Consider the following 206,776-nt stretch of genomic DNA (forward strand, 5'->3'; position numbering starts at 1 on the left):
GAGACCTTCGAGTAACGGTCGCCGAGAAACCCGCCGCCGATGCCGCCAATCGGCCGCATCCAGAGCTTGAGTGTCGTGATCGTGCCGGCCATCACCACGGTCAAACCGATCTCGCCTTCATGCAGATACGCGGAGAAGCTGTAGGTGGCCCAGAACACCTGATAGCCGCAGAACACAATGGCCGCGACCAGCCACAACTCGGGGATCGATGCGAGCGTTTTCAGATCGATCAGCACGTTGCTGCGTTTCTTCGTGGCGCGGTTGGCGGCGGCGTCCTTTGTGCCTTGCGGGTCTTTGACGAGCGCGAGCACCACACCGAGCGCGATGCACAAAAAGGCGTACATGTAGACGACCAGCCTGAAGCCCGCCGTCACCGGCTCGCCCCTGCCCTGCGTGAGCCAGGCGAACAGCGTGATCGCAATGGTCGCCAGCATGGCTTCGATCAGGCCGCGTCCGCCATCGAGCAAACCGAAAAAGCGGCCCTGCTCGTGCGAGCCGGCGATCATCGTCACACGCTTGATGACGGCGGCCCAGAAGGTCAAGCCGGTCGACAGCCCCCAGCCGCCGAAGATCAGCATCAGCACATGGAACGACGGCGCGCTCGAGTACCACAGGCCGAGCAATCCGGTTGCGATCAGCGAAAAACAGATCAGCAGGCGTGGGGCGATGCGGTCGGCGAGCCAGCCGCTCGGCAGATAGCTCAGCAGAAAGATCGTGCCGAGCGACGAATACAGATAGCCAAGCTGACTATCGGTAATGTGAAACACTTCGAGCATGGTCGGCTGATAGACCTGCCGAAGATACAGAATCGGGTAGATCGCGCCGGCGGCCACCACCAGCAACATAAGCTGGATATAGCGTTGAGCCTTATTGCTTTTCAGTGCGGCTTCTTCGCTCGATGCGAGCGAGGCAGCAGTTTGAACGGGTTGAGATGACACGTTAGCGCTCCTGAGAGACACAGCGCCGGGCCGGGTCTCCAAATATTTTTTATGGGTGCAGCGGTTCGCTGCGTTTCTGTGGGTTTCAAGGCAACGCGTGCCACCGGCTTTGAATCGCGCGGCACGCGCCGTTGTTGCGTCAATAGCTGCGTCAATACATGCTTCAGTACTTCATGACCACGAGACGGGTTTGCGTGAATTCCAGCATGCCGTGCTTGCCGTCGTCGCCGCCGAGACCCGAACGTTTCCAGCCGGCGTGGAAACCTTGATACGGATCGGCCGGTGTGCGGTTCACGTACAACTCGCCTGCCTCGATGCCGTTGGCGATCTTCATTGCACTGCGGTAGTTCTCGGTATAAAGCACCGATGACAAACCAAACTGATGGTCGTTGGCCATCTCCAGTGCTTCGTCGAGCGTGCGGTATTTGACGACCGGCATGATCGGACCGAAGGTTTCTTCCTGGATGATTTCCATGTCCTGCCGGCAGTTCGACAGCAACGTGGCCGGATAGAAGAAGCCCGTGCCTTGCGGCAGGCGGCCGCCGGTTTCCAGCGTGGCGCCTGCCGCAACCGCGCGCTCGACCATGCCGTGAATCGACTGACGCGACGCGTCGTTGACGAGCGGCCCCATCAGCGAAGCCTGTTCGCTGCGATCGCCGCATTCCACCGCACTCATGTGCTTCTTCAGCAGCGCGACGAAACGGTCATGCACGCTTTCCTGCACGTAGACGCGCTCGATCGCCGTGCAAAGCTGCCCGCAATGCGTGGTTTTGGACGCGACCAGATCGCGCGCGGCCTTCTCGAGATCGGCATCCGCCTCGATGATCGCGGGCGTCTTGCCGCCCAGTTCGAGCGACGGCTTGGCGATGTTCGCCTTGCAGTATTCAAGCACCTTGCGACCGGCGCCGACGCTGCCGGTGAGCGTGATCATGCCGACCTTGGGATGGGTGCAGAGCGCCTCGGCCGTTGCGTGATTCATTGCGAGAATGTTCACGACGCCGGCCGGCAATCCGGCCTTCTCAACTGCCTTCGCAATCTCGAAGGCGGAACTCGGCGTGTTGTTGCTCGGGCGCACCACCACGGTGTTGCCGGCGATCAGCGCGGGCGCCACCTTGCGCATGAACGTATAGACCGGGTAGTTGAACGGGATCAGGCAGGCCACCACGCCGATCGGTTCGCGATGCAGCACGAGGTTTTCGTCGGGCGTGTCGCTCGGAATCACCTCGCCTTCGATGCGGCGCGCCCACTCGGCGTGGTAGCGGGTGATCTGACCGGCGTAAATCGCCTCATTGGTGGCGTCCGCGACGCTCTTGCCCGATTCCAGCGCGAGCGCCGCGCCGATGGCCGGCGCGCATTCGGTAAGCGCGTCGGCGAGCTTGTGCAGATAGACCGCGCGCCCGGCCGAAGGCAGCTTGCGCCAGCCCTTTTGCGCGGCGGCTGCCGCGTCGACCGCGGCAATGGTCTCGGCCCGCGTGGCGCCCGTGACGTGGGCAATCACGGCGCCGGTGGCCGGGTTGGTGACGGCGATGAGCTCGTCGCTTGCCGCGTCGATAAAGCGGCCGTTAGCAAAATTCCGATCGAGTCGCATGTCGTCTCCTGAAAAAACTGGTGCGTTGCCGCATTGCCTTCGGCTATCGCCTTCATGCCAAAGGTGCATGGACGGAATTTTTGTCCGCTGTCTGACGCACCACAAGCGAATAATTTGCGGGACAAACATTCGAAAAAATCACGTTTATCCAGGGATGTGCCTCATACGCGATTCGCGTCTCGAATAGCAGAATCCGGGCTTTGCCAAAAAGCAGCGGCCTTTGAAGCCGGGCGAATCGCGGTTTGAACCGCCTTTTGAACTCCTTCGAACTCCGGTTTGAACCACCGTGGCCGCTCATTACCAACGTCTGGAGCTCACAATGAAAAAGAATGTCATCGCCACCACCGCTTTCACCGCGCTCGCCTCACTGGCGGCCCCAGCGGCCTTCGCACAGAGCAGCGTGACCCTGTACGGCGTGCTCGACGAAGGCATCGACTACACCAACAACGCCGGGCGCGGCGCGGTCTGGGAAATGGCGAGCGGCTACGCGCAGGGCAGCCGCTGGGGGCTGAAGGGTTCAGAAGATCTGGGCGGCGGCATGAAGGCGGTGTTCCAGCTGGAAAACGGCTTCGACGTGAGCTCGGGACGGCTCGGCCAGGGCGGCCGCATGTTCGGCCGCCAGGCTTATGTGGGCTTGAGCGATAACCCGTTCGGGACGGTCACGCTGGGACGCCAGTACGACTCGGTGGTTGACTACCTCGCGCAGACCACGGCCAACGGCAACTGGGCCGGCTACCTGTTTGCTCATCCGTACGACAACGACAATACGGACAACTCGTTCCGTCTCGGCAACAGCGTGAAGTACGCGAGCCCGGAGATCGGGGGTTTCCAGTTCGGCGGCGTGTACAGCTTCAGCAACGACACGAACTTCGCGAACAACCGCGCCTACAGCTTTGGCGGCCAGTATGCGAACGGCGGGCTGCTGATTGCCGCTGCGTACCTGCAGGCAAACAACCCGGGCGCGGGCTCCACCGGCGCGATCACGGCGAACGACGCGAGCTTCATCGCCGGGCGCATGCGGGTGTTCGGCGCCGGCATCAACTACACGTTCGGCGCGGCGACCGCGGGTTTTGCCTACACCAACGCAAACTACAAGGATCCGACCGGCAACGGCTATATCGGCATTCCGCTGGCGGCATCCGGCGTCCAGTTGAATACGCTGAAGTACCAGAATTTCGAAGTGAACGGCAAATACCAGTTCACGCCGGCCTTCTTTGTCGGCGCGCAATACGTGTACACGATGGAGAACTACGATGCGTCGAGCGGCAGCGTGAAGCCGAAAATTCACTCGGTTGGTTTGATGGCGGATTACAACCTGACGAAGCGCACCGACGTTTACGTGCAGGGCGAATACCAGAAGGTCGCGGGTAGCTCGACGAACTCGATTCTCGACAACGCGTTCATTCCGGGCGTGCAGGCACCCTCGTCGACGGGCAATCAGCTCGCCGTGCGGGTCGCGTTGCGCCACAAGTTCTAAGGCTCCTCCACCGCCGCCTTCAATCTCAGCAAGGCCTGATCCCACTGCTGCGAAATCGCTTCGAGTGCGCGCCGCGCTTCGTCCAGGTGTGCCGGCTCGAACGCCCATAAGCGTTCACGGCCCGCCTTGACGTCGCGCACCAGACCCGCGTTGGCCAGTACCTGCAAATGCTGCGTGACCGACTGCCGCGTCATTTCCGTTCCGGCGGTCAGCTGTGCGATCGACATCGCACTGCCCGCGCACAACACGGCAATCAGACGCAAGCGCGTTTCGTCGCCGAGCGCCGCAAAAATCTGCGCGGGGCTTCGCAGCATGGCGGTTTTCACACGAGCATGACCGGCTCCCGGTCCGGCGCTGGGCAGCTTGCTGGGAAACTTGTTGGACAACTTAGGCCTTGGCGACATACTTTTCGATGTTGACCATCTGCTCTTCCCAGCCGCCGCTATTCATACGGAACGCTTCCGCGCGGCGTGCGGCGGGAATCCGGTCAAAACCCGATTCGATCACACGCAACAACGTGCCTGAATCGAGCTCGCTCAGCTCGAATGCGACCAGCGTGGTGGGCTCCGGCGAGTAATCGACCGACGCGTCCACTGCGGCCGGATGCCAGCGAAACGACAGATGATGTTCCGGTTCGATCCGCTCCATCAACACGTCCATCACGAGATGCTCATAACCCGGATAGGTGATGTTGCCCTGAATGGACTGACCGGCCACAAAACGCTTGCCGCCGAAATCCACGCAAAACCATTTGCCGAACTCCTCGGCGTTGGACACCGCGCGCCACACGCGCGAGCGCGGCGCCTTAAGCAGAATCTGTTTTTCGATGCGATCAGTGGATACGGTTTTCGATGCGTCAGATGGAATGTTCATATGCAGCCTCCTGACTGCATATTAGATTCGCCATTCACAACATGCAAGTATTTGCCTGCATATTTTTACGCCTGCGGCAAACACCCCCGCCTCAGGCACCGACTCCGACCACCACCTTACCGAACGCACCCTGTTCGAGATGCGCCAGCGCCGCCGGCAATTCGTCGAATGCGTAGACCGTGTCGACAACCGGCTTGAGACCGAGCGTATCGACCGCGTGCACCAGATCGTCGAACGCGCGCCGATGTCCAACGCCGATGCCCTGGATCGTCGGCCGGCCGATGAACGACGGAATACTCGGCAGCGACATGTTGTAGCCGTCGAGCGTACCGATCAGCGAAATGCGGCCGCCCTGACGCAGTGCACGCAACGAGGCGCCAAGGTTATCGCCGCCCGCCAGTTCGAACACGTGATCGACGCCACGCTCGCCGGTCAGCTCGCGCGCGACACGATCCCAATCGGGCGTCACGGTGCGGTCGATACCATGGGTCGCACCGAGTTCGCGCACGCGGCGCAGCTTGGCGGCGCTGCTCGAGGTCACGATAACCTGCGCGCCGTGGGCGCGGGCGAGTTGCACACCGAACAGCGCGACGCCGCCGGTGCCTTGCATCAGCACCGTTTGCCCGGCGTGCACAGCGCCCTTCTCGACCAGCGCGAACCACGCGGTCAGCCCCGCGCATGGCAGCGTGCTGGCTTCGATCGCATTCAGCGTGCGCGGCGCGCGTACGGCCCAGGCTTCATTCAGGATGACGTACTGCGCGAGCACACCCGGCAAAGAGCCGCCGAGCACACGTGCCTCAGGCGGACATTCGCCATCGATCCACCCCGCCCAGAACGTGCCGAGCACGTCATCGCCTTCGCTGAACCGCGTCACACCCGCGCCCGTCGCCACCACGACGCCGGATAGATCAGAACCCGGTGTAGCCGGCAGCGTCAACGCCGTGCCCGATTGACCGCCGTTAATGAAGCCCAGATCGCGGTAGTTCAACGCAACCGCCGCCACACGCACGACGATTTCCCCCGCGCCGGGCGTTGGCACCGCCGTTTCTTCCAGTTTCAGATGTTGCACGCCCGCTTCCCGAAAAACCCATTTGCCCATCGTCTGCATGTCGGCTTCCATTTGCTCGTTGCTGATGGCAAAAAGTCTACGGTTTCGAAACGCGCTACAGTGGCGGAGAATTTTCGCTATTCTGTAGCGTTTTATTCGCCAATCGCCATGGCGCGTCAGCAGGAGGAACCTTCAATGAGAGACCGTCTGAGCGGCATCGCCGCCTTCGTGAACGCGGCGGAAGCCGGCAGCTTTGCGCTCGCCGCCGAGCGCATGCACCTGTCACGCTCGGCGGTCGGCAAAACCATCGCGCGTCTGGAGGATCAGCTCGGCACACGGCTCTTTCATCGCACCACGCGCAGCCAGAGCCTGACCGAGGACGGCCATGCGTTCTACGAGCGCTGCGTACGCGCGCTGGCCGAACTCGAGGCCGGTGAAGCCACGCTGCACGCAGGCCGCCACGATCCACAGGGGCGCTTGCACGTGAGCGTGCCCGTGTTGTTCGGGCGGCGCTGTGTTGCACCGATTCTGCTGGAGTTGGCACAGCGCTATCCGCAACTGGAGTTGCAGGTCAGTTTCACCGACCGGGTTACCGATCTGGTCGAAGAAGGGATCGATCTGGTCGTGCGAAGCGGACACCTACGCGGCGCGCCGGCGGGATTGGTGGCACGCAGGCTTGGCGAACAGGTCATGGCGCTATGCGCGGCGCCCGCATACCTCGCCAGGCACGGCACGCCTCGCACGGTGGCCGACCTCGCCACCCATCAAGGCATCTTCTATGTAACCGGTCGGCAAGAAGCGGCGTGGCCGCTGCCGGATGAAAACGGCGCATGGCAGAGCGTGGTGGCCCGGCATCGGCTGCGTCTGGACGACCTCGAGACCATTCTCGCGGCCACTATCGCCGGTGCGGGTATCGCACGTGTGCCGTGCTGGCTGATCGCCGACGCGCTCGATAGCGGCGCGCTGGTCAAGGTGCTGCCCGAGTTGCCTGGACCGCGCATCGAGCTTCATCTGGCCTGGCAGCAGACACGCCATCTGCCGTCGAGGATGCGGGTCGCGATCGATGAACTCGCGGCACGGCTGCCCGGCATTCTCGCCGCGGGCGCAACGGAAGTAGCCGCGGCCTAGCCTCAGACCGAATGCATCGCCACGCCACCCTGCGTGGCGATGCGGGCGCCCTGTCGCATTACTCCGTTGCGTGCGCGTGAATCACGCTGGTGTGCATGGACCAGGCCATCCACGGACGGCGCAGTGCGACGATCGCGAGAAACGCGCAAGCCGCCAGCGCGCCGAAGGTCGCGAAGCCCATCTGATAGCTGCCCGTGCTTTCCTTGGCGATGCCCATTACCACCGGCAGATAGAAGCCACCAATGCCGCCCGCGGCGCCGACGATACCCGACATCAGCCCGGTGCGGCCCGCCCAACGATGCGGCACCAACTGGAAGGTCGCGCCGTTACCCAGACCGAAGGCCACATACAGGCACAGCAGCAGCGCAATGCCGCCCACCATGGTCGGCATCGCCGCAGCGAAGACAAAATCGCACAGCGAAATGATCGCGAGCAGGATGGTCAAGGCGCGCACGCCGGACACCTTATCGGCAATCAGACCGCCCAACGGCCGCACGATCGCGCCGGTTGCAGCCAGCAGCGCCATGAACAGACCCGCGTCGATCTTCGACAACTGATACAGGTTGGTGAGCAGCAGCGAAACATACGACGACATGCCGACAAACCCGCCGAACGTGATGCTGTACACCAGCATGATCACCCACGTATCGCGCTCGGCCAGCACCGCGCGATATTTTTTGGGCAGCACGGCAATCGCCAGCAGCGCACCGACTACCGGCAACAGCAGCACACCGGTCTTGCCCGACCCGAACATCCCCGCTTCGACCAGCAGCACAAGCACGATCAAACCGACGAGCGTGACCGAGAAGCTGCCGAATGCGCGCAACACGCTACCCGATTTGATGCCGGCATCGTTGGCCCAGAAGTACAGCGTGATCGCAGCGATGGCGAGCAAAGGCAGCGCACCGGCAGTCGCCATTTGCCACCCGTAGTGGGCCGCCAGTTGCGGAAACAGGAAGCCGTCGAGCACTGCGCCGATGTTGCCGGCGGCGGCAAGGCCCAACACCAGACCCTGCACCTTCGGCGGATAGTTGCTGCCGGCCATCGGCAACGCTACCGCGAAACTCGCGCCCCCCACGCCGAGGAACACGCCGAGCACCAGCAGCAAGGTGTACGACGGCACGAAAGGCAACAACGGCAGCACGATGGTCGGCACCGCCGACAGCAGCACCCCCATCAGCGCGATGCGTTTTCCATGTGCCGATTGATAGAGGTTGCCGAGCGTCACACGCAGGATTGCCGCCGACAGTACCGGCACGGCGACCAGCAGACCCTGTTGCGCAGGCGTCATTGCGACGCTCTTGCTGATGAACGGCGCGAGCGGCCCGTATAGCACCCAGACAGTGAAGCCGGTGTCGAAGTAGAGAAAACAGGCCACCAGCGCGCGCCAATCTCCACTCTTTAATGAGCTCATCACGTTTTTCATTAGGCATCCTCAAATAGACTGATTGTTTTCTAACCTGGTTCAGCGCGCTGGATCATTGCGCTCGTGCACTACGCACCGGCGTGGTCATGACGTTGAATTCCGGTTTAAACATGCAACCTTCATGCCATCCGGATTGTTTTTATGAAGCTGTACTACGAATCTCTTCAATGACGACACCGAGACTTCGCCTGTCACGTTGAAAATCAGTAAACATCACGTACGTAGCGCTTTTCCTGCGCTAAATGGCTCACATATTCGCTGGCTTTTTCTTCGCTCATGCCGCCGTGCTGAGCGACCACATGCTTGAGCGTCGCGTCGACGTCTTTTGCCATCCGGTTCGCGTCGCCGCAAACGTAGAAATGTGCACCTTCTTCGAGCCATGCCCACAGTTGCGCACCCTGCTCGCGCATGCGGTCCTGCACATAGATTTTCTCGGTCTGATCGCGCGAGAAAGCAACATCGAGCCGGGTCAGAAAACCACTGTCCCGCATTGCTTCAAGTTCGTCGCGATAGTAGAAATCGGTGGCCGCGTGTTGCTCGCCGAAGAACAGCCAGTTGCGCCCTTTGTCACCGCGTGCACGGCGTTCGTGCAAGAAACCGCGAAACGGTGCAACGCCGGTGCCTGGACCGACCATGATGATCGACGTGCCGGAAACATGAGGAGGCCGAAAGTGTGCGGATTTCTGCACGAATACCGGCACATTGACGTCGCCCGCACGGTCGGCAAGGAAGGTCGACGAGACGCCCTTGCGGTGGCGGCGGCCATTGTTGTATCGAATCGCCGCAACCGTCAGATGCACTTCGCCGGGATGCGCCTTCGGGCTCGATGCAATCGAATACAGACGCGGTTGCAGGCGCTTGAGCATGCCGGTCAATTCGACGGCCGTCAGCTTGACGGGAAATTCGTGGAGTACGTCGGCGAGCTGTTGGCCCCACAGCCATTGCTTGAGGTCGGCTTTGCGCTCAGCGCAAAGCAGATCGCGCAGTGCGCCGTTGCTGCTGCGCGCGGCGATGAACGCAAGCGCTTCGGGGCTGGGGCGCGCGATTTCGTAGTGCCTGGCAAGCGCGTCGGCGAGGTGCATTTCACCCGCGCCGGACACGTTGACGTTGACCCTCGCCTCGGCGCTCAAACCGCTCAGGTTGATCAGCTCGTCGACCAGTTCAGGGCAATTGCTCGGCCATACGCCCAGCGCATCGCCGGCTTCGTATTCGAGACCCGAGTCGCCCGTGCTCAACGAGAAGTAACGCGTGTCCTTCGCGGCGCCCTGCTTGTTCAATTGCAGATTCCTGACGAGCCGCGATGCAGCCGGCCGGGTCTTGGTCGGCACGGCACCAGGCACCACGGCGTTGATCATGCCGCCCGGCGGCACCGCATGCAACGCCGCATCTTCTTCCTTGATGCGCACGATGATGCTTTCGAGCCATGCGTCGGCCTGTTCCTGATACTCGCTGTCGCAGTCAACGCGATCCATCAGACGCAGCGCGCCTTGCGCGGAGAAACGTTCATCCAGACGGCGGCCGTGGCCACAAAACTGATCGTAGTTGCGGTCTCCCAGCGCGAGCACCGCGTAGCGCAGGCCTTCGAGACGGGGTGCTGCGTCGCTGGCCAGATGTGACCAGAAACTTTGCGCGTTATCGGGCGGATCGCCGTCGCCGAAGGTGCTCGACATCAGCAGCACGTATTGCGCTTTCGCAAGCGCCGAAACCTGATAATCCGCCATGCACGATGTGCGGATTTCGAAGCCGGACTCCATCAGACGCGTGGCATAACGTTCGGTCAGCGATTCCGTGTTGCCGGTTTGCGAGGCCCACAGCAAGGTCACTTTGGGGCGCACACGCAAGATACGCACGCCGGATGTATGCGCCGCGTCGGCATGCGGAGCGGCAAGCGCGCCTGCCGGCACGGCCGCATGGGTGCCGCCGCGGCTATAAAGTCCGGCCAGCAAACCGTCCACATACAAGCGGTTCGCTGCATCAACCGGTGCGCCAGGCGGGAGAACCGGCACGCTGTCGAAACCCTGTGCCTCAACCGAACGCAGGCCATTGACGAAACCAGCCAGATAGGTCCGCTCGGCTTCCGTGAGCGAGGGCGCGGGTGTGGGTGGAAGCTGCAACAGGCTAGTCAGTGCATTGATGCGGGGCATGTCCAGTTCCTCGGTGTCCGCCTGTATAGCGCTTGCTGTCGCTGCGTCGACTCCGGCGGCAAGCACGTCGGTGAGCGTCTCGTCATCCTCGTTCGAAACCGGCTCGATGGCATTAGCGGCAACGGGGCTCAACGCGACCGCGCAGAACTTGAGTTCGGGTTGCTGCGAGATCGCATCGATTGCATCGCTGGTGACGGCGTTGATACACAGGTCGTCGCCAAAGACGTCGTTCCAGTGCATTGGCGCAAAGCAGTTCCCTGCCTGCACGCGTTCGGTGACGACGGCGGGCAGCACGGCCCGCCCACGCCGTGACCGGATCTCGACCGGATCTCTGGCCTTGATACCGAGCGTGGCCGCGTCTTCCGGATGAATCTCGACGAACGGGCCCGGATTGAGCTTGTTGAGCATCGCGACCTTGCCGGTCTTGGTCATGGTGTGCCATTGATGCTGCAGGCGGCCCGTATTCAGCACGATCGGAAATTCCCGATCCGGCAGCTCGGCCGGGGCGGCGAAGGCACGGGCGAAGAACACGGCCTTGCCGTTCGCGGTTGGGAACACGAGCCGCGGGCGGCTGCCGTCGGGCCTTTCCTTCAGTGCCTGGCTAACGCCGTCGTTCAGATAGCGAATGGGGTTGCGCTCGGCGCCATCGCCGGAAGCAAGCGGCCATTGCAGCGGTGTGTCCTTCAGCCGGCCATGGCTTGCGCCGCGCAGGTCGTAGCCGGTTTTCGGATTCGACATGCGCGTGATTTCCGCGAAAACTTCTTCGGCGCTGCCGTAGGTAAACGCATCGGCAAACCCCATTTCACACGCAACGCGCGCAATGATCTGCCAGTCCGGCAACGCGGCGCCAGGCGGCTCGATACCCTTTTGCATCAGCGTCAGATTGCGCTCGGAGTTGATCATCACGCCTTCGGCCTCGGCCCATAGCGCACCGGGCAAGAGCACATCGGCGTAACGGTTGGTCTCGGTATCGAGGAACGCGTCCTGCGAAATCACGAGCTCGGCGGCGCGCAATCCGGCGATAACGTTCTGACGGTTCGCGACGCTCGCCACCGGGTTCGTGCAGATGATCCAGCACGCCTTGATCCCGCCCGCGGCCATGCGGCTGAACATATCGATCGTGCCGTTGCCGAGCGCCGTTTTCAACGTGCCCTTTGGAATGCCCCACAGGTCTTCGATAAAAACGCGGTCTTCTTCGACCAGCACCGAACGCTGGCCCGGCAAACCGGGCCCCATGTAGCCCATTTCACGGCCGCCCATTGCATTGGGCTGACCGGTCAGCGAGAACGGCCCGCTGCCACGGCGGCAAATCTTGCCTGTCGCCAGATGCAGATTGCAAATCGCGTTGGTGTGCCATGTGCCGTGCGTGCTCTGATTGAGGCCCATGGTCCAGCAGCTCATCCACTCGGGCGCGGCGCCAATCATGCTCGCGGCCTGACGGATGTCCTCGACGGCGAGCCCCGTGATCTCCGCGACTTTTTCGGGCGTGTAGTCCGCGAGGAAAGCGGGCATCGTGTCCCAGCCCTGGGTGGTCTCAGCGATGAAAACCGCGTCCGTATGGCCGTTTTCATGCAGCAGATGCAGCAGGCCGTTGAGCAAGGCCAGATCGGTGCCCGGTTTGATCGGCAGAAACAGATCGGCCTTTTCCGCGGTCGTATTGCGGCGCGGATCGACCACGATCAGTTTCGCGCCGGCCTTCACGCGATCCATCATCCGCAGGAACAGAATCGGATGACAGTCGGCCATATTCGCGCCGATCACGAAGAACAGGTCGGCGTGATCGATGTCTTCGTAGGATCCCGGCGGCCCGTCCGCACCCAGCGAGAGCTTATAACCACTGCCCGCGCTCGCCATGCACAGACGCGAATTCGATTCGATGTTGTTGGTCCCGACAAAACCCTTGGCGAGCTTGTTGACGAGATACTGCGCCTCGATCGACATCTGCCCGGACACATAGAACGACAGCGCGTCCGGTCCGTGGGCGTCGAGCAGGCCGCGCAGACGCGCAGCCGTGTCGCTGATCGCCTGCGCCATCGGCAGCGGCGTCGGATCCTGGCCGCGGGCATGCCGCACGAATGCGCCTTCCAGGCGCCCGGACTTGCGCAACGCGACGTGCGCCGACTGGCCTTTCGTGCAGAGCCGTCCGAAGTTAGCCGGATGCTCCTTGTCGCCGGCGATTTTCACCACCTGCCCGTCCTCGACGTGCAGCACCATTCCGCAGCCGACACCGCAGTAGGGGCACACCGTTTTTACGTTACGGGAAGACATGGCAGGAGGCATCGTCGAGAGGGTTGGCGAGGAAATCAGCAGCTCACATCGCGACCCACACCTGCCCGCTTTCCACCCGCGCCGCGAACGCGCTGACGGAATAGGCCGGTGTTTCGAGGCACTCGCCGGTGCGCAGATCGAAGTGATGCTTGTAGATCGGCGAGGCGACCACGAGGCGCTCGCCGAGGTTGCCGATCAGCCCGCGCGAGAGCACGGCCGCTTGCGAGCCCGGATCGTAGTTTTCGATCGCGTACACGACGGTGTCTTCGTCGCCGTTGTCAACATGGAATACCGCCACCTGTTCGCCATTGACGAGCGCGCACACGCCCGTGTTGGGAACAATGTCGTCAATCGGGCAAATCGGTGTCCAGGCAAGCGGAAGACGGTCAAGGTTCATGGCGCAGGTCCTCAGTGAGTGACGCAAAAAAGAATCAAACGGTTTCGACAACCACAGGAATCGAAGCGAGTTTCGAGCGCCGCTCTTCGAGCGTCGCGGGCCGGATCTGGCCGCGTTCTTCGACAAAGGCGACGTTGCTGTCCGGCTCGCCACTGTTCACGAAGTGGCGGAAGCGCTTGCGCGTTTCAGGATCGGTAACGGCTTTCTTCCATTCGCACTCGTAGGTGTCGACCACCTGCTGCATGTCCGCCTCGAGTTCCGCGGCCACGCCCAGGTGATCGTTGACGACGACGTCCTTCAGATAATCGAGTCCGCCTTCCAGGTTGTCGCGCCATACGCTGGTGCGTTGCAGACGATCGGCCGTGCGCACGTAGAACATCAGGAAGCGGTCGATGTAGCGCACCAGCGTGTCCTTATCGAGGTCCGAGGCGAGCAGTTCGGCATGGCGTGGTTTCATGCCGCCGTTGCCGCAGACGTAGAGATTCCAGCCCTTCTCCGTGGCGATGATGCCGACGTCCTTGCCCTGCGCCTCCGCGCATTCGCGCGTGCAGCCCGACACGCCGAATTTGATCTTGTGCGGGGTACGCAGGCCCTTGTAGCGATTCTCGAGCTCGACCGCGAGGCCCACCGAATCGCCGACGCCGTAGCGGCACCACGTCGAACCCACACACGACTTCACCGTGCGCAGCGATTTGCCGTACGCATGGCCCGATTCGAAACCGGCCGCGATCAGTTCTTCCCAGATGAAGGGCAACTGTTCGACCCGCGCTCCAAACAGATCGACCCGCTGACCACCGGTGATCTTCGTGTACAGGCCGTATTTCTTCGCGACCTGGCCGACTGTGATCAAACCGTCAGGCGTTACTTCGCCGCCTGCCATGCGCGGCACGACTGAATAGGTGCCGTCGCGCTGGATGTTGGCGAGGTAGTAATCGTTGGTGTCCTGCAGCGAGGCGTGTTCTTTCTTCAGCACGAATTCGTTCCAGCACGAGGCGAGGATGCTCGCCACGGCCGGTTTGCAGATATCGCAGCCGAAGCCGTGTCCGTGCTTCGCCAGCAGCGCGCCGAAACTGCGCACGCCTTCCACACGCACGATGTGAAACAACTCCTGGCGCGAATAGGAAAAGTGCTCGCACAGATGGTTGTTGACCGCGAGGCCCTGCTTTTTCATCTCGGCCTTCATCACCTGCGTAACGAGTGGTACGCAACCGCCGCACGAGGTGCCGGCCTGGGTTGCGCACTTCAACGCGCCGATGTCGGTCGCGCCCGCACAAACGGCCGCGCACAGGTCGCCTTTCGAGACGTTGTTGCACGAGCAGATCTGCGCGGCGGCCGGCAATGCCTCGACGCCGAGCGCCGGTTTTGCCTGACCGTCTGACGACGGCAGAATCAGGAATTCAGGCGACGCCGGCAACTCGATCCGGTTCAGCATCATCTGCAGCAGCGTGCCGTACTCACTCGCCTCGCCCACCATCACGCCGCCGAGCAGATACTTGCCGCACCCGGACACCACCAGCTTCTTGTAGACCTGCTTGCGTTCGTCGCTGAACTGATAGGCGCGGCTGCCCGGTGTGTTGCCGTGCGCGTCGCCGATGCTGGCAACGTCCACGCCCATCAGCTTCAGCTTGGTGCTCATGTCGGCGCCCGCGAACTCCGCCGGGTCGCCGAGCAGTTGCTTCGCCACCGTGCGCGCCATGTCGTAACCGGGCGCCACGAGGCCGAACAGTTGACCGTTCCATAGCGCACACTCGCCGATCGCGTAGATGTGCGGGTCGCTCGTTCGGCACGCGTTGTCGATCACGATGCCGCCGCGCTCACCGAGTGCGAGGCCGCTCGCACGGGCCAGATCGTCGCGCGGACGAATGCCCGCGGAGAACACGATCATGTCCGTGTCGAGGAAGCTGCCGTCGGCGAACTGCATGCGATGCGTGCCGTTCTCGCCGTCGACAATCGCGGTGGTGTTCTTCTGCGTGTGTACCGTCAGGCCGAGCTCTTCGATCTTGCTGCGCAGCACGCGTCCGCCCCCTTCGTCGACCTGTACCGCCATCAGGCGCGGCGCGAATTCGACCACGTGCGTTTGCAAGCCCATGTCGCGCAAGGCCTTCGCGCATTCGAGACCGAGCAGGCCGCCGCCGACCACCGTGCCGGTCTTCGAGCGCGCGCCGCATTCCTGCATGGCTTCCAGGTCGTCGATGGTGCGATAGACGAAGCAGTCGGCCCGCTCGCGGCCTTGCACGGGGGGCACGAACGGATAGGAACCCGTGGCGAACACCAGCTTGTCGTACGGCAAGGTCTCGCCGGTCGATACCGTCACGGTGCGCGCATCGCGATCGATCGCCACTGCTTTCGCATTCAGCTTCAGCAAGACGTTCTGGCGTTCGAAGAAACCCGGTTCGACGAGCGAGAGATCGTCCGCCGTCTTGCCCGAAAAGAATTCGGACAGGTGCACGCGGTCGTAAGCGGGCCGGGATTCTTCGCACAGCACAGTAATGTCGAGGCCATGCGCCGCGTCTTGCGCCAGGCATTCGACCAGTTTGTGGCCGACCATCCCGTGACCGATAACGATGATTTTCATGACCGCGGTTCCTCAGTGTGCTGTGCTTGCTGTACTTCGGTCGCTCACGCGTGACATCGGGCGAAAGCGATTCCGGAAATAAAAACGGCGTCCCGCGAACCCAGTCGATGACTGAATTCGGGGGACGCCGTTGTCCTGACCTGTATTGCAGCGAGTGCCCTGTTGTTGCACTCGCGCCGGATCCACGTTGATCCGATGGCAAGGCTTAACGCAAAGCCCGTGCCAGGCATCCGAAATGCGGTCGGCAGCCCCGTGGCGCGGGCCTGCGCAGCGAATAAGACGAGTGTGCGGCGAACCGCGCGCGCGTCACGATTTGATGCAGTGAAGCACAGGGATGGTGCGACGCAGCACTGTGCACGTGCGAGCGGCAAGCATGCGGGCGGTGCACTGCGGGTGCCCCGCCTGTGCATTTGCAGGCCTCCCGGCACAGCATGGCAAGGCTCGAACAGGCATTGCCGGCTGATGGCGCGGGTCTTGCATGACAGACGGACAGAACCTTTCGGCAACGCAGCCGGAGTGGCCTGAAAATCGTTGAAGATAGTCAGCAACAAACGGACAACGGCGTCCCCTCGCGACCATCGCGAGTGGACGCCGTTTTGTTTTTATCCGGCGCGAGCGGTATGACGACCGTGAGCCATCACAGACGCTAAGGACACCAGGATGAACACCGTCACAGGCAAAGTCACGTTATTGAGCGCCGGCCCGGGCGAGCTCGACCTGCTCACGCTCAAAGCCGCGAAAGCACTGGCGGCCGCCGATGTCGTGCTGCTCGACGACCTCGCCAACCCGGAGATCGTCACCCTGGCGCCGCGGGCGCGCGTGATTCGCGTCGGCAAACGCGGCGGTTGCCGCTCCACGCCGCAAGTGTTCATCGAGCGGCTGATGCAGCGCTACGCACGCAAGGGGTTGCATGTGGTGCGAGTCAAGGGCGGCGAGGCACTGCTGTTCGGGCGAGCCGGTGAAGAACTCGCTGCCTTGCGTGCCGCGGGCATTCCTGTTGCGATCGTCAACGGCATCTCGTCAGGCTTCGCGGCCGCTGCGGGTCTCGGCGTCTCGCTCACGCATCGCCGTCATTGCAATGGTGTGAGCTTCATAACCGCGCATACGGAGGATCACGGCGAGCCGGATTGGGCCGCGCTGGCCGCGACCCGCACCACGCTGGCGATCTATATGGGCATGCGGCGCGTCGAGAGCCTCGCCACGGCGTTGCTCGCCAGCTTGCCCGCCGACACACCCGCTGCTGTCGTGCAGTGGGCAGGCAGCGCCAACGAGCGGCGTCTGCTGACACGCCTCGACCGGCTGGCCGCCGACGCGGCGAGCGCTGGCTTCGGCAGTCCGGCGGTGATTCTGGTGGGAAGCGCGATCGGCGAAAGCGTCGAGCGCGGGATTTCAGGTCGCGAGGCGCACGCCGATCAACCCGCCGGGATGCAAGCTGATCGGCGGACGCCGGCCGAAGCCATCGCCCAGGCCGCGTGACATCATGCAGCGATCGGCATTCTCGCGATGAACATCGTGCCTGCCTCGGCGGACGATTCGACTTCGAGCGTACCGCCGTGGGCAAGCACAATCTGCTTGCAGATGTACAGACCAAGCCCCAGACCACCGCCCGGCTTGCTGGTGGCCGGTCGCCAGTAAGGCTGGAAGACCTTGTGCAGGACATCCGGTGCAATTGCGTCGCCGCCGTTGCGCACGCTCAGCACGAACGCGCCGTTCTCCACCCGGGCCGTCACGGCGACCGGAAACTGGGCCGAGCCATGCGTCAACGCGTTGCCGAGCAGGTTCGAAAGCAACTGTTGCACGCGCGCGCGGTCACACCGGACCCGCGTGGAGATCGCGATATCGTCCTCCAGCACCCGTTCCGGATTGGCCTCGCGCGATTCGGCGAGCACCGCGCGCAGCGCACTGGCCAGATCGTCGACGTCCTCGATCGACACGTCGACACCGGAACCGAGGCGCCCGCGCGCGAAGTCCATCACGTCGTCGATCAGGCGCGCCATACGCAAGGTCGTGGTCTTCAGACGCTGGCCGATTTTTACGAGGTCTGGCTCGTTCTTGCGCAGCGTCAGCAGCTCGGCGGTCGCGCTGATTGCGGAGAGCGGGTTGCGCAAGTCGTGGCCGAGCACCGCGATGAACTGTTCGCGCAAGCTGGAATTTTCCCGCTCGTCGAGCAAGGCCTCCTCGGCCGCCTGCTGGCGGTCTTCCGTGACCAGCTGGGCCGCGATCAGATCGGCGAATACCTCGAACATGCTTAGCGTGCGCGCATTCGAGAGGTCGTTCGGATTCGGATCGATCGCGCAGAGATTACCGAAGTAGCGGCCATCGGGCAAAACGATCGGCACGGAAATATAACTGCCCAGCTTGTAGATCTGCGCTGTGTGATGGCCTTTGTAGACCGGGTCTTCGGCGAAATTGTCGATCACGATCGAGGCGCGCGCGGCGCGCGACTCGAAACACAGCGTGGTATGCAGATCGAGCCGGCCGCCGGCGACCAGACCGAAGTTCACTTCGTCCTGCACCGCGCAGGCGGTCCAGCTGTGTTCCGAGACCCGGGCCACGGCTGCAAAGCCCATTCCGGTGTTCTTGCAGATCAGGCGCAGGATCGACGGCACCGCTTCGATGCGGCTGACCGCCTCGATGTCCCGTGCGATTCGCGCTTCCTCATTGGCCTCAAGCGGTAATTTATTCATAAGAAGCAGTGTCAGATAGCGTGCGGGAATGACCGAAGAAAGCGGATTCTTTGAGCCCCGATTCTAGCGGGACTTCAAATTGCTCAATACCAGGTACGTAACCTGGGAGAAACCGGATGCTCACTGACGATGCCGTACGCCTGCTGATCGCGGACGACGACCCGAATCTTCTGGCCGCCTACGTGCTGTTTTTCAGCGAACATGGTTTCGACATCCGGACCGCGCGCAACGGAATCGAAGCGCTTGCGCAGTATTGCAGATGGCGCCCGGGAGCCGCCCTGCTCGACGTCGAAATGCCGTGTCTGGATGGGCGTGCGGTCGCCCGGCGCATCCGCCGCGCGGCCTTCACCCCGCCGCCCATGCTGGTCGCCGTGACGGGGCTCGCGCGCAGCGAGGACCGGACCGAGTCGTTGCGCTCAGGATTCAACCATCATTTCGTCAAGCCGGTGCCGATGCCCGTGATCCTCGCCGCGCTGACCGGGCGCAGCCGGCATTAGCGGGGCCAGCGCGCCTCGTCCGGCCCCGGTTCAGTCACCAAAACCCAATTCCGCTTCGACTTCTTGCCCGACACGCAGCCACGTCCCGGCCCCACGCGCGACCACCGCATTGTTGCCGAACGTCAGCGCGCCGTTGCGCTGCGGATTGGCCCGGTAGGCGCTCATGGTGTCGGTCGGCTCGTTTGGCCAGTCGGGATCGGGCGCGCCCTTCGCCTGATCGATGGTCGGCATCGGACAGCGCGCGCACAGCTTGACCAGTTGCAACTGCACGGCCTCACCCTCCACGCCCTCGACGCTCAAACTCTCCACATAGTCTTCTTCGTAGGCATCGAGCCCTGTCAGGACGACGTTGGGGCGAAAACGGTCGATCGGAATCGACGGTGCGCCCTTGTTGTTCAGGCGCACATTCAGGTCGTCGAGCGAGGCCTGGCCGATCACCAGCAGCGGAAAACCGTCTGCGAAGTAGGTGGTGGCGCCGCCGACGCTGCCGGTGTATTCCGGGTCCACAATCCGCTCGTGCTCGGGATTGAAGCGCAGCAGCCGCGCCGGCACGCCGAGAAACGCCGAAAACCACGCGGCGCTTGCTTCGCCGGTGTCGAGCCCGTAGGCCGCGTCGCGCCAGACCACGGTTTGCACCTTTGGCGCTGCACCGAGTGCGGCGGCGTCGAGCGGCGTGCGCAACACGCTCATGCCCGGCGCGTGGATCACGAGTTCGTGTTCGCCGATCTCGGCCTTGATCAGCGCGAGGCGCGGATAGGCGCGCTGGGTGAGCATCGCGCCGCTCGGGTCAGTGACCATCCAGCATCGATCGTATTCGAAGCCGGTGGCGAGCAGGCGCGCTTCATTGAGCGCAATGCCAGCACAGGATTTGATTGGGTAGACGAAAAGCTCGCTGATGGTAGGCATGGTGTGCATGCGTGGGGCGACACGCGATTTTTTGTGTGAATGGGCAATTGTAGAGCCTGTAAGGCACCGGCATGCATGCGCGCTGCCGCGAAAGCCGTCTCGCAGCGCGCCGCTCGCGCCGCTTATTCCCAGCCCTCCAGCCGCAGCGTAGCGCGCACGAGCCGCTGCTCCTCCTGTTCGATTTCCCGTAGGTTCGCGCAAACGCTGGCGATATGATCGGCCGCCGCCTTCTTCGCCTGTTCGGGCAGCTTGCCGGTGACGGCGTTGTAAAGCCGCGCATGCTGACGATCGATGACCCGTTTTTGCGGCTCGCGGTGATAGAGATTGTTCACCGACGCAAACACCGAACTCAATAGCAGATCGGTCAGCGTACTCAAGGTATGCACCAGCACCGGGTTATGCGAAGCCTCGCAGATCGCGAGGTGAAACGCATGATCGAGCCGCGCGTGGGTGGACGCACTGGTTTCCTTGCCATGCGCGGCGAGCATGTCCTCGTAGCGGCGGGTAATCAGCACGAAGTCCGCGGGTGTGCCGCGCAGCGCCGCGAGGCGCGCGGATTCCGCCTCGAGCAAGGCGCGCACCTCGAACAGATCGTAGAGCGTGCGGGGCTGCGAGCCGAGCAGATGCATCATCGGCGTGAGCGTGGGTTGCGCGGTGAGGCTCGCGACAAACGAGCCTTTGCCGTGCGAGGTCTCGATGATGCCGCGCGCCCGCAGGAGCTTGAGCCCTTCGCGCAGCGCCGTGCGCGACACCCCTAGCTTGTCGGTCAGGCGCCGCTCGGAGGGCAGCGCCTGCCCTGTTTTCAGCACGCCGTCGACGATCAACCGTTCGATACGCTCGGCGACAACGTCCGCCACTTGCCGCGAGCTATCCTGATCCGCTGTCTGCATTGCAATTCCAACTGGTATGACCACCTTCAGATGCTAACACGAGGAGGTGTTGCTCATTCTCTCTATCCCATGTCGAGCAATGTATCTGCGATATTCACCCTGAAACCATCCATCAAGAAACTGGTACGACCACTTGATTCGCCCGTCGACAGCGAGCCCAGTAGCCATAACAATTCCGCCTGAGACACGTTCGCGCACCCGTGCCCACGGGTATGACCGCCAGGTTGGCGCGGCCCCAGGAGACTTCCCCATGAGCTACCACTACGACGAGCGCATCGACGGCGCGCTCGCGACGCACGACAAATCCGCCGTTGTCGCGCAGTTGCAGGCGCTGATCCCCGATCTCCAGCTTCTCCACGAACAGGAGGATTTGCGGCCGTTCGAATGCGACGGCCTCGCCGCCTATCGCGCAACGCCGATGCTGGTCGCGCTGCCCGACAAGGTCGAACAGGTCGAGACGCTGCTGAAATTCGCCAACGCCCAGAAGATTCCGGTGGTCGCGCGCGGCGCCGGGACGGGTTTGTCGGGCGGCGCGCTGCCGTTGGACAAAGGCATTTTGCTGGTGATGGCGCGCTTTAACCGGATCCTCGAAGTCGACCCCGAGGCCGGGATCGCCCGCGTGCAACCGGGCGTGCGCAACCTCGCGATCTCGCAGGCCGCGGCGCCCCATGGCCTGTATTACGCGCCGGACCCCTCGTCGCAGATCGCCTGCTCGATCGGCGGCAACGTCGCGGAGAATGCGGGCGGCGTGCATTGCCTGAAATACGGACTGACCGTCAATAACATCCTGAAGCTCGAGATTCTCACCATCGACGGCGAGCGCCTCACGCTCGGCTCAGCGGCGCTGGACGCCCCCGGTTTTGATTTTCTCGCGCTCTTCACCGGCTCGGAAGGCATGCTCGGCATCGTCACCGAAGTCACCGTGAAGCTGCTCAACAAACCGCCAGGCGCGAAGGTCCTGCTCGCCAGTTTCGACGACGTCGAGAAAGCGGGCGCGGCGGTCGCGCGGATTATCGGCGCGGGCGTGATCCCTGGCGGCCTCGAAATGATGGACAACCTCGCGATCCGCGCCGCGGAAGACTTCATCCACGCCGGCTATCCGGTCGATGCCGAGGCGATCCTGCTATGCGAAGTCGACGGCGTGGAAAGCGATGTGCAGGAGGACGTGGAGCGGGTCGAAGCGCTGCTGCGCGCGGCCGGCGCCACCGATATCCGGCTCGCGAAAGACGAAGCCGAACGCCAGCGGTTCTGGGCCGGCCGCAAGAATGCCTTCCCGGCGGTGGGCCGCATCTCGCCGGATTACTACTGCATGGACGGCACGATCCCGCGCCGCGAGTTGCCGCGCGTGCTCAAAGGCATCGAGGACCTGTCGAACGAATATGGCTTGCGCGTGGCTAATGTCTTCCATGCCGGCGACGGCAACATGCATCCGCTGATCCTGTTCGATGCGAACGCGCCCGGCGAGACCGAGCGCGCCGAAGCCCTCGGCGCGAAGATCCTCGAACTGTGCGTGGCGGTGGGCGGCAGCATCACCGGCGAACACGGCGTAGGACGCGAAAAAATCAACCAGATGTGCGCGCAGTTCAACAGCGACGAACTGAGCTTTTTCCACGCGCTGAAAGCCGCTTTCGATCCGGCCGGTCTCCTGAACCCCGGCAAGAACATCCCGACCCTGCACCGCTGCGCCGAGTTCGGCTCGATGCATGTTCACCACGGCGCACTGCCCTTTCCTGAACTGGAGCGTTTCTGATGCTGATCGAACCGGTATCGATGGACGATAGCGAACGGCTCCTCGCCGAAGTCTCGCAGGCACAGGCAGCCGGCACGCCGCTGAAAATACGCGGCGGCAACAGCAAGGCTTTTCTCGGCCGTGCCGTGTCAGGCACGCAGATCGACACCCGCTCGCATCGCGGCGTGCTCAGCTACGACCCGACCGAGCTTGTCATCACCGCGCGCGCGGGCACGCCGGTCGCCGAACTGAACGCCGTGCTCGACGCAGCGGGCCAGATGCTGCCCTGTGAGCCGCCGACCTTCGACGGCGCGGCCACCGTCGGCGGAATGGTCGCCGCCGGCCTCGCCGGGCCGCGCCGGCCGTGGTCCGGTGCGGTGCGCGACTTCGTGCTGGGTTGCCGCGTCATTACCGGCGAGGCGAAGCAGCTGCGCTTCGGCGGCGAAGTCATGAAGAACGTCGCGGGCTACGACGTGTCGCGTCTGCTCGCCGGCAGCTTCGGCTGTCTTGGCCTGATCACGGAGGTGTCGCTCAAGGTGCTGCCGAAGCCGCGCGCGCTCGGCAGCATCACGCTCGATCTCGATGCGGGCGAAGCGCTGCGTGAACTGTCGGCGTGGCGCCGCGCCGGCTTGCCGATCAGCGGCGCCGCTCACGTCGACGCACGCCTCCATGTGCGGCTCGAAGGCGGCACGGGCTCGGTGGCGGCGGCCGTCGACCGCATTGGCGGCACCGCACTCGATCCGCGCTTCTGGGACGCCTTGCGTGAGCATCGGCTGGCGTTTTTCGACGACCCGCGGCCGTTGTGGCGCCTTTCGCTGCCGAATGCTTCGCCGCTGACCCGCCTGCCCGGCGACACGCTGCTCGACTGGGCCGGCGCGCAGCGCTGGCTGAAGAGCGACGCGCCGGCAGCCACGATTCGCCAGATCGCGCACGCGGCGGGCGGCCACGCGACCTGCTTCACGCCCAGCGCGGATGCCGAGCCGTTCACTCCGTTGCCACCGGCGCTGCTGCGCTTTCATCAGCAGCTGAAACTGCAACTGGACCCGCGCGGCCTCTTCAACCCCGGCCGCCTTTATGCGTGCCTGTGAATCCTGGCCGCTGAACCCTGCCCGATGAACTCTGACCTATGAGCCCCGGCCTCTGAAGCCCTGAACACGAACGACACCATGCAAACCAATCTCAGCGACGCCGCCAAAACCCTGTCCCGCGCCGACGAAGCCGAGCAGATCCTGCGCTCGTGCGTGCATTGCGGCTTCTGCAACGCGACCTGCCCGACCTATCAGTTGCTCGGCAACGAACTCGACGGCCCGCGCGGCCGTATCTATCTGATCAAACAGATGCTGGAAGGCGAGCCGGTCACGCAGAAAACCCAGTTGCACCTCGACCGCTGCCTGAGTTGCCGCAACTGTGAAACCACCTGCCCGTCGGGTGTCACCTACCATGCGCTGCTGGATATCGGCCGCGCCGAACTCGCGCAGCGGATTGTTCGGCCCGCCCCGGAACGCTTGCTGCGCGAGGGTTTGCGCCGGGTGATCCCGAATCCCGCGGTATTCCGCGCGCTGCTTAAAACCGGTCAGGCCATGCGGCCGTTTCTTCCGGCCGCGCTTGGACGTAAAATCCCCAAGCGAAGCGCTCGGCCAAATGCTGGGACAGAGTCGAGGCCGGCGTCGCGGCATCCGCGCAAAATGCTGATGCTGGAAGGCTGCGTGCAACCCGCGCTGTCACCTGACACCAACGCGGCCGCCGCGCGCGTGCTGGACCGGTTGGGCATCAGCATCGTGAATGCCCGCCAGGCCGGCTGCTGCGGGGCGACCGATTATCATCTGGACGCGCAGGAGACTGGCCTCGCGCGGGCACGGCGCAATATCGACGCGTGGTGGCCCGCCATCGAGGCCGGTGCTGAGGCGATCGTGCAAACCGCAAGCGGCTGCGGCGCGTTCGTCAAGGAATATGGGCATCTGCTGCGCCACGACCCTCGCTATGCGTCAAAAGCGCAGCGGGTCAGCGAGCTGACGCGAGACCTCGTGGAGGTATTGGCTAACGAGCCACTCGATCGGCTACAGGCGGATCAATTGCAGGCAGGGGCGTTACCGAAGTTGCCAGCGACGTTGCCAGCGAAGTTGCCAGCGAAGTTGCCAGGTACGTTGCCAGGTACGTTGCCAGCGACATCGCCAGATCAGGCACGGCGGAAAATCGCGTTTCATTGCCCCTGCACCTTGCAGCATGCGCAGAAGCTGGGCGGCGCGGTCGAGTCGGTCCTGCAACGGCTCGGTTTCGATCTCGCCGCGGTGCCCGACGCCCATCTGTGCTGCGGATCGGCGGGCACGTATTCCATCACCCAGCCGGCGCTTGCGGAACGATTGCGTAACAACCGGCTCGATGCGCTGGAAAGCGGCAAGCCGGAGATGATCGTCACGGCCAACATCGGTTGCCAGACCCATCTGAACGGCGCCGGCCGCACTCCGGTGCGCCACTGGATAGAACTTGTAGAAGCATCCCTACCATAAACGAAACAGGAAATTCATTATGCTGAGCAAACCCGTGTTGACTGTTGCCGAAACGACCCGAATCCTCGAAGCCGCCCGCGCGGAAGCCGAGAAGAACCAGTGGGCCGTCGCTATCGTGGTGGTCGACGATGGCGGTCACCCACTCGGCATGCTGCGCCTCGACGGCAGCGCGCCGGCCAGTTCGTACATCGCCACGGAAAAGGCCCGCACTTCGGCGATCGGCCGCCGTGAAACCAAGGTGTATGAGGACATGATCAACAACGGCCGCACGGCATTCCTGAGCGCACCGTTGCAAGGCACGCTGGAAGGCGGCGTGCCGGTGATCGTCGACGGCCAGGTGGTCGGCGCGGTCGGTGTGTCGGGCGTCAAGTCGGATCAGGACGCGCAAATCGCCAAGGCGGGTATTCAAGCGATCGCCGCTTAAGTTCGAGATCCGTCCGGATTCGTTCAAAGCGGCATCAATAAAAGCAAGAAGCACAACACGGACCGGTGCCCCCACACCGGTCCCATTCAAGGATGGAGCAGTCGATGACTCAGATGAACACGCGCGGTGGACTGCAAGTCGCCGCCAACCTCGACCAGTTCGTCGAAACCGAAGCCCTGCCCGGCACCGGACTCGACAGCGCAGCATTCTGGTCAGGTTTCGACGCCCTCGTGCACGAGCTGGCGCCCAAGAACCGTGCGCTGCTGGCCGAGCGCGACCGCCTGCAAACCGAACTCGACACCTGGCATCGCGCCAATCCGGGCCCGGTACGCGATCTGCGCGCCTACCGCGCCTTCCTCGAAGGCATCGGCTATATCGTGCCGTCGCCGGCGAGCGTCAAAGCCACGACCGACCACGTGGACACCGAAATCGCCGAACAGGCCGGCCCGCAACTCGTGGTGCCGCTGTCGAATCAACGCTATGCGCTCAACGCTGCCAACGCACGCTGGGGCAGCCTGTACGACGCGCTGTACGGCACCGATGCGATCCCCGAAACCAACGGCGCCGAAAAGCAGAAGGCCTTCAATCCGGTGCGCGGCGCCGCGGTGATCGCCTATGCCCGCAAATTTCTCGATCAGGCCGCCCCGCTCGCGAACGGCTCGCACGCCGACGCCACGCTGTATAGCGTCGAAGGCGGCAAGCTCGTCGTCACGCTCAAGAGCGGCAAGACCGAACTGAAGACGCCGGCGCAATTCATCGGCTATCAGGGCGACGCGAACGCACCGGCCGCCGTGCTGCTCAAGCACAACGGCCTGCACTTCGAAATCCAGATCGACGCGAACGATTCGATCGGCAAGACCGATTCGGCGCACGTGAAGGACGTGCTGGTCGAAGCCGCGGTGAGCACGATCATCGACTGCGAAGACTCGGTTGCGGCCGTGGACGCCGACGACAAGGTCCAGCTCTATCGCAACTGGCTCGGCCTGATGAACGGCACGTTGACGGAAGAAGTCACGAAGGGCGGCAAGACCTTCACGCGCCGTCTGAATGCCGATCGCGTGTACACCGCCGCGAACGGCACAGCGCCGGTCGTGCTGCATGGCCGCTCGCTGCTGTTTATTCGCAACGTCGGTCATTTGATGACCAATCCGGCCGTGCTGACCCAAGACGGCAAGGAGATTCCGGAAGGTATTCTCGACGCCGTCGTCACCACGCTGTGCGCGCTGCACGACCGCCAGCACAAGCTGAATTCGCGCACCGGTTCGATCTATATCGTGAAGCCGAAAATGCACGGTCCGGCCGAAGTCGCGTTCGCAAGCGAATTGTTCGCGCGCGTCGAAGATCTGCTGAAGCTGCCGCGCAACACGATCAAGATGGGCATCATGGACGAGGAGCGCCGCACCAGCGTCAACCTGCTCGCCTGTATCGGCGAAGCGTCAGAGCGTGTCGCGTTCATCAACACCGGTTTCCTCGACCGCACCGGCGATGAAATGCACTCGGCCATGGAAGCCGGCCCGATGATGCGCAAGGGCGACATGAAGTCGAGCGCATGGATTACCGCGTACGAACGCAGCAACGTGCTGGTCGGTTTGAACGCGGGTCTGCGTGGCCGCTCGCAGATCGGCAAGGGCATGTGGGCAATGCCCGACCTGATGCACGCCATGCTCGAACAGAAGATCGCCCATCCCAAGGCCGGCGCGAACACCGCATGGGTGCCCTCGCCGACCGCCGCGACACTGCACGCGCTGCACTATCACCAGGTCGACGTGCAGGCGGTTCAGCAGGAACTCGAACGCACGGACTACGCGAAAGTGCGCGACGAACTGCTCGACGGCCTGCTGACGATTCCGGTTGTCGCCGAGGCGAAGTGGAACGCGGACGAGATCCGCAGCGAAGTCGAGAACAACGCGCAAGGTATTCTTGGTTACGTGGTGCGCTGGGTCGATCAGGGCGTGGGTTGTTCGAAGGTGCCGGACATTCACAACGTCGGGCTGATGGAAGACCGTGCAACGCTGCGTATTTCCAGCCAGCACATCGCCAACTGGCTGTATCACGGCGTGGTGACGCGCGAGCTGGTCGAAGAGACCTTCAAGCGCATGGCCAAGGTGGTCGACGAGCAGAACGCAGGCGATCCGCAGTACAAACCGATGGCGCCGGGCTTCGACACGCTGGCGTTCAAGGCCGCGCAGGCGCTGGTGTTCGAAGGACGTCAGCAGCCGAGCGGCTATACGGAACCGTTGCTGCATAAGTTCCGGCTGGAAGTGAAGAAGGAACAGTAAAGGCTTGTTGGGCGTGGCCTGGGTATAGGGCTCGATTTCGGGCTCGATCCCGGGCCCGATCTGTCGGGCTCAACTGGGTCATTACCAGGAAACTGGCCGGATAGAAAGACGGGCGCCGCATGATGCGGCGCCCGTTTTAATTTGCGCGGTAGTGCTGCGCGTTGCTTCTGCGTGAAGCTGGTGCGGTGCTCAGGCCAACGCGTTCGCGCCGTCGATTCGAGCCGTACGTCCGTACCCGGCGTCCGAACCGCCTGAAATCTTCAGGTTTCCGAAGAAACCTGTGTCTCCTCGGTCTCTTACACCTTAGGCCGCTTCTGCCGTGTACTGCGCGGGAACGCTCGCCTGCATATTCGCTTGCAGATAGGTTTGCAGATACGCTTCGAAATCCGCCTTCACTTCCGGATGACGCAGCGCGAATTCCACCGTCGCCTTCAGATAGCCGAGCTTGCTGCCGCAATCGAAGCGCGTGCCGAAGTAGCGATACGCAAGCACCTGCTCTTCGGTCAGCAGCGATTGCACCGCGTCGGTCAATTGCAACTCGCCGCCCGCACCTGGTTTGAGCGCACGGATATGCTTGAAGATAGTCGGCATCAAGACGTAGCGGCCCACCACGCCGAGGTTCGACGGCGCCTTGTCCGGCGCCGGTTTTTCGACAATGCCCGACAGCTTGATCACATTGTCTTCCCACTCGCGGCCGTCCACGACACCGTACGAGCGGCTATCTTCGCGCGCGATGGTTTCGACACCGATCACCGAGCTGTGATAGTGGTTGAACGTATCGACGAGTTGGCTCATCACCGGCTTCGTGCTGTGCAGCAAGTCGTCCGCCAGAATCACGGCGAACGGGCTCTCGCCCACCAGTTTCTCGGCGCACAGCACCGCGTGGCCTAAGCCGAGCGCTTCCGCCTGACGCACATAGAAACAGTCGACGTTGGCCGGCTTGATGCTGCGCACGAGGTCGAGCAGCTTCTGCTTGTTGCGCGCTTCGAGTTCCGCTTCGATCTCGTAGGACTTATCGAAATGATCTTCGATAGCGCGTTTGCTGCGGCCCGTCACGAAGATCATTTCGGTGATGCCGGCGGCAATCGCTTCTTCAACCGCGTACTGGATCAGCGGCTTGTCGACGACCGGCAGCATTTCCTTCGGGCTTGCTTTGGTAGCCGGCAGGAATCGTGTCCCGAGGCCCGCTACGGGAAACACGGCTTTGGTGACTTTCAGCATGGTAGGTATTCCCACATCGGTTAGAAATTAGTGTGCTCGCGGGCCTGGCGGCCACTCGATGTCGCCGGAACGGCTAACAAAAAAATTCAATTCATTTCATGCGTCATTTTTTTGAATTCGAATAAATAAATCGATTATTTTTCGAAACTCCGGATCGCCATTGAATCAGGAAACATTTACATATTCAAATTGAATTGTTTTCGTCGATTCAGAAAATCTTACAGAGACGGGGTCCAGCGCTCCGGTGACCCGACCGCGAAGCCGGGTGGCCAGGGCAAACGGCGGCGAACGTTCCCGCGCCGCTCACTCGTTCTCGTCGAGTTGCGGCAGCTTGCCCGGATTGATGCGAAAGCGGCGAATCGGTTCGTTGCGCAGCGCCTCCCGGTACGCGGAGGCGGCGACGAGGATCAGCAGCACGGCGATGCCGGCGAGTAAATGCAGGTTCATGACTTCACCCCAGGTCAGAGAATCCGTGACTTAAATTAGCACGAAAAAAACTTCAAATAATTCATCCTGAAGAATGCTCACGCGCAATTACAATTCGTCACAAAATCGCCGTTTAATTCAATTCGGCATGCAATTTTTTATCGATTTTTTGCCCACGCGGTGCACTAGCATGTGATGCATCGCGGACGCGTAGAGCGCGCCCGGGAATAAGCTTTTTCCTCCTTCCGAATAAAGGACCGCGCATGAGCGACTCAGCACTGGATGCCGCCGGCTCATCCCTGCCCCTCCCTCCATCACGATCGGCCACGACGCCACGCGCCCAGAGCGAAGCCCGCGCCGACAGCGCCGGCAAGGAACACGTGATCGACGCAATGCGGGGTTTCGCGGCGCTTCTGGTCGCGTATTTCCATTGCCGCCAGGTCGAATGGGTCGGCATGCAGGCGTTTCATCAGAGCGCCGGCCATTCATTCAGTCTGAGTACGATTGCCGCCTATCTGACCTTTCCGATTGCCTGGGGCTCGGCCGGCGTGCCGATTTTCTTTGTGATCAGCGGTTACTGCATTCATCGTGGCGGCGCGCTGCGTCTCGCGAAAAATCCCGGCTACCGGCTCGACGCCGGTAATTTCTGGGTGCGCCGTTTCGCGCGTATCTACCCGGTGCTGCTTGCGGCGCTGGTGCTGACTTTCGCACTCGACTGGGTCAGCCTGCAGTTTCCGCCGGTCAATCACAAGATCCGCGAGATTGGCCTGCAGGCGTTTCTGGTCAATCTGTTTTCGCTGCAAGGTGTGGCCGGCAAGACTTACGGATCGAACGGCGCGCTCTGGACGTTGTCGCTTGAGGTGCAGTTCTACGCGATCTATCCGCTGCTGTTCGCGCTACGCCGCCGTCTGGGCATGACATCCGTTCTGGGGATCGTCGCGCTCATCAATGTAGTGTCCGCCTATATGCTCGAACGCCACGACATTCAGTTCTTCACGTCGTACTGGTTCTCGTGGATGCTCGGCGCGTGGATCGCCGATGCCAGGGCCCACTCGGCGCCGGATGTACGCTCGTCTGTCTGGCTTTACGTCCTCGCCGCGGTATTCATTGCGCTCGGCTGCGTGGCGTTCCGGTACGGTCAATACGGTGCGTTCCAGTTCTGGGCACTCGGTTTCGCGTTCTATCTGTATAAGGCGCTGGAACGTCCTCGGGCCGGCACGAACAATTCGGCCGACGTGCGGCTTTTGTCGCGCTTCGGCGACTTCAGCTTCTCGCTGTATCTGATCCATCTGCCGATCTTCGTGCTGCTGTCGTCGATCCTGTTCCGCTCTTCGTTGCAGATGTCGATCTGGCCGTCGTTTGGCTACATGCTGGTGGCCGTGCCGGTCGCTTACGTGTTTTACCGGCTGGTCGAGTTGCCGGCGATGAAGTGGTCGGCGAGCTTCAAGTCGCGCGCCGCACCATAGAAAAACGGAGCGAAAGTCCTCAAGACTTTCGCTCCGCTGCGCCAACGACAGAAACCGGCCGAGTCCCTGCCTACCCCGCGTTAAATACCATCTCACTCAACCATCCGCTGAGAGGCCCACAGCAGCCCCTCACCGCCCCGCCACCCGCTTCAGAATCCGCGCGACACCGTCCACATAGGTTGCGGTTCCAAACCGGCTCAGCGCCGTCTGATACCCGTTACTGACCAGCTTCTCGCGCAGCTCGTCGTTGGAACGCAATTCAGCCAGCGTATCGGCGAGACCATGGGCGTCGCCGGGCGTGCACAGCACGCCGTTCTCGTAGTCGTCGATGATCTCCAGCACGCCGCCCGCGCGCGCGGCCACCACGGGCCGTTGCGCCAGCATGCCCTCGACGATCACGCGGCCGAACGGCTCCGGCGTGATCGAGGTATGGACCACCGCGTCGACCGCGCACATGCAAGCCGGAATATCGTGCTGGAAGCCGAGGAAATGCACCCGCTCGCCCAGGTTGTGGGTGGCGACGAACGCGTGCAGTTCGATCTCGTACGCGTCCTCGCCGAATAGCGGCGCCCCCACCAGCACCGCATGCATCTGCGGATTGAGGACCATTGCTTCGAGCAGCACATGCTGCCCCTTCCAGCGCGCGAGGCGGCTGAACGAGCCGACCAGGAACGCGTCCTGCGGCAAGCCCAGGCGTCTGCGCAGCGCCGCTTGCGGCACCGTGCTCAAGGCGTCGAACGGCGCCGCGGAAATGCCGTTGAACACCACGTCGATACGCTTTTTGTCGAAACGCGTGAGCTCCGCGAAGGCGCGGGCGGAAGCCGCCGAATTGGCGATCACGTGCGTGAGACCGAGGCGCGCGCACCATTTGATGATCGCCAGTTGCTTGCTGCCGAAATGCTCGGGACTCACGATATCGCGCAGATGCCACACCACCGGCCGCCTCGCGAGCTTGCCGGCAATCGCGCCGATCACCATCGCGCGCTGCGTGTTGGCGTAGATCACCTCGGCGTCGCGAGCGTGCTTCGCGGTGGCGCGCACGAGCGACATCAGCCCCTTGAGCGCCTGCCCCTTCGGCAACGAGCCACCCTGCTTGCGAACGTTGCGCAACGCGCCCGCATCCAGCACGTTGACGGTGACACCGGTTTTGGCCAGCGCCGTGCGAAACGGGCCGTCGTCGAACAGCACGACTTCGATACGCGAGCGCAAGGCGTTGACGATCTCGAGCAGCGACAGTTCGGCACCGCCGAGCACGCCGCTCTGATCGACGGCGAGAATGCGAGGCGCGCTGGCCGCCGCGTCTGCCTTATAGGGGACGTACGGCGGCAGCGTCGCCGAGCGCAAGGCCGGCACCGAAGCCCGCACGTGTGCGAAGAAACGTTCGCGGAAATTGGCGGCGGAGAACTGCTCGGCGTTCGCGCGGCAATCTACCGGCGAAAAACGCTTCACGTGGTCGTCGAACCGCGCGAGCGCCGCAATGATCGACTCGACGCTCTGTTCGTCGAAGAACATGCCCGTGGGCCGAGCCTCGGACAGATCGCGCACGGTTTCGAGCGCACCGCCCTTGCCGTACGCAATCACCGGCGTGCCGCAAGCCTGGGCCTCGACCACCGAGATGCCGAAGTCCTCTTCGGCGGCAAACACGAAGGCCCTGGCGCGGCTCATGTGGTCTTTCAGCACCTTGAACGGCTGATAACCCATGATCTCGACATTGGGCCCCGCCTTCGCGCGGATCTTCTGCATGTCGGGGCCGTCGCCGATCACCACCAGTTTGCGCTCCGGCATCTGTGCGAAGGCTTCGACGATCAGATCGATCTTCTTGTACGGCACCATGCGCGAGGCGGTCAGATAGAAGTCGTCTTTCTCCGTGCACAGCGAAAAAGCCTCGACGTCGACAGGCGGAAAGATCACCTTCGAATCGCGCTGATAGACCTTCCTGATGCGCCGCGCGATGAACGCCGAATTCGCCACGAATCCATCCACCGAATTCGATGTGCGGATGTCCCAGTTGCGGATGTAGTGAAGAATCAAGCGCGCCAGCGCCGACTTCGGGCCGCCAGTCAGCTTCGACTGCTGCAGGTACTGGTGCTGCAAATCCCACGCATAGCGGATCGGCGAATGCACGTAGCTGATATGCACCTGATCGGGGCCGGTGAGAATGCCTTTGGCCACCGCGTGGCTGCTCGAGATCACCACGTCGTAGGCCGACACGTCGAGCTGCTCGATCGCGAGCGGCATCAGCGGCAGATAGGCGCGGTACTTGGTGCGCGCGCGCGGCAGCTTCTGGATGAACGAGGTCGTGACCGATTTGCCGCGCAGGAAACTGCGATCGTCGAGAAAATCGACAAGGCTGAACAGGTCCGCATCCGGAAAGCACGCGACGATCTGCTCGAGCACCTTCTCGGCGCCAGCATAGGTCACGAGCCAGTCGTGCACGATCGCGACGCGCACCGTCTTGTCGCCGCGCCATGCCGTGCGGCGCGGCGGCGTCTGAACGCCGGGAACGGTGGTGAGCTCAGCGAGCGCGCTGCGTGTCGTGGGTTGCAGCACGGCTTCTTCAAGGACTTCGTGGTTCATGCGCTTTTCCTCGGATTCAGTCGCAACAGCAGTGAACGCGCAAGATCGCGCAAAGCGGGAGTCATCGTGATGGACCAGGCGACGTTGGCCACGACCATCACGACGCCGGCGACGATCGCCAGAGCGAGACCCGGCAGGAAGCTGGCGAGCCACAGGCTGGCCAGCAGAAAAGCGAGGTGGGCAAGCATGTCGAGCGCGATCTGGCGTGCCCGGATCGCCGACAGACGCAGCAGCACGGCGTAGTCGAACAGCGCCCGGCCGGCCACGGCCAGCGCCGCGCCGGTCAAACCGAAGTGGGTAATCCCGAACCACAACGCCCCTGCAAACAAGGGCAATTCGAACAGGCCGACCCGCGCGGCAGTGGCCGGATTGACCTGCGACTGGATCAGAATCCGCGTGACGTTCGCCTGGCCGACGAGCCACACGGCGACGATCATGATGCGGCCCACTGGCGCCGCCACCGTGGCGATTTCATTGCCGACCCACAAATGCAGAAACGGCTCGAGCACCAGCATCGCGACCAGCGCGACCGGGGTGAACACGCCGTTGAGGAATTCGAGCGACTGCTGCGTGATGGTGTCCGCGTCCGCGCGCGCCACGGCGGACAGGCGCGGAAACAAGGTCCGCACCAATGCGGTCGGCACGATATTCAAGCGGGTCACGAGATTTTGCGGCACCGTGTAATACGTGACGAAACGCGCGCCGAGACTGGTGCCGAGCATCACGCGGTCGAGCGATTCCGCGATCATGTTGGTGACGCTCGCAATCAGCATCCAGCCGCCAAAGTTGAAGAGACCTTTGGCCACGCCGAGTTGCGGCGCGAGAATGCTGCGAATCTCCAGCACCTTCAGGGCGGAACGGCCCAGCAGAAGCGCCGCGAGAATCCGCGCCAATACGGCTGCGGCAAGCACGTTCTGCAATGTCGCGCCCAGCCACAGCGCGGCGCCGAGCGGCAGCAACTGGAACAGGAAGGTGCCGATGGTCTGATTGGTGTTGTAGACGCCGAAGCGTTCCGCGCCGTTGATCGCACCGGCAAACACCCACGACACATTGGCGATCGGAATCGCCACCGCGAGCCACGGCAGCGCCATATAGACTTCGTGCTGCAACTCCGGCGACACCTTGGTGAAGTAGGCGGTGTACAGAAAGGCGCCGAAGTAGATGATGAGGCCGCCCACCACGCCGGTCGCGAGATTGAGCCACGTCGCACTCCAGAACACCCGCGCGCTCTCGCTCCTGTCACCGGAGGCGCGCGCCTTCGAGATGTGATTCTGCGCGGCCATGCTCATGCCGAGATCGAGAATCCCGAAGTAGCCGATCAGCGTCCACACGAGACTGATCACGCCGTAGCGCTCGACGCCGAGCAGCTTGATATACGACGGCACGGTCACGAGCGAGACGAAAGTCGGCAGCACCAGGCCGAAAAAGTTGATCGCTACGTTCTTGAGAATGCCTTTGTCCATCGGATGCCTTGGGTTAAATCAGTTGCCTGATGATTCATTCGGAAGCCGTCACGTCACGAACGCCACGAACGGCGCGTCGCGTCACGTCACGTCACGTCACGTCAGATTGCTTCAGGGCTTCCAGCGATACATCATCACTTTCCCGCGCGCGTCTTCCTCGACGAACACGAGATACTCGCCATTGCTGCGCTTCGCGGCGCTGATGCCGTTGGGCACGTCGACCCAGCCTGATGCGCTGCCCACTTCCTGGCCCGGGCGGATTACACCGATCTCCTTGCCGCTGTCCTTGTCCCACACGTGCACCGCGCCGACCGGCTCGACACCGAAGATGTATTGCCCCTCGACCGTGAGGCCGATGATCGTGGCGATGGGTTTGGTCTGCGTGGTCCACGGCAGCGTGATCGCATAACGCTGCACCGGATTGCCGCTCGACCATTTGTCGTAGCGCACCAGCACGCGGCCCACTTCTTTCCAGAAACCGCGATCGGCTGGCGTATCGGGCGTATAGCCGGTCAGGAACATCGTGTCGGTGTCGGGGTCGTAGATCGCGCGATGCAGTTCGGTGAACGGCTGCGGCACCGGGTAATGCGTGAGATTCGAATACGAATAGATGGGATTGCCCTTCGCGTCGAGGCCGCCGAAACGGAAGCGATAGATGCCCCGGTTATCGCGGGCGCGCCAGATATCCCCTGCGCTATCGACCCACCAGCCCCAGCCGCCCGCGAGCTTCGTGCCGCTCGTGTTGGGCGTGAATTCGTCCGCGTTGAACCTGCCGTCGCCATTCACGTCGCGCCAGATCCAGTCGCCGCCCGGCGGTGCATTCGGCACTCTGGCAACCGCTCGGTCACGTCCGGCAATGAAGCCCGAAGGAATCGCCACTTCGCCGTCGCGCTGCGGATCGAAGCGATAGATCTTCAGGTGATCCGCGTACATGTCGGTCAGGTACAGGAACGTGTGCCCTTTGAGCTTGCGGGCAATCGGCAAGCCGGGATATTGGTCGACGTGAAAGACCGGGTCGTCGGGATACTTGAAGCGATTCGACAGGAAGCCCACGTATTTCCAGTCCTGGCCCGCGGGCTTCGAGAAATCGAGTTCGAAGCGCTTGTTGCCTGTGTAGACGCTATCCGGACGTGACGGATCGATCCATGCGCCGTCCACGAACAACAGGCCCTGCACCTGCCAGTTCTGTTTGCCGTCCGGTGCGTAGCTTTCGAGCGTGGCGCCGAGCCCCGCGCCGATCGGCTCATAACGCGGACCGATGCCGTTGGTCGACACGTAGACGTTGTCGCGCGCGTCTACGCCCACACCGGTCAAACCGTTGAAACGCTGCGGTCCCGGCTTGCCGGGGACACCGCTGAAAATGCCGCCGCGCTCGCCGAGCGAACCGGACTCCGCGTAACGGCCATTGTTTTTGCTGAAAAACAGCACCTGCTGACGCGGACCGTTGTCTGCGATCAGCACGCGGCCTCGTGCATCGACGGCGATATCGACCGCGACCGTATCGGCGGGCAACGCGACGGCTTCATCGATAAGCTTGCCCGCGCCGGTGTAATGCTCCACATGCGGTTTAGAGTCGGTGCGCGTGCCGCTCAACACCCAGAGCGTGCCGTCGGGGGCAAGCGCCATGCGGCCCGGTTCATGCACGCTCCAATTCGCCTTCTGTTGCATCGATTCCGCGTCGTACACCTCGATGCGATCGCGCGCGGTGTTCGCCGCGTACAGCGTGGTGTCGTTCGCAGCCAAACCGCCAATTTCGGCACTGGTGCCCGTGGGCACCTCGTTCATCATCAAAAATCCGGCGGCCAGTTGCGCATGCGGGTCCGCGTTGTTCGCGGCCGGCTGGAACGGTGCCGCGCGCTTCGGATCGGCAATCTGCCGGCGTGAAATGCCGAACCATTGCTTGCCCTTCTCCGGCCACACGCCTGGCTCGACCAGGCGTCCCTTTTCGTTGCCGACCGCGATCGCCACGAAGGCGTACTTACGATTGACCGCAACCGCGTTGCCGCCGCCGTTGCCCCAACCGTGCGTGCCGCCCGCAAAACCGAGCATCTTGCCGTTCTGGTAGACGCTCGCTTCGGCGCCGCTTTCGTCCCACGGCGCGTTCGTATAGACCTTGCCGTCGGGCGCGACTGCGATCGCGGTGATGTTGATCTGCGCCCACGTGCCGTCGCCAAAACCGAAGGTATTGCCGATCCAGGAATTTTTCGCGTTCAACACGGTTTCAGCGGATGCCGTGAAGCTAACCGATGCGGCCGCCATGCCGGCCGCATAGGCAAATAGGGCAATCCAGGTTTTGAACGTGAAACGGGCCAAAAGTAATTCCTCCAATCCGGGCCGTGCCGCGATCGGGCACCGGGCCCGCGCAGATGCGAAATGCAAAGAAGTGACAGCAGAGACCGCCAGAAGCGACGCAAGAACGTGACATGGATCACACGGCTCACATTACGCGGAAAAAACACCGCGACGAAAATCGAAAATAATTCAAAATTATTCGCCGCTTTAAGCATCGCGAAAGAAAATTATTTAAAAATCGATTAAACGAAAATACCCGAGGGCACCTGCGCCCAGCCGCGCCTTCGCCCCACCCTTACCGACTTGGCAGTATCCCCCAAGCACTTCTTACGCTTTACGACAACCATAAGACACAAGCATAGAAATCAATTTCGAATGGGTAACGAAACACCCTGTTTCAATCTGATTCATTTATCCATTTCATTCCCGTTTTTTCATCAATTTCTTTTGCCTAGAATCGATTGCACTGCCGAAGCGGCGCGCAGCGAGCGCGCTCCTTCGCCCCGGCTCATCCGCTTCACTCCATGGACGGTTCATGACTGCTAGCGCACTGCCCTTAGCGCCTTCTCACTCACGCCGCATCGTGCAGCTCGACGGTTTGCGCGCGATTGCCGTGCTCGCCGTGTTCGCCCAGCACGCGCTGAAAGCGCCGCTGTGGATGGGCGTCGATCTGTTTTTCGTGTTGAGCGGTTTTCTGATCACCGGCATCCTGCTCGAGCGCAAGGCGCGTCAGCAGTCCTATTTCGGTTACTTCTACGCGCGCCGGGCACGGCGCATCCTGCCGCCTTATCTGCTGCTCATGGTGGTGTCGTCGATTCTGTTCGGCTTCGGCTGGGCGCAGCACTGGCAGTGGTACGCGTTCTTTGCGACCAATATTGGCGACGCGCTGAATCAGAGCGGCCACGACAGCCTGAATGTGCTGTGGTCTCTGGCGGTCGAAGAGCAGTTCTATATTTTCTGGCCGTTTGTGATTCTGCTGCTGCCCGAGCGTGTGCTCGGCTACGTGGCGGCCGCGCTGATCGTTCTGGTGCCCGTGCTGCGCGCGCTTGCCACGCCCTGGTTCGATTCGTTCTGGCCGATCTATTACCTGACGCCGTTCCGCATGGACCTGCTGGCGGCCGGCGCGCTGCTCGCGGTCGCCGTACGGCGCGATCGCAACGCCCTTGAACCGTTCAAGGGTCTCGCCGTGCTCGGCTTCTTCGCCGCACTGGCCGTGCTGGCCTGGCTGCATCTGCATTACCCACGCTTTCGCGCGGCGAATACGCCGCTCTCGAATGCCGGGCTCTACAGCGTTTCGCTGGTGCTGTGCACGTCCGTCGTGGTCATCGCCCTGCAAAGCAAGGGCATCGTCAAGCGCTTGCTGTGCAACCCAGTGCTCGTCTATATCGGCACCATCAGCTACACGATCTATCTGATTCACCTGAGCGTGCTGTACACGCTGTGGCCACTGCATCTGAACCGCTATCTGTGTGCGGCGCTCGCACTTGCGATCACCCTCGCCTACGCCAGCATCACGTGGTTCGCGTTCGAGAAGCGGTTGATCTTCGGTTCGGCCGGTAAAGACCATGCGGTCAGCGGCAGCGTGACGGGAGGCGCGTCGCAAGCGCCGCAAAGCCGCGCATGAGGCGCCGTGCGTGGCTTGCCGCGAGCGTATCGGCCGTTGCGTCGGCACTGCTTTCCCTCGCGCCGGATGTGCATGCCGGCGGTTCTGCAACGCAGGTGCTGGTGGAGGCCTACGGCGATTCGACCACGCTCGGCATTACATGCAGCGACGGCCGCTGCGGACCGCAAGCGCTAAACGCTGTGTCGTATCTGCAGGACGACTTACAGGCGAAGCACGGCGACCGGGTACGCGTCACGAACTACGGCGTGGGCGGCACGACGGCCACCCAGTTGCGCGACGGCACCGGCAACCGCCGCGCCGGGCCGAGCGCCGGCCTGCCATGGCAGGAACGGCTGGCTGCTTCGCCCGCGCAGATCGTGCTGATCAACTACGGCATCAACGAAGTGATGCAGAACCAGACGCCCGAGCAGTTTTACGCGGCTGAAACGACGCTCGTGAAGACGGCCCGCGCGCTTGGCAAAGAACCGGTTCTGCAGACCTCGAACCCGATGCCCGACAACCACCTCAACGCACGGCTCGCCGCGATGGTCGCGATGACGCGCCAGGTGGCCACCGAACAGCAGGTGCCTCTCGTCGATCAGTTCGCCTACATCAGCACGCTGCCGGACTGGAAGACGCTGATGTCCGACGGCGCGCATCCGAAACCGGGTTTGTACCGGCTCAAGGCTGAACAGGATTTTCAGGTCGTCGATCCGCTGGTGCGGCGACTGCTGGGCGGCACGCGCTGACGCTCTTTTTTAAGTGCGCTTCTTTTTTCTTTTACCTATATCGAAGGCAAGCTATGAGCCAACCACGCAAAGCGATCATCACCGGCGTATCCGGACAGGACGGGGCCTACCTGACCAAACTGCTGCTCGACAAGGGCTACCACGTGACCGGCACCTACCGGCGCACGAGTTCGGTCAACTTCTGGCGCATTCGTGAGCTCGGCGTGCTCGATCATCCGAATCTGCGTCTGGTCGAACACGACCTGACCGATCTCGGCTCCACGCTGCGCCTGCTCGAAGGCGCGCAGGCCGACGAACTGTACAACCTCGCCGCGCAGAGCTTCGTGGGTGTCTCGTTCGACCAGCCGGTGACGACCGCCGAAGTAACCGGCATCGGCGCACTGAATCTGCTCGAAGGTATCCGCATCCTGAATCCGAAGACCCGCTTTTACCAGGCGTCGACCTCAGAAATGTTCGGTCTCGTGCAGGCGGTGCCGCAACGCGAGGACACGCCCTTCTACCCGCGCAGCCCGTATGGTGTGGCCAAGCTGTTCGCGCACTGGTCGACCATCAACTATCGCGAGTCGTACAACCTGTTCGCCAGCAGCGGGATTCTGTTCAATCACGAATCGCCGCTGCGTGGCCGTGAATTCGTGACCCGCAAGATCACCGACACGGTCGCGAAGATCAAGCTCGGCAAACAGGAGGTGCTGGAACTCGGCAACCTGAGCGCCAAGCGCGACTGGGGCTTCGCCCTCGAATACGTGGAAGGCATGTGGCGCATGCTGCAAGCGGACGAACCCGACACCTTCGTGCTCGCCACCGGCCGCACCGAGACGGTACGCGACTTCGTGCGTATGGCGTTCGCCGCCGCGGGCTATCAGCTCGAATGGTCCGGCAAGGAAGAACGCGAAACCGGCATCGACGTCGCCACCGGCAAGACGCTGGTGCGCGTGAACCCGAAGTTCTACCGCCCGGCGGAAGTGGATCTGCTGATCGGTTGCGCTGACAAGGCGCGCGAGAAGCTCGGCTGGAAACCGGAAACCACACTCGAACAGTTGTGCCACATGATGGTTCATGCGGATCTTGGCCGCAACGAGCATCACGAGACGTTCTGATGCAGGGTGACGGCGGCTCGTAAAGCCGTCACGCTGAAAAAAAGGCCTGATCGCAATGATTCAGGCCTTTTTCCATTACGTCATGAAGCCTTCAATCAATGCGGCCCGCCCGTCGCAATCGCCTCGCTATACACCGAGGCCACACGCTTCGCGATGACCGCGTTGTCGAAGTTCTCGCGTGCATAGCGGCGGCAAGCCTCGGCGTCCGGCAACTTCAGTGAACCGTTCAACGCGCCGGCCAGACCTGCCGCAATCGCCTTTGCACCCGTCTCCGGCAACACCAGATCCGGCGACAAACCCGCCACCGCTTCCGGCAAACCGCCCACCGGCGTGACCAGCACCGGCGTGCCGGAAGCCAGCGACTCAACCGTGATCAGCCCGAAGCCTTCCAACGCCACCGTCGGCACCACGCTGATATTCGCCGCACGGTACAACGCCGCCAGATGCTGATCGGGCACGAAGCCCAGCAGCTTCACATTGTTCTCAAGGCCCGCCTCGGTGATACGCGCCTGCAACTCGCCTTCGAGCCGTCCTTTACCCGCGATCAGCAGCAACACATCGGGTTGCGTGGGCTTGAGCAGCTTCACCGCGTCGATCAGATCTTCGAGGCCCATGCGGCGCACCAGACGCCGCACGGCCAGCACGATCGGCCGGTCTTGCGGCAATTGCAGCTTCAGGCGCGCCTCGGCCGGTGTGATCGGCAGATTGAACTGCTCGACATCCACGCAGCCTGGCACGACACGCACGCGCTCCGGTGAGATGCGATAGCGCGAGGTCAGAATCTTGCCGAATGCCTCCGACAATACAATCAGGCGCGACGAACGCACATACACCGATTGCTCCAGATAGCGCTTGGCGCGCTGGCCGAGCGAGTCGGCGCCTTCCACATGGCTCTCGTCGGCCCACGGTCCCTGGAAATGCGAGACCTGCGGAATGCCGCGCGTCACGTCGAGACCCGGAAATGTGTACAACGCGAAGTGCGACGAAATCACGTCGGGACGTGAGGCGCTGATTTCCTGGCGCAGCGCGCGGCGTGCCGCCATCAGCCGCAGCGGCAGCGATTGCGCGGCGGAGCCGAAGCCGTTGATGGCGCCGCCGGTGTCCGCCGCGACCCTGGGCGAACCCGCCACCACGCCGCGTACGGCGACGCCCGCACCCGGCAGCGCGCCGACCAGCGAGTAGTACATGCGGTCCAGACCGCCCGCGCGCTCGGGAAACCAGTGCATCCCGATCTGCAGCGATTTGATCGAACTCGTCGTCATGATTGTTGCCCCTGTGCGTTCTGAGAATGGTGATGAATCGTCTGCCCGGCGAGCGTGTTCAGCGTCAGCGCGTCGTTCCTCGCCACCGCCGCGGTGTCCGTTTCGCGGCTCCTGCGATCCTTCTGCTGTCCTGCCAATTGCCGGTATAGCGCGATGTATTGCGCGGCCATCCGTGCCCAGCCAAAGCCGGTCGCGAGTTCGCTGGCGGCGGCCCCCATCGCGCGGCGTGCCTCGTCGTTATCGGCGAGACGCGCGACGGCGCCCGCCAGGGCTTTGGAATCGTCCGGATCGTCGAGCACGATGCCGCATTCCGGCGTGATGATCTCGGCGCCGCCTGCCGTGCGTGCCGTGACCACCGGCAGGCCTGCGGCCATTGCTTCGAGCAGCGACAGGCTCATGGCTTCATAGCGCGACGGAAACACGAAGGCGTCGACCGAATGCATCAGCACCGGCATCTCCTTGACGAGACCGAGAAAATGCACGCGATGCGCAATCCCCAGTGCCTTCGCTTCTTCCGGATACGGACTGCCGGGCAGAAAACCGGCCACCGCGATCTGCACGTGGTCAGGCAGATGCTTGAGCGCCTGCAATACCGTGCCGAGGTTTTTGCGCGGCGTGCGCAGGTCGCCGACAAACAACAGCAGGAAGGCGTCCGCAGGCAAACCGAAATTCGCGCGCTCACCCGTTGCCGCCGCGAAGCCTCGCGTATCGACGCCGTTGTAGATCACATCGACCCGGTTATCAGGCGTCAGGCCGATCGCGCGAATCTCGTCGGCAACCTTTTGCGACACCGCCGTGATCACCTTCGAGCGCCGGTAAGCCCAGCGTTCGAGCCACGCATTGCAGCGCGTATAGACCGACTGATACGCTGACCACACGCCTTTCGTGAGTCCGAACGGGTAATACTTGCTGCCGAACCAGCCGCTATGCACGAAGTGCGAGGTGTTGACGTCGGCGGGCATCCACGTGATGAAGCCGTTCACGTGCAGCACGTCGTATTCGTGGCGATGCGCGCGCAGCCACATCGCACTCCTGAGCGCGAACACCTGCTGGCGCAGCAGATTGGTGGGCCACCAGCGGCCGATTCTGATCGGCGCCCAGCGCACGTTCGGATGCGCGAGCAGATCCGGCGCGACGTGCGAGGCAACCAGGGTGACCGCGATATTCTCATCGAGCGCGGCGCGCGCAATCTCGTGGTTGACGCGGCCCTGGCCGTCGTTATGGCGCACGACGTGCGTGACAATGGCGACTCTCAATCAGTGCCTCCGTGGAGAAATAGCGTGCGTCTGCGGTTCATTTTTTCGTAATGCACCGCGGAAAGAATCGAAAAAACACTCATGAAAAGCAGCAGGCCACCGGTGCCGACCAGCGAATTGGTGAACACCAGCATCGCGAACGTGGCGAGACTGAGGCTCAGGCAGGCGGAAACAAATTTGTCGTTGCGCAGCTTGAACGACGCGAGCACCGCGCGCACCACCAGCCAGACAATGCCGGACATGTAGAGCAAGGTGCCGGGCCAGCCGAGCACGAACGGAATGTTCATCACGCCGCTGTCGAAGTTGCCGTACTGGCCGAGCTGGCCGCCGTCGTTCGAGAGCTTGGTCGAGGTGCCGGTCGCGCCCATGCCCTCGCCCGACACGTCGGTGAAGGCGGTCTTCGCGAAGGTCGCGTAGAACTCGTTGCGGGCGGCGTAGCTCTGGTCGTCGCTCAGATTGACGATGGTGGTCAGACGCGCCTGCATGCGCTCCGCAACCGGGCCGACCGCGAGCAGCGGCACGCACAGCCCGGCGAGCAGCACCGCACTCGCGACGATCCGCACGCGCACCTTGTTGTTCGACTTGACCAGCTGGATCAGAAGCGCGATCACCCAGCCGCCCCAGGTCGAACGCACGAGGCTCAGCGCGAACGAAAAGAAACCGAGCGCCGCCGCGATCCAGCGCACGCGGTGTGTGGCCGCCATCACGTAGACCATCGCCCCCATCATCGCGAATGCGAACGGTCCCGACGAGTTCATCGTGCTGAATACGCGCACGCCCATCGGCACGGCGTCGCCTTGCGAATTCATCTGTGAGCCGAGCATCCACAGCGCGTCCCACGGCGGCATGATGAAAAACTGGATCAGGCCATAACCGCCCATGACCAGCATGCCCCAGATAAAGGTATTGACGATGGTGTCGCGATACTTCGGATACTGACGCGTGTGCGCCATGATGTGAAAGCCGATCAGGATCGGATAGAGCCAGTTCGCAAGGTCATAGGTTGCGGCGAGCGGTCCGCTCGACATCACGCCGATCATGAATGCGTACGCAAGCCCCATCAGAATCAGCAGCACCGGCAGGCCGCGCCGCTGCGAGAGCAGCTTGTAGTACCGGAGCAAGGAAAACGCACTGATCATCGTCACCGCCAGCGGCGCGATCTGGATCAGGCTGGTCGGCGTGAATGAGCCTTTGGACCAGTCGGCGAGACGCCGCACTTCCGGGCTCAGGAACCACAGCCACCACATGAAGCCGATGTAGCGCGCCGGGCTCTTGAAGTAAAGCCACAGGCCCGTCAGGATCGCGAGCACCGGGAAGCCGAGCGTGAGCACCGTACCCTGATGCGCGCCGATCAACATCGCCGTGATCAGCCACAGCAAGGCCTCGGGCAGCCACTCCTTGCGAGCGCCGGAGAGCACTCGTGCGGCGTTGTCGTCACCGGCTCGCGTGATTGTCGACATCGTTTAGAAGCCTCCGCGTGATTCGCGCGAAGGACCTTGAGCCGGTCCCCGGCTGCCCGCACGGACGCGCACCGGCTGCTTTACCGTAACCGTGGCCGGCGCGGCGCGCGGCGCTGCTGTTTCGGTCTCGGCCACGGTGTTGGCCGCGCCTGGCGCCACGCGTCCACGTGCCGTTGCGCGCACTCGCAGCATCGCCTGGGTCAGCCTCACGTGCTGCATCGCATAGTTCTGCGTGGTCAGATCGCGCGACAACAAACCGGCCGCCGCCGCCCGCGCCTGGTGCAGTGCATCCGCGGGAGAAGCCGCGAGCTGGTCGACCGCCTCGCGCAACGCCTGCGGGTTGAACGGCGGGACATAAGCCGCCTCGCCCGCTGGAAAATAATCTTGCAACGCGCCGACGTTGGTGGCCACCATCGGTTTGCCGACCGCCGCCGCTTCCAGCATCACGGTGATCCCCGAGGCGTGTGAATTCGGCCGCAGCGGCACCACGATGACGTCGGCCCAGTCGTAGAGTTCGTGCTGCTTCCTGATGCCTGAGAACAATGCGATCTCGACATTCGGCGCGCGCAGCGAAGCGGGAATACGCCGGCGTGTCGCGAGCTTGACCGTGTAGCGCGCGTCGTTACCGAAGGCCTTGATGAGCGTGTCCCAGTCGCGGTCACGATCGTTGCCGATCGCGGCGATACGGATCGGCGTATGCGGTTTCCATTCGGTGGGCGTCTTCACGGGAAAGTCCTGCGTGTTCAACCCGTAAAAAAGCGCGGTCGCGTCGCGCTGGAAATAGCGCTGGCACAATTCGGCGTTTTCGCTGGCGAGCGTGGTCAACTGATCGGCGCGGGTCATCAGCTTGCGATACAGCCAGCTACGCAAAATTCCATAGGAAGGCCATTTATCGAGTAGCCACACGCTTTGCGCGAGCAGTAAGGGGCCATCGTCGGCACCCGCCTTGCGGCCGCTCAGCAGCAGCATCAGCGCGGCGGACAGCCATTCCTGCTCGGTATGCGTCCATATCACGTCCGAGCGCAGCATCTCGGCGCGGTTGCGCCACGTGTGGATGAAGTCGAACCCGAGCGCAGCCTTCAGCGCGCGGCGCAGCAAACGCACCGGCTTGCTTTCGCGCGCGTCCTGCGAATAGGTCAGCGCGAAGGCGTCGGATTGCGCATGGTGATAGCCGTAAAGGCAGCCGATGTTGTCGCCCGGCCGGTAGAAGCGCGGGTCGGCGCCGTAAAACAGATGAACGTGAACTTTCGTACTCATGCAGACACTCCGCTCTGCCGGTGGAAAGGGGCATCGGCAGGCGCGGACAGGCGGCGCCGGCACCGATGCACGAACGTGCAGGCCGATTGGGGCATGTGGGGCATGCTGGTTATGCGGCTCATGCGGTCCGCGACAGCGCGCGGCGCGCCTCATGCGCGCCGGTACGCACCGCGCGCCAGCGCGACAGCCTCAGGCTCGCCTGGTTCGAAACCAGCGCGAGCGCGGCGTGCGTGAGGCCCGGATAGACCCGCGTGCCAACCAGCGTCCACCACCACCACGCGGTTTCGCGCCGCAACGGCGGCAACTGATCGCGCAGAATCAGGTGGAAATTGAAGGCGGCATTGCGTAATGCCGCCATGGTTTGCGCATCGCGCCGGTCGTCGTCGAAACGTTCGGCAGGAAAATGGTCGACGGCTACGCGCGGGTCGTACATCAACTTCCAGCCGGCGTTTTTTACGGCGAGGCTAAAGGCCATGTCGTTGTGAACCTGGGCGCCCGCGCCGCGCAGGCGCTGATCGAAACGGATCGTGCGCACCGCTTCGCGCCGATAACTCATATTGGCGCCCTTCAGAATGTCGACTTCGCGCGCACCGCCCACTCCCAGGTGATGATTGCCGATGATCTTGCCGTGGGCCGTCACCTTGCCGACCAGCGGCCGTTCGCCATCCAGCACACGGCCTTTTTCATGTACCCAGTCGCGGCCGCCTAGTGCACCCAGACGCGCGTCGCTTTGAAACGCGGCAGCGATGCGTTCCACCCAGTCGACGTGCGGCGCGGCGTCGTCGTCGGTGATCGCGATGACATCGCCCGTGGCCGCATCCAGTCCGCGGTTCAGGGCCGCCACCTGGCCCGGCACGTCCACCAACGCGACGGACAATGGCAACTTGCCCGATACGGCAGGGTCGCGCAGGCAGGTGTGGCTCGCTTCGTCGTCGGCGCGCGCGACCACCACCACTTCGTCCGGCGCGCGCGACTGCCGTTGCAGCGCCGCAAGGCAGCGCGCCAGGTCGGCCGGGCGGCGGTAAGTCGGAACCAGTACCGTCACTTTCATCGTGATGTCCTTTTATCTCGTGCCTGTATCTCTTGTTTGCATCTCTTGCTTGCGCCGGGATCGGAACAATGGGCGCGTGCCCCTGAGCGTCAAGCGCTCAAATATTCCTGAACCGCCGCATAGCCATGCGCATAGCCGCCGCGCGAACGCGCCGGCATGCCGTTGAAGATGCCACCCTGCACATGCACGCCAGCCGCGCGCAGACGCTTCAATGCCTCCGAGATCTCACCTTCGTTGTGCACGCCCGAGCGCATCACGAAGAAGGTCGAACCGGCATAGGCGCCGATAATCGACGCATCGGTCACGGCCAGCACCGGTGGCGTGTCGATCAGGATCACGTCGTAGCGCTTGGCGAGGCCGTCCAGATATTGCGGAAGACGCGGCGACATCAGCAGTTCCGACGGATTCGGCGGACGGCGGCCGCACGAGATGAAGCTCAAGCCTTCAACGTTGGAACCGCGGATCGCTTCCTCGAGCGAGATCTGCCCGCTCAGCAGTTCCGACAGACCGTTGTCCTGCGCACCGCCCACATACCGTTCGAGCACGCCGCGCCGCATATCGCCGTCGATCATCAGCACGCGTTTGCCCGAGTTCGCCAGCAGCACCGCCAGATTGACCGTCAGGAAGCTCTTGCCGACACCCGCCATCGGGCCGGTCAGCATGACGATGCGGTTCTTCGCGTCCATCACCGTGAACTGCATGGATGTGCGCAGGCTGCGCAGACTTTCGATCGTGACGTCCTTTGGCCGCGCATTCGCGAGCACCTGGCGCAGGCGTTCGCCGCCGCGCTGGAAGGCGCCTTCGAGCAAAGCCTGTTCGGCGCTCAAGGGCACGAGGCCGTACACCGGCAGGTGGAAAGCACGCTCGATATGGTCGGGGTCGTCGATCCCCTTGAACATATTGCGGCGCAGGAACACGAAACCGGTGCCGCAGATCAGCCCGAGAATCACCGCCGCCGAGAGGATCAGCACCTTCTTCGGCTTGACCGGCGCACCCGGGCGCATCGCTTCGTCGACGATATGCACGTTGCCGCCGGTACCGGCCTTCTGCACCGACAACTCCTGCACGCGGTTAAGCAGCAGTACGTAGATGTCTTCCGCCACCTTCGCGTCGCGTTGCAGTTGCACCGCCTTCACTTCGGTGGCCGGCAGATCGCGGAAGCGGTCCGCGTATTTGGCGCGTTGCGCCTCCAGTTCGGCCATCTGCGTTCGCGCCGCGACGAGCAACGGATGGTCGTCGCCATAACGCTCGTTCAACTGCGCCATCTGCAGACGCAAACCGGCGATCTGCTGCTCGTACTGCACGCTGCCTTCGAGGTAGACCTTGGCTTCATCGCTCGCATTGATCGAGCCGGACTGGCGCTGGTAGGCGGTCAAGGCCGCTTCGGCGCGTTCGAGGTCAGCCTTCAGGCGCGGCTCTTCGCTCTTCAGGAAGTCGAGCATCTTGCTGGCGTCGACCTGTTTGTTCGATACGTGCTGACGCACGTAGGAATGCGCGAGCGCGTTCGCCACCAGCGCCGCGTGTTCGGGACTCTTGTCTTCCAGCGAGATCTGGATCACGCCGGTTTGCTTGCCCTGCTCCTGCACGGTGATCGCCGACTGGAACGCGGTGATCGCGTCGAGGTCGTTAAAGCGCGTCACGATGAACGCTTCGCCTGGACGCGCCACCAGCTTGCTGACGAGGATCGTCACGCCGCCGCCCTGTTCCTGCCGGCCGACCTGGCCGCGCAGCAGCAGCGAACCGTTCTCCGCGTACAGTTCGTAGTGCTGGTCATCCTGCACTTTCATCGTCAGCTTCGTGCCTTCCAGTGCGGGCACCACGTCGATCGAATCGACCTCGGCGTCTTCACCGCCCCATGCATAGGACGACAGACCCAGCCACGGCCGTGCCGGCTGGCCTGGTGTTGCGAGGCGCGCGGCGATGCTGCCGAGCAGCGGAATCGTCTTCGGCGCGACGCTGAAGTTCAGCTTCAATTGCTGGACCACCGGGCCGACTACGCCGCGGCTCTTGATGATCTCGATCTCGGCGTCGGTTGGCAGCGAGGTCGAACCGGTGGTGATCGCCGCCCCTGTCTGGGTCTGCGTGAGCGCCTGCGAGGTGTTGTCGGACTGCTCGACCCGCACGTGCGCGTCGGCCGAATAAATCGGCTTGGCCAGGAAACAGTACGCGGCAGCCAGTGCGACGATCGCCGCGGCGATCGCGATCAGCCACCAGATGTCGTCGAGGATCACCTGCACCAGTTGCCCGAGGACGACGTCCTCTTCTTCGGTCCTGATCGGACCGGCCATGTGTGGAGAGATTTGATTGCTCACAATTCGATCCCGTTTCGGTTGCTTCGGCGTGGACTTCAGCGGGTGCTTCTGGCATGTGCTTTAGCGCGTGCCTCGGCGTTTGCTTTTGCGTTTGTTCGGGTCCCGCGCCCTATGAGAGCGGCGCGGACCTGTCGACGATTCGGATGCTTACTTCGTCAACTGCTTCAGGTAGAACAGCGTCTGGATGGTCGGCAGAACCTGCTGCAACACACGGTTGAAGGTGGTCGAAGCGGCGGTGCCCACATACACGACGTCCATCGGCTGCAACTGGAACTGGGCCGACAGCATGATCGCGTCGGGCTGCGTCATGTCGAGGCGGTACACGTCCGGCGTGGTCGGATGTTCACGCATGCCGCGCATCACGAAGATCTGGCGCGGATTGGCGTCCGTATCGAGAATGCCGCCCGCCTGGGTCAGCGCGTCGGCGATCGTCAGGCGGCCCTTGAGCATCGGCACCTGGATCGGCGTCTTCACCTCGCCCATCACGAAGATGCGGCTATCGCTGCGATCCGGCACATTGATCACGTCGCCGTCCTGCAACATCACGTTCTGCGTGGTGTCGCCCTGGTCGAGCATGCGGTTCGCGTCGAGCACGTACAGCTTGTTGTTACGCGTGAGGCGCACGCGCTGGATGTCGGCGTCGCTGTTCGCACCGCCCGAGCGCGTGAGTGCATCGACCAGCGTGATCGGCACGTCGCTGATGGCGAGCGGCCCCGGCGACTTCACGTCGCCGGTGATCTGCACTTTCTGGCCGCGATACGAAAGCACGCGCACGTCGACCTGAGGATTGCGGATGTAGCGCACGAGCCCCGCGCTCAACTGATCGCGCAACTCGCCGACGGTCTTGCCCGCGGCCTTGATGCGGCCGACGAACGGGAAAAAGATCGTGCCGTCGGCGGCAACGGTCTGGCCGTAAGGGTCGGCCTGACCCGGCAGCGCGGCCGTGTACGGCTGCTGCAACGCGCCGGCGACGCTCTGCGTGGTGTTGCCGCCCGCGGACAGCGTGCTGCCCTGCGGGGTGGTCAATTCAGGGTGATCCCATACGGTGATGCCGAGAATGTCCTGCGGCGCGAGCCGGTACACATACTGCGACGGGTCGGCAAAGCGCGAGACCGGCAGCGCCTGTTGCGCGGCGGCGGCTTGCGCCTGCGCGAGCTGCGCGACCAGCGGGCCGTCGATCAGGTGGACCGGATAGGTCTCCGAAGCTTGACTCTGGTGGCGGCCGTCGTCTTTCAGGCTGGACGTATCGAGGTAATTGCCCGGTGCGGTAGCGCAGGCCGACAGAAAGGACGTCAGCAAAAGCGTGGCGGCGAACTTCGATGTAAAGCCGGCCGGCTTGAAGTTCGCGAACGTGTGTGCAGTGGTTTTTTTCATCAGCATATTTTTTTCAGCCATCCCATGACCAGATGTTCGATGAGCACGAGACTCTCCCTATAGTCGGCTTCCACGTGGCCGTGCGGATCGGCGACGTCGGAGCCGTTTTCCCATTTGCCGAGCGGATAAACCTTGCCGCGCGAGGCCGGATCGAGTGCTTCGACCGCGCTCACCTGCGCGCGCTCGGTGACGAGCACGAGGTCGGCGGCGCGCACGAGCTTGCGCTCGAGGCGCCGCGAGTAGTGGGTATCGGAGGCGACGCCGCGCTCGGCGAGCAGGCGCCGCATCACCGGGTCCATGCCGTGGCCGTTCACGGCACGCAAGCCTGCCGAATGAAACGCGATCGGCGCTGAGGACGAGCGCGACGCCGCGCGTTGCCGCGACTTGAACAGCATTTCGGCCGTGGGCGAACGGCACACGTTGGCGTGGCAGACGATCAGAACGTTGGCGAACATAGCGGGCTCCTTGACGAGGCGCAGCGGCGTGGTGGTCAGCTTGCGGGTCAGCTTATTGACCGGCTTCGACGGGGTCGGCCGGGTGGGCCGCCCTGGCCGTTACCGGCGAACCGTTCGCGCCGACCCGCGCCGGCGCATTGCGCAACGCGTGCTGACGGCCGATCGCGTGGTACTCGATACCGAGTTCGAGCAGCGCGTCCGGTTCGTACAGATTGCGGCCATCGAAAATCAGCGGCGTGTTGAGGCTTTCCTTGAGCAAGCTGAAATCCGGACTCTTGAAGACTTTCCATTCGGTGAGGATCACGAGCGCGTCGGCGCCTTCGGCTGCTTCCATTTCCTCGTTCACGAACGACAGACGCGCGTGCTGTTGCGGCACGTCTTTCAGGTCGAGTGCGAACACGCGCTTCGATTCGTCGATCGCCACCGGGTCGTAGGCCTTCACACGTGCGCCGCGGCGCAGCAGTTCGGCGATCAGCGGACGGCTCGGTGCTTCGCGCATGTCGTCCGTGTTCGGCTTGAACGCGAGGCCCCACACGCCAAACGTGCGATCCGACAGGTCTTCGCCGAGGCGGGCGACGATCTTGTGCGCGAGAATCTTTTTCTGCGTGTCGTTGACGGCTTCCACCGCCTCGAGAATGCGCAGGTTGGCCTTGTGGTCGGCTGCCGTGCGAATCAGCGCCTGCACGTCTTTCGGGAAGCACGAGCCACCGTAGCCGCAGCCGGCATACAGAAAGTCATAGCCGATGCGCGGATCGGAGCCGATGCCGCGGCGCACCGCTTCGATATCCGCGCCGACGCGGTCGGCCAGATTCGCGAGCTCGTTCATGTACGAGATGCGCGTGGCGAGCATCGCGTTGGCCGCGTATTTGGTGAATTCGGCCGACCGCACGTCCATGTAGAGCGTGCGTTCACGATTGCGGTTGAACGGCGCGTAGAGGCGCTTCATCAGTTCGCGCGCTTTTTCGCCCGGTACGTCTTCATCGCAACCGAGCACGATGCGATCGGGCCGCGTGAAATCCTCCACCGCCGCCCCTTCTTTCAGGAACTCCGGATTCGACACCACGGAGAACATGTGGCCGGCATTGCGCGCGGCCAATTCCTCGGCGATCACGTCACGCACGCGCGACGCCGTGCCGACCGGCACCGTCGATTTGTCGACGATCACCTTGAAGCCCGTCATATGGCGGCCGATATTGCGCGCGGCGGCCAGCACGTATTGCAGATCGGCGGACCCGTCTTCGTCGGAGGGCGTGCCCACGGCGACGAACTGAATATCGCCGTGCGCGACCGCGGCTTCGATGTCGGTCGAAAACCGCAGCCGGCCTGCCTTGCGATTGCGCGCGATGATCTCCTGCAGACCGGGTTCATGGATCGGCACGCCGCCGTTGTTGAGCACGTCGATCTTGCGCTGATCGACGTCGAGACAGAACACGTCATGGCCGATGTCCGCCAGACAGGCGCCCGTCACGAGGCCTACGTAGCCACTACCGATGATCGTCAGGTTCATGCGTTACACCTCGGAAAATGGAGTTGATTCAGGGGAGCCGTCGCGTGATGCATGACGCGGGTTGCCACGGCTGCCGGATAAAGGATCAATGAGCGGATCAATAAGCATTGCTGCCGGCAAAGCCCTTCCACAGCGTCAGCACGACGATCTTGATGTCGAGCCAGAAGGTCCAGTGCTGCATGTAGTACAGATCGAGCTTGACGCGTCCCATCATCTTTTCGATGCGATCGGTTTCGCCGCGATAGCCGTTGATCTGAGCCCATCCGGTGATGCCTGGCTTGATCCGGTAACGGTGCATGTAGCCCTTCACCAGATCCTTGTAGATGTCGTCGTGTTCGAGTGCGTGAGGGCGCGGACCGACCACCGACATCTCGCCGCGCAGCACATTGATGAATTGCGGCAATTCGTCGAGGCTGGTGCGCCGCAGGAATGCGCCGACCGCGGTGATGCGCGGATCGCGCCGCGTGGCCTGGGTGATCTTGCCGGCCTCTTCCTTGTGCATCTTCATCGAGCGAAACTTGTAGATCTCAAACTGGTTGCCATCGATGCCCTTGCGCTTCTGGCGGAAGAACACCGGGCCCGGCGAACTCAGCTTCACCATCGCCGCGATCACCAGCATCACCGGCGCCAGCGCGGTCAATGCCGCCAGCGCGAACAAACGGTCGAAAATGCGTTTGGGCAGTACCCGCAGATCGGTGATGGGCGAAGCGGCCAGATTGATCGCCGGCACGCCGAGCAGATCGACCATCGGCTGATTGAAGAGCGTGAGGCTGCGCACGTCCGGAATGAAGCGGATGTTCACGAAGTCGTTTTTCAGATCCATCACGAAGCGGTGGATCGCCTTCTCCTTCGAGATCGGCAAGGCGAGCCACAGTTCGCGAATCGCGCGCTGACGCACCAGCTGGAGCATCCGTGCGTAGTCGCGTTCGACCGGCACGCCTTCGATCGCGTCGCTCGTATCCGGGTCCTCATAAGGATTGATCGTGCCGTCTTCGTCGAACACCACGACGGGGCTGAAGCCCGCTTCCGGGCGGCTGCGCATCTGCTCGATCAGGAAGCGCCCGTACGGCGCACCGCCGACGATCGCCACCGCGCGCTGATTGAAGCCTTCGCGGCGCAGTCCGCGCAGAATCGAGTAGACGATCACCTTGGTGACGATCAGCAGCACAATCGTCGCGACCGCCCAGTAGACGAGCCACAGACGCGACAGGCTGTCCGAGCGGTGCAGACTGAAACTGATCAGCACGCCGGTCACTTCCACGATCAGCCAGCCGCCCGCGACGCGGCACAGCAGGTCGTAGAGCGGCTTGCCGCGCCACGACTGATAGATTCCCAGCGCCGGAAAGAACACCACCACCAGCAGGCAGTCGAACGCGAGCGAAACGCTTTGGACGTCGTCCAGCCACACCAATTTCCCGCTGTGCACGGCCGTCGCAATGGCGGCGCCGAACGCGACCATGGCGATGTCGATGATTCTCGATAGAACGCTCAGCATGCGCTGCCCCTCAGTTCGTCAGTCAAGTGCCGTCCGTTGGTAGGTTGATTTCCCGTCACACTCATCAAGTCGCGAACGAAGCAACGAAGCAACGCAACGCCGGTATCGCGCCGTCCAGATAAATGCGCGACGCGAAACTGATTTAACCGGTGCTAATTGCCATGCTGATCTCCCGGCAAAAAAATCCTGAATGGCCGACCCGGGAGGCAGAGTCTGAATGAGTGAATACCCTTGTACAGGTATAGATAAAGCGATATTAAAATTCGGACTGCAAGACAGCAAAATATCTCAAAATGTATCGGTCAAATTTCCGGCATTTTTTTTGACATTTGTACGGCAATTGTTACCGAATTTGCGTTTCACAGTGGCGTTTTTCGCCTTTTCAGCGCTGGAAATGAGCCAACCTGTCTGTTTTCTTACGAAGCTTGTGCTGCGTGTTTCGTCTTTAATTTTCGCTATTGCAGCGGACGAAAAAATTCGCCATCATTTTTTCGATTAATTTTTCTTTTTAAAAAATTATCCAGACATTTTTCCTTCATGAAATGGATAATTTTATTAGACGATTTATATAGTTTCCATTTAACGCGCTTTTATTGATTCTTTACTTCGTGATAAAACTCGACGCACTCACCCAGCCTCGAGGAGTCCATCATGACAGCTCCGGTTACGGCCACGCCCGCCGACACCCGGTCTACGCAAGCTATGCCCCTTAACGTCAAGCTCAAAGTACATCCCGTGATTCTGGCGGGCGGCTCCGGCACACGGTTGTGGCCCATGTCGCGCGAGCAATACCCGAAACAACTGATTGGTTTGCTAGGCGAAGACTCGCTGCTGCAATCCACTACGCGCCGCCTCGATGGACTCGAAGCCGGCCATCTCCTCTCCGAGCAACTCGTCGTGGTGGCCAACGAAGAGCATCGCTTCACCACCGCCGAGCAATTGCGCACGAGCGGCAAGCCGGGCCGGCTGATTCTTGAGCCTGTCGGGCGCGATACAGCTCCGGCGCTGACGGTGGCCGCGCTTTCGATCGCCGCGCAGGACGGCGACGGCATCATGGTTGTGATGCCCGCCGATCATGCGGTGACCGACATCGACGGTTTTCATGCCGCGGTAGCCGCCGGCGTCCAGCATGCGGCAGCTGGCCATATCGTGACGATGGGCATCGTGCCGACGCGCGCGGAAACCGGCTATGGCTACATCCGCATTGGCGCGGCGCTTGGCATGCCTAACGACATGCACGAAACGGACGCCGACGCCTCTCGCGGGATCGGTGCGCACAAGCTCGATCGTTTCGTGGAAAAGCCGCACCTGGAGTTGGCGCAGCGTTACGTCGAATCGCAGGAGTACTGGTGGAACAGCGGCATTTTTATCATGCGCGCCTCGATCTGGTTGAAGTCGATTCGCCACTTCCAGCCGGCGATTTACGAAGCCTGCGCCGCGGCGTTCGCGGGCGGCAAGGCAGATGGCGATTTCTTCCGTCTCCAACGCGACGCGTTCAGCGCCTCGCCGTCGAACTCGATCGACTACGCGGTGATGGAGCAACTGGGTAACGATCAAACCGCCGCGTCCGGTGTAGTTGTGCCGCTGCAGGCGGGCTGGTCTGATGTCGGCTCGTGGGACGCGATCTGGGACATCTCCGAGAAAGACGCCGATCAGAACGTGGGCCGCGGCCGCGTGATGTTCGAAGGGGCGGCCTCGACCTTCGCGCATTCGGAAGGACGCCTGATTGCCTGCGTCGGCACGCACGATCTTGTGGTGGTCGAAACGGCCGACGCAATTCTGATCGCGGACAAATCGCGGGTGCAGGACGTCAAGAAGATTGTCGGACGGATCCGCAACGACGGCGGCCTGGAAGCGGCCAACCATCGCAAGGTACATCGCCCGTGGGGCAATTACGATTCCGTCGATACCGGCGAGCGCTTCCAGGTGAAACGCATTGTCGTGAAGCCGGGCGCGCGGCTCTCGCTGCAAATGCATCATCATCGCGCGGAACACTGGATCGTCGTGCGCGGCACCGCGCTCGTCACGCGAGGTGAAGAGCGCTTCATCGTCTCCGAAAACGAATCGGCCTATATTCCGCTGGGCGTCACCCACCGTCTCGAGAACCCGGGCAAGATGCCGCTCGAAATGATCGAGGTGCAATCGGGTTCGTATCTCGGCGAAGACGATATCGTGCGCTTCGACGACACGTACGGACGTCAATGATTCACAACGGATGAAGCGGGAACCTGCGGCGGTTGCTCCTGACTGCCGCGGGGTACTGCTGCACTACCTGCAGTGCCGGCAATCACATAGCCGCCGTACTTACTGCCGTAGTAGCCACCACACTTGCAGACGCCCTTGCAGACGCCCTCATCCCGCGTGGGAGATGAGTTCCGGAAATGACGGAAAACGATCTGATGCACTGCCGCTTTCGGTTGCAGGTGCGGCCGGCTCGCCAGGATAACGGCGCAGCGGTCCTCGGAACGCATTGAGCGGGCCGTGCAAAGGGCCGCCGTGATTCACCGTGACGGGTTCCGGCACATGACGCATGGCCGGCAGCGGGCGCGCGGCCACGGCCGCCGCGTTGGCTGCCGGTGTAGCGCCTGCTGCCGCCTGCGTGCGGCATTCACGGTCGATCCACTGCCTTGCCCATTCGAGCGCGTATTGCTCCGCCGCCTCGGCCTGGGCGAAGCGCGGTCCGACGAGGCCGGAACGCTCGGCGCGTTTGCCGTCCTTCATGATCTCCGCCCACGCGCGATACATGGCATTGGGCACCTGCTCCGCCGCCACGTAGATCACATAGCCATGCTGATCGGCGACTTGCGTGCCACGCGGCGCGAGACTCATCGACAACGGGCTGCGCTGATCTTCAAGCTGTTGCGCGCGACGTGCCGACGTAATGGCCGAATCCAGGCTATGCATGGCAGCGTCCACCGCCCGCGCCTCGTTCATGCCTTGCGGATCGGCAAGCATGGCTGAGCGCGCCGCAGGCGAGGAAAATGCCGACGTTGGCGAAGCTGCACGGGACACCGGCGGTACATTCGTCAGCCCGGATAACTGGCGCGTGATATCGGCGATCGGATCGGCCGAGCGCCACTGGCTCAGGCTGCTCGATACGCCGGGCGCCTGCCATGACTCGGGGCTCTTCCACGACACACCCCGCAGACCTTCGTCACGCACGCTCGGCGTTTCTGCTGCGGGTGCTGCCGGCTTGGCCGCGACGGGCGGCGCCGGCTGCGGGATATAGGCGAAGCTACGCCCGGTTTGCGACAACAGCCGCACCATCTCGAGCAGGGTGCCGTTCAACTGCCACTCTTCGAAACGGCGCCTGCATGTTGGCCCCGAGGGATAGCGCCCAGGCAGCTTCGACCAGGGCTCGCCCGTTGTCAGAATCCACAGGACGGCATTCGCCACGATGCGCGGTTCGGCGCGGGGTCGGCCGCGCCGGTTAAGACGGACGGCCGGCTCATCAGAGACAAGCGCTGCCAGCAGCGCCCATTCGTCATTGCTTAGCTCATCGAAAAACATTGGGTTTTCTCCACGCAGCCTGGCCGGGCCGCGGCTTTGGGCAACCACGGATTCAACTTTCACGATCCGTGTGCCGCCCTCGGTTGCACAAATATGTCTTGTACGTTCTGTTTGCTGGTCAATATCGCACTGGCTTAGTGCGGTTTGTCCCTATTGCGAAGCACAAAACGTGGTCTCACTCGTGCATGGGAGAATTTGTGCACGAAGCATACCATCCCCAGGGTTTGCGTGAATATCGTTGAGACAAGTGTTACGGATGGAAACAATCTTGTTTTTTTGCTGCGTCGGTTTACGCATTGCTGTAACAGAGCAGCCATCGGCCAAGGCTTCGAAATCCACTATTGCATGGCACAACGGCATGAAAAAATGAGCGAATTGTCTTCACGAAATTCCCGCTCGATCCATCGTGCATTTCAATGCGATTCGAATGTACTTGTGCCCTGCCTGGGTGCTGCGTGAGTGGACCAGACCGATACTACCTGACTGACATCGCGGCGCCATTGCCGAGGAAGCGAACGCAGCGTTTGCACATGCAGTTCGCATTCCTCTGGACACCGTACGAGTGTGGCCGGTAGGCGTTCCGCTAGCGCACCGGATTCGCCGCACCCTCACCCGCCACGGTCATCCAGTGGCGCACTCGCCAGCGCGTCACAAGGCCGGCAAGCACATACGGATCGGCTCTGGCAAAGGCTTCGGCGGCAGCCGGAGAGTCTCCGTTGAAGAGCAGCACCGCGGTATCCACGGGGTCCGTCAACGCGCCGGCCAGTTGCAATTCACCGCGCTCCGCCGCCGCCCACGCGAGTTTCAGATGGGCGTCGCGATATGCGCCACGCCGCTCGAGATAGTCCGCAACAAGATCATAAGTCAACAGATAGTGCATGGCACACCTCCTTTGACCTGCGCGACGCGGACGCCGGGCGGCGCCTTGGCGCAGGCATTCAAGTCAAGATTACCCCGTTGATCGCAAGCGGGATTTTCTGCCGATTTTTTATTCATTTGCATCTGCAGCAATACAGCTCAAATACATAAGATTTGATCAATCATTATCGAATGACGGCGAATTAATTCATTTGCATACGCTTCGAAAATTAATCTGGATTGCATATCATATTTGCGGCGGCAATTCGATCCTGCCGCTTCAGCCCCGGCAGCCCCGCCATCCCTGCCGCGTAGGGGAAAACCTGCGTGAGCGCCTGTCAACCGGAATGCGCTTTTATCCGTTCTGGCAGACAGCATTTGCCATAATGGATGTGCCGAGGGGTCCTGGACGCCGTTGACGCCCGCGCGCATGAACGACCAAAAACGTTTTCACCACCGATGGAGTGTCACATGAAAGTCCAATCCGCTATCGCTACGCTGGTGCTGGGTGCTGTCCTCGTTTCGCCGGTGTTCGCACAGAACAGCCAGCAAACGAAAATGGCCGACTGTAACAAGCAGGCCGGCGACAAGAAGGGCGACGACCGCAAAGCCTTCATGAAGACCTGCCTGTCCGCCAAGCCGGCCGCCGCAGCGCCGATGAGCCAGCAAGACAAGATGAAGGCATGCAATGCGCAAGCCACCGGCAAGAAGGGTGATGACCGCAAGGCTTTCATGAAGACCTGCCTGTCGTCCGCACCGGCTAATTAAACGCAACGCAAGCGGCGCGGCCCACACGCCGCGCGCTTGCCCGCGTGTAGCCCGAACAGGGCCGCGCCAATTTCCGGCGCGGTTGCTGCTTCTCTGCTGTCCCGCTTCTGTGCTGCTTCTGCCCTAGGTTCCGTCCGGGCTACCCCATCCGTCCTGCATCCCTTCGCAAGTCATTGCCCCAACGGCAGCCCTCGCGCCATCGATTCCTTCGCTGTCCATCCGCGCGAACGCGTCGTTTTTCTTCTATGATGGCTGCGGAGACGGCCCACCCCCTTACACAACATTAGACGGGCCGCCATCTTGTCGTTGATGCTGCAGAGCATCGATCGGAGGCAAGGATGGTAACGAAGCATAAAAACCGCTGGTTGAGGCGGTGGCTGGTCGTCATCATATTCTGGGCCGTGCCCGTGGCGATCGTTGCGGTCAGCGAGATCCGGGAGGAAATGGCGTACAACGCCGTCGACCTCGAGCGCGCGCTGACCACCTGGAATTTCACCGACGCACAACGCGCCGCCGGCGCGCCCGCGCGCTGCCATGGCAAGCCCGACGAAGCGCAAGCCGCCGGCTGTCCGGCCGACGTGCTGGCCGCCAATGCGCCGCGCCAGCAAGACGCCCGCAATGAATACAGCGTGCGCCGCTCCACGCTCATGGCTTACCTCTGGCACGCATTCGTCGGCTACTGGATCGTGCCGGCTGTCACCTTGTTCCTGATCGGCGTATTGATCGGCATGATTCGGCGCGCGCTGCGGCGCCCACCTGTCAAAAGCCCGGCGAACCATGGATGAGGACGCCGGTGCGGCGTCACGGCAACACTTTCAGTTAGATTTCAATGCGAATCGTGAAGACGATAAATCGGTAAAAACAGGGACCCGATACGACCTCGGTCCAGCCGCCAACGAGCCGCGCGCGGTTCGCCACGATTCGCCGGGAGCCTTTTCGGACGCCCTGCCCAAGCACCTTCCAACGATCTTCCGAGCCCGGTCAAAATTACATCGACACGCCCTGCGGCAAGTCGCAAACCCCCGCCACACAAGGCTTTTCGCCAGGCGACGAAGTACGCCTTCCGCGCTGGCGTGTGATATAACTCAAAGGCAACCCGGCAACACCATATGAGGTTGTGCCCAGGAACCATGATGGAGAAAAACGATGCAAAGACGAAACTTCATGCTGAAGACTACCGCTGCGCTCGCTTTCGGAGGCCTTGCACTCGCTGGTTGTACAACCAACGGCAGCAGCCCCAACACTCCCTCCACTGATGCATCCAAACGCCAGTCGATCGACGCCAGCGTCGACGGCACCATGTCGCGCCTGTTCACGACCGTGAAGGGTTCGCGCGAACTCGTCTCCAAGGCGCGCGGCGTGCTGGTGTTCCCGTCCGTGCTGCAAGTGGGCTTCATCGTCGGCGGCCAGTACGGCGAAGGCGCACTGCGCGTGGGTGGCAGCTCGGTGGGTTACTACAGCACGGTTTCGGGTTCGTTCGGTCTGCAGGCAGGCGCGCAGTCGAAGGCCATTGTCTTCCTGTTCATGACGCAGGACTCGCTCGATTCATTCCGCAATGCCGACGGCTGGTCGGCGGGCGGCGACGCTTCCGTCGCGCTGGTGAAGATGGGCGCCAACGGCGCGATCGATACCACTACGGCCACCGCCCCGGTCGAAGTCATCATCCTGACCAACACCGGCCTGATGGCCGATATCTCGCTGCAGGGCACCAAGGTATCGCGCCTGAAGATCTAGGCGGCTATCCGCACCGAGGTCTTAGGTCTCAGGCCGCGTCTTGCAGCAATAAAAAAACGGCGATGCGCATTGCACGTCGCCGTTCTTTTTCATGGTGCCGCGTGAGGCCGCGCCAGCTTACTCAGCTTCCCGACGTATCGATCACCTTGAAGCGCGAGCGCTTCTGCGCGCGAATCACCGACTGATACGCATCCACGTACTGCTGCGCCATGCGGTGCGATGTGAAGCGCTCTTCAAAGCGTTGCCGCACACCCGCCCGCGGCACCTTATGCAGGCGATTCACCGCCGCCACCGCGCCGATCTCGTCTTCGACGATAAAGCCTGTCACGCCGTCGTCCAGCACTTCAGGCACCGAACCGCGGTTGAACGCGATCACCGGCGTACCACACGCCATGGCTTCGATCATCACGAGACCGAACGGCTCCGGCCAGTCGATCGGGAAAAGCAACGCGTGTGCGCCCGACAGAAACTCGGCCTTCTGGGAATCCGCAATCTCGCCGATGAACTCGACATGCGGCAAATCCAGCAACGGCCTGATCTCGCGCTCGAAATATTCACGGTCGGCGGAATCGACTTTCGCGGCGATGCGAATCGGCATGCCACAGCGCCCGGCAATCCGGATCGCGGTGTCGACCCGTTTTTCCGGCGAGATACGGCCGAGAAACGCAAGGTACTTCTGCTCGACCGGCTGCGGCGTGTAGAGCTGCTCCGGCAGGCCGTGATAGACAGTGGTCAGCCACTTGGCCTGCGGCAACGGGTGGCGCTGCGCGTTTGAAATGGAGATCACCGGCGCGGTATTGAAGGTGTCGAATACCGGTTGTTGCTCAGGCAAGTCGAGACGACCATGCATGGTTGTGACGAACGGCGTGTCCTGACGCTTGAAGACCGAAAACGAGTAGTAGTCGAGGTGAAAATGCAGCACGTCGAAGTTTTCGGCCTGGCGGCGCACCAGTTCCATCAACAGCATATGGGGTGCGATACGATCCCGGATCCCCGGGTCCAGACGCAGTGCGCTCGGCCATACCGCTTCGAGCTTGGCGCTCGTGACGGAATCGCCGCTCGCGAATAGCGTCACGTCGTGACCGAGTTCGACGAGCGCTTCGGTGATATAGGACACGACGCGCTCCGTGCCGCCGTACAGCTTCGGCGGCACCGATTCGGTCAAGGGGGCGATCTGGGCAATCTTCATATTTGTCTCCGTGAACTGACGGCTCGCGCCGAGGGCGGTGCACGCCAGCGGCGCTGAGTCCCTCAGCGCCGTCCTTCTCCATCAATGCGCGAACCTCAGGTGATCATCAGGTGTTCGCCTGCACCATCCGCATCAGAGCATTATTCATCAAGGCGTAACAAAAAGCCCCTGGCTTTGCAATTCCTGCACGCTGTTACATTCAGCTTACATGGTGCGGCGCGCCTATTATCCACTGCGCCGCAGTCATCGCGCCGGCCATTTCCAGGCGGGCAAGTCGCGATCGTCCGCATCGGCGATACGCGTTGCGCCGAAGTGCTTCTCGAGCACGATCGACTGGCTGCCGTCCTCCCGCTCGAGCGCCGCGATCAGCCGCGCCGCGTGCGACACGACCAGCACCTGGGAATGCGCGGCAGCTCGCGCGATCAGGCGCGCGAGCGCCGGCAGCAGGTCCGGGTGCAAGCTCGTCTCCGGCTCGTTCAGCACCAGCAGCGCGGGCGGACGCGGCGTCAGCAGCGCGGCGACCAGCAGCAGGTAACGCAAGGTGCCGTCCGACAGCTCCGCGCCCTTCAACGGGCGCAGCAGACCATGCTGCTGCATCGACACCTCGAAGCGGCCGTCCTGCGTGGCGATGTCGAGACTCGAGCCGGGAAAGGCGTCGTCGATTGCGGCATCGAGTGCCGTGGGGTCGCCGATCTCGCGGATGGTTTGCAAGGCCGCGGCGAGGTCCGCACCGTCATTCGAGAGCACCGGCGTGTGCGTGCCGATCTGCGGCAGACGCGCGGCCGCTTCGGCGTCGGTACGGAAGTGGTCGTAGAAGCGCCACGAGCGAATCTGCTCGCGCACCGTGATCATCTCGGGCGCGGTCCGCGGGTCGGAGAACTCCGTCATCATGCTGTCGAAGCTGGCGACCGGTTGAGGAATGGTTTGCCAGTCGCCCTGTTCGTCACGCGTGCGCAGTGCCGCGCCATGCCGGTCGACCAGCAATGCGGACGGTCGCAGCACGGGGCCGCTCCAGATGCACTCGCGTTTGATCGTGGGATCGAGGGGAAACCGGGTAGCCCTGTCGAGCGGCGGCAGACCGAGGTCGATCGAATAGCCGAATTCGTCGCCCGAAAAGCCGAGCCGCAGACTCACCGGCTCCTTGCGGCGCGTGCCCTCGACTGGCAACTCGCCCGCCAGCACCGCGCGCGAAAACCGTTCAGGCCCGGCCCACAACGTAGATTGCAACCCACCTTCACGCGCAAGCGACGTAATCACGCCGCCGCGCGCAGTCTCGGCCAGCAGACGCAGCGAGCGATACACACTCGATTTGCCGCTACCATTGGCCCCCGTGATCACATTCAACTGTCCGAGCGGCACGATCAACTCGCGCAGCGACCGATACCCGGCGATGGCCAAAGTCCTCAGCATGCGGCCACCCTTCGAATCGATATGCGCCCTGGGACGCCCAGCAAAACAACCCCGTTCAAACACATCATCACTTATGCCCGCCGCCCTTGCCCGGCTTCTGCACGGGCACATTGCGCAAATCGTTGAGGAAAGTATCGCGCCACACGCCCAGATCGTTCTTGCGCAGCGCCGCCATATTGATCTCGTGACGCCGCTTGCGCGCGTCGAGCGGCATTTGCAAGGCACGCTGCAACGCTTCGCACATGCCGATCGCATCATGTGGATTGACCAGCAGCGCGCCGGTCAACTCGGCCGCCGCGCCGGCGAAAATCGACAACACTAGCACGCCGGGATCGTCGGGATTTTGCGCGGCGACATATTCCTTCGCGACCAGGTTCATACCGTCGTGCAAGGGGGTGACAAAGCCGATCTGCGACTCGCGAAACAGCGACATCAGCTTCCAGCGGTCGTACTGCTGATTCAGATAACGGATCGGCGTGTAGTCGAGGCCCGAATAGCGCCCGTTGATGCGCCCTGCTTCGTATTCGAGATCCTGACGGATCTTCTGATAGGTGGCGACGTCCGAACGGGTCGGCGGCGCGATCTGCACCAGCGTGACGTTGCCGCGCCACTCGGGTGAGCGCTCCAGCAACTGTTCGAAGGCGCGAAACCGTTCCACGAGCCCCTTCGAATAATCGAGCCGGTCGACGCTCATGATCAGCTTGCGGCCCTCCAGACTCTGCTTCAGCTCGAGTACATGCTGGCGGCTTTCGTAGCGCTTGGCCTGTTCGGCGATTTCGTCGGGGAACACGCCGATCCGGTAGACGCCCGTACGCAGCTTGCGCCCGAAAGCCTCGACGTGATTACCCTCGCTCACAGCGCCGCGCGCGTGGCGCGTCACGTAGTCGTGGAAAGCGAGTTCGTCGGTCGCGGTCTGAAAGCCCAGCAGGTCGTAGCAGGACAGCGATTTGACCAGCTCTTCGTGCGGTGGAATGTTGAGCAGGATCTGCGGCGCGGGAAACGGAATGTGCAGGAAAAAACCGATGCGGTTCGTGATGCCCTCGGCGCGCAGCGCTTCGGCGAACGGGATCAGGTGGTAGTCGTGAATCCAGATCACGTCGCCGGGTTCGAGCAGCTTGATCAGCTTGTGCGCGAGCCATGCGTTGACACGCCGGTAGCCCGCATACTCCTCGCGCTCGTAGCGCGCGAGGTCGTTGCGGTAGTGGAACACCGGCCACAACGTGGCGTTCGAAAAACCGCGGTAATACTGGTCGTAATCCTTACGCGTGAGGCCGACGGTCGCAAAGGTCACCGCGCCGTCCTGCTCCAGCGTCGGCCCGGCATTGGCGACGGTCTCGCTCACCACGTCGCCGCTCCAGCCGAACCACACGCCGCCCGCATCCTTCAGTGCGCCGAACACGCCGACCGCGAGGCCGCCCGCCGATCCTTTGGTTTCCGTCGGCGTTGCGACACGATTCGACACGACGATCAGTCGGCCCATGTTGGTAGTCCTCCCTGGTTCGTATGGCGCTGGCTTCGCGTTTCACGCGCTGGTTGCGTCTGCTTATGACGTCCGCTAGCAGCGTCTTGAACGCTGTAGCATTTTGAAGACCCGAAGCGGGTAACTCACGCGATGCCGCGCCAGGTTCGTGAGTCCGATGGACGGTTGGACTCATTCGACGCCCGGTCGGTTGCACGCATCTTTGCGTGCGGCGGGCGCGATACGGACTGGGGAAAGGTGCCCGGGGCGGCAGCTTACGGAAACAGATGGCCGGCTTTAAACCGCCTTTGTGCCGGTTTTGTGCCGCCTTTGCGCCGGCACTGCAGCGGACTTCGATGCGGCCTGGCCACACGCCCGCCGCACCCCATTGGGGCCTGCGGCGCTGGCGTCAGCCGGCCATTCACGTCAGGTTCACGGCAACGACGCGATCAGTTGCCGCTTCTGCAAGGAAACGCCTTGCCGAGCCCAAGCGAAATCGCCGTGCTGGCGTTATAGCCCGCGACGATCGGGTTATCGGCGATGTACTTGCGCACCGCGTCGGTGAGTTGCGCCGAGCGCGCGTCTGGCGGCAGGCAGAAGTACTGGCCGACGCGCGGCCCGGTGGTGCCGCCGATTGCGTCGATCGTGTTGAAGATGCCGTCGGCGGCGCCTTCGATATAGGCGGCACACGCACTACGCGAAGCCACATCGGTCTTCGTGCATAGCTTGTTGAGGTCGCCCCCCGTAAACGCGGCTGCCGACAGGGGGACGGCAAGCGCGCTGGCGAAAATCAAGGCCCGCAGCATGGTGTTCCTTTCCAGGGTCGTTTATCAGGCGGTCTTGCGCCGCATCGAACCGGCGCGCCTCGTAGCGCGCCAAGTCGTCATTCTGCACTGTTTTATGAAGCGGCAGGCGTGCCAACCGCCGCTATCTTCAGTCAAATTTTCGGCCGGCACTCCGGTGGCCGGCACTCCGGTGGCCGGCGCTCCGGTGCCAGTCGCTCATGTGCCAGTCGCTCCGGCGACCGATGCCTCGGCGGCCGATACGCCAGCGGTCCAGCAAGCCCGATCTCCCGGCAACCGGCGTACCGAACGCAGGCACGCCGGTTTTCAGCTCAATTTACTTCTGCTGCATCTGCTGCAGGCGCGCGGTGAGTCCTTCGACCACGTCCGGCTCCTTGTAGGTCTTCGCGAAATCGAGCGCGGTGAGGCCGATCTGGTTCTTCACCGTGAGGTCCGCGCCGTTGTCGAGCAGGAGTTTCACCGTCGACACATGACCGCCGCGCGCGGCCATCATCAGCGGCGTGGTGCCGTTCGGCGAGCCGGCGTCGACGTAGGCCGAATGGTCGAGCAGGACCTTGACGATGTCGTCGTGGCCGTTCGCCGCTGCGTAGTGCAGCGGCGCCCAGCCCTTCTTGTTGACTTCGGCGTCCTTCGCGATCAGCTGGTTGACGAAGTCGAGGTCGCCGTTCAGCGCCGCCATCATCATCGCGTTTTCACCGGCCTTGTCCTGAATCTCGATGTTGGTCTTCGGGTTGGCAAGCAGCGCGGCGCCCACCTTGTCCGACTTCTCGCGTGCGGCGATCACCAGCAGCGGGAAGCCCTGGTTGTCGACGCTGTTCGGGTCCATGCCTTTGGCGAGCAGTTTGTTGACCCCGTCGACGTCGTCGAATTTAACCGACTTGATGAGCGAGTCGATCGGCGCAGCCTGAACCGGCGCCGCCACCAGCGAAGTCAGCGCGGCGCAGGCGAGCGAGGCGGCCAGCGCGAGGCGCGAGGCGCTTCGGCGTGCGGAACCGAGGGCGGTTTGCACCGCTGATGTTTCTTGAAACGTCACGCTCGAAGTCGAATAGTTTTTCATGTTTAACTTTAGGAAACGTCCCTATCCTATTGATATATATTAATTTTACAAATCAGGCGCCAGCCGGCACGGGAATCTTGAACAGCCGGAAGAAGTTTTGGGTCGTCGCGGCGGCCAACGCCGTGTCCGGCATGTCGCGCTGTTGCGCGATGAAGCGTCCGACATAACTTACGTACGCAGGTTCATTAGGCTTGCCGCGATACGGCACCGGCGCGAGGTACGGCGAGTCGGTTTCGATCAGCAAACGATCGAGCGGCACGCGGCGTGCGACATCCTGCACATCGGTTGCGCTCTTGAACGTGACGATGCCCGATAGCGAAATGTAAAAATTCTGCGCCAGCGCCTGCTCCGCAACCGCCCACGGTTCGGTGAAGCAATGCATCACACCACCCGGCTCGCTCGCGCGCTCCTCGGCCATGATGCGCAAGGTGTCTTCCGAAGACGAACGCGTGTGGATGATCAGCGGCTTCTTCGTGGCGTGTGCCGCGCGGATATGGGTGCGGAAACGCTCGCGCTGCCATTCCATATCGGCGATGGTGCGGCCTTCGAGGCGGTAGTAGTCGAGGCCGGTCTCGCCGATCGCGACCACCTTCGGATGCCCGGCCAGCTCGACGAGCTCGGCGAGACTCGGCTCGCGCATGTCCTCGTGATCCGGATGCACCCCAACCGATGCAAACACGTTCTCGTACTCACTGGCGATCGCCAGCACGGACGGCAGCGTCTCCAGGTCGACCGATACGCATAGCGCATGCGTAACCGAGTGACTGCGCATGTTCTCGAGCACCTGCGGCAGGCGGTCAGCGAGTCCTTCGAAATTGATATGGCAATGCGAATCGACAAACATGATGATGTCCTGCTGATAAATAGCGTGGGGTGAATCCGGCCAACCAGGCTGCAAATCGGCCTGCAAATCAGGCCGCTGCCGCCGTGCCGAGCCGCTTGCCGAGAATCACCAGATCGCGCTCCACGCCGTCCAGCACCGCGACGCGCGGCAGCGATCCCCACGTGTCGAAGCCGAAGCTGCGGAACAGGCGCAGGCTCGCGTCATTGTGGCCGAAGATAAAACCCAGCACGGTATCGATGCCGAGCGCCGGCGCCGCCGCAAGCGAAGCCGCCAGCAGTTGCTTGCCGAGCCCCTTGCCGCGTGCGCTTTCGTCCAGATAGATGCTGACTTCGGCGGTGCGCAGATAGGCCGGGCGGCCATAGAAGTCAGAGAAGCTCAGCCAGGCAATCACCCGGCCGGACTGCTGCGGATCCTCCACCACCCACAGCGGGCGCTTTTGCGGGCCGTGCGCATGAAACCATGCCAAACGGCTTTCGACGCTCACCGGCTCGAGATCGGCTGTGACTTGCCGCGACGGCACGGTCGAGTTGTAGATGGCGACGATCGCAGGCAGATCGTCGAGCGTGGCATCGCGGTAAGAAAGGCTCATGGTACTTTGAACGTGAGATGGAAGACGAATCGGCGGACGGGCACACGGGCAAGCGCGGCGCGGTAAGGCGCGCTTGCCTTGGAGCTAACCGTCCGGCATCAGAAGATTTACGCGAACAGGTCGCGATAGCCAATAAACAGTTCTTCAAACACGAGGCGCGCGTTCAGCGGGTGATTCTCGACGGCGCGTTGGCGCGTCACGGTGCGCATGAAGCGCGCAAACGCGCTGGCGTCGGCCTGGGCCGAACAGCGCGACAATGCCGCCGAGGCCTGCGGAAAGTACCGCGGCGCGCCGGCTGTGCGTTGCGCCAGCAAATCGTACATCCAGCGTTGCAGCCAGCCGAGCACGAGCGGCACCGGCAGTTTTTGCAGCGCTTCGCCGCAAGCAAAGGCGTCGCAATCGGCACCGGCAGCAAGTTGCTTCAGGGTCCAGTCGCGCAGCGTGCGGTTCTCGTCGCTTGCCAGTGCAAGGGCCGTGAGCGGCGCACCGCCGGCCTCGGCGAGCAGCGCGGGCGCTTCGGCGACGCCTTGCGCGGCGAGCCACCTGGTGGCGACCTCCGGCGCGGGCATCGTCATGGGCCATTGGCGGCAGCGGCTGATAATGGTGGGCAGCAGGCGATCGATGCGCGCCGACACCATCAGGAACACCACGCCCGCCGGCGGTTCTTCGAGCGTTTTCAGGAGCGCGTTGGCCGCCGCGATGTTCAACCCCTCTGCCGGATACAGCACGACCACGCGCGCACCGCCACGGTGCGAACCGACGCCGACGAAATCGAGCAAGCCGCGGATCTGCTCGATCTTGATTTCCTTGCTGGGCGCGCGGGTTTTCTTGCCTTCGTCGCCTTCGGCCTTCTCGGGTTTTTCGTCCGCGGCGCTGGCGAGACCGGCTTCGGCGGCCAACGCTTCAGGCACGACGATCCGGTAGTCCGGATGATTACCCTGCGTGAACCAGTTGCATGCCACACACGCGCCGCATGGCTCACCGTTGGCCTGCTGAGCCTCGCAGAGGAGCCCCTGCGCGAGGTGCTGCGCGAAGCGCAGCTTGCCGATCCCTGCCTGCCCATGCAGCAGCAAAGCGTGCGGCCAGTGCCCACGCAACTGCTGCAGGCGATTCCAGTCATCGGCTTGCCACGGATAAATCATCGTTTCTCTTTTAAATCAATCGGTTGACAATGCACTTCGAGACTTCAGGTGAGCTCTGCCAACGTTATAAGATGAAATTATATTCTTTTAAAATCAAAGAACTGTGATCAATTCTTCGAGTTGCTTCTGAATTCGCGTGATGCTCTGTGAAGAGTCAATGATAGCGAACCGATACGGCGCTTCTTCCGCGCGACGCAGATATTCGGTACGGGTGCGGTTGAAAAATGCCTCCGACTCGCTTTCGAACCGATCCGGATCGCGGGCGGCGCTGCGCCGTTCGTTGGCGATTTCCGGCGCGAGGTCGAACAGCACCGTCAGGTCCGGCTGAAAACCGCCCTGCACCCAGCGCTCGAGCGTTTCCAGCTTGTCGCGCGGCAGGCCGCGGCCGCCGCCCTGGTAGGCGAAGGTCGCGTCGGTGAAGCGGTCGGACAGCACCCAGTCGCCGCGCGCCAGCGCCGGCTCGATCACCTCGGCCAGATGCTGGCGGCGCAGCGCGAACATCAGCAGCGCTTCGGTTTCGAGGTCCATCTTCTGATGCAGCACGATCTCGCGAATCTGTTCGCCGAGCGCCGTGCCGCCCGGCTCGCGCGTCATCACGACCGAGCGGCCGGTGCTCGCGACCTTCTCTTCGAGGCGTTCGCGAAACCAGCTCAGATGCGTGGTCTTGCCGGCACCGTCGATGCCTTCAAACGTTATGAATTTGCCCCTCGCCATCATTGCCCTCGAATGTATTTGTCCACGGCCTTGTTGTGATCGCCGAGGGTGTCAGAAAAGATACTGCTGCCGTCGCCGCGCGATACGAAGTACAGCGCGGTGGATTGCGCCGGGTTCATCGCCGCCTGCAGCGATGCGACACCGGGCAGCGAGATGGGCGTTGGCGGGAGCCCCATCCGGGTGTAGGTATTGTAGGGAGTGTCGGTCTGCAGGTCCTTCTTGCGGATGCGGCCGGTGTAGCTCTCGCCCATGCCGTAAATCACGGTCGGGTCGGTCTGCAGCGGCATGCCCACGCGCAGACGGTTCGCGAACACGGCCGCCACCATCGGCCGGTCCGACGGCTTGCCGGTTTCCTTTTCGATGATCGACGCCATCGTCAACGCATCATACGGGGTCTTGTACGGCAGGTTCGGCGCCCGCGCGGCCCAGGCTTCGTCCAGCCGCAGCCGCATCAGACGGTACGCGCGGCGATAAACGTCGAGATCGCTGGTGTTCTTGTCGAACAGATAGGTGTCCGGGAAAAACAGCCCCTCGCCATTGCCGATCGATGCTTCCGGCGCGTTGATCGCGTTCATCAGATCCGTGTCGCTCATGCCGGCCGTGTCGTGCTTGAGCGCCGGATTGGCGTCCAGCTCGGCACGCATGCGCTTGAAAGTCCACCCTTCGATGATGGTCGCCACGTATTCGTTGACGTCGCCGCGGGCGATTTTTTGCAGCACTTCGTACGGCGTGATGCCCGTCTTGAACTCGTAGTTGCCGGATTTCAGGTCGCTTTGCAGCCCGAGCAGCCGCGTCATGATGACGAACAGTTCCGGCTCGACCGGCACGCCGCCGCGCACGAGCTGCAGCGTGACGCTGCGCAAGCTGCTGTGCGGTTTGACGGTGACGTCGAGTTGCGCGGGGGTCAAATCGAGTGGACTGGTGGCCCAGTGATATCCGCCTGCGATTGCGGCTGCGGCCAGCACAATGACAATTGAGCCGGCGACGAAACATTTCTTCAGAAGGGTCATGCGAAACGGGGCTGGGTTGGACCTCATATAATACTTGTTTGCCTTAGCTAAAGTCAGAATTGACTGTTCTCGGAATCCATGAACACACCGCTCGCTACCGCTTCAGGCACGCCTTCAGTGACAACTTCAGCGCCCCCCACCGGCGCCGCGGCCACAGCGCAGGTCTCTACACCGGTCGGACTGCCTGTGCTGCCGCGCCCTGCCGCCGCTGAATTCGACGCCGTTATCGGGCAAGGCGCCTATATGCCGCTCACGCAGTTCGGCGTGATCGACGCGACCGGCGACGACGCGGCGAGCTTCCTGCATGGCCAGCTGACCAACGACACCCAGCATCTCGACGCCGCCAACGCGCGCCTCGCGGGCTATTGCTCGGCCAAGGGCCGGCTGCTGGCGTCGTTGCTGACGTGGCGCACGGGCGAGACGATCCGTCTGCTGGTGTCGAAGGACCTGCAGGCCGCCGTGCAGAAGCGGTTGTCCATGTTTGTCCTGCGCGCCAAGGCAAAGCTCACGGACGCGAGTGGCGAACTGGCGGTGGTGGGCCTCGCGGGCGACGTGCGCAAAGCCCTTTCGGGCGTGTTCGACGCGCTGCCCGACGGCGTGCATGTGCAGGTGGACGGCACGGCGGGCTCGCTGATTCGCGTTCCGGACGCGCTTCACCGGCTGCGCTATCTGTGGGTCGGTCCGAAGGCCGCGATCGAAGCGCACCTGCCCTTGCTCGACGAAAAGCTCACGCGCGTGTCGCCGGCGGTATGGGACTGGCTCGACATTCGGGCGGGCGAACCGCGCATCACGCAACCGGTGGTCGAGCAGTTTGTACCGCAGATGGTCAATTTCGACGTGCTAGGCGCGGTCAATTTCCGCAAAGGTTGCTATCCGGGTCAGGAAGTCGTGGCGCGCAGCCAGTATCGCGGCACGATCAAGCGGCGCACCTCGCTCGCCAACGTGACGGGCGAACTGGAGGCCGTCAAAGCCGGCGCCGAACTGTTCCACTCGGACGATCCGGGCCAGCCGTGCGGCATGGTGGTGAATGCGGCATCGGCGCCCGAGGGCGGCGTCGATATGCTGGTCGAGATGAAACTGGCGGCGCTGGAAGGCGGCACCGTGCACCTGGGCGCGGCGGACGGTCCGGCGCTGACGTTCCTCGCGTTGCCCTATGGGTTGCCGACCGAGGTTTAAGCGCCCGGACCCAGGCGGCGCAATCCCGCGCCGCTTTTTCATCGCATCTGTTCCTCCACCGCCCTCACCGGGAGACGCCCCCCGATGTGCCTGATCGTTTTCGACTGGCGACCCGATGCGCTCGACGGGCCGCTCTTCACGCTCGCCGCGAATCGCGACGAATTCTTCCGCCGCACCGCCGAGCCGATCAGCTGGTGGCATGACGCGCCGACCGTGCTGGCCGGCCGTGATCTGGTGGGCGGCGGCACGTGGCTCGGCATGTCGCGCGATGGCCGCTTTGCCGCGCTGACCAATTACCGCGCGCCGCATGAAATGCGCGCCGATGCGCCGACCCGCGGCACGCTTGTCAGCGACTGGCTCACCGGCGCCGCGCAAGGCGCGGACAACGGTAAGGGCCCGCACGAAACACCGCTCGACTATCTGCAACACGTCGCGCGCACCGGCGAAATCTACAACGGCTTCAATCTGCTCGTCGGCGACTGGACGAGACGCGAGCTCGGCTGGTACTGCAACCGTTCGAATACCGCGCCCGCGCTGCTTGCCGCCGGCACGCACGGCATCTCGAACGCGGTGCTCGATACCGCGTGGCCGAAGCTGGTGAAAAAGCGCGCGGAACTGGGCGCCATGCTCACGCGCGATGCAATGCCGCCGCTCGAACGCATGATCGATCTGATGCGCGATCCACGCCTCGCGCGCGACGACGAATTGCCGTCCACCGGCATTCCGCTCGAACGGGAGCGGGCGTTGTCGGCAGCGTTTATCGAAACGCCGGAGTACGGCACGCGCGGCACGACTGCGGTGCGTGTGACCGTGCATGGCGAGATCATCAGCGTAGCGGCCGCCGAGCGCAGTGACGACAACGGCTCGCACCGGATCGCGCGCCCCGGCAGCTTCGAGCGCAGCTTTGCGTTCAACGTTGAACGCGAAACGGACTAAAGCGCTCCTGACATGAAAGCGGCGGCTACTCGACGCTAAACGCCGCCCGCAATGCCGCGGCGGCATCCGCATGCGCGTGCGCCACGTCGGGCACGTAGCCGCCCATCTTGAAGAACTCGTGAATCATGCCCTGATAGCGTTTCAGGGTGACCTGATTGCCCGCTGCGCGCAGTTTTTCCGCATACGCATCGCCCTCGTCGCTTAGCGGATCGTATTCGGCGGTCGCGATCCATGCCGGCGCGAGGCCGCCGAAATCGGGTGCGCCGCGCGTGCCGTCGAGCGGCGCGAAACGCCAGTCGTCGCGGTCGCTCTTGTCGCGCACATATTGATCGAAGAACCACTGAATCGTGGCGCCCGACAGCAGGAAGCCGTCGGCAAGGCGCACGTGCGAATCGGTTTGCTGATACCCGGTGGTGCCCGGATAGATCAACAGTTGCAGCACGAGTTTGATACCCGCGTCGCGTGCCAGCACGGCGCACACCGTGGCCAGCGTGCCGCCCGCGCTATCGCCGCCCACGGCCAGGCGCTCTGCGTCGATGCCGTATTCCGCGGCATGCGCGTGCAGCCAGCTCAACGCATCGAACGCGTCTTCAACGGCGGTGGGGAATCTAGACTCGGGCGCAAGCCGGTAATCGACCGACAGAACCGCACAGCGGCCGTCGCGCGCGAACATCCGGCACAACGCATCGTGCGTGTCGACACTGCCAACCGTGAAGCCGCCGCCGTGGAAATACACCAGCGCCGGCGCAGGCTCGGCCCAGCTCGGCTCGACAGGCTGATAAAGACGCGCGCGAAGCGTCGCACCGTCGCGCGCCGGCACGCGCAAGTCTTCGACCGCGAACATCGGCGCACTTGCGATCTCCAGAATCGGCGCGCTTTTCTCGTAGGACGCACGCGCCTGTTGCGGACTCAACTCGTGAAGCTGCGGGCGTTTCGCGCGCGCGATCATGTCGAGCACCTGCTCGATCTTCGGATTCAGCGGCATCGGGCTTCGGTGTGGCGCGTGGGCGCCGAAAGTTAGCGGTTAAAAACGGGGCAAAACCGGGAAAACCGCGCCTAGCTCGCGTTCTTCACTTCGGGCTTCAGCGACATCGGATCAGTCGGGTTGCGTAACTGCTCGATATCCTCGTGACGCAGTTTCACCGTCGCCATGATGCCCGGATGCGTGATGATGTAAAACCGCCGCGCGGCGATCGCTTCGAACGTAATCTCGGCGACGTCGGCCGCGTTCAGCTTGCCTGATTGCACCGCACGTTGCAGTTGCTTGCCGGCCGCAATCTGCGAGCGCGTCGGGCCACTCGCGTTGCGCAGTTCAGCGGGCCGCGCGCGCTCGGCGTCGGCGATGCCCGTCGGCACGAAGGCGGGACACAACAACGAACAGCCGACCTCGCCGCCTGCTGTTTGTGCCGGCTTGCCCGCCTGCGCGAGTTGCAGGTCGTGATAGAGCGTCTCGGTAAGCGACACGACAGCGTGCTTCGAGGCGTTGTACACACCCATCGCGGGCGGCGACAGCAAACCCGCCACCGACGCCGTGTTGACGATATGCGCAGGTTCGTTCTGCCGCAGCATGATCGGCGTGAAGGCGCGCACGCCGTGCGCGACACCCATCACGTTGACGTTGAACACCCATGCCCAGTCGTTCGCCGAGCTTTCCCAGAGGAAGCCGCCCGAACCCACGCCCGCGTTGTTGAACAGAAGATGCACCTTGCCGAAAGCGTCGAGCGCCGCTTGCGCGAGTGCGTCGACCTGGGCCGCGTCGGACACGTCCGTCGGCACGCCAATGACTTCGGCGCCGCCGGCACGCAACGCGTCGACAGTTTGAAGAAGCGCTTGGGGATTCAGGTCGGCGAGCACGAGCTTCATGCCAAGCGACGCGCCCTTCTCCGCGAACGCCCGGCCGAAGCCGCTTGCTGCACCAGTGATCACCGCCACCTTGCCGGCGAATTCGAACATCGTTTTACTCCTGCGTTTATCGGCCCGCGATTATCCACGCTGGAAGCGCCAGCCGATACATTGATCGGCTGGGCCTCATCGACATTTACCGCACGCGCGGCTCGGCAGCCGCCGTGCTCAGATCAGTTTGACGAGCTGCTTGCCGAAGTTCTTGCCCTTCAGGAGACCAATGAACGCCTCGGGCGCCGCATCGAGCCCTTGCGCAATGGTCTCCCGATACTGCAGTTTTTTCTGCGCGACCAGCGTGCCGAGTTGCTTGAGCGCTTCAGGCCACACTTCCATGTGTTCGCTGACAATGAAGCCTTGCACCATCAGCCGCTGCGTGAGCATCAGTGAGGGGTGCTTGAGCGGCAGCGGCTGGCCATCGTAACCCGCGATAAAACCGCACAACGCGATGCGGCCAAACGCGTTCATGCGCGCCAGCGTCACGTCGAGCACTTCGCCGCCGACGTTCTCAAAGTAGCCATCCACGCCGTCCGGCGTCACGGCCTTGAGTTCCTGATACAGGTTGCCGGCCTTGTAGTCGACGCAGGCGTCGAAGCCGAGCGTCTCGACAACATAGCGGCATTTGTCCGCACCGCCTGCGATGCCGACCGCACGCGCGCCGGCCAGCTTCGCCAGTTGCCCGACCACGCTGCCCACCGCGCCGCTTGCCGCGCTGACTACCACGGTGTCGCCCGCTTTCGGCGCGATGATCCTGTTCAGGCCGTACCAGGCCGTGACACCCGGCATGCCGACCGGGCCGAGATAAGCCGACAGCGGCACGTGCGTATCGTCGACTTTCTGCACGCCCGCGCCGTTCGAAGTGCCGTACTCCTGCCAGCCGAACATCGCGACGACCTTATCGCCAATTGCGAATTTCGGATTCTTCGACTCCACCACTTCACCCACCGTGCCGCCGATCATCACTTCGTCCAGCGGCTGGGGCGCTGCATACGACTTGCTGTCGTTCATGCGGCCGCGCATGTACGGATCGAGCGACAAAAAATGATTGCGCACACGGAATTCGCCGTCGGCAAGCGGCGCAAGCGGGGTTTCGACGAGCCTGAAATTGTCGGGCGTAACAGCGCCTTGTGGACGCGAAGCCAGCACGAGTTGACGGTTGATCTGGGGCATGACGATCGTCTCCATGGGTTACCGATGTGATCGGCGAGTGATTCGAACCAACGGCGTCCGTAACAACGGAAAACAGCAGGAAACAGCGGAAAACAGCGAGATCCAGGGCGCGGAGCGCTCAGCGCGCGCGAGGCCCATCCGGCAATTAGCCGTCGCTTGGACCGGGTTTCGCCGAGGGATCGCTGCGCAGACGCTGTTGCGTCACATCGCGTCCCACGGCGAGACGCCGCATGTATTTGAAGGTGCCGAGTGCTTTGGCGACGAAGTGGCCTTCGCTGTCGCGGATCTCGCCTTCGCAATAGGCCATGGTGGTCGAGCGGTGCAGCACACGGCCCGTGGCGCGCAATTCGCCGCGGCCTGGCTGCATGAAGTTGACCTTCATCTCGACGGTGACCACGCCGATGCCGTCGCCGGCCAGACTGCGCGCGGCCATCGCGAGCGCGACGTCGGCGAGCGTCATGGTCACGCCGCCATGCGCGACATCCCACGTGTTCATGTGGTCGGGCTGCAGCGGCAGCACGATTTCGCTGACGCCGTCGCCCACCGATACGAGTTGCGCGCCAAGCCGGTCGACAAACGGGCTTTCGGGTAGCGATGCGCTGCCCGATTTAGAAGAGGGTGATTCGGTCATTGCTGATTTCAGATTCCGTAGTCGGCATTTTCACGCGATGCGCGCTGCGCACCTCGCGTGCAAGTCCGCAGGTTTCGGGCTGCCCGGACGTGCGCTCAGCGGCGCACGCGCGCAGCAGGAAATGATACCCGCTATGGCGTTCACGCATGCGCCGCCATCCGTGCCGCGAGACGCCCCAAGCTGCGCACCGCCTCGTCGGCCCGATCGAGATCCGTACTCGGACAACTGAGGCGTATGAAATGATCGAAGCGCCCCGAGTTCGAAAACACCGTGCCCGGCATGACGCGTATGCCCTCATCCAAAGCAGCATCGAAAAAAGCGGAGGACGACACGGCGCGCGGCAACTCGATCCAGAAAAACATGCCGCCGCCCGGTGGCGTGAAACGCGTTCCGTCGGGAAACGATGCGGCGATCGCCGCGGCCATTCGCTCACGCTGAATCCGCAGACGGTCGCGCAAACGCCGCAGGTGCCGCTCATACGCGCTCGTTTCCAGAAATTCGGCCAGCACGACTTGCGACAACTGCTCGTTGTGGCGCGACTGCGCGAACTTGAGCATGCCGACGCGCCGATGCCAGCGCCCGCCGTTGATCCAGCCGACCCGCATACCGGGCGCGAGCGTCTTGTTGAACGACGTGCAATGAATCACGGTACCGTCAGTGTCCCAGGTCTTCAGCGATCTGGGCGGCTGGGCGGCGTCGACCAGCTCGCGGTAAGGATCGTCCTCGATCAACGGAATGCCGGCTCGCGCGCACAGTTCGACCAGCCGCGCCTTGTGCGTATCGGGCATGACGCTGCCGAGCGGGTTCTGCAGATGCGGCACGACGACCATCGCCTTGATGTCGGGATGCGTTTGCAGCGCGAACGCCAGCGCTTCGATGGCAAGGCCGGTGGTTGGGCTGGCCGGAATTTCGAGCGCCCGCAGGCCGAGACTTTCGAGCACCTGCAGCAAGCCGAAGAAACACGGCGACTCCACCGCGACCGTGTCGCCCGGCTGGGTGACCGCGCGCAACGCCAGGTTCACAGACTCGATGCCGCCGTGAGTCATGATCACGTCGTCTGCGCCGATCTGGATACCGACGTCGAGCGCACGGCGCGCAATGATCGCGCGCAGCTCGGGATCGCCCTGATCGTGACCGGACGTGGTCAGCAAAGTCGGCCGGCGGCGCAAGGCGCGCAGCGCGGCTTTTTGCAAGGCGTCAGTGGGGTAAAGATCGGACGAGGCGGTCGAGCCGCCGAGATTCAACGCGTCCGGATAGCGCTGGAATTTCGATACGATCGCCGAAATCGTCGTATGGATGCCGACGAACTGCGCAGCCCCTGGGGCAGCCGCGAGATCGGGTTCGGTCGCGCCTGGCAACATCGCCGTTTGCCGCGCGCGCACGAAGTAACCGGCGCGTGGCCGGGCGTCGATCAGTGCGTCGCGTTCGAGCGTCCGATAACTCTCGGTGGCCGTCGCGAGGCTCACGCCGTGCCGCTGCATGAACGCGCGCATCGACGGCATGCGGTCGCCGGGACGCAGCACGCCGCTATCGATTGCGCGACGGTATTGGTCGGCCAACTGGCGGTACAGGGGCCGGCCATCGGCGGGTTGTTCCTCCGGCAGCGAAACCGCCGCAGGGGCATCGGGCATGGAGATGGCAGAGTTCATGAGCCGATGGTGCGGGCAGTTCGCGTGTGGCGACAGATACACATCGGCCTGATTCCAACCGATACAGCGTGCTGAAACCCTGTCTTGTACCGGTTCACATAGTCCATTGTTGCGCCTGTTTTCACGTGGACGAACTCAATAAGCTGTGTGGCATGGAAACGGTTTAAAGGAATCGGTCATGCCCATCGCACCCACTCGCACCGGTTTGCCCCGCAACGCCGCCAGGGCCTCGCGCGTTGCGGCCGGTCAAATGGCGGTGCACGATCTGCGTGCACGCACCTCGATCGTGGCCGTTGAAGGCGATCTTCAACTCGACTACCGCGATCACTCTCTGGCGTGGCTCGGCGACACCGTGCCGGTCACGTCGCTCACGCTGCGTGAAGGCGAGCGCTACGTCACGCCACAGCGCGGCGTCGTATCGATCAGCGCCACGCATGCGCGAGCTGCCGTCTTCGTCGTACAGCCGTGCCAGGCCGAAAACGCGTGGCTCAGCCGCATCATTCGAGCCGTGCACACGCTGAGACAGCTCGTCAAAACGCGGCTGCGGCGAGCGATCTGACCCGCCTCTGCCGGCACGGACCGGCAGTCGGGGCAGATTCCGCTACCCAGCGCGGCAAGCTCTTGCCGGGACCACACGCTTCGTCGATCAGCGCACGTTAAACCTGCCGGCACCCGGCATGGTTTTGCCCTGATGCCGCTCGCCCTGCCGACTTTCGCGCGTGGTCAAACCACTTCGAACAAGCCCGCCGCACCCTGCCCGCCGCCGATACACATCGTCACGACGACCAGCTTCGCGCCGCGCCGCTTGCCTTCGATCAGCGCATGGCCGGTCAAACGCGCACCCGAGACGCCATACGGATGGCCCACCGCGATCGCGCCGCCGTTCACGTTCAGGCGGTCGTGCGGAATGCCGAGCTTGTCGGCGCAATACAGCACCTGCACCGCGAACGCTTCGTTCAGCTCCCACAGGTCGATATCTTCGACCTTCAGGCCTGCCTGTTTGAGCAGCTTCGGCACGGCGAACACCGGACCGATACCCATCTCGTCCGGCTCGCAACCGGCCACCGCAAAGCCGCGGAAAATGCCGAGCGGTTGCAGGCCTTCACGCTCCGCGACTTTCGCGTTCATCACGACACACGCCGATGCGCCATCCGAGAACTGGCTCGCATTGCCTGCAGTGATCACGCCGCCGGGCATCGCGGTACGAATCTTCGACACGCCTTCGAGCGTCGTGTCGGCACGGATGCCTTCGTCGGCGCTGACCGTCACTTCCTTCGTGAAAAGACGCCCGCTCGCTTTGTCGGCGACACCGGCGAGCACCGTCATCGGCACGATCTCGTCCTTGAACTTGCCGGCTTCGAGCGCGGCCGCGGCCCGCTGTTGCGAGCGCACGCCGTATTCGTCCTGGCGTTCCTTCGAGATCGAGTAGCGCTTCGCGACGTTCTCGGCGGTCTGCAGCATCGACCAGTAGATTTCCGGCTTGTTCTTGCTGAGCCAACCTTCGGCCATCATGTGGCGGTTCATCTCGTTCTGAACGCACGAGATCGACTCCACGCCACCCGCGACGAACACGTCGCCTTCACCGGCGATCACGCGTTGCGCGGCCAGTGCGATTGTCTGCAAACCGGACGAGCAGAACCGGTTCACCGTCATGCCCGGCACGCTGACCGGCAAACCGGCGCGCAATGCGATCTGGCGCGCGATGTTGGCGCCCGTCGCGCCTTCCGGATTCGCGCAGCCCATGATCACGTCTTCGATACGTGCCGGGTCGAGCTTCGCGCGCTCGACGGCGGCCTGCGTCACATGCCCGCCGAGCGTCGCGCCGTGGGTCATGTTGAAACCGCCGCGCCATGATTTGGCGAGGCCCGTGCGGGCGGTCGATACGATTACGGCGTCAGTCATGCATTTCTCCTGTGTCGACCAGAGTTAGCGCTTTGGCTCCCACTCTGGTCCCATACAACGTTGTCGACCAGAGTTAGCGCTTTGGTTGTCGATCGGGGTTCACGCGTTAGCAAGCCACTCCGATCCGATGCAAAGCTCTTACTCCGGTCCCATGCGATTTATCGCCTTCCAGATGTTGATGGTGGGCGCGCCGGCGGATCGCTCAGCCGCCCCACTTCACTCATTTCACTCATCGCGCCCGTTTCACCCGAGGCGCGGCGGCGCTTCAGCCGTTGAACCCACGGCCCTGTGCCGCAAGCTGCGCGATGCTCGGCGCCAATTGCCAGGCGTCGCCATTCGGGCGCGACGCATAGCGGCGAATCGCGCGCTCGACGTTGTAGAGGCCAACCGTATCCGCATACAGCATCGGGCCGCCGCGATAGAGCGGGAAGCCGTAGCCGGTCAGATAGACCATATCGATATCCGACGCCTTCGACGCAATCCCTTCCTCGAGAATCTTCGCGCCTTCGTTGACGAGCGCGAACACGAGGCGCTCGACGATTTCCTCGTCGCTGATCTTGCGGCGCTCGGCGCTGCTTTCCTTCGAGAACGTCGTGATCATCTCGTCGACCACTTTCGACGGATACGCGGTGCGGTCCCCCGCCTTGTAGTCGTACCAGCCGCCGCCGGTCTTCTGGCCGAAACGGCCGGTCTCGCAGAGGCGGTCGGCGATCTTCGAGTAGTGCATGTCAGGATGTTCCTGATAGCGGCGCTTGCGGATCGCCCAGCCGATGTCGTTACCGGCCAGATCGCTCATGCGGAACGGGCCCATCGCGAAGCCGAACTTCTCGATGGCCTTGTCCACTTGCGCGGGCAACGCACCTTCTTCGAGCATGAAGAGCGCCTGGCGGATGTACTGCTCGATCATCCGGTTGCCGATGAACCCGTCGCACACGCCCGAGACCACGGCGGTCTTCCTGATCTTCTTCGCGAGCTTCATGACGGTGGCGAGCACGTCTTTCGCCGTGGCCTTGCCGCGCACCACTTCGAGCAGCTTCATCACGTTGGCCGGGCTGAAGAAGTGCATGCCGACCACGTCCTGCGGACGCAACGTGTACGCTGCGATCTTGTCGACATCCAGCGTCGACGTGTTCGACGCGAGGATCGCGCCGGGTTTCGCCACTTCGTCGAGACGCTTGAACACCTGCTCCTTGACGCCGAGTTCCTCGAACACCGCTTCGACGATCAGGTCGGCGTTTTTCAGGTCGTCGTAGGAAAGGGTCGGCGTGATCAAGGCCATGCGCTGTTCCAGCGCCTCGGGCTTGAGCTTGCCTTTCTTGACGGTGGCTTCGTAATTTTTGCGGATCGTGGCGAGGCCGCGGTCGAGCGCTTCCTGCTTCGTTTCCAGCAGCGTGACCGGAATGCCCGCGTTGATGAAGTTCATCGCGATGCCGCCGCCCATCGTGCCGGCGCCGATCACGGCCACCTGCTTGATGTCACGAAGGGGGGTATCGGAAGGCACATCCGGGATCTTGCTCGCCGCGCGTTCGCCGAAGAACGCGTGACGCAGTGCATGGCTTTCCGGCGTCTGCACGAGCGCGACGAAACACTCGCGTTCGAATGCAAGCCCCTTGTCGAAGCCGTTCTGCACGCCCGCTTCCACGGCGTCGATACATTTCAGCGGCGCCGGAAAATTCTTCGCCATGGCGGCAACCGTATTGCGCGCGAACTGGATGAAACCAGCAGCGTTCGGATGCTCGATCTTGCGGTCGCGCACCTTCGGATGCGGGCCCGCCTGAGCGCCGACCTTGCGGGCAAACGCGAGCGCAGCTTCGGCCAGATCGCCTTCCACGACCTGGTCGAACAGCCCCGAGTCGGCCAGCTTCTCCGACATCACCGGCGCGCCGGAGACGATCATGTTGAGCGCGGCTTCGAGACCAATTGCGCGAGGCAAACGCTGCGTGCCGCCTGCGCCCGGCAGGATGCCGAGCTTCACTTCCGGCAGCGCGATCTGCGCGCCAGGTGCCGCGATGCGGTAATGCGCGCCGAGCGCCAACTCAAGCCCGCCGCCCATGGCGACGCTATGAATCGCGGCGATCACCGGCTTGGCGCTGCCCTCGACAGTCTTGATGACCGTGTGGAGCGTCGGCTCCTGGGTCGCCTTCGGCGTATTGAATTCGGTAATGTCGGCGCCGCCCGAGAAGGCTTTGCCGGCGCCCGTCAGCACGATCGCCTTGATGGCCGGATCGTTCTGCGCGCGCTCGATCCCTTCGACGATACCGGCTCGCGTCGAGAGGCCGAGGCCGTTTACGGGGGGATTGTTCAGCGTGATGACGGCCACGCCGTCATGAGTTGTGTAGTCCACTGCCATCTGCCTGCCTCCGTGCGATGAGGCGGCGCATGACGCGCCGCCCGTCCGGGTTATCGAGCCGACTCATTGTCCGACTTTAGCTCCGATTTCCCCGGGGTCAGCAGGCAGAATACACAAAAAAGCACGCTCGTTCAATTCTCGTTTGTTTATTTCCAGGCGGGGTTTCCCCTGGCATCCGGAGTCAGAGGGCAATCCTTTTCGTCGGCGAGCGCGGATGGCAGGACGTGATCGCGGAAAATGTCGCGCAGCTTGAGCTTTTGCAGCTTGCCGGTGGCGGTGTGCGGCAACTCGTCGACGAAGACTACGTCGTCGGGAATCCACCATTTGGCTACCTTGCCGTCGTAGAACGCGAGCAATTCCTCGCGCGTCACGTCGAAACCCGCCCGCTTGACGACCACCAGCAGCGGCCGCTCCGTCCATTTCGGATGCGCGCAGGCGATGCACGCGGCTTCGGCCACCGCCGGATGCGCGATCGCGACGTTCTCGATGTCGATCGAACTGATCCACTCGCCACCCGACTTGATCACGTCTTTCGAGCGATCAGTGATGTGCAGGAAACTGTCGCGGTCGATGGTGGCGACGTCGCCGGTGGGGAACCAGCCGTCCACCAGGGGCGATTCGTCCTTGCGGAAATACCGGTCGATCACCCACGGACCGCGCACGTGCAGATCGCCGAACGCCACACCGTCCCACGGCAGATCGCGGCCGTCTTCGCCGACGATCTTCATATCGACGCCATACAGCACATGGCCCTGCTTTTCGAGCAATTTGCGCTGCTCCGCCAACGGACGCTGACTCTGCTCCCACGTCAGTTTCGACAAGGTACCGAGCGGTGACATTTCCGTCATGCCCCATGCATGAATCACCTGTACGCCGTACTCGTCCTCGAAGGCTCGCAGCATGGCAGGCGGACAGGCTGAACCGCCGATCACCGTGCGGTTGAGCGAGGAGAAGCGCACTTTCGCCTCGCGCAGGTGGTTGAGCAAGCCGAGCCACACGGTCGGCACGCCCGCCGAATACGTGACACGCTCACTCTCCATCAACTCGTAGAGCGATTTGCCGTCGAGATCCTTGCCGGGAAAGACCAGCTTGGCGCCCGTCAGCGGCGCGGCGTGCGGAATGCCCCAGGCATTCACGTGAAACATGGGCACGACCGGCAGCACGGAGTCGCGTGCGGAGAGGCTCATTGCATCGGGCAGCGAGGCGCCGAATGCATGCAGCACCGTCGAGCGATGCGAATACAGCGCTCCTTTCGGGTTGCCCGTGGTGCCCGACGTATAGCAGAGGTAAGACGCCTGGCGCTCGTCGATGGCAGGCCAGTCGTAGCGGCCATCCTGCGCGTCCAGCAGGGTTTCATAGCTCAGCACCGGCGTTTGCATTTTCGGCAGATGCGCTTCGTCGGCCAGCGCGATCCAGCCGCGCACTTTGGGGCACTGCGGCGCGAGCGCATCGACGAGCGCTGCGAACGTGGTGTCGAACAGCACGTAGGCGTCGTCGGCGTGGTTGACGATGTAGGCGATCTGGTCCGGGAAGAGCCGTGGATTGATCGTGTGACATACGGCGCCGAAGCCCGTCGTGCCGTAATACGCTTCCAGATGCCGGTAGCCGTTCCAGGCCAGCGTGGCCACCCGCTCGCCGGGCTCGACGCCAAGCGCGGTCAGCGCCTGCGCCAACTGCTTTGCGCGTTTTTCGCAGTCGCGGTAGGTATAGCGGTGCACGTCGCCTTCGATGCGCCGCGACACGATCTCGGTGTCGCCGAAATGCCGCGCGGCATGCGCGAGCAACGAGGACACGGTGAGCGGCACGTCCATCATCTGGCCAAGCAGCGGCGTCGTCATAAAGAGAGGTCTCCTCGCCTTGTTTGCGTCATTGGGTTGCAGTTCGGGGATCACGCGGCACGCGCCGGCAGGAGACGCCCGGCACGCAGATGCGTGTCTGGCTCAACCCCGGGCTAAGGGCCGGCCAGCAGCGCCGCGGGCGCGGACTTACAATATCGGCTAATCCAGAGGCGCTCAACATGTCGTTTTCCCCAAGCATTGCAGGGTTGTCCGGGCCGTTATCGGCTCTTTCCGACGCACTTACCGCCCCGCCCGAAAGCGCGTTTGCGCGGCTCGGCAGTGCGTTTCTGACCCGGTTGCCCGCGGCGCCGCTCAGTGCGCCGTACGTGGTTGGGTTCTCCGAAGACACCGCCGCGTTGCTCGGTTTAGAACCGGGCCTCCAGAACGACCCCGGCTTCGCCGAGCTGTTCTCCGGCAACGCCACGCGCGAATGGCCTGCCGAAGCATTGCCGTATGCGTCGGTGTATTCGGGGCATCAGTTCGGCGTGTGGGCCGGCCAACTCGGCGACGGCCGCGCGCTCGGTCTCGGCGAAATCGAACACAGCGGCCAACGTTTCGAGCTGCAGCTCAAAGGTGCCGGCCGCACGCCCTATTCGCGCATGGGCGACGGGCGCGCCGTGCTGCGTTCGTCGATCCGCGAATATCTGTGCTCGGAAGCGATGCACCACCTCGGTATTCCGACCACGCGCGCGCTATGCGTGATCGGCTCCGACCAGCCGGTGCGCCGCGAGGAAGTCGAAACTGCCGCGGTCGTCACGCGCGTGGCACCGAGTTTCGTGCGCTTCGGGCACTTCGAACATTTCTATTCGAACGATCGCGTCGACGCACTGCGCGCGCTCGCCGACCATGTGATCGATCGCTTCTATCCGCACTGCCGCGAAGCCGACGATCCCTATCTCGCGCTGCTGAATGAAGCGGTGCTGTCGACCGCCGATCTGATGGTCGAATGGCAAGCCGTCGGCTTCTGCCATGGCGTGATGAATACGGACAACATGTCGATCCTCGGCCTTACGGTCGACTATGGCCCGTTCGGTTTCATGGACGGTTTCGACGCCGGCTACATCTGCAATCACTCGGACTCGCAAGGCCGCTACGCGTACAAGATGCAGCCGCAGATCGCGTACTGGAACCTCTTTTGCCTCGCGCAAGGCCTGCTGCCGCTGCTGGGCGAACAGCACGAGGAAAGCGTGCGCGGCGACAAGGCGATCGAAGACGCGCAACGTGTGCTCGGCGGTTTCAAGGAGCGTTTCGCGCCGGCGCTGGAAAAACGCATGCGCGCAAAACTCGGCCTGGAAAGCGAGCGCGAAGGCGACGATCAGCTGGTCAACCGTCTGTTCGAAGTCATGCACGCCAATCGGGCGGATTTCACGCTGACGTTCCGCAATCTGGTGCGTATTTCCAGGCACGATGCGAGCGGCGACTCGCCCGTGCGCGACCTGTTTCTCGACCGCGCGGCATTCGACGCGTGGGTGAACGACTACCGTGCGCGCCTGTCCGAGGAAACACGCGACGACGCCGCGCGCGCCATTGCAATGAACCGTGTGAACCCCAAATTCGTACTTCGTAACCATCTGGCGGAAACGGCGATCCGCCGGGCGAAAGAGAAGGACTTCTCCGAAGTGGAACGTCTGGCAGCCGTGCTGCGCCGTCCGTTCGACGAGCAACCGGAAAACGAAGCGTATGCGGGGCTGCCGCCGGATTGGGCCAGCTCGCTGGAAGTGAGCTGCTCGTCGTGACAGGCCCCCACAACAATCTCGAGACAGGAACCCCGACCATGAACAAACCCGACGACCTCAACACCGGCGCCCCCGCCGTGCAGAAAGACGACGCCGAATGGCGCAAACAGCTCTCCGACGTCGAGTACCAGGTGACCCGCCACGCCGCCACCGAGCGCCCCTTCACCGGCCGCTATCACGATCACTGGGACCGGGGCATCTATGACTGCGTCTGCTGCGGCACGCCGCTGTTCGAATCGGACACCAAATTCGACGCCGGTTGCGGCTGGCCAAGCTACTTCAAGCCGATCAACGGCGAAGTGATCGCCGAGAAAACCGACCGCTCGCACGGCATGCTGCGCATCGAGGTGCAGTGCAAGAATTGCGGCGCGCATCTGGGCCACGTGTTCGAAGACGGACCGGCGCCCACCGGTCTGCGTTACTGCATCAATTCGGCTGCGTTACAATTCGAGCCCAAGTAACGCGGCGCGGAGTTCGGCGCGTCGCCGGCCGGCGTCTGTCATGAGACTCATGAGACACCCGCCGGTGGCGGCAGCCTTCATCCGGCTTGCGGATCGGTCAACGCGGCGGTCAACCCGGCGCGGCAATCATGCTACGAATGGCGCAACGCGCCGCTCTGGCTGCCGCGGCGGATTTGTGCCATCCCTGCCACCGGGCGCCCCGCGCCGTGTCCCTGTTTTCCCGACCGTTTTTCCGACCCACCGTCCGACCCACTCTCCGAATTCCCGACCAGATAATGAAATTCCTGTTCGATCTGTTCCCGATCATCCTGTTTTTCGTCACCTTCAAGATATGGGGCATTTTCACCGCGACGGCAGTGGCGATCGTTGCCACGCTGGTGCAGATCGCGTGGGTGGCCTTTCGCCACCGTAAAGTCGATCCGATGCTGTGGGTGAGCCTCGGCGTCGTCACCGTATTCGGCGGCGCCACGCTCGTGCTGCACAACGACACCTTCATCAAATGGAAGCCGACCGTGCTGTACTGGGCGTTTTCGGTCGCGCTGATCGTCTCGCAACTGGCCTTCAACAAGAACCTGATCGAAGCGATGATGGGCAAGCAGATCACGCTGCCGCACGCGATCTGGGGCAAGCTGAATATCGTCTGGGCGATTTTCTTCGTGCTGCTGGGCCTGGTGAACCTGTTCGTCGCGTACAACTACACGACCGACCAGTGGGTCAATTTCAAGCTGTTCGGCGCGACCGGGTGCCTGGTGGTGTTCATCGTCGGACAGAGTTTGTGGCTGTCGAAGTATATGAAGGAAGAATGACATGACTAGCGACGTGTTCATGCACGCCACCACCGCCGAGCGCGCCGCGCTGATCGAGGCGCGCCTCACCGCCGCGCTCGCGCCGGTCGCCTCGATCCAGATCACGGACGACAGCGCGCAGCACGCGGGCCACGCCGGCGCCTCCGCCGGCGGTCATTTCACTGTCACGATCGTGGCTGCCGCATTCGCCGGGAAAGCCCGCGTGGCGCGGCATCGCATGGTGTATGATGCGCTGGCCGATGCCATGCAGCGCGGCATTCACGCCCTTGCAATCACGGCGTATACGCCCGAAGAATTCGCTTTGTTGCCCCGCTAGGAAAATTTCTGATGACCTTGAAGAAAACCCATCTTTGGGTACTGCTGGCTGCCTTTGCGGCCGCACCTGCATTTGCACAGAACATCGCTGTCGTGAACGGCACGCCGATTCCGAAATCACGCGCGGACGCGCTGATCGATCAGCTGGTTCATCAAGGCCAGCAAAACACGCCGCAATTGCAAATGGCCGTGCGTGAAGAACTGGTGAACCGCGAAATCCTGATGCAGGAAGCACTGCGCCGCGGCCTGCCGAATCGTCCGGACATCAAGGCGCAAATCGCCGTCGCGCAACAAACCGTCGTGCTGCGTGCGCTGATCGAAGACTTCGTGAAGAACAACGCGCCGAGCGACGCCGAAGTCACTGCGCGCTACAACGCACTGATCAAGGACGCGGGTGGCAAGGAATATCACCTGCACCACATCCTGGTGGACAACGAACAGCAAGCCAAGGACCTGATCGCCAAGATCAAGGGCGGTGCGAGCTTCGAAGACCTCGCCAAGCAATACTCGAAGGACCCGGGATCGGGCAAGAACGGCGGCGACCTGGACTGGTCGGACCCGAAGGCCTATGTGCCTGAGTTCGCTGACGCGGCCACGCATCTGCAGAAGGGCCAGATGACCGATACGCCGGTGCATACGCAGTTCGGCTGGCACATCATCCGCGTTGACGACATCCGCGACGTCACGCCGCCACCGCTCGAGCAAGTGCGCCCGCAGATCGTGCAGCAGATCCAGCAGGAAAAGCTGCAGGCGTTCGAAGAAGGTCTGCGTAAGAACGCGAAAATCCAGTAAGCGTTTTTCGTGGCTTCAGAAAAAACCGCCCTCGGGCGGTTTTTTTTTGTTTCTGCGGGCTTCATGAGGGATTGACTGCCCTGCGGGGGCGCCCACTCACTTGCGCAGCGCCCTGCTCATCTCCGCAAGCGGCATCGCAACGATCGAGTCGAGCAGCCGGACTTCGCCGGCATTCGGCTCGGCGATGGCGTCGACGGTACGGCGGGTCTCCGCGACCCTGGCGTCGACAACGGCGAGCATCTCATCGAGCAATTTTTCCGAGCCTTTGGGCTGGAGGCCAAGCGCTTCGCCGAATGCAAGCATGTTCTTTCTGGAAATGTCCGCAAACTGGGTGGCCTCTCCAACGGGCATTGTCAGGTCGCACTGAGGCCAACGGTCCCGCTGATTCGGCTGGTAGGTCGGCGTGTGGTAGACGACCGTACTCACCAGATCGTAAAACGGCGCCAGCATATAACCGCGGGCATTGACGAAGAATGAGAGATTCTTGAGGTGAGAATCCGCGTTGCCGATTAACACGTTGAAAACCGCCCATCGGAACACATCGAGACGTGCCTTTGCCCGCGTGCCGGTTGTTTCGATAGCATCCCTGAGTATCTGCGCCGTCGCATTCTGATATTTGAAATGACGGTCGTAGTTCAACAGCTGCATTGCATCGACCGTATGCAGGCGTCGTACGGGCTCCGCAGCCATATCGCGATCGAAACGGTCGATAACATAGCAGGCCGAGGGTACGCGCAGGAAATGTGTAGGCGGCACGTGCACGCCCAGCGCTTGCGCGAGGCGCATGCAGAAAAACTCGTTTATCGCTGAATGAGGATAGCCTGTGCTTCGCATATCCGGCTTGAGCAGGTGCATCGACGGCTCATTGCCCACGGGCTCGACGAGCTCGTAATCCGGCGCGTGGCCTCGCAAGGACAGCAGCAGTTTTTGTTGGGCACCCGCCGCGGACATACGTTTGGGCGCGGTGGTGCTGAGCGCGCGCTGCGGCATGGCCTGAATGCGAGCCTCAAGTTCGGCGTACGACAGCGGCTGCAAACCGGCGGATGCCTCGCGCTCGCCCTCGGCGAGCAGCGTCAGGGCGCCTGCCGACTCCCGGCCGTAATAGGCAAGCAACCCCCACGCGTCGCTCGCATTGACTTTGGCTTCACGAGCGAGCGCCGTGCGCATTTCCTCTTCGGGCAAAAGATTGTCGAAGAACCATTGCACCGGCCTGTGGCTCGACCCGTCGACGAAAGGCCCGGCATGCAGAGGAAAAGCGGGTGAAAGCGCGAATGCGTCTTCCCGACCCAGCCAGTTCTCGTCGTAGGCAAATGACCAGATGCCGCTTTCATCGCTCACGGCGCCAACGCGTTGGCCATTCGCGTAGGCAACGAGCGTTCTAGCTGCCATGAGCAGCCCGTCGGCGCTGAAGGGCCTTGGTGGCCAAGGCCGGTGGAATATCCACGGAAACCTGCGCGCGCAGCGTGATGCCCAGTTCGCCAAGAAGGTGGAGCACCTTGCCGATCTGGGCGGTCGGCTTACCCGCCTCGATGTGCGTAATGAATTTCGGGGACAGGCCCGTGGCAATGGCCACGTCGTCGCGCGTCAGCCCTTGTGCGAGCCTTGATGCCCGCACAAGATCGCCCAACTCCGTCATGCCGCTGATGTAAATCTCAGACTGACGCATTCTCTACCTCCCGGCCGTTCGTACCCGCTCGGGAATATTATGCCATGAGATAGAGATAGAGGCCCAGATTCGTACCCGCTCGGGTACGAATCCATGGACTGAGAAGGCTGTGTGGCTATTTCGTACCCGAGCGGATACGAGCAACACCGAGCGTGCGGGTATCGCGACTTTTCGTACCTGAGCGGATACAAATTGAATGTCGCCAATCTGGTGACGGCAACGAGGCGGAGTCGTACATAGACCCGCTTCGGTTTGCAACTGCCACAGCACCGGCAAACCGCCACGCACAGATAACGCGGCGGTTTGCATTACAACACCATCAACCCAGCCAGCGGCGTGCGTTCTGGAACACGCGCAGCCACGGGCTTGCGTCCGTGCCGCCCTCACCCCAGCCTTCCGGATGCCAGCTCATCTGCACCGCGCGATGCACGCGCTCGGTGTGCGGCATCAGCACGCTGAAGCGGCCATCGGGTGTCGTAACCGACGTGATGCCGTCCGGCGAACCGTTCGGGTTGAACGGATACTGCTCCGTTGCCTGACCACGGTGATCGACGAAACGCATCGCCACGGCCACCTTCGACGCATCGCCCTGCTGTGAGAAGTCCGCGTAACCCTCGCCGTGCGCGATCGCCACCGGAATGCGCGAGCCTTCCATGCCGGCGAAGAAGATCGACGGCGAAGCCTGCACCTCGACCAGCGAGAAGCGCGCTTCGAATTTCTCCGACTTGTTGCGCGTGAACTTCGGCCAGGCTTCGGCACCCGGAATCATCGATGCAAGGCTGCTCATCATCTGGCAGCCGTTGCAGATGCCTAGCGCAAACGTGTCTTCGCGGCCGAAGAACGTGGCGAACATGTCGGCCAATTGCGAGTTGAAGCGAATCACCTTCGCCCAGCCTTCACCGGCGCCCAGCGTATCGCCGTACGAGAAACCGCCGCACGCCACCGCGCCGGCAAAATCCGCCAGATTGGCGCGCCCCGCCAGCAGATCGCTCATGTGCACGTCATGCGCATCGAAGCCGGCGCGGTCGAATGCATAAGCCGTTTCGAGGTGCGAGTTCACGCCCTGCTCACGCAGGATCGCAACGCGCGGGCGGGCGCCCTTGCCGACGAACGGTGCAGCGACATCTTGCGACGGGTCGAACGTGAGGACCGGCGAAATGCCCGGATCGGCGGCGTCGGAAAGCGCGTCGTATTCGGCATCGGCGCAAGCCGGGTTGTCGCGCAGCCGCGAAATACGCCAGCTCACTTCGCTCCATGCCCGATGCAATTCGGTGCGCGGTGCTTCGTAGATCTTCTTTGCATCGCGATAGACTTCGATCGCGTCGCGCTCGTTGATCTTGCCGATCACGTGCGAGCACGCCGACAGGCCGTGTTCGCGCAACGTGCCCAGCACCGCGTCGCGGTCTGCCGCGCGCACCTGGATCACCGCGCCGAGTTCCTCGCTGAAGAGCGCGCGGATCGTGCGGTCATCACGACGGCCACTGGTCTGCTTCGCCCAGTCTTTCGCGTCGCCGTAATCGGATTCATGGTTCGGATCGAGCACGAGCATGTCGACGTTCAGCGACACGCCGACGTGACCCGCGAATGCCATTTCGCAAACTGTCGCCCACAAACCGCCGTCCGAGCGGTCGTGGTACGCGAGCAGCTTGCCGTCGCTATTGAGCGACTGGATTGCGGTAAAGAAACGCTTGAGATCTTCGGGATCGTCGACGTCCGGCACCGTGTCGCCAACCTGCTGCGTGACTTGCGCGAGAATGCTGCCGCCCAGACGATGCTTCGCGCGGCCGAGGTCGATCGCGATCAACACGGAATCGCCCACTTCGTTCGCGCGGCGCAATTGCGGCGTGAGGTGACGACGCACGTCTTCGACCGGCGCGAACGCCGAGATGATCAAGGAGACCGGCGCGACCACTTCCTTCGCCACGCCACGGTCTTCCCACTTGGTGCGCATGGACAGCGAATCCTTGCCGACCGGAATGCTGATGCCGAGCGCCGGGCACAGCTCCATGCCGATGGCCTTGACCGTGTCGTACAACGCGGCGTCTTCGCCCGCTGCGCCGCATGCGGCCATCCAGTTTGCCGACAGCTTGAGCTTGTCGAGCGACGCGATCGGCGCCGCCGCGATGTTGGTGACCGCCTCGCCGACCGCCATGCGGCCCGACGCGGGCGCGTCGATCACGGCGAGCGGCGCGCGCTCGGCCATGGTCATCGCTTCGCCACGGAAGCCCGCGTAATCCATTGTCGTGATGGCGACGTCGGCCACCGGCACTTGCCACGGGCCGACCATCTGGTCGCGCGCCGTCGTGCCGCCCACCGAGCGGTCGCCGATCGTGATGAGGAACGACTTGCTGGCAACCGTAGGATGGCGCAGCACGCTGAGTGCGACGTCCGACAACGCGATGCCGGTGACATCCACCGGTTCGAGCTTCTGCTCGACGCGCTTCACGTCACGGTGCATGCGCGGCGCCTTGCCGAGCAGCACTTCCATCGGCATGTCGACCGGCTCGTGCGCGGCATCGCGGTTCGCCTCGGAGTCGATCACCTTCAACTGACGCTCGGCCGTGGCCGTGCCGACCACCGCGAACGGGCAACGCTCGCGTTTGCACATGGCTTCGAAAGCCGGCAGATCGGCCGGCGCAATCGCCAGCACGTAGCGCTCCTGCGCCTCGTTCGACCAGATTTCGCGCGGCGACAAACCGCTCTCTTCCAGCTGGATCTTGCGCAGATCGAAGATCGCGCCCTTGCTGGCGCCGTCCACCACTTCCGGGAACGCGTTCGACAGACCGCCCGCGCCCACGTCGTGAATACTCAGAATCGGGTTCTTCTCACCAAGCTGCCAGCAGGCGTTGATCACTTCCTGCGCGCGGCGCTCGATTTCCGGATTGCCGCGCTGGACCGAGTCGAAGTCGAGTTCGGCGGTGTTGGTGCCGGTCGCCATCGAGCTGGCGGCGCCGCCGCCCATGCCGATGCGCATACCCGGGCCGCCGATCTGGATCAGCAGCGAGCCTTCCGGCAAATCGTGCTTGTGCGTGTGCTGATCGGAGATATTGCCGATGCCGCCTGCGATCATGATCGGCTTGTGATAACCGCGCACGAGACCCGCGACGTTCTGTTCGTACGCACGGAAATAGCCACCCAGGTTCGGCCGGCCGAATTCGTTGTTGAACGCGGCGCCGCCGAGCGGGCCGTCGATCATGATTTGCAGCGGCGACGCGATGCGGTCGGGACGGCCGTACGCTTCGTACTTGTCGTCCGGGTTCCGGTGTGCGAGCGGTTGCGCGGCATCACGGGCGTTTTCCCATGCTTCGACGCCGTCCGGCAACTCCAGATTCGACACCGTGAAGCCCGCCAGACCCGCCTTCGGACGCGCACCGCGGCCGGTCGCACCCTCGTCGCGGATTTCGCCGCCGGCGCCGGTCGAGGCACCCGGGAACGGCGAGATCGCGGTGGGGTGATTGTGCGTCTCCACCTTCATCAAGGTGTGCGTCAGTTCGACGTTGCGGCGGTAGTGCTCGGGCAACGCATTCTCGCCAGGCTCAGCCGCCGTGCGCGGGAACCAGCGCTCAGCCACGCCGCCCGCCATGATCGCCGAGTTATCCGAATACGCGACGATCGTGCCCTGCGGGTTCAGCTTTTCCGTATTGCGGATCATGTTGAACAGCGAGATGTCCTGCTTCTCGCCGTCGATTGTCCAGTCCGCGTTGAAGATCTTGTGGCGGCAGTGTTCGCTATTGGCTTGCGCGAACATCATCAGTTCGACGTCGGTCGGGTTGCGGCCGAGTTTCGTGAAAGCGTCGACGAGATAGTCGATTTCGTCGTCAGCGAGCGCGAGGCCCAGTTCCGTGTTCGCTGCTTCCAGCGCGCCGCGGCCATGGCCCAGCACGTCGACGGTTTGCAGCGGCTTGGCCGGCAGCTCGTCGAACAGATGCAGCGCGTGCTCACGCGAAGGCGACACGCTCTCGGTCATGCGGTCGTGCAGCGCCGCGGCAACGGCCGCGCGCGCTTCGTCGGAGAGTGCCTTCTTGCCGCCCAGCAGCCCGCTTTTCAGCGTGACCGTGTACTCGACGCCGCGCTCGATGCGGCGCACCTGCGTCAGGCCGCAGAGGTGGGCAATATCGGTTGCCTTGCTGGCCCACGGCGACACCGTGCCGAAGCGCGGCACCACGAGGAAGGTTTCGGCCGTGCCGCGCTCTTTGGTCTCTTCGAGCGGATCGCCGTAGTGCATCAGCGCTTCGATCTTCGCGTTGTCTTCCACGGACAGCGGGGTTTGCGCGTTGACGAAGTGCAGGTACTGCCCGCGCACGCCGGTGATGTTGGCGTCGATACGCGTAAGCGTTTCGAGCAGGCGGGTTTGACGGAAATCGGAAAGGGCCGAAGCACCGGGGAAACACGAGAAGTGGGCCATGGACTTGACGTTGCGTCGCTAATGATGCCGATGAGTCGCGCGTGAAGGCGACGTGAGGCGGAAAGGAAGTCCGGGATTATACCCCGGGAACGGGCTTCCAACGGGCTTCGCACCCGGGTTTTGGTGGGCTCCGGGTGGCGGCCCGGGCGCGTCGTTGCGGCGCTTCGGCGTCGCGCCCGCGTGGCAGAGCCATCCGTTTGACTGCTATCATTCGGCCTTTCACCAGATCGGCGCGAGCGGCCTGAGCAAAGCCGGGCAACGCGCCGCATGCCACGCTTACCGGGAACGCGGCGTTTCGGCGTCCCGCCGGCAAATCGAATCAGATCATGGATGTCATCGTCATTGGCGGCGGGATTGCAGGCGTCGCTACCGCTTATCAACTGCGCGCGGCCGGCCACCGGGTATGCGTCGTCGAGCGACACGCAACGGTCGCGCAAGGCGCGACCTATGGGCACGGCGGCACCGTGCTGCCGACCCCGCTCGACGTCTGGTTCGGCCCGACTTTCATGGCGAGCCGCCAGGGCGCCAAAAACGGCGTGATCAGCAAGGCCGGTTTTAACGGGCCGGCACGCCAGTTCGTCAAACAGTTGACCGCTTTGCAGGAGCCCGAGGCGTTCAGCAGCCAGTACGCGCGTCTGCGTCCACTGATCGAAGCGTCCCGTGAGGCGATGGCCGATATCGAAGCGCGCTTCGGCCTGGAGTTCGAACAGGCGAGCGGCCTGCTCTATCTGGTGCGCTCCGAGCAGGAGTGGCAGCAGACACAGCCCGCGCTCGATCTGCTGCGCCAATACGAAGTCCCGCACCACGTGCTGACGCCGGCCGAATGCGCCGCGTTCGAGCATTCCGTGCGAACCGAGCCGAAATTTGCCGGCGGCGTGCTGTTCGACCACGAGCGCACGGCCAACTGCCCGCTTTTCGCGAAACTGATCAAGCAGACCCTCGATACGCAGGGTGGCGTGCAATTCATGCTGGGCTGCGAAGTCTCGGCGATCCGCCTCGAAGGCCAGCGCGCCTCGGTGGAACTGGCGCCACGTCCGGGCGCTGGTTCCGCCGCGGCGCGTTCACGCGAAGTCGACGTGATCAACGCCGACGCGATCGTCGTTGCCGCGGGCTATGGCAGCCTGCCGCTGCTCGAACGCCTGGGGCTGCGGCTGCCGCTGCATCCGTTGCGCCTGCATAACCTGGTGGCGCCGATTGCGCATGAGGAATGCGCACCGCACGTCGCGATTGTGGATGCGGTCAAGCGGATTACGGTGAGCCGCATGAATCATCGTCTGCGGGTTGCGGGCGGCGCGGTTCTGCAAAGCGCCGCGCAGATCGACAAGCCGCTCGGCGAGGCGTTGACGAGAGAAGCGCTGGCGCTGCTGGGCCAGGCAACGCACGACTGGATCCCGGGCGCCGCCCGGATCTCCGCGGCCTTGCCGTGGGAAGGCGTAAAACTGCTGTCGCCGGACGGCCTGCCGGTGATCGGCAACGCGCTTCATCCGCGTCTGTTCGTCAACGCCGGTCACGGACCCGCCGGCTGGGGGCTCGCCTGCGGTGCGGGCAAACTGATCGCCGACCTGATCTCGGGCAAGACCCCCGAGGTCCCCGCGGACACGCTGGCAGCGTTGCGCGCGGACCGATTCCAATAAAGGGCGGACCCGCCCTGGCGCGGGCCGAACGAGGCGCAAGCGGAAAAAGCAGGGGTTGCTTCGCGCCGGGCAATGCCAGTCAAGCCCGAGCAGCGCCAATCAGGCAATAACAAACCCGCCACACGCCAGGATGGCGCCCGCCCGGGGCATATCGGCACTACCATAGTGGCTCCTCAAGCTTCCTCACCTTGTCCAAGGTGAAGTCCACGCCTCGCCATGACAGCGCCCGAATCCACGCTCCCGACCTTGATCAGCCCGCGAAACCGGGCCTTGCCGCTGCTCACGCTAACCGATCTGCGGCTCCTCGAAACCCAGGCTGCGGCAACACTGCCTCAGCACACCCTGATGTCCCGCGCAGGCAAAGCCGCCGCGAGCTACCTGCAGGAACAGATCACCCGCGATACCTCGACCGAAAAATCGAAGCACAAGGTATGGGTCGTCGCCGGCCCGGGCAACAACGGCGGAGATGCCTTGATCATGGCCACGGAACTGCACCAGGCCGGCATTGCCGTCGACCTGTGCATGCCGGTTGAAGTCAAACCGGATGACGCCCGCTGGGCGCTCGACACGGCTCGGGCGGCAGGCGTAGCCATTGCCACGGCGCCGCCGGCATCGCTGGAAAGCTATACATGGCTGGTGGACGGCATGTTCGGCATCGGCCTGAGCCGCCCCCTGGAAGGCATCTTTGCTACCATCGCCCGCCAACTCACGCAACGCACGAAAGCCAATTCCAGAAAAGGCGGCGTTCTGGCGCTCGACACACCAAGCGGTCTCGACAGCGACACCGGCACGGTAGTCGGCCAGGGACGTGACCAGGGCAGCGGCCGAAGCGAAAACCAAAGCGATGGTTCCGCCGTCCACGCCACCCACACGATCACCTTTATCGGTGCGAAACCCGGCCTTTTCACCGCACAGGGGCGCGATCTCGCCGGCAGGGTAACGGTGGCGCCAATCGGCGTGGACAGCGCCTCCCGCGCAGCGGTGCAACTCAACGCGCCCGCGCTGTTCGCCGCCTTCCTGCCAGCGCGCGACTTCGCCACCAACAAAGGCACGTTCGGCAGCCTCGCCGTGGTCGGCGGCGACACCGGCATGTGCGGCGCGGCGATCCTCGCCTCGCGTGCGGCGCTCTACAGCGGCGCTGGTAAAGTGCATGTCGCCTTGCTTGGCGAGGGCGCCCCGCCCTACGATCCGCCGCATCCCGAACTGATGCTGCATGCGCTCGACGCACTGCCGCTCGACAAGATGGACGCGCTGGCCGTCGGCTGCGGCATGGGTCTGCGCGATCGCGCCACACGTGTCATGCACGACGTGTTGCAGCTCGACGTGCCCAAGCTATTCGACGCGGACGCGCTCAATCTGATTTCGACGGACCCGTCGCTCGCCGCCGCAGTCACCGCACGCGGCGTGCAGGGCGACCCGTGCGTGCTGACGCCGCATCCGCTCGAAGCCGCGCGCCTGCTCGGCACCGACGTGCGCGAGGTGCAACGCGACCGCCTCGCCGCCGCGCGCGCACTGGCCGCGCGCTTTGCCGGCGTGATCGTGCTGAAAGGCACGGGCACCGTGATCGCCGCGCCGGACGGCCGCCTCGCGATCAACCCGACCGGCAATGCCGCACTCGCGACCGGCGGCACGGGCGACGTGCTCGGCGGCATCATCGGCGCGTTGCTCGCCCAACATCTGCCGCGCTACGAAGCCGCGCTCGCGGGCGTCTACCTGCACGGCCTCGCCGCCGACACGCTGAGCGCGCAGGGCCACGGCCCAGCGGGCTTGACGGCAGGTGAACTCGCCCCGATGGTGCGGACTTTGCTAAACCGTATGTTCTACCCGGCAGCGGCCGATTGAATCGACGCATCCCACAGTGTGCCCGCAACGCCCAAACTGCTGCCGCCCGGCTGTCACCCGTCACACAACGCCGCTATACTGATTAACTGCGCCGGGCGTCGGGTCATCGCGGGTTGCAACGAAACTTCAGCAAGCCGGTTCGATCACGCGGCAGGCTCGCGAAGCTTCATGGCAAGCCGCCGCGAACCCGGCCGCGCGGCATCGCTCTAACCGCATCGTTGCTTCATCCTCGGCAGCGCTTCACGCGCGCGCCATTCTTCTTGCCCCTTCGCTAGACGGACGCTATGACGCAGAACTCGCTCCCCTCCTGGTCCTCGCTGCAAACGCATTACGAGAAGATTCGCGATGCGCACATGCGCGACTGGTTCGCCCCCGAGAACGATCCCGCCCCTACCCGTGCTGAGCGCTTTGCGTTCGCGGGCGGCGGTCTCGCGGCCGATTTCTCGAAGAACCGCATCACCGACGAAACCCTGAAACTGCTCGTGCAACTCGCGCGCGAAGCCGGCGTCGAGAAACGCCGCGACGCGATGTTCGCGGGCGAAGTCGTCAACCCGACCGAAGGCCGCGCCGCCTTGCACACCGCGCTGCGCGCCACCGATCCGAACGCGCCCTTCCATGCGCAAATACTCGCCGAACGCGCCAAAATGGCCGCGTTCGCCGACCAGGTGCGCAGCGGCGCATGGACCGGCTACACTGGTAAGCGGATTCGCTATGTCGTGAACATCGGCATCGGCGGCTCGGACCTCGGGCCGAAGATGGTCGTGCACGCGCTGCATCATCTGGCCACGCCCGAGATCACCACGCACTTCGTGTCGAATGTGGACGGCGCGGATCTGTACAACGTGATGCAGCAGATCGATCCGGAAGAAACGCTCGCGATCATCGTCTCCAAGACCTTCACCACGCTCGAAACCATGACCAACGCGCGCTCGCTGCGCGACTGGTTCATCGAGAAAGGTTGCCCGGAGAGTGCGTTGGCGAAACACTTCGTCGGCGTATCGGCCAATCCTTCCGAGGTGGTCAAGTTCGGCATCGCGAAAGAGAATGTGTTCGAGATGTGGGACTGGGTCGGCGGGCGTTATTCGCTGTGGTCGGCGGTGGGTCTGTCGATCATGATCGCGATCGGACCGCAGCAGTTCGACGAACTGCTGGCAGGCGCCAACGAGATGGACCAGCATTTCCGCGACGCACCGCTCGACAGAAACCTGCCGGTGCTGCTCGGCATGATCGGCATCTGGTATCGCAACTTCTTTGGCTCGCAAAGCTATCTGGTCGCGCCGTATTCGGAGGCCCTGCATTTCCTGCCCTCGTACCTGCAACAACTCGAGATGGAGAGCAACGGCAAGTCGGCGCGCCTCGATGGTGCGATGGTCGACTACCCGACTGCCGCCGTGACCTGGGGCGAGCCGGGCACCAATGGGCAGCATGCGTTCTTCCAGATGCTGCACCAGGGCCCGACCATCGTGCCGATCGACTTCATCGCCGTGTTGACGCCGGAGCATCCGCTCGTCAGTCATCATCCGAAGTTGCTCGCGAACTGCTTCGCGCAAAGTGAAGCGCTGATGCTCGGCCGCACGCTCGAAGAAGCGAAGAAGGTGGCCGGCGCGGACAAGCCTGAACTGGCACCGCATCTCGTGTTTCCCGGCAACCGTCCCACCACGACGTTGCTGGTCGACGCGCTCACCGCACGTTCGCTCGGCGCATTGATCGCGCTGTACGAGCATAAGGTGCTGGTCCAGGCATCGGTATGGGATATCAATCCGTTCGATCAATGGGGCGTCGAGTTGGGCAAGATTCTCGGCAAAGTGGTCGAGGCGGATCTGACCTCGGCGAGCGTCGATGAGAAGAAGCACGATTCATCGACGTCGGCCTTGATCGCGCGAGCGCGTGCCGCGTTGAAGCAATGAAACGTTAGGGTGAGCTGAAAAGAAGAGCGGGCCTTTGCGGCCCGCTTTTTTTTGCCGGTGTGATGTGATGGCTACCGGTTTCTATCGGTACTCATCAAAGGCATGCGCCGCCGGTTGGTCAAGCCAGACGCCCGGCTTCGATGGTCACCGTGGTATCGCAGCGGCGCGCCAGTTCGACGTCGTGCGTGACGAGAATCAAGGTGGCGCCGTTCGCCCGGTTCATCTCGAACATCAGATCGATCACTGCGTGACCAGTGGCGGCATCGAGACTGCCGGTCGGTTCGTCAGCAAACAGGATTGCAGGATGCGTGACGAATGCTCGCGCGAGTGCGACCCGCTGTTGTTCACCGCCCGACAGCAGCTTCGGATAGTGCCCCGTGCGCTTGGCAAGCCCCACCTGCTCGAGCAGCCCGCGCGCACGCGCCGCGGCCTCGCGCGTGCCGATGCCGCCTTGCAGCTCGAGCGGCAAGGTGACGTTCTCGAGCGCGGTCAAATGCGGCATCAGTTGAAACGACTGGAACACGAAACCAACCGAACCGCTGCGCAACGCGGCGCGTTCGTCTTCGTTCAGTTCGGTGAGTTCGCGGCCGAGCAGCCGAACCGAGCCCGAACTCGCGCTGTCCAATCCTGCGAGCAAGCCGAGCAGCGTAGACTTGCCCGACCCGGATGCACCGACGATCGCCACACTGCTGCCGGCTTCGATAGCAAGATCGATGTCCTCGAGAATCGTCAGTTCGCCCGTTGCATCCTTAACCTTCTTGCACAAACCCCGCACGTCAATGACTGGATCAGTTTTGTTTAGCATGGTGAAGCGTAGGTTGAAAGTGCGCGCCGTAGCGCCTCGCGCGCTTGCGCTGACTACGGTGTTCGGCCCGGCCGTGCTGGCCGCAACCCTGTTTTCGCTGCCCTTCCCAGCCCATGCGGCCAACGCGCCTGAACAGGCCAGGCCGGTGATCGTCGTGCTCGGCGACAGCATCTCGGCCGAATACGGCTTGCCCCGTGACACTGGCTGGGTTGCCTTGATGCGCCAGCGCCTCACCGACGAGCGAATCGATTATAGCGTTGCCAACGCAAGCATCAGCGGCGATACCACGAGCGGCGGGCGGGCTCGCTTGCCGGCGCTCCTGCAGCGCCTCAAGCCGAGCATCGTGATCGTCGAGCTAGGCGCCAACGATGCCTTGCGCGGCGTGCCGCTTGCCACCACCGAAGACAACCTGCGTACGATCATCGAGCAGGCTCAACAAAGCCACGCGAAGGTCGTGCTGGTTGGCATGTATGTGCCACCCAATTACGGCCCCGACTACACGCAAAAGTTCCACGGCCTGTACGGCGAACTCTCGAAGCAATTGCGCGTGCCTCTCGTGCCCTTCCTGCTGGCCGGCATCGCCGACAAACCGGACATGTTTCAGGCGGATCAGATCCATCCCACGCAGCAGGCACAGCCAGTGCTACTGAACAACGTGTGGCCGGCTGTCAAGCCACTCCTTCGCACAAGTTCGCCGCACTGAAAAGCTCGCTAACAACTTGTTTCCGGTAATTGGGGAACGCGGATCGGCAAGGTCGTTCGGACACTTTCGTAATCCCGCGTAACCCGGCTCGATTCTGAGCGACTTCTGAGGAGATAACGTGAAATATTTACCGTTAATCGCTTTGACCGTGGCAATTTCTGCTTGCGCCGCTCAACCGCCTGCAGGCGTCCAATCCGTGGGTCAAAGCCAGCAACCGCCGAAGGCCGTCGCTACATGCATCGCGCAAAAGTGGGCCGATAGCTCGCAACAGCAAGTCGTCTCGCAAGACACACTGGCGAACGACCAGGCCGTGGATGTCTATGTGCCGGGCCAGCAGCCGCCTGACGGCGCTGCCGCCGTCGTACGCCCGTCCTATACCGGGCCGGGATCGTGGGTCGGGTTCCGCGCCAAAGGCGCTGCAGGCAGCGATGCCACCAGCTCGATTAGCGCTTGCCTGTAGGTGCCTCCAGGCACGAGGCGGATGACGGCATAACAAGCCTCGTTCTCATGCCAACCCGTTGACGAGTTGCACGCGTCAAATAAAAAAGCCCCGCAAATTGCGGGGCTTTTTTGTGCTGTGCACTTCATCTGCCTGCGCTTGCGCGCAGCGGCGAGTGGGCCCGAGTGTTAATCACCGTTCGCCTGAGCATTGCTGCTGTCGAGCGAGCCGTAGAACTTCACCTTCGAACGGGCACGCAGCGCTTCGACGTAGGCCTGCGCTTCGGACTGGGCGTCCACCTGCGCAATCTGCTGCTGCGCAGCAGCCAAACGCTGCGGATCGATCGTGGCGCCTGCAACCACTGCGTTCACGCGATAGATCGCATAGCCGTCGTCACCCAGATCCACACCAACGTAGGCAGGTAACTTTTGCGCGTCTGCCTTGTAGATTGCACTCAATGCAGCCGGCGGCACGCCTTGCGCGTCGTTACGCGAAACCTTCAGCGGCGACGAGAAACCTGCCGTGGACTTCGACTTGTCGAACTCCGCCAGCTTCGCGATGCCGTCTTTGTGAGCGGCTTCGTTCGACTGAACCGCGATCACTTTCTGGCGTACCGCGTCCTTGATGGCGTCGAGCGCCGGCACTGCCGCAGCCTTGTAATCGGTCACGCGAGCCGCGATCAGCGTATTACCGCCGACGTCGATCGCTTGCGTATTGTTGCGCGCGGTGACTGCGTCGTTTGCAAAGACAGCAGCCAGGAATTTCGCATTGTTCAGCGGGCTGTCAGGCGGCAGCTTCGGATCCGGCTGCGGTGTCACGGTGGCCGTTTGCAACTGCAGCTTGTACTTGTCGGCCGCAGGCTGCAGGCTCTTCGCCTTCTCGTAGACGATCGACGTGAAGCCTTCCGAATCGTCGCTGAATGCCTTGCTCGCGAGTTGCGTCTTCAGGTCTTGTGCGATCTGATCCTTTACCTCGTCAAACGGCTTGGTGACGGCCGGCTTCACGTCCGTGACCTTGACGATGTGATAGCCGAAATCGGTCTGCACGATGCCGCTGATCTCATCTTTCTTGAGCGCGAACACGGCGTCGTCGAACGCCTGGCCACCGGCAATCATGCCGCGGCCGAAGTAGCCCAGATCGCCACCCTTCGACGCCGAACCCGGATCCTGCGAGTCCTGCTGCGCAATCTGCGCGAACTGGTCAGGATGCGCCTTGACTTGCGCGAGCACCTCTTCGGCCTTCTGCTTTGCCTTGGCCTTGTCAGCCGCGCTGGCATCTTTCGGCGCGGAGATCAGGATATGGCTCGCGCGCACCTGACCGTCAACACGGTAATGCGCGATGTTGTCGTCGTAGTACTTTTTCAGATCGGCGTCGCCCGGTTGCACGGACGCAGACAAGGTTGCCGGCGACATGACCAGGTACTGGATCGTAGCCGTTGCCGGCGTGGCGAAATCGTTGCGATGCGCATCGTAGTAAGCCTGCAGCTGCGCGTCTGTTGGTTGCACCTTGGCGGCGTAGTCACGCGGATGGAACGCAAGACCCTGGACTTCGCGCTGCTGTTCGGCGAGTTCGGTCAAATGCTGCGCGAGGGTCTTCGACGTGAAGGCGCTGCCTTGAATGCTGCCGGGCAACTGTTGCGTGGCGAGGCTGTAACGCACACGTTCGTCGTATTGATCGGGCGTCATGCCCTGCATCGCGAGCAACTGCTTGTAACGGTCGACGTCGATCGAGCCGTCAGGATTCTTCAGCGACGAAATCACCGGATCGTTCAGCAGCACGCGGCGCACGGCGTCATCAGATGCGGTCAGATGCAGGCGTTGTGTTTCGTCGGCCAGCACACGCTGCTCGATCAGACCGTCGAGCATTTCGCGACGGCGCTCAGGCGTATCGAACGACTTCATATCGAACTGCGCGCCGAGCATCTGACGGGCACGGTCGAGTTGCTGACGCATCGCGTCGTCGTACTCCGCGCGCGTGATCTTGTGACCGTTGACGCTGGCGACGTTTGCACTTTCGTCAAAGAAGCCGCGGAAGCCCTGAATGCCCACAAAACCCAACCCCGGCACAATGACGAGGATGAGCATGAACATCATCAGGCGTTTGTGATTGCGGAAAAAATCGAGCATGCGTAAAGGAGTGCCAAAAACAGAACGCCCGATCTTACAACAGCGGGCAATAAAAAAGGCGAACCGTAGTTCGCCTTTCGAGGATACTGGCGGAGTGGACGGGACTCGAACCCGCGACCCCCGGCGTGACAGGCCGGTATTCTAACCGACTGAACTACCACTCCTTATACTTCAACTGCGCTGAAACACTTGCCCGATTCTGAAACTGGTGGGTGCTGAGAGGCTCGAACTCCCGACCTACGCCTTGTAAGGGCGCCGCTCTACCAACTGAGCTAAGCACCCGTTTCACGAATCAGTGTGGTCCTGCAGCTTTGCTGCCTGATTTACGTTGCATCCCTCAAGCAGCAAGCCCATTAGTTTAGCGCATCCTTCAGAGCTTTGCCAGGCCTAAATTTAGGAACCTTTGCTGCCTTGATCTTGATCGCGGCGCCGGTGCGCGGATTGCGCCCCGTACGCGCGGTACGCTTACCCACGGCGAACGTACCGAAGCCGACCAGCGTCACTGAACCACCTTTCTTCAACGTACCTTTGACCCCGCCGATCACCGCATCCAACGCACGGCCCGCCGCGGCCTTTGAAATATCGGCTTGCTGCGCAATGTGATCGATCAATTCCGTTTTATTCATTCCAACCCCCGAGAATGTTTATGGCAATCGTGACGGTGCTCTATAGCACCTGGCATCACGCGGCTGGCGGCCAACGCCGAGCCGACTCATTAGAATTGGCCGAAACCCTTGTGTCAAGCGGGGTTGAGCCTGATTCTGGAGGTTCTGGAGAGGGCTTCTCATAACCATATCTTGCCGCCAATCGATGCTTGCGAAACTGTCGATGACGCGCGAGGCTCTTTGCTCAAAAAATGGGATCGCGCGCCTTCCAAACGTACCTTCCGATTTCTCACCGGCAATAAAAAACCCGCGACAAAGTCGCGGGTTTTTTTACAGCAAACGGCTTTCGCCGAAGGCTGACTTAGTGCTTCACGACTTCCGTCGCACTGGCGTCCTTGCCGGGTTCAGCCGCCGCAACAGGCGCCGCCGGCTTCGGCTCTTCTTCCGGCAATGCCTGAGGCACACGTTCGAGCGCCAACTCGAGCACCTTGTCGATCCACCGGACCGGCACGATTTCGATCGCGTTCTTCACGTTGTCCGGAATCTCCGTCAAGTCCTTGACGTTTTCTTCCGGGATCAGCACCAGCTTGATACCGCCGCGATGCGCTGCCAGCAGTTTTTCCTTCAGGCCGCCGATCGGCAGAACTTCGCCACGCAAGGTGATTTCGCCCGTCATCGCGACATTTGCACGCACCGGAATGCCGGTCAACACCGACACCAGGGCGGTCGTCATCGCGATACCAGCCGACGGACCGTCTTTCGGCGTTGCGCCTTCCGGCACGTGAATGTGAATGTCCTGCTTCTCGAACGCTTCGTCCTTGATGCCAAGACGGCGCGAACGCGAACGGACCACCGAGCGCGCTGCTTCGACCGATTCCTTCATCACGTCGCCGAGCGAACCCGTGCGGATCACATTGCCCTTACCCGGCATCACCGCGGCTTCGATCGTCAGCAAATCGCCGCCGACTTCCGTCCACGCAAGACCCGTGACCTGGCCAACCTGATTTTCCTTTGCCGCCAGACCGAAGTCGTACTTGCGCACGCCAAGGAACGTGTCGATATTGCTGGCGTCGACCTGTACCGCGCCTTCTGCCTTCTTCAGCAGAAGCATCTTCACGACCTTGCGGCAGATCTTCGAAATCTCACGTTCGAGCGAACGCACGCCCGATTCGCGCGAGTAGTAACGAATGATGTCGCGGATCGCGGATTCCGTCACATCGACCTCGCCTTCCTTGAGGCCGTTGTTCTTCTTTTGCTTGGGCAAAAGATAACGTTGCGCGATGCTGACCTTCTCGTCTTCCGTGTAACCCGACAGACGAATCACTTCCATCCGGTCGAGCAACGGCGGCGGAATGTTCAGCGAGTTCGACGTCGCCACGAACATCACGTCCGACAGATCGAAGTCCACTTCGACGTAGTGATCGGCGAACGTATGGTTCTGTTCCGGATCGAGCACTTCCAGCAGAGCCGACGACGGATCGCCGCGGAAATCCTGGCCCATCTTGTCGACTTCGTCGAGCAGGAAGAGCGGATTGCGCACGCCAACCTTGGTCAGGCTTTGCAGAATCTTGCCGGGCATCGAACCGATATACGTACGACGGTGGCCGCGAATTTCGGCTTCGTCGCGCACGCCGCCAAGCGCCATACGCACGAACTTGCGGTTCGTAGCGCGAGCGATCGACTGACCCAGCGACGTCTTACCCACACCCGGAGGCCCAACGAGGCACAGGATCGGCGCTTTCACCTTGTCGACACGTTGCTGGACCGCGAGATACTCGAGAATGCGTTCCTTCACTTTCTCGAGACCGAAGTGGTCTTCGTCGAGCACGCGTTCCGCATTCGAGAGGTCGTTGTTGACCTTGCTCTTCTTGCGCCACGGCAAGCCGATCAGCGTATCGATGTAGTTGCGCACAACCGTTGCTTCAGCCGACATCGGCGACATCAGCTTGAGCTTCTTCAGCTCGGCGTCGGCCTTCTTCTTGGCTTCCTTCGGCATGCGGGCAGCCGTGATGCGCTTCTCGAGTTCCTCGAGATCCGCACCTTCTTCGCCCTCGCCCAGTTCCTTCTGGATCGCCTTGACCTGTTCGTTCAGGTAGTACTCGCGCTGACTCTTCTCCATCTGGCGCTTCACACGCCCGCGGATGCGCTTTTCAACCTGCAGGATGTCGATCTCGGCTTCGAGCTGCGCGAGCAGATGCTCGAGGCGCTCGATGACCGGGAACATTTCGAGGATGTGCTGCTTCTGGTCGAGCTTGAGCGGCAGATGTGCCGCGATCGTATCGGCCAGACGGCCAGCCTCGTCAATGCCCGACAGCGACGTCAGGATCTCCGGCGGGATCTTCTTGTTCAGCTTCACATACTGGTCGAACTGCGACACGATCGCGCGGCGCAGCGCTTCAGTTTCGGCGCTGTCGGCGTGGTCGGGTTCGAGCGGCATGACCTCGCACGAAAACTGCGTTTCCTGTTCTTCGATGGAAAGCGTTTTGGCGCGCTGCAAGCCCTCGACGAGCACCTTAACGGTGCCATCGGGCAGCTTGAGCATTTGCAGGATGTTGGCGATACACCCTACTTCGTACATGTCCTTTTCGGTCGGCTCATCTTTCGCAGCCGTTTTCTGGGCGACGAGCATGATGTGCTTGCCGCCTTCCATCGCTGCTTCGAGAGCCTTGATCGACTTCGGGCGGCCTACGAAGAGCGGAATCACCATGTGCGGGAAGACGACTACGTCACGCAGCGGGAGCAGCGGGAGCGTAATGCGTTCCGGCGGAAGGAGTTGGGTTCCTGACATTTCATTTCCCCATGAGTGGAATCAGTTCGTTCGATAGGTGAGGCCAGCAGAAAAGATTGCAAGCCTCCGCGTGTGGGAAAAGTTCAGTGACTCCGAAGGTTCAGTGACTCCATAGTGAAAACAACAAGCCTGACCACACGATAAACGAAAAAAGCCGTTCACGTTGCCATGAACGGCTTTTTTTGCGTAACCCGAAAGCCGATCAGTTCGAACCCGCCACTTTGGGCGCGTCTTCATAGATCAGTAGCGGTTTGCCGTCGCCGTCAATCACGTTGTCGTCGATGATGACCTTGCTAACGCCTTTCATTTGCGGCAGGTCATACATTACGTCAAGCAACGCCTGTTCGAGGATCGAACGCAGACCCCGGGCACCCGTCTTGCGGCGGATCGCCTTACGCGCGACAGCCTGCAACGCAGCCGGGCGAATCTCGAGCTCGACGCGCTCCATGTTGAACAGCTTGTGGTATTGCTTCACCAAGGCATTCTTCGGTTCGACGAGGATCTTCATCAACGCCGCTTCGTCGAGCTTGCCCAGCGTAGCGACCACCGGCAGACGGCCGATCAGCTCAGGAATCAGACCGAACTTGATCAGATCTTCCGGCTCCACTTCGCGCAGCACTTCGCCGGCGTCACGGTCCTGCTTGCTCTTCACGCTTGCGCCAAAGCCGATACCGGTTTTCTCGGTCCGGTCGACAATGACCTTCTCGAGGCCGTCGAATGCGCCACCGCAAATGAACAGAATATTGGTGGTGTCGACCTGGATGAAATCCTGATTCGGATGCTTACGGCCACCCTGCGGCGGCACCGACGCCATCGTACCTTCAACCAGCTTCAGCAAGGCCTGTTGCACGCCTTCGCCCGATACGTCACGGGTGATCGACGGGTTGTCGGACTTGCGGCTGATCTTGTCGATTTCGTCGATGTAGACAATACCGCGCTGGGCCTTGTCGACTTCGTAATTGCAGTTCTGCAGCAGCTTCTGAATGATGTTCTCGACGTCTTCGCCGACGTAGCCGGCTTCCGTCAGCGTCGTGGCATCAGCAATCACGAACGGAACATTCAGAAGGCGCGCGAGCGTCTGCGCGAGCAAGGTCTTGCCAGAACCGGTCGGGCCGATCAGCAGGATGTTGCTCTTGGACAGCTCGATCTCGTCTTTCTTGTCGAGGTGCTTGAGGCGCTTGTAGTGGTTGTACACCGCAACCGCGAGAATCTTCTTCGCGCGCTCCTGACCGATCACGTACTGGTCGAGGATTTCACGGATTTCCTGCGGGCTCGGCAGATCGGACTTGGACAAGCCCGCCTCGATGCCCGCGCCTGCAGCCTCATCGCGGATGATTTCGTTGCACAGGTCGATACATTCATCACAGATGAACACCGACGGGCCTGCAATCAGCTTTTTGACTTCATGCTGGCTCTTGCCGCAAAACGAGCAATACAACAGCTTTTCGCTGTTAGAACTTTTCTTGTCCGCCATAGATGTGTGAGCCTCCGGACACTCGATTACATGATACGCCGTTTGCCCCAGCCTCGCAGTTTAGGCGGGGCGGGGCTTGAGCCAAGGTGACGGCGTTTGCCGCAGGCGCTCGGACGAGTCTTGATTATTTCACAATCGATCCGATGACGGCCTCACCCGGTTTCAGGGCAAGACCGCACCGACGATTCAGGGACGCTTGTGCGCCACCTGGTCAACCAGACCGTACGCTTGCGCGTCATCGCCGGACATGAAATTGTCCCGGTCGGTGTCGCGGGCGATACGCTCGACAGGTTGGCCCGTGTGATGCGCCAGCAGATGGTTCAGCCGTTCCTTCAGGTACAGGATTTCACGTGCCTGGATTTCGATGTCCGACGCCTGGCCGCGCGCGCCGCCCAGCGGCTGGTGAATCATCACGCGCGAATTCGGCAGCGCAAAACGCTTGCCCTTTGCGCCGGCTGCCAGCAGGAACGCACCCATGCTGGCCGCGAGGCCCATGCACAGGGTCGACACGTCAGGCTTGATGAACTGCATCGTATCGTAGATCGCCATCCCGGCCGAAACCGAACCGCCCGGGCTGTTGATGTAGAAGCTGATGTCCTTGTCCGGGTTTTCGCTCTCAAGGAACAACATCTGCGCGACGACGAGGTTGGCCGTCTGGTCGTTCACTTCGCCGACCAGGAACACGATGCGTTCCTTCAGCAGACGCGAATAGATGTCATACGAGCGCTCACCGCGGCCGCTCGTTTCCACGACGATCGGCACCAGTCCGAGCGCCTGCGCTTCGAGATCCCGCGACGACTGGGAGGTCAGCGTGTCCAGCATTTGGGCGCGAAAGGTCATGCAATGGATCCTTGTCTGGAAATATTCTAAATATTAGGTGCTAGACAGGTGTGGCCGACGAGACCGTATTCAAGTGCCCGATCAGCGCGAACGCGGTGTGCGACGCCGTGCAAACGCGCCATGCAAAACGCAACGTACTTTCACAGCACAAAAAAACGGCGTGCGAGCCGTCGCTCCGACAGCCGGCACGCCGTTGCAGCGACGCTTACGCTTGCGCCGTTGCGCTTGCCAGTTCTTCGAAGCTTACTTCCTTGTCCGTCACCTTGGCCTTGCTGAGGACGAAATCGACGACGTTGGCTTCAACGACATACGCTTCCATTTCGGCAAGACGCTGCTGATTGGAATAATACCAGCGGACGACTTCCTTCGGGTCTTCGTAGCTTTTCGCGAATTCGTCGACTTCGGCACGAATCTGCTCCGGCTTGGCTTGCAGTTCATTAGCCTTGACCAGCTCGGCCAGCACGAGGCCCAGCTTCACGCGACGCTCAGCCTGTTCCTTGAACATTTCAGCCGGGATCGGTGCGTCAGCGGCGTTCGGCACGCCACGTTGCTCGAGGTCCTGGCGCGCCATACCGACCAGACGCTCCTGATCTTGCGAGATCAGCGCGTTCGGCACGTCGAGTTCCGAAATCTTCAGGAGCGCGTCCATGACCTGGTTCTTGACGATAGCTTGCGTGCGGCGCTTCGCTTCACGTTCGAGATTGTCTTTGATCTCGGCGCGCATCTTGACCAGATCACCGTCTTCGATGCCGAGCGATTTCGCGAATTCGCCGTCGATTTCCGGCAGGTGCGGCCACTCGATCTTCTTCATCGTGATCGTGAATTGCGCGGTCTTACCGGCAACATCCTTGCCGTGGTAGTCAGCCGGGAAAGCCAGGTCGAATTCTTTCGCCTCGCCAACCTTCAGACCGAGCGCTGCCTTTTCGAATTCCGGCAGCATGCGGCCTTCGCCCAGCACGAATGCGAAGTCTTCGGCGCTGCCGCCCTGGAACACTTCACCGTCGATCTTGCCGACGAAGTCGACCGTCACGCGGTCGCCGTCTTTGGCTGCCGTATCCGCACCGCCATCGCCGTGCTCGCCGGATTCGCCACGAGCGTGGAAATGCACGCGCTGCTTGCGCAGGATGTCCAGCGTGCGGTCGATTTCCGCTTCGCTGATGGTGGTCGTGGTGCGCTCGATTTCAGCTGTGGCGACGTCGCCCAGCTTCACTTCCGGATACACCTCGAAGGTCGCGTCGAACGCGTAGTCGGCTTCAGCAGCGTCGGCCTTCGGCGCGAAGCTCGGCTGACCGGCAACGCGCAGATTTTCGGCGCGGCTGATGTCGAAAAACTCCTTGCCGACCTTGTCGCTCAGCACTTCAGCTTCAACCTGGCCCGAATACTGTTGCGTCACCATTTTGAGCGGCACCTTGCCCGGGCGGAAACCCGGCATGCGCACGTTCTTTGCGAGTTGACGGATACGCGAATCCACTTCCTTCTGCACGGCATCCTTCGGCAGGGAAATCGTTACGCGGCGTTCGAGCTTGCCGAGGTTTTCAACAACGTTAGCCATGGCTTCAATCGTCCTAAAATTATTCGAGCGAATCAGTTATCTTCTCCGTGCCGCTTTTCGACGTCGCTTCGCGTCGCGCGTCACATCAATTCGGCGCCTGCGCCGCGGGCTTGCAGGCCGCCGGCAGCACGGTTGGGTCCAAAGAGCCGAATATTTTAGCAAACTATTTGCGCGCTTAGCCGGGATTCGATGATTGGGCGCGTTTTTATCGGTGTTCAGGCCGATTTCCGCGCTGTTTTTCACCTCTTTGCCGCTCGCCGGTAGCTGTCCGGTCCCTGCGTTGCATCCATTGCCTGGCCGCCCCCAGTCTTCGCGCGGCGGGTGAAAGCCTTTTTTGGCGGCGCCGCTTGCGCCAGAAAGCCCCGCAGGGCTGCAAGCCGCGCCGGCTGCCCGCCTCCCCAGCCGCAACTTGCGCGCGGCTTCCGATGGACGATCCCGGCTATGCCATTCGACATATTCAGTCGGCGCGCCCATGCTGATAAGCTAACGGACGCGCTCGGGGTGAGCCACGCAGCTGCTCAACCGCCGGTCTTCGCATCGACTCCAACCATTCAGAGACACCATGCCGAATTTGCCGTCATCGCCTGTCGTCGTCATTGCTCCCGACTCTTTCAAAGGCTCGCTCAGCGCGGAACAGGTCGCGCAAGCGATCGCGTCCGGCATCCAGCGCGCCCGGCCGGATGCCAGTGTGCGTATCTGTCCGATGGCCGACGGCGGCGAAGGCACGCTCGACGCGATGCTCACGAGCGGTGGCGAGCGCCGCAAGCTGAGCGTGCGCGGCGCGGCCGGTCCGGTGCGCGAGGCGCTGACGGGCCTGCTGGCGGATGGCAGCGCAATCATCGAAACAGCGGAAATCGTCGGCATTACCGATCCGGTCGGCATGGGCGTGCCGGTCGAGGCGCGTAGCACGCGCGGCATGGGCGAAGCGATTAGCGCCTTGCTCGACGCCGGCGTGCGGCGCTTTTTCGTTGCACTCGGCGGCAGCAGCACCAACGACGGCGGCGCCGGCCTGCTGGCCGGCCTCGGCCTCAAGCTTTTCGACGCACAAGACAAGGAACTCGACGCAACCCCGGAACAGCTTGCCCGCGTGGCGCGGCTCGACGTGTCGCAGCTGGACGCCCGCCTCGCGGACACGCAGTTCGTCGGCATGTCGGATGTGGACAATCCGCTAACGGGCGATCACGGTGCAACCGCAGTGTTCGGACCGCAAAAAGGTGTGAAGCCGGAACAGGTTGCCCCGATCGACGCCGCCCTCGCCCGCTTCGCCGATCTGCTCGAAGCGGCGCTGGGGCGCACCGCGCGCGACCAGCCCGGCGCGGGTGCTGCCGGTGGCCTCGGCTTCGCGTTGCACATGCTGGGTGCGCAGTTCGAGCCGGGCGCGGAAACCGTCGCGCGGCAGATCGGTCTCGACGCGGCGCTCGAAGGCGCGAACTGGCTGATCACCGGCGAAGGCCGCTCGGACGTGCAAACGCTGCACGGCAAGGCGCCGTTCATCGCTTGCCGCCATGCGCAGGCAGCGGGCGTTCCGGCCACGCTGCTCTCCGGCGGGGTCGACTCCGCGGCGCTGCCGCGCCTTGCCGAATACTTCAGCGGCTGCTTCTCGCCGGCACCCGGGCCGATCACGCTCGAGGTCGCGATTCGCGACGCGGCGCGCCTGCTCGCGGACGAAGCCGAACAGTTGACGCGCCTGAAATACGGCACGCGTTGACCGGCAGGACGGTTGCGGCAACAATCACAGCGCCACAACCGCGCCACTCATCACGGGACGACCATGAAGGCTTCCGCCAAAACCGGACTCGAGCAGTTCCTGACGTACCGTCTGCATGTCCTGAACAAACTCGCCGAGCGCGGCATCAGCGAGCGCTATCAGGACAAACTGGGCGTGACACTGCCCGAAGCGCGGGTGATTGCATCGGTGGGCTCGTTCGGACCGTTTTCGATCATGGAACTGGCGCGGCACGCTAACCTCGACAAGAGCCAGGCGAGCCGTGCGGCCGAGGCGTTAATCAAGCAAGGCCTCGTGAAACGCGAGCCGAGTGCTGAAGACGGCCGCGTCGTGCTGGTGTCGTTGACTCCCGAAGGCCGCGCGCTCTATCGCAAGGTGATGCCGATCGCGCGCAAGTGGAATGGGGATTTGTTCGACTGCCTCGACGAACAGGAAAAGCTCGCGTTCGGCGAGGCGCTCGACAAGATCATCGACACGATGTCGGAGCGAGAGGGATAAGCAGGAGCGCGCCGCCCCTGGGTGGCGATGCGCCTCAGAGAGAGTACGCGGTGTGTGCGTGTTGACGCTGCGCGACGCCTCAGCGCGCTGCGATTCCTCGCTGCGTCATCCCGCGCTACTGTGCACGCCCCCGGTGCGTTCCGACCTCACCATTCTGCGCGATCCTCCGCGCCAGAACACGCTCGCGCCGAAGTCAGTTCTTTCCGGAATCTTGACCGTCAGCGTGGGGAGTGCCTGCATCGGCAGCGCTCGCCGAGCCTGATCCGTCAGACACACCACCTGCCGGTCCGCCCGTGCGGCCCGCTTCACCGGTTCCGCCAACGCCGCCGGCCACACCCCCAGCCGGCGCCTGAGCACCACGCGCCAGCCGCCAGGCGATCGCACCGAGCGAGCCGACGGCCAGCAGCAAGGCCGCCCACAACAGGTAGCGCCGCAGCGCGTCGGGATCCTTGCCAGGCGACTGCGCACCGTCCCCGGGCTGGTCGGCAAGCGCTTCACCCACCCGCGCCGTGACAGCGACCGACGACGCCCCCATCAACAGATCCGCCCGGCTCACCGCCGATGACAGCGCGACCGCGCTCCCCACCGCCAGCGTGAAAGGCGCAGCGCCGCGCGCGACGAAAGTGAGCGTCGCCGGACGCCAGCCCGCGGCGACTGTCAACGTGCCGCTTCCCAAACCGCCATTGCGCGTGTCGACCACCACGCGCCATTGACGATCCGTGTCGGGCGCCATTTCAAGCGATGGGTTGCGTTGCTCCACCGTGCCGTTGTGCAAGCGGAACAGGGTCGCGCTGGATACCTCTCGCCAGGCCGACTCCAGCCCCGCGCGCGAGTAAACGACCGCGGGCGCCACGGTATTCGGTTGCGGCAGATTCAGACGCAAGCGGTCGACGGGATAAGGGCCGCCGGTCTCAAAGAAATACTCGCCGTCTTTCGGACCCGCCCGGGCAACAATGCCTTCGCGCCACGCCCGTTGAGTATCGGCGCGCTGCGCGTTGTCGACGCCGGCCGCCTGCACCTGGGCATCGATCGATTCGATGTACGGTGCGCCGTCGAGCCAGTGCAAACGCAGGTAACGGGCACGCATGCCGACCAGCTCGATACGATCCTGGCTCAGCGTGCTGCCGTTGTAGCTCACCTTGAGCAGTTGCGCCTCGCCGGCGGGTTGCCAGCTGCGCAAATCGTCGCTCGATTCGACGCTGACACGCCCCTGGTAATTGTCGTCGCGCACATGGACGACCAATGCGTCGATCCGGGCGCCTCCCCGTGTCTCACGCGCGACGTCGACCAGCTCGGCGTCCTGTTGATCGCGCGACGGTGACGCCGACGTTGCATGCAACGACCCGTCAGCGGCAATCGCCACGCCGAGTGGTGCGCCAGTGTTGCCGGGAGCGGCCGCCGGCAAGGGAAACCAGCGCACCGGAAGCACCTTGGCCGGTGCACGGGACGGCTCGCGCGGCGCTTCGAGGGAATACGGCACGGGCTCGCCCGCGCCATTGAACACGCGTACATCGCCGAGATCGTGGCGCTGGCTGGCAGCGTACACGGCTGCCGGCAGCGGCACGCTGTAGTAAGCGGCGCCGCTTTCGAGTTCGAGCGCAAAGCGCTGCGCAAACCGGTCGGCCGCTACGGCCCCCGTCGACACCCACACGGACGAGATCGCAAGACACCACCCCGCCACTATCGAGACACGCTTCATTGCTCAGTTTCCAGAACAGCGGCTTTCGGCGGCAAGGGTGAGAAGTAGCCGATCAGCAGCAACATCAGGCCAATACCGATGAACGACACGATCCGCTCGATACCGGTCACATGCGACAGGTCGAACAGGAACAGCTTGACGACGGTCGCCGCCAGCAGGCCGCCGCCGATAAACCAGAAGATCCGGCTGGCCCGGCGCGTCGCCCAGATCATCATAGCCAGCGCGCAGACCGTCCAGAACACCGAGACCGAGGCCTGCACCAGCATCGAGTGCGACATCTCATCGAGCTGATAGGGCACGCCGATCCAGTGATGCAGCGTGCGCAGCAGCATCGCATTGAGCCAGATGAAGCCGGTCACGCCGACCGTCACCTGCAAGGGCACGCGGTACTCGCCGAGCGGCACGCCGAGTCGGCTGATGCGCATGAGCCACAACCCCGCCAATGCAAAAATCACCGCCTGCACCAGGTCGAGCGGATTGAGCAGCGGCAAACGTGCCCACGCGCCGCCATCCTGTGTCAGGTTCGCGTAGAACGTCCATATCCACATCACCAGCACGAGCGGCGTCGAGGCAATCGCGCACACTCGCACGATGCTGTCGCGACGCGCAAGCCACAGCCCGGCAAACGCAAACGCGCTCCAGCCGACCAGAAACACCTGCTGGAAATTGAACGACGCCAGCACCGCATCGACATCGTACGCTGCATGGAAATGATGATGCAGCGTGCGCAGCAGCAACGCGTTGAACCACAGGAACAGGGTCGCGAGGACCGCGTAGTCGAAGGCCCGCGGGTGCCAGTGCACGCCCAGCGCGTGCAGGCGCCGCAGCCACACGGCACAGGCAACAACCGCGAGGATTTGCGCCACGTCCAGCGGATTGAGAATGGGCAGCCAGAAGAGCGGCGCGGCGCTGCCGTCGCTCGTCACGCTTGCGATGCTCCACGCCCACAGCAAAGCCGCGAGCGGCGCCGCGCCCCACACCTGATACGCCTGCTGGAAGCGCGCGACCGGCCAGCGCAAACGATGCCCGACGCCCGCCACCAGCAGCAATAGAATGCCGAAGCCATACGCCCATGCACTCCAGCTCCACGCGCCTTCCGGCACGTAGGCGCGCAAGCCCCAATAGCCTTCGAGCGCGATGAGCGCGCCGGCCGTCCAGAACATCAGCACATGCAGCAGTGCGAGCACACGATCGCCGACGTCACGCTGCTGAGCCCACAGCAGCACATAGGTGGTCACTGCAACGACCGCGCAAACCAGCCAGCCGTAACCGCTCACCGGCGCCATGCTCAGCATGAACAGACTCAGCGTCAGCAAAGCGAGGACCGGCACGAGTCCCAAAGCCGGCAGCTCGGCAAGCGGCCAGCGCAGCTTGCGATGCGCGCCGTGCGCGAGCCACGTCGTCAGAACGGCGAACAGGGCGATGATGGCCGCTTCGAAACGATCGCGATCATATGCAAGATGCGTATGCGCGTACGCGTGGATTTCATGAAGGCCGCCACAGATCCACCACAACAGCCCCCACACTCCGGCGACGAGGCCGATCTGGGGCATCCATGCGTGCCAGGCGCCCGCTTCGCTGCGTCCATGCAAGCGCCATCCCGTGAAGACACCCGCGATCGAGATCAGCACGGTCGCGATGTATGCGCCATTCAGGATCGGCCAGGCGTGCGCGCTGTCGGTCTGCGCGTATGTGCCGACAACATAGGCGCCAGCCGCTGCCAGTTGCATCAGCAGGCCAAAACCGAACGCGCTCAGGCGCCGTTGACGCACGGCGAGCCAGGTGATCGCGGCGCCTTCGATTGCCCAGGTGGCGCTAGTGGTCGGTCCGGTGAAAGCGAGCGGCACGGCGAGCGTGGCAAAGATCACGGCCAGCGCGAGCATCGCATCGAACATCATGCCGAGGCGCACGCGCCTCGGCGCCAGCCAGCCCGCGACCGCGAGATAGAACGCGGCCAGTGCCACCGCGCTCCACGCCAGACCGAATTCAGCGCCCTTCATCAGCGCCGCTTGCAGGCCGATTGCGACGAGAGGCGTGCCGAACACGAGTGTGCCGTCGACGTAATGCTTGAGCGCGATCTCACGGCGCACCGCATAGAGCAATGCGATACCGACATACATCAGGAAGAACAGAATCAGGAACGGCTCGGTGCTTGCCAGCAATTCGGGGCGGTAAGCCGTCACGCCCCAAGCGGCGCCGATCGAAAAAGTGAACACGAAGCCAAGCAGATTCAGGGGGCGCCACGCCTTGAACCACGCGATCGCGAGAATGCCCGCGTTGAGTAGCGCGTAGTAGCTGAACAGCATCACGTGGCTGCCGCCGCCCGTCGACAGGAGCACCGGCGCGAGGAAGCCGCCCGCGCTGCCCATGAAGGCCAGCGACGACGCGTTCTGCCGCACTGCCAGAAATGCGCTCAAACCGCAAATCGCGATCATCAACGGCAAGGCCGCACCTGCCGGCAGCAGATGGTAGAGCCTGGTTGCGGCGAACACGGTCAGGTAAAGGGCACCGACGCCCCCACCCTGCAGGATCAGCCCGTACGCGCCACGGCGCTCGCCGATGCGCCAGCCAAGCCCGAGCAGAACGCTCGAGGCCAGCGCAACGCCGGCGAGGCGGAACTCGATCGGCAGCAGACTGTTGTCGGCGGCGTATTTGAGGAGGAACGCAATGCCGAAGAACAGCACGACGATGCCGACCCGCACGACCGTATTGCCGCCGAATAGCCAGTCACGAGCGCTTTTGAAGAGGCGCTCGGCGAGACCCGGACCGCGTGGCGGTGCGGGCGGTGCGGGCGGAGACGGTGGCGCGGGCGGGGTTTGCGCGGGTAGCGGCGAATCGGCGGCCGGCGGCGCGACCGCGCTGGCGCTGACGCTCACCGTCGAGCGCGCTGCTGCCGGCTGCGCCGGTGCTACGGCAGGCTCGCGAAGCGGCGACTGCTCCACAGCGGGCAGTATCGCGTACGGATGCGGCACGACATCGGCCGGACGCTGTTGGGGCACCGCCGACTCGCCATCCACGTTCCCGATGGCCGATGTACCGGCGACGCGGGCTCGCAATTCGTGGATCTCACCGCGCAGAACGACGAGCTCGTGCTCGAGTCGCTCGACACGCGCGGCCAGTTCACCGGATGGGCTGCCGGCCGGGCTGTTCAGGTTGCCGGACGCAGCCGGTTTAGGCGTGGGGTTGTTCGCGGACGGTGGGGACCGCTTTTGCAGCAGACGTGCGAGCACAACGCCAGCCATCCCCCCTACCAATGCACCGAAAGCGATCGAAAAATCGTTCGACACGGCGGCCACTATCCCGATCACCGCGCCGATCACGGCAAATATCGCGCTCATCGCATCCCTCTTTTATTGTCTTCGACTGCGAGATCCGTTTGTCGCCTGGATTAATCCAACACTATCGCGCCTGCAATACAGCGAAAATCGGCGCGCAGAATACCATGTAAGTCGAGTTTCGAACCACGCTTTTGAAGCATTGCGCCAACGAAGTCAAATGACAAAACTTATTCATCGATGCATTTTGTTTTCTACTGACTTTGCGCTGTTCATTTTCGCAGGATTAATCCGGGGGTTGTCGGCGATACGTGCGGGCGCGTTCGCGGCAGCCCGCCAACCATGTCAAAATTCGGGTTCGGCCAAGCGGCCTTCGATCACCCCATTTCATCCAGGGAAGCTTCAGTGGACATCAACAAACAGGTAGCGGCCCTCACCGCCTCAGAACTTCAAACCGCCGGCGCGAGCCAGGCAACGGCGATTGCCGTCAGCGTGCTGCTGCGCCATCTGCGCTCGCCCGAACTGGTAAAACTGTTGTCGTCGGCGTTCGAAAACCACCAGGCGGTCATGCTGCAAACGCCGTGGCCCGATCAGATGCTGCAGGCGTTCGAATCAACCCGCCGCTTTCTCGAAGGCGCCGCACAAGCCGAGTTGCCCGGCATGCAAGCGGAACAGGCAGCGCCCGCGCCGGACGCCTGAGCACCTCAACGCCGCCGTTCGCCTGAACCGCTCGTCCGCTTATCTGGTTCCCTTATCTGGCGCGCCAGGCGATCCAGAGTTTGCGGATCGGCGTCAACGCGATGCGTTGATGCAGCACGTGATAGCCGTCGCGTTCGATTTCGTCCAGCAGCGCCAGAGCGAGTGCCGCCTGCGCGACCAGCGTGCGTTGCGAGCGACGTTCGTTCGCGGGCATGGCGGCGAGCGCGGCATGCAACGCGTCACGGGCCCGTTTGGTTTCGAAGCGCATCAACTCGGTAAACGCATCGGAATACTTCCGATTAATCAGATCCGCGGCGGTGACGTTAAAGCGCTGCATTTCATCGATCGGAATATAGATGCGGCCGTGACGCGCATCGTTACCGGTTTCGACGACGAACTGCGCAAGCTGGAGCGCCTCACCGAGCGGGGCGGCCCAGCTCGATGCCTGCGCGCTGTCGTTCGCCGTCGCGCGCGCGACCAGCGATGCGAAGGTACCGCCCACGCCTTGCACGTAGCGCCGCAGATTCGGGTAGTCGAGATAGCGCGCCTGGTCGAGATCCATTTCGAAGCCGGAGAGCAAGGTCTGCAACGCCGGGTACGTGGCCTGCACGTCGGGCAGATAAGCCGCCAGTGCTTTTGAAACCGGATGCGATGGCGAGCCCGAAGCGAGCGCGGCGATCTCGTTTTGCCACCACGCGAGTTTGGTGCGGCCGATCGCCGGATCGCTGGTTTCTTTTACTGTTTCCTCGAATTCGCGGCGCAGCGCGAACAGCGCCGTGAGGAGCGGTTGGCTTGCCGCGGGCGCCTGCCGAAGCGCATAGTAAGTGCTTGAGCCGGGCGGCGCCGCTTTCTGCTGGCAATATTCGTCGAAATTCACGGGATTGGAATGTGGGGAAGGGCCAGCGTAGAGGGCACGGTGTACGTGCGTTTAGCCAAAAATTGTAGCATCGACGCCCCTGGAGCAGATGCGTGAGCAAATGCAGACAAGCGCGAATCAATCGGTTAGAATCTCGCGCTTACGCTTTCGGGCGCGGATTTTGCCGCGCTTGTGAGCATGCAGGACATCGGGCAGAACGCATAGCGCTTTGCCCGGCTGCGAGGGTGGCGAAATTGGTAGACGCACCAGGTTTAGGTCCTGACGCCCGCAAGGGTGTAGGGGTTCGAGTCCCCTCCCTCGCACCAACTATATGTAGCAAAGAACCCCGTTAGTCATTGGACTGGCGGGGTTTTTTGTTTTTCGTGCGGCTTGTATTGGGTCTCGCATGCCCGACCGCCGCCTTATGCCGGGAAGGCCACGCCGTTCACTGTCAGGCCCGCAGTAACGGCAAAGGCTCGAACCGCTGCTGCAGGATTGCGGAGGCGTCGAGCCCCCACCACGGCCCGAGCACGGTTGCATAAAGTTGCTGGAAATCGACGCCGACCGGCAAGTTGCCGTTGCCGTCGAGCCGCGCAAGCACCGGCGGCACGCCATACAAACCGCCCCGCACTCGCCCGCCCATCACGAAATGCGGCGCCACCGTGCCGTGGTCCGTGCCGTTGCTCTGATTCTCGCGCGGGCGCCGGCCAAACTCGGCGTAGGTCATCACCAGCGTCTCATCCCAGCGGCCGAGTTCCAGCAGCGCTGATTTCATCGACGCGAACCCGTCGGCCAGTTGCTTAAGCAGCGCCGCCTGCTGACCAGGCTGGTTCTGGTGCGTATCGAAGCCGTTGAGCGTCAGGCGGATCACCGCGACGCCCTGCCCGTTACGCGGCTGTCCTTGCGGCGTATCGCCGGCAGCGAGCACCTGCATTGCCGTCTTGATCGAACTGCCGAAGGCGCCACCGGGAAACACGGTCTTCAACTGTGCCTGACCTTGCGTGGGACGCAGGCGGTCGGCGGCTTTCACGATGTCGTTCTCGACGTCGAGAATATGCGCCAGCTCCGGATTGCGCTCGTGCAGCGACACCGGTGTGGCGAGGCGCGAAGCCTTGACGAATTGCGCAGGATTGACCAGCGCGATCGCGCGCGCGCCGTTGGCGAGCGGCCCCATTTCGGCGCTGCCGATCACCACGCCGTCGGCGGCAAAACCGGCGGGCACCGGCGTCTGCGCGAATGCACGTGTGAGCCAGCCCTCGCGCAGGTATTGGTCCGAACGCGACGCGGTGTCCCAGATTTCGATCGAGCGGAAATGCGACAGATTCGGTTGCGCGTAGCTCACGCCCTGCACGATCGCCAGTTGCCGGCTCTGCCAAAGCGGCATCAGCGCTTGCAGCGAGGGATGCAGCGCGGTGCGCTCGTCGAGCTGAATCACCTGCTCGCGTTTGATGCCGATGTTTTTACGCAGCTGATAGTAAGTGGGATCGGCAAACGGAATCACGGTATTCAAACCGTCGTTCCCGCCTTTCAACTCGACGAGGATCAGCAGGTTGCCGTAGCCGCGGTTCGCTGAACCGCCGGGCGTTGCCGCCTGCGCACCGAACGCGCGGGGCAACCAGAGCGTCGCGCCCGCGGCTGCGCCCATCGAGAGAAAGCTGCGTCGTTTCATCCTGCACCTCGTTCGATTGTCATGGCGCGTGTCGTGCCGCCGTCGACTGACCGTTTATTCTCGTGACCGATCCGGGTTAAACGGGTGATCGGCTCAATTCCGTCGCCTGCCGCGGTTGCCTGCGTCGGCGAACAACCTCATTGCTCACTTCAACTGATAAGCCGGGTCCATCAGCAACGCCTCCAGATACGCGCTGGCGGTTGAATCGGTGGCGATCGCGTCGACCGGCGTGAGCGGCAGGACCGCGTGCTGCAGTTGAAGCTCCACCGAGAGCCCCGGCTTCGCGGTCGGCGCGGCGTTGTATTGCGCGAGCCACGTGTCGATGTCAAAGCGTACGCCACCTTGGCCGGTCTGGCCGACTCGCGCCATGGCGCGCTGCATTGGCGGATTCCCTTGCATCGTGCCGGGTGTCCCGCTCGACGCGATCTTCGCGTTCATCGGATTGTTCGTGCGCCGCGGACCGGCCGTTTCGGTTGCGCGAAACAGTTGCTCGACGAATTGTTTGCGCGCAAGCAGCGTCGAACTATTGATCCATATCGTGCCGCCCGGCCACCCTTTGACGTTCGGCGGATAGAACAGGTTCTCGCCGAGCGTGCGGATCTCCGCGGCGAACGGCGCCGTATTGTCGTAGCCGATATCGAACGCACGCAGTGTCCCAACGACGAACTCCGCCGGCGATTTCACGAGGACGCCGCGGTCGCCGTCGTCCCAGAACGCGTCGCTCATGAAGAGGCCGCGCAGCGCGACCTTGATATCGTAGTGACTGGCGCGGAACTGCGCTGCGATCGGTGCGATGCGGGCGGCGTCCGGCGTGTCGGAGACGAACTCGCGCCACAGCTTGGTCGTGACGAACGTCGCGGTTTCAGGCCGGGCGAGGAGAATATCGAGCACCTGGTCGCCGTCGAACGGGCCGGTCTGACCGAGTACGGTCTTGTTACCGTCGTCGTGCAGGTTGGCGCGCCACACGTAAGCCTGCGTGTCGGGATCGAGGCTCCACCCCGTGTAGGCACGCGCAGCTTCCGATACGTCGCGCTGCGTGTAATGCCCTTCGCCGAGCGTGAACAGCTCCATCACTTCACGCGCGAAGTTTTCGTTGGGTTTGCCCTTGCGATTGCTCGCGCCGTCGAGGTATTGCAGCATCGCCGGATCTTTCGCGACGTCGTGCAGCAGTTCGCCGAAATTGCCGAGCGCGTCGCGGCGCAACAGCATGTTCTGCTGCGCCATTTCCTGCGGATACCCGACCTTGTCCTGCCCCGACGTGAAGTGGTTATGCCAGAACAGCGTCATGCGCTCGGTCAGCGGTGATGGCGTGCTCAACATTTCGCGCACCCACCATGCACGTAATATTTCGTAACGCTGGCCGCGCTGCCGCTGCTCGTCGCGGCGTTGATCGTCCGTCCACGTCTTGCGGATGTCGCGTGTCGGGATCGGCTCGAGCACCCACTCCGGCAGAGGTGTCACGGCTTCGGTCCGGACTGCCGCCAGTACTTTGTCGACGGCCTGTTCGCGCGTGAGTCCGACGTATTGAGCGAGTTCGCCGCTATCCGGCGCGAAACCGATACGCGTCAGGAAGAAGCGGGCATCGTCGGCGTCGAGAACGTCCTGCTCGGCCGGGGCAACAGCAGACGCTGCGGACGCTGCCCGATGCTTGTTGTGGGGAATATGAGCGGTGCCTTGCTGCACGGCTGCCGCCGGCGCGCACCACGTCACGGCCGCGAGCGCGGTAGCAGTGACCGCCAGCCAGCTTCTACCCTTACCGCCTGTCAGCAGATTCATCATCGATCATCCGGTTGATCCGGTTGCGGGGGCATCACGAAAAGGCATTCGCGCAGGCAAAAACGCGCTGTGCTCTGGCAACTCAACGGCAGATGGAACGGGAAAGTTGACGGGGGAAGTGCAACGAAATCTTTCACACGCGGTGAAAACGCGGCGAGCGCGCCCAGAGCGGGCACGGAAATAGCTAGCGTTTGTAGAGTTCGCGGACAGCGTCTTCGATATGCTGGCGCAACAGGCGACGTTCGTCGGGCGTCATATGGCCATCACGACGGCGCTGATCAAGATCGGGGGGAACTGCGGTGCGCATCATGGCGTCTGACGCAGGGCGCTCGCTGTTGGGGTTGTGGCCGGGGCTGTAGCGATTCGCCCTGGCGTTAGCCGACTTGGGCACGCGTTCGCTCGCAGCTCTGTCGGCCGAAGGCTGGGCGTGGGCGAGCGTTGGTCCCAGTGTGCCTGCAAGCGTCCCGGCTACCGCCAGTGCAATTACGCTTAGGCGCACATTCGGCCAAACCCCTCCCTTCATGTTGTTCCCTTCGTGGCGCGGCAACCGGCTACCTCAAATGCGTATACAAACCCCGGTAGCGAGCCGGGTGCGAGAGTTTTAGTCGAGTGAAGTATCCACCGAACAGCCGCATTCAGTAAAGGAGTCTACCTGCCGATGCTTTACGTCGTGCCACAGTGCGGGTAAATTTTGTAACTGACTGTAACCCGGTAAACGATGCAACCGCGCACCACTTTCTAATCGCGCTAAGATGCCGACCATGGAAACCAAAAACCCTTCGAAAATCCTCGTCGTCGACGACGATCCGCGCCTGCGCGATCTGCTGCGCCGCTACCTCGGTGAACAGGGCTTCAATGTCTACGTTGCCGAGAACGCGCCGTCCATGAACAAGCTGTGGGTGCGTGAGCGCTTCGACTTGCTGGTGCTCGATCTGATGCTGCCCGGCGAGGACGGCCTGTCGATCTGCCGCCGCCTGCGTGGCAGCAACGACCGCACGCCGATCATCATGCTGACGGCCAAGGGTGAAGACGTCGATCGTATCGTCGGGCTCGAAATGGGCGCTGACGACTATCTGCCCAAGCCGTTCAACCCGCGCGAACTGGTCGCGCGGATTCATGCGGTGCTGCGCCGGCAATCGCCGTCGGAGCTGCCGGGTGCGCCGTCCGAAACCACCGAAGTCTTCGAGTTCGGGGAATTCGCGCTGAATCTCGCCACCCGCACGCTCACCAAGGCCGGCCAGGAAATTCCGCTGACCACGGGTGAGTTCTCGGTGCTGAAGGTGTTTGCGCGCCATCCGCGCCAGCCTCTGTCGCGCGAAAAGCTGATGGAACTGGCACGCGGCCGTGAATATGAAGTCTTCGACCGCAGTCTCGACGTGCAGATTTCGCGTCTGCGCAAGCTGATCGAACCGGATCCAGGCAGCCCGCGTTTCATTCAGACCGTCTGGGGCCTCGGCTACGTGTTCATTCCTGACGGTGCAGCCTGAGTTTGCTCTCACCTCTCGTTTTTGATTTCTAATAAGAAGGGCCCATGCGGATCGACCGGCGCCTCCTGACGCTCGCGTTCGGCGGCCTTTTCTGGCGGACCTTTCTGTTGATCGCGCTGTTGATCGCAGTCAGTCTCGCCGCGTGGTTCCAGAGCTTTCGGGTGATCGAACGCGAGCCGCGCGCGCAGCGCGTGGCTTTGCAACTGGTTGCCATCGTCAAGCTCACGCGCACCGCACTCCTCTATTCCGATCCCGACCTGCGGCGCGCCCTGCTGCAGGATCTGGAGAGCAATGAAGGGGTGCGCGTGTATCCGCGCGAAACCACCGACAAGTACAAACTCCAGCCTGACGAGTCGCTCAACCGGCTGATCGAACACGACATTCGCGGCCGCCTCGGCGACGACACGGTCATTGCACAGAGCGTCAACGACATTCCAGGCGTCTGGATCAGCTTCAAGATCGACGACGACGACTACTGGGTGGCGCTCGACCGCGATCAACTGGACAACGCGACGGGCCTGCAGTGGGCAGGCTGGGGGGTCTTTGCGCTGGCGCTGTCGCTGTTCGGCGCGGCCTTCATCACCAGTCTCGTAAACCGTCCGTTCGCCCGGCTCGCCATGGCTGCGCGCAAGGTCGGCTCAGGTCAGTCGCCGGAGCCGCTGCCCGAGCGCGGCATGGGCGTGGCCGCCGAGACGAATCGCAGTTTCAACCAGATGGTCCAGGACCTCGAACAGCTCGAAGCCGACCGCGCGCTCATGCTCGCGGGTATCTCTCACGATCTGCGCACCCCGCTCGCGCGGTTGCGGCTCGAAACCGAAATGAGCCCCTCCGACCAGGCCACTAAGGACGCGATGGTCGACGACATCGAGCAGATGGACATGATCATCGGCCGGTTCCTCGATTACGCCCGTCCGGTGCAGCGGGTGCCGGAACCCGTCGATCTTTCCGTGATCGCCGGCGAACTAGCGGCGCGGATGCAGAGCGAAGACAGCATGCGCCTGATCACGCGCCTCGCGCCCTCGGCGGTCATCGAGGCGGACGAAACCGACATGCGCCGCGTGGTGGGCAATCTGCTGGAGAACGCGCGCAAGTACGGCTTGAGCGATGGCGACGGTATCCCGCATGTGATTCTGGAGACACGCGTGTCGCATTCACGGGTCGAGTTGTCCGTGGTCGACGAAGGCCCCGGCATTCCCGAAGACCAACTGGCCCTTGTCACGCGACCGTTCTATCGCGTGAACTCAGCACGTACCCAGGCAAACGGCACAGGCCTCGGCATGGCGATTGTGCAGCGCCTGGTGGGCCGCTATCGGGGCGCGTTGCGCCTGCGCAATCGCACGCCGGGTCCGGGTCTCGAAGTCACGATCGAGTTTCCGCTGGCAAAGGGCGCTTGAGTGCAAGGCACACTGCCCCCATACGCCGGTCGACCGGATTATTGAATAGCAGCCATTCAGAATACCAAAAAACTATCAAAACCATGACTCCATAGAGTCAAAGAAAAACATGTAACGTATTCGTAGCGACGGGCCGATGGCGTCGAGACTCAAGAAGTAGTTTTTCCATCACACGAAGGAGCATTCGCATGAAGACCGTCGGCGATAAACTCGAAGCGTTCACTGTTACTGCAGCCAAGCCCGGTTTCAACCATCATGAAGAAAACGGCGTGTCGGCGTTCGAAGAGATTACCGAACAGTCGTTTCCGGGCAAGTGGAAGGTTATCTATTTCTACCCGAAGGATTTCACGTTTGTGTGCCCGACGGAAATCATCGAATTTGCCAAGCTGGCCCGGGATTTCGAAGAGCGCGACGCGGTGCTGCTTGGCGGCAGCGTGGACAACGAATTCGTCAAACTGGCATGGCGCCGGGAGCACGAAGACCTGAACAGGCTGAATCACTATTCGTTTGGCGACGTGAAGGGCGAGTTGATCGACCAGCTCGGCGTGCGCGACAAGGAAGCTGGCGTGGCGCTGCGTGCCACGTTCATTGTCGATCCGGACAATACGATTCAACACGTTTCGGTGAACAACCTGAATGTCGGCCGCAACCCGGAAGAGGTGCTACGTCTTCTCGACGCACTGCAAACGGGCGAAGAGTGTCCTTGCAATCGTGCGGTTGGCGACACAAGGTCGTGAGCCGTGCGGCAACAGCCCGTTGTCAAAAAAGCAGCGGGCTTTTGTATAGATAGCCAATAGAAAATGCCAAAAGACGGAGCCTTTAATTAAGGCCAAGGCCCTGACACACCAAAGATATTCGGCCGAATCAAGTCTGGCAGAACCGCAAAACGCAGCCGGTGGTTTTCGAATTGCGCTTCGGCGCGCGCAGCGCCGCCGGAAGAATGACGCCCTTGTCACTAGCGCCGAATGTGCGAGAACACGGATTCCAGATGCACCACTACCGTGGCTGCGCGGGGGCCCCGCTTATGAGCTGGCGGTGTAAGCCGCTTTCTTTGCTTATCCTTCTTTGCGGCGGCAAAGAAAGTAAGTGCCGCCCCGCACAGGGGCAACACTAATAAACCACTAACAAAACAAGGAAAGGCCAAAACCACAAATGTACCAACAAAAACCCCGCCGACCAGGCAAAAAAACCATCAATTCCTGATCAACAAAACCGCAGCCTGCGCTTCAATCCCTTCCCCACGGCCAAGATACCCCAACTTCTCATTAGTCTTAGCCTTAACATTAACCCGCTCAACCGGCAGGTTAAGATCAGCGGCAATATTAGCCCGCATCCCTTCAATATGAGGCGCAAGCTTAGGCGCCTGAGCAACCACGCTGCTATCCACATTAGCAATAGAAAACCCAGCCGCCGTCACCCGAGCAAAACACTCGCGCAACAAAACCCGGCTATCCGCGCCAGCGAACCTCGCATCGGTATCAGAGAAATGCCGCCCGATATCCCCCATCGCGGCCGCGCCAAAAATAGCATCGGTAATCGCATGCAGCAGCACATCCGCATCTGAATGCCCGAGCAGCCCGCGCTCATAGGGAATCGTCACGCCGCCGATAATCAATGGACGCCCCGGCACCAGCGCATGCACGTCGTAACCCTGTCCAATTCTGAAATCCATATGCGTCAAGTCCTCAAGCCTGTTCGTTTAAATTTGATCTACCCAGTCAGGAAGTCGAAACCGGCCGGCACAGAATCGCCTCGGCCAGATCGAAGTCTTCCGGATACGTGACCTTGAAGTTACGCAAGCTCCCCTGCACCAACCTGGGCGCGTGCCCCAGCCACTCGATCGCGCTCGCTTCGTCGGTCAGATCGTGGCCATCCGCCTGCGCGCGCAAAATCGCCTCACGCAACATGCCGATACGGAACATCTGCGGCGTTTGCGCCTGCCACAGGCCGTCGCGCGCTTCGGTTCGGGCAATCCGCCCGTCGGACGAACCTGCCTCGATCCGTTTCAAGGTGTCCGCAACGGGCAAAGCCATGATGCCCCCCACCGCGTCGTCCTTCAGCGCGGCGATCAGCGTGCGGATCAAGCCCGGCGTAATGCCGGGCCGCGCCGCGTCGTGCACCAGCACCCAGTCGTCGTCATGCGCACCGAACTCGGCCAGCGCGTGCAAGCCGTTCAGCACCGATGCCTGGCGCGACGCCCCGCCGCTGCGGCGCACGGCGAAACGCAAGCCGCTGAAGCGGCGGGCGTCGAAGTGCTGGTCGTCGGGGGCAATCACGACAAGGGTTTGCGCAAACTCGCTGCAGGCGTCGAAAGCCGCCAGCGAGTAGTGCAACATGTCGCGGCCGGCGACAGTGCGATATTGTTTGGGCATCGCGGCGCCGGAACGGCTGCCGGTGCCAGCGCACGGAATCAGGGCAAATAGACGGGAAGTCACGAGTGCGGATGCCGCGAAGTGAAAGTAAACGACGGATTTTATAATAGGTCCTTCGCATCTACGCCCCGACACGCGTAAACTTGCCGATCACGTGTGAGCCCGAGGCCGTCTTTTCCCTTCTATGCCAGACATCGCCGCATCATTGCAGTCCTCCCCGCCCGTCGCGCTCGTCAAGACCGGCCAGCGTTTTGCCTTCGACGGCACGCACGGCTCGTCCGACGCGCTGCTGATCGCCCGCTACCATCTCGCCTACCGCGAGAAGGTGCCGCTTCTCGCGGTCGTCTGCGAAAGCGCGGTCGACGCGCAACGGCTGGCGCAGGAAATCGGCTTTTTCGCGCCCGAAGCACGTGTGCGTTTGCTGCCCGACTGGGAAACGCTGCCTTACGATACCTTTTCGCCCCACCAGGATCTGGTCTCCGAGCGCCTCGCCACCCTGCACGATCTCGGCGAAGGCCGCTGCGACATCCTGCTGGTGCCGGCCACCACCGCCTTGTACCGGATGCCGCCCGCCTCGTTCATGGCGGGCTACACGTTCTCGTTCTCGCAAGGCGAGCGCCTCGACGAAGCCAGGCTCAAGGGGCAATTGACGCTGGCCGGCTACGAGCACGTAAGCCAGGTCGTGCGTCCCGGCGAATACTGCGTACGCGGCTCGCTGCTCGACCTCTTTCCGATGGGCTCGCCGCTGCCGTACCGGATCGACCTGTTCGACGACCAGGTCGACTCGATCCGTGCATTCGACCCGGATACGCAACGCAGCCTTTATCCGGTGAAAGACGTGCGCCTGCTGCCCGGCCGCGAATTCCCCTTCGACGAGGCCGCCCGCACCGCCTTTCGCAGCCGCTGGCGCGAGACTTTCGAGGGCGATCCGAGTCGCGCGTCGATTTATAAGGATATCGGCAACAGCGTGCCCTCAGCGGGCATCGAATACTATCTGCCGCTCTTCTTCGACGAAACGGCGACGCTCTTCCACTATCTGCCCGAAGGTGCGCAACTGGCGTTTGTCGGCGATCTGGACGCGGCGATCAAGCGTTTCACCAACGACACCAAACAGCGCTTCAACTTCCTGTCGCACGATCGCGACCGGCCGATTCTGGAACCGCAGCGCCTGTTTCTCTCAGACGAAGATTTTTTCACGTTCGCCAAGCCGTTCGCGCGACTCGTCCTGCCGGCCAATGCGGGCGGCGGCTGGTCGACTCCGCTGCCGAATCTTGCGATCGACCGTCACGCGGAAGACCCGGTTGCGGCCCTGCGCGCCTATCTGGACACCACGCCAAACCGGGTGCTCTTCGCCACGGAATCGGCTGGCCGGCGTGAAACGCTGTTGCAGTTGCTCGCTGACAATCATCTGAGACCGGCATCGAGCGACACGTTCCAGAGCTGGCTTGCGGGCGACACCCGTTTCTCGCTTGGCGTCGCCCCGCTGGCCAATGGTTTTGCGGTGCCCGCGGACGGCATCGCGATCATCACCGAGACGGAGCTCTATGGTCCGCTCGCGCGCCGCGCGGGACGCCGCCGTCAGGAACAGGCGAGTAACGTCGACTCGATGGTGCGCGATCTGTCCGAGCTCAAGATCGGCGATCCGGTGGTGCATTCGCAGCACGGCATCGGCCGCTATATGGGCCTCGTCACAATGGATCTCGGCGAAGGCGATACCGAGTTCCTGCACCTCGAATACGCGGCCGACAGCAAGCTCTACGTACCCGTCGCGCAGTTGCACGTGATCTCGCGCTACAGCGGCGCGGACCCGGAAAGCGCACCCTTGCATTCGCTCGGCTCAGGCCAGTGGGAAAAGGCCAAACGCAAGGCCGCGCAGCAGATCCGCGACACCGCGGCAGAACTGCTGAACCTGTACGCCCGCCGCGCGCTGCGCGAGGGTCATGCGTTCGCGCTCGAACCGAAAGACTATGTGAAGTTCGCCGAGAGCTTCGGCTTCGAGGAAACCCCGGACCAGGCCGCGGCGATCGCCGCCGTGATCGGCGATATGACGAGCGGCAAACCGATGGACCGCCTCGTGTGCGGCGATGTCGGCTTCGGCAAGACCGAGGTGGCCCTGCGCGCGGCATTTATCGCCGTGATGGGCGGCAAGCAGGTCGCGCTGCTCTCGCCCACCACGCTGCTCGCCGAGCAGCACACGCAAACCTTCAGCGATCGATTCTCCGATTGGCCGGTGCGCATCGCCGAATTGTCGCGCTTCAAATCGACCAAGGAAGTCAACGCGGCGATCCAGCAGATCAACGAAGGCACGGTCGATATCGTGATCGGCACGCACAAGCTGCTGTCCTCGGATGTGCAGTTCAAGCGGCTGGGGCTCGTGATCATCGACGAGGAACACCGGTTCGGCGTGCGTCAGAAAGAGGCGCTGAAAGCGTTGCGCGCCGAAGTCGATGTGCTCACGCTCACGGCTACGCCAATCCCGCGCACGCTCGGCATGGCGCTCGAAGGCCTGCGCGACTTCTCCGTGATCGCCACCGCGCCGCAAAAGCGCCTCGCGATCAAAACCTTCGTGCGTCGCGAAGAAGACAGCGTGATTCGCGAAGCCATGTTGCGCGAACTGAAGCGCGGCGGCCAGGTGTACTTTCTGCATAACGAAGTCGAGACGATCGAGAATCGCCGGCAGATGCTCGAAGCGCTTGTGCCCGAAGCACGCATCGCCGTCGCGCATGGACAGATGCATGAACGCGAACTCGAGCGCGTGATGCGCGACTTCGTTGCCCAGCGCGCGAACGTTCTGCTGTGCACAACGATTATCGAAACCGGTATCGACGTACCGAGCGCCAACACAATCCTGATTCATCGCGCCGACAAGTTCGGCCTCGCGCAATTGCATCAGCTGCGCGGCCGCGTCGGCCGTTCGCATCACCAGGCGTACTCGTATCTGCTGGTGCACGATCCGCAAGGACTGACCAAACAGGCGCAGCGCCGTCTTGAAGCAATCCAGCAGATGGAGGAACTCGGTTCGGGCTTCTATCTCGCGATGCACGACCTCGAGATTCGCGGCACCGGTGAAGTGCTTGGCGACAAGCAATCGGGCGAGATTCAGGAGATCGGCTTCCAGCTTTATACCGACATGCTGAACGACGCCGTGAAGGCGCTCAAGGAAGGCAAGGAACCGGACCTCACCGCGCCGCTCGCCGCGACCACCGAGATCAATCTGCACGCGCCCGCGATTCTGCCGGCAGACTATTGCGGCGACGTGCAGGAACGCCTGTCGCTCTACAAGCGCCTCGCTAATTGCGAACACAACGATTCGATCGACGGCATCCAGGAAGAGTTGATCGATCGCTTCGGCAAGTTGCCGCCGCAAGCACATGCGCTCGTCGAGACACATCGTCTGCGATTGGCGGCCAAGCCTTTGGGCATTTCGAAAATCGATGCGGGCGAAACGGTGATCGGCTTGCAGTTCATCCCCAATCCGCCGATCGACGCGATGCGGATCATCGAGATGGTGCAGAAACACAAGCACATCAAGCTCGCGGGTCAGGACAAGCTGCGTATCGAAACGCGCAGCCCGGATCTGGCCGTGCGGGTAGCGACGGTTAAGGAGACCTTGCGCGCGCTCGGCACGCCGAGCCGCGGCAACACGGCCACGGCGGTTGCGCGCTGAGGTGCCGGTTTTCCGCTCATGCTGCGGTGCGCAAACGCGTACCGCAGCATACGGGTGATAGTTTTTTGGGTATGATCGAAAGACTCAAATGCTGGAGTCTTGTCATGTCTCACGTCGCTGAATCAGCACAGTCCTCGCAAACGCCCGCCTCTGCATCGAATTCCTCCTCGCCTGCCTCGCTTCCCTGGGTCACCCGTCTCGTGTCGATGGACACAGTGAGCCGCAATCCGAACCTCGGCCTGATCGAAACGGTGCGCGACGAATTGCGCGCGGTCGGCATCGAAGCCACGCTCACTCACGACGAAAGCGGCAAATGGGCCAATCTGTTCGCAACGATTCCCGCGCACAACGGCGAAACGAATGGCGGTGTGGTGCTGTCGGGCCATACCGACGTCGTACCCGTAGACGGTCAACAGTGGGATAGCGATCCGTTCAAGCCGGAAATTCGCGGCGACAAGCTGTACGGCCGCGGCACCTGCGATATGAAAGGCTTCATCGGCGCGGCGCTCACCCTCCTGCCCGAGATGCAGCGCACAAAGCTCGCCAAACCGATTCACTTCGCCTTGTCGTTCGACGAGGAAGTGGGTTGCGTAGGCGCACCGCTCCTGATTGCCGATCTGATGAAGCGCGGCGTGAAGCCGGACGGCTGCATCGTCGGCGAGCCGACCAGCATGCGTCCGATCGTGGCGCACAAAGGCATCAACGCCTACCAGTGCTGCGTGCGCGGCCAGGCAGCGCATTCGTCGCTGACGCCGAAGGGTCTGAATGCCATTGAATACGCCGCGCGTTTGATCTGCTACATCCGCGATATGGCCGATCAGTTCCGCGAGCAGGGTCCATTCGACGAACTGTATGACGTGCCCTTCACCACGGCGCAAACCAGCACGATCGTCGGCGGCAATGCGATCAATACGGTGCCCGCCGAATGCAAATTCCAGTTCGAATTCCGCAATCTGCCCACGCTCGACCCCGAGCCGATCTTCGCGCGCATCGATCAATATGCACGCGAAACGCTGCTGCCGAAAATGTTGCGCGAGCATCCATCTGGCGCCATCGAGATCACGAAAATCGCCGCGGCACCGGGCCTCGATTCGTCTGAACAAGCTGCGATCACGCAACTCGTGCGCGCGCTGACCGCCGACCAGGACAAGCGCAAGGTCGCCTACGGCACGGAAGCCGGGCTGTTTTCGCTGGCGGGTATTCCGAGCATTGTGTGCGGCCCCGGCGACATCCAGCAGGCGCACAAGGCCAACGAATTCGTGGCGCTGGATCAGCTTGTGGCGTGCGAGCGCTTCCTGCAAAAGTTCATCCACAGCATGTCGGTCGAGGCGCACGCGCACTGAAACTGACTCCGGCAAAAATAGTCTTAGCCATATCGAGGAAAAACACACCCACGCCATGTCAACCGCCACGCCGCAGCACACCGACCATACGATCGACGGTGAGCCGATCCCCACACTCGACGACATCGCCACGCAGCACTTTGCATTGACGCCGTGGGTAACGCGAACGCCAGTGTTCGATCGGCTCGACTTTCCGTCGCTGGAAGGTACGGTGGTGAATTTCAAGTTCGAGTTGCTGCAGGCGGGCGGCAGTTTCAAGGCGCGTGGCGCGTTCACCAACCTGCTCGCACTCGACGAAGCGCAACGCAGCGCGGGCGTGACCTGTGTTTCGGGCGGCAACCATGCGGTAGCGGTCGCTTACGCGGCAATGCGTCTTGGCATCAGCGCGAAGGTCGTGCTGTTTCGCGCCGCCAATCCAGCCCGCGTCGCCTTGTGCCGGCAGTATCGCGCCGACATTGTGTTCGCGGAGAACATTGCCGAGGCATTCGAACTGGTGCGTCGTATCGAGGCGGAGGAAGGCCGTTACTTCGTACACCCGTTCAATGGTTATCGCACCGTGCTGGGCTCAGCCACGCTCGGCTATGAATGGGCCACGCAAACGCCCGACCTCGAAGCGGTGATCGTGCCGATCGGCGGTGGCGGTCTCGCCGCCGGTGTGGCCACCGCCATGCGGCTCGCCAATCCCAGGGTGCACGTGTACGGCGTCGAGCCAGAAGGATCGGACGTGATGGGCAAGAGCTTTGCCGCCAATCACACGATCAAGATGGGCCACATGCACACGATTGCCGATTCGTTGGCGTCGCCGCACACCGAGGAGTACAGCTACGAGTTGTGCCGCCGCCATATCGACCAGCTCGTCACCGTCTCAGACGAACAGTTGCGCGCGGCCATGCTGACCTTGTTCGGACAGCTTAAGCTTGCCGTGGAACCCGCGTGCGCCGCGGCTACGGCGGGGTTGCTCGGACCGCTGCGCGAAACGCTGCAAGGCAAGCGCGTGGGCGTGCTGCTGTGCGGCACCAATACCGACCCGGTCAGTTTTGCCGCGCATATCGAACGGGCGCGCCATAGCCAGTCACAGTTTCCAGAATAGAGGCAATCCGCTCTTTCCTCGCCGGGGGACTAGCCTATCCCTCTCAGATTGGTATGATTCGACCATCGACTTCTGGGAGGAACGTATATGAGCATGATTAAGGAATTCAAGGAATTTGCCCTTAAAGGCAACGTAATGGATCTGGCCGTCGGGGTGATTATCGGCGGCGCGTTTTCCACCATCGTCAATTCAATTGTTAAAGACCTGATCATGCCGGTTGTCGGCGTTGCCACCGGCGGCCTCGATTTCTCCAACAAGTTCGTTCGCCTCGGCGATATTCCCGCGAGCTTCAAAGGCAGTCCCGAATCGTATAAAGACTTGCAGACGGCAGGCGTGGCGGTGTTCGGTTATGGCTCGTTCATTACCGTGGCCATCAACTTCGTGATTCTCGCGTTCATCATCTTCCTGATGGTCAAGTTCATTAACAACCTGCGCAAGCCGGCTGATACAGCGCCGGCTGAGCCGCCGCCGACGCCGGAAGACGTCGTGCTGCTGCGCGAGATCCGCGATTCGCTGAAGAACGCGCCGCCGCGTTAAGGCGCCCGCTTCAAACATTCGCCCAGGTGCATTAGCCGGTGAATATAAAAAAGGCCTGTCGCGAGAAGATCGCCACAGGCCTTTTTCATGCCCCGCGCAAATTACGCGGCCCCAGTCGGTTCGCCAAACACGCTAGGCGTCCTTTTTGTCCGCTTCGCCTTTTTCCGCCTTCAGGCTCAGCGCGCTTTCAATCATCGTTTCGAGCTGTCCGAAATTAACAGGCTTGGTCAGATGCGAAGTAAAGCCTGCGCTCAGGCACCGGCGCACATCTTCGTCGGTGCCGAAGCCGGTCAACGCGACCGCCGGTACATCCGAATGCTCGCGGAACGCCTTGACGAAATCGAGACCGGTGCCATCCGGCAAGCCGACGTCGCTGATCACCAGATCGAAGCTTTGCGACTGGGTGGCGGCCAGTGCATCGTCCACCCGCCCTACCGTGGTCACGTCGTGGCCGAGGCTGCGAATCAGTTGGGCCATCACCTCGGCGGTATCCACGTGATCTTCGATCAGCAGGATAGTCAGCAGGCCGGGAGGACGCACCTCGTCAGGCGCTGCAACAGGCGCTATTTCGGCGGGCGCGGCGGCAGTCGGCAGCGTGATCGTGAACGTCGCGCCGCAGTGGGGCCCCGGGCTCTGTGCGATCACCGTGCCGCCATGCACGTCGGTCAGCGCCTTGGTGATCGCGAGACCCAGGCCCAGGCCGCCGAATTGCCGCGTCATGTTCTGATTGCCTTGCTCGAAGGCGTTGAAGAGTTTGCCGATCTGCTCGGGCTCGATACCGATACCCGTGTCTTCGACTGAGATCTGCACGTGCATGCGTTCATCGTGCGTGCGGACGTAGATATGGCCGCCGTCCGGCGTGAACTTGGCGGCGTTGCGAATCAGATTCCACAGCATCTGCTGCAGCCGCGCCCGGTCGGCGAGCACATAGTGGTGCTCTGCGTTCTTGTGGACATGTACGTCCTGCTGCTTGACCTGGATCTCGCTGCGAAAGAGTTCGAGCACACTGTCCATCACCTCATGCACGTCGACGGTTTCGAGCGACAGACGCAGCTTCCCGTTCGCCACGCGCGTGAGATCGAGCAGGTCGTCGATCAGGCGCGCTTCGAGTTCGATGTTGCGACGAATCATGCGCACACTCGCACGTGCCTGATCCGGCAGGTCCGGAATCATCTCCAGCACGCTGGCGCCCGCCAGTACAGGGGTAAGCGGCGTGCGCAATTCGTGCGACAGCATGGCGAGGAAACGGTCTTTCGCACGATTGGCCTCTTCCGCGATCTGACGGGCGGCCTGCTCCGAGGCAAGCAGCCGTTCGCGCTCCTCGATCGCCTCGCGCTGCGGGTGAATATCCGTGCAGCTGCCGAACCATTTGCTGATGTTGCCCTCGGGGTCGCGCATGGCAACCGCACGGACGTCGAACCAGCGATACTCGCCGTCATGGCGACGAATCCGCAGCTCGTGCCGATAATCGCCGGCGCCGCCCGTCACGGCCTTGAGCCAGGTACGGCGAATTTCTTCACGATCGTCGGCATGCACCGCTTCGAGCCAGGCAAGGCCGTACGAACTGCTTTCCGACAGGCCCGTATAGTCAAACCACTGCTTCGACAGGAAATCGCAATCGCCCGCGGCGTTGCAGGTCAGCACGAGGTGCGGCAAGGCCTCCGACAAGGTCCGGTAATGCTGTTCGCGGTCGCGCAGCAGCAAAGCTTCGGCCGAAGCCTTCTGCAGGCGCACCTGGGACAGCACCCGTTCCACGGCCTCGGGCAGGTAATCGAGGTAGTCGCCTGATTTCGGCACCACGTCGGACACGCCCGCGCGTAACGCTTCAATCACGCGGGATTCGTCGGTGAAACCGGTCACGAGGATGGCGGGAATCCGCACACCTTCGGCCCGCAAGCGGCGAAAGAAGTCGAGACCGGTTTCCGGCCCGCTCAGCTGGTAATCCAGCACCAGCAGGTCGGGCGTGCCGGCGGCAAGGCGCTCGCGGGCCATATCGACACCGGAGCAGATTGCAACCCGGCAGCCGGCGCGTTCGAGCGACTTGCGCGCGAGTCGCAAGATGCCTTCGTCGTCATCGACGACCAGCACATACGCGGCGGGTTGCGTGGTCACTTCTTCGGTCATGCGGAGTCTTCTTTGGCTTGGTCTGGTGTCGCTATCTTGTCATGAGCCGCTTTCGGCGCGCCTTCACATGGAGCGGCCGTCAAGGCGCCGCCATGCGATGGCCCACCGGCAGCTTGACCACTTGCAGGAAGAAGCCGAGACGGCGCACGGCTTCGATGAACGCGTCGTATTCGACTGGCTTCGTGATGTAGACATTGCAGCCGAGTTCGTAACAGCGCTCGATTTCGCGCGGATCGTCGGTCGTGGTCAGCACGATCACGGGCACCGCGGCTGTTTGCGGCGAATCCTTCAGGCGCCGCAATACCTCGAAGCCATCCACACGTGGCATTTTCAGATCGAGCAGCACGACGAAATTCGTCAAATCCTCGCGCGGCGGGTAGGGACTGGCCGCGGGGTCCGCCGGCGCCGGGCCGAAGAAGTAATCGAGTGCCTGCTGACCATCGCGAAAGCGCACGAAACCGTTTGAAATCCCGGCACGGCGCAGATTGCGCTCGACCAGCGTGGCGTGGCCGTCGTCGTCCTCGATCAGCACGATACTGACCGTTTCCCCGTGATTCATATGCCCTCCGTGCGGACAATCCGTTTTTGCACCATGCTTTTAGCTATCCCCAACAGTTTCTCCTGATGCCTGCTCCAACCTGCGCCGACTCAATTGCGCGCAGGCTGCTCCGGCAACACGACGAAAAAGGTCGATCCCGCGCCTTCCGCGGACTCGACCCAGATGCGCCCGCCATGCCGTTCCACCATGCGCCGCACCACCGCAAGGCCCACCCCGTCTCCGTGCGCGACGTCGACGTGCAAACGCTGAAACGCCCGGAACACCTTCGACATATACGCTGCCGGAATCCCGAGGCCATTGTCACGCACATAATATGTGCGCGTGCGTACCGCGCGCGGCTCCGTCTCGTCGACGGGTTCCGGCTCCAGCGCACCGATCTCGATGCGCCCATTGCGCGCCGGGTCGAGATAATTGAGTGCGTTGCCGACCAGGTTGCTGAAAATCTGCTCGATCGCACCGGGGTCGCCCCATGCGGGCGGCAATTCGCGCACGGTGACCACCGTCGCCCGCTGGCTAATCACGCTCTGCAGCGCGTCGACCACCCGCCCCACCACCCGTCCGACACTCACCCGCTGCCACTGGTATTCGAGCCGGCCGGCACGCGAAATCCGCAGGAGCGCGTCGATGATCGCCGCCGCCTGCGTCACCGCGGTGCGCAGATACTGCAAAGACTCGCGCACGTCGCCGTCAAGGATATGCACCATACGCCGGTGTTCCGGCTCCGGCAGATTCGCCGTCTCGACGAGGCTATCGAGTTCGTCGCACGACACCTGCAATTCCTTCGAAAAACCCTGCAGATTCACCAGCGGTGAGCGCAGATCGTGCGACACGCTGTAGATGAACATTTCGTTGTCTTGCGTCTCCTGGCGCAGTTCCTCGTTCACACCCGCCAGTTCCTGCGCGCGCGCCTCGAGCCGCGCTTTCAGCAGGGTCTGCTCGCCTTCGGCCTCGCGCAGGCGCGCGCCGGTCTGGTGCAGCACCGCGTCGAGCGCGGCAATTTCGTCGCTGCCGGACAGCGGCGCCGCCAGCTCCCAGCCGCGGCCCAGACGTTCGGCGTTACCCGTCAACACTTCCAGGCGCCGGCCGATGCTGCGCGCAAAAACCACTGCGGTAACCGCCCAGATCAGCATCGACCCCAACACGGCGGCGATCAGCGCGTATTGCTGGCGTTCGTGGCGTCGTGCCAGCGCCGCGGAGCGCTCGGCGTCGAGCCGCGAGGCCTCGCTGCCAAACTCGGCGAGCTGGTCGCGAAACAGTGCGATCTGCGCGGGGAGCGCGCCGGTATCCCGCGCCGCAAACGAGTTCACGCTGTGCCCCGCGCGCAGCGCCTGCGCGATCGCCGTGGCCTGCACGCGATACGCATCGATCGCCTGTTGCATCTTGTGTACGCGTTCGGCCTGTTGCGGCGTATCGGCGACCAGCGTTTCGAGGTTCGAAAGCCGGTCGCCGAGATCGACCCAGACGGTATGGCGGTCGATAAACGACGGATCGCCGACGACCATGCCCGTGCGGACCCGCGCGGCCTGGCGCAGCAGCGGATCGACAATGCCCGACGACTGATAAAGGATCTGCTTGCTGTTGCTGACCCATTGCGCGGCCTGCGCCGTTTGCTCCTGGGTATCGAAGACGACGCCCAGAAGCGCCAGCTCGACCACGCTCGGCACTGCAATCAGCAGCAGACCCTTGGTGAATAGTTTCATGTTCGCCCGAAGGGTCGTTCAAGCCGCGGCGTGCTTGCCAGTCCTGCACGGATCACACGCCTCGCCGCATCGCACGGGCAGCCCGTTGCGGCGCGGGATTGGCGAGCACGCCGCGGTGCGGCCGGACGGGCCATTATCGACGTGAATGTGAGATATTTCAACGTAGCGGCAGGATGCGCTTGCGCACACAAAAATGACTTTTTTATTGATACGGGATGTTTTTTCGGTGGCGCCTGAGTCTATGATGGAGACAGATGTGCTGGGAAGCGAAAGCGCGCGGCGAGGCGGTTCGGCATGATTCGTGCGGGAGGCGGTGGGACGGTGGAGACACCGAATCATCGTGAATCCGACCTTGTCGTATGCTATAAAAGATCGACGTGCGGCGCGCGAAGCCGGGAGTTGTCGCATGAGGACGCTGCGTTTCTTGCAATTCTTTTTCAGGCGAATTTTTATGTCCTTCCCGAAAAAGCGTAGACGCGCGAAGGTGGACGGCGATGAGTCGTTCCTCGCGGTACTACGGCATTTCAAGCCCTTCGGTCAGCTCGACACCAAGATTGCACGCGCTCGCGCGCAAGACGAGCCCGTACTCTATGCACATGTGCTGCCAGGGCTAGACGTTCTGCTGTGCAGCGTGCGAGGCGCACAACCGCCCTATCCCGCGCCTGCCGAATTGCGCCGCCGCTGTATCGAATCCATTACCAATGCGCTGGAACAGCCGCTCGACGGCCTCGAGAATGGCGGGTACTGGTATGAAGCCGATGGCTTCGGGTTCCTGGTGTTTGCCAGCCGGGCTCGAGGCAAGATCCTGACGGAGTTTGGCGCCACCCGCGTCGGCGGTGCCCGGCGAGGGGTTCGTCGGCAGGATGCTGCGGGAGACGCCGCGCCGCGCTCGCTCAGGTAGTTCCTTCCCTTGCTTGTTCGGCGCCGGTGTTTTCGGGCACGCGGCGCCGATTTTCCGTTTTTCCCTTCCTTTTTTGTCCCCTGCCTGGACGGCCGCTAGTCCAACCGGCCTCAGACCAGGCAAAAAGCATCAATTCCCCTTGTATTCGGCCGCCGTGGCCGGCGGCATGACTGCCGCGGGCTTCTTGCCGGCCGCGGCGGCCGAATGAGCATCAGCGGCAGACTTGTTCACGGGCACACCGTCGAGGGAAATGGCCGGCTTGGGCGCCTGCTTCACGCCGGGCGGCGGCGCGCTCGGCGCCTGCCGAACCTGCGACAGCAACTGCCCGCACGGCAGCGGTTTGTTATTGCTAGGCGCAAGCAGCGGAATCAGCGCCGCAAACGGATTGATCAACCCGAGCCCGATCGCGGCGCCCCCTCGCAACGCCAGCGCGGCGGCATTGACCCCGACGTGCGGGTCCTTGAACGTCCCCTTCACATACAGCGGCGAGCGCAGCGAAAACACCCGGAAACCCTTGGTATGCGGATGCACGCCAAGATCCATCGATTCATCGCGCAGATTCACGTTGCCGTCGATATCAATCACCGCGTCGTCGGTGTCGAGCGCAAAAATACGCGAATCCAGCACACCATTCGTCGCGACAAAGTCCGCCGCCGCGCAGTTGATCTTCACGTCGCGATTGCCAAACAGCTTTTCGTAGACCACATTCGCCACGTTCAGCCCCGCGGCTTCCATCAGCAGGCGGCTCACCGTTCCGTCCGTCACCAATGCCTTCACCTCGCCGTTCGAACTCGCCGCCAACGCCGCCGGCGAATTGCCGGTCGCGCTCAACGCGGCGTCGCCGTTGATTTCGCCGAGCGCGTTCTGCATCGTCTTGAAGTTCGGGAACAACTGCTTGAGCTTGAGATGCCGTGCAGACGTTGCGAAACGCCCCTTCAACGGGGTCGTGCTGCCGTCCAGATGAATATCCGACGACAGCGAGCCGCCCGCCACGCCAAACTTCAGCGGTTCGAATGACAACACGCCGTCGGTCATCACGACGTGCGTGTACAAATCCGTGATGGGCAAGTTGGAGTCCTTGACGATGCGGTTCCCCGTGAACTTCACGTCGGCGTCGATCGCTTTCCAGCGGTCGGTGCGAAACTCTTCCACGGGCAGCACCTTGTTGCCCGGCTGCACGGTTGCGTCGCCGCGCTTCGCCTTGCTGGCCTTCGAGTCCGCGCCGATGATAGGCGCCAGATCGGCGAATTGCAGCAGATGCGACACCAGTTCGCCCTGCAACAGCGGACGCGGCTCACGCGCCGTATAAGTCAGCGAGCCGTTCAGATCGCTGCCGCCCACCCGGCCCGTAAAGTTCTCGTACTTGAAGACGTTGCCGCTGGACTTGAACTGTCCGACGAGACGCCCCTCGGTCGCATACGGCGGCGTATCGGGCAAGGTGACGCCCGTCAGCGAATATAGCCGCGCGAGGCTGTTGCCTTGCAGCCAGAGGCGCAGATCGACCGCGGCAAGATGCGCCGGATCGGTGATCGTGCCCACGAGGCCGACGCGCAGATCGCCGGCCTTCACGTCGGCCTGCACCGGGAACGGGCGGTTGGCGTCCTGTAATGCCAGCACACCGCCGACCTTGCCGCTACCGGACACCGGCGTCCTGTTGTACGTACCCTTGGCGGTCCAACCGATCGCGTAGGGCGGGATCACCGGTTTCGCGCCGTTTGCCGGGCCGCCAGCAGCGGCATTGGCGCCCGATGCCGAGGCGAGCGCCGCGCCGCTTGCCCCCGCGCCTGCCCCCGCACTCGTACCGTTCGCCTCGCTTGCAAGCTGCACGCCCGAGGCGCCATTCGCCGCACTCGCGCCAGACGCGGTGACTTGTGCCGACGCCGCACCGGAAGCCGCCGCCGCAGACGCCGCCGCCGCTTCCGATGCAGCCTGCGCGTTCGCCTGCGCGGCGAGCTTGCCCGCGCCGGCCTTGCCGACCGCCTCCGCCGAGGCGCTGCGCGATGCCGCCTCCTGCTGCTTCATCACCTCGCCAATCGGGATCGGCTGGCCGAGCGTATCGATGGCCACCAGCACTTCGACCTTCGCCTGCTGGTCGGACAGCGCGACATTACCCTTCGCAAACGCGATGTCGTGCAGATCGAGCCGCCATTCGGAAGGCCCGCTCGACGACGCCAGCTTGAAGGTCCAGTTATTGCGCCCGTCGAGCAGCCGTTCGAGGTCGACCGACGGATTCACGAGATTGATCGCGGGAATCACGATATCGTGCGCGAGCAGCGGCAACACCTTGACCTCGAAGTCGATTTCATCGAGCGTCGCGAAGTGCGGCTGTTTGGCCCAATCGGGATTGCCCACCGTGATGTCGGCCGCCGAGAAACGCGGCCAGGGCACCCAGCCACGCCAGCCGGTCTCGCCGACCGGATGCCGCCATCCGACTTTCAGGTCGCCGTTGATCGCGAACGGCCGGCCGATCGCCTGCGTGACCTTGTCGTCGACATAAGGCCGCGCCCGGTTCCAGTCAAAGGTCAGAATGAAAATTGTCAGCGCGGCAACCAGAATGACGATGATCGCCACCAGCCATGCGATGATTTTTCCAATCCGCCTTCCAATCGTGCTGGATACCGCCATTGAGAAGCTCCGCCTTTGTTCTTCGTTGTGCATCGGGGCAGCACGTATCGTGCCTGGTAATATTGTCTTAAGGGTGTCGTTTTATCATGCCGCAAAGCGCGGGGAGGCGTTACCTGCGATGCGAAATGTCAATGAGCGTCAATGAACGTCAATCAATGTCATGGCGACCGCCGAATCCACGCAAAAACTCACCCATGATCCAACCATGACCGATGTTCCCTTCGTCCTCGCGGATGGCATCGCCCGGCGCGATGCGTTGCGCGGGCAGACGCTGCTGCAACCTACCACCTTCGCACTCCACGCGAGCGACCGCGTCGCGATCACCGGGCCGTCGGGTTCGGGCAAAAGCGTGTTTCTGCGCGCCCTCGCCCTGCTCGATCCGCTCGATGCCGGGCGCATCATGTGGCACGGCGCGCCCATCGAGCGCACCGCCATTCCGCGCTACCGGCGCAACGTCGCGTATATCCGGCAGCGGCCGGCGCTGCTGGACGGCAGCGTCGAGGACAATCTGCGTTACCCCTACGAATTACACGCCTATCGGGACGTGCGCTTCGATCGCGCACGCGCCGCGAGTCTCGCCGCTCAGGCTGGCCGCGGCGACGATTTTCTCGACAAACGCGCGAGCGAATTGTCCGGCGGAGAAGCGCAGATCACCGCGCTGATCCGTGTGCTGCAGCTTGCACCCGAGGTGCTGCTGCTGGATGAACCCACCGCTTCGCTCGACCCGGAGTCGTCCCACGCAATCGAAGCGCTGGTACACGCGTGGTTCGCCGCCGATCCGGGCCGACATGCGTCGATGTGGGTGTCGCACGACCCGGCACAAGCCGCGCGTATGAGCGCGCGGCACCTCACGATGCGCGCCGGCGTGCTCGACGAATCCGCCGTGACTCCGGCGCGTCAGGAGCTCGACCAATGACCTTGCAAAACCTGAGTCTCTGGGACGTCGCGATCGCCGCGCTGCTGATCGTGGTGAACGGCGCGGTGTCGGTGGCGCTCAAGCTGGATCTCGAGCGCAAGCTCGCCTGGGCCGCCGTACGCACCGTCGTGCAGTTGCTGGCGATCGGCTATGTGCTCGGCTGGGTGTTCCGTTACGACCACTGGTTCGTGGTGCTGCCCTTGATGGTCGTGATGACCCTGATCGCCGGCTTCGCGGGCGCGCAGCGCGGCAATCGCACGTATGTGGGTCAGCGTGCGGACAGCGTGCTGTCGATCTGGGTCAGTTCGTGGCTGGTGGCCGCGGTTGGGCTTTTCGTCGTGATCCGCATTCACCCCTGGTACGAGCCGCAATACGCGATTCCGATTCTCGGCATGATCCTCGGCAATACATTGACCGGCGTGTCGCTCGGCATCGAACGGATGACCGAGGAGCTGACCGCGCGGCGCGATCGGGTGGATATGGCGCTCGCGCTCGGCGCCACGCGCTGGGAAGCGGCGCAGGCGCCGGCACGCCAGGCGGTGCGCGCGGGCATGATGCCCACGCTGAATCAGATGGCCGTGGTCGGCGTGGTGAGTTTGCCCGGCATGATGACCGGGCAGGTGCTGGCCGGGCAGTCGCCATTGCAGGCGGTGCGCTATCAGATCGTGATCATGTTCCTGATCGCGGCCTCGTCGGCCTTGGGCACAGTGGGTGCGGTGCTGCTCACGTATCGGCGGCTGTTCTCAGCGGAGCACCGGTTTCTGTCGGCGCGGCTGGTGGAGCGGGCTGCGACGCAGCGTTAAAGAGGCAGACAGGTGCGCTGCGCAAGCATCGCGCCTGTCTGTCTACCTGAGAACAACAGCCCAGACAACAACTCGGACAGTAACCCGGGCAACAACAGCGGCGCCTGCCGGCAAGCAGCCGCACCGGTATCGCGCCCCATTCCGCGCGCAGGCATCAACGTTTCGCGGTGACCGCCACCTCGGTGCCGTCACTGAGTGTCAGCGTTTTGGTGCTGCCATTGGTCGGCATCGTAAAGCGCAGAATCTGGCTGACGGTCACGTCGTTCGGACACTTGAGCGTTTTGCCGCCGCTCTTCACCGTCTTCACGCCGTGCGGCGTCTGCGCCTGGAAGCTCAGTTGCACGGACGCGGTACCGTCGCCGGCGACAACCGGCGCAAAACGGATCTGAGTCTGGCGAATCATCGCGCCGTTGGAATCGGTCGGGAGCGACGAATAGTTCGGGCAGCTATCCGTCGCGGGCACAGCGCCACCCGGCGGCACGGTTTTCCACGTGAAGTCGTCCGATTCGCCGGAGCGGATCGTGCGCGTTTCCTGTGAATTTCCGAACTGTTTCGATGTGACACGCACCGTGTAGCGGATCGGACCGTCGAGGGCGGACTGCGAGGTCACCGTGATCGGCGTGGCGGCGTGAGCCGCCGTCACAAGCATGCCGGGCGCAAGCGCGCATGCGAGAGAAGCGACAACTGAAACGGCGGAGAGTTTGAAGCTGGAGCTCATACTGTCACCTCGTTGTTGTGCCGCTGCGCGCTCGTTCAAGCGCTACTGCCAATGCACCGCCTGACCGAAGCCTGATTGACGCGTGGCTACCACCTGGTTGGATCTGCTTGAGACCAGGTCGGACGGGCTACGAGACACGCAACTGTTTTAGCATGATGCCCCACCAGTCTACCGCCAAGCGGCGCCGCGCGCGCTTCATACGAATCGGGTGTTACCCCGCTTGCAATGAGACGTTTTCTGCGCACGCGATCTGACAGCACCGCTCAAGCCATGCAAATCCGCGCTTCAGAAACCCGTCAGAACCAGTTTGCCGATCGCGCGCCCTTCTTCGAGCAGCCGATGCGCGCGGCGCAGATTCTCCGCATTGATTTTGCCGAGTTCCTGGCCGACCGTGGTGCGCAACGTGCCCGCATCGACGAGACGCGCCACTTCGGTCAGCAGCTTATGTTGCTCGATCATGTCCGGCGTGCCGAACATGGACCGCGTGAACATGAACTCCCAATGAAACGCGGCACTTTTCGCCTTCAGTAATTCGACCGGCAGCGGCTGGCTGTTTTCGACGATGGTGCAAATACCGCCCTGCGGTTTGAGCACTTCAGCGGCCGCCGGGAAATTCCTGTCGGTGTCGTTGAAAATCAGCACGTAATCGACCTGATCGATGCCGAGCTTTTTCAACTGCGCGGGCATGTCGCCGAAATGATCGACGATATGATCCGCGCCCAGCTCTGTCGCCCACTTCGCCGATTCAGGACGCGAGGCGGTCGCGACCACCTTCAGCTTCGCCAGTTGCCTGGCCAGCTGGATGCCGATCGAACCCACCCCGCCCGCTCCGCCGACGATGAGCACGGTGCGGCCTTCGTGCGCGCCTTGCGGCGACACGCCGAGGCGGTCGAAGAGCGCCTCCCAGGCCGTGATCGCGGTCAGCGGCAACGCAGCCGCGTGCGTGAAGTCGAGCGACGCCGGCTTGCGCCCCACAATGCGCTCGTCGACCAGATGGAACTCGCTATTCGCGCCCGGCCGCGTGATGCTGCCCGCATAAAAAACCGGGTCACCGACCTTGAACAGCGTCACGTCCGGGCCGACCGCCGCCACCGTGCCGGCAGCATCCCAGCCGAGCACGCGCGGGGTTTTCTCGACGGCGTCTTTCGGGGCCCGCACCTTGTAGTCGACCGGATTGACGGAGATGGCTTCGACCTTCACGAGCAGATCGCGGCCGGTGGCTTCGGGTTGGGCGATGTCGAGGTCGACCAGAGACTCGGCTTGATCGATCGGCAAATAGCGATAGAGACCTACGGCTTTCATCACAGCTCCTGTTGTTTCAGACAAGGTTGAGAGACTGGCGATCGTTGCCCATGGCGCCTCGCGCCACGCGGATCAATCGATCGCATGGACGTCATCGTAAGGCGGTTCTTATTCTCATAAAAGCGTCATAATGACTGAAACATCTTTTTGAATTTCAGAAGAATGGACCATTCTGATGATCCGGCGACATCCGCTGCAAGACCCGGCGTAAAGCCCCCGTCCAGCGAACGGGAACGGCTCGATCTGCTCGACGTCGCCCTGTTCGTGCGCGCCGCCCTGCTCGCCAATGTGTCGGCAGCGGGCCGTGAATTCGGCCTGTCGGCGGCGGTGGCCAGTTCGCGCATCGCCCAACTGGAAAAACGCCTCGGCGCACGCCTGCTGCATCGGACTACCCGCCGCATCAGTCTCACGCAGGACGGCGAAGTATTCATGACCCGCGCCCAGACGCTGCTTGACGCGGCCGACGCCGCACGCGCTTCGGTGGGTCATGCACAGGCCGAGCCGCAAGGGCGCTTGCGGGTGTCGATGCCGTCGTCGTTCGGGCGGCAACACGTGTCGCCCGTCATCAGCGAGTTTCTGTGCCGCTATCCCGGCGTGAGCGTCGATCTGCGATTGACGGACAAGGTGGTCGATCTGGTCGATGCGGGTATCGACGTGGCGATCCGCATCGGCATGCTCAAGGATTCGTCGCTGGTGGCGCGGCGCCTCGCCGTGAACCGCCGCGTGCTGTGCGCCGCGCCCGCTTACCTCGCGCGGCGCGGCATGCCGCACCATCCTTCGGACCTGGCCCAGCACGAATGCATCATCCTGTCCGACCAGCGCGACTGGGCATTCGTGACGCCCGCCGGCCCGCTGGAGGTACGCGTGAGCGGACGCCTCGTCGTCGACAATGGCGAGGTGATTCGCGACGCCCTGCTGGCCGGTTTCGGCATCGCGCTCAAATCAACCTGGGACGTGGCGCGGTATCTGCGCAGCGGCGAACTGGTGAGCGTGCTCGGCACCTATCCGCTCGCGGAGAATGTGGCGATCTGGGCGGTCTATCCGAGCCGCACGTTCGTGCCGCCGAGAACGCTCGCGTTCATCGAGTTTCTTGCCGCGCATTTCGGCGATCCGCCGTATTGGGACACAGAGGCGCAATGAGCCGGGCCGCTCGGCGCGCCTGGCGCTTTTCGCGCACGATCAGCGCTTGCCGCGTCCGCCACCGGCGGCTTTGTCATCGGAATTGACGTCCGCGTGCGCGTCGTTCTGCGTTTTCTGCTGATACTCGTCACCACCGCGGCGGTCCGTATCCTTCAGTCCGCGCTCGATGTCGCGATGCGCCTGCTTGCCGACCCGACGTGGAGCGCCCTCGTGTTGCGATTCCGGATCCTGGTCGGTTTCATGCGGCAACGGCGCGGACGCATCCTCGAGAGAACGCTTCGTTGCGTGCGGATCGGCTTGCTTGTCGCCGTCGGATGATTGCGGTGAGGTCTTCATGGCTTCCTGCTCCTTGTTCAGATTGAACGAGCCCGGCTGGGTCGCGCTCATTGCGCATCGTCCAGACGTTTTTTCATGGCGGCGGTAATGCGCTGACGTGTCTTCGCGTAATCCGCCCACGGGTCGCGCTTAAGGTCCTGGAGACGTTCGTGCACGTTTTCGATGGTCCATTGATCGCCGCTCGTCGTGACGGCGACTTCGTCCCACGAGAGCGGTACTGAAACGCCCAGCCCCGGCCGGGCGCGTGCCGAAAAAGCGGCTACCGTGCTCGAGCCACGGTTGTTGCGCAGGTAATCGACGAGGATTTTCTGCTTGCGGTTCTGCGCGCCCATCTTCGCGCTGAAGTACTTGGGCAGCGTCGTCGCCATGTGCTGCGCGACCGCTTGCGAAAACGCTTTCACGTCGTCCCAGCCGGCATGCTTCGCGAGCGGCACCACCACGTGGAACCCCTTGCCGCCGCTCGTTTTGCAAAACGCCTTCAGACCAAGTTCTTCGAGTAGCGAACGCGTCAGTTGCGCGGCCTCGATCATCCGTTCCCAAGCGAGCGACGCGCCGGGGTCGAGATCGAATACCATGCGATCCGGCTTTTCGATGTTCGACACCACGGCATTCCAGGTATGAAACTCAACGGTGCCCATTTGCGCGGCGCCGACCAGTGCGTTCAGCGTATCGACGCTGATCAGCGGCGGATGGCCCGGGTCGAGGCCGGGATGCTGCGTGACGTTGGGAATCGACAGTTTCTGGCTGTGCTTCTGGAAAAACAGCTCGCCGCCGATGTCTTCGGGCGCGCGCACTAACGACACCGGCCTGTCCTGCAGATGCGGCAGCATCCAGTCGGCGACCGATTCGTAGTAGCGCACGAGATCGATTTTGCGGATGCCCGTGCGCTTATCGATGATGCGCTCGGGATGTGAGATGCGGATGCCGGCGACTTCGGCTGGTGTCGCAGCGGTTTTTGATTTCGTTGCGGTGATTTTTCTTGCCGGCGTCAGGGATGCTGACGGCTTCGTCGCGCTTTTTCCGGTGGCCCCGGCTGTGGATGTCGCGACGGCCTGTTTCTTCGTGCGCTTCGTCGTGCGCTTCTTCGGCACGGTATCGGACGCGGTATCGGTTTGCTCTTGCACGTCGGCTCCTTTACGGGGGGCTTCCTTGATGATTTGCCGCGCCGGTTTGTCGTCGCGCAGACTCACGAACGACGCCTGCCGCACGATGCCGTCGCTCGTCCATTCAGCGAAGTTGCATTCGCAGACGAGCACCGGCTCGACCCAATGCACCGGCGTGCGGCTGCGCTCGCTCGGCATGCTCGCGAACGGCATCTGTCTGGTCTCGTGCGCGTCGAGTTCCTTTTTGATCGCGTCCAGCAAGCCAGCGTCGAAGCCCGTGCCGACCCGTCCGGCGTAACGCAATTTGCCTGTGCCGTCGTAGACGCCGAGCAACAGCGCACCGAACGCCGCCCGGCGACCGGCCGGCTCCGAATAGCCACCGATCACGAACTCCTGGCGCCGCCGGCACTTCAATTTGATCCACGCGGACGAGCGCCCCGATCTGTAGCCGCTATCGCGCCGTTTGCCGATGATCCCCTCAAGCGCTACATCGCACGCGCTCTTCAAAAGCTCGTCGGCACTGAACGCAAAGTCGTTGGAGAAACGCAGTACGCCGTCGTCGTGCTTGTGCATGACCGCGCGCAAGATCGCGCGGCGTTGTTCGAGCGGCACGTCGCGCAAGTCGTAGCCGTTCAGAAACGGGACGTCGAACAGATAGATAACAACGTCCTGCGGACGGTTCGAATCAAACGCGTTTTGCAGCGCCTGAAAACTCGGCAGGCCGTTTTCATCGAGCACCACGGCTTCGCCGTCGAGCCATCCGCTTTCGATATCGAGTTGTCCGAGCGCTTCCACCTGCTCGCCGAACTTCGCCGTCCAGTCGTTGCCCGCGCGCGTGAACACCTTGACGGCATGGGTCTTCGCCTGTCGATCGATGCGGGCCAGCACGCGATAACCGTCGAACTTGATTTCATAGGCCCATTCGTCGCCGGGTGGCGCGGTGTCGATGAGCGTCGCCAGTTGCGGCTTAAACGTGGCGGGTAATGCGGCTCTGACTGCGCCTTCGATAGAGGGGGGCGCGGCAGTTGCCCGTGTTGTACGCGTCGTCTTTTTCACGCTTGCGATACCGTTCGTGGATTCGCTCGCCGTCTTTTTTGTCTTCGCACGACCGGCGGGTCGGGCGCGCCTGCCCGTCGGCGTGCTGTTGTTCAGTACACTGCCCGGGCACGCCGTCAGGATGTCGTACTCGCTCTCGCCACGGGCTTCGCCGTCACGCTCCTTGATCAGCAGCCACTGCTCCTTGTCGCCGCTACCGCGCATATGGCTGCGCACCAGCGTCCAGCCTCCGCGCAGCTTTTCGCCGTCGAGCTGGAATTTGAGTTTGCCCGCCTGATACGATCGGGCGGCCTGCGCCGCGCCACCGTCCGGCTGCCACGTGCCGCGATCCCATACGATCACCGTTCCCGCGCCGTAGTGACCCGGCGGAATCTCACCTTCGAACGAGCCATACTCGACCGGATGATCCTCGACATGCACCGCGAGCCGTTTCACCGACGGATCGAGGCTCGGCCCTTTAGGCACCGCCCACGACAGCAAGGTGCCGTTCAGTTCGAGCCGGAAGTCGTAATGCAAACGCCGCGCGTGGTGCTCCTGAATCACGTACGACAGTGCCTCGCCCGATGCGCGCGCCATCGTCCCCCGGCCCTTCTTGCGCGCGGCCGCGCCCGAGGGCTCCGGGGTTTCGTCGAAGCGCCGTTTACGGTTGTAGAGTTCAAGCCTGTCTTTCATGGAGATGAATGACCCGCGGGTCGATTCGCACGCCGGCGCAATCGATCAGGTGACCAATCAGGCGGCCGCACGCCGTTTGTGTGCCGCCGACGCCGCCTTGGCGCTGGCACCGCCCCGCTTGCCGCCGCTGCGGCTCGTGCTCGCTGGACGCGTCGCGCGCGGCTTCCTGCGGGCCGGCGCGGTTGACTCGGCATCTCCATTGGAATCGGCGGCCTCGTCGTCATCTGCTGCCGTACGCTTGCGTGCGCCCGCCGCCGGTTTGCCTTTGCCGCGGCCGAGGCTGCGTTTGAGCAGGTCGGATAGATCGAGGATATCGGCGGACCGCCGCGCTTCGCGCGGTGCTTCGACTTCGGTGATTTCCTCGGTCTTCCCAGCGCGAATTTTTCTTTCCACCAGCGCCATGATGTCGTCGTGGAACGTGTCGTGATACTGCGCTGGGTCCCACTTGTCGCTCATGTCGTTGATCAGCTTTTTCGCCATGTCAAGTTCACGCGTGCTAACGCCGGCCGCTTTCATCCCTTCCGGCGGCAGTTTGAACTCGTCGAATTCGTGAACCTCGGCGGCCCAGCGCAGCGTATTCAACACCAGCATCGGCCCGACCGGAATCAGCGCCGCGAGATGCTGCTTGTTGTGCAGCACCACGCTCGCCACACCAATCTTGCCCGACGCTTTCATCGCCTCGCGCAGCAGCGCGTACACCTTCTCGCCCTTGCGATCGGGCGTCAGGAAGTACGGCGTGTCGAGGTAGAGGAACGAGATGTCCGGTGCGTCGACGAAGGCGAGAATATCGACCGTCTGCGTCGATTCGGGATTGGCCGCACGAATCTCCTCGTCCGAGAGGACCACGTATTTGTCCTTTTCGTACTCGAAGCCGCGCACGATGTTCTCGCGCACCACCTCCTTGCCGGTGCGCTTGTTGATCTGCTTGTAGCCGATCGGGTCGATCGTGCGCTTGTCCAGCAGATTGAAGCCGACCTTCTCCGACTGCGTTGCCGGATACAACTGCACCGGTACGTGGACGAGGCCGAAGTTGATTGCGCCCTTCCAGATCATGTGTGCCATCGTGCGCTCCCCAAGGCCTAAGACCTTGGATGAAGCAGCAAGCGTGCCACGGTTCTTCTCGCGCACTCACCCACGCGACGCCGTACTGGCTGCCACGTCTCCGGTGTTATCGATAGTGGCGCCACGTCAGTGGCCACGGACATCGGCTGTAAGTCTTGCGTGATGTCGGCAAAAGATACGGCGCTGATGGGCGATTCAACGGCGCTCGTCGACAGATATTCGACAATTGCCGATCATCAGGCACCGCTCCCGGGTTCGAGTTCGATCGGCACCGCAGCGAAGCCCCGAAACCGCACACGTCCGCCGCGCGTCGGTTCGCCGTCGAGCCGATACGCCGGAAAGCGCTGCACGAAGCGGCCGATCGCGATGCGCGCCTCGAGCCGCGCGAGCGACAGACCCGCGCACTGGTGAATGCCGAAGCCGAACGCCAGATGCCGGTTCGGATCGCGGCGGATGTCGAAACGGTCTGGTTCCGCGAACTGCTCCGGGTCGCGATTGGCCGCACCGATGCACAACGTCACGGGCGTACCCTGCGCCACCGCGACGCCGCCGATCTCCGTGTCGACCGTCGTCATCCGGTTGCCCAGCTGATTCGAGCTCTCGAATCGCAAACATTCTTCGACCGCGGACTCGATAAGCGACGGTTCGCGCTGCAACGCGGCGCGTTGTTCCGGCCAGTCGATGAGCGTAACAAGGCCGTTGCCGATCAGATTCGTAGTGGTCTCATGGCCGGCATTCAGAATGAAAATGCAGTTCTGCAGCAGTTCCACCTCCGACAACTGTTCCCCGCCCGGCTCGCCCTGAATCAGACGGGTCAGCACGTCGTGCTGCGGATCGCCGGGCTCGCGCCGGCGCCGCGCCACCAGATCGCGCAAATAGGCGACGAATTCGCTGACCGCGCGGTTTCCCCGTTCGAGTTGCGCTTCGCTCAGCGACGGTTCGAGCGCGCCGAGTATCGCCAGCGACCAGTCGCGCAACGGCTCGCGTTCGCCGTGCGGCACATCCAGCAGATTACCGATGATCTCGACCGGAATCGCCGACGCGAACTCGCCAATCAGATCGATCCGGCCACGCGCCGCGGCGGCATCGAGCAAGCCATCGACGAGACGGATCAGACCCGGTTCCATCGCCGCGATCGCACGCGCCGTCAGCGCGCCGGCGATCAATTTGCGCACCCGCGTATGACGCGGCGGATCGTTGAAGACGAGACTGGTGGTGTGATGGGTGTAGAGCAACGAGTCGCCGTACTTCGGCTTGAATTCGACGGTCTTGTCGGAACTGAACGTTTTCGGGTCGCGGTAGACCGCTTGTACGTCGCGAAACCGCGTCAGAAACAGCGAGCCGTCCGGCATGCGTTTGACCGGCTCATGCGCGCGCAACGCATGGTAGACCGGGTACGGATCCGCATGGAACGCCGGGCTCAGATGGCGCAGATCGAAGTCGCGCGCAAGGTTGGACGCGTCGCTGGCGGTCGCAGGGGTCATCAGTTGTCTCCGAGATAATGCGCCCCGTCGCCAGCGCCAAGGCGAGCCGTGTGGGCGTACCACGCACGTCATGGACGCGGCGGATCCGACAGGCCCGATGGGCTGCGGGGCATTGTTCGAAGCGCCAGTATGACGTGGGCGCCCGATGATTGCACGGTGGAACGCCTGGCGGCCCCCGCCATGAGTCGCGCGCCGCGCTTCGAGCCGGGTGGGTCATGCCTGACGGGCTGCATGCCGCCGAACCGTTACAATGGCGGGATTTTCCGCGCGCGCCGCGCGCCCGTCCATTTCTGCGTCAATGCGCCGTCCATGAACCTCGTCATCCAAAGCATCGCGCCCCTCTCCGCCGACCATCACAAGACGCTCGTCGCGCTTGCGCGTGGCTCGCAGGCCTCCGTCATCGACGCGAACGCGATTCGCATCGCCAACGCGAACATCGCACAGCGCGCCGACCTCGATGTCTATTGCGGCACGCATCAGCTGGATTACGCCTTCGTCGAACCCGGCCGCCAGCTGCGTGACTTCGGGCTCGTTGCGATGGACATGGACTCGACGCTGATCACGATCGAATGCATCGATGAGATCGCCGACTTCTGCGGTTTGAAAGCAGAAGTCGCCGCAATCACCGAAGCGTCGATGCGTGGCGAAATCAAGGACTTCAACGAGAGTCTGACGCGCCGCGTGGCGCTGCTCAAGGGACTCGATGCCGGCGCGCTCGAACGTGTCTATGAAGAACGGCTGCAACTCTCGCCGGGTGCCGAACAGATGCTGGCCGGCGCGAAAGCAGCGGGATTGAAAACGCTGCTGGTGTCCGGTGGATTTACGTTCTTCACCGAGAAACTGAAGACCCGGCTCGGCCTCGATTTCACGCGAGCGAATACGCTTGAAATCGTTGATGGAAAATTGACCGGTAACGTAATTGGCGAGATCGTCAACGCCGACGTGAAAGCACGTACATTGCGTGAAACGTGCACCCAACTGGGTATCGAGCCGACCCGCGCAATTGCGATGGGAGACGGTTCGAACGATCTGAAAATGATGGCTGCTGCGGGACTTTCCGTAGCATTTCGCGCGAAGCCGGTGGTGCGCGAGGCAGCCAGCGTGGCGTTCAACCACGTTGGTCTGGATGGGTTGCTGCGGTTGTTCTGAAGCTTTGAATTCGCGCTGGCCAGCGCAACGGCGGCCAGCGCTGAGAAGAGCGTTGTTTGCTCAGAAGCCGATTGTGAGCACGCCCAACATGTAGACCGCAATGGCCCATAGCGCGACATTTGCCCACTTCAGAACGCGAGCGTAATTTTCGCCAGATTCCAGAAACGTAAAAATTTTGTGCATGAGTGCCTCCCGTAGTCGATCAGTATAAAACCTACGTTATCTAAAAAATCTAAATCAGGCGCACGTGTAGGATTGCAAAGGAAACGGCGGCGATGGAGGTTGCGAGAATCGAGACTCCGATTGCCACTCGCGACACCGACCCTACGACAAATCGTTTCTGCCTGTCACGAATGCATGTAGCCGCGTCGACCATTCGGCCGAATGGTTAGGCATACTGGCTATCTTGACAAAACAAAAAGCCCATCGGGAACACTACCCCGATGGGCTTCACTCAATCTTCAGCAATCAGCCGTGCAGATCAGGCGTTCAGCCGAGCGCCAGCAGACACTGTTCGATGTCCGCGCGCAAATCGGCCTCTTCTTCCAGACCGATGTAGAACCGCACCAACGTGCCGCGATACGGCCATTGACCTTCCGTGCGCATCGAGGCGACGTCGTACGGCATCGCGAGACTGTGCGCGCCACCCCAGCTCCAGCCGAGCGAAAACAACTCGAGCGACTCGCAGAACGTGTCGATTTGCGCCGCGCTGTAACGTGCGTCGAACACCACGGAGAACAGGCCGCCCGCACCCGTAAAGTCGCGCTTGAAAAACTCATGCCCCGGACAGTCGGGCAACGCCGGGTGCAAGACAGCCGCAATCTCCGGACGCGTCTTCAGCCATTGAGCCAGGTCAAGCGCCGCACGGTCATGCTGCTCGAAGCGCAAGCGCATGCTGGGCAGACTGCGCAAAATTAGCGAGCAGTCGTCCGAGGACACCCCGATACCCGTGCGCATGCGCGCTGCCTTCAGCTTCAGATGCAATTCGCGATCGACGGTAATCGTCGCGCCCATTAATACGTCGCCGCCGCCTGACTGGTACTTGGTCAAGGCCTGCACCGAGATATCGACACCGTGGTCGAACGGACGGAAACCGAGCCCCGCCGACCAGGTATTGTCGATTGCCGTAACGACGTTGCGCGCACGCGCCACCGCCGTGATGGCGGGCACGTCGGGCACTTCCATCGTGACCGAACCGGGCGCTTCCAGCCAGATCAGACGCGTATTCGGCCGAATCAGATCCGCGATCCCCGCGCCGATCATCGGATCGTAGTAGCGCGCGGTAATGCCGAAATCACGCGCCAACCAGTCACCGTGGTCGCGGTTCGGCGAGTAGACGTTATCGGGAATCAGCACGTCGTCGCCGGTCTTCAAGAGACCGAAGTACACGTTCGAAATCGACGACAACCCCGATGGCTGCAATAGCGCGTGATTGCCGCCTTCGATCGTGGCGAGCCGCTGCGCCAGCGCGAGTGACGTCGGCGTAGCGTGCAGGCCATAGCGCCATTGCGCGTCGTTTTTCCAGTCGAGCGCGCGCATCGTCGCCAGATCGGGGAACACGACTGTCGAAGCGCGCGTAACCGGCATCGAGAAAGATTCGAAGCCCGGGGTGAGTTGGTCTTCGGCGCGCACGACGCGGGTCTGCAGGCCGCGTTTGAGTTTGGATTGGGTCATGATTTAAGTGGGCCTCATTCGCCGGTTTGCAGGTTGCTAACCCCGCCGACGGCGCGACCACCGCCCGTCGCCGACGCGGGCGCTGCGGCACTGCCGGCCGACGGTTGCGGCGCGACCGGCGCCTTGCCGGCCGCCGCATTGGCCGCCGGTGAAGCAGCCGGCACGGCCTGCCCCGCGGCCAGTGGTTTCAGATCGAACGGCTGCGGGTCGGAATCGTCGACGTTCATCCGGTCACCCGACACCGAACCGTCGGCGGCAAACTTGCCCACCCAGTTTCCGGTGATATGGGTACCGTCGTTCGACTCCTCGACTTCGAGCGTATCGCCGTCACGGTCGCCCGCGATGAGGATCACCTCGCCGGTATCGGTGTACTGATACTCGCCGTGCACGCCGGCGGGGTCGTCGGTTTTCGCGCCGAGCCGCAACACGATCTGCCGCGTGCCCAGCGTGCCGACGTAACGCGGAAACTTAGCGAATTCCGGGCTTGGCTTGAGCGGCAACTGAATCGGCGGAGGCGCAGCCAGTTCCTTCACCGCGTCGCTTTGCGCCCATGCCTGCGTGGGCAGCACAGCCCCGGCACAGAGCAGCGCCGCCGCGCTCAAGACTGACCAGGCGCGCCGACGCATCGCATCCTTCATCGCTTTTGATTCCTGCATCCGTTCTTTCCTTGTTGCCCAATATCGCTTGGTACCCGCTTGATACCCGCCTGGTACCCGCTTGATACCCGCCCGACACTGGTTTGCTACCGGTTTGCTACGCAGTTCACTACCCGCTTGCTGCGAGGCGTCGTTCGGCGGGACAAGCCAACGCGTTGCATTGCGCCGCCCCGCCTCGAACTCAGATCCGTTCGAAGATCGCCGCGATGCCCTGCCCGCCGCCGATACACATCGTCACCAGCGCGTAGCGTCCGCCGATCCGCTGCAACTCATACAGCGCCTTGACGGTAATCAGTGCGCCGGTCGCGCCGATGGGGTGACCGAGCGAAATGCCCGAGCCGTTCGGATTGACTTTGGCCGGATCGAAGCCGAGTTCCTTGCTGACCGCGCATGCCTGAGCGGCAAACGCTTCGTTCGCTTCGATCACATCCAGATCGGCGACCGTCAAGCCGGCGCGCTCGAGCGCCTTGCGCGTTGCCGGCACCGGGCCGATACCCATGTAGGCCGGATCGACGCCTGCATGCGCGTACGAAACCAGCCGTGCCAACGGCTTGATGCCGCGCTTTTCAGCGACGCTGCGCTCCATCAGCACGACCGCCGCCGCGGCGTCGTTAATGCCCGACGCGTTACCGGCCGTCACCGTGCCGTTTTCTTTTGCGAACACCGGCTTCAGCTTGGAGAAGTCTTCTGCCGTCGCGTTCATGCGCGCGTGTTCGTCCGTATCGAACACGACGTCGCCCTTCTTCGACGGAATCGTGATCGGCAGGATCTGGTCCTTGAAGTAGCCAGCGGAAATCGCGTTGGCCGCGCGGCGATGCGATTCGAGCGCGAGCGCGTCCTGCGTTTCGCGCGAAATCTCGTATTTGCGCGCGACGTTCTCGGCGGTCACGCCCATGTGGATCGACTGGAACGGGTCGTTCAGCGCGCCGACCATCATGTCGACAAGGCGCGCATCGCCCATGCGTTGACCGAAACGCGCGGCCGGCATGGAGTATGGCGCGCGGCTCATGTTTTCCGCCCCGCCGCCGATCGCGATGTCGGCGTCGCCAAGCAGCACGCTTTGCGCGGCCGAGACGATGGCCTGCAAGCCCGAGCCGCACAGGCGGTTGACCGTCAACGCGGGCGCGTGTTGCGCAACGCCGCCGTTGATCGCCGCCACGCGCGCCAGATACATATCTTTCGGCTCGGTATGCACGACGTTGCCGAACACCACGTGGCCGACTTCGTCGCCGGACACATTCGCGCGCGCCAGCGCTTCACGCACGACGCGTGCGCCGAGATCCGTTGGCGGAAAATCCTTCAGACTGCCGCCAAAACCGCCGATTGCCGTACGCACACCGCTTACCACCACTACGTCCCGTTGCATCGCTCGCTCCTCTCTTTAGTCTCTCAAGATGATCTTGCCTTGCCGGGCTGCGGGGCGCGGGGCGCGCCTCCCAGCGCGTTGCCGTCAGCCGGCCAGGATGTGTTCCACCGTTGCCCGCGACGGGATCGGCGCAACCGCGCCGTAACCTTGCGTGGACAGCGCCGCGGCGACGTTCGCGTAACGCGCCGCCTGAAAAGGATCGTCGCCCGCGACGATGCGCGCGACGAAGGCACCGCCGAAGCAGTCCCCCGCGCCGGTCGCATCGACTGCATTGACGACGTGGCCCGGCACGACGCGCCGCTCGTCTGGCGTGGCGATGTACGAGCCCTCCTTGCCGAGCTTGAGCGCCACGACGCGCGGACCGTGCGACAGCAGAAAGTCGACGATCTCGTCGCGGCCCGTCAGGCCGGTGAGTTCGGTCACATCGTCCCAACTCGGCAGGCAAATGTCGGTTTGACGAATCGCTTCGAGCATCACCGCGCGCGCTCTCGCGAGCGGCCAAAGCTTCAGGCGCAGGTTGGTGTCGAAGCTCACGCGCACGCCGTTCGCTCGCGCATGCTCGATCGCCGCCAACGCCGCGTCGCACGCGCCCAGGCTGATCGCGAGACTGATGCCGGATAAATGGATGACTTTGGCCGCGGCGATCGCGTCGAGCGGCAAATCGTGCGGCGCATAGCGGCTCGCGGCCGATCCCGCGCGCAGATAGTCGAACGCATGACCTGCGGGACCGTGCGAAACGAAATAGACCCCGGTGGGCGCGTGCGGATCGACGCGCACAAGCGCCGTCTCAACCTGTTCGCGTTCCCACAGATCGATCAGCAAACGCCCGAAATGGTCGCTGCCGACAGCCGACACGAAACCCGTTTTTGCACCCTGCCGTGCTGCGGCGATGCAGAAGTTCGACGTATCGCCGCCGAAGCCTTGCAGATAGTTCGGCTGATCTTTAGCCGACTGGTTGAATTCGATCATCGCCTCGCCGAGCGCGAGTATCTCGGGGCGCCGGGCTTCCGAAGCCTCGCTGTCGGGGGTGCGGGTCAGACTCGCCGTCATCGCTCAGACCTCGCCCCACAGATCGTGGCCATCGGCTCCGGTGATCTTGACCGAGACGAAATCGCCGACCTTGTAGCGCTTCGACGCCTTGGTAGCCGGGGCGATATACACGACACCGTCGATCTCGGGCGCATCTGCCGCCGTGCGGCCGATGCCGCCGTCCGCGTTGATTTCGTCGACCAGCACTTTCAGTGTCTTGCCGACCTTCTTCGCGATCCGTTTGGCCGACACTTCCTCGGCGACTTCCATGAAACGCGCGCGGCGTTCTTCACGTACTTCGTCGGGCAAGGCACCGTCGAGTTCGTTGGCGCTCGCACCTTCGACCGGCGAGTAAGCGAAGCAGCCCACCCGATCCAGTTCCGCCTCGCGGATGAAATCGAGCAGCGTCTGGAATTGCTCTTCCGTCTCGCCCGGAAATCCGGCGATGAAGGTGCTGCGAATCGTCAGATCGGGGCACATCTCGCGCCACGCCTTGACGCGCTCCATCACCTTCTCGGCGTTGGCCGGACGCTTCATGCGCTTCAGCACTTCCGGATGCGCGTGCTGGAACGGCACATCCAGATACGGCAGCACATGGCCCTTGAACGGACCTTCGGCCATCAGCGGAATGACTTCGTCGACGCTCGGATACGGATACACATAATGCAAACGGACCCATGCGCCGTATTGCGCCGCGAGTTCGCCGAGCGCGGCCACCAGATCGGTCATGCGCGTCTTGATCGGCTTGCCGTTCCAGAAACCGGTGCGGTACTTGACGTCGACGCCGTACGCGCTCGTGTCCTGCGAAATCACCAGCAGTTCCTTCACGCCGGATTTGAACAGGTTTTCCGCTTCGAGCATCACTTCAGCGACCGGGCGCGACACGAGGTCGCCGCGCATGGACGGGATGATGCAGAACGTGCAGCGATGGTTGCAGCCTTCGGAAATTTTCAGGTACGCGTAGTGACGCGGCGTGAGCTTCACGCCGGCAGCCGGCACCAGATCGATGAACGGGTCGTGCGGCTTTGGCAGATGGTTGTGCACCGCCTGCATGACTTCACCAAGCGCGTGCGGACCGGTCACGGCCAGCACCTTCGGATGCACTTCCTCGATCAGGTTCGAGCCACTCGCGCTCTGCTTGGCGCCGAGGCAACCCGTAACGATCACCTTGCCGTTTTCGTGGAGCGCTTCACCGATCGCGTCGAGGCTTTCCTGCACCGCTTCGTCGATGAAACCGCACGTGTTGACGACAACGAGATCCGCGCCGTCGTAGGTGCCGGAGATTTCGTAACCCTCGGCGCGCAACTGCGTGATGATCTGTTCGGAATCGACGAGTGCTTTGGGGCAGCCGAGGCTGACGAATCCGACCTTCGGAGTCGAATGGGTCGGCACGGCGGGGGAAATGGTCTGCGACATAGGTGGGTCCGGCGTATAGCGGTGACGATGGCGACAAATGGGGACGGTGCGGCAAGGCTGGGGGTCCGATGGCCATACAGACCACAGCGAGGACAGCGTCCCGCGCACGCAACCCTTTATTGTACCGCGCCCGCGCCCGTGCAGCGGGTCAAGTGGCGAGGCATTGCCGGGCCGGGCAGATCAAGGCTCGCGCGTCGAGGTGCCGGTATCGAATCGTTGAATGCTTGCACGCCCTCGATCACCGCAAGAATCTCGCGCGAATCATGCAGGCGCCGAATGGCTGTATGCAGCTCGGCAGCCTGCGGCCAGGTCCGCTTCAGATAGCTGAGCCACATCTTGACGCGTCCGTGCTCGTGGCGGGCCGCAACGCGGGCTTCCAGTTTTCTCAGATAGTCGGCGAGCTGACCGAGCACGTCCGGCCATTCCTCGCCCGACGGCGTCCGGTCCATCAGCCCGCGTATGCGTAACGCCAGGAAAGGATCCGATACGGCGCCGCGCCCGATCATGACGTCCGCGCAACCGCTGACCGCCCGGCATCGCTCCCAGTCGGCCACCGTCCAGACTTCGCCGTTGGCAATGACCGGCACGTCCACGGCGTCATCGATACGTGCGATCCACTCCCAATGGGCCGGCGGCCGGTAGCCATGGTCACGCGTTCTGGCATGCACGACAAGGGAAGCCGCGCCGCCTTCCGCGAGCGCCGTGGCGCAATCGATCGCGAGCGACGTATCGGATACGCCGAGCCGCATTTTGGCTGTCACGGGAATGCCGGCAGGCACCGCGGCGCGAACGGATGAAACAATGCGGTTCAACTGCTCGGGGTGGGCCAGCAGCATCGCGCCGCCACCGTGCCGGTTGACGACTTTAGCGGGACAGCCGAAGTTCAGATCGAGTCCATACGGCGACAAACGGGCCGCCTCGCCCGCGTTCAGCGCCATCCACTCAGGATCGCTGCCGAGCAGTTGGATCACCATCGGCGTGCCGCCGGGCGTGCGGCCGCCATGCAGGACTTCGGGGGTGTCCCGTTCGTAGACGCGCTCGGGAAGCACCGAGCCCGTCACCCGGACGAATTCGGACACGCATCCGTCGAATCCGCCCGTGCTGGTCAGCACGTCGCGCAAAACGTAGTCGGCAAGCCCTTCCATGGGCGCAAGGAACAGCTGGCTCATGCGCGAACGACGCCCATGCTGTGTTGGCGAACCTTATGATCAGCCAAGACTGACAAATCCGGCCATCGGAATAGAAGGCGTGGGGGCGGCAGGGAAATAGGTCGGCGACATGGATGGGGCGGGAATACAGCGGCGGCAACGGCCACAAATGGGATTGTGCGGGGAATGTGGGGCGCAAAGCCAAGGGTGGGACGCAATCACAAGAATCACGCGGACCACACCCCGGTACCGGCACAAACAGCCGGGCATTGTACCGCGGTCGCGGCCGTCCCCATGCGCCAGGCGCCCGGACCACCGCGCGCGGCTGCAATCGCACCGCGCCCCCCCTTGCTCGACGCACACACCCCGCCGCCGCGGCCGTGAAGCATGCGCACAGACGCGCTGATCGCGCCGGCGCCGTGCTGCGCGCTTACTTCTTCTCCGGCTCCGGATTGCTTTGCGGATTCGCCGGCGCGACCGGCACGCCCGCCGCGTTCACCGGCCCACCGGGCGTGAACGGGAAAGTCGCGAACATCGATTTCGCCTGGTTCTGCATCTGCTCCTGCATCTGCACGAACATGTTTTTCGATTGCTCGATATAGCTGGTCATCATGCCCTGCATCATCGGCGCCTGCATGTTCATGAACTGCGACCAGACTTCGGGGTTCATCGCCTTGCCTTCGTACAGGTTCTTCGACTGGTCGGCGAGTTTCGCCTGGATGTCGATGAAGGCCTGGATGTTTTTCTCCAGATACGTGCCCATCATGCCCTGCATCGCATGGCCGTAGAAACGGATGATCTGCGACAGCATGGACGACGAGAACATCGGCAAGCCGCCGCTCTCTTCTTCGAGAATGATCTGCAACAGGATGGCGCGCGTCAGATCCTCGTTGCTCTTCGCATCGATGACCTTGAAATCCTCCTGATCCAGCACGAGCTGCTTAACGTCCGTCAGCGTGATGTACGTGCTTGTCTCGGTGTCGTAGAGCCGACGATTCGGATATTTCTTGATCAGTCGTTCGGCTGTTTTCTTTGTAGTAGTCATGTAACGCCTTTGAGCGCGAGTTGAGCGCGGAAACGGCGTCATACCGACTGCGCGATCGGGTTATCGCACAGTCGAGACGCCGCCGGAACCATCTGAGCCAGAACACGCCGCCTTGTGAGCAGCGCGCCGATGACTCAGCCCATATGCAAACCACCATTCAGCGAAAAATCCGCACCCGTGGAGAAACCCGATTCGTCCGAGGCAAGCCATGCCACGATCGAGCCGATTTCGTCCGGCTGGCCGAGACGGCGCACCGGAATCGTCGCGACGATCTTCTCGAGCACGTCCGGGCGGATCGACTTGACCATGTCCGTGCCGATGTAGCCCGGCGACACGGTGTTCACCGTCACGCCTTTAGTGGCCACTTCCTGTGCCAGCGACATCGTGAAGCCGTGAATGCCCGCCTTCGCGGTCGAATAGTTGGTCTGACCGAACTGCCCCTTCTGGCCGTTCACCGACGAAATGTTGATGACTCGCCCGAAGCCGCGCTCCACCATGCCGTCGATCACCTGCTTGGTGACGTTGAACAGGCTGGTCAGGTTGGTGTCGATCACCGCTGTCCAGTCTTCGTGCGTCATCTTGCGGAACACGACGTCGCGCGTGATACCGGCATTGTTCACCAGCACGTCGATCTCGCCGACTTCGGCCTTGACCTTGTCGAACGCGGTCTTGGTCGATTCCCAATCGCCGACGTTACCTTCAGACGCAATGAAATCGTAGCCGAGCGCCTTCTGCTCTTCGAGCCATTTCACGCGGCGCGGTGAATTCGGGCCACAACCTGCAACGACCTTGAAGCCCTCTTTGTGCAGCCGCTGGCAAATGCTCGTGCCGATGCCGCCCATCCCGCCCGTTACGTACGCAATTCGCTGTGTCATACACTACACTCCGTTTTTCGTTTTCGAGGCGCCGACCGGCTGCCTCTTCCCTCGCCTGATACTGCATCTCCACTGCCGCCGGGCGACCGGCCGACGAGGCCATTACTCACCGCGCGCCACCTGCTCCCAGACAACGCGCGGCAACCCTGCTTACCGCCTGCTAAACCCACTTGAATCTGCTTGAATCTGCTTGAGCCCGCGGCCCCAGCTTTCGCGACCTGGACTCGACACCCGTTAAGCGCGCTCGAGCGCCAACGCCACGCCCATGCCGCCGCCGATACACAGCGACGCCAGACCCTTCTTCGCATCGCGCTTCTGCATTTCGTGCAGCAGCGTGACGAGCACCCGGCAACCGGACGCGCCGATCGGATGGCCGATCGCAATCGCGCCGCCGTTCACGTTGATCTTCGAGGCGTCCCAGCCCATCTGCTGATTCACGGCCAGCGCCTGAGCGGCAAATGCTTCGTTGATTTCCATCAGGTCGAGATCGGCCGGCGTCCAGCCCGCGCGCTCGAGACAGCGGCGCGACGCCGGCACCGGGCCCATGCCCATGATCTTCGGATCGAGACCCGAGGTGGCGTAAGCCTTGATGCGCGCGAGCGGCGTGAGGCCGAGCGCTTCAGCCTTCTTCGCCGACATCACCAGCACCGCCGCCGCGCCGTCGTTCAGGCCCGACGCATTGGCTGCCGTAACCGTGCCTTCCTTCGAGAACGCCGGCTTCAGACCCGCCAGCGATTCAGCCGTCACGCCATGACGCACGAACTCGTCCGTTGCGAAGCGCAGCGGTTCGCCCTTGCGCTGCGGAATTTCCACCGGCACGATTTCATCGTTGAACCGGCCCGACTTCTGCGCGGCTTCCGCCTTGTTCTGCGACAGCGCCGCGAACGCGTCCTGCTGCTCACGCGTGATGCCGTATTCCTTCGCTACGTTTTCCGCCGTCACGCCCATGTGGTACTGGTTGTACACGTCCCACAGGCCGTCGACGATCATCGAGTCGATCAGCTTCGCGTCGCCCATGCGGAATCCGTCGCGCGAGCCCGGCAGCACGTGCGGCGCGGCGCTCATGTTTTCCTGACCACCGGCGATCACAATGTCCGCGTCGCCCGCGACGATCGCATTGGCCGCCAGCATCACGGCCTTCAGGCCCGAGCCGCACACCACGTTGATCGTCATGGCCGGTACAGCCGTGGGCAAGCCCGCCTTGATCAGCGATTGACGCGCCGGGTTCTGGCCCGAACCGGCCGTCAGCACCTGCCCGAGAATCACTTCGCTGACCTGCTCCGGCTTCAGACCAGACCGTTCGAGCACGGCGCGAATCACGGTAGCGCCGAGTTCGGGCGCGGCGATCTTCGCCAGCGACCCACCGAATTTGCCTACTGCCGTACGGGCGGCCGATACGATCACAACATCAGTCATTTCCATATCCTCCGGGCACATCGGCCAAATAGGCCGTAGCCCGTCAAGTTAAAAATCTTGTTGCTCATGCGCCCTTGCCTGTCCGGACGCGCATTCCTACCGCCAGACCACCGCGCCTTTAAGGCGCTAACCCTACTCCCGTTGCCGCACGTAACGCCCCGGCGCCGGCTCGATTACCGGGAATTCCGCGGAGCCGGCCGCGGCGCGCGGCTTGACTTTCTTGCCGCCAAACTGGTCGAGCCACGTCGTCCATTCGGGCCACCAGCTGCCAGGCACTTCGGCAGCCTGATCGAGCCATTCGTCCGGGCTTTCCGGCAACGTTTTGACATCGCCTTCCAGCGTCCAGTAGTTGCGCTTTTTCTTCGCCGGCGGATTGATCACGCCCGCAATATGACCCGACGCCCCAAGCACGAACTTCAGCGGCCCGGCGAGCAGCGGCGCCGACGCATAGGCCGTTTGCCACGGCACGATATGGTCTTCGCGCGAACCGTAGATGAAGGTGGGCACGTCGATCTTCGAGAGGTCGACCGGCTCGCCGCAGGTGGTCAACGCACCCGGCTCGCGCAGACGATTCTCGAGGTACGTATTGCGCAGATACCAGACATACATCGGACCCGGCAGACTGGTCGAATCGCTGTTCCAGTACAGCAGATCGAACGGCACCGGCGTGCGCCCCTTGAGGTAATTGTCGACGACGTAGTTCCACACCAGATCGTTCGGCCGCAGGAACGAAAAGGTGTTGGCGAATTCGATGCCACGCATCAATCCCGGTGTGCTGCCGTTCTTGCCGCCGATGGTCTGCTCGCGCATCTGCACATGCGCCTCGTCGACGAATACGTCGAGCACGCCTGTATCCGAGAAATCGAGCATCGCGGTGAGCAAGGTCATCGACGCCGCCGGGTGCTGGCCGCGCGCGGCCGCCACCGCCAGCGCCGTGGCCAGCATGGTGCCGCCCACGCAGAAACCCAGCGTATTGATCTGTTCGCGGCCGCTGATCTTGCTGACGGTTTCGATCGCCGTGAGGACGCCCTCGCCGATATAGTCGTCCCACGTCTTGCTGGCGATCGACGCATCCGCGTTGCGCCACGAAATCAGGAACACCTGATGCCCCGAATCGAGCCCGTGCGCGACCAGCGAGTTTTCCGGTTGCAGATCGAGAATGTAGAACTTGTTGATGCAAGGCGGCACGATCAGCAGTGGCCGCTCGCGCACGGTGGCCGTGCGCGGCTTGTACTGGATCAACTGCATCAGGTCGTTCTCGAACACTACCGAGCCTTCGGTATTCGCGAGATTTTCACCGACCACGAAACGCGATTCGTCTGTCTGCGAAATCTTGCCGCGCTGCAAGTCGCCCAGCAGATTCATCACGCCCTGCCGCAAGCTCTCGCCCTGGCTGTCCAGCAAGGTCTTTTGCGCTTCCGGATTCAATGCGAAAAAGTTGCTGGGCGATGCCGCCGCGGTCCATTGCTGAACGGCGAAACGGATACGCTCACGCACTTTCGGTTCCGTTTCAAGCGCGTCGACCATTTCCTGCAGATAGCGCGCGTTCAACAGATACCACGCAGCGGTAAATGCGTAGGCCGGCGTGGCGCTCCACGCGTCGGAACTGAAACGGCGGTCCTTGAGTTCGGGGGCCTTAGTCGTGGAGCTCGCCGCCTGCTGGATCAAGTCCATGGCTTCGCGCGAATAATCGGCTTGCAGCTTTTGCAGACGCTCCGATGGAATCGCGGCGCTCGGAACATTGAGTCCGGCGAATGAAGGCATTGACGGCAGAGATCCCGCTGCCAGTTTGCTGAAGTCGGGCATACCCGGGAACGACGGCATCTGCGGCAGGCCCATTTGCGGCACCTGAGGCATTTGCGGCATCGGGAAAGGCGCGCCGTTACTGCCGGGCGGCGTGCCGAGCGAACGCCATGCGTTCATCCAGGCGTCTAATAGCTGCTGCATGCCTGCGGCCGGTGTTGCGCCGCTCGTACCGGCCTGCTGCGTGTGCTCCGTTGAGGAGTCCGTGCTGGGGGAAGCTGAGGAATGTGATGCTGCCATACCTGCTTTTGACCGGTAAGTCCTTGCGGACGGGTTGAGAGGCAGGTTCGTGCGCACGTGGGCGATTACTCGCGACCTCGTCACGCCCTGTCCCATATACGAGGAGCTCGTGAGGAACATTCTTGCTCCCCATCCCAAGGCATGTCAATGCTTGTTCCCGATTTTGCCGCAGTGCGATAGTTTTTTAATTATCGTTTTCCCTGTGTGGCAGATCGCGCTTTTGGAGCGTGAGTTTACCGGTGCCGATGAAAACGGAAAAAACTCTCATACTGCACGGTCTTATTCCAATTTATCCGTTCGGACTCAAACACTTTCGGCAACAGATTTACGCTTGCGCGGTGAATTCCGGCAGCGCAGCAAAATAGCGTGCCCCACCTCCGAATAAACCCTCATACGTATGTTCGCAGCAAGGCGTCACGCCCACCCCTGCGGGCGCGACGGCTGCTGACTTATTGCGCGCCCGTCTGCACCTGATCGTCGAGCCAGATCAGGGCGGCCATGCGACCGGTCTCGCGATCGCGGCGATAGGAATAGAAACGTTCGCGTTGCGTGACCGTGCACAGATCGCCCCCGGCGATGTGCGTCACGCCGAGCCGCTGCAAGCGCAAGCGCGCCAGCGCCGCGAGATCGGCGAGATATTTGCCCGGGTTGTGCGGATGCGTAACGAATGCATTCGCGGTTGCCTCCCGTTGTGCGCCGTCCACGCCATTCATGAAGGCGTCACGCACATCTGCACCCACCTCGAATGCGTCCGGCCCGATCGCCGGGCCGAGATAGGCACGTAACGACGAGGCCTCCACACCGGCCAGATCGGCCACGCGCTGCGCGGTCTGCTCGACAATACCCGCTGCGAGACCTCGCCAGCCGGCATGGGCCGCGCCGACCGCGCGCCCCGCTTCGTCGCACAACAGCACCGGCATGCAATCGGCGACCATCACGACACACACCGTGCCGGGCCGATCGGTGACGCTGGCGTCCGCTCGAGTCGGCATGCCGCCTGCCTGAGCCTGCGCGAGCACGTCTTCCGCACGCACGATGCCCGCGCCATGAACCTGCTCGAGCCACGCGGCCTCGCCTAAGCCCGCCAGATTCAGCAGCCGCGCACGATTGATCGTGACCGCAGCCGGATCGTCACCCGCTTTCATGCCCAGATTCAGGCCGCCGGGCTGATCCGCGCCGTCCCGCCAGCGGCCGAACGGCGGCTCGCTCACACCACCGTCGCGCGTGGTGACGAGCGCGCGCACCCGCGGCGACACCTTCCATGCCGGTTGCACGACATCGGCAAAGCTCAGCTCGGGCAAACTCATGCGTGATCGTCCTCGTCGTGATCATGTTCATCGTCTTCGGCAGTGTCGCCGTCGCCGTGGGTTTCGTCTTCGTCGGCATAGTCGTCCAGCGAGGCGTCGTAATCGTCTTCCTCGTAGTACGTCTCGTCGAACTCGCCGGCGTCGTCACGCCCGAGACCGAGCGCCGCCGACAGCACCTGCATGTCTTCCGGCGCATCGGCGCGCCATTGCATGGTGCGCCCGGTTTGCGGATGAATCAGGCCGAGGCGCCATGCATGCAGCGCCTGACGCGCAAAACCGTCCGGCAACGGCGTCACCGAACGCTTGCCGCGCGCGCGCCCATAAACCGGATCGCCGAGCAGCGGATGGCCGATGTGCGCGCAATGCACGCGAATCTGATGGGTACGGCCGGTTTCCAGATCGCAATGAATCGCGGTGACCGGCTGGCGCTGCCAGATCGCAGTGTCCACGCGCCGGAAGTGCGTGCGCGCCGGCTTGCCCGATGCGCTCGTCACCACCGCCATGCGCGTGCGTTCGCGCGGATCGCGGCCGATCGGCGCGTCGATCGTGCCCTCTTCGGGCATGTTGCCCCACACCAGCGCGAGATAACGGCGCTTCACCGTGCGCGCCTGGAGCTGGCGCACCAGATCGGTCTGCGCTTCGAGCGTGCGCGCCACCACCATCAGGCCGGACGTCTCCTTGTCGAGCCGATGCACGATACCGGCGCGCGGCAGGCCCGCCGCGGCGTCGCCGTAGCGGTACAGCAGCCCGTTCAGGACCGTGCCGCTCCAGTTACCGGCCGCCGGATGCACCACCATGCCGGCCGGTTTGTTGATGACCACCAGCGTATCGTCCTCGTAGACGATCTCGAGCGGCACCGGCTCGGGTGTGAACGCGAGTTGCTCCGGCAGCAGATCGGGCACGAGCTCGATGGTGGCGCCAAGCGGCACCGGCTGACGGATCTTCGCCGGCTTGCCGTCGACGCGCACCCGCTCCGACTCGATCCAGCTCTGCAGCCGGTTGCGTGAAAACTCCGGAAAGACCCGGGCAAGCACCTTGTCGAGGCGCTCGCCGGCCAGTTCGTCGGGCACGAGGACGCTGCGCGGCGACTCGTCCGCCACGAGGCTTGCCACCCTCGGCACCATGTCTGGCGGGCTGGCGCCAGCAAGCGCGTCGCTGCCGAGATCGTCGTCGAGGGAATCGACGCCCAACGCGTCGGAGGGGTCAGCGCTTACGCTATAATCTTTGTTGCTATTCCCGGCACCGGTTGCGGCGCCTGGAGTATTTGAGCGGGTCATTGAGTCTGGGTCACCTGGACGTAAAGCTAGACTGGAAAATGCGAGCCTTGAACACCATCACTAAAGCGGCGATCAATTTGGCGGTCATCAAGAAGATGGCCCGGAAAGTGGCCGGATACATTGCGTGCGCCGCAGCCGTCGCCGTTGTTGCGGCTTGCCACGGCCTGCCGGAAAAGACCGACGAGACAGCTACGTGGAACAACAACAAATTATATACGGAGGCGAACGACGCTCTGACCGGTGGTGACTTCGGCAAGTGCGCCAAGTATTTCGAGATGCTCGAAGGCCGCGATCCGTTCGGCCACTTTGCCCAGCAAGCGCAGATCAACGTCGCGTATTGCAACTGGAAAGATAACGAAAACGCCGCCGCCGACCAGGCCATCGACCGCTTCATCCAGCTGCACCCGGATCACCCGGACATCGCCTACGCGTATTACCTGAAGGGCATGATCCACTTCAACGACGACCTCGGTCTGTTCGGCCGCTTCTCCGGCCAGGACATGAGCGAGCGCGATCCGGTGTCGCTGCGCGAGTCGTATGACGCGTTCAAGGTCGTGGTCGACAAGTACCCGAACAGCAAGTATGCGCCGGACGCCGCGCAGCGCATGCGCTATATCGTGAACGCCCTGGCGTCGCACGAAGTCCACGCGGCGGATTATTACTACCGCCGTGGCGCTTACGTTGCCGCGATCAACCGCGCGCAACTGGCGTTGAAGGAATACAAGAACGCGCCGGCTATCGAAGACGCACTGCACATCATGATGCTGTCGTACCAGAAACTGAATCAGCCGCAACTGGCGGACGACACCAAGCGTATTCTGGCCGGCACTTTCCCTGACAGCCCGTATATCACGGGCCATGCAAGGCCGGGTAAGGAAAAGTCGTGGTGGCAGTTCTAAGCCTCGACCACGCGCTATAAGAGAGTTCTAACAAAAACGCCACGACTTCGGTCGTGGCGTTTTTGTTTGTGGCACCCGCACCGGCAGCTCATGCGCACCAGGCGGGTTGACAGCGAGCGCCCTCAGTCCCGCTCGAACAGCGCAATCGACTCCACATGCGACGTGTGCGGGAACATGTTCACCACCCCCGCGCCCACCAGCCGGTAGCCGGCCTCATGCACCAGCAGGCCCGCATCGCGAGCAAGCGTAGCCGGCGCGCAGGACACGTAGACAATACGCTTGGGCAATGGTCCATTGCCGCTCTGCGCGATCTCCGCGAGCGCCTTGGCGACAGCCAACGCGCCTTCGCGCGGCGGGTCGATGAGGATTTTGTCAAAATGGCCGAGCGCGCGCATATCGTCGGCGGTGACTTCGAACAGGTTGCGGCAAGCAAACGACGTATGGCCCGCCACGCCGTTCAGCTCGGCATTGGCCAGCGCACGCGAAGTCAGCGTCTCGCTGCCTTCGATACCCATCACTTCCTTTGAAATCCGGGCGAGCGGCAGCGTGAAGTTACCGATTCCGCAGAACAGATCGAGCACCCGGTCCGTGCTGGACGGCGCCAGCAGACGCAGCGCGCGGCTCACGAGCACGCGATTGATGGCGTGATTCACCTGGGTGAAATCGGTCGGCTTGAACGGCATCCGGATGTTGTATTCCGGCAGCGTGTAGTCGAGTTCCAGGTCGAGTGGGTAGAACGGCGTGACCGTGTCCGGACCGCCCGGCTGCAACCACCACTGGATCTTGTGTTCGTCCGCGAAGTCACGCAGCACCTGTTCGTCGGCGGCGGTCAGCGGCGCGAGATTGCGCAGCACCAGCGCGGTAACCGACGAGCCGACCGCGAGCTCGATCTGCGGCATACGGTCGTGAATCGACAGCTTGCGGACCATGAAGCGCAGCGGCATCAGCATCGCCGAAATGTGCGGTGGCAGTATCTCGCACGTCTTCATATCCGAGATGTAGCTGCTCTTCTTCTCGTAGAAGCCGATGCGCATACCGCCTTTTTCCGGCAGATAGCGCACGGCCAGACGCGCACGGTAGCGATATCCCCACGCCGGCCCGTGAATTGGCCGATACACCGTCTCCGGGCGCAGCTTCGCCAGATGCTCGAAGTTGTCTTCGAGCACGCGCTGCTTGACGGCAATCTGGGCGCGGATGTCGAGATGCTGCATCGAACAGCCGCCGCAGACATCGAAGTAGGTGCACTTCGGCTTGGTGCGAAGCACACTTTCGCGGAACACCTGGACGACCTCGGCCTGCTCGAACTTCGGCTTGCTGCGATGCGTCGAGTAGCTCACACGCTCGCCTGGCAACGCGCCTTCGACAAAAATCACCTTGCCGGGCGTGCCGTCTTCGCTCTCGAGACGGCCTACGCCGCGCGCTTCCATATCGAGCGAAACGATTTCGATGATCGGCTCATGACCGGTAATGACGTGCGCTTTGGCCGGAGCGGGCGCCTTCTGGCGCTTGGGCGAGCGACGTTGGGGGGCAGTTCGGGACACCTGCGACTTCCTGACAAACTTGGGGAAAGGCGAGATTGTAGACGAAGCGCCGCGGTTGCCAACGATTTGACGCGGCCGCGGCGGCCGGCGCGCGCCTGCCTGCGCCACGGCTGATTCGCCTGTTGCGAACCGCTACGCCACCGGAATATTGCGGTTTACTGATCGAACGCGGCCAGATACTCGGCCCATTGCGGCGCTGTTTCCAGCGCTAGCGCATTCTTGACCAAGTTGATCTCGTCAGCATACTCCTCGGCGGAAAATGCGCCGCGGATCAACTGGAAGCGGCAATACAGCAGGTACGTATTGACCACGTCGGTCTCGCAATAATTGCGGATCTCCTCGATGCGCCCTTCCTGGTATGCGTGCCACACCTGGCTGCCGTCCATCCCCATCTTGCCGGGGAAGCCGCACATCTTCGCGAGCGCGTCGAGCGGCGCGTTGGCGCGCGCCTGATACATCGCCAGCACGTCCATCAGATCAGTGTGACGCGCGTGGTAGCGGCTGATGTAGTTGTTCCACTTGAACTCGCGGTCGTCTTCGCCGAGGTCCCAGAAACGGTAAGCCGGAATGCCGTTGATCAGCGCGCGGTAGTTCAGCACCGGCAGGTCGAAGCCGCCGCCGTTCCACGACACGAGTTGCGGCGTGTACTTTTCGATCACGCGATAAAACGACTGCACGAGCGCCGCCTCGCCGTCTTCCAGCGTGCCGAGCGAGCGCACGCGAAAACCGTTGTTGTCGCGGAATACACAGGAAATCGCCGCGATCCGTTGCAGGTGGTGCGGCAGGAAATCGCTGCCGGTCTTTTCGCGGCGCGCCGCAAAAGCATGTTCGGCGACTTCTGCGTCGCTCAAGGTGGCGGGCAAATCTTCGAGGCGGCGAATGCCGGCGACATCGGGAATCGTCTCGATGTCGAATACAAGAATCGGTGTCATCAGCTTAGAGAACGGCGTCCTTCCGAACACCGTTGGAGGCAAAGAAGCGCTTTAACCGCACCAGCGCTTCCTGTTGGATCTGGCGTACACGCTCGCGCGTGAGGCCCATTTCGTCGGCCAGCTCTTCGAGCGTGGCGGGCTCGATGTGGTTCAGCCCGAAGCGGCGCTCGATCACATGGCGATGCTTGTCTGACAGGCGCGCGAGCCATGCTCGTGTAAGCGTTTCCAGTTCGCGATGCTGCACTTCGGCGTCCGGCGACTGGCTTTGGTCGTCGGACAGCAGATCGAGCAGGCTGCTCGCCGGGTCGAGATCGAGCGGCGCATCGAGCGACGCGGTGTGCTCGTTCAGCGCAAGAATGTCGGTGACTTCGTCGGTGGTCTTGCCGGTCAGATAGGCAATGTCGTCGATGCTGGCGTCGCGGCGCTCGGCCGCTTCGCCGGAATTCATTGAATTCTTTTCCAGATGGCGCTTCGCGCGCAGCACCTGGTTGAGCTCGCGGATCACGTGCACCGGCAGGCGCACCGTGCGCGCCTGATTCATGATCGCACGCTCGATGCTCTGGCGAATCCACCAGGTGGCATAGGTCGAGAAACGGAAGCCACGCGTGGGATCGAATTTTTCGATGGCGTGCATCAGGCCGAGGTTGCCCTCCTCGATCAGATCGAGCAGCGGCACGCCGCGGTTCAGGTAACCCTTCGCGATGCTGACGACGAGCCGCAAATTACGCTCGATCATGACCTGGCGCGCATCGAACTCGCCCGCCTTCGCCAGACGCGAATACTTCTGCTCTTCCTCGACGGTCAGAAGCGGCTTGACGCTGATGCGATTCAGGTAATGCTGAATCGTGTCGGCCGTCAATTCGGCTTGCAGCAGCGCGCGAAAATCGTCGACGTCGGGCGCGGCGTCGCGCACGCCTTCGCGGGCCTCGCCGGCCTCTTCGGCGCCGCCTTGGTGTTCATCGAGATCACGCTCCTCGACGATCTCTTCTTCCGCCTCCGAAACGCCGCCGTCCTCCACCGAAGCGGACGTGACGCGGCTAATCGTCTCAGACTCGGCTTGCGGCAGGCGGCGCTTCGATTTCGGCATGGTCGTATCGCTTATTGCGGCGGCAAATACTTCAGTGGGTCGACAGGTTTACCCTGCCGGCGAACTTCGAAATGCAACATCACGCGGTCGGAATCGCTATTGCCCATCTCAGCGATCTTCTGCCCTTTGGTTACCGCATCCCCCTCTTTTACCATCAAAGCGCGGTTGTGTGCATACGCCGTGAGATAAGTTGCATCATGCTTGATGATAATGAGATTGCCGTAACCACGCAGCCCATTTCCGGCATAAACCACGCGCCCATCCGCCGAAGCCTTGACGGGATCGCCAGCCGCGCCGCCGATATTAATACCCTTGTTGGTCGAATCGTTGAACGTGCCGAGCATCGGCCCCCGCACCGGCCATGCAAACGCAATGTTGCCGGACGCGCCGGCACTCGAGTCGCTCGCGGCACCCGGGTTGGCCGGCGGCGTTGCCGACGCGTTCGCACCCGAACCATAGATCGGCGGCGTCGCGACACCTGCTGCGGCACCGGCCGACGGCGGCGTGCTGCCAAGCGGCGCGGTCTGCACCGCACCACCGCCGATCGGCGCCGTCGATACACCCGGCGTCAGTGCCGCAGTGTTCGCACCCGGCGGCACGACGCGCAGCAACTGATCGACTTCGATCTGATTCGGGTTAGTGAGATTATTCCACGCCGAAATATCGCGATAGTTCTGGCCGTTCTCCAACGCGATCCGGTACAGCGTATCGCCCGGCTTCACGCGATAGTAGCCCGGCGGCGGCGGTCCGAGCGGCACGGCCGGCTGCTGCGCGGCTTGCGTGCCGAGCGCGCCGCTGCCGGAGCGATCGACGACGGGCGCCTGATCGAGGCGGGTCGCACAGGCCGACATCAACAGGGACAAGGCGAGCACGCACACGCTACGCTGGGTTACGGTCATAGGGATATTCAGTCTGGTTCTTTGCATCGCGCGCAACATACTCATCGGTGTCAAATCACTCCGGATTTTAAGGGTACAAAGAAAACGCGATCAAGCCGCGACTCGCGCCACTGCGCGGGTCCGAGGCGCTCGACCAGGGTCAGCACCTGGTTCTGACCTTCCTGCGAGCCGACCGGCGCGACCAGACGGCCGCCGATCGCGAGTTGTTCAAGTAATGCTTGCGGTACGTCGAGCCCTGCCGCGGCAATCACGATCGCATCGAACGGCGCCGCCGACGGCAACCCCAGGCGACCGTCGCCATAGTGCAACCGGATGTTCGGAATGCGCAGCGGACGCAAGTTTGTCTTCGCGCGTTCGGACAGCGGCTTGATGCGTTCAATCGAATAAACATCGCGCGCGACCTGGCTCAGTACCGCTGCCTGATAGCCACACCCTGTGCCGATCTCCAGCACGTTGTTCAACGCGCGCCCGGCAGCGGCCAGTTCAATCATCCGCGCGACCACGGAGGGCTTGGAAATCGTCTGGTGGTGGCCAATCGGCAATGCGGCATCTTCGTAGGCCTGGGCCGCGAGGCCCGGGTCGACAAACATGTGGCGCGGCACAACCGACATCGCGTTCAACACGCGCTGATCGGTCACGCCGTTCGCACGCAGGCGTTCGACCATCCGTTCGCGAACCCGTTCCGAAGTTAGTGCCAAAGCGCCGTTCAACGCGACATTCGGCACGGCGCCACGGTCGTTGAGTTTCGCAACGGGTTTGCTTGCAGGCACCGGCTTGGGCACGGCGCGCACAGCCGAACCTTGCGCGGCCGCTGCATGCGCTTTGGCGTGCGGTTTGGCCTGCGACTTGGCCGAGGCATTGCCTGCCGCGCTCACCGGCGCCTTCATGGGCCCTTTGACTTGCGGCTTCGTTTGCGACACCGTCTGCGTTTGGGCCTGCGCCCTCGCTGGCGGCTTCGCCTGGGATTTCCCCACCGAACCCGACGGCGAATTCTTCACCGGCTGCTGGCGAGCATTGAGCGCCGCGCTCGCGGCGATTGCCGCCGCGCGCACTTCGCCCGGACGGCCTTCGGTCCTGCGCGGTTCGCGCACCAGGTCCTCGAGGCCGAGCGGGAAGCGCTTTGCGCGCTCGCTGGTCATGAAGCGCCGCTACCGGCGCGCGCCCAGTCGCGCGCTGCGGGCAGCATTTGCGTGTGGGTCAGGTCGAGTTGCAACGGCGTGATCGACACCTGACCATTCGCCACAGCGTGGAAATCAGTGCCTTCGCTTGCATCGCGCGCGCTACCCGACGGACCGATCCAATAGATCGGTTCGCCGCGCGGGTTGGTCTGGCGGATCACCGGCTGCGACGGATGCCGCTTGCCGAGACGCGTGATATGCCAGCCACCGAGTTGCTCATACGGCAGGTTCGGAATATTGACGTTCAGGAGCGGATGCCCCGGCAACGGTTGCTGGAGGTAGTGCGCAACGATCTCGGCGGCCACGCGCGCGGCAGCTTCGAGGTGCCCCCACTCCTTATCGACCAGCGAAAAGGCGATGGCCGGCACGCCGAACATGATGCCTTCGGTGGCGGCGGCGACGGTGCCCGAATAGAGCGTGTCCTCGCCCATGTTCTGGCCGTTGTTGATGCCCGAGACGACGAGGTCCGGTGTGTGGTCAAGCATGCCGGTCAGCGCGATGTGCACCGAGTCGGTTGGCGTGCCGTTGACATAATAGAAACCGTTCGCCGAGCGCAACACCGAAAGCGGACGCGACAGCGTCAAGGAATTGGACGCGCCGCTGCAGTTCTGCTCGGGGGCCATCACGGTGACGTCCGCGATCGGCTTGAGCGCTTCGTAAAGCGCGGCAAGGCCGGGCGCCAGATAGCCGTCGTCATTGCTGAGTAGGATTCGCATCCGGCGATTGTAACCGAGGAAAGAAGGCACGCGAACGACACGGCGGGCAGCGCGCGCGTCACATGCAAAGCGCACGCGCCAGACCCCGCGCCGACGGCTATCACCCCCACGGACATAGGGCTTCGATCGATAAAAACGCACGGTCGTGCGAATTGTTTTACACTCAGAATAGCTGTGACGCCCCAGAGGAAATCTTCCCGGGGGACCTTGATCGATATGGAGACACGATGCGCGCGATTCGCTGCAATCAATACGGGCCGCCGGAGAGCCTGGTCGTCGAAAACCTGCCGGATCTCGAGCCGCCGCCCGGCCACGTCGTGATCGACGTCAAAGCGGCCGCCGTCAATTTTCCCGATGTGCTCATCATCGAGAACAAATACCAGTTCAAGCCACCCTTACCTTTTACGCCAGGCTCGGAAGTCGCGGGTGTCGTGCGCGCGGTCGGTGCGGACGTGACACAGTTCAAGCCCGGCTCGCGGGTGGTCGCGTTCACCGGCTCGGGCGGCTTTGCGGAGCAGGCGCTGGCGCCGGTCACAGCGTGTGTGCCGCTCGCGGACGGGGTCGAATTCGAGCTGGCCGCCGCGTTCACGCTCGCCTACGGCACGTCGCATCACGCGGTGGTCGATCGCGGTCAGTTGAAAGCCGGTGAGACGATGCTGGTGCTGGGTGCGGCGGGCGGCGTCGGGCTCGCCGCGGTCGAAATCGGCAAGGCGCTCGGCGCGCGCGTGATCGCGGCGGCGTCGAGCGACGAAAAACTCGCCATCTGCGTGAAGCACGGCGCGAGCGCCACCATCAACTACAGCACCGAAGACCTGCGCGAGCGCATCAAGGCGCTGACCGACGGCAAAGGCCCGGACGTCATCTACGATCCGGTCGGCGGTGTGTATGCGGAACCGGCGTTTCGCAGTATCGGCTGGCGCGGGCGTTATCTGGTGGTCGGGTTTGCGAACGGCGAGATTCCGAAGTTGCCGCTCAACCTGACGCTGCTCAAAGGCGCAAGCCTGGTCGGCGTGTTCTGGGGTGACTTTGCAAAACGCGAGCCGCAGCACAATCACGCCGCGTTCGAGCAGATGACCGGCTGGATACGTGAAGGCAAGCTCAAACCCTATGTGTCGGCGCGTTATTCGCTCGACGACACCGGCCGCGCGTTGCGCGATATGGCAGAGCGCCGGGTGATCGGGAAGGTGGTGATTACGCCTTAAGCGCAATGCGCTGACGCACCTGCGCCCTTGAGCAGCAGGAAGTAAGCAGAACGCGGCTCAGAAAACGGCGTGCGGTTTAAAACCACACGCCGTCTTTGTCTGGCCTTCGGGGACGTAGGGCTACAGCTTCTCGGTATCGCCCGATTTCGGCTGCCACTTCATCAGCCGCCGCTCACCCAGCCCGACGAGGGCATCGAGAATGAGCGCGAACGCCGTCAACACCAGAATCCCGGCGAACACCGTATTGATATCAAAGGTGCCCTCGGCTTGCAGAATCAGATAGCCGACACCGCGCGCCGAACCGAGATATTCCCCGACTACCGAGCCGACGAACGCCAGCCCCACCGAGGTGTGCAGGCTCGAAAACACCCAGCTCATGGCACTCGGCAGATAGACGAAACGCAGCAACTGCTTGCGGTTCGCGCCCAGCATGCGGGCGTTGGCGAGCACAACCGGGCTCACTTCCTTCACACCCTGGTAGACGTTGAAGAACACGATAAAGAACACCAGCGTGACGCCTAACGCCACCTTCGACCAGATGCCGAGGCCAAACCACACACCGAAGATTGGCGCGAGAATCACGCGCGGCATCGAGTTGGCGGCCTTGATGTACGGGTCGAATAAGGCGCTCGCGAGCGGCGACAGCGCAAGCCACAGGCCGACGCCGAGTCCCAACGCGGTGCCGAGCGCGAACGCGAGCACCGTTTCGACCAGCGTAATCCACAGGTGCAGATAGATTTCACCGCCCGTGAACCACTCCCAGATGCGCTGCAGCACCTTCTGCGGCTCGCCGAAGAAGAACGCGGCCTTGTTCGGGTCGTCGAAATAGAACGGTGGCAGCAGCGTCGGGCTGGTCAGCAGGTACCAGAGCACGAAGCACAGCACGAGCAGCAGCCACTGCCAGATCACCAGATTCGCCCGGTTCGGGCGCAACGTCTTCCACATGACTCGGTTTGCCTTAGACGATTGATCGACACAACGAGTGAGCGCGACTCGCGGGCGCAACAAACGGACGCCACCACATCACACGCTCACGGGACCTGTCTGCGCGTCGCGGCTAAACGGCCGTGAGTTGCTGCTGGTAGCCCTTGAGCACCTCGTCGCGCAGCACGCTCCAGATCTGCGCGTGCAACTCGACGAAGCGCGGATGCGCGCGAATCTCGGCGACGTCGCGCGGACGCGGCAGATCGATCGCGAACTCGCCGATCGGATGCGTGCCCGGCCCCGCCGACAGGACCACCACGCGATCGGACATCGAGATTGCCTCGTCCAGATCGTGCGTGATGAACAGCACCGCTTTGCGCTTTGCCGCCCACAGGTCGAGCAACTCGTTTTCCATCAGCTGACGCGTCTGGATATCCAGCGCGGAAAATGGCTCGTCCATCAGGATGATGTCCGGATCGAGGATCAGCGTCTGCGCCATCGCGACGCGCTTGCGCATGCCGCCCGACAGTTGATGCGGATAGCGGTCGCCGAAACCGCCGAGGCCCACGCGCTTCAACCACTCGTCGGCTTTGCTGCGTGCTTCGGCCGGCGGCACGCCGTGAAAGGCGAGGCCGGCCATCACGTTGTCGATAGCCGAGCGCCAAGGCATCAGTGCGTCGGCCTGGAACATGTAGCCGGCGCGCCGATTGATGCCCTTGAGCGGTTCGCCGAACACACTGACCGTGCCGGACGACGGCTCCAGCAAACCCGCGCCGACGTTCAGCAAAGTGGATTTACCGCACCCCGTCGGGCCGACCACCGAGACGAATTCGCCCGGCGCGATGCGCAAGGTTGTGTCCTTGACCGCCGTATAGCGCTGCGCGCGGTTGTCCCGCGCAGCGAACGTGCAGGTGATGTTGTCGAGCGCCAGGGCGGCAACGGTCATCGTTCGACTCGCTTCGAAAGTCGGTTTCGGTTGTGGATTGTCATGCCGTCATGACGGTAGCGGCCGAGCCGGACGCAGCGCTTGCGGCGCCCGGCTGCACACTTGCGGTGCCTATGCCTTAACCGTCGTCAGCGCTTTCTTGACGAAGTCGTTGGTCCACGCTTTCGACAAATCGATCGGCTTGCCCTGCACGACCGGATCGAATGCCTGCAAGGTCTTCAGCGACGTGGCAGGGCCATCGGTGGGCATCAGTCCGTCCGGCGACATTGCTTCCTTCACGTGCTGCCACGCGTCCAGATACACCGCGCGGTCGCCGAGCAGATAGCCTTCCGGCACCGTGTTGATCAGCTCGCTGCCGGTCGCCGTCTGCAGCCATTTGAGCGCGCGGACCATGGCGTTGGTCAGCGCCTGGGTGGTATTCGGATTCTTGGTGATGAAACTCTGCGACGCGTACAGGCAGCCCGCAGGCATATCGCCGCCGAACACGCTGCGGGTATCGGCCAACGTGCGCGTGTCCGACACGACGCGAATCTCGCCGGTGCGCTCGAGCTTGGTCATCACCGGGTCGAGATTGGCGATCGCGTCAATCTGGCCCGACTGCAGCGCGGCGATCGCCCCCGCCCCGGCGCCCACACCGATGAAGGCGACGTCTTTCGCGGTCAGCCCGGCTTTCGCGAGTACGAAACTCGCCATGATCGAGGTCGACGAACCCGGTGCCGTGACGCCGATTTTCTTGCCCTTCAGATCGGCGATCGACTTGTAGTTCGGCATCGCCTTCTTCGACACCGCCAGCACGATCTGCGGCGCCCGCCCCTGCAGCACGAATTCGCGGAACATCTGCTTTTGCGCCTGCAGCAGCAAGGTGTGCTCGAACGCGCCGGAGACCACGTCCGCGCTGCCGCCCACGGCCGCCTTCAGCGCTTGCGAGCCACCGGCGAAATCCGAGATCTCGACTTCGAGGCCTTCGTCCTTGAAATAGTTGCGGCGCTCGGCAATCGTGAGCGGCAGGTAATAGAACAGGTTCTTGCCGCCGACGGCAATCGCCACCTTGGCGGTTTCAGGTTTGCCCTGTGCGAAAGCGAGCGGCGTGGCAGCAAAAGTGGCGCCCGCGAGCGCGGCGGTGCCGGCGAGGAAGGTTCTGCGTTGCATTGTCTGTCGTCTCCAAACTTTTGTTTTATTGTGCTGGCTGGTTCCAACCGCGCTCATTCACACAATCTGTTGCGCATGCAACCTTGCAATTTCGTCAGAATCATAACCCAGCGACTGCAGGACTTCATCGGTATGTTCACCCAGTTCCGGGCCCAGCCAGCGTGTTTCACCTGGCGTTTCCGAGAGCTTCGGCGTCACGGCCGGCAGCGTGATTTCCTGACCGTCCTGCCATTTGAAGCGCTGGATCATCTGGCGTGCCATGAATTGCGGATCGGTGAACATGTCCGCGACGCTATAAATACGGCCGACCGGCACGTCGGCGGCGTTCAACACCGCGAGCGCTTCGTCGATGGTGCGCGTGGCGAGCCAAGCGGCAATCGCGCCGTCGATCTCCTGGGTGCGCGGCACGCGGCCGTCGTTGTGCGCGAGTCCTGGATCGTTCGCCAGGTCTTCCCGTTCGATCGCGATCATCAGGCGCTTGAAGATCGGATCGCTATTGCCGCCAATCACGATGCTGCCGTCGCGGCAAGGATAGGTGTTGGACGGCACGATACCCGGCAGCGACGCACCGGTACGCTCGCGCACCATGCCGTACACGCCGTACTCCGGCACCACGCTTTCCATCATGTTGAAGACCGCTTCGTACAGCGCGACGTCGACGACCTGCCCTTTGCCGCCGTTCACCTGCTTGTGATGCAGCGCCATCAACGCGCCGATCACACCGTGCAACGCGGCAATCGAGTCGCCGATCGAAATGCCGATGCGCGGCGGCGGCAAATCCGGATAGCCGGTGATGTGGCGCAAGCCGCCCATCGATTCGGCGATCGCGCCGAATCCCGGCCGGTCGCGATACGGTCCGGTCTGGCCATAGCCGGACAGACGCACCATCACGAGCCCGGGATTCTCCGCTGATAAGACGTCATAACCGAGGCCCAGTTTCTCCAGCAGACCGGGCCGGAAATTCTCGACGACGATGTCGGCCTCTTTCGCCAGACGCCGCACGATCTCCTTGCCCTCTTCGGCTTTCAGATTGATCGTCACGGATTTCTTGTTGCGCGCCTGAACGGCCCACCAAAGCGACGTGCCGCCGACTTCCGGATAGAGCTTGCGCCATTTGCGCAGCGGATCGCCGCCTTTGGGATCTTCAATCTTGATGACGTCGGCACCGAACTCGCCGAGAAAACGCGCGGCGAACGGACCGGCGATCAGCGTGCCAAGCTCGAGCACCTTGACGCCGGCCAGCGGGCCTTTGGGCGTGGCGGTAGTGCTGGGATCGGGGTTGACGCTCATATGTCTCCTCTGTGTTCTGTTCTTGTCACACGCACGGCACGCGGGTCTTGCGAATCTTGCGAATCGACCCCGCGCGGGCTTACCCAGCCATTGCAGCGCCACGCCGTGGCGCGTTCAGTGACTCGCGCTACATCGAGCGCCGGTCGAGCATGGCGCGGGCGATGGTGCCGGCGTCGACATATTCGAGTTCGCCGCCCACCGGTACGCCGCGCGCGAGGCGCGTGACGGCAAGACCGCGCGCCTTGAGCGTCTGCCCGAGGTAGTGCGCGGTGGCCTCGCCTTCGTTGGTGAAATTGGTTGCGAGCACGACTTCCTTGACGATGCCATCCGACGCGCGCCTGACCAGCCGGTCGAAATGGATCTCCTTCGGGCCAATGCCGTCGAGCGGACTGAGCCGCCCCATCAGCACGAAATAAAGGCCACGATAGGTCATGGTCTGTTCGAGCATGATCTGGTCGGCGGGCGTCTCTACGACGCACAACAACGTCGGATCACGCTCTTCATCGAGGCAGACCTCGCAGATCTGCGCTTCGGTAAAGGTGTTGCACTTCTCACAGTGCTGCAGATGTTCAGTCGCGAACAGCAACGAGCGCCCGAGTTTTTCGGCGCCGTCCCGGTCGTGCTGCATCAGGTGGTACGCCATGCGTTGCGCGGACTTGGGCCCGACCCCGGGCAGCGCGCGCAGCGCTTCGACGAGCGCCGACAAGGCGGAAGGTTGTTTCATGCGAATCGGCGGTGTCGAAGTGGGTGTTGCCTGGTTGTTGCCTGGTGTTCAACTCACGCCGCGGCCAAAGCGGCGGCATGAGCCCATTCTTGCAGCGACGCCGCTCAGAACGGCAGCTTGAAGCCCGGCGGCAGCGGCAGACCCGAAGTCATCCCACCCATCTTTTCCTGAGCGGTTGCTTCGGCTTTGCGCACGGCGTCGTTGAACGCAGCGGCGACGAGGTCTTCCAGCATGTCCTTGTCGTCGGCGAGCAGGCTCGGATCGATCGATACGCGGCGCACGTCGTTCTTGCAGGTCATCGTCACCTTGACGAGGCCGGCGCCCGACTGCCCTTCGACTTCGATCAATGCAAGCTGCTCCTGCATCTTCTTCATGTTTTCCTGCATCTGCTGGGCTTGCTTCATCAGCCCGGCGAGTTGGCCTTTCATCATGGACATGCTCCTTCTTGATAGCTTGAAATCCGGAAATCGGGTGCGCCACGGGGGCGCGGCGAATCAGTGGACGGACGACGCGCCGTTCGGGCCGGCGTCCGGTGTGATCGGGCGAATCGAACCGGGGACGATGCTCGCGCCGAACTCGCGGATCAGCGACTGCACGAACGGATCGGCGCCGATTTCGCGCTCGGCTTCCTGCTGGCGCTGGGCCCGCATGGCGGCATCATGCGCGGCTGCCGTGCGGCGCGCCGGGCCAACCTCGACCAGTACCTCGACGTTCTGGCCGAGCTTGTCGGCAAGCGCCGTTTTCAGTTTGGCGACCTGCGAGGCTTCCGCGTACTGCGGTACCGGCACGTTCAATTTGAGCGTGTTGCCTTCGAGCGCCATCAACTCGCTATTGAACGCGAGTTGATACGAAATGCCCTTGAGCGGCAGATCGACGGCGAGCGCGGGCCAGTCGCCCTGAAAACCTAGCGGATCGAGCGGCACGGCCGGCGGCAACGGCCGCTTGTCGACCACCGGCGCGGGTGTCGGCGCGGGCGCGGCGCTCACGCGGACGTCGTCGGGTCCGCTGTCGAATACCGGCACGTAGTTGTCGTCCGGCAGGCCGTAATAGCCCTCGTCCGCTGCGGTGAGCGGCATATATTCATCGGGCGGCATGTCGTCCCACGGCGCGCTCGACGCGCCGCGCGGTTCCTGGGCCGCCGGCGACGGCGCACGCGCGGCCGGCGCGGCGTCATGTTGCGGCGCGCGGCGCGAGGCGCCCGGCGTCGGCACATTGACGACAACGCGTGGCGCGGCAGGCTTCGGCGTGGCCGGGGCTGCAGCAGGGTTGGACGCGGCTGCCGCAGTAGCGCGACCACGGTCCGACGACACTTTCAGGCCGGCGCTGCGCAATACATTGAGCGCGTCGCTCGCGCCGCCTGCGCGACGGGGTGCGATGTCGGCCACGGCGGGCGATTCTTGCGATGCCGCCGCAGGCGCGGCTTCTTCCGACCGAGCAAATGCGGCTGCGGCCGGAGCGGCAGGCGAAGGCGCTGCTGCCGCATCCTGAGGAGCGGTCGCAGCGGATGGTTCGCGAGGAGCCGGCTCAGTGGGCGCATCGTCCCACGGTGCCAAGGCAGGCGTCGCCGCTACTGTGCGTGTTTCAACCGTTTCTGTCGTCTGGGTTGCCGGCGCCGGGGGCGTCGCTTCGCGCATCGGCGCGGTTTGAGGTGCGCTCGTCTGCGCAGGTGCAGGCGGCAGCGGATCGCTCGGCTTCGATTCGACAGATGTCTCTTTCTGCCACGGCGCTAAAACCGGCGCGGCAGTAACGGCCGCCACCGCGGACGCAGATGTCACGTTCGCCTGGTCGGCAGCGGGTGCCATGCTGGCTGATTCCGCGATCGCGGATTTCGGCGCGTCAGCATTGCCAGCCGCCCTCGTGGACGCCAGATGTTGCGGCGAATCTGGCGCGGCGGCCTGCGCGTCTGCCACTGGATTGGCGGAGCGCACCGGCATTGCGGCTTCAATGGCGCGCGACGGCGCGCCCGCCTGTTGCGCGGCAACCGCCGGCGCGCCGGCGCGCCTTGCGCCACCCGCGCCCGCTGCCCCTGCCGGACGCGCGGAAGCCGCACCGCCACCGCCGCCGGTAGGCGCCGGTTCGAACGCCAGCATGCGCAGCAGTGTCATCGTAAAGCCCGCGTATTCGTCCGGTGCGAGACCCAGTTCGCTTCGGCCGATGGTCGCAATCTGATAGAACAGTTGCACGTGCTCGGCGCTCAACGCCTCGGCGAAACGGCGCAGATCGCCTGCTTCCGGCCATTCGTCCAACACCGACGACGGCGCGAACTGCGCCCATGCGACCCGGTGCAACAAGCTCGCCAGATCCTGCAACGCCGTCGAAAACGACAGGCTGCGCAACGCCATCTCGTCCGCGACAGCCAGCACGGCGGCGCCGTCGCCGTCGGCAAGCGCGTCGAGCAGGCGAATCAGATAGCTTTGATCGAGCGCGCCGAGCATGCCGCGCACTGCTTCTTCAGTCACCTGATTGGCCGAATAGGCGATAGCCTGGTCGGTCAGCGAGAGCGCGTCGCGCATCGAGCCGTCGGCCGCGCGCGCGAGCAGACGCAGCGCCTGAGCCTCGTGCGGCACCTTCTCTTCGCCGAGAATGTGTTCGAGATGCGACACGATATGCCCGGCCGGCATCTGCTTCAGATTGAACTGCAGGCAGCGCGAGAGCACCGTGACCGGAATCTTCTGCGGATCGGTGGTGGCAAGAATGAACTTGACGTGCGAGGGCGGCTCCTCCAGCGTCTTCAACATCGCGTTGAACGCGTGGTTGGTCAGCATGTGAACTTCGTCGATCATGTAGACCTTGAAGCGTGCATCGACCGGCGCGTACACCGCGCGCTCCAGCAGCGCCGCCATTTCGTCCACACCGCGGTTACTCGCCGCGTCCATCTCGACATAATCGACAAAACGGCCTTCGTCGATTTCCCGGCACGCACGGCACACGCCGCACGGCGTGGAGGTCACGCCGGTTTCACAATTCAGCGCCTTGGCGAAGATGCGCGAGAGCGTGGTTTTGCCGACGCCGCGGGTGCCGGTAAACAGATAGGCATGGTGCAGACGGCCGCCGTCGAGCGCGTGCGTGAGCGCGCGCACCACGTGCTCCTGTCCGACGAGCGAAGCGAAATCCTTCGGCCGCCATTTGCGTGCGAGAACTTGATAGGTCATCCGGAAATTGTATCAGTAACGATGGCGCGCAAAACCGATTCGAGACGGCGCGCGAACGCGTGTTGCCGCTTCATTGAAACAGGCTAACGGACTGATAGAAAAAAATAGATGAAGCGCGCGAGAAATGTCAATGCAGCGTACGCGTGACAGCGCGGGGGTGAAACACGAGCGATGGAGATACCGCAGAGGAAAAGCAGAAAGAGGAAGGTGACGAGCCTGACCCTCGGCACTGGTGGAAAACGGCTGTGGCTGCTTCGTTCCCGACCTGACCAGGTTGACCATCCCTCCATGCGAGGAGGCCCGTCACGAAACATTCTATCATCGCTTGGCTCGCCGCGCGACTGTAAATACGAACAAACCGACAACGGCGCGCCGAATCAGGCGCATCGCACCATATAGCGCAGTACCCCGGCAATACGCGTTCAAGGTACTTGAGTTTGCGCTGCCGGCCACCAGATAAGTTACGTCGCGGTTGTTAAAAGGAAGTGGCACGTCACCGGCAGCCATCGGCCCCGCTGCCTTTGATGAGTACTATCACCACCGGCAACGCATAGCGAATTAAGCTAAACTGCCGTACGGATGACCCGCAAACGCGAGCTTTTCACATATGCCCTGAATGGTCTTCAGACTTTCTCGGGCATGTGCCGGCAAGGCTCCGGTTGCGGCAAAGCGAACGGAAGTTTCCCTAGATTTTGACGTATCGTGGCGAGCAATTCAGGCGGGCCTCGAACCGATAGAGGTATTCATACAATGAGCGAATCAATCAAGCATATTAGCGACGCATCGTTCGAACAGGACGTCGTGAAATCCGACAAACCCGTGCTGCTCGATTTCTGGGCTGAATGGTGCGGTCCGTGCAAGATGATCGCGCCGATCCTCGACGAAGTCGCCAAGGATTACGCCGATCGCCTGCAAATCGCCAAGATCAACGTCGACGAACACCAATCGACGCCGGCCAAGTTCGGCGTGCGCGGCATCCCCACGCTGCTGCTCTTCAAGAACGGCGCGGTCGCCGCGCAGAAAGTCGGCGCACTGTCGAAGTCGCAACTCACCGCGTTCCTCGACGGCAACCTGTAAACGGCGCATCGGCGCCCGGCACATCGGCGCGCTCCGGGTTCCTTGAGACCATCGGGCGCGCAGTCTTAGGCGTGTTGTCCAACGACAACACGCCTGATAAGAAAGATGCCATGCCGTCGCACTGGCGGAAATTGGCGTGTGCTATGCTAGAATCCGCAAAACGTCGAAAAGACGTGTAAGTCCTTGAGCGGTTCCGCTCACTCTCCTCCCAGATTTCATTTCGTCGCACCTTCTCCTGCGGGTTCTCCGTATGCATTTATCCGAGCTTAAGACTCTGCACGTGTCCGAATTGATCGAGATGGCCAATGGCCTCGAGATCGAAAGTGCAAACCGCCTGCGCAAGCAGGAATTGATGTTTGCCATTCTAAAAAAACGAGCCAAAACGGGCGACACGATCTTCGGCGACGGCACGCTCGAAGTGCTGCCGGACGGTTTCGGCTTCCTGCGTTCGCCGGAAACCTCGTATCTCGCCAGCACGGACGATATTTACATCAGCCCGTCGCAAATCCGCCGCTTCAACCTGCACACGGGCGACACGATCGAAGGCGAAGTGCGTACGCCGAAAGACGGCGAACGCTATTTCGCGCTTGTGAAGGTGGACAAGGTCAACGGCCAGCCGCCGGAAGCCTCGAAGCACAAGATCATGTTCGAAAACCTGACGCCGCTGCACCCGAACAAGGTGCTGCTGCTCGAACGTGAAATGCGTGGCGAGGAAAACGTCACGGGCCGCATCATCGACATGATCGCGCCGATCGGCAAGGGCCAGCGCGGCTTGCTGGTGGCGTCGCCGAAGTCCGGTAAGACCGTGATGCTGCAGCACATCGCGCACGCCATCAAGCAGAACCATCCGGATGTCGTGCTGTTCGTGCTGCTGATCGACGAACGCCCGGAAGAAGTGACCGAAATGCAGCGTTCGGTGGCGGGCGAAGTGATCGCCTCCACGTTCGACGAACCGGCTGCGCGCCACGTGCAAGTCGCCGAAATGGTGATCGAAAAAGCCAAGCGCCTCGTCGAAATGAAGAACGACGTGGTGATTCTGCTCGACTCGATCACGCGTCTCGCGCGTGCGTACAACACCGTCGTGCCGGCCTCGGGCAAGGTGCTGACGGGCGGTGTCGACGCGAACGCGCTGCAACGCCCGAAGCGCTTCTTCGGCGCGGCGCGCAATATCGAGGAAGGCGGATCGCTCACCATCATCGGCACGGCGCTGATCGAAACCGGCAGCCGCATGGACGACGTGATCTACGAAGAGTTCAAGGGCACCGGCAACATGGAAGTGCACCTGGAACGGCGCCTGGCTGAAAAGCGCGTCTACCCGTCGATCAACCTGAACAAATCCGGCACGCGCCGCGAAGAACTGCTGATCAAGCCCGAAGTGCTGCAAAAGATCTGGGTGCTGCGCAAGTTCATTCACGACATGGACGAAGTCGAGTCGATGGAATTCCTGCTCGACAAGATTCGCCAGACGAAGAGCAACTCCGAGTTCTTCGACATGATGCGTCGTGGCGGCGGCAGCTAAAGCCTTACGCCGCAACAGCTGAACCCGCTGAACCGCATCGAAAAGCCGCTCGCCACAAACGAGCGGCTTTTTTTCGTCCACAAGTTTCACTGACAAAGCGCGCCCCGACGTGACAACCTATACGTGAACGTACACGTTGCAGTACAATGCATGCCATCCGCCACACTCGCCTCGCCTTATGTCGAAGGACACGCCCACCCTGCTCACCGTGCGCGATGCCGCCGAACGCCTCGGCGTCACGTCGCGCACGCTGAAGTATTACGAGGAACGCGGCCTCGTCGTGCCGACCCGCAGCGAAGGCCGCTATCGCCTTTATGACGAGGAAGACCTGAAGCGCTTCGGCCGCATACTGCGCTTGCGCTCGCTCGGGTTTTCGCTGCACAGCATCACCGAAATGCTCAAGCGCCAGCTCGAACCGGTCGAAGGCGGCCATCGTTATTCCATTGAATCGCTGCAGCAGATTCGTGACGCCATCGCAGACCAGGCTGAGGCGCTCGATGCCCGCATCGAAGCCATGCGCCGCGAACTCAAGGAAGCGCAGAAACTGCGCGCCGAACTGAGTCCCGACCTCGACTATCTCGAACGGCGCATTGCCGGCGAGAATCCGGACGCACTGCTCGAGCAGCGCCGCAACACACTCGCCAAAGCGGGGAACACACCCATCGAGAAGCGCCCGAAAAAGTCGCGCGAGCCCACATGAGCTCGACCTCGCCCCGCGTACCGCTCTTTAGCGCCGCCAAACTGCGCGGCGACTTTTTCCCATGGGTGCTGGCTGTCGTCACCGGCCTCGACTACTTCGACAACGCGATCTTTTCGTTTTTCACCAGCTATATCGCCGGCGGCATCAACGCGTCGCCGGATGAACTGGTGTGGGCGTCGAGCGCCTATGCAGTGGCGGCCGTGCTCGGCATCCTCCAGCAGCAATGGTGGGTCGAGCGCTTCGGTTACCGGCGCTACGTGGCCGGCTGCATGCTGCTCTATTCGGTCGGGGCGGTCGCCGCAACATTGTGCGAATCGTCAATCGAACTGGCGTTCGCACGCGGCTTTCAAGGCTACTTCATCGGCCCGATGATGGGCACCTGCCGCATCCTGATCCAGATGAGCTTTACGCCGCAGCAGCGACCCGCTGCAACCCGTGCCTTTCTGGTGCTGATCCTGTTGAGCAGCGCGCTCGCTCCGCTGATCGGCGGCCAGCTGCTCGCGCATTTCGACTGGCGCGCGCTGTTCGCCTGCACCGCGCCTGCCGGTGTGCTGTTTGCCATCCTCGCCCTGCTCGCGCTGCCCGATACCGGCAACCGTTTGCCGGAGGAGCGCGGCGTGGCGCACTTCTGGCCTTACCTGATCTTCGCGTTCGCGCAAGGCGCGCTGCAAATCGTCATGCAACAAGTGCGATTCCAGCTGTTCAGCGCCTCACCGGGGCTGATTCTGCTGACGGTCGCGGGCATCGCCGCGCTCGGCTGGTTCGCGTATCACCAGTGGCACCATCCGGCACCGCTGGTGCGTCTGCACGCCTTACGCGAAAAGGTGTTTCAGGTCGGGATCGTGCTGTACATGTTCTATTACTATGTCTCGACTGCATTCAGCTATCTGACATCGCGCTTTCTCGAAAGCGGCCTCGGCTATCCCGTCGAGAATGCCGGGCGGCTGGTCGGCGTGACGTCGTTGATTTCGGCGAGCGCACTGTTCGTCTACCTGCGTTACGCCAAACTCCTGTCGCACAAGAAGTGGATCATCGTGCCGGGTTTCGCGGTGGCGGCGTTCGCAGCCGCATGGATGACGCGCATGGCGCCGGACGTAGGCCAGGCCGCGCTGATCGTGCCGATGCTGCTGCGCGGGCTGCTGCTGTTGTTCATCGTGCTGCCGGTCGCCAATCTGACATTTAGAATCTTCGCTATCGAAGAATTCACGCACGGCTACCGGCTGAAAAACATCGTACGGCAACTGACGATCTCGTTCGCGACGGCCTCGGTGATCATCGTCGAGCAGCATCGGCAGGCGCTGCATCAGGCGCGCCTCGCGGAGTTCGTGAATCCGTACAATCCGGTGTTCCAGAATTCGCTCGCGGCACTCACCCACGGCTTCAGCGCCGCCGGCCGCTCACCGTCGGAGGCGCATTCGCTTGCGATCGTGGAAATCAGCCGGACGGTCGCGCAGCAGGCCAGCTTCCTGAGCTCGCTGGACGGCTTCTACTTTCTGATTGGCATTGCGATATGCGGCGGTATTTTCGCCGCGTGGCAAAAACAGATCGACTAGGGGTTTCATCAGGCCATGCTCTCGAAACTCACCCAATGGCTCGGCACACGCCGCCGCGACCGCGCGTTGCGCGACTATGCGATCGAGGACGCCCTCTGGCAGGCCACGCTCGACGGCCTGCCGTTCCTCGCTCACCTCGACGCGCCGGATCGCGTGCGCCTGCGCGAGCTGACCAGTCTGTTCATCGCGCAGAAGGAATTTTCAACCGCCCACGAGCTCGAGCTGACCGACGCCATGACCGTGGCGATCGCCGCGCAAGCCTGTTTGCCGGTGCTGAACCTGAGCCTTGATCTGTATCGCGGCTGGGTCGGCGTGATCGTCTATCCTGGCGAGTTCGTGATCCGCAAGACAGTCGAGGACGAAGACGGCGTGGTGCACGAGGTCGAGCAGGACGCGAGCGGCGAAGCGTGGGAAGGCGGCCCGGTGGTGCTGTCGTGGGAAGACGCGCAGATGACCGGTGGCACGGACGCCTATAACGTCGTGATTCACGAATTCGCGCACAAGATCGACATGCTGAACGGCGAGGCGGACGGCCACCCACCGCTCATGCGCCGTTGGCATGCGCCGCTCGATTCACAGGCATGGGCCGACATTTTCGACCACGCCTACGACCACTTCTGCGCCAGGGTGGACGCGGTGCCGGATAGGCGTTGGGCCCGTTTCGAGCGCGATTCGCTGATCGATCCGTACGCGGCAGACCATCCATCGGAATTTTTTGCCGTTTGCAGCGAAGCCCTGTTTGTCCAGCCGCAAGCGTTCGAGGCCGAGTATCCCGAGCTTTATCGCTTGCTGGCGCGGTATTACCGCCAGGACCCCGCGCGAGTGGGATTGGCGTTCGCTCCGGCCTGAGGCCCGCCGTATAAGGGCCGCCGCGTAGCAGGCGCCCGCACCATGGACGGGAGAAGCAGCGGAGAAAGTGCGGGCAGACAATGCTAAAAAGGTCGTAGAAAGGTCGTCAAGCGACTGATTTTCTGGCATAATCGCGGTTTTTCGACCATAGGCAAGTGGCTCGCGCCTAGATGCTGTCCGTATATATAACGGCTGCACGCGGGTTGGCTACCGCCAGATTAAAGGAAAGACCATGAAAGAAGGCATTCACCCGGATTACCGCGAAGTCCTGTTCGTCGACATGTCGATCGACTTCAAGTTTGTGACGCGCTCGACCATCCAGACGCGTGAAACCGCCGAATTCAACGGCAAGACCTACCCGCTCGCCAAGATCGAAGTGTCGTCGGAATCGCATCCGTTCTACACCGGCCAACAAAAGATCATGGACACGGCAGGCCGCGTCGAGAAGTTCAACAAGAAGTTCGGCACGCGCGCTACCGGCAAGGCAGCAGCGAAGTAATACGCGCTTCGTCGCCGGCCTTGGCCCGCAACGAAGCAGCAGCAAAAAAGGGCAGCGCAAGCTGCCCTTTTTTGTCGCCCTATTCCGGGCGCCCGGATACGAAGCAGCGCCATGCGGCGAACCGTCGCCCGGCGAAGCGTCGCCCGGCGAACCGTCGCCCGTCGCGGCGCCGTGTTACAGGTATCCCATTCACGTTGCGAGCCGTTACTGGCCGTGACGCGCATCGCACGGCACGACTACAATGCCGGATGCTCCAAACTGGCCATTCCCGCCGGACATTCCATCCGGTCCCGGCTGCACCGCTTATCCGATATCCACACACCGCATGAGACCTGTCGTTCGCCTCACTGCTTCCGCGACCAGTGCGTTACCGCGCTGGCTGCTGCTGACCATCTGTATCGTTTACGCGTTTTTTGGCCTGTTCGGCCGGGATCCGTGGAAGAACGAGGATGCAGCCGGCTTCGGCGTCATGTGGACGATGGCCAACGGCAACGCGCACGACTGGCTGCTGCCGAATCTGGTCGGCAAGTACATGACGGAAGACGGCCCGCTCGGTTACTGGCTCGGCGCCAGCGCGATTCGCGCGCTCGCGCCCTGGGTCGACGCGAGCAACGCCTCACGCGTGTTTACCGGCCTGCTGTTTTGCGCGGCCTGCGCGTTTGTCTGGTATGCCGCTTACCTGCTCGGCCGGCGCGCCGAAGTACAGCCGTTCAAATACGCATTCGGCGGCGAACCGGAGCCGCGCGACTACGGCCGCACCCTCGCCGACGGCGCACTGCTGATCCTGCTCGCCTGCTTCGGCCTTGCCGAACGTGGCCACGAAACCACGCCTCAGCTAGCGCAGTTCTTCGGCATCGCCATGCTCGTCTATGGGCTTGTGCGGATGATCGACAAGCCGATCCAGGGCGCGCTGATCTGGGGTCTCGCGCTCGGCCTCGTGACGCTCTCCAGCAGTCCGGTGCTGGTCGGCGCGTTGTTGCTCGGCACCCTGGCGATGGCGCTGATCGTGCGCGAAGCACGCTCGCGCTGGCTGCTGCTGGCCGGCTTACCGGTGGCGCTTGTGCTCTCGATTGCGTGGCCAATCGCCGCAATCGCCGCGTTTCCCGACGACGCCGTCTGGTACCTGAGCCAGTGGGTGCACGTCAGCCTGTCGTCATTCGCCGGGCCACCCGGCTCGGTGGCGGCCTACGCGCTCAAGAATCTGCCGCTCTTCACCTGGCCGGCCTGGCCGCTGGCGCTCTGGGCATGGTTCAGCTGGTCGGGTCTGCGGCGCGCGCCACACGTCGCGATTCCGCTGTCGGTGATCGGGCCGTTGCTCGTTCTGGTCGTCCTGCAGAGTCATCAGTCGAACCGGCTTTACATGCTGTTGCTGCCGCCGCTCGCGGTACTGGCCACCTTCGCGCTGCCCACGCTCAAACGCGGTGCGATCAACGCGATCGACTGGTTCGCGCTGCTGAGCTTCACGATCCTTGGCAGCTTCGTCTGGCTGGTGTACATCGCCGGGCTGACCGGCTTCCCCTATCCGCTCGCGCGCAACCTCGCGCGTCTCGCCCCAGGGTTTGCGCCGCAGTTCAAGATCCTGTCGTTCGTATGCGCGGTGGCGGTGACGATCTGCTGGTTCGTCCTGGTGCAATGGCGCCTGGCCCGTCATCCTAAAGTCCTGTGGCGCAGTGTGGTGCTCTCGAGCGCCGGCACGACGCTAATGTGGGTGCTGCTGATGACGCTGTGGCTGCCGGTCGTCAACTACAGCCGGACCTATAAGGACGTCGCCGAACAGATCGCCAGCCATCTGCCCGACGACTACACCTGCATCTCGCCGGTACGCCTCGGTAACGCGCAAATCGCGACTTTCGCCTATTTCGGCGACATGCATTTCTCGTTCAACCAGGATTGCGACGTGATCCTGCGTCAGGACACCCAGGATTTCGGCGACCCGAGCGCGATGTCGGACTTCATCTGGAAGCTGGTGTGGGAAGGCCGCCGCGTGGCCGATCGCGACGAACGCTTCCGCCTTTATGTGCGGATCGACCGTCCGAAGCCGCCGGCCATCAAACGCCGCAGCTGGCACAAGAAGCCGGACTGAGCATGTTCGCTGATGTACGGAAAATCGCCGCGCTCGCCTGGCCCGTGCTGATCGGCCAACTGGCGATCATCGCGTTCGGCGTGATCGACACGGCCATGGTCGGCCGCTATTCGGCCGTCGATCTCGCCGCGCTCGGCCTCGGCTCGTCGATCTATATTTCTGTCTACATCGGTCTGACCGGCATCCTGACCGCGCTGCAACCGATCACCGCGCAACTCTACGGCGCGCGCCGCTACCTCGAGATCGGCGAAGAAGTGCGCCAGTCCTTGTGGCTCGCGCTCGCGCTGACCGTGATCGGCTTTCTGATTCTCTACTTTCCGGGGCCGGTTCTGCAGGTCGCGCGCGTGCCCGAAGCGCTGCACGAGCGCACGGTCGCCTATCTGCAGATTCTGGCGTTCGGCTTGCCGGCCGGCCTCGCCTTTCGCGTCTACAGCTCGATCACCAATGCGGTCGGCAAACCGCGGCTCGTGATGATCCTGCAGATCGGCGCGCTGCTGCTCAAGTTTCCGCTCAACACGTGGTTCATCTTCGGCGGACTCGGCGTGCCGGCGCTCGGCGGCCCCGGTTGCGCGCTCGCCAGCACCACGATCAACTGGGGGCTGGCCGTGGTTGGGATGCTGCTGTTAACGCGGGTCCACGTCTTCAAGCCGTTTGCGATCTTCGCGCACTTCTGCTGGCCGGTCTGGCGCCGGCAGGCGGCGCAGCTGCGTCTGGGCATTCCAATGGGCCTGTCGTACCTGATCGAAGTCACCTCGTACACGTTCATGGCGCTCTTCATTGCGCGCTTCGGCACGACCACGCTCGCCGGGCACCAGATCGCCGGCAACGTCGGCGCCGTGCTCTATATGACGCCGCTGTCGATCGGCATCGCCTCATCGACACTGGTTGCCCAGGCGCTCGGCGCGCATCGCCCCGAAGCGGCGCGCACGCTGTCACGGCACGGCATCATGATGGCCGTGGCGATCGCCTGCTGCTATGGCGCGATCGTGCTGGTGCTGCGGCCGTACTTGATCGAGGGCTATACGCCGAACGCGCAGGTCGCGGCGGCGGCAATGCCGCTGGTGTTGATCGTCGTGTGCTATCACCTGTTCGATGCGTTGCAGATCACCACCGCGTTCGTGCTGCGCGCGTACAAGGTGGCCGTCGTGCCGACCGTTATCTATGCGGTTGCGCTATGGGGCGTGGGGCTCGGCGGCGGCTATCTGCTCGGCTTCAATGTCCTGGGCGCGACGCCGCAATGGCTGACCGGCGCGCGCGGTTTCTGGGTCGCCAATACGCTCAGCCTCGCGATTGCCGGCATCGGTTTGCTGTTGTACTGGCGTGGCGTGAGCAAGCGGTATTTACGCGCCGAGGCTGTGGTCAGGGTGGATTCGGCGGCCTGACGGGGCTGCTTGCGCTTCCTCCAACACCTGGTCGTGCCGCTCGAAAATCTCCCGCGCCGCGAACAGTGCGTTCAGCGCCGCCGGGAAACCCGCGTAGAGCGCCATCTGCATGAACACTTCGACAATCTCCTCGCGCGTGCAGCCGACGTTCAAGGCCGCCTCGATATGCACCTTCAATTGCGGTTGCGCGCACCCGAGCGTGGCCAGTGACGCAATCGTCGCGATTTCTCGCGCCCGCAGATCGAGTTGCGGCCGGCTGTAAATATCGCCGAAGCCGAATTCGATCAGCAGGCGTCCGAAATCCGGCGCAATCGGCGCCAGTGCGGCAATCACCTGTTCACCGGTCGAGCCGTCGATCTCCTTCAGTTTGTTCCAGCCGCGGGTGTAGCGATCGTTTTGTGCGTGTTCCATGGTGAGTCCTTTTCCGAGTGCGATTGAGTTTCGTCGTTCTGTCGTGTCGGAGCACTCGCGGCGGGTTGTAGTCCCGCAGCTTCTTCGTAGTAGGCGATTTTGTCGACGATCGCGCCGAGATTGCTCTGCAACTCGGCGATCCGCGCCAAAACCGCATCCCGATGCGCCACCAGCATGTCACGGCGCTCGCCCATCGTCGGCTGACCTTCTGAGCGCAGCGCCGCGAACGCCTGCATCCCGGCGATCGGCATGCCGGTCGCCTTCAGACGCATCACGAACTGCAGCCAGTCGAGATCGGCCGGCGAATACAGGCGATGCCCCGCCTGCGTGCGCCCCACTGCCCGAATCAGACCAGCCTGTTCGTAGTAGCGCAGCGTATGGGTGGAGACGCCGATGGTTACGGCGACTTCGCCAATGGTGAGTGCTTTTGACATTTTCGACATGACGGAACTCAGGTTAGGACTTCGAGTGCACTCTAAGTCAAGTGGAAGACGCTGTCATTTGTTCGCGATTTGTTCGCGCCAACATTATTTACGGTGAGCCGCATTGATCGATAAACGCATAACGGCTCAATCGCCAAGCAAAATCTTCAAATATTGTCCAGCCTGATTTACTTGTCACGAATCGATCGGTATAAATCGACGGCGTTTGCAAATAAGGGCGCGCAATTTGTTCTATGCTTAAGCGCAGCGCCTGCTGACAGGGTGCGTCGTCCGAATTTTCCCTTTGCGGCTAACTTTTTTGCCCTCAATGGAGTGCTTGCCATGCTGAAGAAGCTTTTGATGCTTTGCGTTGCTTTGGCTTTGTCGCTGTCGGCCGGATTCGCGGCGGCCGTCGAAGTGAATTCCGCCGATCAGGCGGCGCTCGAATCGGTCAAGGGTATCGGCCCGGTGCATGCGAAAGCAATCATCGACGAACGCACCAAGAACGGTCCCTTCAAGGATGCCGATGATCTCGCCACGCGCGTCAAGGGTCTCGGCACCAAATCGGTGAGCAATCTCGAGACGGCAGGCCTGACCGTCAACGGCTCGTCCACGCCGCCTACGGGCGCCAAGGCTGCCGCGAAGTCCGGCAGTACCGCTACCACGAAGCCGGCCCCGGCAGCCGCACCCGCGGCCACCACCGCAGCCACAACCATGGCACCGGCCGCGCCTGCCGAGGCATCCGGCACCAAAGCTTCGAAGTCGAAGAAAAAGAGCAAGGCGGCTGATGCGGCGGCGGCTTCCGCGGCGCCGGCCACGACGGCTGCTGCCAGCGCGCCTGCCGACGCGTCCGGCACCAAGGCTTCGAAGAAGAAAGCGAAGAAGAGCAAGGCTGCATCGGCTGCGGCGGCCTCGGCCGGCGCTTAAAGCAGATCGAGCGCCAAGGTAGAGCGCCGGTAGCACCGTAGCCGGGCGAATCACGTGCGCTACACGCGTGATGAAAACACAGGCACGACCCAGCTCCCGTACGCTCACCGTCCATCGGCGCCGCGCAACCGCGCGGCGTTTTCACCCGCTGACTCGTCAAACACGGGTTGGCATTCAAGAGAGACCGTCATGAGCCTACTCGACACTATCGGTTCCCTGGTTGGCAAATCGCCCGAAGGCGGTGGCCAGCAAGCCCTCGTTGCAGCCGCGCTGGAATTCGTCAACAACCAGCCGGGCGGCTTGAACGGCCTGATCAGCAGCTTCAAGGAAAAGGGCCTCGGCGACGTCGTGTCGTCGTGGGTCGGCAACGGCGAGAACCAGGCGATCTCGCCCGACGCCCTGCACAGCGTGCTTGGGTCGGACGTCGTCACCAACCTCGCCGCCAAGGCCGGCGTGCAACCGGACCAGGTCACCGGCCTGCTGTCGCAGATTCTGCCGCACGTCGTCAACGCGGCCACGCCGAACGGCGAAGTACCCGCCGAAGGCACGGTGAATCCGTCGAGCGTGCTGGGCGCGCTCGGCAGCCTGTCGTCGCTGTTCGGCAAGGGCAACGCATAAGCAGCTTCGCTTCGCCCGTTGTCACCTGATAGCAGACGAAAAAAGCGGCAACGAAGGTGACTTCGTTGCCGCTTTTCAACATGGGCCGGAACGGCTCAATCTCTGCCGTTCCGTAAGTGGCCGCGCGCGCTTCGCCTGGTGCCTGGCTTGATGCGCGGCCTGGCGCACGGCTTAGTGCACGACGCGGTCGAACACCAGTTCGCCATCTTCCACTTCAACAGGAATCACATCCTTCGGACCGAACTTGCCAGCCAGAATCAGCTTGGCGACCGGGTTCTCGATCTCCTGCTGGATCGCCCGCTTCAACGGCCGTGCCCCAAACAGCGGATCGTAGCCGACCTTGCCGATGTGCTCGAGCGCCGCGTCCGACACCACCAGTTGCATGTCGAGTTTGGCGAGCCGTTCATGCAGCCGCTGCAACTGGATCCGCGCGATCGACTGGATGTTCGAGCGGTCGAGCGCATGGAACACCACAACGTCGTCGATCCGGTTCAGGAACTCGGGCCGGAAATGGAGTTTCACTTCTTCCCAGACCGCGTCCTTCACCGCTTCCTGCGGCTCGCCGACCATTGCCTGAATCACCTGCGAACCGAGGTTCGACGTCATCACGATCACCGTGTTCTTGAAGTCCACGGTACGGCCCTGCCCATCGGTCATACGGCCGTCATCGAGCACCTGCAGCAGGACGTTGAACACGTCCGGGTGCGCCTTCTCGATTTCGTCGAGCAGGATCACGCTGTAAGGCTTGCGGCGAACGGCTTCGGTCAGGTAACCGCCTTCTTCGTAACCGACGTAACCCGGCGGCGCGCCGATCAAACGGGCGACGCTGTGCTTCTCCATGAATTCGCTCATGTCGATACGGATCAGGTGATCTTCCGAATCGAACAGGAACGACGCCAGCGCCTTGCACAACTCCGTCTTACCCACCCCGGTCGGCCCAAGGAACAGGAACGAGCCGTACGGCCGGTTCGGATCGGACAAGCCCGCACGCGAGCGGCGAATCGCATCGGCTACCGCGCTGATCGCCTCGTTCTGACCGACCACGCGGTCGTGCAGTTTCTCTTCGATCTGCAGCAGCTTCTCGCGCTCGCCCTGCATCATGCGCGACACCGGGATACCCGTTGAACGCGACACGACCTCCGCGATTTCCTCCGCGCCCACCTGGGTGCGCAGCAAACGCGGCCGGGTCGGGTTGTTCTGCTCCTGCGCTTCGGCCTTGGTCACTTCCTTCAACTGCGCCTCGAGACCCGGCAGCTTGCCGTACTGCAACTCGGCGACCTTCTCGAGCTTGCCCTCACGCTGCAAGCGCGTGATTTCCGCACGCGTCTTTTCGATTTCTTCCTTCAGTTGCGCGCTGCCCTGCACCGCCGCCTTTTCCGCGGTCCAGATTTCTTCGAGGTCCGAATATTCGCGATCCAGCCGTTCGATTTCTTCTTCGATCAGTTGCAGACGCTTCTGCGACGCTTCGTCCTTCTCCTTCTTGACGGCTTCGCGCTCGATCTTCAACTGGATCAAACGACGGTCGAGCCGATCCATCTCTTCCGGCTTCGAGTCGATTTCCATCTTGATCTTCGAAGCGGCCTCGTCGATGAGATCGATAGCCTTGTCCGGCAGGAAACGGTCGGTGATGTAGCGATGCGACAATTCGGCCGCGGCGACGATCGCCGGGTCGGTGATATCGACGCCGTGGTGCAGCTCGTACTTCTCCTGCAAGCCGCGCAGGATCGCGATCGTTGCCTCGACCGACGGTTCATCGACCAACACCTTCTGGAAGCGGCGTTCGAGCGCGGCATCCTTTTCGATGTACTTGCGATATTCGTCGAGCGTGGTGGCGCCGACGCAATGGAGTTCGCCGCGCGAGAGCGCCGGCTTGAGCATATTGCCAGCGTCCATCGCGCCTTCAGCCTTGCCCGCGCCAACCATCGTATGAATTTCGTCGATGAAGACGATGGTCTGGCCTTCGTCTTTCGCGATGTCGCTCAGCACGGCCTTCAGGCGCTCTTCGAACTCACCGCGGTATTTCGCGCCGGCGAGCAACGCCGCCATGTCGAGAGACAGCACGCGCTTGCCCTTGAGCGTTTCCGGCACTTCGCCGTTGACGATACGCTGCGCGAGACCTTCGACAATCGCGGTCTTGCCCACGCCCGGCTCGCCGATCAGCACCGGGTTGTTCTTGGTGCGGCGCTGCAGGATCTGGATTGAACGGCGGATTTCGTCGTCCCGGCCGATCACGGGGTCGAGCTTGCCCGCCCGCGCACGCTCGGTCAGATCGACGGTGTACTTTTTCAGCGCTTCACGCTGACTTTCCGCGTCCTGGCTATGCACCTGCGAACCGCCGCGCACCGCCGCGATCGCGCTCTCCAGCGATTTGCGCGACAAGCCGTGCTGGCGCGCGAGGCGGCCGGCCTCGCCTTTATCGTCGGCGACCGCGAGCAGGAACATCTCACTCGCGATGAACGTGTCGTTGAGTTTTTGTGCTTCCTTGTCCGCCTGGTTCAGCAAGCCGGTCAGCTCGCGGCCGATCTGCACGTTGCCGTCCGTGCCCTGCACTTGCGGCAAACGCGTGATGGCGTCGCCCAGCGCGGTTTGCAGCGCCTGGACATGCACACCCGCACGCGAGAGCAGCGAACGCGCCGAACCGTCCTGCTGGGCGACGAGCGCCGAGAGGACATGAACCGGTTCGATGTATTGATTGTCGTGACCGACCGCGAGACTCTGCGCGTCGGCCAGTGCTTCCTGGAATTTAGTGGTAAGTTTGTCGATTCTCATCAAGAGACCTCCAATTTCGATTACCACCAAATTGAGGCGTTTTGCGCAGGTTTCAAGCGCTTTTTTGCAACCAGGAGCAACTATTTAACATTTGACGCGCGAGAATCTGCTGCCCGGGTTCCGGTGAGCAGCGCTGCATCGCCGGCGGGCGCGGCCGGCATGATCGGGATGACGGTGCCTAAACCAAGCAGCGCAGCGAGCGGTTCACTCGGTTGCGCAACATCGCCAATGGTATGGCGGTCGAGCTCGGCGAGAAACGCGTTGCGCGCCGCCTCAAACGCGCCGCGCAGACGGCAATGCGATGTAATGACACAGCCGCGGTGCTCACCGTGCTGATCCGGAAAGCAGTTGACCAGCGCGAAGTCGCTTTCCGTGGCCCGCACGATCTCCCCCACGGTCAACGCGCTGGTTTTCTCGGCGAGACGCAGACCGCCGTTGCGCCCGCGCACGGTCTCCACCCAGCCGAGTTCGCCGAGCTGCTGCACTACCTTCATCAAATGGTTTTTGGAGATCCCGTACGCGTCCGAGATGTCCTGGATGGTCGATAAGCCATCGCCACGGACACAAAGGTATAGCAGGACGCGCACTGAGTAATCCGTATAGTCGGTCAGTCTCATAAGTGCAGATGTCACGATAAGCGCAAGTCGCGATCCTCGGGATAACCGCGTCGATGCGAGGGTTGCCGGTGGCCACCGCTTCGCCTTAAGATGCAGGCGCTACGCATATTTTATGATTGTGCGCTGAACAGTCGGTGTTGATCTCTCGGCAGTAATGGTAGCGCTTCCTGCATAGGCCATTTATGCGAAAAGGGGGTTATTCGTGGCCTACTTTCTCCTGTTTGGATTGGGTTTAAGGCCATTTCTGACAGTCTGTGGCGTCGCGTGGCGATTCAGAATGAATAACCGCATTATCTGGAATTTGCATGAATCCGTCTTTTCCTGCTGCACCGGTTGTCGAACGCGCAACCGAACCTACTGAGGCGAATGTTCGCGAACTCGTTTACGGCTTTTACGACCGCGTACGCGCTGATCCGCTGCTTGGCCCGGTCTTCGACGCAACGCTTGCGGGCCGCTGGGACGACCACTTGCCCAAAATGTGCACGTTCTGGGGCAGTCTTGTGCTTGGCGCGAAGCAATACCGCGGCAATGTGCAGCAGGCGCACCAGCCGCTCGAGGGTGTCGAGCCACAGCATTTCAGCCGCTGGCTGTATCTGTTTCTGGACACGGTAGAGTCGCGCTATCAGCCGGCGGCGGCGGTCCGCTTCATGGAACCGGCGCTGCGAATCGCGCAGAGCTTGCAGTTGAGCCGCTTCGGCTGGGATTACAAGATTCCGGAGGAGCAACAGGCGTTGCTGGAGCGCGTCGCGCCGAAGCGGCGCCCGCCTGACGACGAACATGCCGCAGGCGCTTCCACACGAGCACCAGGCGAGCCGTTTCCCGCGCGGATCATCGGCAAAGCGAAAGACGATTGATGCAGGCGCCTGGCAAGCACGCGCCCTAGTCCGCCGCCTCGTTATCCGATTCGATGCCCCATCTGGCCAGTGCCGCGTCATCGGCGACGCGGGCGTCAACCCAGCGCTCGCCTTCTTCTGTCTTCTCTTTCTTCCAGAACGGCGCCTGGGTCTTCAGGTAGTCCATCACGAACTCACACGACGCAAAGGCGTCGCCCCGATGAGCGGCGGTGGTCGCCACCAGCACAATCTGGTCAAGCGGATAAAGCTTGCCGACCCGGTGCACGATCAGCACCTCGATCCCCGGCCAACGCTCGCGTGCGCTCACGACAATCGCTTCCAGCGACTTTTCCGTCATGCCCGGATAGTGTTCGAGCTCCATGGTTTCGACTGCGCTGCCGTCGTTCAGATCGCGCACGGTGCCGACAAAACAGGCCACCGCCCCGATCTTCGGATTGCGCGCACGTAACGCGGCGACCTCGGCGGTGAGGTCGAAGTCTTCCGTCTGGACGCGAACGGGCATCTCTGGCTCCTGTGCGGCTTAGCGGGGGTTGGCGAGGCCTGGTTTTACCAAACCTTCCACCCTGGTTTCTGGCGGCTATCCGGGCGATTCACCCGCCGGTGACGGGCGGAAAGAACGCGACTTCGCAATTTTCGGTGATGCGCGTGCCGGCATCGGTCATGACGTGGTTACAGGCCATGCGCAGGGCGCGGCCCTCGGCGAGGGTGTCGGCCCAGATGCCGCCGCGCTTGCGCAACCAGCCTCGCACGTCGCCGACGGTCGCGATGCCGTCGGGTACATCCACCGTTTCGTCGGCGGTTTCGAGGGCTTCGCGCACGCTTGCAAAATATCGGAGTTGAATCTTCATCGGAAAACCACCGGCGGCTGCCGGCCTCAGTTCAGCAATTCGGAAAAGGGGATGAAACGCACGGTCTCGCCGACGCTGATTGCGTGGTTCGGCGGATTGTCGATCAGGCCGTCGCCCCATACGGTCGACGTCAGTACCGCCGAGCTCTGATTCGGAAACAGATCGAGGCCGCCGGCCGCATTGATACGCGCACGCAGGAATTCGTTGCGGCGGTCGGCCTTCTTCTGCGCGAAATCGGCGCGCAGCGACAGCGCGCGCGGCGCCACCGTCCGCATACCGGCCAGAAGCAGGACAAACGGACGAACGAACAGCAGGAACGTCGCAAAGCTGGAGACCGGATTGCCCGGCAGGCCGATGAAAAAGGTTTCGGCCAACGCCGCCGCATCCGTATCTGTCTGCCGCGCGGCCCGTCGCACGGCTCCGAATGCGAGCGGCTTGCCCGGTTTCATGGCGATCTGCCACATCGACAGGCTGCCCTCCGCCTCGACGGCCGGCTTGACGTGATCTTCTTCACCGACCGACACGCCGCCGCAGGTGAGGATCAGATCGTGCGCCAGCGCCGCTTCGCGCAGCGTTGCGCGAGTCGCGTCGAGCTTGTCGGGGACGATGCCGTAGTCGGTGACGTCGCAACCCAGATTTTCCAGAAGGCCACGCAGCGTGAAACGGTTCGAGTTGTAGATCGCGCCGGGTTTCAGCGGCTCGCCAGGCATGGTCAGTTCGTCACCGGTGAAGAACACGGCGACTTTTACGCGACGGCGCACCTGGAGCTCGGCGCAGCCAACCGAGGCGGCGAGCCCCAAGGCTTGCGGCGTCAGGCGCGTGCCCGCTGGAAGGATGATCGAGCCGCTGCGGATGTCCGCGCCCTGGGCGGTGATCCATTCGCCCGGCGCCGGGCTGTGGAGAATCGTGACTTCGTTGCCGGTGGCCTCGGTTTGCTCCTGCATCACGATGGCGTCGGCGCCCGGCGGCACCGTGGCGCCTGTGAAGATGCGCGCTGCTGTGCCAGGCTTCAACGCCTCGGGCGCGTGGCCGGCTGGAATGCGCTGCGAGATGGGCAAGCGGCGGTTGCCGTCCGTTGCCAGATCTTCAGTGCGGATTGCGTAGCCGTCCATTGAACTGGTGTTCATTGGAGGGACGTCGAGCGGCGAAGTGACGTCCACCGATAGCACGCGGTTGAGTGCTTCCAGCGTAGGGATCGATTCGGTGCCGGTGATTGGGCTCGCTGCGCTGAGCAGGGTCGCCAACGCTTCGGCAGTGGAGAGCATCGGAGCGCGGGGCGTTGGAGTGGACATCTTTCTGGTCTCGAAGCCGCGGGGTTAAAGGAATATTGTAGCGGTACGGTGAGGTGCCGGTGGCGGGTTGGGGTTATGGTGGGGTTTTTGCTTTTGGCGGTGGGATTTTTTTGGCTGTTTGCCTACGGCGTTGGCCTTTTCTTGATCTGTTTGCCTGCGCGGCGCTTGGCTGTTTGCCTACCGCGTTGGCCTTTCCTTGCTTTGTTGTTGGTTTATTAGCGTTGCCCCTGTGCGGGGCGGCACCTACTTTTCTTTGCTTGCCGTGTATAGACCGGAGACATGGTTGACAAACGTGCGGAGACATCATTGACACTTTTATGGTCAGCGATTCTCGCTCCTCAGGTCAAGGGTGAGGATGCGGTGATGTGCAAACCAGAATTCAAATACGCCGTCTTCGCCCGGCTTTGCGCGTGCTGCAACCGGCAGCCCATAAAGAGCATTCGAGACCTTGAGATGCCGTCCTTCAAAGCGTAGCCGGCCGTCGGATTTGACCCGCAGCACCACGTCATCCGGGCCGTACTCTGGCTCCTGCAGCGCTGATGGATACGCCCGCGGGCTCGGCTTGTAACGGCTGATCGGTGTATCCATGCCGATCGCTTCATGCGGGCGCTCGCAGTTATATATGGTGCGCCAGCGGTCCAGTTCCTGCTGCACGTGCTCCTGCGTAGCGAAGCTTCGTCCGTTCAGCACTTCTGCCTTCAGCGTCCGGTGAAACCGCTCATCCTTGCCGTTGGTCTGCGGGTGATACGGCCGGCTGTAGCTGATGCGGATGCCCAGCCGGATCAGCCAGACGGCCAGCTCGGTAAGCTGCCCCGGACTGCCGGGCGAGCCCCACGGCGAGCCGTTATCGGTGTTGATGCGCAACGGCAGGCCGTAATGCCCAAACGCCTCCCTTAAGCCTGCCTGCACGGTAGCGGTGTCGGTGGGGCCACAGGCGCGCAGCAGGATGCTGAAGCGCGAGTGATCGTCCAGTACCGTCAGGGGGCTGCAGCGCTCCTTCCCGAGGGTCTCGAAGTGCCCCTTGAAGTCCATCTGCCAGAGTACGTTGGGCTGGTCGTGCTCAAAGCGCTTCCAGGGCTCGCTCATCGC

The 206,776-nt window shown here is 62.9% G+C and carries 168 protein-coding genes, 3 tRNA genes and 1 other RNA gene (1 of these 172 running past the window's edge); 60 read left to right on the forward strand and 112 right to left on the reverse strand.

The window, feature by feature from the left end; genetic code table 11:
- Positions 1-938, reverse strand: partial view of an MFS transporter gene (locus BCY88_RS34485; RefSeq protein WP_120348567.1) — the 5' portion only. It extends 382 nt beyond the left edge of the window; 938 of the gene's 1,320 nt are visible here — the first part of the coding sequence; its start codon is at positions 936-938; its stop codon lies off the left edge, out of view.
- 163 nt (positions 939-1,101) lie between these two features.
- Positions 1,102-2,526, reverse strand: coding sequence for an aldehyde dehydrogenase (aldA, locus tag BCY88_RS34490; RefSeq protein ID WP_120348568.1), 1,425 nt, complete (start codon positions 2,524-2,526; stop codon positions 1,102-1,104).
- 319 nt (positions 2,527-2,845) lie between these two features.
- Between aldA and BCY88_RS34495 the strand changes: the two genes are divergently transcribed.
- Positions 2,846-4,003 carry a porin gene (locus BCY88_RS34495; RefSeq protein ID WP_120348569.1) on the forward strand — a complete coding sequence of 386 codons (1,158 nt, stop codon included), beginning with the start codon at positions 2,846-2,848 and terminating at the stop codon, positions 4,001-4,003.
- Here BCY88_RS34495 and BCY88_RS34500 read toward each other — a convergent pair.
- The 3 genes from BCY88_RS34500 to BCY88_RS34510 all read right to left on the reverse strand — a co-directional run bounded on the left by BCY88_RS34500 (position 4,000) and on the right by BCY88_RS34510 (position 5,996).
- Positions 4,000-4,317 (reverse strand): ArsR/SmtB family transcription factor, encoded by a 318-nt coding sequence (locus tag BCY88_RS34500; protein ID WP_259461609.1) that lies wholly within the window; start codon positions 4,315-4,317, stop codon positions 4,000-4,002. The genes BCY88_RS34495 and BCY88_RS34500 overlap by 4 nt on opposite strands.
- A gap of 73 nt (positions 4,318-4,390) precedes the next feature.
- On the reverse strand, positions 4,391-4,876 hold the full coding sequence (locus BCY88_RS34505; protein WP_120348571.1) for an SRPBCC family protein: 486 nt from the start codon (positions 4,874-4,876) through the stop codon (positions 4,391-4,393).
- A gap of 91 nt (positions 4,877-4,967) precedes the next feature.
- Positions 4,968-5,996: a zinc-dependent alcohol dehydrogenase family protein gene (locus BCY88_RS34510; RefSeq protein ID WP_120348572.1), complete on the reverse strand. Its 1,029-nt coding sequence runs from the start codon at positions 5,994-5,996 to the stop codon at positions 4,968-4,970.
- A gap of 123 nt (positions 5,997-6,119) precedes the next feature.
- Between BCY88_RS34510 and BCY88_RS34515 the strand changes: the two genes are divergently transcribed.
- The gene (locus BCY88_RS34515; protein WP_120348573.1) at positions 6,120-7,052 is read left to right on the forward strand and encodes a LysR family transcriptional regulator; all 933 of its coding nucleotides are present in this window, start codon (positions 6,120-6,122) and stop codon (positions 7,050-7,052) included.
- Positions 7,053-7,110: 58 nt separating this feature from the next.
- Here BCY88_RS34515 and BCY88_RS34520 read toward each other — a convergent pair whose 3' ends face one another.
- The 4 genes from BCY88_RS34520 to nirB all read right to left on the reverse strand — a co-directional run bounded on the left by BCY88_RS34520 (position 7,111) and on the right by nirB (position 15,862).
- The gene (locus tag BCY88_RS34520) at positions 7,111-8,478 is read right to left on the reverse strand and encodes an MFS transporter (RefSeq protein WP_120348574.1); all 1,368 of its coding nucleotides are present in this window, start codon (positions 8,476-8,478) and stop codon (positions 7,111-7,113) included.
- A 203-nt stretch (positions 8,479-8,681) separates the two neighbouring features.
- Positions 8,682-12,890 (reverse strand): bifunctional nitrate reductase/sulfite reductase flavoprotein subunit alpha, encoded by a 4,209-nt coding sequence (locus BCY88_RS34525; protein WP_120348575.1) that lies wholly within the window; start codon positions 12,888-12,890, stop codon positions 8,682-8,684.
- Between the two features lie 43 nt (positions 12,891-12,933).
- Positions 12,934-13,287 (reverse strand): nitrite reductase small subunit NirD, encoded by a 354-nt coding sequence (gene nirD / locus BCY88_RS34530; protein ID WP_120348576.1) that lies wholly within the window; start codon positions 13,285-13,287, stop codon positions 12,934-12,936.
- Between the two features lie 34 nt (positions 13,288-13,321).
- Positions 13,322-15,862, reverse strand: coding sequence for a nitrite reductase large subunit NirB (nirB, locus tag BCY88_RS34535; protein WP_120348577.1), 2,541 nt, complete (start codon positions 15,860-15,862; stop codon positions 13,322-13,324).
- A gap of 660 nt (positions 15,863-16,522) precedes the next feature.
- On the opposite strand from nirB, the gene cobA reads away from it, so the two are divergent.
- Entirely contained in the window at positions 16,523-17,338 is an 816-nt protein-coding gene (gene cobA, locus BCY88_RS34540; RefSeq protein ID WP_120348578.1) for a uroporphyrinogen-III C-methyltransferase, read from the forward strand.
- Positions 17,339-17,340: 2 nt separating this feature from the next.
- Here cobA and BCY88_RS34545 read toward each other — a convergent pair whose 3' ends face one another.
- Positions 17,341-18,549 (reverse strand): GAF domain-containing sensor histidine kinase, encoded by a 1,209-nt coding sequence (locus BCY88_RS34545; protein ID WP_120348579.1) that lies wholly within the window; start codon positions 18,547-18,549, stop codon positions 17,341-17,343.
- A 116-nt stretch (positions 18,550-18,665) separates the two neighbouring features.
- Between BCY88_RS34545 and BCY88_RS34550 the strand changes: the two genes are divergently transcribed.
- Positions 18,666-19,046, forward strand: coding sequence for a response regulator (locus BCY88_RS34550; RefSeq protein ID WP_120348580.1), 381 nt, complete (start codon positions 18,666-18,668; stop codon positions 19,044-19,046).
- 30 nt (positions 19,047-19,076) lie between these two features.
- Here the strand turns inward: BCY88_RS34550 and BCY88_RS34555 are convergent, their stop codons facing one another.
- Together BCY88_RS34555 and glcC are read right to left on the reverse strand one after the other, a co-directional pair.
- A complete protein-coding gene (locus BCY88_RS34555; protein WP_120348581.1) occupies positions 19,077-19,952 on the reverse strand; it encodes an MOSC domain-containing protein in 876 nt (291 codons plus the stop codon).
- Positions 19,953-20,074: 122 nt separating this feature from the next.
- A complete protein-coding gene (glcC, locus tag BCY88_RS34560; RefSeq protein WP_120348582.1) occupies positions 20,075-20,842 on the reverse strand; it encodes a transcriptional regulator GlcC in 768 nt (255 codons plus the stop codon).
- 250 nt (positions 20,843-21,092) lie between these two features.
- Here glcC and glcD point away from each other — a divergent pair, with 250 nt between their 5' ends.
- From glcD to BCY88_RS34585, 5 genes are all read left to right on the forward strand, one after another.
- The gene (gene glcD, locus BCY88_RS34565) at positions 21,093-22,592 is read left to right on the forward strand and encodes a glycolate oxidase subunit GlcD (RefSeq protein WP_120348583.1); all 1,500 of its coding nucleotides are present in this window, start codon (positions 21,093-21,095) and stop codon (positions 22,590-22,592) included.
- The gene (gene glcE, locus BCY88_RS34570; RefSeq protein ID WP_120348584.1) at positions 22,592-23,659 is read left to right on the forward strand and encodes a glycolate oxidase subunit GlcE; all 1,068 of its coding nucleotides are present in this window, start codon (positions 22,592-22,594) and stop codon (positions 23,657-23,659) included. Before glcD ends, glcE begins: the two co-directional genes overlap by 1 nt.
- 78 nt (positions 23,660-23,737) lie before the next feature.
- Complete coding sequence (gene glcF / locus BCY88_RS34575) at positions 23,738-25,078, forward strand: glycolate oxidase subunit GlcF (protein ID WP_120348585.1); 1,341 nt, start codon at positions 23,738-23,740, stop codon at positions 25,076-25,078.
- A 19-nt stretch (positions 25,079-25,097) separates the two neighbouring features.
- Positions 25,098-25,502 (forward strand): heme-binding protein, encoded by a 405-nt coding sequence (locus BCY88_RS34580; protein WP_120291848.1) that lies wholly within the window; start codon positions 25,098-25,100, stop codon positions 25,500-25,502.
- 104 nt (positions 25,503-25,606) lie between these two features.
- Entirely contained in the window at positions 25,607-27,781 is a 2,175-nt protein-coding gene (locus BCY88_RS34585) for a malate synthase G (RefSeq protein WP_120348586.1), read from the forward strand.
- A gap of 303 nt (positions 27,782-28,084) precedes the next feature.
- On the opposite strand, the gene galU is transcribed toward BCY88_RS34585, so the two are convergent.
- Positions 28,085-29,002: a UTP--glucose-1-phosphate uridylyltransferase GalU gene (gene galU, locus BCY88_RS34590; protein WP_120348587.1), complete on the reverse strand. Its 918-nt coding sequence runs from the start codon at positions 29,000-29,002 to the stop codon at positions 28,085-28,087.
- A gap of 303 nt (positions 29,003-29,305) precedes the next feature.
- On the reverse strand, positions 29,306-29,449 hold the full coding sequence (locus tag BCY88_RS40020) for a hypothetical protein (RefSeq protein WP_167346791.1): 144 nt from the start codon (positions 29,447-29,449) through the stop codon (positions 29,306-29,308).
- Between the two features lie 242 nt (positions 29,450-29,691).
- Between BCY88_RS40020 and BCY88_RS34595 the strand changes: the two genes are divergently transcribed.
- Positions 29,692-30,894, forward strand: coding sequence for an acyltransferase family protein (locus BCY88_RS34595; RefSeq protein ID WP_120348588.1), 1,203 nt, complete (start codon positions 29,692-29,694; stop codon positions 30,892-30,894).
- Between the two features lie 129 nt (positions 30,895-31,023).
- Here BCY88_RS34595 and BCY88_RS34600 read toward each other — a convergent pair whose 3' ends face one another.
- The 3 genes from BCY88_RS34600 to BCY88_RS34610 all read right to left on the reverse strand — a co-directional run bounded on the left by BCY88_RS34600 (position 31,024) and on the right by BCY88_RS34610 (position 37,247).
- On the reverse strand, positions 31,024-33,471 hold the full coding sequence (locus BCY88_RS34600) for a glycosyltransferase family 4 protein (protein ID WP_120348589.1): 2,448 nt from the start codon (positions 33,469-33,471) through the stop codon (positions 31,024-31,026).
- Complete coding sequence (locus BCY88_RS34605; RefSeq protein WP_120348590.1) at positions 33,468-34,934, reverse strand: flippase; 1,467 nt, start codon at positions 34,932-34,934, stop codon at positions 33,468-33,470. Before BCY88_RS34605 ends, BCY88_RS34600 begins: the two co-directional genes overlap by 4 nt.
- Positions 34,935-35,045: 111 nt before the next feature.
- The gene (locus BCY88_RS34610; protein WP_120348591.1) at positions 35,046-37,247 is read right to left on the reverse strand and encodes an NHL repeat-containing protein; all 2,202 of its coding nucleotides are present in this window, start codon (positions 37,245-37,247) and stop codon (positions 35,046-35,048) included.
- Positions 37,248-37,761: 514 nt separating this feature from the next.
- Here BCY88_RS34610 and BCY88_RS34615 point away from each other — a divergent pair.
- From BCY88_RS34615 to gmd, 3 genes are read left to right on the forward strand one after another with little or no spacing between them, the layout of a single operon-like run.
- On the forward strand, positions 37,762-38,850 hold the full coding sequence (locus tag BCY88_RS34615) for an acyltransferase family protein (RefSeq protein ID WP_120348592.1): 1,089 nt from the start codon (positions 37,762-37,764) through the stop codon (positions 38,848-38,850).
- Positions 38,847-39,578 (forward strand): SGNH/GDSL hydrolase family protein, encoded by a 732-nt coding sequence (locus tag BCY88_RS34620; protein ID WP_120348593.1) that lies wholly within the window; start codon positions 38,847-38,849, stop codon positions 39,576-39,578. Before BCY88_RS34615 ends, BCY88_RS34620 begins: the two co-directional genes overlap by 4 nt.
- 53 nt (positions 39,579-39,631) lie before the next feature.
- Complete coding sequence (gmd, locus tag BCY88_RS34625; RefSeq protein ID WP_120348594.1) at positions 39,632-40,675, forward strand: GDP-mannose 4,6-dehydratase; 1,044 nt, start codon at positions 39,632-39,634, stop codon at positions 40,673-40,675.
- Between the two features lie 95 nt (positions 40,676-40,770).
- Here gmd and BCY88_RS34630 read toward each other — a convergent pair whose 3' ends face one another.
- The 10 genes from BCY88_RS34630 to BCY88_RS34675 all read right to left on the reverse strand — a co-directional run bounded on the left by BCY88_RS34630 (position 40,771) and on the right by BCY88_RS34675 (position 54,104).
- Complete coding sequence (locus tag BCY88_RS34630) at positions 40,771-41,937, reverse strand: glycosyltransferase family 4 protein (protein WP_120348595.1); 1,167 nt, start codon at positions 41,935-41,937, stop codon at positions 40,771-40,773.
- Positions 41,934-43,193 (reverse strand): glycosyltransferase family 4 protein, encoded by a 1,260-nt coding sequence (locus BCY88_RS34635; protein ID WP_120348596.1) that lies wholly within the window; start codon positions 43,191-43,193, stop codon positions 41,934-41,936. Before BCY88_RS34635 ends, BCY88_RS34630 begins: the two co-directional genes overlap by 4 nt.
- Complete coding sequence (locus BCY88_RS34640; RefSeq protein ID WP_120348597.1) at positions 43,190-44,653, reverse strand: glucose-6-phosphate isomerase; 1,464 nt, start codon at positions 44,651-44,653, stop codon at positions 43,190-43,192. Before BCY88_RS34640 ends, BCY88_RS34635 begins: the two co-directional genes overlap by 4 nt.
- A 3-nt stretch (positions 44,654-44,656) precedes the next feature.
- Positions 44,657-45,910 (reverse strand): glycosyltransferase family 4 protein, encoded by a 1,254-nt coding sequence (locus BCY88_RS34645; protein ID WP_120348598.1) that lies wholly within the window; start codon positions 45,908-45,910, stop codon positions 44,657-44,659.
- Between the two features lie 118 nt (positions 45,911-46,028).
- On the reverse strand, positions 46,029-46,961 hold the full coding sequence (locus BCY88_RS34650) for a glycosyltransferase family 2 protein (RefSeq protein WP_120348599.1): 933 nt from the start codon (positions 46,959-46,961) through the stop codon (positions 46,029-46,031).
- An 89-nt stretch (positions 46,962-47,050) separates the two neighbouring features.
- The gene (locus tag BCY88_RS34655) at positions 47,051-49,249 is read right to left on the reverse strand and encodes a polysaccharide biosynthesis tyrosine autokinase (protein WP_120348600.1); all 2,199 of its coding nucleotides are present in this window, start codon (positions 49,247-49,249) and stop codon (positions 47,051-47,053) included.
- A gap of 171 nt (positions 49,250-49,420) precedes the next feature.
- A complete protein-coding gene (locus BCY88_RS34660) occupies positions 49,421-50,653 on the reverse strand; it encodes a polysaccharide biosynthesis/export family protein (protein WP_120348601.1) in 1,233 nt (410 codons plus the stop codon).
- Positions 50,647-51,102, reverse strand: a complete 456-nt coding sequence (locus tag BCY88_RS34665; RefSeq protein ID WP_120348602.1) for an arsenate reductase/protein-tyrosine-phosphatase family protein — start codon at positions 51,100-51,102, stop codon at positions 50,647-50,649. Before BCY88_RS34665 ends, BCY88_RS34660 begins: the two co-directional genes overlap by 7 nt.
- A gap of 52 nt (positions 51,103-51,154) precedes the next feature.
- Positions 51,155-52,609 (reverse strand): UDP-glucose dehydrogenase family protein, encoded by a 1,455-nt coding sequence (locus BCY88_RS34670; protein ID WP_120348603.1) that lies wholly within the window; start codon positions 52,607-52,609, stop codon positions 51,155-51,157.
- A 97-nt stretch (positions 52,610-52,706) separates the two neighbouring features.
- Positions 52,707-54,104 carry an undecaprenyl-phosphate glucose phosphotransferase gene (locus BCY88_RS34675; RefSeq protein ID WP_120348604.1) on the reverse strand — a complete coding sequence of 466 codons (1,398 nt, stop codon included), beginning with the start codon at positions 54,102-54,104 and terminating at the stop codon, positions 52,707-52,709.
- Between the two features lie 217 nt (positions 54,105-54,321).
- On the opposite strand from BCY88_RS34675, the gene BCY88_RS39700 reads away from it, so the two are divergent.
- Both BCY88_RS39700 and BCY88_RS34680 read left to right on the forward strand, forming a co-directional pair.
- Complete coding sequence (locus tag BCY88_RS39700; RefSeq protein ID WP_147408600.1) at positions 54,322-54,603, forward strand: hypothetical protein; 282 nt, start codon at positions 54,322-54,324, stop codon at positions 54,601-54,603.
- 152 nt (positions 54,604-54,755) lie between these two features.
- Positions 54,756-56,309 (forward strand): mannose-1-phosphate guanylyltransferase/mannose-6-phosphate isomerase, encoded by a 1,554-nt coding sequence (locus BCY88_RS34680; RefSeq protein ID WP_120348605.1) that lies wholly within the window; start codon positions 54,756-54,758, stop codon positions 56,307-56,309.
- 147 nt (positions 56,310-56,456) lie between these two features.
- Here BCY88_RS34680 and BCY88_RS34685 read toward each other — a convergent pair whose 3' ends face one another.
- Positions 56,457-57,614, reverse strand: coding sequence for a transposase (locus BCY88_RS34685; protein WP_120348606.1), 1,158 nt, complete (start codon positions 57,612-57,614; stop codon positions 56,457-56,459).
- A gap of 583 nt (positions 57,615-58,197) precedes the next feature.
- Positions 58,198-58,494 (reverse strand): YciI-like protein, encoded by a 297-nt coding sequence (locus BCY88_RS34690; RefSeq protein WP_120348607.1) that lies wholly within the window; start codon positions 58,492-58,494, stop codon positions 58,198-58,200.
- Between the two features lie 449 nt (positions 58,495-58,943).
- Here BCY88_RS34690 and BCY88_RS34695 point away from each other — a divergent pair, with 449 nt between their 5' ends.
- From BCY88_RS34695 to BCY88_RS34705, 3 genes are all read left to right on the forward strand, one after another.
- A complete protein-coding gene (locus BCY88_RS34695) occupies positions 58,944-59,240 on the forward strand; it encodes a PsiF family protein (protein WP_028196549.1) in 297 nt (98 codons plus the stop codon).
- A 338-nt stretch (positions 59,241-59,578) separates the two neighbouring features.
- Positions 59,579-60,025, forward strand: coding sequence for a hypothetical protein (locus BCY88_RS34700; RefSeq protein WP_120348608.1), 447 nt, complete (start codon positions 59,579-59,581; stop codon positions 60,023-60,025).
- Between the two features lie 361 nt (positions 60,026-60,386).
- Positions 60,387-60,974, forward strand: a complete 588-nt coding sequence (locus BCY88_RS34705; protein ID WP_120348609.1) for a BPSL1445 family SYLF domain-containing lipoprotein — start codon at positions 60,387-60,389, stop codon at positions 60,972-60,974.
- A gap of 121 nt (positions 60,975-61,095) precedes the next feature.
- Here the strand turns inward: BCY88_RS34705 and BCY88_RS34710 are convergent, their stop codons facing one another.
- The 10 genes from BCY88_RS34710 to mltG form a co-directional block, all read right to left on the reverse strand.
- On the reverse strand, positions 61,096-62,163 hold the full coding sequence (locus BCY88_RS34710; protein WP_120348610.1) for a glycosyltransferase family 4 protein: 1,068 nt from the start codon (positions 62,161-62,163) through the stop codon (positions 61,096-61,098).
- 243 nt (positions 62,164-62,406) lie between these two features.
- Complete coding sequence (locus BCY88_RS34715; RefSeq protein ID WP_120348611.1) at positions 62,407-63,573, reverse strand: AAA family ATPase; 1,167 nt, start codon at positions 63,571-63,573, stop codon at positions 62,407-62,409.
- Positions 63,574-63,640: 67 nt separating this feature from the next.
- A complete protein-coding gene (gene otsA / locus BCY88_RS34720; protein ID WP_120348612.1) occupies positions 63,641-65,053 on the reverse strand; it encodes an alpha,alpha-trehalose-phosphate synthase (UDP-forming) in 1,413 nt (470 codons plus the stop codon).
- Between the two features lie 428 nt (positions 65,054-65,481).
- The gene (locus tag BCY88_RS34725; RefSeq protein WP_120348613.1) at positions 65,482-65,838 is read right to left on the reverse strand and encodes a Rap1a/Tai family immunity protein; all 357 of its coding nucleotides are present in this window, start codon (positions 65,836-65,838) and stop codon (positions 65,482-65,484) included.
- 313 nt (positions 65,839-66,151) lie between these two features.
- Positions 66,152-66,892, reverse strand: coding sequence for an ankyrin repeat domain-containing protein (locus BCY88_RS34730; RefSeq protein ID WP_120348614.1), 741 nt, complete (start codon positions 66,890-66,892; stop codon positions 66,152-66,154).
- 52 nt (positions 66,893-66,944) lie between these two features.
- On the reverse strand, positions 66,945-67,736 hold the full coding sequence (locus BCY88_RS34735) for a TatD family hydrolase (RefSeq protein WP_120348722.1): 792 nt from the start codon (positions 67,734-67,736) through the stop codon (positions 66,945-66,947).
- A gap of 67 nt (positions 67,737-67,803) precedes the next feature.
- A complete protein-coding gene (locus BCY88_RS34740) occupies positions 67,804-68,325 on the reverse strand; it encodes a GNAT family N-acetyltransferase (protein ID WP_120348615.1) in 522 nt (173 codons plus the stop codon).
- 107 nt (positions 68,326-68,432) lie between these two features.
- Positions 68,433-69,467: a DNA polymerase III subunit delta' gene (locus BCY88_RS34745; protein WP_120348616.1), complete on the reverse strand. Its 1,035-nt coding sequence runs from the start codon at positions 69,465-69,467 to the stop codon at positions 68,433-68,435.
- Positions 69,468-69,560: 93 nt separating this feature from the next.
- Entirely contained in the window at positions 69,561-70,181 is a 621-nt protein-coding gene (gene tmk / locus BCY88_RS34750; RefSeq protein ID WP_120348617.1) for a dTMP kinase, read from the reverse strand.
- Entirely contained in the window at positions 70,181-71,191 is a 1,011-nt protein-coding gene (gene mltG, locus BCY88_RS34755) for an endolytic transglycosylase MltG (RefSeq protein ID WP_120348618.1), read from the reverse strand. Before mltG ends, tmk begins: the two co-directional genes overlap by 1 nt.
- A gap of 78 nt (positions 71,192-71,269) precedes the next feature.
- On the opposite strand from mltG, the gene ygfZ reads away from it, so the two are divergent.
- Positions 71,270-72,367 carry a CAF17-like 4Fe-4S cluster assembly/insertion protein YgfZ gene (gene ygfZ, locus BCY88_RS34760; RefSeq protein ID WP_120348619.1) on the forward strand — a complete coding sequence of 366 codons (1,098 nt, stop codon included), beginning with the start codon at positions 71,270-71,272 and terminating at the stop codon, positions 72,365-72,367.
- Positions 72,368-72,451: 84 nt separating this feature from the next.
- Positions 72,452-73,303 carry an NRDE family protein gene (locus BCY88_RS34765; protein WP_120348620.1) on the forward strand — a complete coding sequence of 284 codons (852 nt, stop codon included), beginning with the start codon at positions 72,452-72,454 and terminating at the stop codon, positions 73,301-73,303.
- Positions 73,304-73,328: 25 nt separating this feature from the next.
- On the opposite strand, the gene BCY88_RS34770 is transcribed toward BCY88_RS34765, so the two are convergent.
- The 5 genes from BCY88_RS34770 to BCY88_RS34790 all read right to left on the reverse strand — a co-directional run bounded on the left by BCY88_RS34770 (position 73,329) and on the right by BCY88_RS34790 (position 78,634).
- Positions 73,329-74,288 (reverse strand): alpha/beta hydrolase, encoded by a 960-nt coding sequence (locus BCY88_RS34770; protein ID WP_120348621.1) that lies wholly within the window; start codon positions 74,286-74,288, stop codon positions 73,329-73,331.
- A 71-nt stretch (positions 74,289-74,359) separates the two neighbouring features.
- On the reverse strand, positions 74,360-75,256 hold the full coding sequence (locus BCY88_RS34775; protein ID WP_120348622.1) for an SDR family oxidoreductase: 897 nt from the start codon (positions 75,254-75,256) through the stop codon (positions 74,360-74,362).
- A 117-nt stretch (positions 75,257-75,373) separates the two neighbouring features.
- Entirely contained in the window at positions 75,374-76,372 is a 999-nt protein-coding gene (locus BCY88_RS34780; RefSeq protein ID WP_120348723.1) for an NADP-dependent oxidoreductase, read from the reverse strand.
- 145 nt (positions 76,373-76,517) lie between these two features.
- Entirely contained in the window at positions 76,518-77,003 is a 486-nt protein-coding gene (locus BCY88_RS34785) for a PaaI family thioesterase (protein WP_120348623.1), read from the reverse strand.
- A gap of 140 nt (positions 77,004-77,143) precedes the next feature.
- Positions 77,144-78,634 carry an aminotransferase-like domain-containing protein gene (locus BCY88_RS34790; RefSeq protein WP_404935758.1) on the reverse strand — a complete coding sequence of 497 codons (1,491 nt, stop codon included), beginning with the start codon at positions 78,632-78,634 and terminating at the stop codon, positions 77,144-77,146.
- 196 nt (positions 78,635-78,830) lie between these two features.
- Here BCY88_RS34790 and BCY88_RS34795 point away from each other — a divergent pair, with 196 nt between their 5' ends.
- Complete coding sequence (locus BCY88_RS34795; protein ID WP_120348625.1) at positions 78,831-79,211, forward strand: hypothetical protein; 381 nt, start codon at positions 78,831-78,833, stop codon at positions 79,209-79,211.
- Positions 79,212-79,375: 164 nt separating this feature from the next.
- Here the strand turns inward: BCY88_RS34795 and BCY88_RS34800 are convergent, their stop codons facing one another.
- From BCY88_RS34800 to BCY88_RS34810, 3 genes are all read right to left on the reverse strand, one after another.
- Positions 79,376-80,554, reverse strand: a complete 1,179-nt coding sequence (locus BCY88_RS34800) for an acetyl-CoA C-acyltransferase (protein ID WP_120348626.1) — start codon at positions 80,552-80,554, stop codon at positions 79,376-79,378.
- Between the two features lie 265 nt (positions 80,555-80,819).
- On the reverse strand, positions 80,820-82,904 hold the full coding sequence (locus tag BCY88_RS34805) for a 3-hydroxyacyl-CoA dehydrogenase NAD-binding domain-containing protein (RefSeq protein WP_120348627.1): 2,085 nt from the start codon (positions 82,902-82,904) through the stop codon (positions 80,820-80,822).
- A 146-nt stretch (positions 82,905-83,050) separates the two neighbouring features.
- Positions 83,051-84,742 carry a 3-(methylthio)propionyl-CoA ligase gene (locus tag BCY88_RS34810; protein WP_120348628.1) on the reverse strand — a complete coding sequence of 564 codons (1,692 nt, stop codon included), beginning with the start codon at positions 84,740-84,742 and terminating at the stop codon, positions 83,051-83,053.
- A gap of 179 nt (positions 84,743-84,921) precedes the next feature.
- Here BCY88_RS34810 and BCY88_RS34815 point away from each other — a divergent pair, with 179 nt between their 5' ends.
- The 5 genes from BCY88_RS34815 to BCY88_RS34835 all read left to right on the forward strand — a co-directional run bounded on the left by BCY88_RS34815 (position 84,922) and on the right by BCY88_RS34835 (position 88,852).
- On the forward strand, positions 84,922-86,478 hold the full coding sequence (locus BCY88_RS34815) for a protein adenylyltransferase SelO (RefSeq protein ID WP_120348629.1): 1,557 nt from the start codon (positions 84,922-84,924) through the stop codon (positions 86,476-86,478).
- Positions 86,479-86,516: 38 nt separating this feature from the next.
- A complete protein-coding gene (gene msrB, locus BCY88_RS34820; protein WP_120348630.1) occupies positions 86,517-86,939 on the forward strand; it encodes a peptide-methionine (R)-S-oxide reductase MsrB in 423 nt (140 codons plus the stop codon).
- Between the two features lie 275 nt (positions 86,940-87,214).
- Entirely contained in the window at positions 87,215-87,745 is a 531-nt protein-coding gene (locus tag BCY88_RS34825) for a septation protein A (protein ID WP_120348631.1), read from the forward strand.
- A 1-nt stretch (position 87,746) separates the two neighbouring features.
- Positions 87,747-88,061 (forward strand): BolA family protein, encoded by a 315-nt coding sequence (locus BCY88_RS34830; protein ID WP_028196576.1) that lies wholly within the window; start codon positions 87,747-87,749, stop codon positions 88,059-88,061.
- A gap of 11 nt (positions 88,062-88,072) precedes the next feature.
- Entirely contained in the window at positions 88,073-88,852 is a 780-nt protein-coding gene (locus BCY88_RS34835) for a peptidylprolyl isomerase (RefSeq protein WP_120348632.1), read from the forward strand.
- A 96-nt stretch (positions 88,853-88,948) separates the two neighbouring features.
- On the opposite strand, the gene BCY88_RS34840 is transcribed toward BCY88_RS34835, so the two are convergent.
- The 3 genes from BCY88_RS34840 to purL all read right to left on the reverse strand — a co-directional run bounded on the left by BCY88_RS34840 (position 88,949) and on the right by purL (position 94,923).
- Positions 88,949-90,241, reverse strand: coding sequence for a HipA domain-containing protein (locus BCY88_RS34840; protein WP_120348633.1), 1,293 nt, complete (start codon positions 90,239-90,241; stop codon positions 88,949-88,951).
- Positions 90,231-90,518, reverse strand: a complete 288-nt coding sequence (locus tag BCY88_RS34845) for a helix-turn-helix domain-containing protein (protein ID WP_120348634.1) — start codon at positions 90,516-90,518, stop codon at positions 90,231-90,233. Before BCY88_RS34845 ends, BCY88_RS34840 begins: the two co-directional genes overlap by 11 nt.
- 319 nt (positions 90,519-90,837) lie before the next feature.
- On the reverse strand, positions 90,838-94,923 hold the full coding sequence (gene purL, locus BCY88_RS34850; protein WP_120348635.1) for a phosphoribosylformylglycinamidine synthase: 4,086 nt from the start codon (positions 94,921-94,923) through the stop codon (positions 90,838-90,840).
- Positions 94,924-95,249: 326 nt separating this feature from the next.
- On the opposite strand from purL, the gene BCY88_RS34855 reads away from it, so the two are divergent.
- The 3 genes from BCY88_RS34855 to pgi all read left to right on the forward strand — a co-directional run bounded on the left by BCY88_RS34855 (position 95,250) and on the right by pgi (position 100,306).
- Positions 95,250-96,557 (forward strand): FAD-dependent oxidoreductase, encoded by a 1,308-nt coding sequence (locus BCY88_RS34855; protein ID WP_120348636.1) that lies wholly within the window; start codon positions 95,250-95,252, stop codon positions 96,555-96,557.
- Between the two features lie 216 nt (positions 96,558-96,773).
- Positions 96,774-98,399, forward strand: a complete 1,626-nt coding sequence (locus BCY88_RS34860) for an NAD(P)H-hydrate dehydratase (protein ID WP_120348637.1) — start codon at positions 96,774-96,776, stop codon at positions 98,397-98,399.
- A gap of 284 nt (positions 98,400-98,683) precedes the next feature.
- Positions 98,684-100,306 carry a glucose-6-phosphate isomerase gene (pgi, locus tag BCY88_RS34865; protein ID WP_120348638.1) on the forward strand — a complete coding sequence of 541 codons (1,623 nt, stop codon included), beginning with the start codon at positions 98,684-98,686 and terminating at the stop codon, positions 100,304-100,306.
- A gap of 118 nt (positions 100,307-100,424) precedes the next feature.
- On the opposite strand, the gene BCY88_RS34870 is transcribed toward pgi, so the two are convergent.
- A complete protein-coding gene (locus BCY88_RS34870) occupies positions 100,425-101,111 on the reverse strand; it encodes an ABC transporter ATP-binding protein (protein ID WP_120348639.1) in 687 nt (228 codons plus the stop codon).
- Here BCY88_RS34870 and BCY88_RS34875 point away from each other — a divergent pair.
- Positions 101,110-101,814: an arylesterase gene (locus BCY88_RS34875; RefSeq protein ID WP_120348640.1), complete on the forward strand. Its 705-nt coding sequence runs from the start codon at positions 101,110-101,112 to the stop codon at positions 101,812-101,814. The genes BCY88_RS34870 and BCY88_RS34875 overlap by 2 nt on opposite strands.
- 118 nt (positions 101,815-101,932) lie before the next feature.
- Complete coding sequence (locus BCY88_RS34880) at positions 101,933-102,274, forward strand: hypothetical protein (protein ID WP_120348641.1); 342 nt, start codon at positions 101,933-101,935, stop codon at positions 102,272-102,274.
- Between the two features lie 167 nt (positions 102,275-102,441).
- Here BCY88_RS34880 and BCY88_RS34885 read toward each other — a convergent pair whose 3' ends face one another.
- The 8 genes from BCY88_RS34885 to tig all read right to left on the reverse strand — a co-directional run bounded on the left by BCY88_RS34885 (position 102,442) and on the right by tig (position 111,638).
- Positions 102,442-104,379 carry a SurA N-terminal domain-containing protein gene (locus BCY88_RS34885; protein WP_120348642.1) on the reverse strand — a complete coding sequence of 646 codons (1,938 nt, stop codon included), beginning with the start codon at positions 104,377-104,379 and terminating at the stop codon, positions 102,442-102,444.
- 87 nt (positions 104,380-104,466) lie between these two features.
- Positions 104,467-104,543 (reverse strand) — tRNA-Asp (locus BCY88_RS34890).
- A gap of 42 nt (positions 104,544-104,585) precedes the next feature.
- Positions 104,586-104,661: transfer RNA gene (locus BCY88_RS34895), tRNA-Val, on the reverse strand.
- A 71-nt stretch (positions 104,662-104,732) separates the two neighbouring features.
- Positions 104,733-105,005 carry an HU family DNA-binding protein gene (locus tag BCY88_RS34900; RefSeq protein WP_007585907.1) on the reverse strand — a complete coding sequence of 91 codons (273 nt, stop codon included), beginning with the start codon at positions 105,003-105,005 and terminating at the stop codon, positions 104,733-104,735.
- A gap of 340 nt (positions 105,006-105,345) precedes the next feature.
- Entirely contained in the window at positions 105,346-107,772 is a 2,427-nt protein-coding gene (gene lon, locus BCY88_RS34905; RefSeq protein WP_120348643.1) for an endopeptidase La, read from the reverse strand.
- Positions 107,773-107,974: 202 nt separating this feature from the next.
- On the reverse strand, positions 107,975-109,246 hold the full coding sequence (gene clpX, locus BCY88_RS34910; RefSeq protein WP_120348644.1) for an ATP-dependent Clp protease ATP-binding subunit ClpX: 1,272 nt from the start codon (positions 109,244-109,246) through the stop codon (positions 107,975-107,977).
- Positions 109,247-109,432: 186 nt separating this feature from the next.
- Entirely contained in the window at positions 109,433-110,086 is a 654-nt protein-coding gene (gene clpP / locus BCY88_RS34915; RefSeq protein ID WP_007182010.1) for an ATP-dependent Clp endopeptidase proteolytic subunit ClpP, read from the reverse strand.
- Positions 110,087-110,291: 205 nt separating this feature from the next.
- Complete coding sequence (gene tig, locus BCY88_RS34920) at positions 110,292-111,638, reverse strand: trigger factor (RefSeq protein ID WP_120348645.1); 1,347 nt, start codon at positions 111,636-111,638, stop codon at positions 110,292-110,294.
- A gap of 562 nt (positions 111,639-112,200) precedes the next feature.
- Here tig and BCY88_RS34925 point away from each other — a divergent pair.
- Positions 112,201-113,346: a glycerate kinase gene (locus BCY88_RS34925; protein ID WP_120348646.1), complete on the forward strand. Its 1,146-nt coding sequence runs from the start codon at positions 112,201-112,203 to the stop codon at positions 113,344-113,346.
- A gap of 63 nt (positions 113,347-113,409) precedes the next feature.
- Complete coding sequence (locus BCY88_RS34930) at positions 113,410-113,862, forward strand: MarR family winged helix-turn-helix transcriptional regulator (protein ID WP_120348647.1); 453 nt, start codon at positions 113,410-113,412, stop codon at positions 113,860-113,862.
- 193 nt (positions 113,863-114,055) lie between these two features.
- On the opposite strand, the gene BCY88_RS34935 is transcribed toward BCY88_RS34930, so the two are convergent.
- The gene (locus tag BCY88_RS34935) at positions 114,056-115,561 is read right to left on the reverse strand and encodes a DUF3999 domain-containing protein (RefSeq protein ID WP_120348648.1); all 1,506 of its coding nucleotides are present in this window, start codon (positions 115,559-115,561) and stop codon (positions 114,056-114,058) included.
- Positions 115,558-118,899 (reverse strand): DUF2339 domain-containing protein, encoded by a 3,342-nt coding sequence (locus BCY88_RS34940; RefSeq protein ID WP_120348649.1) that lies wholly within the window; start codon positions 118,897-118,899, stop codon positions 115,558-115,560. Before BCY88_RS34940 ends, BCY88_RS34935 begins: the two co-directional genes overlap by 4 nt.
- 342 nt (positions 118,900-119,241) lie before the next feature.
- Here BCY88_RS34940 and BCY88_RS34945 point away from each other — a divergent pair, with 342 nt between their 5' ends.
- Positions 119,242-119,535, forward strand: a complete 294-nt coding sequence (locus BCY88_RS34945; protein WP_120348724.1) for a hypothetical protein — start codon at positions 119,242-119,244, stop codon at positions 119,533-119,535.
- Between the two features lie 52 nt (positions 119,536-119,587).
- Here the strand turns inward: BCY88_RS34945 and hpnD are convergent, their stop codons facing one another.
- Entirely contained in the window at positions 119,588-120,412 is an 825-nt protein-coding gene (hpnD, locus tag BCY88_RS34950) for a presqualene diphosphate synthase HpnD (protein ID WP_120348650.1), read from the reverse strand.
- A 218-nt stretch (positions 120,413-120,630) separates the two neighbouring features.
- Here hpnD and BCY88_RS34955 point away from each other — a divergent pair.
- Positions 120,631-120,717: transfer RNA gene (locus BCY88_RS34955), tRNA-Leu, on the forward strand.
- A 125-nt stretch (positions 120,718-120,842) separates the two neighbouring features.
- Here BCY88_RS34955 and BCY88_RS34960 read toward each other — a convergent pair.
- The 3 genes from BCY88_RS34960 to BCY88_RS40595 all read right to left on the reverse strand — a co-directional run bounded on the left by BCY88_RS34960 (position 120,843) and on the right by BCY88_RS40595 (position 124,359).
- On the reverse strand, positions 120,843-122,060 hold the full coding sequence (locus BCY88_RS34960; RefSeq protein ID WP_120348651.1) for a DUF1501 domain-containing protein: 1,218 nt from the start codon (positions 122,058-122,060) through the stop codon (positions 120,843-120,845).
- Between the two features lie 144 nt (positions 122,061-122,204).
- A complete protein-coding gene (locus tag BCY88_RS34965) occupies positions 122,205-123,839 on the reverse strand; it encodes a DUF1800 domain-containing protein (RefSeq protein ID WP_120348652.1) in 1,635 nt (544 codons plus the stop codon).
- Between the two features lie 181 nt (positions 123,840-124,020).
- Positions 124,021-124,359: a hypothetical protein gene (locus BCY88_RS40595; protein ID WP_120348653.1), complete on the reverse strand. Its 339-nt coding sequence runs from the start codon at positions 124,357-124,359 to the stop codon at positions 124,021-124,023.
- A 229-nt stretch (positions 124,360-124,588) separates the two neighbouring features.
- On the opposite strand from BCY88_RS40595, the gene ompR reads away from it, so the two are divergent.
- From ompR to BCY88_RS34985, 3 genes are all read left to right on the forward strand, one after another.
- Positions 124,589-125,323, forward strand: coding sequence for an osmolarity response regulator transcription factor OmpR (ompR, locus tag BCY88_RS34975; protein ID WP_006048917.1), 735 nt, complete (start codon positions 124,589-124,591; stop codon positions 125,321-125,323).
- 44 nt (positions 125,324-125,367) lie between these two features.
- Entirely contained in the window at positions 125,368-126,717 is a 1,350-nt protein-coding gene (locus BCY88_RS34980) for an ATP-binding protein (RefSeq protein ID WP_054039512.1), read from the forward strand.
- 188 nt (positions 126,718-126,905) lie between these two features.
- Entirely contained in the window at positions 126,906-127,454 is a 549-nt protein-coding gene (locus BCY88_RS34985; protein WP_120348654.1) for a peroxiredoxin, read from the forward strand.
- A 455-nt stretch (positions 127,455-127,909) separates the two neighbouring features.
- Here the strand turns inward: BCY88_RS34985 and ispF are convergent, their stop codons facing one another.
- Positions 127,910-128,389, reverse strand: a complete 480-nt coding sequence (gene ispF, locus BCY88_RS34990) for a 2-C-methyl-D-erythritol 2,4-cyclodiphosphate synthase (RefSeq protein ID WP_120348655.1) — start codon at positions 128,387-128,389, stop codon at positions 127,910-127,912.
- 46 nt (positions 128,390-128,435) lie between these two features.
- The gene (gene ispD / locus BCY88_RS34995) at positions 128,436-129,152 is read right to left on the reverse strand and encodes a 2-C-methyl-D-erythritol 4-phosphate cytidylyltransferase (RefSeq protein ID WP_120348656.1); all 717 of its coding nucleotides are present in this window, start codon (positions 129,150-129,152) and stop codon (positions 128,436-128,438) included.
- 121 nt (positions 129,153-129,273) lie between these two features.
- On the opposite strand from ispD, the gene mfd reads away from it, so the two are divergent.
- The 4 genes from mfd to mscL all read left to right on the forward strand — a co-directional run bounded on the left by mfd (position 129,274) and on the right by mscL (position 135,726).
- Positions 129,274-132,756, forward strand: coding sequence for a transcription-repair coupling factor (gene mfd / locus BCY88_RS35000; RefSeq protein WP_120348657.1), 3,483 nt, complete (start codon positions 129,274-129,276; stop codon positions 132,754-132,756).
- Between the two features lie 104 nt (positions 132,757-132,860).
- Positions 132,861-134,099 (forward strand): acetylornithine deacetylase, encoded by a 1,239-nt coding sequence (argE, locus tag BCY88_RS35005; protein ID WP_120348658.1) that lies wholly within the window; start codon positions 132,861-132,863, stop codon positions 134,097-134,099.
- Between the two features lie 55 nt (positions 134,100-134,154).
- Complete coding sequence (locus BCY88_RS35010) at positions 134,155-135,189, forward strand: threonine/serine dehydratase family protein (RefSeq protein ID WP_120348659.1); 1,035 nt, start codon at positions 134,155-134,157, stop codon at positions 135,187-135,189.
- Between the two features lie 87 nt (positions 135,190-135,276).
- Positions 135,277-135,726: a large conductance mechanosensitive channel protein MscL gene (gene mscL, locus BCY88_RS35015; RefSeq protein WP_120348660.1), complete on the forward strand. Its 450-nt coding sequence runs from the start codon at positions 135,277-135,279 to the stop codon at positions 135,724-135,726.
- A 132-nt stretch (positions 135,727-135,858) separates the two neighbouring features.
- Here the strand turns inward: mscL and BCY88_RS35020 are convergent, their stop codons facing one another.
- The 3 genes from BCY88_RS35020 to BCY88_RS35030 all read right to left on the reverse strand — a co-directional run bounded on the left by BCY88_RS35020 (position 135,859) and on the right by BCY88_RS35030 (position 140,109).
- Positions 135,859-137,850 (reverse strand): hybrid sensor histidine kinase/response regulator, encoded by a 1,992-nt coding sequence (locus BCY88_RS35020; protein WP_120348661.1) that lies wholly within the window; start codon positions 137,848-137,850, stop codon positions 135,859-135,861.
- 79 nt (positions 137,851-137,929) lie between these two features.
- Positions 137,930-138,409: a response regulator gene (locus tag BCY88_RS35025; RefSeq protein ID WP_120348662.1), complete on the reverse strand. Its 480-nt coding sequence runs from the start codon at positions 138,407-138,409 to the stop codon at positions 137,930-137,932.
- 89 nt (positions 138,410-138,498) lie between these two features.
- Positions 138,499-140,109, reverse strand: coding sequence for a sensor histidine kinase (locus BCY88_RS35030; RefSeq protein WP_120348663.1), 1,611 nt, complete (start codon positions 140,107-140,109; stop codon positions 138,499-138,501).
- 406 nt (positions 140,110-140,515) lie between these two features.
- Here BCY88_RS35030 and BCY88_RS35035 point away from each other — a divergent pair, with 406 nt between their 5' ends.
- The gene (locus BCY88_RS35035) at positions 140,516-141,010 is read left to right on the forward strand and encodes a hypothetical protein (protein ID WP_028196609.1); all 495 of its coding nucleotides are present in this window, start codon (positions 140,516-140,518) and stop codon (positions 141,008-141,010) included.
- A gap of 129 nt (positions 141,011-141,139) precedes the next feature.
- On the opposite strand, the gene BCY88_RS35040 is transcribed toward BCY88_RS35035, so the two are convergent.
- On the reverse strand, positions 141,140-143,635 hold the full coding sequence (locus tag BCY88_RS35040) for an AsmA family protein (RefSeq protein WP_120348664.1): 2,496 nt from the start codon (positions 143,633-143,635) through the stop codon (positions 141,140-141,142).
- Positions 143,636-143,840: 205 nt separating this feature from the next.
- Here BCY88_RS35040 and BCY88_RS35045 point away from each other — a divergent pair, with 205 nt between their 5' ends.
- Entirely contained in the window at positions 143,841-144,551 is a 711-nt protein-coding gene (locus BCY88_RS35045; protein ID WP_120348725.1) for an ABC transporter ATP-binding protein, read from the forward strand.
- On the forward strand, positions 144,548-145,354 hold the full coding sequence (locus BCY88_RS35050; RefSeq protein ID WP_120348665.1) for an ABC transporter permease: 807 nt from the start codon (positions 144,548-144,550) through the stop codon (positions 145,352-145,354). Before BCY88_RS35045 ends, BCY88_RS35050 begins: the two co-directional genes overlap by 4 nt.
- 154 nt (positions 145,355-145,508) lie before the next feature.
- On the opposite strand, the gene BCY88_RS35055 is transcribed toward BCY88_RS35050, so the two are convergent.
- Together BCY88_RS35055 and BCY88_RS35060 are read right to left on the reverse strand one after the other, a co-directional pair.
- On the reverse strand, positions 145,509-146,072 hold the full coding sequence (locus BCY88_RS35055; RefSeq protein ID WP_120348666.1) for a DUF6013 family protein: 564 nt from the start codon (positions 146,070-146,072) through the stop codon (positions 145,509-145,511).
- 285 nt (positions 146,073-146,357) lie between these two features.
- Complete coding sequence (locus BCY88_RS35060; RefSeq protein ID WP_120348667.1) at positions 146,358-147,374, reverse strand: zinc-binding alcohol dehydrogenase family protein; 1,017 nt, start codon at positions 147,372-147,374, stop codon at positions 146,358-146,360.
- 162 nt (positions 147,375-147,536) lie between these two features.
- On the opposite strand from BCY88_RS35060, the gene BCY88_RS35065 reads away from it, so the two are divergent.
- Positions 147,537-148,514: a LysR family transcriptional regulator gene (locus tag BCY88_RS35065; RefSeq protein ID WP_120348668.1), complete on the forward strand. Its 978-nt coding sequence runs from the start codon at positions 147,537-147,539 to the stop codon at positions 148,512-148,514.
- 39 nt (positions 148,515-148,553) lie between these two features.
- Here the strand turns inward: BCY88_RS35065 and BCY88_RS35070 are convergent, their stop codons facing one another.
- From BCY88_RS35070 to BCY88_RS35085, 4 genes are all read right to left on the reverse strand, one after another.
- Positions 148,554-148,850 carry a hypothetical protein gene (locus BCY88_RS35070; protein ID WP_120348726.1) on the reverse strand — a complete coding sequence of 99 codons (297 nt, stop codon included), beginning with the start codon at positions 148,848-148,850 and terminating at the stop codon, positions 148,554-148,556.
- A 47-nt stretch (positions 148,851-148,897) separates the two neighbouring features.
- On the reverse strand, positions 148,898-151,681 hold the full coding sequence (ligD, locus tag BCY88_RS35075) for a DNA ligase D (protein WP_120348669.1): 2,784 nt from the start codon (positions 151,679-151,681) through the stop codon (positions 148,898-148,900).
- Between the two features lie 57 nt (positions 151,682-151,738).
- Positions 151,739-152,743: a non-homologous end joining protein Ku gene (gene ku, locus BCY88_RS35080; protein ID WP_120348670.1), complete on the reverse strand. Its 1,005-nt coding sequence runs from the start codon at positions 152,741-152,743 to the stop codon at positions 151,739-151,741.
- Positions 152,744-152,979: 236 nt separating this feature from the next.
- Positions 152,980-154,227, reverse strand: coding sequence for a cytochrome P450 (locus BCY88_RS35085; RefSeq protein WP_120348671.1), 1,248 nt, complete (start codon positions 154,225-154,227; stop codon positions 152,980-152,982).
- Positions 154,228-154,536: 309 nt separating this feature from the next.
- Here BCY88_RS35085 and serB point away from each other — a divergent pair, with 309 nt between their 5' ends.
- Entirely contained in the window at positions 154,537-155,376 is an 840-nt protein-coding gene (gene serB / locus BCY88_RS35090) for a phosphoserine phosphatase SerB (RefSeq protein ID WP_120348727.1), read from the forward strand.
- A gap of 60 nt (positions 155,377-155,436) precedes the next feature.
- Here serB and BCY88_RS40600 read toward each other — a convergent pair whose 3' ends face one another.
- The 13 genes from BCY88_RS40600 to BCY88_RS35150 all read right to left on the reverse strand — a co-directional run bounded on the left by BCY88_RS40600 (position 155,437) and on the right by BCY88_RS35150 (position 170,628).
- A complete protein-coding gene (locus tag BCY88_RS40600; protein ID WP_259461610.1) occupies positions 155,437-155,559 on the reverse strand; it encodes a hypothetical protein in 123 nt (40 codons plus the stop codon).
- Positions 155,560-155,865: 306 nt separating this feature from the next.
- Positions 155,866-157,050: a cystathionine beta-lyase gene (locus BCY88_RS35095; RefSeq protein WP_120348672.1), complete on the reverse strand. Its 1,185-nt coding sequence runs from the start codon at positions 157,048-157,050 to the stop codon at positions 155,866-155,868.
- Between the two features lie 14 nt (positions 157,051-157,064).
- Positions 157,065-157,706 carry a hypothetical protein gene (locus BCY88_RS35100; protein ID WP_120348673.1) on the reverse strand — a complete coding sequence of 214 codons (642 nt, stop codon included), beginning with the start codon at positions 157,704-157,706 and terminating at the stop codon, positions 157,065-157,067.
- A gap of 181 nt (positions 157,707-157,887) precedes the next feature.
- Positions 157,888-159,072, reverse strand: coding sequence for a beta-ketothiolase BktB (gene bktB, locus BCY88_RS35105; protein WP_120348674.1), 1,185 nt, complete (start codon positions 159,070-159,072; stop codon positions 157,888-157,890).
- Between the two features lie 84 nt (positions 159,073-159,156).
- On the reverse strand, positions 159,157-160,122 hold the full coding sequence (locus tag BCY88_RS35110) for a sugar kinase (protein WP_120348675.1): 966 nt from the start codon (positions 160,120-160,122) through the stop codon (positions 159,157-159,159).
- Positions 160,123-160,125: 3 nt separating this feature from the next.
- Positions 160,126-161,517, reverse strand: a complete 1,392-nt coding sequence (gene rimO, locus BCY88_RS35115; protein WP_120348676.1) for a 30S ribosomal protein S12 methylthiotransferase RimO — start codon at positions 161,515-161,517, stop codon at positions 160,126-160,128.
- Positions 161,518-161,633: 116 nt separating this feature from the next.
- Complete coding sequence (locus BCY88_RS35120; RefSeq protein ID WP_120348677.1) at positions 161,634-162,686, reverse strand: tRNA dihydrouridine synthase; 1,053 nt, start codon at positions 162,684-162,686, stop codon at positions 161,634-161,636.
- 409 nt (positions 162,687-163,095) lie between these two features.
- Positions 163,096-163,710: a polyhydroxyalkanoate synthesis repressor PhaR gene (gene phaR / locus BCY88_RS35125; protein WP_120348678.1), complete on the reverse strand. Its 615-nt coding sequence runs from the start codon at positions 163,708-163,710 to the stop codon at positions 163,096-163,098.
- 134 nt (positions 163,711-163,844) lie between these two features.
- Positions 163,845-164,585, reverse strand: coding sequence for a 3-ketoacyl-ACP reductase (locus BCY88_RS35130; RefSeq protein WP_120348679.1), 741 nt, complete (start codon positions 164,583-164,585; stop codon positions 163,845-163,847).
- A gap of 234 nt (positions 164,586-164,819) precedes the next feature.
- The gene (locus BCY88_RS35135; protein ID WP_120348680.1) at positions 164,820-166,001 is read right to left on the reverse strand and encodes an acetyl-CoA C-acetyltransferase; all 1,182 of its coding nucleotides are present in this window, start codon (positions 165,999-166,001) and stop codon (positions 164,820-164,822) included.
- 132 nt (positions 166,002-166,133) lie between these two features.
- On the reverse strand, positions 166,134-167,948 hold the full coding sequence (gene phaC / locus BCY88_RS35140) for a class I poly(R)-hydroxyalkanoic acid synthase (RefSeq protein ID WP_120348681.1): 1,815 nt from the start codon (positions 167,946-167,948) through the stop codon (positions 166,134-166,136).
- Positions 167,949-168,493: 545 nt separating this feature from the next.
- Positions 168,494-169,351: a peptidoglycan editing factor PgeF gene (gene pgeF, locus BCY88_RS35145; protein WP_120348682.1), complete on the reverse strand. Its 858-nt coding sequence runs from the start codon at positions 169,349-169,351 to the stop codon at positions 168,494-168,496.
- Positions 169,348-170,628, reverse strand: a complete 1,281-nt coding sequence (locus BCY88_RS35150; RefSeq protein ID WP_120348683.1) for an RluA family pseudouridine synthase — start codon at positions 170,626-170,628, stop codon at positions 169,348-169,350. Before BCY88_RS35150 ends, pgeF begins: the two co-directional genes overlap by 4 nt.
- Before the next feature lie 95 nt (positions 170,629-170,723).
- On the opposite strand from BCY88_RS35150, the gene BCY88_RS35155 reads away from it, so the two are divergent.
- Positions 170,724-171,527 (forward strand): outer membrane protein assembly factor BamD, encoded by an 804-nt coding sequence (locus BCY88_RS35155; protein WP_404935759.1) that lies wholly within the window; start codon positions 170,724-170,726, stop codon positions 171,525-171,527.
- 122 nt (positions 171,528-171,649) lie between these two features.
- Here the strand turns inward: BCY88_RS35155 and rlmD are convergent, their stop codons facing one another.
- The 6 genes from rlmD to surE all read right to left on the reverse strand — a co-directional run bounded on the left by rlmD (position 171,650) and on the right by surE (position 177,880).
- Entirely contained in the window at positions 171,650-173,068 is a 1,419-nt protein-coding gene (rlmD, locus tag BCY88_RS35160) for a 23S rRNA (uracil(1939)-C(5))-methyltransferase RlmD (protein ID WP_120348728.1), read from the reverse strand.
- 155 nt (positions 173,069-173,223) lie between these two features.
- Entirely contained in the window at positions 173,224-174,000 is a 777-nt protein-coding gene (locus tag BCY88_RS35165; RefSeq protein WP_120348685.1) for a 3'-5' exonuclease, read from the reverse strand.
- A gap of 4 nt (positions 174,001-174,004) precedes the next feature.
- Positions 174,005-175,087, reverse strand: a complete 1,083-nt coding sequence (rpoS, locus tag BCY88_RS35170; RefSeq protein WP_120348686.1) for an RNA polymerase sigma factor RpoS — start codon at positions 175,085-175,087, stop codon at positions 174,005-174,007.
- Between the two features lie 11 nt (positions 175,088-175,098).
- Entirely contained in the window at positions 175,099-176,031 is a 933-nt protein-coding gene (locus BCY88_RS35175) for a peptidoglycan DD-metalloendopeptidase family protein (protein ID WP_120348687.1), read from the reverse strand.
- A 5-nt stretch (positions 176,032-176,036) separates the two neighbouring features.
- Complete coding sequence (locus BCY88_RS35180) at positions 176,037-177,125, reverse strand: protein-L-isoaspartate(D-aspartate) O-methyltransferase (RefSeq protein ID WP_120348688.1); 1,089 nt, start codon at positions 177,123-177,125, stop codon at positions 176,037-176,039.
- The gene (gene surE / locus BCY88_RS35185) at positions 177,122-177,880 is read right to left on the reverse strand and encodes a 5'/3'-nucleotidase SurE (protein WP_120348689.1); all 759 of its coding nucleotides are present in this window, start codon (positions 177,878-177,880) and stop codon (positions 177,122-177,124) included. The genes BCY88_RS35180 and surE overlap by 4 nt, the downstream gene beginning before the upstream one ends.
- A 227-nt stretch (positions 177,881-178,107) precedes the next feature.
- Here surE and BCY88_RS35190 point away from each other — a divergent pair, with 227 nt between their 5' ends.
- Complete coding sequence (locus tag BCY88_RS35190; RefSeq protein ID WP_120348690.1) at positions 178,108-179,082, forward strand: NADPH:quinone oxidoreductase family protein; 975 nt, start codon at positions 178,108-178,110, stop codon at positions 179,080-179,082.
- A gap of 120 nt (positions 179,083-179,202) precedes the next feature.
- Here the strand turns inward: BCY88_RS35190 and BCY88_RS35195 are convergent, their stop codons facing one another.
- The 8 genes from BCY88_RS35195 to ffs all read right to left on the reverse strand — a co-directional run bounded on the left by BCY88_RS35195 (position 179,203) and on the right by ffs (position 187,572).
- A complete protein-coding gene (locus BCY88_RS35195) occupies positions 179,203-180,027 on the reverse strand; it encodes an ABC transporter permease (protein ID WP_120348691.1) in 825 nt (274 codons plus the stop codon).
- 112 nt (positions 180,028-180,139) lie between these two features.
- Positions 180,140-180,952: an ABC transporter ATP-binding protein gene (locus tag BCY88_RS35200; RefSeq protein WP_028196641.1), complete on the reverse strand. Its 813-nt coding sequence runs from the start codon at positions 180,950-180,952 to the stop codon at positions 180,140-180,142.
- Positions 180,953-181,063: 111 nt separating this feature from the next.
- Positions 181,064-182,101 carry an ABC transporter substrate-binding protein gene (locus BCY88_RS35205; RefSeq protein WP_120348692.1) on the reverse strand — a complete coding sequence of 346 codons (1,038 nt, stop codon included), beginning with the start codon at positions 182,099-182,101 and terminating at the stop codon, positions 181,064-181,066.
- A gap of 57 nt (positions 182,102-182,158) precedes the next feature.
- Entirely contained in the window at positions 182,159-183,391 is a 1,233-nt protein-coding gene (locus BCY88_RS35210; protein ID WP_120348693.1) for a CaiB/BaiF CoA transferase family protein, read from the reverse strand.
- A 127-nt stretch (positions 183,392-183,518) separates the two neighbouring features.
- The gene (recR, locus tag BCY88_RS35215; RefSeq protein WP_120348694.1) at positions 183,519-184,115 is read right to left on the reverse strand and encodes a recombination mediator RecR; all 597 of its coding nucleotides are present in this window, start codon (positions 184,113-184,115) and stop codon (positions 183,519-183,521) included.
- 104 nt (positions 184,116-184,219) lie between these two features.
- A complete protein-coding gene (locus tag BCY88_RS35220) occupies positions 184,220-184,546 on the reverse strand; it encodes a YbaB/EbfC family nucleoid-associated protein (RefSeq protein ID WP_007182071.1) in 327 nt (108 codons plus the stop codon).
- 63 nt (positions 184,547-184,609) lie between these two features.
- Positions 184,610-187,267, reverse strand: a complete 2,658-nt coding sequence (locus BCY88_RS35225) for a DNA polymerase III subunit gamma/tau (RefSeq protein ID WP_120348695.1) — start codon at positions 187,265-187,267, stop codon at positions 184,610-184,612.
- 206 nt (positions 187,268-187,473) lie between these two features.
- Positions 187,474-187,572: signal recognition particle sRNA small type (gene ffs / locus BCY88_RS35230), an RNA gene on the reverse strand.
- 445 nt (positions 187,573-188,017) lie between these two features.
- Here ffs and trxA point away from each other — a divergent pair.
- The 8 genes from trxA to BCY88_RS35270 all read left to right on the forward strand — a co-directional run bounded on the left by trxA (position 188,018) and on the right by BCY88_RS35270 (position 196,929).
- A complete protein-coding gene (gene trxA / locus BCY88_RS35235) occupies positions 188,018-188,344 on the forward strand; it encodes a thioredoxin TrxA (RefSeq protein ID WP_028196646.1) in 327 nt (108 codons plus the stop codon).
- 250 nt (positions 188,345-188,594) lie between these two features.
- Positions 188,595-189,863 (forward strand): transcription termination factor Rho, encoded by a 1,269-nt coding sequence (rho, locus tag BCY88_RS35240; RefSeq protein WP_006048863.1) that lies wholly within the window; start codon positions 188,595-188,597, stop codon positions 189,861-189,863.
- Positions 189,864-190,041: 178 nt separating this feature from the next.
- The gene (locus BCY88_RS35245) at positions 190,042-190,563 is read left to right on the forward strand and encodes a MerR family transcriptional regulator (protein ID WP_120348696.1); all 522 of its coding nucleotides are present in this window, start codon (positions 190,042-190,044) and stop codon (positions 190,561-190,563) included.
- On the forward strand, positions 190,560-192,116 hold the full coding sequence (locus BCY88_RS35250) for an MFS transporter (protein WP_120348697.1): 1,557 nt from the start codon (positions 190,560-190,562) through the stop codon (positions 192,114-192,116). Before BCY88_RS35245 ends, BCY88_RS35250 begins: the two co-directional genes overlap by 4 nt.
- A gap of 15 nt (positions 192,117-192,131) precedes the next feature.
- Entirely contained in the window at positions 192,132-192,965 is an 834-nt protein-coding gene (locus BCY88_RS35255; protein WP_120348698.1) for a M90 family metallopeptidase, read from the forward strand.
- 232 nt (positions 192,966-193,197) lie between these two features.
- Complete coding sequence (locus BCY88_RS35260; RefSeq protein WP_028196650.1) at positions 193,198-193,464, forward strand: type B 50S ribosomal protein L31; 267 nt, start codon at positions 193,198-193,200, stop codon at positions 193,462-193,464.
- A gap of 325 nt (positions 193,465-193,789) precedes the next feature.
- On the forward strand, positions 193,790-195,547 hold the full coding sequence (locus tag BCY88_RS35265; protein WP_120348699.1) for an ArnT family glycosyltransferase: 1,758 nt from the start codon (positions 193,790-193,792) through the stop codon (positions 195,545-195,547).
- Between the two features lie 2 nt (positions 195,548-195,549).
- Entirely contained in the window at positions 195,550-196,929 is a 1,380-nt protein-coding gene (locus BCY88_RS35270; protein WP_120348700.1) for an MATE family efflux transporter, read from the forward strand.
- Here the strand turns inward: BCY88_RS35270 and BCY88_RS35275 are convergent.
- Complete coding sequence (locus BCY88_RS35275; RefSeq protein WP_120348701.1) at positions 196,888-197,340, reverse strand: carboxymuconolactone decarboxylase family protein; 453 nt, start codon at positions 197,338-197,340, stop codon at positions 196,888-196,890. The two genes, BCY88_RS35270 and BCY88_RS35275, sit on opposite strands and share 42 nt — an antisense overlap.
- The gene (locus BCY88_RS35280) at positions 197,292-197,783 is read right to left on the reverse strand and encodes a MerR family transcriptional regulator (RefSeq protein ID WP_120348702.1); all 492 of its coding nucleotides are present in this window, start codon (positions 197,781-197,783) and stop codon (positions 197,292-197,294) included. The genes BCY88_RS35275 and BCY88_RS35280 overlap by 49 nt, the downstream gene beginning before the upstream one ends.
- Before the next feature lie 321 nt (positions 197,784-198,104).
- Here BCY88_RS35280 and BCY88_RS35285 point away from each other — a divergent pair, with 321 nt between their 5' ends.
- Together BCY88_RS35285 and BCY88_RS35290 are read left to right on the forward strand one after the other, a co-directional pair.
- A complete protein-coding gene (locus tag BCY88_RS35285; protein ID WP_120348703.1) occupies positions 198,105-198,689 on the forward strand; it encodes a ComEA family DNA-binding protein in 585 nt (194 codons plus the stop codon).
- Between the two features lie 189 nt (positions 198,690-198,878).
- Positions 198,879-199,307, forward strand: coding sequence for a YidB family protein (locus BCY88_RS35290; RefSeq protein ID WP_120348704.1), 429 nt, complete (start codon positions 198,879-198,881; stop codon positions 199,305-199,307).
- Positions 199,308-199,478: 171 nt separating this feature from the next.
- Here BCY88_RS35290 and clpB read toward each other — a convergent pair whose 3' ends face one another.
- Together clpB and BCY88_RS35300 are read right to left on the reverse strand one after the other, a co-directional pair.
- Positions 199,479-202,076, reverse strand: coding sequence for an ATP-dependent chaperone ClpB (gene clpB, locus BCY88_RS35295; protein ID WP_120348705.1), 2,598 nt, complete (start codon positions 202,074-202,076; stop codon positions 199,479-199,481).
- A gap of 80 nt (positions 202,077-202,156) precedes the next feature.
- Positions 202,157-202,693, reverse strand: coding sequence for an Rrf2 family transcriptional regulator (locus BCY88_RS35300; RefSeq protein ID WP_120348706.1), 537 nt, complete (start codon positions 202,691-202,693; stop codon positions 202,157-202,159).
- A gap of 305 nt (positions 202,694-202,998) precedes the next feature.
- Here BCY88_RS35300 and BCY88_RS35305 point away from each other — a divergent pair, with 305 nt between their 5' ends.
- Positions 202,999-203,547, forward strand: coding sequence for a group III truncated hemoglobin (locus BCY88_RS35305; RefSeq protein ID WP_120348707.1), 549 nt, complete (start codon positions 202,999-203,001; stop codon positions 203,545-203,547).
- A gap of 25 nt (positions 203,548-203,572) precedes the next feature.
- Here the strand turns inward: BCY88_RS35305 and moaE are convergent, their stop codons facing one another.
- From moaE to BCY88_RS35325, 4 genes are all read right to left on the reverse strand, one after another.
- Positions 203,573-204,049 (reverse strand): molybdopterin synthase catalytic subunit MoaE, encoded by a 477-nt coding sequence (gene moaE, locus BCY88_RS35310; protein WP_120348708.1) that lies wholly within the window; start codon positions 204,047-204,049, stop codon positions 203,573-203,575.
- Positions 204,050-204,137: 88 nt separating this feature from the next.
- Complete coding sequence (gene moaD, locus BCY88_RS35315; protein ID WP_120348709.1) at positions 204,138-204,395, reverse strand: molybdopterin converting factor subunit 1; 258 nt, start codon at positions 204,393-204,395, stop codon at positions 204,138-204,140.
- Positions 204,396-204,421: 26 nt separating this feature from the next.
- Positions 204,422-205,660 carry a molybdopterin molybdotransferase MoeA gene (locus BCY88_RS35320; RefSeq protein WP_120348710.1) on the reverse strand — a complete coding sequence of 413 codons (1,239 nt, stop codon included), beginning with the start codon at positions 205,658-205,660 and terminating at the stop codon, positions 204,422-204,424.
- 348 nt (positions 205,661-206,008) lie between these two features.
- A partial coding sequence (locus tag BCY88_RS35325) for an integrase core domain-containing protein (RefSeq protein WP_147408554.1) occupies positions 206,009-206,776 on the reverse strand: 768 nt, incomplete at its 5' end.

The sequence above is a fragment of the Paraburkholderia fungorum genome (assembly GCF_003610895.1).
Lineage (GTDB): Bacteria > Pseudomonadota > Gammaproteobacteria > Burkholderiales > Burkholderiaceae > Paraburkholderia > Paraburkholderia fungorum_B.

Coding starts and splice junctions, on each gene's coding strand:
- nirD (WP_120348576.1), bottom strand. CDS start 13,287: ATGAACCTTGACCGTCTTCCGCTTGCCTGGACACCGATTTGCCCGATT.
- phaR (WP_120348678.1), bottom strand. CDS start 163,710: ATGACTACTACAAAGAAAACAGCCGAACGACTGATCAAGAAATATCCG.
- BCY88_RS34605 (WP_120348590.1), bottom strand. CDS start 34,934: ATGGACAAAGGCATTCTCAAGAACGTAGCGATCAACTTTTTCGGCCTG.
- BCY88_RS34790 (WP_404935758.1), bottom strand. CDS start 78,634: ATGCCCGATGCCCCTGCGGCGGTTTCGCTGCCGGAGGAACAACCCGCC.
- BCY88_RS34810 (WP_120348628.1), bottom strand. CDS start 84,742: ATGACGACGCCGCTGCTTGGCCAGATGATGGACGTGCCGCTCACCGTG.
- BCY88_RS35265 (WP_120348699.1), top strand. CDS start 193,790: ATGAGACCTGTCGTTCGCCTCACTGCTTCCGCGACCAGTGCGTTACCG.
- moaE (WP_120348708.1), bottom strand. CDS start 204,049: ATGCCCGTTCGCGTCCAGACGGAAGACTTCGACCTCACCGCCGAGGTC.
- BCY88_RS35300 (WP_120348706.1), bottom strand. CDS start 202,693: ATGAGACTGACCGACTATACGGATTACTCAGTGCGCGTCCTGCTATAC.
- BCY88_RS35155 (WP_404935759.1), top strand. CDS start 170,724: ATGGCCCGGAAAGTGGCCGGATACATTGCGTGCGCCGCAGCCGTCGCC.
- BCY88_RS35200 (WP_028196641.1), bottom strand. CDS start 180,952: ATGACCGTTGCCGCCCTGGCGCTCGACAACATCACCTGCACGTTCGCT.
- BCY88_RS35180 (WP_120348688.1), bottom strand. CDS start 177,125: ATGACCAGCGAGCGCGCAAAGCGCTTCCCGCTCGGCCTCGAGGACCTG.
- BCY88_RS35190 (WP_120348690.1), top strand. CDS start 178,108: ATGCGCGCGATTCGCTGCAATCAATACGGGCCGCCGGAGAGCCTGGTC.
- BCY88_RS34555 (WP_120348581.1), bottom strand. CDS start 19,952: ATGCCTACCATCAGCGAGCTTTTCGTCTACCCAATCAAATCCTGTGCT.
- BCY88_RS34615 (WP_120348592.1), top strand. CDS start 37,762: ATGACTGCTAGCGCACTGCCCTTAGCGCCTTCTCACTCACGCCGCATC.
- phaC (WP_120348681.1), bottom strand. CDS start 167,948: ATGCAGCAGCTATTAGACGCCTGGATGAACGCATGGCGTTCGCTCGGC.
- BCY88_RS34705 (WP_120348609.1), top strand. CDS start 60,387: ATGCAAAGACGAAACTTCATGCTGAAGACTACCGCTGCGCTCGCTTTC.
- BCY88_RS34500 (WP_259461609.1), bottom strand. CDS start 4,317: ATGCTGCGAAGCCCCGCGCAGATTTTTGCGGCGCTCGGCGACGAAACG.
- BCY88_RS35100 (WP_120348673.1), bottom strand. CDS start 157,706: ATGCAGGAATCAAAAGCGATGAAGGATGCGATGCGTCGGCGCGCCTGG.
- galU (WP_120348587.1), bottom strand. CDS start 29,002: ATGCTGAAAGTCACCAAAGCCGTGTTTCCCGTAGCGGGCCTCGGGACA.
- BCY88_RS35285 (WP_120348703.1), top strand. CDS start 198,105: ATGCTGAAGAAGCTTTTGATGCTTTGCGTTGCTTTGGCTTTGTCGCTG.
- BCY88_RS35060 (WP_120348667.1), bottom strand. CDS start 147,374: ATGAAAGCCGTAGGTCTCTATCGCTATTTGCCGATCGATCAAGCCGAG.
- BCY88_RS34875 (WP_120348640.1), top strand. CDS start 101,110: ATGGTGAAGCGTAGGTTGAAAGTGCGCGCCGTAGCGCCTCGCGCGCTT.
- nirB (WP_120348577.1), bottom strand. CDS start 15,862: ATGAAAATCATCGTTATCGGTCACGGGATGGTCGGCCACAAACTGGTC.
- serB (WP_120348727.1), top strand. CDS start 154,537: ATGAACCTCGTCATCCAAAGCATCGCGCCCCTCTCCGCCGACCATCAC.
- BCY88_RS34585 (WP_120348586.1), top strand. CDS start 25,607: ATGACTCAGATGAACACGCGCGGTGGACTGCAAGTCGCCGCCAACCTC.
- BCY88_RS35250 (WP_120348697.1), top strand. CDS start 190,560: ATGAGCTCGACCTCGCCCCGCGTACCGCTCTTTAGCGCCGCCAAACTG.
- BCY88_RS34845 (WP_120348634.1), bottom strand. CDS start 90,518: ATGCGTCAGTCTGAGATTTACATCAGCGGCATGACGGAGTTGGGCGAT.
- BCY88_RS34715 (WP_120348611.1), bottom strand. CDS start 63,573: ATGCTGAGGACTTTGGCCATCGCCGGGTATCGGTCGCTGCGCGAGTTG.
- ompR (WP_006048917.1), top strand. CDS start 124,589: ATGCCGACCATGGAAACCAAAAACCCTTCGAAAATCCTCGTCGTCGAC.
- gmd (WP_120348594.1), top strand. CDS start 39,632: ATGAGCCAACCACGCAAAGCGATCATCACCGGCGTATCCGGACAGGAC.
- BCY88_RS34745 (WP_120348616.1), bottom strand. CDS start 69,467: ATGATTTATCCGTGGCAAGCCGATGACTGGAATCGCCTGCAGCAGTTG.
- BCY88_RS34495 (WP_120348569.1), top strand. CDS start 2,846: ATGAAAAAGAATGTCATCGCCACCACCGCTTTCACCGCGCTCGCCTCA.
- BCY88_RS34630 (WP_120348595.1), bottom strand. CDS start 41,937: ATGACGACGAGTTCGATCAAATCGCTGCAGATCGGGATGCACTGGTTT.
- BCY88_RS35050 (WP_120348665.1), top strand. CDS start 144,548: ATGACCTTGCAAAACCTGAGTCTCTGGGACGTCGCGATCGCCGCGCTG.
- msrB (WP_120348630.1), top strand. CDS start 86,517: ATGAACAAACCCGACGACCTCAACACCGGCGCCCCCGCCGTGCAGAAA.
- BCY88_RS34655 (WP_120348600.1), bottom strand. CDS start 49,249: ATGGCCGGTCCGATCAGGACCGAAGAAGAGGACGTCGTCCTCGGGCAA.
- BCY88_RS35320 (WP_120348710.1), bottom strand. CDS start 205,660: ATGCTCTCCACTGCCGAAGCGTTGGCGACCCTGCTCAGCGCAGCGAGC.
- BCY88_RS34725 (WP_120348613.1), bottom strand. CDS start 65,838: ATGCTGCGGGCCTTGATTTTCGCCAGCGCGCTTGCCGTCCCCCTGTCG.
- BCY88_RS34840 (WP_120348633.1), bottom strand. CDS start 90,241: ATGGCAGCTAGAACGCTCGTTGCCTACGCGAATGGCCAACGCGTTGGC.
- BCY88_RS34980 (WP_054039512.1), top strand. CDS start 125,368: ATGCGGATCGACCGGCGCCTCCTGACGCTCGCGTTCGGCGGCCTTTTC.
- tig (WP_120348645.1), bottom strand. CDS start 111,638: ATGGCTAACGTTGTTGAAAACCTCGGCAAGCTCGAACGCCGCGTAACG.
- BCY88_RS34775 (WP_120348622.1), bottom strand. CDS start 75,256: ATGTTCGAATTCGCCGGCAAGGTGGCGGTGATCACTGGTGCAGCAAGC.
- BCY88_RS34700 (WP_120348608.1), top strand. CDS start 59,579: ATGGTAACGAAGCATAAAAACCGCTGGTTGAGGCGGTGGCTGGTCGTC.
- clpP (WP_007182010.1), bottom strand. CDS start 110,086: ATGACCTTTCGCGCCCAAATGCTGGACACGCTGACCTCCCAGTCGTCG.
- BCY88_RS35260 (WP_028196650.1), top strand. CDS start 193,198: ATGAAAGAAGGCATTCACCCGGATTACCGCGAAGTCCTGTTCGTCGAC.
- ygfZ (WP_120348619.1), top strand. CDS start 71,270: ATGAACACACCGCTCGCTACCGCTTCAGGCACGCCTTCAGTGACAACT.
- BCY88_RS34930 (WP_120348647.1), top strand. CDS start 113,410: ATGAAGGCTTCCGCCAAAACCGGACTCGAGCAGTTCCTGACGTACCGT.
- BCY88_RS35245 (WP_120348696.1), top strand. CDS start 190,042: ATGTCGAAGGACACGCCCACCCTGCTCACCGTGCGCGATGCCGCCGAA.
- BCY88_RS34510 (WP_120348572.1), bottom strand. CDS start 5,996: ATGGAAGCCGACATGCAGACGATGGGCAAATGGGTTTTTCGGGAAGCG.
- BCY88_RS34870 (WP_120348639.1), bottom strand. CDS start 101,111: ATGCTAAACAAAACTGATCCAGTCATTGACGTGCGGGGTTTGTGCAAG.
- BCY88_RS35150 (WP_120348683.1), bottom strand. CDS start 170,628: ATGACCCGCTCAAATACTCCAGGCGCCGCAACCGGTGCCGGGAATAGC.
- BCY88_RS34735 (WP_120348722.1), bottom strand. CDS start 67,736: ATGTTTGTCGATTCGCATTGCCATATCAATTTCGAAGGACTCGCTGAC.
- glcC (WP_120348582.1), bottom strand. CDS start 20,842: ATGCAGACAGCGGATCAGGATAGCTCGCGGCAAGTGGCGGACGTTGTC.
- BCY88_RS34730 (WP_120348614.1), bottom strand. CDS start 66,892: ATGAAAAACTATTCGACTTCGAGCGTGACGTTTCAAGAAACATCAGCG.
- BCY88_RS35280 (WP_120348702.1), bottom strand. CDS start 197,783: ATGTCGAAAATGTCAAAAGCACTCACCATTGGCGAAGTCGCCGTAACC.
- BCY88_RS34640 (WP_120348597.1), bottom strand. CDS start 44,653: ATGTCGACAATCACGCGAGCCGGTGACGACAACGCCGCACGAGTGCTC.
- otsA (WP_120348612.1), bottom strand. CDS start 65,053: ATGGGCCGACTGATCGTCGTGTCGAATCGTGTCGCAACGCCGACGGAA.
- BCY88_RS34885 (WP_120348642.1), bottom strand. CDS start 104,379: ATGCTCGATTTTTTCCGCAATCACAAACGCCTGATGATGTTCATGCTC.
- BCY88_RS35205 (WP_120348692.1), bottom strand. CDS start 182,101: ATGCAACGCAGAACCTTCCTCGCCGGCACCGCCGCGCTCGCGGGCGCC.
- BCY88_RS34710 (WP_120348610.1), bottom strand. CDS start 62,163: ATGAAGATTGCCCAGATCGCCCCCTTGACCGAATCGGTGCCGCCGAAG.
- BCY88_RS34940 (WP_120348649.1), bottom strand. CDS start 118,899: ATGAGCGCGATATTTGCCGTGATCGGCGCGGTGATCGGGATAGTGGCC.
- BCY88_RS35175 (WP_120348687.1), bottom strand. CDS start 176,031: ATGAGTATGTTGCGCGCGATGCAAAGAACCAGACTGAATATCCCTATG.
- BCY88_RS34685 (WP_120348606.1), bottom strand. CDS start 57,614: ATGTTTTTCGATGAGCTAAGCAATGACGAATGGGCGCTGCTGGCAGCG.
- pgeF (WP_120348682.1), bottom strand. CDS start 169,351: ATGAGTTTGCCCGAGCTGAGCTTTGCCGATGTCGTGCAACCGGCATGG.
- BCY88_RS34900 (WP_007585907.1), bottom strand. CDS start 105,005: ATGAATAAAACGGAATTGATCGATCACATTGCGCAGCAAGCCGATATT.
- recR (WP_120348694.1), bottom strand. CDS start 184,115: ATGAAACAACCTTCCGCCTTGTCGGCGCTCGTCGAAGCGCTGCGCGCG.
- BCY88_RS35010 (WP_120348659.1), top strand. CDS start 134,155: ATGTCAACCGCCACGCCGCAGCACACCGACCATACGATCGACGGTGAG.
- mltG (WP_120348618.1), bottom strand. CDS start 71,191: ATGACCCTTCTGAAGAAATGTTTCGTCGCCGGCTCAATTGTCATTGTG.
- BCY88_RS35305 (WP_120348707.1), top strand. CDS start 202,999: ATGAATCCGTCTTTTCCTGCTGCACCGGTTGTCGAACGCGCAACCGAA.
- BCY88_RS35270 (WP_120348700.1), top strand. CDS start 195,550: ATGTTCGCTGATGTACGGAAAATCGCCGCGCTCGCCTGGCCCGTGCTG.
- BCY88_RS34620 (WP_120348593.1), top strand. CDS start 38,847: ATGAGGCGCCGTGCGTGGCTTGCCGCGAGCGTATCGGCCGTTGCGTCG.
- BCY88_RS34695 (WP_028196549.1), top strand. CDS start 58,944: ATGAAAGTCCAATCCGCTATCGCTACGCTGGTGCTGGGTGCTGTCCTC.
- BCY88_RS34780 (WP_120348723.1), bottom strand. CDS start 76,372: ATGCCCCAGATCAACCGTCAACTCGTGCTGGCTTCGCGTCCACAAGGC.
- BCY88_RS35165 (WP_120348685.1), bottom strand. CDS start 174,000: ATGACACCGATTCTTGTATTCGACATCGAGACGATTCCCGATGTCGCC.
- ligD (WP_120348669.1), bottom strand. CDS start 151,681: ATGAAAGACAGGCTTGAACTCTACAACCGTAAACGGCGCTTCGACGAA.
- BCY88_RS35110 (WP_120348675.1), bottom strand. CDS start 160,122: ATGACGGCGAGTCTGACCCGCACCCCCGACAGCGAGGCTTCGGAAGCC.
- BCY88_RS34925 (WP_120348646.1), top strand. CDS start 112,201: ATGCCGAATTTGCCGTCATCGCCTGTCGTCGTCATTGCTCCCGACTCT.
- BCY88_RS35275 (WP_120348701.1), bottom strand. CDS start 197,340: ATGGAACACGCACAAAACGATCGCTACACCCGCGGCTGGAACAAACTG.
- BCY88_RS35035 (WP_028196609.1), top strand. CDS start 140,516: ATGAGGACGCTGCGTTTCTTGCAATTCTTTTTCAGGCGAATTTTTATG.
- pgi (WP_120348638.1), top strand. CDS start 98,684: ATGACGCAGAACTCGCTCCCCTCCTGGTCCTCGCTGCAAACGCATTAC.
- BCY88_RS34645 (WP_120348598.1), bottom strand. CDS start 45,910: ATGAGTACGAAAGTTCACGTTCATCTGTTTTACGGCGCCGACCCGCGC.
- mscL (WP_120348660.1), top strand. CDS start 135,277: ATGAGCATGATTAAGGAATTCAAGGAATTTGCCCTTAAAGGCAACGTA.
- BCY88_RS34525 (WP_120348575.1), bottom strand. CDS start 12,890: ATGTCTTCCCGTAACGTAAAAACGGTGTGCCCCTACTGCGGTGTCGGC.
- BCY88_RS35255 (WP_120348698.1), top strand. CDS start 192,132: ATGCTCTCGAAACTCACCCAATGGCTCGGCACACGCCGCCGCGACCGC.
- BCY88_RS35055 (WP_120348666.1), bottom strand. CDS start 146,072: ATGAGCTCCAGCTTCAAACTCTCCGCCGTTTCAGTTGTCGCTTCTCTC.
- BCY88_RS40595 (WP_120348653.1), bottom strand. CDS start 124,359: ATGAAGGGAGGGGTTTGGCCGAATGTGCGCCTAAGCGTAATTGCACTG.
- BCY88_RS34825 (WP_120348631.1), top strand. CDS start 87,215: ATGAAATTCCTGTTCGATCTGTTCCCGATCATCCTGTTTTTCGTCACC.
- BCY88_RS34595 (WP_120348588.1), top strand. CDS start 29,692: ATGAGCGACTCAGCACTGGATGCCGCCGGCTCATCCCTGCCCCTCCCT.
- BCY88_RS35135 (WP_120348680.1), bottom strand. CDS start 166,001: ATGACTGATGTTGTGATCGTATCGGCCGCCCGTACGGCAGTAGGCAAA.
- trxA (WP_028196646.1), top strand. CDS start 188,018: ATGAGCGAATCAATCAAGCATATTAGCGACGCATCGTTCGAACAGGAC.
- glcF (WP_120348585.1), top strand. CDS start 23,738: ATGCAAACCAATCTCAGCGACGCCGCCAAAACCCTGTCCCGCGCCGAC.
- BCY88_RS34580 (WP_120291848.1), top strand. CDS start 25,098: ATGCTGAGCAAACCCGTGTTGACTGTTGCCGAAACGACCCGAATCCTC.
- BCY88_RS35225 (WP_120348695.1), bottom strand. CDS start 187,267: ATGACCTATCAAGTTCTCGCACGCAAATGGCGGCCGAAGGATTTCGCT.
- BCY88_RS34785 (WP_120348623.1), bottom strand. CDS start 77,003: ATGACCGAATCACCCTCTTCTAAATCGGGCAGCGCATCGCTACCCGAA.
- BCY88_RS34505 (WP_120348571.1), bottom strand. CDS start 4,876: ATGAACATTCCATCTGACGCATCGAAAACCGTATCCACTGATCGCATC.
- aldA (WP_120348568.1), bottom strand. CDS start 2,526: ATGCGACTCGATCGGAATTTTGCTAACGGCCGCTTTATCGACGCGGCA.
- BCY88_RS35030 (WP_120348663.1), bottom strand. CDS start 140,109: ATGAAACTATTCACCAAGGGTCTGCTGCTGATTGCAGTGCCGAGCGTG.
- BCY88_RS34660 (WP_120348601.1), bottom strand. CDS start 50,653: ATGCTGATGAAAAAAACCACTGCACACACGTTCGCGAACTTCAAGCCG.
- BCY88_RS34835 (WP_120348632.1), top strand. CDS start 88,073: ATGACCTTGAAGAAAACCCATCTTTGGGTACTGCTGGCTGCCTTTGCG.
- BCY88_RS34670 (WP_120348603.1), bottom strand. CDS start 52,609: ATGAACCTGACGATCATCGGTAGTGGCTACGTAGGCCTCGTGACGGGC.
- glcD (WP_120348583.1), top strand. CDS start 21,093: ATGAGCTACCACTACGACGAGCGCATCGACGGCGCGCTCGCGACGCAC.
- BCY88_RS34800 (WP_120348626.1), bottom strand. CDS start 80,554: ATGACTGACGCCGTAATCGTATCGACCGCCCGCACGGGCCTCGCCAAA.
- BCY88_RS34690 (WP_120348607.1), bottom strand. CDS start 58,494: ATGCACTATCTGTTGACTTATGATCTTGTTGCGGACTATCTCGAGCGG.
- BCY88_RS35025 (WP_120348662.1), bottom strand. CDS start 138,409: ATGAATCACGGGGAAACGGTCAGTATCGTGCTGATCGAGGACGACGAC.
- BCY88_RS39700 (WP_147408600.1), top strand. CDS start 54,322: ATGAGTGAATACCCTTGTACAGGTATAGATAAAGCGATATTAAAATTC.
- BCY88_RS35045 (WP_120348725.1), top strand. CDS start 143,841: ATGACCGATGTTCCCTTCGTCCTCGCGGATGGCATCGCCCGGCGCGAT.
- moaD (WP_120348709.1), bottom strand. CDS start 204,395: ATGAAGATTCAACTCCGATATTTTGCAAGCGTGCGCGAAGCCCTCGAA.
- BCY88_RS34960 (WP_120348651.1), bottom strand. CDS start 122,060: ATGAAACGACGCAGCTTTCTCTCGATGGGCGCAGCCGCGGGCGCGACG.
- BCY88_RS35040 (WP_120348664.1), bottom strand. CDS start 143,635: ATGGCGGTATCCAGCACGATTGGAAGGCGGATTGGAAAAATCATCGCA.
- BCY88_RS34675 (WP_120348604.1), bottom strand. CDS start 54,104: ATGCTGAGCGTTCTATCGAGAATCATCGACATCGCCATGGTCGCGTTC.
- BCY88_RS34665 (WP_120348602.1), bottom strand. CDS start 51,102: ATGTTCGCCAACGTTCTGATCGTCTGCCACGCCAACGTGTGCCGTTCG.
- bktB (WP_120348674.1), bottom strand. CDS start 159,072: ATGCAACGGGACGTAGTGGTGGTAAGCGGTGTGCGTACGGCAATCGGC.
- BCY88_RS35210 (WP_120348693.1), bottom strand. CDS start 183,391: ATGAGCGTCAACCCCGATCCCAGCACTACCGCCACGCCCAAAGGCCCG.
- glcE (WP_120348584.1), top strand. CDS start 22,592: ATGCTGATCGAACCGGTATCGATGGACGATAGCGAACGGCTCCTCGCC.
- BCY88_RS34550 (WP_120348580.1), top strand. CDS start 18,666: ATGCTCACTGACGATGCCGTACGCCTGCTGATCGCGGACGACGACCCG.
- BCY88_RS34545 (WP_120348579.1), bottom strand. CDS start 18,549: ATGAATAAATTACCGCTTGAGGCCAATGAGGAAGCGCGAATCGCACGG.
- BCY88_RS34740 (WP_120348615.1), bottom strand. CDS start 68,325: ATGAGCCTTTCTTACCGCGATGCCACGCTCGACGATCTGCCTGCGATC.
- ispF (WP_120348655.1), bottom strand. CDS start 128,389: ATGGATTTCAGAATTGGACAGGGTTACGACGTGCATGCGCTGGTGCCG.
- rpoS (WP_120348686.1), bottom strand. CDS start 175,087: ATGCCGAAATCGAAGCGCCGCCTGCCGCAAGCCGAGTCTGAGACGATT.
- ku (WP_120348670.1), bottom strand. CDS start 152,743: ATGGCACACATGATCTGGAAGGGCGCAATCAACTTCGGCCTCGTCCAC.
- BCY88_RS34965 (WP_120348652.1), bottom strand. CDS start 123,839: ATGATGAATCTGCTGACAGGCGGTAAGGGTAGAAGCTGGCTGGCGGTC.
- rimO (WP_120348676.1), bottom strand. CDS start 161,517: ATGTCGCAGACCATTTCCCCCGCCGTGCCGACCCATTCGACTCCGAAG.
- surE (WP_120348689.1), bottom strand. CDS start 177,880: ATGCGAATCCTACTCAGCAATGACGACGGCTATCTGGCGCCCGGCCTT.
- BCY88_RS35085 (WP_120348671.1), bottom strand. CDS start 154,227: ATGACCCCTGCGACCGCCAGCGACGCGTCCAACCTTGCGCGCGACTTC.
- BCY88_RS34600 (WP_120348589.1), bottom strand. CDS start 33,471: ATGAACCACGAAGTCCTTGAAGAAGCCGTGCTGCAACCCACGACACGC.
- BCY88_RS34795 (WP_120348625.1), top strand. CDS start 78,831: ATGCCCATCGCACCCACTCGCACCGGTTTGCCCCGCAACGCCGCCAGG.
- BCY88_RS34935 (WP_120348648.1), bottom strand. CDS start 115,561: ATGAAGCGTGTCTCGATAGTGGCGGGGTGGTGTCTTGCGATCTCGTCC.
- BCY88_RS35095 (WP_120348672.1), bottom strand. CDS start 157,050: ATGACCCAATCCAAACTCAAACGCGGCCTGCAGACCCGCGTCGTGCGC.
- BCY88_RS34515 (WP_120348573.1), top strand. CDS start 6,120: ATGAGAGACCGTCTGAGCGGCATCGCCGCCTTCGTGAACGCGGCGGAA.
- BCY88_RS34680 (WP_120348605.1), top strand. CDS start 54,756: ATGACAGCTCCGGTTACGGCCACGCCCGCCGACACCCGGTCTACGCAA.
- BCY88_RS35130 (WP_120348679.1), bottom strand. CDS start 164,585: ATGACACAGCGAATTGCGTACGTAACGGGCGGGATGGGCGGCATCGGC.
- BCY88_RS34860 (WP_120348637.1), top strand. CDS start 96,774: ATGACAGCGCCCGAATCCACGCTCCCGACCTTGATCAGCCCGCGAAAC.
- lon (WP_120348643.1), bottom strand. CDS start 107,772: ATGTCAGGAACCCAACTCCTTCCGCCGGAACGCATTACGCTCCCGCTG.
- BCY88_RS35065 (WP_120348668.1), top strand. CDS start 147,537: ATGGACCATTCTGATGATCCGGCGACATCCGCTGCAAGACCCGGCGTA.
- BCY88_RS35290 (WP_120348704.1), top strand. CDS start 198,879: ATGAGCCTACTCGACACTATCGGTTCCCTGGTTGGCAAATCGCCCGAA.
- BCY88_RS34815 (WP_120348629.1), top strand. CDS start 84,922: ATGTCGTTTTCCCCAAGCATTGCAGGGTTGTCCGGGCCGTTATCGGCT.
- BCY88_RS34520 (WP_120348574.1), bottom strand. CDS start 8,478: ATGAAAAACGTGATGAGCTCATTAAAGAGTGGAGATTGGCGCGCGCTG.
- BCY88_RS35070 (WP_120348726.1), bottom strand. CDS start 148,850: ATGAAGACCTCACCGCAATCATCCGACGGCGACAAGCAAGCCGATCCG.
- BCY88_RS34770 (WP_120348621.1), bottom strand. CDS start 74,288: ATGCCGCTGAATCCGAAGATCGAGCAGGTGCTCGACATGATCGCGCGC.
- BCY88_RS40020 (WP_167346791.1), bottom strand. CDS start 29,449: ATGAACCTGCATTTACTCGCCGGCATCGCCGTGCTGCTGATCCTCGTC.
- BCY88_RS34650 (WP_120348599.1), bottom strand. CDS start 46,961: ATGAAAGTGACGGTACTGGTTCCGACTTACCGCCGCCCGGCCGACCTG.
- BCY88_RS35220 (WP_007182071.1), bottom strand. CDS start 184,546: ATGATGAAAGGCCAACTCGCCGGGCTGATGAAGCAAGCCCAGCAGATG.
- BCY88_RS34985 (WP_120348654.1), top strand. CDS start 126,906: ATGAAGACCGTCGGCGATAAACTCGAAGCGTTCACTGTTACTGCAGCC.
- mfd (WP_120348657.1), top strand. CDS start 129,274: ATGCCAGACATCGCCGCATCATTGCAGTCCTCCCCGCCCGTCGCGCTC.
- BCY88_RS34855 (WP_120348636.1), top strand. CDS start 95,250: ATGGATGTCATCGTCATTGGCGGCGGGATTGCAGGCGTCGCTACCGCT.
- cobA (WP_120348578.1), top strand. CDS start 16,523: ATGAACACCGTCACAGGCAAAGTCACGTTATTGAGCGCCGGCCCGGGC.
- BCY88_RS35120 (WP_120348677.1), bottom strand. CDS start 162,686: ATGAGCCAGCTGTTCCTTGCGCCCATGGAAGGGCTTGCCGACTACGTT.
- BCY88_RS35195 (WP_120348691.1), bottom strand. CDS start 180,027: ATGTGGAAGACGTTGCGCCCGAACCGGGCGAATCTGGTGATCTGGCAG.
- BCY88_RS34765 (WP_120348620.1), top strand. CDS start 72,452: ATGTGCCTGATCGTTTTCGACTGGCGACCCGATGCGCTCGACGGGCCG.
- BCY88_RS34830 (WP_028196576.1), top strand. CDS start 87,747: ATGACTAGCGACGTGTTCATGCACGCCACCACCGCCGAGCGCGCCGCG.
- tmk (WP_120348617.1), bottom strand. CDS start 70,181: ATGGCGAGGGGCAAATTCATAACGTTTGAAGGCATCGACGGTGCCGGC.
- clpB (WP_120348705.1), bottom strand. CDS start 202,076: ATGAGAATCGACAAACTTACCACTAAATTCCAGGAAGCACTGGCCGAC.
- clpX (WP_120348644.1), bottom strand. CDS start 109,246: ATGGCGGACAAGAAAAGTTCTAACAGCGAAAAGCTGTTGTATTGCTCG.
- rho (WP_006048863.1), top strand. CDS start 188,595: ATGCATTTATCCGAGCTTAAGACTCTGCACGTGTCCGAATTGATCGAG.
- argE (WP_120348658.1), top strand. CDS start 132,861: ATGTCTCACGTCGCTGAATCAGCACAGTCCTCGCAAACGCCCGCCTCT.
- BCY88_RS35020 (WP_120348661.1), bottom strand. CDS start 137,850: ATGACCGAAGAAGTGACCACGCAACCCGCCGCGTATGTGCTGGTCGTC.
- BCY88_RS40600 (WP_259461610.1), bottom strand. CDS start 155,559: ATGCACAAAATTTTTACGTTTCTGGAATCTGGCGAAAATTACGCTCGC.
- BCY88_RS34805 (WP_120348627.1), bottom strand. CDS start 82,904: ATGGCAGTGGACTACACAACTCATGACGGCGTGGCCGTCATCACGCTG.
- purL (WP_120348635.1), bottom strand. CDS start 94,923: ATGGCCCACTTCTCGTGTTTCCCCGGTGCTTCGGCCCTTTCCGATTTC.